This window comes from Nocardia sp. CDC160, assembly GCF_035818795.1.
Taxonomy (GTDB): domain Bacteria; phylum Actinomycetota; class Actinomycetes; order Mycobacteriales; family Mycobacteriaceae; genus Nocardia.
Map to the genome: position 1 here is coordinate 229,883 of NZ_JAYKYT010000001.1, position 230,686 is coordinate 460,568.

The 230,686-nt window shown below is 67.7% G+C and carries 179 protein-coding genes and 1 pseudogene (2 of these 180 cut by a window edge); 63 read left to right on the forward strand and 117 right to left on the reverse strand.

The annotated features are described in order from the left end of the window. Window positions 1-755, forward strand: partial view of a PspC domain-containing protein gene (locus VMT40_RS01105; RefSeq protein WP_326356117.1) — the end only. It extends 1,105 nt beyond the left edge of the window; the window shows 755 of its 1,860 coding nt (coding positions 1,106-1,860); its start codon lies off the left edge, out of view; its stop codon occupies window positions 753-755. Next, window positions 745-951: a hypothetical protein gene (locus VMT40_RS01110; RefSeq protein ID WP_326356118.1), complete on the forward strand. Its 207-nt coding sequence runs from the start codon at window positions 745-747 to the stop codon at window positions 949-951. The genes VMT40_RS01105 and VMT40_RS01110 overlap by 11 nt, the downstream gene beginning before the upstream one ends. 129 nt (window positions 952-1,080) lie before the next feature. On the opposite strand, the gene guaA is transcribed toward VMT40_RS01110, so the two are convergent. Then, complete coding sequence (gene guaA, locus VMT40_RS01115; protein WP_326356119.1) at window positions 1,081-2,664, reverse strand: glutamine-hydrolyzing GMP synthase; 1,584 nt, start codon at window positions 2,662-2,664, stop codon at window positions 1,081-1,083. A 469-nt stretch (window positions 2,665-3,133) separates the two neighbouring features. Here guaA and VMT40_RS01120 point away from each other — a divergent pair, with 469 nt between their 5' ends. Next, a complete protein-coding gene (locus tag VMT40_RS01120; protein WP_326356120.1) occupies window positions 3,134-3,952 on the forward strand; it encodes an alpha/beta fold hydrolase in 819 nt (272 codons plus the stop codon). A gap of 233 nt (window positions 3,953-4,185) precedes the next feature. Here the strand turns inward: VMT40_RS01120 and VMT40_RS01125 are convergent, their stop codons facing one another. Together VMT40_RS01125 and guaB are read right to left on the reverse strand one after the other, a co-directional pair. Then, window positions 4,186-5,319 carry a GuaB3 family IMP dehydrogenase-related protein gene (locus VMT40_RS01125; protein WP_326356121.1) on the reverse strand — a complete coding sequence of 378 codons (1,134 nt, stop codon included), beginning with the start codon at window positions 5,317-5,319 and terminating at the stop codon, window positions 4,186-4,188. A gap of 80 nt (window positions 5,320-5,399) precedes the next feature. Beyond that, the gene (gene guaB, locus VMT40_RS01130; RefSeq protein ID WP_326356122.1) at window positions 5,400-6,944 is read right to left on the reverse strand and encodes an IMP dehydrogenase; all 1,545 of its coding nucleotides are present in this window, start codon (window positions 6,942-6,944) and stop codon (window positions 5,400-5,402) included. Between the two features lie 322 nt (window positions 6,945-7,266). Here guaB and VMT40_RS01135 point away from each other — a divergent pair, with 322 nt between their 5' ends. Beyond that, entirely contained in the window at window positions 7,267-7,680 is a 414-nt protein-coding gene (locus tag VMT40_RS01135; RefSeq protein ID WP_029923780.1) for a DUF5319 domain-containing protein, read from the forward strand. 129 nt (window positions 7,681-7,809) lie between these two features. Here the strand turns inward: VMT40_RS01135 and VMT40_RS01140 are convergent, their stop codons facing one another. From VMT40_RS01140 to VMT40_RS01150, 3 genes are all read right to left on the reverse strand, one after another. Continuing rightward, complete coding sequence (locus VMT40_RS01140) at window positions 7,810-8,928, reverse strand: anti-sigma-D factor RsdA (protein WP_326356123.1); 1,119 nt, start codon at window positions 8,926-8,928, stop codon at window positions 7,810-7,812. Beyond that, window positions 8,921-9,502 carry a sigma-70 family RNA polymerase sigma factor gene (locus VMT40_RS01145; RefSeq protein WP_326309418.1) on the reverse strand — a complete coding sequence of 194 codons (582 nt, stop codon included), beginning with the start codon at window positions 9,500-9,502 and terminating at the stop codon, window positions 8,921-8,923. The genes VMT40_RS01140 and VMT40_RS01145 overlap by 8 nt, the downstream gene beginning before the upstream one ends. A gap of 159 nt (window positions 9,503-9,661) precedes the next feature. Continuing rightward, window positions 9,662-10,597 carry a hypothetical protein gene (locus VMT40_RS01150; RefSeq protein ID WP_326356124.1) on the reverse strand — a complete coding sequence of 312 codons (936 nt, stop codon included), beginning with the start codon at window positions 10,595-10,597 and terminating at the stop codon, window positions 9,662-9,664. Window positions 10,598-11,206: 609 nt separating this feature from the next. Between VMT40_RS01150 and VMT40_RS01155 the strand changes: the two genes are divergently transcribed. The 6 genes from VMT40_RS01155 (at window position 11,207) to VMT40_RS01180 (ending at window position 14,691) form a co-directional block, all read left to right on the forward strand. After that, entirely contained in the window at window positions 11,207-11,500 is a 294-nt protein-coding gene (locus VMT40_RS01155) for a WhiB family transcriptional regulator (RefSeq protein WP_326309420.1), read from the forward strand. Window positions 11,501-11,985: 485 nt separating this feature from the next. Then, the gene (locus VMT40_RS01160) at window positions 11,986-12,561 is read left to right on the forward strand and encodes a sigma-70 family RNA polymerase sigma factor (protein ID WP_326356125.1); all 576 of its coding nucleotides are present in this window, start codon (window positions 11,986-11,988) and stop codon (window positions 12,559-12,561) included. Between the two features lies 1 nt (window position 12,562). Continuing rightward, the gene (locus tag VMT40_RS01165; RefSeq protein WP_326356126.1) at window positions 12,563-12,871 is read left to right on the forward strand and encodes an RskA family anti-sigma factor; all 309 of its coding nucleotides are present in this window, start codon (window positions 12,563-12,565) and stop codon (window positions 12,869-12,871) included. Window positions 12,872-13,115: 244 nt separating this feature from the next. Continuing rightward, complete coding sequence (locus tag VMT40_RS01170) at window positions 13,116-13,319, forward strand: hypothetical protein (protein WP_326356127.1); 204 nt, start codon at window positions 13,116-13,118, stop codon at window positions 13,317-13,319. Window positions 13,320-13,355: 36 nt separating this feature from the next. After that, the gene (locus VMT40_RS01175) at window positions 13,356-13,544 is read left to right on the forward strand and encodes a hypothetical protein (protein WP_326356128.1); all 189 of its coding nucleotides are present in this window, start codon (window positions 13,356-13,358) and stop codon (window positions 13,542-13,544) included. Window positions 13,545-13,710: 166 nt separating this feature from the next. After that, entirely contained in the window at window positions 13,711-14,691 is a 981-nt protein-coding gene (locus tag VMT40_RS01180; protein ID WP_326356129.1) for a hypothetical protein, read from the forward strand. 95 nt (window positions 14,692-14,786) lie between these two features. Here the strand turns inward: VMT40_RS01180 and groL are convergent, their stop codons facing one another. Then, the gene (gene groL / locus VMT40_RS01185) at window positions 14,787-16,397 is read right to left on the reverse strand and encodes a chaperonin GroEL (protein WP_326356130.1); all 1,611 of its coding nucleotides are present in this window, start codon (window positions 16,395-16,397) and stop codon (window positions 14,787-14,789) included. A gap of 137 nt (window positions 16,398-16,534) precedes the next feature. Further along, window positions 16,535-16,837 carry a co-chaperone GroES gene (groES, locus tag VMT40_RS01190; RefSeq protein WP_033086015.1) on the reverse strand — a complete coding sequence of 101 codons (303 nt, stop codon included), beginning with the start codon at window positions 16,835-16,837 and terminating at the stop codon, window positions 16,535-16,537. Window positions 16,838-17,472: 635 nt separating this feature from the next. Here groES and VMT40_RS01195 point away from each other — a divergent pair. After that, window positions 17,473-18,918, forward strand: coding sequence for an Hsp70 family protein (locus tag VMT40_RS01195; protein ID WP_326356131.1), 1,446 nt, complete (start codon window positions 17,473-17,475; stop codon window positions 18,916-18,918). Between the two features lie 69 nt (window positions 18,919-18,987). Here VMT40_RS01195 and tsaD read toward each other — a convergent pair whose 3' ends face one another. The 6 genes from tsaD to dapA form a co-directional block, all read right to left on the reverse strand. Beyond that, window positions 18,988-20,019: a tRNA (adenosine(37)-N6)-threonylcarbamoyltransferase complex transferase subunit TsaD gene (gene tsaD, locus VMT40_RS01200; RefSeq protein ID WP_326356132.1), complete on the reverse strand. Its 1,032-nt coding sequence runs from the start codon at window positions 20,017-20,019 to the stop codon at window positions 18,988-18,990. Further along, window positions 20,016-20,540: a ribosomal protein S18-alanine N-acetyltransferase gene (gene rimI / locus VMT40_RS01205; RefSeq protein ID WP_326356133.1), complete on the reverse strand. Its 525-nt coding sequence runs from the start codon at window positions 20,538-20,540 to the stop codon at window positions 20,016-20,018. The genes tsaD and rimI overlap by 4 nt, the downstream gene beginning before the upstream one ends. Further along, window positions 20,537-21,244 (reverse strand): tRNA (adenosine(37)-N6)-threonylcarbamoyltransferase complex dimerization subunit type 1 TsaB, encoded by a 708-nt coding sequence (gene tsaB / locus VMT40_RS01210; protein WP_326356134.1) that lies wholly within the window; start codon window positions 21,242-21,244, stop codon window positions 20,537-20,539. The genes rimI and tsaB overlap by 4 nt, the downstream gene beginning before the upstream one ends. A gap of 114 nt (window positions 21,245-21,358) precedes the next feature. Further along, on the reverse strand, window positions 21,359-21,790 hold the full coding sequence (gene tsaE, locus VMT40_RS01215; protein WP_326357155.1) for a tRNA (adenosine(37)-N6)-threonylcarbamoyltransferase complex ATPase subunit type 1 TsaE: 432 nt from the start codon (window positions 21,788-21,790) through the stop codon (window positions 21,359-21,361). Between the two features lie 47 nt (window positions 21,791-21,837). Next, window positions 21,838-22,974, reverse strand: coding sequence for an alanine racemase (alr, locus tag VMT40_RS01220; protein ID WP_326356135.1), 1,137 nt, complete (start codon window positions 22,972-22,974; stop codon window positions 21,838-21,840). Window positions 22,975-23,011: 37 nt separating this feature from the next. Further along, a complete protein-coding gene (gene dapA / locus VMT40_RS01225; protein WP_326356136.1) occupies window positions 23,012-23,941 on the reverse strand; it encodes a 4-hydroxy-tetrahydrodipicolinate synthase in 930 nt (309 codons plus the stop codon). A 34-nt stretch (window positions 23,942-23,975) separates the two neighbouring features. On the opposite strand from dapA, the gene VMT40_RS01230 reads away from it, so the two are divergent. Further along, window positions 23,976-24,914 carry a LysR family transcriptional regulator gene (locus VMT40_RS01230; RefSeq protein ID WP_326356137.1) on the forward strand — a complete coding sequence of 313 codons (939 nt, stop codon included), beginning with the start codon at window positions 23,976-23,978 and terminating at the stop codon, window positions 24,912-24,914. Between the two features lie 266 nt (window positions 24,915-25,180). Here the strand turns inward: VMT40_RS01230 and VMT40_RS01235 are convergent, their stop codons facing one another. Beyond that, window positions 25,181-26,713 carry an NAD(P)H-hydrate dehydratase gene (locus tag VMT40_RS01235; protein WP_326357156.1) on the reverse strand — a complete coding sequence of 511 codons (1,533 nt, stop codon included), beginning with the start codon at window positions 26,711-26,713 and terminating at the stop codon, window positions 25,181-25,183. Between the two features lie 178 nt (window positions 26,714-26,891). Here VMT40_RS01235 and VMT40_RS01240 point away from each other — a divergent pair, with 178 nt between their 5' ends. After that, window positions 26,892-27,317, forward strand: a complete 426-nt coding sequence (locus tag VMT40_RS01240) for a cupredoxin domain-containing protein (protein WP_326356138.1) — start codon at window positions 26,892-26,894, stop codon at window positions 27,315-27,317. A 65-nt stretch (window positions 27,318-27,382) separates the two neighbouring features. Here VMT40_RS01240 and glmS read toward each other — a convergent pair whose 3' ends face one another. Beyond that, a complete protein-coding gene (gene glmS, locus VMT40_RS01245; protein WP_326356139.1) occupies window positions 27,383-29,251 on the reverse strand; it encodes a glutamine--fructose-6-phosphate transaminase (isomerizing) in 1,869 nt (622 codons plus the stop codon). A gap of 101 nt (window positions 29,252-29,352) precedes the next feature. On the opposite strand from glmS, the gene VMT40_RS01250 reads away from it, so the two are divergent. Continuing rightward, the gene (locus tag VMT40_RS01250; protein WP_326356140.1) at window positions 29,353-30,216 is read left to right on the forward strand and encodes a dienelactone hydrolase family protein; all 864 of its coding nucleotides are present in this window, start codon (window positions 29,353-29,355) and stop codon (window positions 30,214-30,216) included. 9 nt (window positions 30,217-30,225) lie between these two features. Here the strand turns inward: VMT40_RS01250 and VMT40_RS01255 are convergent, their stop codons facing one another. From VMT40_RS01255 to VMT40_RS01270, 4 genes are all read right to left on the reverse strand, one after another. Beyond that, window positions 30,226-32,199 carry a hypothetical protein gene (locus VMT40_RS01255; RefSeq protein WP_326356141.1) on the reverse strand — a complete coding sequence of 658 codons (1,974 nt, stop codon included), beginning with the start codon at window positions 32,197-32,199 and terminating at the stop codon, window positions 30,226-30,228. Beyond that, window positions 32,196-32,534: a hypothetical protein gene (locus VMT40_RS01260; protein ID WP_326356142.1), complete on the reverse strand. Its 339-nt coding sequence runs from the start codon at window positions 32,532-32,534 to the stop codon at window positions 32,196-32,198. Before VMT40_RS01260 ends, VMT40_RS01255 begins: the two co-directional genes overlap by 4 nt. A 40-nt stretch (window positions 32,535-32,574) precedes the next feature. Next, window positions 32,575-32,883, reverse strand: a complete 309-nt coding sequence (locus tag VMT40_RS01265) for a DUF6802 family protein (protein WP_326356143.1) — start codon at window positions 32,881-32,883, stop codon at window positions 32,575-32,577. Window positions 32,884-32,988: 105 nt separating this feature from the next. Beyond that, window positions 32,989-33,195 carry a PspC domain-containing protein gene (locus tag VMT40_RS01270; protein ID WP_326356144.1) on the reverse strand — a complete coding sequence of 69 codons (207 nt, stop codon included), beginning with the start codon at window positions 33,193-33,195 and terminating at the stop codon, window positions 32,989-32,991. Window positions 33,196-33,311: 116 nt separating this feature from the next. Between VMT40_RS01270 and VMT40_RS01275 the strand changes: the two genes are divergently transcribed. Then, a complete protein-coding gene (locus tag VMT40_RS01275) occupies window positions 33,312-34,955 on the forward strand; it encodes an ABC-F family ATP-binding cassette domain-containing protein (protein WP_326356145.1) in 1,644 nt (547 codons plus the stop codon). Window positions 34,956-34,979: 24 nt separating this feature from the next. Further along, a complete protein-coding gene (locus tag VMT40_RS01280) occupies window positions 34,980-36,113 on the forward strand; it encodes an aminotransferase class I/II-fold pyridoxal phosphate-dependent enzyme (protein WP_326356146.1) in 1,134 nt (377 codons plus the stop codon). Window positions 36,114-36,132: 19 nt separating this feature from the next. On the opposite strand, the gene glmM is transcribed toward VMT40_RS01280, so the two are convergent. From glmM to rplM, 3 genes are all read right to left on the reverse strand, one after another. After that, a complete protein-coding gene (glmM, locus tag VMT40_RS01285) occupies window positions 36,133-37,509 on the reverse strand; it encodes a phosphoglucosamine mutase (protein ID WP_326356147.1) in 1,377 nt (458 codons plus the stop codon). Between the two features lie 165 nt (window positions 37,510-37,674). Then, window positions 37,675-38,190, reverse strand: a complete 516-nt coding sequence (gene rpsI / locus VMT40_RS01290) for a 30S ribosomal protein S9 (protein ID WP_326309445.1) — start codon at window positions 38,188-38,190, stop codon at window positions 37,675-37,677. Next, complete coding sequence (gene rplM, locus VMT40_RS01295) at window positions 38,187-38,630, reverse strand: 50S ribosomal protein L13 (protein WP_033086000.1); 444 nt, start codon at window positions 38,628-38,630, stop codon at window positions 38,187-38,189. The genes rpsI and rplM overlap by 4 nt, the downstream gene beginning before the upstream one ends. A 322-nt stretch (window positions 38,631-38,952) precedes the next feature. On the opposite strand from rplM, the gene VMT40_RS01300 reads away from it, so the two are divergent. Next, a complete protein-coding gene (locus VMT40_RS01300; protein ID WP_326356148.1) occupies window positions 38,953-39,612 on the forward strand; it encodes a hypothetical protein in 660 nt (219 codons plus the stop codon). On the opposite strand, the gene VMT40_RS01305 is transcribed toward VMT40_RS01300, so the two are convergent. Next, window positions 39,529-42,279: a hypothetical protein gene (locus tag VMT40_RS01305; protein ID WP_326356149.1), complete on the reverse strand. Its 2,751-nt coding sequence runs from the start codon at window positions 42,277-42,279 to the stop codon at window positions 39,529-39,531. The genes VMT40_RS01300 and VMT40_RS01305 overlap by 84 nt on opposite strands. Window positions 42,280-42,358: 79 nt before the next feature. Next, window positions 42,359-45,154, reverse strand: a complete 2,796-nt coding sequence (locus VMT40_RS01310) for an FHA domain-containing protein (protein ID WP_326356150.1) — start codon at window positions 45,152-45,154, stop codon at window positions 42,359-42,361. 100 nt (window positions 45,155-45,254) lie between these two features. Here VMT40_RS01310 and VMT40_RS01315 point away from each other — a divergent pair, with 100 nt between their 5' ends. Further along, window positions 45,255-46,733 carry a metallopeptidase gene (locus VMT40_RS01315; RefSeq protein ID WP_442789883.1) on the forward strand — a complete coding sequence of 493 codons (1,479 nt, stop codon included), beginning with the start codon at window positions 45,255-45,257 and terminating at the stop codon, window positions 46,731-46,733. A 29-nt stretch (window positions 46,734-46,762) separates the two neighbouring features. Here the strand turns inward: VMT40_RS01315 and VMT40_RS01320 are convergent, their stop codons facing one another. Continuing rightward, entirely contained in the window at window positions 46,763-48,115 is a 1,353-nt protein-coding gene (locus VMT40_RS01320) for an FHA domain-containing protein (RefSeq protein WP_326356151.1), read from the reverse strand. A gap of 155 nt (window positions 48,116-48,270) precedes the next feature. On the opposite strand from VMT40_RS01320, the gene VMT40_RS01325 reads away from it, so the two are divergent. From VMT40_RS01325 to VMT40_RS01345, 5 genes are all read left to right on the forward strand, one after another. Next, window positions 48,271-49,845 carry a serine/threonine-protein kinase gene (locus VMT40_RS01325; protein WP_326356152.1) on the forward strand — a complete coding sequence of 525 codons (1,575 nt, stop codon included), beginning with the start codon at window positions 48,271-48,273 and terminating at the stop codon, window positions 49,843-49,845. 35 nt (window positions 49,846-49,880) lie between these two features. After that, window positions 49,881-51,119, forward strand: a complete 1,239-nt coding sequence (locus tag VMT40_RS01330) for a DUF7373 family lipoprotein (RefSeq protein ID WP_326356153.1) — start codon at window positions 49,881-49,883, stop codon at window positions 51,117-51,119. A 14-nt stretch (window positions 51,120-51,133) separates the two neighbouring features. Next, on the forward strand, window positions 51,134-52,348 hold the full coding sequence (locus VMT40_RS01335) for a DUF7373 family lipoprotein (protein WP_326356154.1): 1,215 nt from the start codon (window positions 51,134-51,136) through the stop codon (window positions 52,346-52,348). Between the two features lie 182 nt (window positions 52,349-52,530). After that, complete coding sequence (locus VMT40_RS01340; RefSeq protein WP_326309454.1) at window positions 52,531-52,860, forward strand: WXG100 family type VII secretion target; 330 nt, start codon at window positions 52,531-52,533, stop codon at window positions 52,858-52,860. A 49-nt stretch (window positions 52,861-52,909) separates the two neighbouring features. Further along, window positions 52,910-53,212: a WXG100 family type VII secretion target gene (locus VMT40_RS01345; RefSeq protein ID WP_326356155.1), complete on the forward strand. Its 303-nt coding sequence runs from the start codon at window positions 52,910-52,912 to the stop codon at window positions 53,210-53,212. A 210-nt stretch (window positions 53,213-53,422) separates the two neighbouring features. On the opposite strand, the gene eccCa (VMT40_RS01350) is transcribed toward VMT40_RS01345, so the two are convergent. Beyond that, window positions 53,423-57,451 carry a type VII secretion protein EccCa gene (gene eccCa, locus VMT40_RS01350; RefSeq protein ID WP_326356156.1) on the reverse strand — a complete coding sequence of 1,343 codons (4,029 nt, stop codon included), beginning with the start codon at window positions 57,449-57,451 and terminating at the stop codon, window positions 53,423-53,425. A gap of 81 nt (window positions 57,452-57,532) precedes the next feature. Here eccCa (VMT40_RS01350) and eccD (VMT40_RS01355) point away from each other — a divergent pair, with 81 nt between their 5' ends. After that, on the forward strand, window positions 57,533-59,005 hold the full coding sequence (gene eccD, locus VMT40_RS01355) for a type VII secretion integral membrane protein EccD (RefSeq protein ID WP_326356157.1): 1,473 nt from the start codon (window positions 57,533-57,535) through the stop codon (window positions 59,003-59,005). 44 nt (window positions 59,006-59,049) lie between these two features. Continuing rightward, window positions 59,050-60,420, forward strand: a complete 1,371-nt coding sequence (gene mycP, locus VMT40_RS01360; RefSeq protein ID WP_442789918.1) for a type VII secretion-associated serine protease mycosin — start codon at window positions 59,050-59,052, stop codon at window positions 60,418-60,420. A 3-nt stretch (window positions 60,421-60,423) separates the two neighbouring features. Here mycP (VMT40_RS01360) and eccB (VMT40_RS01365) read toward each other — a convergent pair whose 3' ends face one another. Continuing rightward, entirely contained in the window at window positions 60,424-61,911 is a 1,488-nt protein-coding gene (gene eccB / locus VMT40_RS01365; protein WP_326356159.1) for a type VII secretion protein EccB, read from the reverse strand. A 107-nt stretch (window positions 61,912-62,018) separates the two neighbouring features. Between eccB (VMT40_RS01365) and eccE (VMT40_RS01370) the strand changes: the two genes are divergently transcribed. Beyond that, on the forward strand, window positions 62,019-63,662 hold the full coding sequence (gene eccE / locus VMT40_RS01370) for a type VII secretion protein EccE (protein WP_326356160.1): 1,644 nt from the start codon (window positions 62,019-62,021) through the stop codon (window positions 63,660-63,662). Between the two features lie 13 nt (window positions 63,663-63,675). On the opposite strand, the gene VMT40_RS01375 is transcribed toward eccE (VMT40_RS01370), so the two are convergent. The 3 genes from VMT40_RS01375 to VMT40_RS01385 all read right to left on the reverse strand — a co-directional run bounded on the left by VMT40_RS01375 (window position 63,676) and on the right by VMT40_RS01385 (window position 66,757). Next, window positions 63,676-64,260, reverse strand: a complete 585-nt coding sequence (locus VMT40_RS01375) for an NADPH-dependent FMN reductase (RefSeq protein WP_326356161.1) — start codon at window positions 64,258-64,260, stop codon at window positions 63,676-63,678. Between the two features lie 24 nt (window positions 64,261-64,284). After that, the gene (locus VMT40_RS01380; RefSeq protein WP_326357158.1) at window positions 64,285-65,586 is read right to left on the reverse strand and encodes an NAD-dependent epimerase/dehydratase family protein; all 1,302 of its coding nucleotides are present in this window, start codon (window positions 65,584-65,586) and stop codon (window positions 64,285-64,287) included. 355 nt (window positions 65,587-65,941) lie between these two features. After that, complete coding sequence (locus VMT40_RS01385) at window positions 65,942-66,757, reverse strand: S-methyl-5'-thioadenosine phosphorylase (protein ID WP_326356162.1); 816 nt, start codon at window positions 66,755-66,757, stop codon at window positions 65,942-65,944. A 96-nt stretch (window positions 66,758-66,853) separates the two neighbouring features. Here VMT40_RS01385 and VMT40_RS01390 point away from each other — a divergent pair, with 96 nt between their 5' ends. Then, window positions 66,854-67,198, forward strand: coding sequence for a metal-sensitive transcriptional regulator (locus VMT40_RS01390; protein WP_326309462.1), 345 nt, complete (start codon window positions 66,854-66,856; stop codon window positions 67,196-67,198). A 113-nt stretch (window positions 67,199-67,311) separates the two neighbouring features. On the opposite strand, the gene VMT40_RS01395 is transcribed toward VMT40_RS01390, so the two are convergent. The 13 genes from VMT40_RS01395 to infA all read right to left on the reverse strand — a co-directional run bounded on the left by VMT40_RS01395 (window position 67,312) and on the right by infA (window position 77,688). Further along, window positions 67,312-68,289 (reverse strand): nitrilase-related carbon-nitrogen hydrolase, encoded by a 978-nt coding sequence (locus VMT40_RS01395; RefSeq protein WP_326356163.1) that lies wholly within the window; start codon window positions 68,287-68,289, stop codon window positions 67,312-67,314. A 79-nt stretch (window positions 68,290-68,368) separates the two neighbouring features. Then, window positions 68,369-69,331, reverse strand: a complete 963-nt coding sequence (locus VMT40_RS01400) for a helix-turn-helix domain-containing protein (protein WP_326356164.1) — start codon at window positions 69,329-69,331, stop codon at window positions 68,369-68,371. Between the two features lie 110 nt (window positions 69,332-69,441). Next, window positions 69,442-70,296 (reverse strand): nitrilase-related carbon-nitrogen hydrolase, encoded by an 855-nt coding sequence (locus VMT40_RS01405; RefSeq protein ID WP_326356165.1) that lies wholly within the window; start codon window positions 70,294-70,296, stop codon window positions 69,442-69,444. A gap of 83 nt (window positions 70,297-70,379) precedes the next feature. Further along, window positions 70,380-71,360 carry an AraC family transcriptional regulator gene (locus VMT40_RS01410; protein WP_326356166.1) on the reverse strand — a complete coding sequence of 327 codons (981 nt, stop codon included), beginning with the start codon at window positions 71,358-71,360 and terminating at the stop codon, window positions 70,380-70,382. A gap of 274 nt (window positions 71,361-71,634) precedes the next feature. Continuing rightward, window positions 71,635-72,558 (reverse strand): helix-turn-helix domain-containing protein, encoded by a 924-nt coding sequence (locus tag VMT40_RS01415; protein ID WP_326356167.1) that lies wholly within the window; start codon window positions 72,556-72,558, stop codon window positions 71,635-71,637. A 413-nt stretch (window positions 72,559-72,971) separates the two neighbouring features. Further along, window positions 72,972-73,805 carry a tRNA pseudouridine(38-40) synthase TruA gene (gene truA, locus VMT40_RS01420; RefSeq protein WP_326357159.1) on the reverse strand — a complete coding sequence of 278 codons (834 nt, stop codon included), beginning with the start codon at window positions 73,803-73,805 and terminating at the stop codon, window positions 72,972-72,974. A gap of 101 nt (window positions 73,806-73,906) precedes the next feature. Continuing rightward, complete coding sequence (rplQ, locus tag VMT40_RS01425) at window positions 73,907-74,413, reverse strand: 50S ribosomal protein L17 (protein WP_326356168.1); 507 nt, start codon at window positions 74,411-74,413, stop codon at window positions 73,907-73,909. A gap of 53 nt (window positions 74,414-74,466) precedes the next feature. Further along, complete coding sequence (locus tag VMT40_RS01430) at window positions 74,467-75,525, reverse strand: DNA-directed RNA polymerase subunit alpha (protein ID WP_029923719.1); 1,059 nt, start codon at window positions 75,523-75,525, stop codon at window positions 74,467-74,469. Window positions 75,526-75,631: 106 nt separating this feature from the next. Continuing rightward, complete coding sequence (gene rpsD, locus VMT40_RS01435) at window positions 75,632-76,237, reverse strand: 30S ribosomal protein S4 (RefSeq protein WP_326356169.1); 606 nt, start codon at window positions 76,235-76,237, stop codon at window positions 75,632-75,634. Between the two features lie 21 nt (window positions 76,238-76,258). Further along, on the reverse strand, window positions 76,259-76,672 hold the full coding sequence (gene rpsK / locus VMT40_RS01440) for a 30S ribosomal protein S11 (protein WP_029923717.1): 414 nt from the start codon (window positions 76,670-76,672) through the stop codon (window positions 76,259-76,261). A gap of 9 nt (window positions 76,673-76,681) precedes the next feature. Beyond that, window positions 76,682-77,053, reverse strand: coding sequence for a 30S ribosomal protein S13 (rpsM, locus tag VMT40_RS01445; protein WP_326309472.1), 372 nt, complete (start codon window positions 77,051-77,053; stop codon window positions 76,682-76,684). A gap of 179 nt (window positions 77,054-77,232) precedes the next feature. Then, a complete protein-coding gene (gene rpmJ, locus VMT40_RS01450; RefSeq protein WP_033085975.1) occupies window positions 77,233-77,346 on the reverse strand; it encodes a 50S ribosomal protein L36 in 114 nt (37 codons plus the stop codon). Between the two features lie 120 nt (window positions 77,347-77,466). Beyond that, entirely contained in the window at window positions 77,467-77,688 is a 222-nt protein-coding gene (gene infA / locus VMT40_RS01455) for a translation initiation factor IF-1 (protein WP_040804562.1), read from the reverse strand. A 329-nt stretch (window positions 77,689-78,017) separates the two neighbouring features. On the opposite strand from infA, the gene VMT40_RS01460 reads away from it, so the two are divergent. The 3 genes from VMT40_RS01460 to VMT40_RS01470 all read left to right on the forward strand — a co-directional run bounded on the left by VMT40_RS01460 (window position 78,018) and on the right by VMT40_RS01470 (window position 83,482). Beyond that, window positions 78,018-81,155, forward strand: coding sequence for a MinD/ParA family ATP-binding protein (locus tag VMT40_RS01460; protein WP_326356170.1), 3,138 nt, complete (start codon window positions 78,018-78,020; stop codon window positions 81,153-81,155). A 228-nt stretch (window positions 81,156-81,383) separates the two neighbouring features. Further along, complete coding sequence (locus VMT40_RS01465; RefSeq protein WP_326356171.1) at window positions 81,384-81,620, forward strand: hypothetical protein; 237 nt, start codon at window positions 81,384-81,386, stop codon at window positions 81,618-81,620. Further along, window positions 81,617-83,482, forward strand: coding sequence for a serine/threonine-protein kinase (locus VMT40_RS01470; protein WP_326356172.1), 1,866 nt, complete (start codon window positions 81,617-81,619; stop codon window positions 83,480-83,482). Before VMT40_RS01465 ends, VMT40_RS01470 begins: the two co-directional genes overlap by 4 nt. 96 nt (window positions 83,483-83,578) lie before the next feature. On the opposite strand, the gene VMT40_RS01475 is transcribed toward VMT40_RS01470, so the two are convergent. Further along, window positions 83,579-84,085, reverse strand: a complete 507-nt coding sequence (locus VMT40_RS01475; protein ID WP_326356173.1) for a DUF4254 domain-containing protein — start codon at window positions 84,083-84,085, stop codon at window positions 83,579-83,581. A gap of 178 nt (window positions 84,086-84,263) precedes the next feature. Here VMT40_RS01475 and VMT40_RS01480 point away from each other — a divergent pair, with 178 nt between their 5' ends. The 5 genes from VMT40_RS01480 to VMT40_RS01500 are packed head-to-tail and all read left to right on the forward strand — an operon-like array spanning window position 84,264 to window position 89,937. Then, window positions 84,264-85,103 (forward strand): GntR family transcriptional regulator, encoded by an 840-nt coding sequence (locus VMT40_RS01480; protein WP_326356174.1) that lies wholly within the window; start codon window positions 84,264-84,266, stop codon window positions 85,101-85,103. Next, a complete protein-coding gene (locus VMT40_RS01485) occupies window positions 85,100-85,768 on the forward strand; it encodes a GNAT family N-acetyltransferase (protein WP_326356175.1) in 669 nt (222 codons plus the stop codon). Before VMT40_RS01480 ends, VMT40_RS01485 begins: the two co-directional genes overlap by 4 nt. Before the next feature lie 4 nt (window positions 85,769-85,772). Beyond that, window positions 85,773-86,993, forward strand: a complete 1,221-nt coding sequence (locus VMT40_RS01490) for a DUF7373 family lipoprotein (protein ID WP_326356176.1) — start codon at window positions 85,773-85,775, stop codon at window positions 86,991-86,993. Window positions 86,994-86,997: 4 nt separating this feature from the next. Beyond that, the gene (locus tag VMT40_RS01495; protein WP_326356177.1) at window positions 86,998-88,257 is read left to right on the forward strand and encodes a DUF7373 family lipoprotein; all 1,260 of its coding nucleotides are present in this window, start codon (window positions 86,998-87,000) and stop codon (window positions 88,255-88,257) included. A gap of 12 nt (window positions 88,258-88,269) precedes the next feature. Continuing rightward, the gene (locus VMT40_RS01500; RefSeq protein WP_326356178.1) at window positions 88,270-89,937 is read left to right on the forward strand and encodes a serine/threonine-protein kinase; all 1,668 of its coding nucleotides are present in this window, start codon (window positions 88,270-88,272) and stop codon (window positions 89,935-89,937) included. Between the two features lie 147 nt (window positions 89,938-90,084). On the opposite strand, the gene eccCa (VMT40_RS01505) is transcribed toward VMT40_RS01500, so the two are convergent. The 3 genes from eccCa (VMT40_RS01505) to eccD (VMT40_RS01515) are packed head-to-tail and all read right to left on the reverse strand — an operon-like array spanning window position 90,085 to window position 97,070. Beyond that, entirely contained in the window at window positions 90,085-94,107 is a 4,023-nt protein-coding gene (eccCa, locus tag VMT40_RS01505) for a type VII secretion protein EccCa (protein WP_326356179.1), read from the reverse strand. An 18-nt stretch (window positions 94,108-94,125) separates the two neighbouring features. After that, entirely contained in the window at window positions 94,126-95,598 is a 1,473-nt protein-coding gene (gene mycP / locus VMT40_RS01510; RefSeq protein WP_326356180.1) for a type VII secretion-associated serine protease mycosin, read from the reverse strand. Then, window positions 95,595-97,070, reverse strand: a complete 1,476-nt coding sequence (gene eccD, locus VMT40_RS01515; protein WP_326356181.1) for a type VII secretion integral membrane protein EccD — start codon at window positions 97,068-97,070, stop codon at window positions 95,595-95,597. Before eccD (VMT40_RS01515) ends, mycP (VMT40_RS01510) begins: the two co-directional genes overlap by 4 nt. Before the next feature lie 156 nt (window positions 97,071-97,226). On the opposite strand from eccD (VMT40_RS01515), the gene eccA reads away from it, so the two are divergent. Together eccA and eccE (VMT40_RS01525) are read left to right on the forward strand one after the other, a co-directional pair. After that, entirely contained in the window at window positions 97,227-99,062 is a 1,836-nt protein-coding gene (gene eccA / locus VMT40_RS01520; protein ID WP_326356182.1) for a type VII secretion AAA-ATPase EccA, read from the forward strand. Between the two features lie 714 nt (window positions 99,063-99,776). Beyond that, on the forward strand, window positions 99,777-101,585 hold the full coding sequence (gene eccE, locus VMT40_RS01525; protein WP_326356183.1) for a type VII secretion protein EccE: 1,809 nt from the start codon (window positions 99,777-99,779) through the stop codon (window positions 101,583-101,585). Between the two features lie 7 nt (window positions 101,586-101,592). Here eccE (VMT40_RS01525) and VMT40_RS01530 read toward each other — a convergent pair whose 3' ends face one another. Beyond that, window positions 101,593-101,979: a hypothetical protein gene (locus VMT40_RS01530; protein WP_326356184.1), complete on the reverse strand. Its 387-nt coding sequence runs from the start codon at window positions 101,977-101,979 to the stop codon at window positions 101,593-101,595. Window positions 101,980-102,167: 188 nt separating this feature from the next. On the opposite strand from VMT40_RS01530, the gene VMT40_RS01535 reads away from it, so the two are divergent. Beyond that, window positions 102,168-102,416, forward strand: a complete 249-nt coding sequence (locus VMT40_RS01535; protein ID WP_326356185.1) for a S26 family signal peptidase — start codon at window positions 102,168-102,170, stop codon at window positions 102,414-102,416. A 129-nt stretch (window positions 102,417-102,545) separates the two neighbouring features. On the opposite strand, the gene VMT40_RS01540 is transcribed toward VMT40_RS01535, so the two are convergent. Both VMT40_RS01540 and VMT40_RS01545 read right to left on the reverse strand, forming a co-directional pair. Then, on the reverse strand, window positions 102,546-102,770 hold the full coding sequence (locus tag VMT40_RS01540; protein WP_326356186.1) for a hypothetical protein: 225 nt from the start codon (window positions 102,768-102,770) through the stop codon (window positions 102,546-102,548). 7 nt (window positions 102,771-102,777) lie between these two features. Beyond that, the gene (locus VMT40_RS01545) at window positions 102,778-102,981 is read right to left on the reverse strand and encodes a hypothetical protein (RefSeq protein ID WP_326356187.1); all 204 of its coding nucleotides are present in this window, start codon (window positions 102,979-102,981) and stop codon (window positions 102,778-102,780) included. Window positions 102,982-103,206: 225 nt separating this feature from the next. Between VMT40_RS01545 and VMT40_RS01550 the strand changes: the two genes are divergently transcribed. From VMT40_RS01550 to VMT40_RS01580, 7 genes are all read left to right on the forward strand, one after another. After that, a complete protein-coding gene (locus VMT40_RS01550) occupies window positions 103,207-104,106 on the forward strand; it encodes a helix-turn-helix domain-containing protein (RefSeq protein ID WP_326356188.1) in 900 nt (299 codons plus the stop codon). After that, a complete protein-coding gene (locus VMT40_RS01555) occupies window positions 104,103-104,294 on the forward strand; it encodes a DUF397 domain-containing protein (RefSeq protein ID WP_326356189.1) in 192 nt (63 codons plus the stop codon). Before VMT40_RS01550 ends, VMT40_RS01555 begins: the two co-directional genes overlap by 4 nt. 95 nt (window positions 104,295-104,389) lie before the next feature. Then, on the forward strand, window positions 104,390-105,619 hold the full coding sequence (locus VMT40_RS01560) for a DUF7373 family lipoprotein (RefSeq protein ID WP_326356190.1): 1,230 nt from the start codon (window positions 104,390-104,392) through the stop codon (window positions 105,617-105,619). Between the two features lie 58 nt (window positions 105,620-105,677). Then, window positions 105,678-106,925 (forward strand): DUF7373 family lipoprotein, encoded by a 1,248-nt coding sequence (locus VMT40_RS01565; RefSeq protein WP_326356191.1) that lies wholly within the window; start codon window positions 105,678-105,680, stop codon window positions 106,923-106,925. A gap of 105 nt (window positions 106,926-107,030) precedes the next feature. Continuing rightward, a complete protein-coding gene (locus VMT40_RS01570; protein ID WP_326356192.1) occupies window positions 107,031-108,290 on the forward strand; it encodes a DUF7373 family lipoprotein in 1,260 nt (419 codons plus the stop codon). Between the two features lie 8 nt (window positions 108,291-108,298). Next, a complete protein-coding gene (locus VMT40_RS01575) occupies window positions 108,299-109,600 on the forward strand; it encodes a DUF7373 family lipoprotein (RefSeq protein WP_326356193.1) in 1,302 nt (433 codons plus the stop codon). A 9-nt stretch (window positions 109,601-109,609) separates the two neighbouring features. Further along, the gene (locus VMT40_RS01580) at window positions 109,610-111,121 is read left to right on the forward strand and encodes a serine/threonine-protein kinase (RefSeq protein WP_326356194.1); all 1,512 of its coding nucleotides are present in this window, start codon (window positions 109,610-109,612) and stop codon (window positions 111,119-111,121) included. A 29-nt stretch (window positions 111,122-111,150) separates the two neighbouring features. Here the strand turns inward: VMT40_RS01580 and eccB (VMT40_RS01585) are convergent, their stop codons facing one another. From eccB (VMT40_RS01585) to VMT40_RS01660, 16 genes are all read right to left on the reverse strand, one after another. Then, a complete protein-coding gene (eccB, locus tag VMT40_RS01585; protein WP_326356195.1) occupies window positions 111,151-112,662 on the reverse strand; it encodes a type VII secretion protein EccB in 1,512 nt (503 codons plus the stop codon). A 119-nt stretch (window positions 112,663-112,781) separates the two neighbouring features. Continuing rightward, window positions 112,782-113,114 (reverse strand): hypothetical protein, encoded by a 333-nt coding sequence (locus VMT40_RS01590; RefSeq protein WP_326356196.1) that lies wholly within the window; start codon window positions 113,112-113,114, stop codon window positions 112,782-112,784. 49 nt (window positions 113,115-113,163) lie between these two features. After that, window positions 113,164-113,466: a WXG100 family type VII secretion target gene (locus VMT40_RS01595; RefSeq protein WP_326356197.1), complete on the reverse strand. Its 303-nt coding sequence runs from the start codon at window positions 113,464-113,466 to the stop codon at window positions 113,164-113,166. 90 nt (window positions 113,467-113,556) lie between these two features. After that, window positions 113,557-114,345 (reverse strand): ESX secretion-associated protein EspG, encoded by a 789-nt coding sequence (locus tag VMT40_RS01600; protein WP_326356198.1) that lies wholly within the window; start codon window positions 114,343-114,345, stop codon window positions 113,557-113,559. Beyond that, window positions 114,342-115,376: a PPE domain-containing protein gene (locus VMT40_RS01605; RefSeq protein ID WP_326356199.1), complete on the reverse strand. Its 1,035-nt coding sequence runs from the start codon at window positions 115,374-115,376 to the stop codon at window positions 114,342-114,344. The genes VMT40_RS01600 and VMT40_RS01605 overlap by 4 nt, the downstream gene beginning before the upstream one ends. Window positions 115,377-115,392: 16 nt before the next feature. Beyond that, window positions 115,393-115,707 carry a PE family protein gene (locus VMT40_RS01610; RefSeq protein WP_326356200.1) on the reverse strand — a complete coding sequence of 105 codons (315 nt, stop codon included), beginning with the start codon at window positions 115,705-115,707 and terminating at the stop codon, window positions 115,393-115,395. Window positions 115,708-115,740: 33 nt separating this feature from the next. Further along, entirely contained in the window at window positions 115,741-117,075 is a 1,335-nt protein-coding gene (locus VMT40_RS01615) for a hypothetical protein (RefSeq protein WP_326356201.1), read from the reverse strand. Beyond that, the gene (locus VMT40_RS01620; protein WP_326356202.1) at window positions 117,072-117,386 is read right to left on the reverse strand and encodes a hypothetical protein; all 315 of its coding nucleotides are present in this window, start codon (window positions 117,384-117,386) and stop codon (window positions 117,072-117,074) included. The genes VMT40_RS01615 and VMT40_RS01620 overlap by 4 nt, the downstream gene beginning before the upstream one ends. Before the next feature lie 111 nt (window positions 117,387-117,497). Further along, on the reverse strand, window positions 117,498-117,785 hold the full coding sequence (locus VMT40_RS01625; protein WP_326356203.1) for a YbaB/EbfC family nucleoid-associated protein: 288 nt from the start codon (window positions 117,783-117,785) through the stop codon (window positions 117,498-117,500). A 24-nt stretch (window positions 117,786-117,809) separates the two neighbouring features. Then, window positions 117,810-118,067: a hypothetical protein gene (locus tag VMT40_RS01630; RefSeq protein ID WP_326356204.1), complete on the reverse strand. Its 258-nt coding sequence runs from the start codon at window positions 118,065-118,067 to the stop codon at window positions 117,810-117,812. A 195-nt stretch (window positions 118,068-118,262) separates the two neighbouring features. Further along, window positions 118,263-119,048 carry an ESX secretion-associated protein EspG gene (locus tag VMT40_RS01635; RefSeq protein ID WP_326356205.1) on the reverse strand — a complete coding sequence of 262 codons (786 nt, stop codon included), beginning with the start codon at window positions 119,046-119,048 and terminating at the stop codon, window positions 118,263-118,265. Next, a complete protein-coding gene (locus VMT40_RS01640; RefSeq protein ID WP_326356206.1) occupies window positions 119,045-120,862 on the reverse strand; it encodes a hypothetical protein in 1,818 nt (605 codons plus the stop codon). The genes VMT40_RS01635 and VMT40_RS01640 overlap by 4 nt, the downstream gene beginning before the upstream one ends. Before the next feature lie 48 nt (window positions 120,863-120,910). Next, a complete protein-coding gene (locus tag VMT40_RS01645; RefSeq protein WP_326356207.1) occupies window positions 120,911-121,738 on the reverse strand; it encodes a hypothetical protein in 828 nt (275 codons plus the stop codon). 44 nt (window positions 121,739-121,782) lie between these two features. After that, window positions 121,783-123,729, reverse strand: a complete 1,947-nt coding sequence (locus VMT40_RS01650; RefSeq protein WP_326356208.1) for a serine/threonine-protein kinase — start codon at window positions 123,727-123,729, stop codon at window positions 121,783-121,785. Between the two features lie 263 nt (window positions 123,730-123,992). Beyond that, window positions 123,993-124,331: a DUF397 domain-containing protein gene (locus VMT40_RS01655; protein ID WP_326356209.1), complete on the reverse strand. Its 339-nt coding sequence runs from the start codon at window positions 124,329-124,331 to the stop codon at window positions 123,993-123,995. Window positions 124,332-124,336: 5 nt separating this feature from the next. After that, window positions 124,337-125,203 carry a DUF5753 domain-containing protein gene (locus tag VMT40_RS01660; protein WP_326356210.1) on the reverse strand — a complete coding sequence of 289 codons (867 nt, stop codon included), beginning with the start codon at window positions 125,201-125,203 and terminating at the stop codon, window positions 124,337-124,339. A gap of 182 nt (window positions 125,204-125,385) precedes the next feature. Between VMT40_RS01660 and VMT40_RS01665 the strand changes: the two genes are divergently transcribed. Both VMT40_RS01665 and VMT40_RS01670 read left to right on the forward strand, forming a co-directional pair. Next, entirely contained in the window at window positions 125,386-125,640 is a 255-nt protein-coding gene (locus VMT40_RS01665; protein ID WP_326356211.1) for a hypothetical protein, read from the forward strand. Beyond that, on the forward strand, window positions 125,630-125,800 hold the full coding sequence (locus VMT40_RS01670; protein ID WP_326356212.1) for a hypothetical protein: 171 nt from the start codon (window positions 125,630-125,632) through the stop codon (window positions 125,798-125,800). Before VMT40_RS01665 ends, VMT40_RS01670 begins: the two co-directional genes overlap by 11 nt. A gap of 64 nt (window positions 125,801-125,864) precedes the next feature. Here VMT40_RS01670 and VMT40_RS01675 read toward each other — a convergent pair whose 3' ends face one another. The 7 genes from VMT40_RS01675 to VMT40_RS01705 form a co-directional block, all read right to left on the reverse strand. After that, a complete protein-coding gene (locus tag VMT40_RS01675) occupies window positions 125,865-126,236 on the reverse strand; it encodes a hypothetical protein (protein WP_326356213.1) in 372 nt (123 codons plus the stop codon). A gap of 108 nt (window positions 126,237-126,344) precedes the next feature. Further along, window positions 126,345-126,644, reverse strand: a complete 300-nt coding sequence (locus VMT40_RS01680) for a hypothetical protein (protein WP_326356214.1) — start codon at window positions 126,642-126,644, stop codon at window positions 126,345-126,347. Between the two features lie 8 nt (window positions 126,645-126,652). Then, window positions 126,653-127,036: a hypothetical protein gene (locus tag VMT40_RS01685; protein ID WP_326356215.1), complete on the reverse strand. Its 384-nt coding sequence runs from the start codon at window positions 127,034-127,036 to the stop codon at window positions 126,653-126,655. Between the two features lie 35 nt (window positions 127,037-127,071). After that, complete coding sequence (locus VMT40_RS01690; protein ID WP_326356216.1) at window positions 127,072-127,854, reverse strand: hypothetical protein; 783 nt, start codon at window positions 127,852-127,854, stop codon at window positions 127,072-127,074. Between the two features lie 49 nt (window positions 127,855-127,903). Next, entirely contained in the window at window positions 127,904-128,353 is a 450-nt protein-coding gene (locus tag VMT40_RS01695; protein ID WP_326356217.1) for a hypothetical protein, read from the reverse strand. Between the two features lie 40 nt (window positions 128,354-128,393). Next, window positions 128,394-128,747, reverse strand: coding sequence for an immunity protein YezG family protein (locus tag VMT40_RS01700; RefSeq protein WP_326356218.1), 354 nt, complete (start codon window positions 128,745-128,747; stop codon window positions 128,394-128,396). Window positions 128,748-128,820: 73 nt separating this feature from the next. After that, window positions 128,821-137,100, reverse strand: a complete 8,280-nt coding sequence (locus tag VMT40_RS01705) for an alpha/beta hydrolase (RefSeq protein ID WP_326356219.1) — start codon at window positions 137,098-137,100, stop codon at window positions 128,821-128,823. 235 nt (window positions 137,101-137,335) lie between these two features. Here VMT40_RS01705 and VMT40_RS01710 point away from each other — a divergent pair, with 235 nt between their 5' ends. From VMT40_RS01710 to VMT40_RS01730, 5 genes are all read left to right on the forward strand, one after another. Then, complete coding sequence (locus tag VMT40_RS01710) at window positions 137,336-138,193, forward strand: hypothetical protein (protein ID WP_326356220.1); 858 nt, start codon at window positions 137,336-137,338, stop codon at window positions 138,191-138,193. A 111-nt stretch (window positions 138,194-138,304) separates the two neighbouring features. Then, complete coding sequence (locus tag VMT40_RS01715) at window positions 138,305-139,843, forward strand: hypothetical protein (RefSeq protein ID WP_326356221.1); 1,539 nt, start codon at window positions 138,305-138,307, stop codon at window positions 139,841-139,843. A gap of 83 nt (window positions 139,844-139,926) precedes the next feature. Then, window positions 139,927-140,250, forward strand: coding sequence for a WXG100 family type VII secretion target (locus tag VMT40_RS01720; protein ID WP_326356222.1), 324 nt, complete (start codon window positions 139,927-139,929; stop codon window positions 140,248-140,250). 4 nt (window positions 140,251-140,254) lie between these two features. Further along, window positions 140,255-140,758, forward strand: a complete 504-nt coding sequence (locus VMT40_RS01725) for a YbaB/EbfC family nucleoid-associated protein (protein WP_326356223.1) — start codon at window positions 140,255-140,257, stop codon at window positions 140,756-140,758. Continuing rightward, on the forward strand, window positions 140,755-141,045 hold the full coding sequence (locus tag VMT40_RS01730; protein ID WP_326356224.1) for a hypothetical protein: 291 nt from the start codon (window positions 140,755-140,757) through the stop codon (window positions 141,043-141,045). Before VMT40_RS01725 ends, VMT40_RS01730 begins: the two co-directional genes overlap by 4 nt. 65 nt (window positions 141,046-141,110) lie before the next feature. Here the strand turns inward: VMT40_RS01730 and VMT40_RS01735 are convergent, their stop codons facing one another. After that, entirely contained in the window at window positions 141,111-141,923 is an 813-nt protein-coding gene (locus VMT40_RS01735; RefSeq protein WP_326356225.1) for a PhzF family phenazine biosynthesis protein, read from the reverse strand. Window positions 141,924-141,955: 32 nt separating this feature from the next. Beyond that, a complete protein-coding gene (locus tag VMT40_RS01740) occupies window positions 141,956-142,378 on the reverse strand; it encodes a hypothetical protein (protein ID WP_326356226.1) in 423 nt (140 codons plus the stop codon). 236 nt (window positions 142,379-142,614) lie between these two features. Between VMT40_RS01740 and VMT40_RS01745 the strand changes: the two genes are divergently transcribed. Next, a complete protein-coding gene (locus VMT40_RS01745) occupies window positions 142,615-144,096 on the forward strand; it encodes a hypothetical protein (RefSeq protein WP_326356227.1) in 1,482 nt (493 codons plus the stop codon). A gap of 103 nt (window positions 144,097-144,199) precedes the next feature. Here the strand turns inward: VMT40_RS01745 and VMT40_RS01750 are convergent, their stop codons facing one another. The 18 genes from VMT40_RS01750 to VMT40_RS01835 all read right to left on the reverse strand — a co-directional run bounded on the left by VMT40_RS01750 (window position 144,200) and on the right by VMT40_RS01835 (window position 193,419). Further along, entirely contained in the window at window positions 144,200-144,517 is a 318-nt protein-coding gene (locus VMT40_RS01750; RefSeq protein ID WP_326356228.1) for a PE family protein, read from the reverse strand. Between the two features lie 61 nt (window positions 144,518-144,578). Next, window positions 144,579-145,829 carry a hypothetical protein gene (locus tag VMT40_RS01755; RefSeq protein WP_326356229.1) on the reverse strand — a complete coding sequence of 417 codons (1,251 nt, stop codon included), beginning with the start codon at window positions 145,827-145,829 and terminating at the stop codon, window positions 144,579-144,581. Continuing rightward, complete coding sequence (locus VMT40_RS01760) at window positions 145,826-146,143, reverse strand: type VII secretion target (RefSeq protein WP_326309530.1); 318 nt, start codon at window positions 146,141-146,143, stop codon at window positions 145,826-145,828. The genes VMT40_RS01755 and VMT40_RS01760 overlap by 4 nt, the downstream gene beginning before the upstream one ends. Window positions 146,144-146,323: 180 nt before the next feature. Beyond that, window positions 146,324-146,686, reverse strand: coding sequence for a hypothetical protein (locus VMT40_RS01765; RefSeq protein ID WP_326356230.1), 363 nt, complete (start codon window positions 146,684-146,686; stop codon window positions 146,324-146,326). After that, on the reverse strand, window positions 146,679-147,476 hold the full coding sequence (locus VMT40_RS01770) for an ESX secretion-associated protein EspG (protein WP_326356231.1): 798 nt from the start codon (window positions 147,474-147,476) through the stop codon (window positions 146,679-146,681). The genes VMT40_RS01765 and VMT40_RS01770 overlap by 8 nt, the downstream gene beginning before the upstream one ends. A 4-nt stretch (window positions 147,477-147,480) precedes the next feature. Next, the gene (locus tag VMT40_RS01775) at window positions 147,481-149,289 is read right to left on the reverse strand and encodes a hypothetical protein (protein WP_326356232.1); all 1,809 of its coding nucleotides are present in this window, start codon (window positions 149,287-149,289) and stop codon (window positions 147,481-147,483) included. A 45-nt stretch (window positions 149,290-149,334) separates the two neighbouring features. Further along, the gene (locus VMT40_RS01780; protein ID WP_326356233.1) at window positions 149,335-150,861 is read right to left on the reverse strand and encodes a hypothetical protein; all 1,527 of its coding nucleotides are present in this window, start codon (window positions 150,859-150,861) and stop codon (window positions 149,335-149,337) included. Window positions 150,862-150,892: 31 nt separating this feature from the next. Then, window positions 150,893-151,171 (reverse strand): hypothetical protein, encoded by a 279-nt coding sequence (locus tag VMT40_RS01785; protein ID WP_326356234.1) that lies wholly within the window; start codon window positions 151,169-151,171, stop codon window positions 150,893-150,895. Window positions 151,172-151,289: 118 nt separating this feature from the next. Beyond that, a complete protein-coding gene (locus tag VMT40_RS01790) occupies window positions 151,290-169,598 on the reverse strand; it encodes a WXG100-like domain-containing protein (protein WP_326356235.1) in 18,309 nt (6,102 codons plus the stop codon). Window positions 169,599-169,633: 35 nt separating this feature from the next. Next, on the reverse strand, window positions 169,634-170,134 hold the full coding sequence (locus VMT40_RS01795) for a YbaB/EbfC family nucleoid-associated protein (protein ID WP_326356236.1): 501 nt from the start codon (window positions 170,132-170,134) through the stop codon (window positions 169,634-169,636). Then, window positions 170,131-170,457, reverse strand: coding sequence for a hypothetical protein (locus VMT40_RS01800; RefSeq protein ID WP_326356237.1), 327 nt, complete (start codon window positions 170,455-170,457; stop codon window positions 170,131-170,133). The genes VMT40_RS01795 and VMT40_RS01800 overlap by 4 nt, the downstream gene beginning before the upstream one ends. A gap of 97 nt (window positions 170,458-170,554) precedes the next feature. Then, window positions 170,555-170,905, reverse strand: a complete 351-nt coding sequence (locus VMT40_RS01805; RefSeq protein WP_326356238.1) for a toxin-antitoxin system YwqK family antitoxin — start codon at window positions 170,903-170,905, stop codon at window positions 170,555-170,557. Window positions 170,906-171,022: 117 nt separating this feature from the next. Further along, a complete protein-coding gene (locus VMT40_RS01810; RefSeq protein ID WP_326356239.1) occupies window positions 171,023-171,325 on the reverse strand; it encodes a hypothetical protein in 303 nt (100 codons plus the stop codon). 38 nt (window positions 171,326-171,363) lie between these two features. Then, complete coding sequence (locus tag VMT40_RS01815; RefSeq protein WP_326356240.1) at window positions 171,364-189,699, reverse strand: WXG100-like domain-containing protein; 18,336 nt, start codon at window positions 189,697-189,699, stop codon at window positions 171,364-171,366. Between the two features lie 29 nt (window positions 189,700-189,728). Beyond that, complete coding sequence (locus VMT40_RS01820; RefSeq protein WP_326356241.1) at window positions 189,729-190,223, reverse strand: YbaB/EbfC family nucleoid-associated protein; 495 nt, start codon at window positions 190,221-190,223, stop codon at window positions 189,729-189,731. After that, window positions 190,220-190,549, reverse strand: a complete 330-nt coding sequence (locus VMT40_RS01825) for a WXG100 family type VII secretion target (RefSeq protein ID WP_326356242.1) — start codon at window positions 190,547-190,549, stop codon at window positions 190,220-190,222. The genes VMT40_RS01820 and VMT40_RS01825 overlap by 4 nt, the downstream gene beginning before the upstream one ends. Before the next feature lie 84 nt (window positions 190,550-190,633). Continuing rightward, on the reverse strand, window positions 190,634-191,428 hold the full coding sequence (locus tag VMT40_RS01830) for an ESX secretion-associated protein EspG (RefSeq protein ID WP_326356243.1): 795 nt from the start codon (window positions 191,426-191,428) through the stop codon (window positions 190,634-190,636). Then, on the reverse strand, window positions 191,425-193,419 hold the full coding sequence (locus tag VMT40_RS01835) for a hypothetical protein (RefSeq protein WP_326356244.1): 1,995 nt from the start codon (window positions 193,417-193,419) through the stop codon (window positions 191,425-191,427). Before VMT40_RS01835 ends, VMT40_RS01830 begins: the two co-directional genes overlap by 4 nt. A 156-nt stretch (window positions 193,420-193,575) precedes the next feature. On the opposite strand from VMT40_RS01835, the gene dtd reads away from it, so the two are divergent. Continuing rightward, window positions 193,576-194,019: a D-aminoacyl-tRNA deacylase gene (dtd, locus tag VMT40_RS01840; RefSeq protein ID WP_326357160.1), complete on the forward strand. Its 444-nt coding sequence runs from the start codon at window positions 193,576-193,578 to the stop codon at window positions 194,017-194,019. 198 nt (window positions 194,020-194,217) lie between these two features. Here dtd and VMT40_RS01845 read toward each other — a convergent pair whose 3' ends face one another. The 11 genes from VMT40_RS01845 to rpsH all read right to left on the reverse strand — a co-directional run bounded on the left by VMT40_RS01845 (window position 194,218) and on the right by rpsH (window position 202,229). Next, the gene (locus VMT40_RS01845; protein ID WP_326356245.1) at window positions 194,218-195,036 is read right to left on the reverse strand and encodes an SDR family NAD(P)-dependent oxidoreductase; all 819 of its coding nucleotides are present in this window, start codon (window positions 195,034-195,036) and stop codon (window positions 194,218-194,220) included. 96 nt (window positions 195,037-195,132) lie between these two features. Continuing rightward, the gene (locus VMT40_RS01850; protein ID WP_326356246.1) at window positions 195,133-196,626 is read right to left on the reverse strand and encodes a YncE family protein; all 1,494 of its coding nucleotides are present in this window, start codon (window positions 196,624-196,626) and stop codon (window positions 195,133-195,135) included. A gap of 106 nt (window positions 196,627-196,732) precedes the next feature. Further along, on the reverse strand, window positions 196,733-197,533 hold the full coding sequence (map, locus tag VMT40_RS01855) for a type I methionyl aminopeptidase (protein WP_326356247.1): 801 nt from the start codon (window positions 197,531-197,533) through the stop codon (window positions 196,733-196,735). Beyond that, window positions 197,534-198,079, reverse strand: a complete 546-nt coding sequence (locus VMT40_RS01860) for an adenylate kinase (RefSeq protein ID WP_326356248.1) — start codon at window positions 198,077-198,079, stop codon at window positions 197,534-197,536. Further along, window positions 198,076-199,395, reverse strand: coding sequence for a preprotein translocase subunit SecY (gene secY / locus VMT40_RS01865; protein WP_326309555.1), 1,320 nt, complete (start codon window positions 199,393-199,395; stop codon window positions 198,076-198,078). The genes VMT40_RS01860 and secY overlap by 4 nt, the downstream gene beginning before the upstream one ends. 167 nt (window positions 199,396-199,562) lie before the next feature. Then, window positions 199,563-200,006, reverse strand: coding sequence for a 50S ribosomal protein L15 (gene rplO, locus VMT40_RS01870; protein ID WP_326309556.1), 444 nt, complete (start codon window positions 200,004-200,006; stop codon window positions 199,563-199,565). Next, window positions 200,003-200,188, reverse strand: a complete 186-nt coding sequence (gene rpmD / locus VMT40_RS01875) for a 50S ribosomal protein L30 (RefSeq protein ID WP_326309557.1) — start codon at window positions 200,186-200,188, stop codon at window positions 200,003-200,005. Before rpmD ends, rplO begins: the two co-directional genes overlap by 4 nt. A gap of 1 nt (window position 200,189) precedes the next feature. Then, window positions 200,190-200,834, reverse strand: coding sequence for a 30S ribosomal protein S5 (gene rpsE / locus VMT40_RS01880; RefSeq protein ID WP_326309558.1), 645 nt, complete (start codon window positions 200,832-200,834; stop codon window positions 200,190-200,192). Between the two features lie 31 nt (window positions 200,835-200,865). Next, window positions 200,866-201,273 carry a 50S ribosomal protein L18 gene (rplR, locus tag VMT40_RS01885; RefSeq protein WP_326309560.1) on the reverse strand — a complete coding sequence of 136 codons (408 nt, stop codon included), beginning with the start codon at window positions 201,271-201,273 and terminating at the stop codon, window positions 200,866-200,868. Window positions 201,274-201,276: 3 nt separating this feature from the next. After that, entirely contained in the window at window positions 201,277-201,816 is a 540-nt protein-coding gene (rplF, locus tag VMT40_RS01890; RefSeq protein WP_326356249.1) for a 50S ribosomal protein L6, read from the reverse strand. Window positions 201,817-201,830: 14 nt separating this feature from the next. Then, the gene (gene rpsH / locus VMT40_RS01895) at window positions 201,831-202,229 is read right to left on the reverse strand and encodes a 30S ribosomal protein S8 (RefSeq protein WP_326309562.1); all 399 of its coding nucleotides are present in this window, start codon (window positions 202,227-202,229) and stop codon (window positions 201,831-201,833) included. A gap of 231 nt (window positions 202,230-202,460) precedes the next feature. On the opposite strand from rpsH, the gene VMT40_RS01900 reads away from it, so the two are divergent. From VMT40_RS01900 to VMT40_RS01910, 3 genes are all read left to right on the forward strand, one after another. Further along, the gene (locus tag VMT40_RS01900) at window positions 202,461-203,015 is read left to right on the forward strand and encodes a hypothetical protein (RefSeq protein ID WP_326356250.1); all 555 of its coding nucleotides are present in this window, start codon (window positions 202,461-202,463) and stop codon (window positions 203,013-203,015) included. A 42-nt stretch (window positions 203,016-203,057) separates the two neighbouring features. Further along, window positions 203,058-203,183, forward strand: a complete 126-nt coding sequence (locus VMT40_RS01905) for a hypothetical protein (protein ID WP_326356251.1) — start codon at window positions 203,058-203,060, stop codon at window positions 203,181-203,183. A 575-nt stretch (window positions 203,184-203,758) separates the two neighbouring features. After that, window positions 203,759-203,980, forward strand: coding sequence for a hypothetical protein (locus VMT40_RS01910; RefSeq protein WP_326356252.1), 222 nt, complete (start codon window positions 203,759-203,761; stop codon window positions 203,978-203,980). Window positions 203,981-204,112: 132 nt separating this feature from the next. On the opposite strand, the gene VMT40_RS01915 is transcribed toward VMT40_RS01910, so the two are convergent. The 4 genes from VMT40_RS01915 to rplN are packed head-to-tail and all read right to left on the reverse strand — an operon-like array spanning window position 204,113 to window position 205,555. After that, entirely contained in the window at window positions 204,113-204,298 is a 186-nt protein-coding gene (locus VMT40_RS01915; protein ID WP_029923637.1) for a type Z 30S ribosomal protein S14, read from the reverse strand. A gap of 3 nt (window positions 204,299-204,301) precedes the next feature. Beyond that, complete coding sequence (gene rplE, locus VMT40_RS01920; RefSeq protein ID WP_326309577.1) at window positions 204,302-204,868, reverse strand: 50S ribosomal protein L5; 567 nt, start codon at window positions 204,866-204,868, stop codon at window positions 204,302-204,304. A 1-nt stretch (window position 204,869) separates the two neighbouring features. Next, a complete protein-coding gene (gene rplX, locus VMT40_RS01925) occupies window positions 204,870-205,184 on the reverse strand; it encodes a 50S ribosomal protein L24 (protein WP_040804283.1) in 315 nt (104 codons plus the stop codon). A gap of 2 nt (window positions 205,185-205,186) precedes the next feature. Continuing rightward, window positions 205,187-205,555 carry a 50S ribosomal protein L14 gene (gene rplN, locus VMT40_RS01930; protein ID WP_033090674.1) on the reverse strand — a complete coding sequence of 123 codons (369 nt, stop codon included), beginning with the start codon at window positions 205,553-205,555 and terminating at the stop codon, window positions 205,187-205,189. A gap of 316 nt (window positions 205,556-205,871) precedes the next feature. On the opposite strand from rplN, the gene VMT40_RS01935 reads away from it, so the two are divergent. Further along, a complete protein-coding gene (locus tag VMT40_RS01935) occupies window positions 205,872-207,905 on the forward strand; it encodes a M13 family metallopeptidase (protein ID WP_326356253.1) in 2,034 nt (677 codons plus the stop codon). 85 nt (window positions 207,906-207,990) lie between these two features. Further along, the gene (locus tag VMT40_RS01940) at window positions 207,991-210,051 is read left to right on the forward strand and encodes a M13 family metallopeptidase (protein ID WP_326356254.1); all 2,061 of its coding nucleotides are present in this window, start codon (window positions 207,991-207,993) and stop codon (window positions 210,049-210,051) included. Between the two features lie 27 nt (window positions 210,052-210,078). Here the strand turns inward: VMT40_RS01940 and yczR are convergent, their stop codons facing one another. After that, on the reverse strand, window positions 210,079-211,488 hold the full coding sequence (gene yczR / locus VMT40_RS01945) for an aminotransferase-like domain-containing protein (protein WP_326356255.1): 1,410 nt from the start codon (window positions 211,486-211,488) through the stop codon (window positions 210,079-210,081). Window positions 211,489-211,567: 79 nt separating this feature from the next. Between yczR and VMT40_RS01950 the strand changes: the two genes are divergently transcribed. Continuing rightward, window positions 211,568-211,900, forward strand: coding sequence for a cupin domain-containing protein (locus VMT40_RS01950; RefSeq protein ID WP_326356256.1), 333 nt, complete (start codon window positions 211,568-211,570; stop codon window positions 211,898-211,900). Here the strand turns inward: VMT40_RS01950 and VMT40_RS01955 are convergent, their stop codons facing one another. After that, on the reverse strand, window positions 211,901-212,233 hold the full coding sequence (locus VMT40_RS01955; RefSeq protein WP_326356257.1) for an MmcQ/YjbR family DNA-binding protein: 333 nt from the start codon (window positions 212,231-212,233) through the stop codon (window positions 211,901-211,903). 34 nt (window positions 212,234-212,267) lie between these two features. Further along, on the reverse strand, window positions 212,268-213,275 hold the full coding sequence (locus tag VMT40_RS01960; protein WP_326356258.1) for an ABC transporter substrate-binding protein: 1,008 nt from the start codon (window positions 213,273-213,275) through the stop codon (window positions 212,268-212,270). Between the two features lie 189 nt (window positions 213,276-213,464). Here VMT40_RS01960 and VMT40_RS01965 point away from each other — a divergent pair, with 189 nt between their 5' ends. From VMT40_RS01965 to VMT40_RS01975, 3 genes and pseudogenes are all read left to right on the forward strand, one after another. Continuing rightward, window positions 213,465-214,562: an AMP-binding protein gene (locus tag VMT40_RS01965; protein ID WP_326356259.1), complete on the forward strand. Its 1,098-nt coding sequence runs from the start codon at window positions 213,465-213,467 to the stop codon at window positions 214,560-214,562. Between the two features lie 512 nt (window positions 214,563-215,074). Further along, window positions 215,075-216,166 (forward strand): annotated as a pseudogene (locus VMT40_RS01970) (glycosyltransferase family 4 protein); the annotation flags it as partial. A 262-nt stretch (window positions 216,167-216,428) separates the two neighbouring features. Further along, complete coding sequence (locus VMT40_RS01975; RefSeq protein ID WP_326356260.1) at window positions 216,429-218,576, forward strand: amylo-alpha-1,6-glucosidase; 2,148 nt, start codon at window positions 216,429-216,431, stop codon at window positions 218,574-218,576. Between the two features lie 21 nt (window positions 218,577-218,597). Here the strand turns inward: VMT40_RS01975 and VMT40_RS01980 are convergent, their stop codons facing one another. The 5 genes in view from VMT40_RS01980 to VMT40_RS02000 are tightly spaced (at most 43 nt apart) and all read right to left on the reverse strand, a layout consistent with a single transcriptional unit that may run on beyond the window. After that, window positions 218,598-219,362 (reverse strand): ABC transporter permease, encoded by a 765-nt coding sequence (locus VMT40_RS01980; RefSeq protein ID WP_326356261.1) that lies wholly within the window; start codon window positions 219,360-219,362, stop codon window positions 218,598-218,600. Next, complete coding sequence (locus VMT40_RS01985) at window positions 219,359-220,240, reverse strand: ABC transporter permease (protein WP_326356262.1); 882 nt, start codon at window positions 220,238-220,240, stop codon at window positions 219,359-219,361. Before VMT40_RS01985 ends, VMT40_RS01980 begins: the two co-directional genes overlap by 4 nt. After that, window positions 220,237-221,211: an ATP-binding cassette domain-containing protein gene (locus tag VMT40_RS01990; protein WP_442789885.1), complete on the reverse strand. Its 975-nt coding sequence runs from the start codon at window positions 221,209-221,211 to the stop codon at window positions 220,237-220,239. The genes VMT40_RS01985 and VMT40_RS01990 overlap by 4 nt, the downstream gene beginning before the upstream one ends. A gap of 43 nt (window positions 221,212-221,254) precedes the next feature. Further along, entirely contained in the window at window positions 221,255-225,841 is a 4,587-nt protein-coding gene (locus tag VMT40_RS01995) for a non-ribosomal peptide synthetase (RefSeq protein ID WP_326356264.1), read from the reverse strand. A gap of 11 nt (window positions 225,842-225,852) precedes the next feature. Beyond that, window positions 225,853-230,686: the 3' portion of a non-ribosomal peptide synthetase gene (locus VMT40_RS02000; protein ID WP_326356265.1), read on the reverse strand. 1,316 nt of this gene lie beyond the right edge of the window; 4,834 of the gene's 6,150 nt are visible here — the last part of the coding sequence; its start codon lies off the right edge, out of view; it ends in the stop codon at window positions 225,853-225,855.

Sequence of the window (230,686 nt, forward strand, 5' to 3'; positions counted from 1 at the left end):
GTCCGCTGTACCGCATTCCGCCCACCGGCGACCGCCCCCGCACCGGCTTCGGCCCCGCCCCGATCTCCCCCGACTTCGGCCCCACCCCGCCCGGTTGGGATCCGCTGGGCGTGGCCCCGCTCGCCTGGGAACTGCCCGAACCGGGCGGCCCGGCACCGCAGGCCGTCGTGCAGGCTCCCCCGCGCCGTCCCCGCTCACGGCTGACGGTGGTCACCATTGGACTCGCGATCCTCGCCGCCGCCGCGGCCGGTTCCGTGGCCGCCTCGGGCGTGGACTGGATGACGCCGGGCCGCATCGGCGCCGCCGCGCTCGCGGTGCTCGCGCTGGGCCTGATCATCGGCGCGTTCCTGCGCCGCGGACACGGGCTCATGGTGCTGCTGGCCCCGCTGGCCGGGTTCGTCATTCTGGCCTCGCTGGTCGGCCCGATCCAGTTCGACAAGGGCGCGATGGGCGATCACACCTGGACCGCCGCAACGGATTCCGAGCTGCTGCCGGTGTATCACGTGTCCATGGGCTCGGGCACGCTCGACCTGAGCAAGCTGCAATTGACCGCTGACAAAGACGTCGATCTGCGGGTCCGCATGGGCGACGCCCGCGTCATCCTGCCCCCGAACCTGCGAGTCAACACGACCTGCAATGTCCGCATGGGCGATTCGAACTGCCTCAGCGGAATGTCCGGCCCCGCAACGGGTCCGGTCCTGAACCTGACCGTGGATGTACAGATGGGAAATGCGGAGGTGAACCGTGGCCGATAACAAGAACAAGAACCGCCGACCCTCGTTCGGGCTGCTACTGGCCGGACTGCTGGGTCTCGGAGTGAGCGTCTGGGCCTTCGTCGGCCCCGCCTCCTGGCCCGTCTCCGGCGGCCTGTCCCTGGGCTGGATCGTCGTCATCGCCGCCATAGTCGTCGGCATAGTCCTGGTTCTCACCCCGAAGCGGAACCGCGACTGAGGTTGACCGACCGCGCTGTCCCTTCCCCTCGCCGGGACAGCGCACCCCCTTCCCGGAACTGCCCTTCCGAGAAGGCCGAAGGCCCCGCACCTTTCAAGGTGCGGGGCCTTCAACGTGTCCGGGGGAACCTTATTCCCATTCGATGGTCCCCGGCGGCTTGCTCGTCACGTCGAGCACCACGCGGTTGACCTCCGCCACCTCATTGGTGATGCGGGTGGAGATGCGCTCGAGCACGTCGTAGGGCAGGCGGGCCCAGTCGGCGGTCATGGCGTCCTCGGAGGACACCGGGCGCAGCACGATCGGGTGGCCGTAGGTGCGGCCGTCGCCCTGCACGCCGACGCTGCGAACGTCGGCCAGCAGCACCACCGGGCACTGCCAGATCGACTTGTCCAAACCGGCGGCCGTAAGCTCCTCGCGCGCAATGGCATCCGCCTGCCGCAGCAGTTCCAGCCGATCGCGGGTGACCTCGCCGATAATGCGGATGGCCAGACCCGGGCCCGGGAACGGCTGGCGCGCAACGATTTCCTCGGGCAGACCCAGCTCGCGGCCGACCGCGCGCACCTCGTCCTTGAACAGCAGCCGCAGCGGCTCGACCAGAGCGAACTCCAGATCGTCCGGCAGACCGCCGACATTGTGATGCGACTTGATGTTCGCGGTACCGGCACCGCCGCCGGACTCGACCACGTCCGGGTACAGCGTGCCCTGGACCAGGAACTCGACCTTCGGCGCGGAGCCCGCGTCGGAATCGCCCTCCGACCGCACCACCTCGGAGACCGCGTCCTCGAACGACCGGATGAACTCCCGGCCGATGATCTTGCGCTTCTCCTCCGGATCGGTGACGCCCTTCAGCTCACCGAGGAACTTGTCGACCGCGTCGACGGTGACCAGCTTGGCCCCGGTCGCGGCGACGAAATCCCGCTGCACCTGCTCGCGCTCGCCCGCGCGCAGCAGACCGTGATCGACGAACACACAGGTCAGGCGGTCGCCAATGGCCCGCTGCACCAGCGCGGCCGCGACCGCGGAGTCCACGCCGCCGGACAGACCGCAGATGGCGTGGCCGTCCCCGACCTGCTCGCGTACCTGGGCGATCAGCGCGTCGGCGATATTGGCGGGCGTCCACGCGCCCGGAATCCCGGCGATCTCGTGCAGAAACCGACTCAACACCTGCTGGCCGTGCGGCGAGTGCAGCACCTCCGGGTGGTACTGCACACCCGCGAGCTTGCGCGCCCGATCCTCGAACGCCGCGACCGGCGCGCCCGCGGAGGTCGCGGTCACCTCGAAGCCCTTCGGCGCGTCGGTGACGGCGTCGCCGTGGCTCATCCACACCGGCTGCCGGGTGGGCAGGCCGCCGTGCAGGATGCCGCCGTCGACGCTCAGCTCGGTGCGGCCGTATTCGCGAGTCCCGGTGTGCGCCACCGTGCCACCCAGCGCCTGCGCCATGGCCTGGAAGCCGTAGCAGATGCCGAAGACCGGCAGCTCGAGATCGAACAGCCGCGCGTCCAGCTGCGGCGCGCCCTCGGCGTACACGCTGCTCGGTCCGCCGGAGAGAATCACCGCGAGGGGGTTCTTCTCCGCGATCTCCTCCACGGTGATCGTGTGCGGAACCACTTCGGAATACACGCTCGCTTCGCGCACCCGGCGCGCGATCAGCTGCGCGTACTGCGCGCCGAAGTCGACGACAAGGACTGGTCGCTGGGTTTCTGCCACCGCCACAGTCTACGGAGAGACATGGGACACACTGACCATGGCTCCCCGAGCTCGCACGGGTGCCCAGCGGTCAACGGCTCTCAGCCGCCCGCTAAAGGCTCGGGGAGGCGGAATGGACCTCCACTCCGGGCCGGTGATTCGCCGCGGCCTCGGAAGCGGTTGCCGTCCGGCCCGGAAGTGGTGGCATCGGGACGGTATTCGCGTCGCCCGGCCGTCGGATAGGGACTTCCGGCCCCGATTGCGACAGCCCTCCGACAGCTACCGCCGCCTCCCGGCATAACAGAGAGACCGGTCCCCACGCATCCGCGAAATCATTCGGGCCACACCGTAGTCCCGCCCCGCGCGCGACGATAGGGTCCGCGACCCTCGGGCCGTGGGGAATTCGACCCCGCGCATCGGGGCCGAGCGACACCCCCTGGGGCACTGGGCCGCAAAGCCCGCCGGTTTGTCACAGGTGCTCGCTATCCTCTACCTCGTGCCATTCGCCCGTGCGATCGATGCCGAGATCCACTACGAGGACAGCGGGGGCGAGGGTCCGGTGGTGTTGCTGGGGCACGAATTCCTCATGGACCGAACGATGTTCGCGTCGCAACAGGCGGCGCTGACTCCGGAGTTCCGGATCGTGACCTGGGACGCGCGCGGGCACGGCCGCACCCGTGACGAGGGGCTGCCGTTCACGTACTGGACCTCCGCCCGGGACGCGCTGACCGTACTGGATCAACTCGGCGTGGAACGCGCCGTGGTGGGCGGGATTTCGCAGGGCGGCTTCATCGCGTTGCGCACCGCGCTGCTGGCCCCCGACCGCGTCGCCGCCCTCGTCCTGCTCAGCAGCGAAGCGCACGAACCCACGCCCGTCGAACTCACCAATGCCCGGAAATTCCTGGACAAATGGTACGAGGACGCCCCTCGCCCCGCCCTCGCCGAATACCTCGCCCGCTGGCTCATCGGCGATGACGACTGGTACCGCGCCGTCTGGGTGAAGCGCTGGCTGGCCCGCGACCCCAACGCCACCGAGGTGGCCGCCGGAGCCCTCCTCAACCGCGACTCCCTCCTGGACCGACTACCCGAAATCACCTGCCCCACTTTGGTCATCCACCCCACTCGCTCCGGCGTCCCCCGCGCCCACGCCCGCGAACTGGCCGACCGCCTCCCCGACTCCCGCTACGTCGAAATCGAAGGCGCCCGCCAAACGGTGAACATGACCCACCCGGTCGCGGTGAACACCGCCATCCGGGAATTCCTCCGCGACCAAGCCATTTCGCGCCCGATCATCCAGCCCGGCCTCCGCCGCTGAGGCCCGACCGCGCTCCCCGTTACCCACTGGCGCGCCCACTCGTCATTCCGTTGCGCGTTGGCCGGAATCCACCCGGCGGCTATGGATCTCGGCCAAGAGCATGCCGGGATGACGAAGGAGGCTGCTCCTCAGGCACACCGGGGCCGCCAGAAATGATTCGCGCCCTTGCACACTCACCCGAGTGCGCAAGGGCGCGATGTCTGCGTCCGCTCATGACGGACGGTCGACGTCAACTATGCGCGGACGTTCAGGCCGACCTTCTGGAATTCCTTGAGGTCGCAGTAGCCGGTCTTGGCCATCGAACGGCGCAGGCCGCCAACGAGGTTCAGCGAGCCGAACGGGTCGTTGGAGGGGCCGTTGAGGACCTGGGAGAGCGGGACGCGCTCCTCCTCGATGGCGTAGGGCAGCACCGCGCCGCGCGGCACCGAGGGGTGCGCGGCGGCCGAGGGCCAGTACCAGCCGTTGCCGGGGGTCTCCTGCGCCATGGCCAGCGGCACGCCCAGCATGACCGCGTCCGCGCCGCAGGCGATGGCCTTGGCGATGTGGCCGGAGGTCAGGGTCTCGCCGTCGGCGATGACGTGCACGTAGCGCCCGCCGGTCTCGTCCAGGTAGTCGCGGCGCGCGGCCGCGGCGTCGGCGATGGCGGTGGCCATGGGCACCCCGATGCCGAGCACCTCACCGGTGGTGGTCGCGCCCTGCATGGAGCCGTAGCCGACGATGACGCCCGCCGCGCCGGTGCGCATCAGGTGCAGCGCGGTGCGGTGATCGGACACGCCGCCCGCGACCACCGGCACATCCAGCTCGGCGATGAAGGTCTTGAGGTTCAACGGTTCTCCGTCGCCGACATGCTCGGCGGAGATGATGGTGCCGTGCACGACCAGCAGGTCGATGCCCGCCTGCACGAGCGCCGGGGTCAGCGTCCGCGCGTTCTGCGGGCTGACCCGCACCGCGGTGGTGACACCGGCCGCGCGCACCTGCGCGACCGCGGCGGCCAGCAGATCCGGCTGCATGGGCGCGGCGTGCAGTTCCTGCAGCAGCGCCACCGCCGCCTCGGTGCCCTGCTTCTCGCCGACCTCGGTGAGCTGCTGGATCTTGGCGTCCACATCGGCGTGCCGGGCCCACAGCCCCTCACCGTTGATGACGCCCAGGCCACCGGCCTTGCCGAGTTCGATGGCGAACGACGGCGACACCAGCGCGTCGGTCGGATGCGCCAGGAAGGGGATTTCGAAGCGGTAGGCGTCCAGCTGCCAGGCCAGCGACACCTGCTTGGACGAGCGGGTCCGCCGCGAGGGCACGATGTCGATATCGTCCAGCTCGTAGGTGCGCCGAGCCGTCCGGCCCATGCCGATCTCGACCATATCGCGCATCGTTGTTCATTCCTCTCTGAGTTCGATTGCCAGACATGACAAAACCGGTCCGCGGCCATGCGCGAACCGGTTGAGTCCGGCTACGAACGGGTGGTGTAGTTGGGAGCCTCGACGGTCATGGTGATGTCGTGCGGGTGCGACTCCTTCAGGCCCGCCGCCGTGATCTGCACGAACTGGGCCGCCTGCAGATCCGGAATGGTCTGCGCGCCGGTGTAACCCATGGCCGCGCGGAGACCGCCGACCAGCTGGTGGATCACCTGGTCCAGCGGGCCGCGGAACGGCACCCGGCCCTCGATGCCCTCGGGCACCAGCTTCTTCTCCGACAGCACGTCGTCCTGGAAGTAGCGGTCCTTGGAGTAGGACTTGGCCTCGCCACGACCCTGCATGGCGCCCAGCGAACCCATGCCGCGGTAGCTCTTGAACTGCTTGCCGCCCACCAGGATCAGATCGCCCGGCGACTCGGCGGTACCCGCCAGCAGCGAACCCAGCATGACGGTCGACGCACCGGCCGCGATGGCCTTGGCGATGTCACCGGAGTACTGCACGCCGCCGTCGGCGATGACCGGCACACCGTGCGGCTTGCACGCCGCGGTGGCCTCCAGGATCGCGGTGATCTGCGGCGCGCCGACACCGGCGACCACGCGGGTGGTGCAGATGGAGCCGGGGCCCACACCCACTTTCACCGCGTCCACGCCCGCCTCGACCAGTGCCAGCGCACCCGCGCGGGTGGCGACATTGCCGCCGACGATCTGCACGCGATCGCCGACCTCGGCCTTGACCTTCGACACCATCTGCAGCACACCCGACTGGTGACCGTGCGCGGTGTCCACGATGAGCACGTCCACGCCGACCTCGGCCAGCGTCATGGCCCGGTTCCAGGCGTCCTCGCCGACACCCACGGCCGCGCCGACCAGCAGTCGACCGTCGCGGTCCTTGGTGGCGTTCGGGTACTGCTCGGTCTTGACGAAGTCCTTGACGGTGATGAGCCCGCGCAGCTTGCCGGAGCCGTCCACGATCGGCAGCTTCTCGATCTTGTGGCGGCGCAGCAGCCCCAGCGCGGCCTCGGCGGTGACGCCCTCCTGGGCGGTGATCAGCGGTGCCGGGGTCATCACCTCGGCGACCTTGCGGTCCTGATCGACCTCGAAGCGCATGTCGCGGTTGGTGATGATGCCGATCAGAATGCCGCGGTCGTCGACGACCGGCAGACCGGAGATGCGGAAGCGCGCGCACATGGCGTCGACCTCGGCGAGGGTGTCGTCGGGGCGACAGGTCACCGGATCGGTCACCATGCCCGCCTCGGACCGCTTCACCGTCTCGGCCTGCGCGGCCTGCGCCTCGATCGACAGATTGCGGTGCAGCACACCCATACCGCCCGCGCGGGCCATGGCGATGGCCATGCGCGCCTCGGTCACGGTGTCCATCGCGGAACTTACCAGCGGGGTGCGCAGCGAGATCTCACGGGTCAGCTTGCTCGAGGTGTCGACGGAGCTCGGAATCAGATCCGAGGCCGCGGGCAGCAACAGCACATCGTCGAAGGTGAGGCCGAGCATGGCGATCTTGTTGGGATCGTCGCCGCCCGTATGGGGGCGGCCATCGTTACGTTCGCCCGTCACGGGACTGCTCATTCGGATCGACCCCTCCTGGCCTCGGCATCGTCCCCCGGACCGGGCACCGGCGGACGCGTTGATGAATGGCAATGCCGGCGTTTGCTACCCGGCCTTTGGTCAACCATGGTATCGGTCGCGGGATTCCCCACCGCACCCCGCCCGACCTCGCGTCAGCGGGGCTGACAGCGCGGTATCGCGGGCCACAACCGCTGCGGTTTGTCGGCTATGCCATTAGTGTGTCGACTGCCACGACATCACTGTGTGCTGCGCCACCAGCGAAGTGAGGGCAAATCCCCTTCAGCGCTGGCGCACAAGGGGTGGTTCTGCGTACCGTGGGACTGTGCGTGACCATCTACCACCTGGCTTGCCGCCGGATCCATTCGCCGGAGACCCCTCCGACCCGTCGGCCGCGCTCGATGCCATCGAGCCGGGGGAACCGCTGGATCCTCACGAGCGCCTAGCGGTCGAAGAGGATCTCGCCGACCTCGCGGTATATGAGGCACTGCTGGCCCACCGCGGCATCCGCGGCCTGGTGGTCAGCTGCGAGGACTGTCGACAGGACCATTACCACGATTGGGACATGTTGCGCGCCAACCTCCTCCAGCTACTGGTGGACGGCACGGTGCGCCCGCACGAGCCCGCCTACGACCCGACCCCCGAGGCGTACGTCACCTGGGATTACTGTCGCGGTTACGCGGACGCCTCGATGAACGAGGCGCTGCACGGCGACGGATTCGACGGGTTCGACGTCTGATCCGCCACCCGATTCCACGAGAAGGGCCTGCATCCTCGGATGCAGGCCCTTCTTCGTTGAGCTCTTCGTGAACCCTCATGCCTTCACGAAAAACCGACCGCCAGTAGACGATCGGATACAGCTGTCGATCTAGTGCGTCGGTCCGGGAGCCGGTGGCACCACCGCGCCGCCGGTCGGCAGGACCAACGTGGTCGGGACGACCGGTGCGCCCGTGGGCTTCTCGATCGTCGCCGGTTGGGTCGGCGGCGTGGCGCCACCGGTGGGGACACCGGTCGGCACCACGGCGGTCGTGGTGCCGGGGGCGGTCGGCGGGGTCGCCGGTTCACTCGGCTCCGAAGACGGTTGCACCGGAACAGTCGTCACCGGCGGCTGGGTGGGCAGCGTCGAAACGCCGCCGCCCGTAGTCGGATTCGGCTCGGTGTCGGGATTGGTCCCGAGCACCCGGGGATCGACCGTGGTGGACGAGCCGCCACCGGTGGTCGGATTCACCGGCGGCACCGGGTTGTTCGGCGTGGTCGTCACCACCGGCACCTTGGTGGTGGTCGGCGCCAGCGTCGCCAGCGATTCCGCGACGGTCGGCGCCACCTGCTGCAGCTGCGTGAACAGCTGCTGCCAACGATCGTTCAGCGTGTCCTTCTTGGACGAGTCGTTGACCTGGGAGGCATTGTCGGCCGCCTTCTCCAGCGCCTTCTTCGCCTCTTCCGGCTTGTCCTCCGCCAAGAGCTGCTTCGCCTGCGCCAGACTGTCGTCCGCGCGGGAAACCACCGTGGACTGCGCCTGCTCGCTGAACACGACCTCCTTCATCCGCCAGAGCGGATCGCCGGGGCTCGCGTTGTAGGAGAACGCCGTCAGGCCGCCGAGGATCAGCGCTGCAGCCGCCGCAGCACCCAAAAGAGGGCGCACCAGCCGTAGTCGCCCCCGGTTCGACGCTCCGATCCGGGCCTGCCGCGCGCCGATCTCCTGATTGACCGCCGCGACAATGGCATCCAAATCCGGTCCGGCCGGAAGCGGCTCGGCCATGATTTCCGCTCGCCAATCGGCCAGCAGGGCCGCGAGCTGATATTCCTCCGAGGTGCCCGTCTGCACGGGACCGTCGCCGGAGATGGCGTCGATCAGCGCATCGTCGCGGCGTACCGCGGCGATGTCCACCGGTCCGGTATCACCGGCCGCCTCGGCGTAGGGACCGCTGTTCTGCGATCCAGGTCGCGCCTTCCAGTCACCCCGACCGCGCTCGCCATCCCTAGCCATACATTTCACCTGCCCTCGCCACTTGAGACTTGAGTTTCGCGAGTGCCCGGTGCTGGGCCACTCGTATAGCACCCGCCGTACTGCCCACGGCGACTGCGGTTTCTTCAGCCGACAAACCCATGACCAAGCGCAGGATCAGGATCTCTCGATGCTTTTCCGGCAAAGTCGCCAACAGAGCGTTCATCTGTCGGCTCGTTTCGGATTCGAGAGCGCGCTGCTCCGGCCCCTGGTCGGTGGATATGACATCAGGTACTTCGGCCATGGCGTCCGCCTTGTTACGGGCGGAATTTCGATGGGCGTCCGCGACCTTGTGCGAGGCGATGCCGTAGACGAAAGCCATGAACGGCCGACCCTGATCCTGGTAGCGGGGAAGGGCGGTCATCACGGCCAGACAGACCTCCTGCGCGACGTCGTCTGCGGAGAGCTGGCCGCGTTCGGCCGTTCCGATACGGGCGCGGCAGTACCGCACCACGAGCGGGCGGATGCTCTCCAGTACCTGGGAAAGGGCCGCCCGGTCGCCCTGCGCTGCGGCAGCGACGACAGCGGGATCCAACTCCTCACCCGTGTTGTTCATCGTCAGAGCTGTTCCTGGCGTTTGTTCAAGTGGCACGGCGGCGGGAGGGCCGGTGCTTCCGCGGAGGGGCGGAACGGTCCAACAATAGCGGCTGACGCATTCATGCCAGGCGTTACGGGGTCCTTCTCGGGGACGATTCAGGGACTTCCCGGTAAGGGCTCAGGGATGCCCGAGAACCTCGCTCGCCGAACGCAATCGCCCACCGCGAGCGGCCAGCAACCGCGCGCACTCGGCGGCGAGTTCGGCTGCGTCACCGGCGGGTTCGAGCCCCGAGCGGAGCATGGCGCAGGCCCAGCGCAGCGGCAGTAGTTCGTGTGCGCGGCAGGCGTGCTCGACTTCGGTTGCGAGAGCGCGGGATCGGTCGAGATCGCCGACGGCGGCACTGGCGGCCGCCAGCAGTAGCCGGGATTTCACTCGATGCCGCAGGGAGGGCGAGTATTCCGCGAGCGAGACGGCGGCCCGCGCGTGCGCCAGGGCGGGATCGGCGTCGGCGTGCAGGGGACTTTGCGCGGGGTCGGCGGCGGGCGCGGAGATCAAACCGGAGCCGGGGGCCGACAGCGCCGTCTCGGCAGCCACCCAGTGCAGGCGGACACGCGGACGCCAGGCGGCCTCGACGCCCGCCAGATGAATGTCGAGATAACTCTGGCAACGATTCAGCAGCCGGGCGGCAAGCGCCGGGCGCAAGGTGCCGAGGGCGTCGGCAGCGAGTCCGGTCAACGCATCGCAAACCGCTTCCGCCCGGCGCACTTCGGCCGCCGTCGCGACCGGGCCGGGAGTGTGGTCGCGAAGGGACGGCAGCACGAGGGCGGCGGCGCGGCCATCCACGACAGCGGCGTGAGTGTGCCAGCCGAGCTGGCGCAGCAGGGAGCCCTCGGTGCTGTGGGTCAGCGACAGCAGCGCCGGATCGGTGGTGGCGCGGCGGGCGCGGGCGAGTTCGGTGCGCGCGGCGGCGTAGTGCCCGACGGCGCCGAGCGCGACGGCCCGCAGCCAGGATTCGTGCGGATCGCCCGGTGTGGGCAACCCGATGGCAGCGCGTTCCGGCGCGGAGCCGAAGGCGGCGTCGGCGAGTTCGGAGTTCACTTCGAGCACAGGCACAGCCGCACTCTAACCAGCGCGGGGGCAAGTGAGGGCAGCTGCCATATCACAGTCCGTCAGCAACCCCTCAGCATTCGCAAGCGCCTTTGTGTTTCCACTCCGTAAATCTGTTCTCGCTATCGCCTAGCACGCCCGTTAGGAATTCGTATAGCGTTTCGCGCTATTAACCTGAGCGCCTCGAAGCGGCCACTTCTACCGTACTCAGCGCCGGATGTCCAATGGCTGAGATCACTCTGATCGCGATGCTTGCATAGATCGCGCGACAGGTATTGAAGCTCGAAAATCCATTGCTACCAGGCATTTTGACGAGTCCGATGGGCTATCACAGGTTGGTCACGGAGCTGGGCAACCGATCAGTATCACCACAGCGGGGCGGATTTGTAAATAGCGAGGATGTTAATTCTCTAATGTCCCAGTATTCGGCTCGAGTCGAATGAAGCTATTGACTCGATTTCGTTGTCCGACCTAACGTACGACATCGCCATCGTCGGCGTCGCGTTGAATTGCGACTCCGGCGAAGTGCGATCGCCGGGCCACGGCGATGCGGCCACCTGTTTGCCACCAGCACCGCTCGACAATGCCGACGAGCTCGCACCAAGAGGAGTTCACATGCCTATGCCGACCCACCTCCCCGGTCCGAACGCCGACGTATGGGATTGGCAAATGCGCGGATCTTGCCGCGGCCAGGACTCGTCGGTCTTCTTTCATCCCGACGGCGAACGCGGCCGCGCCCGGGCGCAGCGCGAAATGCGCGCCAAAGAGGTCTGCAAGTCCTGCCCGGTACTGCTGCAGTGCCGTTCGCACGCCCTGAAGGTCAGTGAGCCGTACGGCATCTGGGGCGGTATGTCCGAGACCGAGCGCGAGCTACACGCCCGCCGCAATCGCCGCCGCGTCGTCGCCTGAGCCAACCCCCCTTGACGCGAATCCGGACGGGTCCGATTCGATACCGGCGGTTCGCCTTCCACTCTTGGGGCCACGTGCTCACGGGCCCCGGGAGTGGGCCGGGCGCGAGGGCGAGCAAACCCGTGTGACCGATGTTCACCAGCGGTGTCGCTGATGCGGGCGGCGGGGTGAGCTCGAGATTTTTCCCATCCGCGGGTGCGGGCGTGCCGAATGTCTAGCAAACAACCGGCACCGTTCGGCGGGGGTCGGTGGTTGCCGATGCGTCACGGCGTGTCCTTCACGTCACGATTGCGGCGTTTCGGTGCAAAACGGAAAACTGCTGTGCCACAGTCGCTTTGCCGATACCCCCACCCGAGAGGAGGTCATAGCGGCACGCTACCCTCGTGGCCGATGACACAGAACGGAGCGTTGTGACAACGCGGCCGCCTGCCGCAGAGGGCGACTCGTTCCAGAGTTCGAGGGACGGTCGGGTGGGAGCACCCAGCGTGGACTCTGCGGTGACGGCGCGCGCAGCCGAAAGTCTCGAACTCGCCGCACTACTCGAACGTTGTGGCCGGTCCGATCAGCAGGCATTCGCCGAGCTGTACGACCGCACCAGCGCGCGAGTCTTCGGCCTGGTCCTACGCGTGCTACACGATCCGGGATACGCGGAGGAGACGACCCAGGAGGTCTACCTCCAGATATGGCGCACGGCAGCCAATTTCGATCCGGCCAAGGGCTCGGCGGTCACCTGGTTGATGACGCTGGCCCATAGACGCGCGGTCGACAGAGTCCGTGCCGAGCAGGCGCACGCCTTGCGCGAAGTCGCCTACGGCACCAGCACTCTCGGTAACGAATTCGATGAAGTCACCGAAGAAGTCGGACGACGGCTGGAGCAGCAGGCTGTCCTGGCGGGCCTGGCCACGTTGACGGAGACGCAGCGCGAAGCCATCTCCCTCGCCTACTTCGGTGGGCGGACATATGCCGAGGTAGCGGCCTACCTGGGCGTAGGGTTACCTACCGTTAAGTCCCGTATACGGGATGGACTGACACGACTCAAGAAAAGTTTGGGAGTGACGTGAGATGAACGAAAGCCAGATCGATCTCGCGCACACTGTCGCGCTCGGATCGATCGGCGACGAAGATCAGCGCGCAGTGGCGGATATTTTGGATACCGACGAGCCGGTACTGCGCGCCGCCTTCACCCAGGAAGTGCAGCAGACCCGAGAGGCGCTCGCCCTGGCCGCGTCGACGGTGGCAGTGTCGCCACCGCCCGCCCTCCGCGACCGCCTTCTCGCCGCGATAGCTACAGACCAGGCCCCGCCGAGCACGATTCACCACCCGCACCTCCACCACGGAAACGGCCGCTCCAGCCAAACCGTCCGGGACTAGCCACCTTTCGGTATTCAAGGACAAGCCCCGAAAAAGCACCGAGCAAGCCCTCCGAGCCCGCAAGGGCCTCGTCGTGCGCCCTCAATCCAGGTCGCCCGACCGGTTTTACTTGCCCCCTTCGCCTCGGTTGCCCCCTTTGCCCCGCCCCCTCGCCGGTAACGCACGGCCAAATCCGGACGATTCACCCAGCAGACCCCTTGCGCGCCATGCCCATTCATGACGCCCCGCGAACGGACCGTCCGGCATGCGTTTCCCCGCCTCCGCATTCGACCGCAGCCGCGCCGCACTCGGTGTAGCGGCCGCGCTCGCCCTGGTCTTCGCGGGCCTCCACGTCCTGGACGCAGCCGAGGCCGACTCGCCTAGCACCGCCCATCTCTCCCCGCTGACACTGCCGGTGGTCATCAAGCCTCTGACCCCCACCCCACCGCTGCCGTCGCCTACGCGCTGACGCCCGTCACCTCCCACCCCCGAACGGATGATCGGCATGCTCCGCACGTACATTCGCTTCGCACTCGGCGGGCTCGCCGCTCTCGCTCTCATTCTCGGCGGCCTGGCGGCCTATATTGCCACCGACCACACCCCCACCAACGGCCCACCGGCGATCCCCCTCCCGCCAGTCTCCGAACACCTGGGCCCGAACTGGCTGACCCCGACCCCCACCCCCGATCACTGATCAAGATCAGGGAGCTCACATTGCGGAGATTCGGGCATTTTTCACGGTGAGAGCTCCTTGGTCTTGATGCGGTCGCGGTCGGAGGGGTGGCGGGTGGTTGGAGCTGGGCGGATGGTGGGGCTGGTAGCGTGCGATGGGTGGGATCGGTTCGGGGGTAAGGACTTTCATGGGATTGCGGGCGTTGGGTGAGTTCGTGCGGGGGCGGACGAGTGATGCTGAGATCGAGTCGTTCGTGTCGGGGGCGGGGGTGTTGCTGCCGGAGGCGGTGCGGGAGGAGATTGCCGCGGTGCAGGCGGGGGGTAGCGCGGCGGAGTTGACGGCCGGGGTGGTGTCGCTGCGGAATTTGATGCCCGGGGGCGATCTGTTTCATTCGGGGTTGTTGGCGTTGCTGTGCGGGACCATGGTGGAGCGCGGGGCGGATTCGGGGGCGGCCATCGATGCGACGCTGGAATTGCTGGTCGAGCAGTTGGAGGGGTTGGCGGAGAAGCCGGATGAGTTGACGCGGGCGGCGGGGCGGTTGAGTCTTCCGGCGGCCATGACGATGCTCAGCCGGTCGAAGGAGACCCGCAAGCGGTGGCGGGGGCGGGCGGAGATCATGGATCGGCTCGACGAGCTGGAGGAGGACGAGCTCGTGCCGTGGTGGCTGCGCGAGATGTTCACCCTGCACGACGATGTCGATCTGCTCGTGTTGGACCCGAAGAATCGGCGCGCCTTCGAGTTTCGGCTGATCGGGGTGCGCGATCGGCTCTACCACTGTTACGCGCTGCTCCAGGACGCCCTGCTGCGCCATGCCGGGCCCGGTTACCTCGACGCCGAACCCGTTGACCCGCAAGCGGTCCGCTACGCCCGCAACGACCACCTCACCCCCGCCGAGCACGCCGCCGCCGCGACCCTCATGGATCATCAGCGGTTCAATTTCGCCTATCCCGGCGTCGCCTTCATGCCCGGGTCGGGGTCGCCGGAGGAGCTCCCGGTGCTCGACGGCAAACCGCTGCTCACCGTGGCCCCCAAGGGAATTCATTTCAATTGGCGACCGTCGAACATGTACGGGGTCCTGCACGAGGCGCTCGAATCCTCGGTCGAATTGAACCGCGAATTCACCTCCTCCGAGGCGGAATCCCTGTTGACCCGTTGCGGCCTGCTCTGACCCGTCCCCGAAACGACGCTGCCCCCGGACGGAATCCCGTCCGGGGGCAGCGTTTTCAGCCTCGAGCTACCTCAGTGTTTCACTGTGGAGCTACCTCAGTGCGAGTGCCCGTGGTGGTCGTGACCGGCGGCCTCCTCGACCGGCTTGTCGACGACCGCCGACTCGGTGGTGAGCACCATGCGCGCCACCGAGGTGGCGTTCTCCACGGCCGAGCGGGTGACCTTGACCGGGTCGATGACGCCCTCGGTGACCAGATCGCCGTAGCTCAGGGTGGCGGCGTTGAAGCCGTCCTTGCCCTCGGTGACCTTGGAGACCACGACCGCACCGTCCACGCCCGCATTGCTGGCGATCCAGAACAGCGGGGCCAGCAGCGCCTGGCGCACGACCTCGACGCCGACCGCCTCGTCGCCGGAGAGCGAGTCGCGCAGCTCGTTGAGCTTCGCGGCCGCCTGCACCAGGGCGGTGCCGCCGCCGGGCACGATGCCCTCGGCGACCGCGGCCTTGGCGGAGGACACGGCGTCCTCGACGCGGTACTTGCGCTCCTTGAGCTCGGTCTCGGTGGCCGCGCCGACCTTGATGACGGCGACGCCACCGGCCAGCTTGGCCAGGCGCTCTTCCAGCTTCTCGCGGTCCCAGTCGGAGTCGGTGGTCTCGATCTCCTTGCGCAGCTGGGCGACTCGCGCGTCGATGTCGGCCTGCGAGCCCGCGCCCTCGACGATGGTGGTGTCGTCCTTGCCGACCACGACGCGGCGGGCCTTGCCCAGCACGTCCAGGCCGGACTCGCGCAGCGTGATGCCCAGGTCGGGGTTGACCACGGTGCCGCCGGTGACGATGGCCAGGTCGTCCAGGAACGCCTTGCGGCGGTCACCGAAGAACGGGGCCTTCACGGCGACGACCTTGAGGGTCTTGCGAATCGCGTTGACCACCAGGGTGGACAGCGCCTCGCCGTCGACGTCCTCGGCGATGATCAGCACCGGCTTGCCGGACTCGGCGATCTTCTCCAGCAGCGGCAGCAGGTCCGGCAGCGAGGAGATCTTCTCGCGGTTGAGCAGCACCCAGGCGTCCTCCAGGACCGCCTGCATGGTCTCGGCGTCGGTCACGAAGTAGGGCGACAGGTAGCCCTTGTCGAACTGCACGCCCTCGGTGATGGCGACCTCGGTCTGCAGACCCGAGGACTCCTCGATGGTGACGACGCCGTCCTTGCCGACCTTGGTCAGCGCCTCGGCGACCAGCGCGCCGATCTCCTCGTCGCGCGAGGACACGGTGGCGACCTGCGCGATGGCCTTCTCGCCGTTGACCGGGGTCGCGGCCTCGTGCAGGGCGGCGGCGACGGCCTCGGCGGCCTTGCCCATGCCCTTGCCCAGGGTCATCGGGTTCGCGCCCGCGGCAATGTTCTTCAGGCCGCCCTTGATGAGGGCCTGCGCCAGCACGGTGGCGGTGGTGGTGCCGTCACCCGCGACGTCGTTGGTCTTGGTGGCGACGCTCTTGACCAGCTGCGCGCCCAGGTTCTCGAACGGGTCCTCGAGGTCGATGTCGCGGGCGATGGTGACACCGTCGTTGGTGACGGTCGGGCCACCGAAGGCCTTGGCCAGCACCACGTGTCGACCGCGCGGGCCGAGGGTGACCTTGACGGCGTCGGCGAGCTTGTCGACGCCGCGCTCCATCGCCCGACGAGCCTTCTCGTCGAACTCGATCTGCTTTGGCATTTACCTACTCCTGTGTGTCCGGAAGGCGGGGGCTTCTCCCCCGAACCCCCGAATGAGTTGGGACGGAACGCACTCCGCCCCGGGTCGGTAGCTGTATGACCAGCGGCTCGACGCCGGGGCGGAAACGGGTGCGTCCCTTACTTGGTGACGACAGCGAGCAGGTCGCGAGCCGACAGGATCAGGTACTCGGAACCGTTGTACTTGATCTCGGTGCCGCCGTACTTGCTGTAGATGACGACGTCGCCTTCCTTGACGTCGAGCGGGATGCGCTTCTCGCCGTCCTCGTCCCACCGGCCGGGGCCGACGGCGATGACGGTGCCCTCCTGGGGCTTCTCCTTCGCCGTGTCAGGGATGACCAGACCGGAGGCGGTGGTGGTTTCGGCCTCGTTGGCCTGGACGAGGATCTTGTCCTCGAGCGGCTTGATGTTCACGCTCGCCACGTTGAGCCCTCCACTTTCAGGGGATTCTTCTCGTCCGGGGCTGTTCCCCGAACGCACGGTTTCGGTCATGTGTGACCCCTGCGCAATAAGCCCCGTCGTCGCGGGTGCCGGGACCCCTGCGTAGTAGTCATTAGCTGGCACCTCAGCACTAGCCCAGTGCCACCTAGCACTCTATACACGTGAGTGCCAGCGCTCAAGGCCGGGCACTGCTACCCGCAACCCACCGTTACCTGTAACGGCGCTGGACAGCGCGGTAACGCCGCTGGACAGCGCGACTCGCCGACACGACGGCCCGGGAATCTGAGGTCTTCCAAAGAAATCCGAAAATCTGTAACGTTCGGATAACGGAATGTGACACCATTGACGACGGCCGCGCGGCAAGACCTAATCGGTTGTGTCACGCGCGCCGTCGAGAGTTACACAACTGCTTCACCCCGCTAACCGCGCGGCCATCCTGCGCGCGGGCTCGAGAAGAGAGCAAGACCGCAAGTGATCAGTGGCAGGTCCGCATGCCCCATCGGGCACGCCCCCGCCGTGATCCGTAGCTCGGAACCGCCTAAAACCCCTTGGGCGCGTCCGGAGTCCGTTCGAGATGGTCGTCTCCACCCGGACCATCCGCTCGAAGGGAGGTGAACATGCGAACATCCCTCGGCATCTCCGCCGGGAGCGAGGTGGTGTGCTCGGCGACGGTCGCCACCGCGCCCAACGGCGCCCAGAACTTCGATTACCGGGTCGTCACGGCCGATACCGCCCACTCCGACCTCGGTGACCTGGTGGCGTCCTCCATCGAGTTGATGACCACCCAGATTCCCCGCGAGGCCGTGCATCCGGTCGGCGCCCACCCGGTCGCCCGGACCGCCGGCCACCACGAGCACGACACCGCCGCGCCCGGCGACATCGCGGTCGCCTACCGGGACCGGGAACAGGCCCAGATCATTCGTTCGGCGATCGGTCGGCAACGCCACGGTGTGCATCTCATCCCCGAGAGCACCGCGGCGCTGGCGTATCTGCGGCACACCGGACTGCTGGATCGGTGGGACACGGTCGCGGTCATCGATATCGGGGCCACCGGCACCACGGTCACGGTCGCCGATCACGCCGACGACACCGTGCTGCGCTCCGAGCGCACGACGGCCATCAGCGGCAACGCCATCGACGAGCTGATCCTGCAGCACCTGCTGGACTGCCACCTGTCGCGTCGCGGCATCCGACCCAACCGCGGCATCCTGCTCAACCGTTCCCGGGCCGCCAAGGAGCATCTGTCGGTGGTTCCGGCGGTCACCATCGACCATGTGGCCGGGCAGCCGCTCAAGCTCACCCGGGTGGATTTCGAGGAGATCGTCGCCGACCTGCTACGCGAGCTGGCGGTGTTCGCGCGCGGGGTGTTCGCGCGGGCCCCGAAGTTCCCGGAGGCGGTCGCGGTGATCGGCGGCGGGGCGAACGTGCCGATCATGGTGGTGGGGCTGGAGCGCCAGCTCGACGTGCCGGTGGTGACCGTGCCGGAGCCGGAGGCGGCGATCGCCAAGGGTGCTGCGCTGGTGGCGGATTCGAGCTCGCCGAGCGCGTTCCCGGTGATCGGGCTGGGGTCGGACGCGCCAATCGGGACCTTCACCAAGCTGGCGGGCACGCTGGCCGGGGCGATCGTGGTGGTCGGGCTGATCATCGGGTACGGCGTCAAGGAATTCGTGGTGCCCGAGCCGCAGAACACCCACTACTCGCCGTCGACCACCGGCCCGCAGCAACCGGTTTCGCCGACCACGCCGTCGAACGGTCCGTCCAACGGGTCGACCAGCCCGAGCGGCAATCGCAGCACCGCCCCGGTGGCCCCGCCCCAAACCGGTTCGGCCACGGGCGTTCCCACCATCCCGTCGTCCACCGCACAGCAGCCCCCGCTGCGGCCGGATCCGGACCTACCGCAGATTCCGTTCCCGGCCGACCTGCCCCGCATCCTCGGCCCGCTGCTCGGCACGACCTTGCCGCCCACCCAATCCGAGCCGCACGTCTCGCCCTCACCGCGCACCAACTCGAATTCCGGTTCGGGGGCCGGTGGCACCGCCACCCTGGTCCGACCGACCGACTAGCTGCAACGAAGACCTACTCGCCGCGACCGGAGCACAGACTCCCGGTCGCGGTCGCGTTTCCGGGGTGTTCTACAGGCGGCTGGTGGAGACCGGGAGGCCCGGGTCGGTGGCGACGGTCAGGGCGGAAGGTTTTGCGCCGCCCGCGATCACGTGCGCGCCCAGGGTGGCGATCATGACGCCGTTGTCGGTGCACAGGCGCGGCTTGGGGACGCGCAGGGTGATTCCCGCGGCGGCACAGCGCTCCTCGGCCATGGAGCGAATGCGGGAGTTGGCGGTCGCGCCGCCACCGAGGACCAGGGTGTCGACGCCGATGTCCTGGGCGGCGCGCACGGCCTTCATGGTGAGCACGTCCGCCACGGACTCCTGGAAGGAGGCGGCGATATCCGGGATGGGCAGTTCGCGGCCTTCGCGTTGCGCCGCTTCGACATAGCGGGCGACCGCGGTCTTGAGGCCCGAGAAGGAGAAGTCGTAGCGCGGATCGCGGGGACCGGTCATGCCGCGCGGGAAGGCGATGGCGTGCGGATCACCGTCGGCGGCAATGGCATCCAGCACCGGGCCGCCCGGGTAGCCGAGACCGAGCAGGCGGGCCACCTTGTCGAAGGCCTCGCCCGCGGCATCGTCGACCGTGCTGCCCAACTCGACGATGGGCTGGGCCAGATCGGTGACCTGCAGCAGATGGGTGTGGCCGCCGGAGACCAGCAGCGCGATGGCGGGCGGCATCGGGCCGTGTTCGAGGGTGTCCACGGCCACGTGCCCGCCCAGGTGGTTGAGCGCGTAGAACGGGATATCCCAGGCCGCCGCATAGGCTTTGGCCGCCGCGACGCCGACCAGCAGGGCACCGGCCAGACCCGGGCCGATGGTGACGGCCAGCGCGTCGGGCTTGCTGATCCCGGCCGCGGCCAGCGCCCGGCGCATGGCGGGCACGATGGCCTCGAGGTGTGCGCGCGAGGCGATTTCGGGCACCACGCCGCCGAAGCGGGCGTGCTGGTCCACGCTGGAGGCGACCTCGTCGGCGAGCAATTCGCAAGTGCCGTCCGGCAATCGGCGCACGATGCCGACTCCCGTTTCGTCGCAGGAGCTTTCGATACCCATGACGATCATGACGAGACCTCGGCGTCGGTGGTGAATCCGTCCTGCGGACGGTGCTTGAACAAAGAACCGGCCATGGCCGGACGCCGCATGGTGTAGGCGTCGGCCCCGCTGGGCTGGTAGTAGTTCTTGCGCAAGCCGATGATGTGGAAGCCGTGCTTCTCGTACAGCGTGATGGCGGGCGCGTTGTCGGTGCGGACCTCGAGGAAGACCGGTCCGCCGCGCTTTCCGGCCTCCAGCAGCAGCGCCTCCAGCAGCAGCGTGCCGATGCCGCGACGGTGATCCGCGGGGTCGACGCCGATGGTGTGCACCTCGGCCTCGGGGTGTTCATCGGTGCCGAGCAAGGCGATTCCGGCGTAGCCGACCATGCGGCCCGACGCGTCGCGCGCGGTGATGTAGCGGTTGTGCGGTCCGGCCAGCTCCGAGAGGAACGAAACCTCGTGCCAGGGATCGTCCTCCGGGAAGAGCACCTGTTCGAGTTCGGCGCAGCGGGTGACGTCGGCGGGCCGCATCGGTTCGATGCGGATGGTCATCGGCCCACCTGCGCATAACTCTTCTCCACCGCGTCGGGGCGGCGCAGATACAGCGGGACCAGCGGTTCGGGAACGGCACCGGCGAGAATGTCGGCGGCGGCGCAGCGCACCAGCCCCTCCGGGGAGGGCGTCTCGACCGGCAGCACCGGCAGGTCGAAATAGTCGACGTGCGAGGCGGATCCGGCGATCAGGGTGGCGGCGGCCTGATCCAGATCGGCGGGCTTGCTCACCTGCGGACCCTCGACGCGCGCCAGCGTCATGCCGTCGGTGGCGCGGTAGCGCGCCCAGTACACCTCGCGGCGGCGGGCGTCGGTGACCACGAGCAGTTCGGTCGGCTCGGAGCTCTCGCGCAGGTAGCTCTCGGTGTCGGCGGCAATGGCGTCGAGGCTGCACACCCCGTACACCGGCACCCCGAGCGCGTCGCCGAAGGCGGCCCCGGTGGCCATGCCGACGCGCAGTCCGGTGAACGGTCCCGGCCCGATACCGGCCACGACCGCCGCGATATCGGCACGGGAGCGCCCGGATTCGGCGAGGCAGGCCAGAATCTGCGGGGTCAGCACCTCGTTGTGCGCGCGAGCGTCCACGGTCACCTTGGCGGTGATCGTGGTGATGCGCGGTGCGTTCGACCCGGATTGCGCCGGTTCCAGTTCCACCAGTCCCGCTGTGACGGCGGGGGTCGCGGTGTCGACAGCCAATATCAGCATGATTGTCTTTACGATACCGGGTGGTACAGCCCACTCGGCGCGGTGTCTGCCTGCGGGAACTTACTCGCGAATCAGATCCGGTGCGGTGCGCCGATCAGTGCCTATCGGTACCACTCAATTCGCGGCGACCCACTCCCATTCGGCGGTGCGCACATCCGACTCCGCCTCCCGGCGCAACTGCACGCGCAGGTGGCGGTCGGCCAGGTGTTCGGCCACGCCCAGACCCCATTCCACCACCACGACCGCGTGGTCGAGATCGGTGTCCAGATCGAGGGCGTCGAGCTCGTCGAGATCGCCGCCGAGGCGGTAGGCGTCCACGTGCACCAGGGCCACCGCGCCCGGATGGGCTCCGGCGCGATGCTGGCGGGCAATGATGAAAGTCGGTGAGCTGACCCGTCCTTCGACGCCCAGCCCCGCCGCGATGCCCCGGGTCAGCGCGGTCTTGCCCGCGCCGAGGGGGCCGTCGAGGATGACCAGATCCCCGGCCTGCAGCTGTTGGGCGAGTTCGCGGCCGAGCGCCTCGGTGTCCTCGACCGTGGCGAGCATGCGGTGCTCTGCTGTGCTGGGGTGCCCTGCGGTGCTCGGATGTTCGGTCACCGGTCACCGCCCACGTGGGTGCGGGTGACGCGACCGCGCGGGCCGCACACGATTTCGTAGTTGATGGTGCCGAGGGCCCGCGCCCATTCGTCGGCGTGCGGGTGACCGGGCTCACCGCCGAACAGGATCGCGGTGTCGCCCGCTTGGACGCCCGCGGCATTGTCGCCGAGATCGACCACGATCTGGTCCATGCAGACCCGGCCGATCTGCGGGTGCCGCGCCCCGCCGATCCACACCGAGAACTTGCCGCTCAGCACCCGCGGCACGCCGTCGGCGTATCCGGCGGGGACGAGGGCGACGGTGGTGTCGCGCTCGGCGATCCAGTCGTGGCCGTAGGAGACGCCGCCGCCCGCGGGGACGCGCTTCACGCGCAGCACCCGGGCGCGGAAGGTCATGGCCGGGCGCAGACCGAAATCGCCCTGCTCCGGGATCGGTGAAAGTCCGTACACGGCAATGCCGGGACGCACCATGTCGAACGCGAGGTCCGGACGGGTCAGCGCGGCAGCGGAATTCGACAGGTGCACGAGTTCGGGTTCCAGGCCGTGCTCCTTGGCGGTGGCGATGAACTCGAGGAAACGGTCGCGCTGACTGTCATTGACCGGATGCTGGGGTTCGTCGGCCAGGGCCAGGTGGGAGAAGAGGGCGCGGAAACGCACCGTGCCCTCGGCGATCAGCTTGGCCAGCCGTTCCAGGACCTCGGGGAACTCGGCGAAGGGAATGCCATTGCGGTGCAGGCCGGTATCGACCTTCAGGCTCACGGTGGCGGTGCGGCCCAGTCGGCGCGCGGCCGCCGCCACCGCCTCCAGCTGCGACAGGTCGGAGACGCCGAGCTCGATATCGGCGGCGATGCCGCTGGCGTAATCGGCGTCGGAAGTGTTGAGCCAGGACAGGATCGGCGCGGTGATGCCCGCGGCCCGCAGCTTTACCGCCTCCGCGATGGTGGTGGTCCCGATCTCGCGCGCCCCGGCGGCCAGCGCGGCGCGCGCCACCTCGGCCGCGCCGTGGTTGTACCCGTCCGCCTTGACGACGACCATGACCGCGGCATCCCCGGCGTGCTCGGCCAGAATGCGCACATTGTGGGCGATGGCGTCCAGGTCGACGACGATTTCCACCTGTGGGTCGGGCTTGTTCACGCCCTCGATACTGCCATTGGAACCGCCGCGACTCGGATCACACCCGAATCCCGGCCCGTTCTCCGGGCAGGACCGCGAGGGCGGCGGTGAGCGCCTCGCGGCTTGCCGGGAGGAGGGGCAGGCGGACGTTCGGGGTGGGGATGCGGCCCTGGGCGGCGAGAACCGCCTTGACGACAACGGGATTGGGTTCGGTGAACAGGGCCTGGGCCAGGGGTGCCAGGCGGTTGCCGAGTTCGCGGCCGCGCGCGACGTCACCCGCGCGCCAGGCGGTGATCAGGTCCGCGTAGGGCGCGGGGGCGACATTGGCGCAGGCGAGAATCGCGCCGGAGGCGCCGAGCGCGAGCAACGGGGCGGCGTAGAGGTCGTCGCCCGCGAGGAGCGAGGTGTGCTCGGGCAGGCGGCTCAGGAAGGAGATCGTGGTGTCGTCGATGCCGCCCGCGGTGTATTTGAAGCCCGCGACATTCGGCAGTTCGGCCAGGCGGCACAGGGTTTCGGCGCTCAGCGTGCGGGAGGTGCGGTAGGGGATGTGGTAGATCAGCACGGGCACCGGGCTGGCGGCGGCCAGCGCCCGGAAGTGTTCCACCACACCGGCTTCGGAGGGGCGGTTGTAGTAGGGGACGACCGCGAGGGCGGCGGTGGCGCGGGGGTCCAGGGTGGCGAGGGCGCGCGCCGAGTCGAGGGTCGCGTTGGAGCCCGCGCCGACGATCAGGGTGGCGGCGCGTTCGCGGCAGACCTCGGCGCAGATGTCGATGACGCGGGACTGTTCGGCGGCGGTGAGGGTGGCGGGTTCGCCGGTGGTGCCGAGCGCGACCAGGCCCGCCGCGCCCGCGTCTAGCACCTCGTGGGCGAGGGCCGCCAGGGCGTCCTCGGCCACCTCGTCGGCGGCGGTGAACGGCGTGATCAGTGGCACGTACAAGCCGGTGAAGGTCATGCGACCAGCCTGATCGACGAGATGCGTCAGGTCCATTTCACGTTTCTGAGTCCGAGCGTAAGCTCAGCTGATGCTGGATGTCCGCCGACTGCGCCTGCTTCGCGAACTCGCGCACCGCAAGACCATTGCCGCGGTCGCCGACGCATTGACCTACACGCCGTCGGCCGTCTCGCAGCAGCTGACCGCCCTGGAACGCGAGGCCGGGGTCTCACTCCTGGAACGCACCGGCCGCAGCGTCACCCTCACCCCCGCCGCCCTGCGCCTGGTCGAGCACACCGAAACCATCCTGGCCGTCCTGGAACAGGCGACCGCCGAACTGGCCTCCGCCCGAACCGAACTCACCGGCACCCTCCGCATCGGCGCCTTCCCCACCGCCGTCCACACCATCCTCTCCCCCGCCCTGGTCACCCTCAGCCGCGACCACCCCCTGCTGGAACTCCTTGTCACCGAACTGGACCCAGCCGCCGCCCCCGCAGCCCTGCGCGCCGAAACCCTGGACATCGCCCTACTCCAGGAATACGACTACGTCCCCCTGCCCCCGGAACCCGGCCTGGAGACCGAGCCGCTCTTCGAAGAGACAGTCCACCTCGCCGAGCTGACCACAGACCAAACCAAGACAACATCACAAACCCCTGACCCGAATCCCCTTGCCGCGCACTCCGATTCCCCCTGGATCGCAGGAACCCCCGGCACCCTCTGCCACGAAATGACCGTCCGCGCCTGCCTCGCAGCCGGATTCACCCCCCGCATCCGCCACCACGCCGACGACTTCGGCACCGTCCTCGCCCTGGTCGCCGCGGGCCAAGGCGTATCCCTCGTCCCAGACCTGGGCGCCCGCTCGGTGCCGGAGACCGTCACCCTCACCCCATTACCGACCCGCCGCCGAACCCACCTGGCCTATCGCCGCGGCACAGCCACCAATCCGGTTGTAGCGGCGGCCCGCAACGCCCTGCACACCGCAACCGCCCACCCCCACCAACCACTCCAGCCTCGCCACTCCGGCGCATGACCACCTACGCTCGCCACTCGGCGCGGTTCGCCCACCTTCCCATTCATGCGCATGACCGCCCAAACTCGTCAGTCCGGCGCGTGAACACCCCACCTCGTCGTTCGGCACGCTCTTGGCGGAATCCACCCTGGGCGTAGTAGATCCCGGTCAAAGCATGCGGGATGACAGGGTGAGGCGACCATTGGAGTTCCGGCGGCGGACCCAACACGCCCGGTGGTTCGGCCGTGTTTCGGCCCCGGCGCGGCAGCCGCATACCGCGCGGCGAGTCACACTTGGGCGAGTTCGCGCAGGGTGCCGATGGCTTCGCGGAGGTGGGCGAGCAAGGGGGAGGCCGAGATTGGGGCACCTGCGGTGGTTGTCGCGTGGGCGGCGAGGTTGGCGGCGAGGGCGTGGACGCGGGCGGCTGCCGCAGCGGCCCAGGCGGGGTGGGAGCCGTGGGCTAGGAGGGCGGCGATGATGCCGGAGAGGACGTCGCCGGAGCCAGCGGTGGCGGCCCAGGAGCCGCCTGCCTCGTTCACGAAGACTGAGCGGTCGGGGCTGGCTATCAGGGTGGCGCGGCCTTTCAAAAGGACTGTGACCTGCCAGGATTCGGCCAGTTTGCGGACGGCGGCGACCCTGTCCTGACCCGGTTCGGAACCGGTCAGTCGGGCGAATTCCCCGGCGTGTGGGGTCAGCACGGTGGGGGCCTGGCGGCCGGTCACCAGGCTCGGCTCGGCGGCGAGCAGGGTGAGGCCGTCGGCGTCCACTACGACGGGTAGGTCGGTGGCGAGGATCTCGGCGAGGCGGTCGCGGGCGGCGGAATCGGTGCCCGCGCCGGGGCCGAAGACCCAGGATTGGACTCGGCCGGTGGCGGAAATGGATTCGGCGGCAATAACTTCCGGAAAATGTGCGAGAACCTGGGCCGCGCCCGTGCCCGCGTAGCGGACCATGCCGGAGGTGGCGGCGACCGCGCCGCCGGTGCAGAGAATCGCCGCGCCGGGGTAGGTGGCGCTGCCCGCACAGACGCCGACGACTCCCTGGGTGTACTTGTCGTCTGCCGGACCGGGGACGGGCCAGTTCGCACCGACGGTACGCGGTTCCAGCGCATAAAGGTTCGCGCTGGGCAGCTCTAATCCGATGGGCACCAACTCGACTCGGCCGCAGTGCGGGGCGGCCAGCGCGTGAACCGGCTTGTATGCGCCGAAGGTGACGGTGACGTCGGCGGTCACGGCGGGACCGTCCACCGCTCCGGTGTCCGGGTCGACGCCGCTGGGCAGGTCGGCGGCAATGATCGGGCAGCGCACGCCCGCAACGATTTCGGCGGCGACCGGGCGCAGTGGGCCGCGACCGGAGATGCCGACAATGCCGTCCACCACCAGGTCCGGGTTGCCGAGCAGCTCGCGCACCGGCCAGGGCACCTCTGTGCTGGCGCTCACGTGTTGCACCGCTCCCGGCGGAATTCGGGCTCCGCGCAGGTCGTCCGGGTCGGCGGGCGCGGTGACGACACGTCCGCCCGTGCGGCGCAGGGCGGCCAGACCTTCGGCGTGGGCGCGGTCGGGTGCGAGCAGGACCGCGCGGACCGCGACACCCCGTCGTCGCAGGAACGAGCCCGCCCAGAGCGCGTCACCACCGTTGTCGCCGGAGCCGACCAGCAGGGTCACCGACCGTCCGGCCACTCGGCCCGTGCGTTCGCGCAGTTCCCGCGCCACCACGTCGGCGAGTCCGAAGGCGGCGCGCCGCATGGGCATTCCGGCCGGGACACGGGTGAACAGTTCGGCCTCCGCGGCCCGCACCTCGTCGGCCGTGTAGTACGCACGCACCGCGTCTGCGGTCATGGTTCGCCTCCCGGGATCGGATTCTCGGGCCCGTGCCCCAACGTGTCCGCGGCCCCGGCCCAACCTGTCTGCGCTTGTGCAGACTACGCCCGTCGCACCGCGCCGCAGGTCAGCGTGGGTGCCCGCGAACGGCCCGCTACCGGCGGGGACTAACCTGGCCACTATGCCAATCTGCCGCCAGTCGTCCTCGCGTGCCCGGTTTCTCGTCGCCGTCGTGGCGGGGGCGCTAGTCGTCGGGGGCTGCGCGTCGAACGGCTCGAACAATGCCGCGACCTCCACCACGGCGGCGGCCACGTCGTCGGCGGCGGCGACCCCCACCACCCCCGCTCCGGCAGCGGCGGCCACGGTCGAGGTGAAGGACATGAAGTTCTCCCCGGCCGATATCACCATCAAGGCCGGGGACACCGTGACTTGGAAGTTCGACGACCGTGCCCCGCACGCGGTGCAGGGCATCGGCGATGTCGCGCTGGGCATCAACAGCCCGATCATTCACAAGGGCGAGTGGAGCCACACCTTCACCACGCCCGGCGTCTACCGCTACCTGTGCCCCTTGCACCCGGAGATGAAGGGCACGGTCACCGTCCAGTAAGAAAGCCCAACTCTCGGGAGCTCTCAGGGGCAAGCCCCTGAAACCCCAACCCAAGCGGTCGCGTTCTATTCGACGGTGACCGATTTTGCCAGGTTGCGGGGCTTGTCGACGTCGTAGCCGCGGGCCTGGGCCACCTCGGCGGCGAAGATCTGCAGCGGGACGGTCGAGAGCAGCGGCTGGTACAGCGTTGGGGCCGAGGGGATTTCGATCAGGTGGTCGGCGAAGGGTCGCACCGTGTCGTCACCCTCCTCGGCGATCACGATGGTGCGCGCGCCGCGGGCCTGAATTTCGCGAATATTGCTGAGCAGCTTGGAGTGCAGCACCGCGCGCCCCTTGGGCGAGGGCATCACCACGAACACCGGCAATCCGTCCTCGATGAGGGCGATCGGTCCGTGCTTGAGTTCGCCCGCCGCGAAGCCCTCGGCATGCATGTACGCCAATTCCTTGAGCTTCAACGCCCCTTCGAGCGCCACCGGGTAGCCGACGTGGCGACCCAGGAACAGCACCGTCGGCACGTGCGCGAACTGCCGGGCGATCCCGCGCACCCGCTCGGCCGACTCCAGCACCTGGGCAACGAGTTTCGGCATGGACTCGAGTTCGGCGTATTCGCGCGCCACCTCGTCCGGGTACTTGGTGCCGCGCGCCTGCGCCAATGCCAGGCCGACCAGGTAGTTGGCGGTGATCTGCGCCAGGAACGCCTTGGTGGACGCGACCCCGATCTCCGGACCGGTGCGCGTGTAGAGCACGGCGTCGGCCTCGCGCGGGATCTGCGCGCCATTGGTATTGCAGATGGCCAGGACTCGGGCCTTCTGCTCCTTGGCGTGGCGCACGGCCTCCAGCGTGTCGGCGGTCTCGCCGGACTGGGAGATGGCGACCACCAGGGTGGAGCGGTCCAGAACCGGGTCGCGGTAACGGAATTCGCTGGCCAGCTCGACCTCGACGGGCAGCCGGGTCCAATGCTCGATGGCGTACTTGGCCAACAGGCCCGCGTGATACGAACTGCCGCAGGCCACCACGAAGACCTTGTCGACCTCGCGCAGTTCCTGCTCGGCCAGGCGCTGCTCGTCGAGCACGATCTTGCCGCCCGCGTAGTGGCCGATCAGGGTGTCGGCGACACCGGTGGGCTGCTCCTGGATCTCCTTGAGCATGAAGTAGTCGTAGCCGCCCTTCTCGGCGGCGGCCAGATCCCAGTCGATGGTGAAGGGGCGGGTGCGGACACCATCGGTCGCGCCGTGGAAGTCGGTGACCCGGTAGCTGTCGGCGGTGATCACGACGGCTTGATCCTGCCCGAGTTCGACTGCCTCCCGGGTGTGTTCGATGAAGGCGGTCACGTCGGAGGCGATGAACATCTCGCCCTGGCCGACGCCGACCACCAGCGGGGTGGAGCGGCGGGCGGCGACGATCGTGCCCGGATGGTCGGCGTGGGTGAAGACCAGGGTGAACGCGCCTTCCAGGCGGCGCACCACGGCCAGGGCCGAGGCGACGAAATCACCGGCGGTGTCGCCCGTGGCGTAGGCGCGGGCGACCAGGTGGACGGCCACCTCGGTGTCGGTGTCGCTGCCGAGTTCGACCCCGGCCTCCTCGAGTTCGCGGCGCAGCGGCGCGAAGTTCTCGATGATGCCGTTGTGCACCACCGCAACCCGGCCGGTGTGGTCGCGGTGCGGGTGGGCATTGCGGTCGGTCGGCGCGCCGTGCGTGGCCCAGCGGGTGTGTCCCATGCCGGTGGATCCGGCGAAACGGTCGCGGCCGCCGTCGTCGAGTTCGGCCTCGAGGTTGGCCAGGCGGCCCGCCTTGCGCTCCACGGCCAGGCCCCCGGCGCCGTCCAGGATGGCCACCCCGGCGGAGTCGTAGCCTCGATATTCCATGCGGCGCAACGCATCAACCACTACCCCGAGCGCGTCCCGGTACCCCACATACCCCACGATTCCGCACATGGGGCCATAGCCTAACGGGATAGCCCCGGTGCATGAATCCGAGTCGATATCCGACCGGGCGAAACGCCCCAAGTCCATGTTGATCGGATAGGTTCTAGTCCGTGTCGGCGTCTGTGAAATCGCTCCTGAGCACTCTGACCCTGCGCGGCCCGCATGAGGTGCTGCGCGGGAACCTCGGCATCGCCGGGCTGCCCGGGGTGGTGTACACGCCCGGGAAGGGGCTCAACCTGCCCGCGGTGGCGTTCGGGCACGGCTGGCTGACCGGGGTCGGCAACTACCGTCGGCTGTTCGAGCACCTGGCCTCCTGGGGATATGTGGCCGCCGCGCCCGACACCGAACGCGGCCCGATCCCCTCGCACCTGAACCTGGCGACGGATCTGCTGACCACCCTGGACATCTGCACCGGTGTGCGATTGGGCGCGGGCAATATCAGCGTCCACCCCGACCGCCTGGCCCTGGCCGGGCACGGCATGGGCGCGGGCGCGGCCGTCATCGCCGCCTCCCAGCGCGAGGTGGCCGCCGTCGCCGCCCTGTATCCCGCCCCGACCGCGCCCTCGGCCACGGCGTTGGCCCCCAAGGTCGACGCCCCAGCCCTGATCCTGGCCGGTGCCACCGATATCGACGCGGTCAGCTCCGACGCCATCCCGCTGGCCTCGGCCTGGGGCGAGGACGCCATCCTCCGCTCCCTCGACAAGGCCACCCACAACGGCATGGTCGAGGGCCGCCGCGCCCTGGCCGCCCTCGGCGCGGGCAAGCACGAGCCCAAAACCGAACGCCTCACCCGAGCCCTCCTCATCGGCTACCTCAACTACACCGTCCTCGGCGACAAGAAATACAAACCCTTCGCCGACCCCGAAGCCGTCATCCCCCACACCCAACTCGTCGACCCCGACGCCGTCGAAGACGAACCCGACCACCCCCAAAAACTCCCCGTCCTCCGACTGATCCAGGCCCTCCGCAAATAGGACCACGGCCTAAGACACAGCGGCCTGCGGGATTTCAGGGATCTCGACACCTCCCTCAGGGATCTCGGTCGCCTGATCGGGACTGCCCAGCGTCGGCGTGGGTGTCGGCGACTGTGTCACGTCTCCATTGCCGGGTGGTGATCCGACCGGCGTGGGCTGTGCCGAGCTATCCGGTGGCGCGAGTATCGAGGGATTCGGCCCGCGCTCGTCAGGGGACGGCGAAACCTCCGGCGGCGCGGAACCATCCGATGTCGGCGTTGGCGCGGCGGGTTCAGCGGGGCAAGCGGGCGGGGCTTGGTCCGCGCCCGGCTGCGGAGACTCACCCTCATCGAGTGCGGCACAACCATCCGGCGGCAGGGTGACCCGCCCGTCGGGCGCGGTGCCCGTCGGCGGTGCGCAGTCGGGCTGCGCGGGAGCGATCGGTTGCGGCTCCTGGGTTGCGCCGGGCTGCGGCGACTCGACTTGCTCTGGCGCACCGGGTTTTCCGCCGCTGTCGGTGATGGTTGGCGGTTCTGTGGGGCTTGGACCGGCGGCGGGTGAGCTGGGTGGGGAGTCGGCGGTGGTGAGGGTGGGGTTGCCGTTTTGGTCGAATGTGACCGTGTAGGTGTGGGTTTGGCCGGACTCGTCGGTTATGGCAAGGGTCAGGGTGCCGTCGGGGGTGCGTTCGAGGCGGAAATGTTTTCCGGCGAGGTCGAATTCGAGGCGGCCGGATGGGAGGGGCGGGGTTTCGGCGTGGGGCTGCCCGGAATTGGGGGCAACATCGGGATTGGTGGCCGTGTCGGGGTTGGGGTCCGAGGTGGTATCGGAGTTGGTTGCGGGGGTTGGGGTTTGGGTGGTGAGGGAGCCGAGTTTCTCGAGGGTTGAGGTGATGCCTTGTTGGAGGCCGGTTTCGAGCTTTTCGAGGGTGTCTTTTAGAGTTCGGGCGAACTGGTCGGATTGTGGCTGGGTGGCTTCCGAAGTCGTCGACGAAGCAGGCAGTGAGGACGCCGGTTCAGTGGCGGCCGCCGGTTCGGTCGAATCGGACTGGGCGGCTGTGGTTTCGGGTGCAGCGGTTGCCCGGCTGGCGCTGCCGTACGGCTGTTCGCCGGGTGATTCGGGCGAATTGGCAGGCGCTGGCGCATAGTCAGCCGCAGCCGTCGGCCGTTGCGGGTGGGGCACCGTTGTCGGCTGCGAGTACGCAGGGAAGGGTGATGACGCCGCCGGATACGACTGTGTCGGATACGACTGAGCCGGAAGCGGTTGGGGTGTGGGCGGGTTCGGGGTTGAGGGCAGGTCCGGTTGGGGCAGGAGGGCTGAAGAGGGTTGGGGGTAGGGGTGGTCGATGACCTGGGTGAGGCTGGTGAGGATGGTGCGGTAGTGGGATTCGAAGGTGTGGTGGGTGGCGTCGCAGGCGGCGGTAAAGGTGGTGAGTTTGCGTTCGACGTCGGGGCGGAAGGTGGTGGTCATCCAGTGGTCGTCGCCGATGGCGATGAGGGCGTCGACGTCGTCGGGCGTTTTGCCGTCGATGGCGAGGCGGCCCTCGCCGGAAGCCGTTGGCTCGAGGAGGGCGAGGGCGACCCGAGCCTTGGCGAGCACCGACTCGCGGAGCGGGTCGATGGCAGCGGAGACTGCGTCGCAGGCGGCACGCGCGGCGTCGAGATCCTCTCGGGACCGGCGCAATTGGGAAGTCACGATGGCGGCGGCTTCGGGGCCGGTCGCGCCGGTCCAGGCGGCAGGCAGGCCGTGCGCGAGCGATTGGTGGGAAGACCAGCGGGTTTCGGCGTCGGTCAGCGCCTTGTCCAGCGTGGTCCGGGCGGTATCGAATTCGGCCAGGTTGGTTCCGCGCTGCTCGTCGTAGCGGGCATAGAGGTTGGAGAGTTCCGGACCGTGAGAATTGCCGAAAGCCTTGGCATACAGGGGAAGGAAGTGCTCCCAGTATCGAAGGCCGGGCGCGCCGTAATCGAGAATCTGATCGACGGTCTTGCCGGTGGCGTCGAAGCTCATCGCCCCACCTCGCTGTCGGCGAGAGCGGTGGTCGCGGAGATCGAGGTAGCGCGCTCTCGGTCGATCCGGGCATATTCGCCTGCGGCGCGGTCGAATACCTCCGCGGTCGCTGCCGAAGCCTCCGACCAGTAGCGCAGACAAGCCGCGATCTGTTCGAAGCCTTGATGAATGGCCTTCCCCTGAGCCGTGTAGTCGCGTCCCGTCGCATTCCCGCCGATGGTGTGCTCCTGCACCGCACGCGAATGCTCCTGCAGGGCAGTCGCATTCTCACGCAGTGTCGCCGCCGCGGCGTGCAGGCTCGATACGCGCACGCCGAAATCGCCGGATCCGCCCATGATTCCCCCTCGAATTGCCCGTGAATCCCCCGCAGCCCGGCTATTTGCCGAGGTGCCCGGTATCGGTGCGCACCCACTCGGTGGTGCCGTCCGAATTGTGGTGGAATTCCCAGGCCGAGAAGTCTCCCCCGCTGTCCACCACGGTCACATGGTCGGCGAACCCGTCGTGATCCAGATCCGTCCACACCTGCATGGCGTGGTCGGTGCCGGTGGTCACGGTGTCGAGTAGCCCATCACCGTCGAGATCCTGTGTGGGATGCGACAACTCCACCGCACCCAACGAACCCAGTTCCGAATGCGCGTCGAAACCAGGCAGATCCAGCCCGGGCAGATCACCCGATGTGACCATGATGTGCGCTCCTCCGCAGTGACGTGGCTCTCATCCTGTCACCCGAGCGAACGCCCCGCATCACCTTCGATACCGAATGTGGATAACTCGCCCCCTGGGGATAACTCAACCCTTGGGGATGATGATCCAGAGCGCGATGTAGAGCAGGAACTGGGGCCCGGGCAGCAGGCAGGACGCCACGAACAGGATGCGGACCAGGTTGGCGTTCCAGCCGAGGTACTCGGCGAGCCCGCCACAGACGCCGCCGATCCATTTATCGGTGTTCGAGCGGGTCAGGCGCTTGGTGGTCGGAGTGGGGTACTGGTTTGTCATGACTCCACTGTGCCGAGTTCGATCATCGGCCACATCGGTCCCACGCCCCATTCCGACCCTGAACTTTCCGAGGCCCGACGTCAGGGTGGCACCCTGAGCACGGCAGAATCGCCCCGGTGAGCACCACTCTGCATGCGCGCGGCCTGGCCGCCGGACACGGTGAGCGGATCCTGTTCTCCGACCTGGACCTGATCCTCGCCCCCGGCGACGTGATCGGGCTGGTCGGCGTGAACGGAGCCGGGAAATCCACGCTGCTGCGCATGCTCGCCGACGGCCGCGCCGCCGAGGGCGAGATCGTGCTCAGCCCGCCCGACGCCACCGTCGGCTACCTGGCCCAGGAGCCCGAGCGCGTCCCGGGCGAGACCGTCCTGGACTTCCTGCGCCGCCGCACCGGCGTGACCGCCGCCCAGCAGACCATGGACGCCGCCGCCGAACGCCTCGCCGACGGCGGCGCGGACGAGTACTCCCCCGCCCTGGAGCGCTGGCTCGCCCTCGGCGGCGCGGATCTGGAGCAGCGCGCCGAGGAGATCGCCGCCGATCTCGGTCTGGCCGAAAGCCTCCCGCACGGCCTGGACACCCCGATGACCGTGCTCTCCGGCGGTCAGGCCGCCCGCGCCGGTCTGGCCTCGGTCCTGTTGTCCCGCTTCGACATTCTGCTGCTCGACGAGCCCACCAATGACCTGGACCTGGACGGCCTGGCCCGCCTGGAACAGTTCGTGACCGGCGTCCGCGAGCCCCTGATGGTGATCAGCCACGACCGGGAGTTCCTGGCGCGCACCGTGAATCGCATTGTCGAATTGGATCTGGCCCAGCAGCAGGTCGGTATCTACGACGGCGGCTACGAGTCCTATCTGGAGGAGCGGGCCGTCGCCCGTCGCCACGCCCGCGAGGCCTACGACGAATACGCCGACACCAAGGCCGGTTTGGAAGCGCGGGCGAATATGCAGCGCAACTGGATGGAACACGGCGTCCGCAATGCCCGCCGCAAGTCGAAGGCCGACTCCGACAAGATGGGTCGCAAGGCCCGCGCGGAAGCCACCGAGAAGCAGGCGTCCAAGGTCAAGCAGACCGTGCGGCGCATCGAACGCCTGGAGGCGGTGGAGGAACCGCGCAAGGAATGGGAACTGCGCATGTCCATCGCGGCCGCCCCGCGCAGTGGCGCGGTGGTGGCCACGCTGTCCGCCGCGACCGTCAGCCGCGGCGACTTCACCCTCGGACCGGTGACGGTGCAGGTGGATTGGGGTGACCGCATCGTGCTGACCGGTGCGAACGGAGCGGGCAAATCCACCCTGCTGTCCCTGCTGCTCGGAAAGACGAAGCCGGACAGCGGATCCGCCGCCCTCGGCTCGGGCGTGGCCATCGGCGAGGTCGATCAGGCGCGCGGCCTGTTCCGCGGCACCGCCACCCTCGCCGACACTTTCAGCGCCGAGGTCCCCGACTGGAACGAATCCGATGTCCGCACCCTGCTGGCGAAGTTCGGCCTGCGCGGCCCGCATGTCATGCGCCCCAACGACACCCTGTCCCCGGGCGAGCGCACCCGCGCGGCCTTGGCGCTGCTCCAGGCCCGCGGCGTGAACTTGCTCGTCCTCGACGAACCCACCAACCACCTGGACCTGCCCGCCATCGAACAACTCGAGCAAGCGGTCGAATCCTTCGAGGGCACGGTGCTTTTGGTGACCCACGACCGCCGCATGCTCGACAATGTCCGAGCCACCCGCCGCTGGCACATCACCGACGGCAGACTCACCGAGACCCTCTAGTCACCGAGACCCCCTAGGCAGATCATGCTCGTCCAACGCCTGCGGCCGTACAGCACTTCGGTTTTCGGTGAGATCTCCCAGCTTGCGGTGACGCACGGCGCGATCGACCTGGGTCAGGGTTTTCCGGACTACGAGGGACCGCGGGCCATGCTCGACCTGGCCCGGGAGGCCATCGCGACCGGCATCAACCACTACACCTCGCCCAAGGGCCAACCGGAACTGCGCGCCGCCATCGTGGCCGAGCGGTCTCGACGTTCGGGCGAACAGTACGACGCGGCAACGGAAGTGGTGGTCACCGCCGGAGCCACCGAAGCGCTGACGGCTTCCCTGCTCGGCCTGGTCGAGCCGGGCGGCGAGGTGATCCTCATCGAGCCGTTCTACGACTCGTATCCGGCGGCCGTCGCGCTGGCCGGAGCGACCGCGCGCACGGTCGCGATGGTGGCCGACTGCGACGGGTTCACGCTCGATCTGGACGAACTGCGACGCGCGATCACCCCGCGCACCCGCGCATTGGTCCTGAACTCACCGCACAATCCGACCGGCTCGCTGCTGAGCGAAAAGGACCTGCGCACCATCGCCGAATTGGCCTGCGAGCACGACTTCCTGGTGATCTCCGACGAGGTGTACGAGCACCTGGTCTTCGACGAGATTCCGCACGCCTCGATCGCGTCCCTACCCGACATGCGGCAGCGCACCATCGTGGTCTCGGCACCGGCCAAGACCTTCAATGTCACCGGTTGGCGGATCGGCTGGGCGCTGGGCCCGGCACCGCTGATCCACGCCGTCCACGCCGCGAAGCTGTACCTGACCTTCGTCCCCCCGGCCCCGTTCCAGCCCGCCATCGCCTATGCCCTGGAGCGGGAACAGGATTGGGCCGCCGCCAATCGCGCCGCACTCCAAGGCAAGTATCGACTGCTCTCGAATGCGTTGCGCCACCTGGGATTCGACGTGAAGCGCAGCGCGGGAGGCTATTTCGTCTGCGCGGACGTCGGCACCGACGGGACCGCCTTCTGCCGAGATCTACCGTCCCGCGCGGGCGTGGCGGCGATTCCCGTCGCCGCCCTGTCCACCCGCCCGGACTGGAACACCCTGGTGCGCTTCGCCTATTGCAAACGCGACGCCACGCTCCACGAGGCCATCGCCCGACTCGGCGCCTGAGCACTCGCGAGCGGCTCGCTCAGACGGCCGCGACCAGCTTGGCGAGATTCCCGGCGAGGAGTTCAGCCTGGGCGGGGTCGGTGGCTTCCACCATGACGCGGACCAGCTGCTCGGTTCCGCTGGGGCGCAGGAGGATTCGCCCGGTGTCGCCGAGCAGGCGCTCGGCGTCGGCGACGGCCTCCAGCACCGAGGGGGCGGCCGCGACGGCGGTCTTGTCCGCGACCGGGACATTGATCAGGATCTGCGGCACAACCCGGACGATGCTCGCCAATTCCGCGAGACCGCGGCCGGTTTCGGCCATCCGGGCCATCAGCTTCAGGCCGGTGAGGACACCGTCGCCGGTGGTGCCGTACTTCGGGAAGACCACGTGCCCGGACTGCTCGCCGCCCAGGGTGTAGCCGCCCGCGCGCAGGTCCTCGAGGACGTAGCGGTCGCCGACTGCGGTGGTGCGCACCGTGATTCCGGCCTCGCGCATGGCGATGTGCAGGCCGAGATTGCTCATGACGGTGGCGACGAGGGTGTTCTGGGCCAGCTCACCGGCCTCGCGCATGGCCACGGCCAGCACCGCCATGATGGCGTCGCCGTCGACCACCGCGCCGGTGGCGTCCACGGCCAGGCAGCGGTCGGCGTCGCCGTCGTGCGCGAGTCCGAGGTCCGCGCCGTGCTCGCGCACCGCGCGCTGCACCTGCTCCAAATGCGTGGAGCCGCAACCGTCATTGATATTGAGACCGTCGGGTTCGGCATTGATGGCGATGACCGTCGCGCCCGCCTCGCCGTAGGCGGTCGGCCCGACCTCGGAGGCCGCGCCGTGCGCGCAGTCCACGACCACGGTGAGCCCGCGCAGGTCCCGCCCGGTGGCCTGCACCAGATGCTCGACGTACCGCTCGTGCGTGCCCTCGAGGCTGTACCGGTCGTGCACGTCGTAGACGTGCCCGCCCAGGCCCGGGTTGCCGAGCACTCGACCGATGGCCGCGCCGGTGGGCCGCAGGTAGGTCCCCTCGTCGATCAGGGCCTCGATGCGGTCCTCGATGGCGTCGTCCAGCTTGTGCCCGCCCGCGGCGAAGATCTTGATTCCATTGTCCGGCATGGGGTTGTGCGAGGCGGAGATCATGACACCCAGGCACGCGTCGTACACGCCGGTCAGGTACGCCACGGCGGGGGTCGGCAGCACACCGACCGACAGCACGTCCACGCCCGCAGAGGTAAGGCCCGCCGTCACGGCGGCCTCCAGCATCTCGCCGCTGGCGCGCGGATCACGCCCGACAACGGCCAGCGCGCGCTTCTTCCCCCGGCTCAAAACCTGCGCGGCGGCGGCCGAAACCCGCAGCGCCAGCTCCGGACTCAGCGACTCATTGGCGAGCCCGCGCACACCATCGGTACCGAACAAACGTCCCATTACCTCAACACCCCTGCTGGTTACCGGTCGATACAGCACGAGAGCAGGCGCCCAACCGGTCCGAAAACCGTTGCGGGGAGCCTGCTCTCGTACAGGTTGCCGTATAGACCGTACCGTGCCCGGCCTCCGAAAAGACCGGGCACGGTAGAGCCGTACGGCGCAATATCAGCGCTTCGAGTACTGAGGCGCCTTGCGGGCCTTCTTGAGGCCGTACTTCTTGCGCTCGGTGGCACGCGGGTCACGAGTCAGGAAGCCAGCGCGCTTGAGGGCCGGACGGTCCTCGGGGGTGACCTCGATGAGGGCACGCGCGATGGCCAGGCGCAGAGCACCGGCCTGACCCGACGGGCCGCCGCCGACCAGGCGAGCGTGGATGTCGAAGGTCTCGGTGCGCTCGACGGTGACGAGCGGCGACTTCACCAGCTGCTGGTGCACCTTGTTCGGGAAGTAATCCTCGATGGTGCGGCCGTTCAGCACGAAGTTGCCGGAACCCGGCACCAGGCGCACGCGGACCACGGCCTCCTTGCGGCGGCCGACGGTCTGGACCGGACGGTCGATGACGACCGGAGCGGCGGTGTAGGAGGTGTACTCGGCCTCGGCCTCGTAACCGTCACCCTCCTCGACAACCTCCACGGCGGTGTCCTCGACGACGTAGTCGTCGTTGAATTCTTCGGGAGCGGTCACTGGGCCACCTGCTTGATCTCGAAGGGGATGGGCTGCTGGGCGGCGTGCGGGTGGTTCGGGCCCGCGTAGACCTTCAGCTTGCGAATGATCTGGTTGCCCAGCTTGTTCTTCGGGATCATGCCCTTGACGGCACGCTCGACCAGACGGTCGGGGCGGGTGTCCAGGATCTGGCCCACGGTACGGCCCTTCAGACCACCCGGGTGACCGGAGTGGGTGTAGAGGACCTTGTCGTCGCGCTTGTTGCCCGAGACGGCGACCTTGTCGGCATTGATGATGATGACGAAATCGCCACCATCGACGTTCGGCGCGTAGGTCGGCTTGGTCTTGCCGCGCAGCAGGTTCGCAGCCTGCACGGAAAGACGGCCGAGCACTACGTCAGTGGCGTCGATGACGTACCACTTGCGGGTCACGTCACCGCCCTTGGGGCTGTACGTAGGCACAGTGCATCCCTTGTCTGTCGTAGGTGTTGCCAGCCAAGCGTGTGGTCGAGCTGATCCCGGCGGCCAGGCGGAGACCCGGGGCTCGTGCGCCAACCGGTTACCCGGCGGACCGCACGCCAACGGAGCACTTTACCAGCGCGATCACGAGCACTTCCAATCCGGTCCCGACCGCGATCGAAAGGCCGGATCTCGAGTGAGTTACACCACACCACAAGTGGAATAGGTTCCTCCGCTACGGGCATTGTATTGGGAGGAACGGGTACCGCTGTGGCGGTCGAGTGTCGTTGCCAGTGGAGTCAGTCGTTTGCCAATGGAGGCCGCCATGGCGATCAACCTCAATCCGAGCCACCCGCGCGCACGGTCCATGCGCTGGATTCTGCTCACCGTGGTGACCGGCAGCCTCGTCTTCCTCGTGCCCTGGATCGCGTATCTCTCGGTGAGCCTGCCGTCGGAGCGGAAGGTGGATCAGTGGGACATCGCCTGGGCGGGTTTCGACTTCGCCCTGGCCGCCGCGATCGGCATGACCGCGTGGAACGCGTGGCGGCGACGGCAGGTGTTCATCCCGTGGGCCATGATCACCGGCACGCTGCTGGTCGCCGACGCCTGGTTCGACATCGTGCTGGATTGGAACAGCCCGGATCTGTGGTTCGCGGTGCTGTCCGCCGGAATCGGGGAACTGCCGCTGGCCGCGCTGCTGTTCTACGCGTCGTGGCGGGTGTTGCGGCTCACCATCGAGCGCGCCTGGGTGCTGACCGGCCACACCGGACCCGCGCCGCGCCTGTCCCGAATCCAGTTGGGCGTGACGACGGGATGGCAGGTGCCCGACACCTTGACGCCGAACGGGTCGGTCACGCCGAACGCGTCGGCCGGGCCGAACGGGTCCGCCGGGCCGAGCGGATCAGATGTGTACGGGCGGGCCGGGATCGACGCCCCGTACCGGTCCCGGAACGGTGTAGCGCAGCGTGTCGATGCCGAAGCGTAGGCAGTCCAGGCTCTTCGGATCACCCGCGGTGGCAATGCCCGCGTGCGGCGAGCCCGACACGAACGGGGTGACCGCGCAGGACTCGTTGATCGGACGGACTGCCGCCCGCGCCTGAACCACCGTGTCGGACCTCTGAATCACCGTGTCGGACCTTTGAATCACCGTGTCGGACACCGGAGCCGCCGAGGCGTGCTCGCGCGCGTCCGAGTGCATGCCCATGACCGACAGCGCCGCCGCGCCGATGATGATCGGCGCGCCGAAGGGCTTGCGCATCTTGCCCCACAGCTTGCCCTTGCGCTGCTTGCGCTCGCCCTCGCCGCCGGATTCCGAATCCGACTGCCCTGCGGCATCTTCCGGTGCTTGCGGATTCTGCTGGCGCGCCCCCGTGGACATCGACCCACCGTACATCGCGCCGGGCTGACCAGGAGCGTTTCCGCCGGATCCAGCAAAACCCCCGCGACCCGAACCGGACGTATCCCCCTCGGCCCCATAGCCACCGGACGCCCCGGGAGCACCATAGCCGCCCTGGCCGTACCCGCCCTGCTGCCCGTAACCACCGGGTGATCCGTAGGTCCCGGCCTGGCCATACTGCCCACCGGCACCCTGCTGCGCGCCGCCCGGCCCATAGGGTCCGGAACCGCCCTGCGCACCCGCGTCGACCCCAGCCGTGTTTGCCGGTCCATAGCTCTGACCACCCTGATATCCGGAAGGTCCTGCGCCTGATCCAGACTGCCCGGCCGCACCGTAGGAACCGCCAGGTCCGTAGGTCGCACCACCCGGCCCATAGCCACCCGGCTGCTGTCCACCCGGACCGTAACCACCGGGCTGCCCACTCACCTGACCGTAATTGCCAGAGTGCGGACCCTGCGGGCCATAGCCGCCCGCTCCCGCTGCACCTTGGCCCGAACCCGGTTGCGCGCCACCGGAGCCCGGTTGCCCGTAAGCCTGCGACCCGGCCCCGGCCTGGTCACGCCCCAATACCGCGGTCATCTGGTCGTCGGCGGGTGAGCCCGGCGGTCGCATGAATCGCCCGCCCACGCCCTCGAGACCCGCGGGCAGCGGGCCGCGCCCGCCGATCACGGGCTGCGACCCCGTATTCGGTCCTTCGGGACGCGAAACCCCTTGGCCCGCACCGCCGGACTGATCGGCCGGAGCCTCGTGCCGACCGTGCGCGAAAATCCCCGCCTGCGCGGTACCGGAGATCCCCGCCTGCTTGGCAAGCCGCGCGATCTCCTCCGCCGTCATGTGCTGGGTCACCCCGCCCGGCCCGGTCGCGGCCCCGCCGGGGCCAGCGCTCGCGCCCTGAGATGCCGCTTCCTGCGCGGAGATTCGCCGCGTCACTCCCTCGGCGGCCGGATCGACCGTGGCCTGCGGGCCGGTTCCGGCTCCACGACCCGGCTGCGCACCTGCCGCGAACGCCGCCGCTTCCTCCGCGCTCATGCGGCGTGTCTGCCCGGCCGGGTCGACCACCGGCTGCGGGCCCGTGGCCGGTCCACCGGTCTGCGCGGAAGTCGGGCGCGGCGCGGCGGATTCGGGCGCGGCCGGTGAATCCATGTGCCGGGGAACCATTTCCGGCTGTTGGGCCAGCGGTTCGGGCTGGCGCTTCAGGAGCTGGCCGGGGTCCGGCGTGGCGGACACGTGGCGCGGGCCCTGTTCCACCGGACGGGACTCACCCGCGGATCCGGCTGCGGCCGCGGCACTTTGACTCGCCGCATTCGACGCACCCTGACGCGCCGGGCTCGAAGCACCTCGAGCCCCCGGGCTCGCGGCACTCTGGGCCGCGGGGCGCGGAGCGTTCGCGGGCGGGGCGGCGGGACGGTCGTAGGCCGGGTCACCCTCGCTGTCGGCGACCAGCAGATGCGTCGCGCCCAGGACGAGGGCGTGCATGGGATGGTCGGCGACCTGGAAGCGGTGGCCGAGATGGTTCTGGAAGGCCAGGCGCAGCGCGTCGTTGAAGCAGACATTGCCGGTCAACAGCACCGTCGAGGTGTCGGCATTGATGGCGCGGGCCGCGGCCATCACCTCGATGACCACATTGTCCGCGGCGCGGGCCTCGTGCAGGGCCTCGGCGGTAATGGCGACGCTCACCGATTCGGTGGGCTCCTCGTCATTGCCGTGCACGGCGACCACCAGACATTCGCGGCCGTCGGAGTAGACGCCGACCGCGCCGATGGCGGGACCGCGCCCGGGCGCGCGGACCAGCCCCAGGGCGCGCACATAGCCGGAGAGCGCGACGGATTCGGGCAGCGGTTCGGCGGGCACGCCGAGTTGCTCGACCAGCCGCACGAATTCGTCGACCTTGGGGTCGGGCCATTCGTCGGGGAACGGCAGCGCCACCACATCGGGCTGCGCGCCCAGGTGTTCCACAATCCCCGCGAGCGGATTGTGCATGCGCGCCCGGAACACCAGTTCGGCGGGCCAGGTCGCCCCGGCCACCACGATCTGCGGATGCCCGATGATGTCGCGCACATCCGAGATGGCGATGCCGACGTCGGGCCGCCGGTCCACCCCGGCGGTATGCAGCCGCCCGGATGAATCGGCGAGCAGATACGCGGGCGGTGTGTATGTGCCTTCGACCTGGACCGGGCGGATGGGCGAACCGCCGCCACCGGCGGCCACCGACACCACGTCCCAGCCGAGATGCACTGCCCCAACTCGAGCCGTCACAGTCATCAGTCTGCCTGCTCGGTCCGTCGCGCGCGCGACCGATTCCTACTTCGCACCCCCGGCCTGCGCGAATCCCCGATCACGCCGCCGACTTCCGCAGGCGCAGGCGCGACCAGGTGAACAGGGCGAGCAGGATGGCGATCGCGGCCAGCACGGACACGTCCAACGACCACGCGGCCACCGTGTGCTTCCAGAAATGGTCCTTCTGCGCCGCGTCCGAGGCCGACAGCTCCGGCAGATTCACCGTGGACGCGCCCGCCGAGTAACCCCAGCGCGACGGGAACAGCCAGGAAAGCTGATCCAGCACAACGCGACCCGTCACCGGGATCATGCCGCCCGCCATCACCAACTGCGCCATGATGATCACCACCAGCAGCGGCATGACCTGCTCGTTGGACCGGGCCACCGAGGACAGCGCCAGGCCGAGCACCACGCAGGTCACCGCGGTCAGCGCGACATCGAGGTAGAGCTCGGCAATGCCGCTCGGAATCACCGAACCCTTGCTCGGCGGCTTCTTCACCGCCAGCACGATGCCGATCATGACCGCCGACTGCAGCAGCGCGGCCAGGCTGAACACCACGACCTTCGACATCAGATACGCGCCGGACCGCAGGCCGACCGCGCGCTCGCGGTAGTAGATGGCGCGCTCGCCGACCAGATCGCGCACGGTGAGCGTCGCGCCCATGAAGCACGCGCCCAGGATGAGCACCACCAGCAACTGTTGTGCCTCACCGTTGTTGGCGCGCACGAAGCTGCCGTCCGGGGCCTGCACGAAGCCGACCGACTCGAATCCGTTCTTGCCCTGCACGACCAGCGATAGCGCGCCGAGGACGAACGGCAGGATGCCCAGGAACGCCAGGTAGCCGCGGTCGGCGAAGATGAGCCGCAGCTGTCGCCGCGACAGGGTCGAGAACTGTTTGATCGGACTGGATTTCGGCGCCTTCGCCCGCTCCACCGGCTGGACCGGCGCGGGCGGTTCCGCGAAGGCTTGGCGGGAGCGGAAATTCGCGAAGGCCCGATCCGGATCGGCGGCGACCCGCCCGAAGATCTCGGCCCAGTCGTTGGTCCCCATGACGTGTCCGACGGTGCCCGGATGCCCGCAGAAGGCGGTCTTGCCGCCGGGCGCGAGCAGCAGCACCTGATCGCACATGTCCAGGCAGGCAACCGAATGCGTGACCACGATGACGGTGCGCCCGGCGTCGGCCAGCTCCCGCAGCATGGTCATGACCTGCCGGTCCAGCGCCGGGTCCAGACCCGAGGTGGGCTCGTCGAGGATCAGCAGCGAGGGACCGGTGAGCAGTTCCATGGCGACCGAGGCGCGCTTGCGCTGACCGCCGGAGAGCCGATCCACGCGGGTGTCGGCGTGCTGGGTGAGCGAAAGTTCCTTCAGCACATCGGCGATCACCTGCTGGCGGTCGGCCTTGCTGGTGTCCGGTGGCAGACGCAGCTGGGCGGCGAAGTTGAGCGCCTGCTTGACGGTGAGCTGGCGGTGCAGCACATCGTCCTGCGGCACCATGCCGATGCGGGAGCGCAGCGCCTCGTACTCGGCGTGCAGATTGCGGCCCTCGAAGGTGACCACGCCCGCCGACGGATGCGTGGTTCCCGCAATGAGTTTCGACAGCGTCGACTTGCCCGCGCCGGAGGGCCCGATCAACGCGGTCAGCGAGCCGCGCCCGGCCTGCATGTTCACATCGATGAGCAGCTGCTTGTTGCCCTCGACGGTGAACCCGACACCGTGCACGTGCAAGCCCTGTTCGGCGACCGGCCGCTGGCGGCGGACCAGCGTGCCCTCCTGCACGACGAAGTCGACATTGCCGATGGTGATGATGTCGCGTTCGCGCAGCAGCGTGCGCTGTTCGCGGCGGCCGTTGACGAAGGTGCCGTTGGCGGAGTTGAGATCCTCGATGGCCAGGCCCTGCCGGTCCGGCACCAGGCGCGCGTGGCGGCGCGAGGCCATCGGGTCGTTGACCACGATCTCGTTGTCGCTGGTGCGGCCGATGTTCAGGCCGTCGCGCGGAATCCGGTCGGCGCGCGCGATGGCGGCGGTGGAGGCGCGGGCCCGAATCGGCGGCAGCGCCGAGGTGTCCGCCTTGGTGGTCATATTGATGGCGTCGCTGGCGGGCGGCGGCGTATTCACCGGCGGGCGCGGCACATTCGGGGTGGGCGGGGTGCCCACCGGCGGAGTCTGCCGCTGCTGCACCGGATTCGGCTGCTGATGCTGCGCCGGATTCTGCTGTTGCTGCGGCCCGGAGAACGGCCGGTTCACATTGGGCCGCTGCGCCACATTCGGCCCGGCCTGCGCCACGTTCGGCCCGGCCTGGGCCGCGTTCGGATGCTGCCACGCCTGCTGCGGATTCGGCCGCTGCTGCACCGGCGGACGCTGCTGCGCGTACGGCGAATACCCGCCCTGCGGCACCGGCTGCGGCTGACCCACCTGCGGCTGCGCCTGACCGACCTGCGGCTGCGCTTGGCCCACCTGCGGTTGCGGCCGCGACGGCGGCCGGTTCGGCGGCGGCGTCATGCCCTGGCGCTGCGGCTGCGGCGAATGCGCGCCTCCCCGCGCGCCCTGCGGCAGCAGGTGCAGCAGCGGCCCGCTGATCGCGTCACCGAGCCGCACCTGGGTGGGCCGATTGATGACCAGCGGCGTGCTCAGCCGCCGGGCATCCACGAAAACGCCGTTGGTGCTGCCATTGTCGGTGAGCATCCACGACCCGGCCTCGTAGCTGAGGGTCGCGTGTACCCGGGAGACCAGCGGGCTGTCGACGAACAGCGTCACCTCCGGCGCCCGGCCCATGGTGATCTGCTGACTCGCGTCGAAGACCCGTTCGGTTCCATCATGACGCACGGTGATCTGCTGCGCCCCCGGTGAAGACATGGTGGGATGATAAGCGAAGCCCCCGGAGTCCGGCGCTGCGCTTCTTGGCCACCCGCCCGATATCGGGACAGAGATTCGATCGGCTGCAGAGGGAGTACACGTGGCGACAGGCCGGGGGGAGGCGGTGCGCTCGCGCCGGTCCACGGGAATTCGCCGCACGTTCGTGGTGGTCGGAGTGCTGGTGGTGGCCATCGCGCTCTTGTCCGGATGTACACGAACTGTTCACGGTCACGCCGTTTCCATCTATGACGACCCGTTCAAGGTAGCCGGTCTGCCCACCACGAGCGGTCCCAACGGCCCGCGCGCGGGCGTCCCGGATTCGCCGCTGACCGCACAGGATTCCGACGGCGGCCCGACCGATCACCTGGTGCTCAACGCGCTCGACGACATCCAGACCTATTGGCAGGGCGAGTTCCCGCGGGAGTTCGGCGGCACGTTCACTCCGATCGACAAGTTCATCTCCTGGAGCGCCAAGACGCCGCGCTCGCAGGCCGGACAGTTCTGCGGGCAATCCAGTTACCGGCTCGTCAACGCCGCCTATTGCCGACTGGACAAATCGATCGGCTGGGACCGCGCCGTGCTGCTGCCCGCGGTCGCCGACGAGTTCGGAAAGATGTCGGTGGTCATGGTGCTGGCCCACGAGTACGGGCACGCCATTCAGGAGATGGCCAAGATCGTGAGCACCCGCACGCCGACCATCGTGAAGGAGCAGCAGGCCGACTGCTTCGCGGGCGCGTTCATCCGAAATGTGGCCGAGGGCAAGGCCGCACACTTCACCATCAATACCTCCGACGGCCTGAATCAGGTGTTGGCCGCCACCGTCGCCTTCCGCGACGAGAATCCGGACGATCCACAGAGCGTGCACGGTTCGGCGTTCCAGCGCGTGACGGCGGTACAGATCGGCTTCACCGATGGCCCGAAGGGCTGCAAGGCCATCGATCAGCACGAAATCGACCGGCGCAGCGTCAATCTGCCGCAGGGCGTCAACGGCGATTCCGGGCAGAGCAAATCCGAGGTGAGCCAGTCGGCGCTGCAGTCCCTGGCCAAGGCGATGGCCACCATCCTGCCCATTCCGAAGGAGCCCGACTACACCTACGAGACCGCGAAACTGAACTGCCGCAATGGAACCGATACGGTGCCGGTGACCTACTGTCCGGCCACCAATGTGATCGGCACCGATGTGCCCGCACTCCACGATCGCGGAATTTCCAATGCCGACGACCAGGATGCCCTGCCCGCCAACGTCACCGGCAGCTACACCGCCTATATCGTGTTCATCTCCCGCTATACCCTTGCGGTGCAGCATGCCGCCGGGGAGGCGCTGACCGGGGCGAAGGCCGGTTTGCGGGCGGCCTGTCTGTCCGGCGTGATCACCGGCAAGCTGGCCGATCCCAATAAATCACAGGGCATCACACTGACTTCCGGCGATATCGACCAGGCCATCTCCGGCCTGCTCGCCGATGGCCTGGCCGCCAGCGATACCGACGGCAAAACGGTGCCCAGCGGCTTCGCTCGCGTGGACGCCTTCCGCGCGGGCGTCCTGGGCGACCAGACCACCTGCTACTCCCGCTACGAGTAGGCCCCGCGGAATTCACCGGGCAAGGGCCGTCATCCGAACGGTGGGGGCGCGACGGGTTCCAGCCGCAGGACACGGTTGCCGAGCATGACTTCGGTGCCCGTGATCAGGGTGACCGGTTGATTCGGTTGCAGGCGAACCCAATCGCGGAAGCCCGGTGGGCGGATGCGGGTGCCGTTGGTGGAACCGCGGTCGACAAGGGTGATATCCCAGTTGACCAGGCGGATTTCAGCATGCACGCGGGACATGCCGCCGGAGTTGTCGTCGATGCGCAGGGGCACCAGGCCCGCCTTGGCCGCCTCGGATTGTTCCGGGTCGCGTCCGACCACGGCGTCCGCGGCCACCATGTAGGTCATGCCGTCGTCGAGTATCAGCATGCCCAGCGGCGGCCGAATCACCTCGGCCACCTGCTGGGTCTGATCCACCGGCATGCCGCACACCGTGCAGAAGGCGGCCCGCGGATCACTGGGATGCGCACGCGCGCATTTGAATCCGAGCACCTTGACGGTGAGCGCGGTCGCCTTGGCGGTCTGCTCGAGCCGCCGTTGCAGGTCCGGATCGGGTTTGGGCGCGGGGTTGGTGCCGCCGGTCTCGCCGGGCCCGCCCGCCTCGGTGGGCGCGTGGTGCAGGTCGATGCCCTCGGTGACCGGATCGGCCGGAACCTCGATCTCCGGCTCCGGATCCGGGCCTGCCGGAATCCGATTCGAGGTGCGCGTCGGAATCAGATTGGGGTCCAAGGGAATCGACTCGGGCGCGCGATCCCGCTCGGCGTCGAAGGCCGCGGTCGGCGGCGGCGGTTCCACCGACCGCTGCCGCGCCCCGACCGGCCGGACGGGCCGCCGCGTGACCGGCGGCTCCCCCTCGAACCACACCACCGCACCCGTGGCGGGCGCGAGTCCCTCGATGAGCGAACCGATTCCGCGCTCGGGCAGCTCCGGCGGCCGCCGCCGACCCTCGTCGATGAACAGCGCCGCGGCCCGCGCGGGCGGCTCGGCCACCCGGTCCACGGTGAAGGCGGCATCACTGCCGCGGTAGTATTCGACCGCCGACCCGGCCAGCAGCGCGGTCACCGACCCGTGCAGGAAGATGGCCAGACCACCGGTGTCGGCAATGGTGAGAATCCCGAATTCGAGGGGCTCCCCGGGCGAGATCCGCTCGGCGTCCCGCATCAACCACCGGGTCGCCTGCCGCGCGACCAGCCGCCCCGGCCCGTCCGGAGCCTGCTCGGTCGCCTCCGCGACCAGCTCACCCAGCGCCCGCGCGGCCACCACGGCCTTCGAATCGGGCGTGAGCCGCCCGCGCTCCCGATGCGCGACCAGAATGACCGCTCCGGCCACCCGGCTCAGCACATGGTCGCCCGCGACGACCTCGACCTGCCGGTCCATCAAGGGAACCGACCCCCGAGGAGCACACGGCAGGGGTTGTTCAACACAGCACCCAGGTTACGTGCCCACCGCTTTCGGGCCCCGCCGAGCCCGCGACGGTCCAGTATGCTCCGGCATGCACGGCTGCCCACTGATCAAACCCAGGAGTCCGTTTCATGGCGATGAGTCCAGGAACCATCGTCGGCGGCTATCGAATCGTCCGCGTGCTCGGTTCGGGCGGCATGGGCACCGTCTACCTGGCCAAACACCCGCAGCTGCCGCGCATGGACGCGCTCAAGGTGCTCTCGGTCGACCTCACCTCCAATCAGGAGTTCCGGGGCCGCTTCGAGCGCGAGGCGAATGTGGTTGCGGGCCTGGACCACCCGAATATCGTCGCCGTCCACAATCGCGGCGAGGAGAACGGGCAGCTCTGGATCGCCATGCAGTACGTCGAGGGCACCGACGCCTCGGCCGAGCTCAAGAACGATCCCACCGCGATGACGCCGCTGCGCGCGCTGGCCATTGTCACCCAGATCGGCCGCGGCCTGGACTACGCGCACCGGCGCGGCCTGCTGCATCGCGATGTGAAGCCCGCCAACTTCCTGCTCTCCAGCGCCGACGGCGAGGAGGAGCGGGCCCTGCTCGCCGATTTCGGCGTCGCCAAGTCCACCGAGGACACCACCGAGCTCACCCAGACCGGCAGCTTCGTGGCCACCATCGCCTACGCGCCGCCCGAACAGCTGTCCGGCCAGCCGCTGGATCACCGGGCTGATATCTACAGCCTCGGCTGTGCCTTCTTCAAGCTGCTCACCGGCCGAAACCCTTATCCGGCAACGCAACCGGCGCTGGTCATGATGGGCCACCTGCACGAGCCGCCGCCGCGCGCCACCGATGTCAACCCGCATCTGCCCGCGGCCCTGGACCAGGTGTTCGCGCGGGTCATGGCCAAGAACCCGGCCGAGCGCTACAACTCGTGCCGCGATTTCACCGAGGCCGCCGCCGCGGCGCTGGTGCCCGGCTACATGCCGGTGTCCACCACCACCTCGCCCACCTACCCGATCCAGGTGGCCCCGCCCGGCATGTTCGCCCCGCGCGGCGAAACCCGCACCGGCATACCGGCTACCGCGGCCGAACCCACCACCGCGGACCGGCCGCCGCGCAACCGCACGAAGCTGTATATCGGCATCGGCTCGGCCGTCGTGGCGGTGGCGCTGGCGGTGGGCATTGGCATCGTGGCCACCGGCGGCGACGGAAGCCACGGTGCCGCACCGACATCCGCCACTGCCACCGCCGCGGCCGATGCGAATCTGAGTCCGGTGGACAAGGCGCGCAAGGACAATCCGGCCTTCGCGGGCAAGGTCGTCACCATGGTCGATGTCACCGGCGCGCAGTTCAACACCAAATACAGCATCTATCTGGCCGGAACCCAGCAGGCGAAGTTCCTCGAGAGTCTCGGTTTCGTCTACAACAGCCAGTACCAGCCGAACGGCGACGAGACCTCGCCCCGGCCCGCCGACGGCTGGGGTTCGCTGAAGGTGCCCGACGACTCCTACATCATCGCGGTGCGCAGCGACGAGAAGGCGGGCGGCGGCGGCCTGCTCGGGCTGCCCAGCGAGATCACCAGTTCCAAGGCCGTGGTCATTCCGCTCGATGACGCGGCGGCGGTCGCGGCCGTGCGCGGCTGGACCCCCGATTCCACCCAGACGCTGGTGAACAAGCTGGTCCCGGTGCTGCACAACCGGATCAAGTAGGGTTGCCCGCGAAAGATCGTCAGTCCGGGGGAACCATGCGCAAGCTCATTCGTGCGGCAGTGTCCGCAGCCGCGGTGACGGCGGTGATGCTCACCGCCGCCTGCGGCTCCGATTCCGCGGCCGGTCCGGCCCAGCCGTCCGAGCCGGTCATCGACCTGTCCAAGCTGGACACCGGCAACCTCGAGACCAAGCCCAAGCAATACGGCAAGGCGATCAACCTCGACCAGGCGAAGATCCTGGAGGCCGAGCGGCTGGCGAACTATCTGCCCCTGCCCTCGGAGATCGAGCCCGAGGTGAAGTATCCCGCCAACCCGTGGGGTAGCGCCGTGCGACCGTTCATCGATTTCGGCTCGGCGGCGGTGAAGTCGCGCATCACGGCCGACCCGGGCGCGATGAACGCCGCCGCGCAGGGCTTCGTCTCCGGCTATCTGATCGCCGGGCAATCGGACGAAGAATTGAATCTGTCCTATGAGCTCGAGAATGTCGTGCTCATCTTCACCGATGAGCAGGCGGCCGCCGCGGCCGCGCCCGCGCTCGGACAGACCGATCTGGACGCCGACCCGCAACACCACCGGGTGTCGATCGACAAGTACCCGGCGGCCTTCGCCTACGTGACCGACGACCCGGACCACTACGCGGCCGGTTATCTCCAATCCTGGTACGCCACCGGCAGATACGTCGTCTACACGCGCGTCGTCGACAATGTGATGGACGTGCTGCAGACCCGGGACCTGCCCAAACTGGTTGCGCACGTGCAGCACAGCATCGACGCCATCGCCCCCGCGGTCGCGAAGTTCCCGGCCACCCCGCAGGACAAGCTGGCGGACTTGCCGATCGATCCGGACAACGTGATCGGCCGCGCCATATATACCGTCGTCGACGATCCGTCCGAGGCCGGTATGCCCGGCGTCTACGACCGACAGGGCGGCCTGCAAGTGGTGCAGGGCGAGGACGAGATCAAGCTCTTCGACGAGGCGGGCGTGGATCGTGTCGCGTGGAAGGGCGGCTACGTCTACCGCGCGCGGGACGCCGCCGGAGCGGCGAAGATCGTCGACCAGCACAGTCGCCTGAAGCGCACCTACGTGCGCGCCGACTCGCCGCAGAACCTGCCGAACGCGGTGTGCCGCAAGTACATCGGACCCACGGCGGGTGCGATGCCGTACTACTGCTTCGTTTGGCACGACCGCTATGCCGCCGAGGTGTGGGCCGGTCAGCTGTTGGATGCCCAGCAGCGCATCTCCGCGCAGTACGCCATGCTGGTCAACGCGAAGTGAGGGGGGAGCTCATGGTGTCACGACGAATTCGACTGGCCGCCATCGCCTGTGGTCTCACCGCGCTGGCCGGGTGCGGCACGCACGTGGACGGTACCGCGCTACCCGGCGAAATCGATGTCCGCACTTTGGATGTCGGCAATTACCCGGTCAATCCGCTGGAAACCCGCTACCACTACTACCCGGACCTGTTCAGTGGCGCGGTGCTGGCTCAGATGCGGCTCGACGGGCAGGTGGTGACCGGTCCGGAGATCGATCCTGGCCAGAAGTACGGCACCGGATCGAACGGATTCGACAAGGCCGAGGACGCCGCGCAGATTCTGGCCAAGGTCTCGCAGCCGGTGCTCGAGGCCGATCACATGCTGTTCGGCTTCGCCACCGGCACAGCCGACAAGCCCAAGGAGAAGTACGGCGAGCTACCGGCGGGCAGCGCGCACACGCTCACCGTGGTCATGCAGTTCCCGGACGCGGCCACGGCGACCAAGGCGGCCGCCGAGCTCGAGGATGTCGACTTCCAGGTCGCGGCGGATATCAATCAGCGGGTGTCGCTCGCGAAATACCCTGACGCCCACAGCCATTGGCGGCCGGGCATCGCGACCCTGGGATCGTTTCTGGCGCACGGCAGTTACGTCGTCAACACCATGGTCGGGGTCAAGGATCCGGATCTCACCGCGCTGACCGACCTCACCCAGAAGATCTATGACGCCCAGCTGCCGCTCCTGGACGCGCTGCCGCCCCTGGATCGCGAGGGCATGCTGCGTCTGAAGTGGGATCCGGACGGCATGCTGCGACAGGTGTTGAACCCCAACGGGTTCGGCATACCCGACTACGACAGTGAATTCGCCTCCGGCGAGCGCGGCTTCCTGCACCGGGTGAACGATCAGAGCCGCTGGCGGCAACTGGTGTCCGACGGCGGCGTGGACCGATTCGCGCTCACCGGCTCGGCCTACGAGGGTCCGAGCCTGCTGTTCCGCGCCCGCGACCCGGAGGCGGCGCGCAAGTTCGCCGCCGAGAGTCTGGGCACCGCCTTCCCGGGCGCGGTCGACGCCCCGCCGAAGGTGCCCGACACCCAGTGCGGCGAGGGCAAGTCCGACACCCTCAATGACAAGAAGCGCTACCGTTGCGCAATCGCCTATCGACGCTTCGTGGCCACCGTGGATTCCGATCAACTCTCCGACGTCTATCAGCGGGCGGCGGCGCAGTACGCGCTCATGGCGAATAGCACCTGGTGACAGGTTTGTGAGCTTCCTCTCGCGTGGAGGTTCTCACCCCCGCCGGATTGGCACTGGTCAGGGGCACCGATCCTTGGATAGTGTGCTGACTAATAGCTACATCAGGGGTGGAACCGTCGGGTCGTGACCTACGTCTAATCACTGCGAACAGGTCGTCCGCCCGCGAATCGAAAGGAGGCACCGTGGCCGGTGCATTCGAAGCCAGTAATGAGCTCATCCAGGCCAAGGCCCAGGAGTTCCAGAAGACGCACGACATGCTGATGCACGCCATCGCCGATCTCAAGCGCGATGAGGACAGCATGGTTGCGGGCTCCAACTGGAGGGGCGGCGCCGCCGACGCCTTCAACGCGTTCATGCAGCGCTACTACTTCCAGGCCGACAAGCTCAACGACAAGTTGATGCACACCGCCGAGACCCTGATCAAGGTCGGCTCCAACTACGAGGAGCACGACAAGGACTACCAGTCCAAGGTCAACGCGCAGATGTCGAGCCTCGACCTCCCGGCCGTCTGACCGACCCCGGCCTCCCCCTCTTTTCGAACCTTTGGCAAAGGAATTCACCATGGCAGCAATCGACGGCCAGATCATCTCCGCCCATTTCGAAGGCGTCGCCGACGGCGCGAACTCGATCATCCGCCGCGCGGAGGTCATTCGCGACCAGCTCGAGGCGTTCCACCGCAGCGTCGAGGAGTTCGTCCAGAACAACTGGAAGGGTGACGCCAACGACGCGTTCGCCGACCTCCAGCGCATGTGGAACCAGCACGTCCTCCAGCTCAACACCACCCTCGATGGCGCGGCCACCCTGGTCCGCACCGGCAACGCCGAACTCCAGGCCAAGGACACCGCCCTCGCGGGCCTGTTCTAGGAGCTCCCCCGCCTCCCCGGGACTTTAGCGGGCGGCTAAGTGCCGTCGACCGTCTCGCATCCGTGCTTGCGGTCTGGTGCCGAAACTATCTTGGGCGTACCCGGCACCGCGGCACGAAACCAGTTCACACGTTGGCATTCGAAGAACCCCCTTCGTGGGGAGAACTTCATAGCGGGCGGGCCCCGGCGGTGTGCCGGGGCCCGCTCGTATTCACGTGTCGGCGGGGGGCATCCAGCCGGTTTGGATGAGTTCCTCGCTGGCGCGGGTGGCGTAGGTGCCGCGGCCCGGGGGCATGAGGGAGGGGCGGGTGTTGCCGAAGAGGACGCCCTCGTCGCGGCTGCAGCTCATGACCAGGGAAGCGGAGTTGAGTTCCTTCAACCGGTTCAGGGTGGCCTCGTACATGGCTCGGCCCGCGCCGCCGGAGCGGCGGGCCAGAATGACGTGGAAGCCGAGGTCGCGGGCGTGGGCGAGGTGGTCGACCATGGCGTGCAAGGGGTTGCCGCTGGCATTGGCGACCAGGTCGTAGTCGTCGACGATGACGTAGAGCTCGGGGCCGCGCCACCAGGAACGGTCCTTGAGCTGTTGCGGGGTGACGTCGGGGCCGGGCATGCGCTGGGTGACGTAGGCGGCCAGGTCCGCCATGTTCTGGGTGAACTGCGGCGCGGTGGTGCCGTAGCCCGCGAGGTAGCCCTGGGGGACGGTGCCGAGCATGGTGCGGCGGTAGTCGCCCATGATGATGCGGGCCTGGTCGGAGGTGTTGGACGCGCAAATGGACTGGACCAGGGAACGCAGCACGGTGGTCTTGCCGCTTTCGGAGTCGCCGATGATGACGAAGTGTTGGCTGACTGCCAGGTCCAGATAGACCGGGGCCAGGGCGGATTCGTTGATACCGAGCGGGAAGCTCAGGCACGGCTTGGCAGGGTCCACCTCCGACGGCCAGTCACTTGCCATGCGCAACAGCTCTTCTCGCGGCAGTCGTTCCGGCAGCATGCGCACGCGCGGGGCCGGGCGACCGGGGGTGAAGTGCGCGATCGATGAGACGGCCTGCGCCACACCGGTTCCCAGGCTCGACGGATCCGAATTGCCGTCCACGCGCGGCAGGGCCGTCAGCATGTGCAGTCCGTCGGCGGTCATGCCGCGTCCGGGACGCCCCATGGGAACCAGCGCCGCGAACTTGCGGCCCAGATCCGAGTCCATCGGATCGCCGAGCCGCAGTTCGATCCGCGTGCCGATCTGATCCTTGAGCGCGGGCCGCGCCTCGGCCCACCGATTGAGCGACATCACCACATGGACGCCGTACGAAAGCCCTTGCACCGCAAGGTTCATGACGGTCTGCTCCAGCAGCTCGAACTCCTGCCGGAACGCGCCGTAGCCATCGATCACCAGGAAGACATCGCCGAACGGGTCCTCCCGCACGCCCGCGGCGGTGTCGCCGCCCGCCTCGCTGGCCCGCAATCGCCGGAACTCGGCCATGGATTCGACGCCCAACTGCCGGAAACTCGCCTCGCGCCGTCGCACGATGCCGACCATCTCGGCCACGGTGCGCCGCACCTTGTCCTCTTCCATGCGGCTGGCGACCGCGCCGACATGCGGCAGCCCCTCCAGCCCGACCATGGTGCCGCCACCGAAGTCCAGCAGATAGAACTGCACCTGTTCGGCGGTGTGCGTCAAGGACATCGCCATGACCAGCGCGCGCAGGGCCGTCGACTTGCCGGACTGCGGTCCGCCGACCACCGCGGCATTGCCGCGCGATCCGGACAGGTCCACCACCATGGGATCGCGCCGCTGATCGTAGGGCCGGTCGACAATGCCGATCGGGGCCCGCAGTGCCGCAACGGGATTCCAGTCGCCGGTGAGAATCGAGCGCGGCAGCAGTTCGTCCAGCGTGGGCGGCTCGCCGAGGGGCGGCAGCCAGATCTCGTGGGCGGGACGGCCGTGCCCCCGCACCCGCGACACCAGCATCTGCAGATTCGAGATCTGCTCCGCCTCCGCGGGCTCCTCGATAAGCTCCGGCAGCGCGGGCGGCGGAATCCGGTCGGAGGCACGGAATTCCACGTGTCCGGCGGTGAACGGCCGCGCGACCGTCTCGACCTCGACCGACTGCGAGGTCACCGTGACCTCGCGATACGAGCCGCCGCCGAGATAGGGCCCGGAGACATAGGCCGACTGGAACCGCTGAATCTCCCCCGAGTCCGATTTCAGATACCCGCCGCCGGGATTGTTCGGCAGGTTGTACGCGTCCGGAACACCCAGCACCTGACGGGATTCATTGGCGGAGAACGTCTTCAACCCGATCCGATAGGACAGGTGGCTCTCCAGCCCCTTGAGTCGTCCCTCCTCGAGCCGCTGCGAGGCCAGCAGCAGATGCACGTGCAGGGACCGCCCGAGACGGCCGATCATGGTGAACAGTTCCGCGAAATCCGGGTGCTGCGACAGCAATTCGGAGAACTCGTCGAGCACCACGAACAGCGCGGGCATGGGGTCTAAATCCGCGCCCGCGGCCCGCGCCTTCTCGTATTCGGAGACATTGGCGAAATTGCCCGCCGCGCGCAGCAGTTCCTGGCGGCGGTTCATCTCACCGGCCAGCGCGTCACGCATGCGATCGACGAGGTCGGCCTCCTCCTCGAGGTTGGTGATGATGGCCGCGACATGCGCCACGCCCTCGAGCCCGAGGAAGGTCGCGCCACCCTTGAAGTCCACCAGCACGAAGTTGAGCTGATCCGGCGAGTGCGTGGCAATGAGCGAAAGCACCAGCGTCCGAAGGAATTCCGACTTACCCGAACCGGTCGCGCCGATGCACAGCCCGTGCGGACCCATGCCGCCCTCGGCCGCCTCCTTGATATCGAGCACCACCGGCAGCCCGTCGGCCCCGACACCGAACGGCACCCGCAGCCGTTCCCGACCATAACGCGGCTTCCACGCGGTCTCGGGCGTGAACGACCCGATATCACCCAGCGACAACAGCTGCGACCAGCTCGAAATGACCTCGCCCTCTTCGCCGGTCGCCTCGGCGGTGCGCGGGGCCGCGGCCCGATACGGCGCGAGCCGCCGCGCCGCCTGCTCGGCCTCCTTGGCGGTGATCCGGTCGATGACCGCGAAGCGCTCCATGACCCCGGACGCTCCGCGCCCGGCGCATTCCCCGTTCTCCACCACCATCTGAATGCCCCGCGAGGCAGCCAGCCGGGGCGCGTAACCACACAGATCGATGACGGTGACACCCTCGAATCCGGTCTCCCGCAAGGGATCTTCCTCGGCCTCGAGCAGCCCGCCGTCCACCACCAGCACGATCTGGGTCAGGTTCGGATTGGGTGGTTGATTACGCGAGTATCGAACCCGGTTGTACAGCAATGGATTCAGATCACTGTGCGCCTCCCGAATGGACCCGTACACCATGCGCCCGCTGCCCACCCCGTCCTGCGAGTCCGGATGCTGGGTGTGCGGCAACCATTTGGTCCATTCCCATTCGCGCGCGGTGTCGGGTCCGCAGACCACGGCGATCAGCACGTGGTCCGGGCCCTGGAACATGGCCAGCTGCAGCAGCATGGCCCGGGTCATCTCGCGGGCCTGTGCCCGGTCGCCGGTGAGCTGGACGCTGGCGAAGCCCTTGATGGCGATGGCGGTGGGCAGATCCGGAACCGTGGAATGGGTGCGCACGAACCGGCGCAGCGAGACCGCCGCAATGGGTTCGAGCTCCTCGACGGGCCCAGTTTCCGGGGCGACCAGTCTCGTAGCAAGCCTCTGGCTACCGAGCCCGATGCGGGCGTGGCAGAAGTCCTTGTCCCCCGGCCGCCGCTCCCACATCCGGGTGGTCCCCGCCAGCATCCAGATCAGTCCGGGCTCGGGATGACTCCATTCGACGGCCGCCCGCTGCTGCGCGGCCGTCTCCTCCACATCGCGCCGGACCTGATCGAGATAGCGCAGATAGTCCTTGCGGTCCTCATTGGCCTCGGCCGCCCGCTGCCCCTTGCCGCCCTGTCCCGCGTACATCCCGACCATGGAAAACACCATCATCATCGGGAACATGAGGCTCATCGGATTGGACGCCAGGCCGTTGCCGGAGGTGATCATGAGCGCCACCATGCCGAGCATGCCCACACCCATCACGACGGGCATGAGCTTCTGGAAGAGGTTGGCCGGAACCGCCCGCGGTATCTCCGGCGGGGGCTGCAGGGTCACCTCGCCACCGGGCGAGCGGGGCATCTCCCGGCGGGGACGGCGCTGGAACCGAACGGTGCTCATCAGTGAAAAATCACCCATCGAATCCGTTGGATACGCGGTCTCAGTGTACGGACGGCAACCATCATGCCGTACAGTGCGGGCGTGACGCACTCGCGTACGGACCATTTCGACGCACTCCGCCCCCACGCGGCGGGCACCGTCCGCGCGCCCGATCTGGCGCGCGTCACCATTCTGGCCAAGCACACCCAGGTCGATATGGCCATTCCCGTCGATGTGCCGGTGGCGCTGGTCATTCCGAGCGTGGTCGACATGGTCGATCAGCACAATCGGGCCAATGACTTCGACACCGACGGCGAACAGTTCGAGCCGCACGAGTGGGTGCTGGCCCGCATCGGCCAGCCGCCCTTCTCCAACTCCCTGAGCCTGTCCGAGCAGGGCGTGCGGGACGGGGAGTTGCTCATGCTGGAGAGCGCCGAGCACATCGCGCCCACACCGCTGTTCGACGACATCATGTACAACGTCGCGATCGCCGACGCCGACCACTTCAAGGGCTGGACGCCGCGCACGGCCCGGCTCACCGGATCGGTGCTGGCCGTGGCCATCATGCTGACCGGCTGCTTCGGCCTGCTGGCCGCGCCCACCGCGATTCCGGGCTGGGTGAGCGGCATCGTGGCCACCTTCGTGACACTGCTGCTGGTCACCGCGAGCATGGTGATCGCCCGCATGTACCACGATCACGCCAGCGCGCTGGTGCTGGGCGGCTGTACGCTGCCGACCGCCTTCAGCGCGGGCATGCTGTACGTGCCGAGCCATTACGGCTGGGCCAATGCGCTGCTCGGCGCGGTCTTGACCGGTGCGACAGCGATTCTGGTGTGGCGGGTGAGCGGCGTCGGCCCGGGCCTGTTCATCGGCGCGACCACGGTGGCGGTCTACGCGATTCCGGCCGCGCTGGTCGGTCTGCTCACCGATGTGTCCGCCCACGCCATCGGCGGCGGTGTCGCGGCCCTGGGTCTGGCCGGATTGTCGCTGGCCCCAAGGCTTTCCATGCTGCTGGCCAAGCTGCCGCTGCCGCCCGTCCCGGCCCCGGGCACCCCGATCGATCCGACCGAGGACGATCCGGACGATCACCGCGCGCTGCCCACCATGGAGGCGCTGCGCCTGAAATCCGAACGCGCACGCCACTATCTGGCCGGGCTGGTCGCGGCCACGACCGTGGTGGTCGTGGCCGGTGCGGTCACCGCCGTGGACCCGACCGCCGACAGCCCCTACTGGCCGGGTTTGGCGTTCGCGCTGGTGTGCGCGGTCGTGCTCCTGTTCCGCAGCCGCACCTACGCGGGCGCGGAACAGGCCGTGGTGCTCATTGTCGGCGGCACCGCGATCGTGCTGCTGGTGCTCATCGGCGCGGCCCTCACCCAGCGGCAGCCGCTCACGATTTTCGGTGTGGCACTGCTGCTTTTCGCGGCGGCGCTGGTGCTGGGCATCCTGGTTCCCCGCCAGCAGGCGACGCCGCCCATGCGTCGCGCGGTGGAGTTGCTGGAGTACGCGTTCGTGGCCGCCGTGGTGCCGCTGGCCTTCTGGGTGACCGACCTCTACACGCTGGTCCGCGGACTGTGAGAGCCCGCGGAACCCGCACGGCGACCGCCATATCCGTGCTCGCACTGAGTGTTTCGCTAGGACTCGGTGCCCAACCGGGCACGGCCGCCGCCGACCGGCCGCCGCCCATCGATGCGGGCCTACTGCCGCCGGGCGGTCCCGCGGTGCCCCCCACCGAGACCGAGCATCCGGCCAATTCGCCGTGCTTCAGCACCCAGGCCGGTGGTGACGGGCCGACCATTCCGCCGACGCAGCGCACCCTGGATCTCCCCGACGCCTGGCAATTCTCCCGTGGCGCAGGCCAATTGGTGGCGGTCATCGATACCGGCGTGTCACCGCATCCCCGCCTGCCGGGCCTCATTCCGGGCGGCGATTACGTCGCGGCGGGTGGGGATGGCACCGAGGACTGCGATGCGCACGGCACCATCGTGGCGGGCCTGATCGCAGCCACGCAGATGGACGGGCAGGGGTTCGCCGGGGTGGCACCCGAGGCGCGGATCATGACCATTCGCCAGACCAGTGCGCTATATCAGACCAAGGGCGCGGGCCGGGAGAAGGGCCCCGACGACATGCCCGACGGCTACGGCAAGATCTCCGCACTGGCCTCGGCCGTGCGGCGCGCCGCCGACGCGGGGGCGCGGGTCATCAATATCTCGCTGGTCGCCTGCCCCACCAGCGAACCCACCAGCTCGGACATGGGTGCGCTGGGCGCGGCCGTACAGTACGCGGCCAACGTGAAGGACGTGGTCATCGTGGCGTCCGCGGGCAATACCGACACCTGCAAGGCGAGCAATCCGGGCCTGGATCCGTTGCACCCGTACGAGGATCCGTGGAATCGGGTCTCGTCGTATGTGGTCCCGGCCTGGTGGGACGCCTACGTGCTGTCGGTGGGTTCGGTGGACGCCTTCGGCCAGCCCTCCAAGTTCACCGTGCCCGGGCCGTGGGTGGGTGTGGCCGCGCCGGGCGAGAACATCATCTCCCTGGACCCCCGCAATACCGGGCTCACCACCGCCAAGGTCACCAATCAAGGCCAGGTGGTTCCTTACAGCGGAACGAGTTTCGCCGCACCGCAGGTCTCCGGCGTGGCCGCGCTCGTGCGCTCCCGCTTCCCGGACATGCGCGCCGCCGACGTGATCAAACGCATCGAGGCCACCGCGCACGCCCCGGGCGAGGGCTGGAATCCCTATATCGGTTACGGCACAGTCGATCCCGTCGCGGCACTCACCGCCCAGGTACCGGCCGAGCTCCCGCCCAAGCTCCCCGCCGCCGCCCGGGATCAACAGCTACCCTTGCCCAAACCGCCTGCCGCACCGAACAACACGCCACGCAACGTGGCCCTGATCGGCACGGGCATCGTCTCCATACTCCTGCTCCTCGGCTTCCTCGCCTCATTCCCACTGCGCCGCAGGTTCGGCGCGCACGAGGCGGACGACTGAGGCTCAGTTCGCGCTGGGCGCTTGGGTTTTCACCGGCTCCTTGGCCGGGCTGGGATCCGGGGCCACGCCGTCGTGGGCGACCATGGCGGCCTCCCGGCTCAAAGTCGGTCCGGGCGCGAGCAATCCGAGAATCGGCCAGGGCGCGGGTTCCGGCCGCACCTTCTCCGGGTCCATGCCCAGCGCCTTGGCGGCGTCGAGATTCTTGATGCCGAAGCGGACGCCGTAGTCGGAGACGAAGAACAGGCTGTCGTGGCGCTGGCTGTCGGGCTCGATGCCCGTCGACTGCACGTACGCCCCCGCGCCCGGCTTCATATAGAAGCTGTCCACATTCGGCCCATTGCCGTCGGCCTGGGCGAGCGGAACCAGCTTGGCGCGGTCGGGAATCGGGACGGCGTGCCCGGTGAGCACGGTCAGCTCGGCGTGCTTGCTGCCGTCGGAGGTGTCGGCCGAGCTCAGCGGCTGCCAGGACAGGCAGTCGATGGGCTGGTCCTTGCCGTCCACCAGCGTCGGGGCCGCGTCCGGATACTTCGACACCTGCAGGGCGGAGGACACCGGCGCGCCGGTGCGGTCGGCCTGCGCGATGTGGTCGTCGGGGGCCGCGGACCGGTAGGCATTGCGAATGATGTCGGCGGTCAGCGGCGATACCGGCTGCAGGCCGTCGGCGAGCACCACGTAGTACTTGCCGTCGGTGCGCACCTGCACCACATCGCCGATCTTGTGGTCGCCCATCGGGTAACCCGGTGCGGCCCCGGCGTTCTCGATGCGCGGGGCCACCAGGGGCAGCACCTCGGGAATGGCATTGAGCAGGCCCTCGCTGATCGGGCGCGGGGTCTGGCCGCGCAGGTCGAGGGCGTCGACCACGGCGCGGTCGTTCAGATCGATCTGGGCGCGCTCGTTGTCGTAGATCAGATAGGTGTTGTTCTTGCCCTGCACCAGCAGCGCCTTGCCCGAGGGCAGCGCGGAGGCCTTGTCCGCCAAGGTCAGATCCCCGACCAGCACCGAGGTGGTGAGGGTGCGACTGCCGTCGTTGGACAGCGCGTCGCACACCGTCCAGGTGCGGCCGTCGCCGCCGGTGAAGTTCAGCGAGGCGGGCGCGCCCGGAATGCCGATCAGCTGCCCGCGCGGCTTCTTGGCCAGCTCGGATTCCTTCACCGTGGCGGGCTTGGCGGCATCGCCCGCGGCCAGCCGCGCCGAGGCGATGTTCAGCGCCGGGTGCACCACATTGTCGAGCACCACGTACACCGCGCCGGTGTCCTTGCCGATGAGGATCTTGTTGGACCCGATCTTGTCCTGCGGCCGCAGCAGAGCCAATACTCCGCAACCCGCCAGCGCGACACACGCGAGAATCAGTCCGGCGGTCATGGCGCGGGACTGTGAGCGCATGGGATCGTGCAGCATTCGCACGTCCCTGCGGACCAGGGCGTGCTCCATGCGACGGACCAGGAAGCGGTAGCCGCTCACCTGCCATCGGGTCGTGGGTTTCGAAGGCATCCAAGTCCCGGGAGGTCGTTGCGTTCGCCGAACACAGTACAGTGACCTGGACCTTCATTCGCATTCGACCGCCTCGCGCGGACGAAATCGGGAAGCTGGGGACGCCGATGACGATCGATTCCGAGGCGACGCCGGGGCGGCCGTTGCTCGGTCGGATCTCCTTCGCCAACCTGGTGTGGGCCCAGGTTGCCGGACTGGTCGTTCTGGTCTTCGCCATGGTGTGCGGTCTGGTCTGGTGGGGCGCGCTCGCCCTCGGCATAGTGGTCGGTCTGGTTCTTTTGCTGCCGCTGGGCAAACGCACAGTTTCCGACTGGATCGCCACCCGGGGCCGCTTCCGCGCCCGCCGCGCGCACCCGCCCACCGACATCATCGACTTCCGTGCCCCCGACGGCCGCTCGCTCGGCCTCTACCGCGACGGCAGCCGGGTGGTGGCCGTCGTCGAGTTGCTCGCGCCCAAGGGCGGGCTGACCCGGCTCGACCGCGCCACCGTGCGCTCGACCCACCTGCTGCCGCTGCCCGAACTCGCGAAAAGCCTGAGCCAGCACGACATTCTGCTGTCCGGCATCGATATCGTCTCGCATGGCTACCGCAGCCGCTCCGGCACGCCCGCGGGCGCGATCTACGAATCGCTGCTCGGCCCGCTGCCCGCCACCGCGCACCGGACGGTGTGGCTGGCCATTGCCTTCGACCCGCTCACCTGCCCCGATGCCGCGGCCCGGCGGGGCGGCGGGCTCGAAGGCGCGTGCCGGGCGGTCACCATTGCCACCCAGCGCATCGTGCGCACCCTGGAGGACGCCGACTGCGCGGCCCGATTGCTCACCGCGCCCGAGATCCGGCAGGCGGCGCTGCAGGTCACCGCGGGCGTGGATCCCGGTGAGCTGACCCAACATTGGCGCTATGCCGAACTCGGCAACAGCGTGAACATCGGCGCGGCCGTGGATCCCGAGCAGCTGGCCTCCGAATTGCTCGCCCGGCTGTGGGTTCCGGCCTCGCGCGGCACCACCGTGGCCGTGCGATTGCGGCCGGGCCGCAGCGCCGACACCGTGCGCATCGGCGCGGCCTGGCGGCTCACCGCCCGGGAGTTGCCCGAGGAGCCGGTGCAGCAGCACATGATCTCCATGAACGGCCGTCACCGCGAGGGTCTGCTGGCGCATCTGCCGTTCGCGGTTCCGGGACTCGACGACACCGTACCCACCGAGGTGCGCGATATCGCCGACATCGCGGCCCTGCAGCTGCCGTCGGCGGGCTGCGGGCAGCTGCTCGGTTCCGACGAGGACGGCAATGGGGTGGCCATTCGGCTTGTCGGCCAGGGCATTTCGAGTGTCTATGTGGCGGGCGAACTCTATCTCGCCCAGCAGCTGATCTTCCGGGCCCTGGCGGTCGGCGAACGCATTCTCATTCGCACCGACCGCCCGCACGCCTGGCATCAGCTGGTAACCACCATCGGCAATCCGGAACGGCTCACCGTCGCCGCCGAAACCCACCAATCCGACGCCGATTTCACCGCCACCATCGTCGACGGCGTGCTCGCCCCCGCGCCGCACGCGGGCGTCACCACGATCTATCTCACCGGCGACCCGCTCGGCTGGCCCGGCACCAAACCGGACCTGTCCATCCACCAGCCGGGCGCGGCCGGGAACCGAATCATCCTGCGCACCGGCATCACCGAGGTCGCCCTGACCCTGGTCTCCATCCCCCGCGAGTCCACCTACATCGGAAATCCCCGCGCGGCAGCTAGTTTCGCGCGCTGACCCCACCCCGCCATCAGCTTCCCGGATACGGCTCCGCCGTCCGCGCCGCGCGCAGAGCCGTTGCCCACCAGGCCAATTGGCGCAGCATGCGGGCAGAGGCATCGATGGCCGCGCCGTCGTGGGTCTCCCCGTCGGCATCGAATTTGCGCTTGGCTTCGTGGAAGCTGACGGTCTCGCGGATCGAGACCATGTGGATCTCGGCCACCACCTGCCGCAGCTGTTCGACGGCGCGCAGGCCTCCGGAGAGCCCCCCGTAGCTGACGAATCCGATGGCCTTGCCGCGCCATTCGCGTTTCACGCTGTCGAACGCGGTCTTCAGCGAGGCCGGATAGCCGTGGTTGTACTCGGAGGTCACCGCGACGAAGGCGTCGGCGGCATCGATGCGCTGCTGATACGCCCGCACCTCGTCGTTCTCGGTCAGATCCAGCGGCAGCGGCGTGTCGATCAGATCGATGACCCCCACCTCGAACGAGCCGTCGGCGCGGGCCTGCCGCAGAAACCAGTCGGCGACCACGGGCGCGAACCGCTTGGGCCGCACACTGGCGACAATGACCTCGAGCCGAAGCGGTGTGACCTCGTGCCGAAGCGGAGTGTCCATGCCCGCGAGCCTATCGGCTGCGCCTCAGCGCCGTCCGACCCCGCGCGCGGCATAATCCGCCAGCCCTTGGGCGGGCAGGGTGCGCGCGGTGAAATCCAGGGCGTGCCGCGCCCGTTCCGGATTCGCCACCAGGTGCCGAATGTCGGTGATCCGGCACTGGCCGGTGACCAGCGGGCTCGGCGCGTCCACGGCCTTGGCCATCGTGGCGGCCACCTCCCACAGGGTGAGCGGACGCCCCGAGGCGATATTCAAGGGCACAAATCCGGCCAGCGGCCGCTCGACCGCCGCCACGGTCGCCACCGCCGCGTCCCGGACGTGCACGAAATCCCTTACCTGCCCGCCGTCTTCGAAGACGCGAAGTTGCCTACCCGCTCGCAGTTCGGACCGGAACCGCGCCACCACACCGGATTCCGCCGAGCGCACGTGCCGCCCGTCGGCCACCGGATCGCCGTACAGATGGTGGTATCTCAGCACCGCGGCATCCCCGCCGGTATTGGCCACCCAGGCCAGCGCGTAGTGTTCCTGGGCGACTTTGCTTGCCGCGTAGGCGCTTCGGGGTCGCAGGGGCGCGTCCTCGAGCATCGGCTCCCAGGTGAGCACCTCCCCCGATCGGGGCGCGCGGTGGTCGTACATGCCCCGGTCCAGATCGTTCCGTCGCCGCAGGCCGGGATAGAACGGCCCGCTGTGCTGGCCGCGATAGCGCCCCTCGCCGTAGACGGCCACCGACGATCCCAGTACCAGCCGCGGCACCGACGCCTGCTCCATCGCGGCCAGTAGCGTCGCCGTCCCCGCGTCGTTGTGCGTGGCGTACAGCGCCGCCGACCGCATTCCTTCGGCCCCGAACCGCAGCCGCTCCCCCGCCCGGCGCTGCCGCTCGGCCGCCCTCCGCCCCGCCTCCGGGTCCGGCCGACCGGCTCCGGACCCGCGCACACAGGGGCCCGCCCCGTGCCCGTCACCCGCGGCGGTCTCGGCCACGCCGCGCGCCGGGGTCGAGGCTTCGTCGCGAGGCCGCCGGGCCGCGGGAAGATGCTGCTGCAGGGCCGGATTCAGACCGCTCGACGGCGGCGGCCGACCCGGATCGCGCAGCTGCGGCACGGGTACCGCGGCGGCCAGGTGGCAGACGACGTCGACATCCTCGAGCAAGGGCTCCAACGCGTCGGGATCACGCAGATCGACGCGGGAAACATCCTCGGGCAGCACCGGATCCGGGCCGTGCACGGTGGTGAGCAGCGCATCGATGGCGATCACATCGTGACCGGCGGCCAGCAGGGCCCGATGCACATGCGAACCCAGATACCCCGCCGCGCCGGTGAGCAGTACGCGCAGGGCCCCAGGTTCGCCCGCCTTCATGCTCCCAGCCTATTCGACCGCCGCCGACCGCTCACCTCCAGCGCAGTCCGTAACCCGAATACCTATTGGGTGATGGACATTCCGGGCGATCTACACAATCTCGGGATGCCGCCGCGAGCAGGTGCAACGACGCACCGCGGGGCACAACGAAGTGCCCCGGTCGCTCGAGTGGGAAATCTCATCCTCGAATCTCACGCGACAACTGATTTCGTGCCGACCGGGGTAACTCCCCGGGTACGCCCAAAATCGGTTCGGCACCCAACCGGCGGCACGGGTTGCCGACGCCGACGGCTCTCAGCCGTCCGCTGAAGTCCCGGGGAGGCGGGGGAGCTTACGGCAGTTCGAAGGGCAACTGCACGCCGGTGCCGGTGAGGACGCGGCACTTGTCGCAGGTGTCGTCGCCCTCGACGGCGGCGACGGCGCGGCGGACCAGGGCCTTGAAGGGCACCAGGTTGCGCTCGAACTCGGCGAAGACGGCGGCGGCGCTGACGCCCTCGCCGGACTCCAGCCCGGCGTCCAGGTCGGTGACCAGAGCGATTGCGGAGTAGCACATTTCGAGCTCGCGGGCGAGCACGGCCTCCGGGTGCCCGGTCATATTGACCAGCTCCCAGCCCTGTCCGGCGAACCAGCGGCTCTCGGCGCGGGTGGAGAAGCGCGGGCCCTCCACCACGACCATGGTGCCGTAGTCGTGCGAGGGCAGCTCGTCGCCGACGGAAGCGATTGCGGCCGAACGCAGCTCGTCGCAGTACGGGTCGGCGAAGGAGACGTGCACGCCGCCCGTGTCGTAGAAGGTCTGGGTGCGGCCGGAGGTGCGGTCCACCAACTGGTCCGGCACGGCCACGGTGCCCGGCCCCCAGTCGGCGCGCAGGCTGCCCACCGCGCACGGGCCGAAGATGCGGCGCACGCCCAGCGAGCGCAGCGCCCACATGTTCGCGCGATACGGCACGGTGTGCGGGGAGAACTCGTGCTTGCGGCCGTGCCGCGGCAGGAACGCCACCGCGCGCCCCTCCACCTGACCGATGGTGATGGGCGCGCTGGGCGCGCCGAAGGGGGTCTCGACCTCGACGGTGACGGCATCATCGCCGAAGAAGTCGTAGAACCCGCTGCCTCCGATAATGGCGAGCGATGCCCGTGGATCCGAACTCATGGCACGATTCTTGCGCATGCGCGCATGAGTGGTAGTACCAGGGCAAACCATGTACCCTAGGGGGGTATTACCACCCCGGGAGTGAGGACAGCGCAGGTGACCACCGACAAGACCGCCGCCGCAGAGACCACCGCCGACCAGTCCTGCCACGACCACGCCACCCACGGCTACATCACCGCCAAGGACGACTACCTCAAGCGCCTGCGCCGCATCGAGGGCCAGGCCCGCGGCCTGCAACGCATGGTCGAAGAAGAAAAGTACTGCATCGACATCCTCACCCAGGTCTCCGCCATGACCAAGGCCCTCCAGGCCGTCGCCATGGGCCTGCTCGAAGACCACATCAGCCACTGCGTGGTCGACGCCGCCGTCGCAGGCGGCCCCGAAGCCGAAGCCAAAATCAAAGAGGCCACCGACGCCATCGCCCGCCTGGTCCGGAGCTGACAACTCTCGTAACTCTCAGGGGCTTCCCCTGAAACCCCTTACCCGCCCCAGCCCCGCACTCCCAGCGGCTCGCCTGAACCGTTTGGCTTAGTCGGTTTTGCGAGGGTGGTCGCTCAGCAGGCGGCGGTGCCGTTGGGGTAGGTGCCGAGGGTCATGGGGAGGGCCCAGCGGTCGGGGCCGGATTGCCAGCCGGTGGCGGCGCGGCGGGAATTGCGGCGGGTGGAGACGAGCGACTTGCGGTCGCGGGGGGATTCGTATTGCGGCTGGTCGGCGGTGGCTGCGCCGATTTCCAAGTCGGCGTAGAGGATTCCTTGCTCGCCCTCGTCGAGGGAGGCCACCACTTCGGAGCCGTCGGCACCGTAGATGCGGGCACGACCGGTCGGTCCGGTGGTACGCGGGCGGGGCATGCCGCCCCATGCGGCTTCGCCGACCACTGCGGTGGGCGCGAGCACGTACGCGCCGACCTCCAGGGCGTACATGCGGCAGACCGTGGCGCTCGAATCCGGGCCGGGCACATCACCTTCGGGATTGGCGGGCCAAGCGGCCACGTGAATCTGTTCCTCGTCGGCCCGCAGCGCGCGCGTGAGCAGCGGGCGCTGATTCTCCTGCCCCGAGAGCGCGCCGTACTTTCCGATCGGGGTGTGATGCACGGCGGGCAGGTTCGGAGTTCCCGAGGCGAATATCTTGCGTTCCACGCTGTTCAACCCGGCCTTGCGGCGTACCGACAGCAACTCGCCGGAATCGTCGATCACGGCCTGTGACAGATAGATTCGCCGGTCCTGCCGCTCACCGAATCCGAGCACGACGTGAATGCCGTGCGCGGCAGCGGTTTCGGTGATGGCCCGCATTTCCGCGCCATCCCGAGTCATCGAATTCTCGCGGCAGCGAGTCGAATACTCGACATTCCACTGATTGGTATCGATCCAGCGCCACCACGGATATCCCGGGAGAAACGCCTCCGGGAATGCGATCAACCGGGCACCGCGCGTGGCTGCCGTTTCGATCAGTTCGACGACCTGCTCGACGCCGTCGGACAGCCGCAGCCAGCTGGGTTCGGCCTGGACGGCGGCGACTCGCACCGTAATCCTCATCGCTTATCCCTCATGGAACGTGATGCTTGCCAAGACTTTCCGACCGAACAATGGCGATGAGTGCCGAATCACCGACTGATCATGCCAATGCGCGAAATGCCCCGGGAGTTGTCCCCATTTCCAACCGGAAGCTTCGGTAGAAACTACGCTCGGTAAGGAATCCCGACGCTTTCGCCACCGCCGATAGCGGCAACTGTGGCGCATTCCGCAACAGATCGCAAGCACGTTCGATTCGCATGCGCCGCAACACGGTTCCGGGCCCGCCCTCGAACTCGCCGAACACCCGGTAGAGCGTACGCCGCGACATTCGGCAGCCTTCGGCGATTCGATCCACTCCGAGATCGGGATCGGAGCAATTGTTGCGCATGAACGCCAGCACCCGTTGCCGATTCAGCGCGTCCGCGGACTGGTCACGCGGGGTGCGCCCCGATGCGGCGACCACGGCGGCGGCCAGCAGATCCATTCCCGGATCGGCCAGCAATGCCGCCCCGGTGGGGTCGGTGCGCTGCAATCCCGCCACGCCCCGAAAGAATTGGGCTACGATTCCCGGCGCGGTATCGCTGGAAAATATTGTCGCCGTGGGAATCTCCCGATTCTCCACGCCGTAGCGTTCACGCAATCGACTCAGCGGCACCTGCACGACGACCTGTTCGAACTCCCCCTGCGCATCCCAGTGATAGGGACGGGTGCTGTCGTAGAACGCAATTCCCCCCGGTCCGACATCGGCGATCCGGCCGTCCTGATGCAGTCGCGCCACGCCCACGGTCGGAATGCTGGCCAGCAGGTACTCATCACTGGTGCGACTGATCAGCGGCGCGGTACGCGCAATGACCTGCGGCGTGGAACCGATCACGGACAGATCTAGTTCGTCGTATCGCGCATGCTCGATATAACCATGAAAACGACCAGTCGGTTTTGGAGCCACGGCCAGCGGCACATACGCGGCGTTCACCTGGGCTTCCCAACGCTCGAATGCCTCCGCCGACGGCTGCTCCGGTCCGGATCGCACCTCGATGCGATTGACCGCTCCTGACGCGTCCACTCCCCGTCCTCGATGACAATGCTCGGCCTCACGGACGGCCGAATACGTGGGGAGAGTGTGTCAGATCGAGCCATAGGGAGCCAATGCACGAATCGGTACGCCTTGTACCACTACGCCGCCGACTCGAAGCTGAGGTCCAGCTCCAGATCCGCGTACAGCAAACCCTGTTCGTGCCCGCTCAGCGGCGACGCCAATTCCTCACCGCCCGGCGCGAAGATGCGCGCGTGCCCGCCCGGCCCGCGCACCAGCTGCTTGGCGGGCTCGCTGCCGCGGCGGCTCTCACTGCCCGCCACGTCCATCACCGAGCACGCCGCGATCACGTTCAGCTGCCCGACCACCGCGTACCAGAGCGTGGCCGCATTGTTCACGCGCACACCCCAATCCACGTCGCGCGCCACGATGAAGCCCGGCCAGGACACCACGTGGATCTGCGCCCCCGTGAGCTCCAGCTCGCGCCGCGCCGGGAGATGCAACTGCTCGGAGCCGCCCTGCACCGCGATGCGGCCGATGCCGGTACGGAACACCTGCGACTCGCCGGGCTCACCGCATCGGAAGATCTTGTGTTCCAGCGGCGTCAGCTCGGGCTTGCGACGGACTCCGAGCAGCACCCCTCGGTCGTCGATGAGGCACTGCGACATGTAGAGCGCGCTGCCACAGCGTTCGCTGAACCCCAGCAGCACATGAATGCGATGCCGTCGCGCGGCATCGGCGATGCGGCGGAACTCGGTGCGGCCCACCGTCATCGAGTTGGTGCGATACCGCGCGAAGAAGCCCTGACCCCAGCTCACCGAATCCAGCCACAGCCACCACGGGTAGCCGGGCAGGAAGGTCTCCGGGAACGCCACCAACTGCGCACCGCCCGCGGCCGCGTCCTCGATCAGGTCGATGGCCTGCGCGACACCGGCGCGCAGATCCAACCACCGCGGCTCGGCCTGGACGGCTGCGACTCGCACCTTGGTAGGCACCTCGGCTCCTTCGACGGATCGGATGATCTGTGCAATCACCCTTCGCCGAACGCGTGCCGCTAACAGCGACATACCGTGCCGAGCTACCGACCGCGTGTGCCTGCGTCCAGTTGGGACCGGAATTGGCCGGGCGTCACGCCGGTTTCCTGCCGAAATGCCCGGTAGAAATGCCTATCGGTGGCGAACCCGGAGGCCGCGGCAATCGCCGAGAGCGGCCGATTCGGATCGGCGCGCAGGAGTCTGCGGGCGTGTTCGACCCGCATGCGGCGCACCAGGGCCGCGGGGCCGCCGATGTCCTCGCAGACCCGGTAGAGCGTGCGGCGCGAGACCAGGCAGGCGTGCGCCACCTCGTCGACGGTGAGGTCCGGATCGGTGTAGCGCTTGCGCAGCACCGCCAGCACCTGCTGGCGGGTGTACACCGAATCGGCCGGGGCGGGCGAGCTCTGCCCATTGGCCAGCAGCACCGCCGAGGAGAGCATGGAGGTGACCTGAGATTCCAGTACGTTTGCCGCACGGTCGGTTTCGTTGACCGGCAGCACGGCCATGCCCCGGAAGAAGTCCGCCACCACCCCCATGGCACCGGTGGTCGGCATCGCCTTGGCAATCGGTAGTTCGTCGCGTAGGAGCCCGGCGTGTTCGAGCACCGCCGACATGGGCGCGCGCACGATGGTGGACACCGAGTTCTCGGTGGTGCGGCTCTCGATCGGGCGGGCGCTGTCGTAGAAGGCGATGGTCCCGGCCCCGCCCTCGGCGAGCCGACCGTTCTGCTCGGTCCAGTTCGCCCCCTCCACAACAATATTCACCAGCAGGAAGTCCGCTCCGGCCTGCTCGAGCTGGCGCTTGGTGCGGACCAGGCGCTGCGCGCTGGCCGTCATCAGGGTCAGGCTGGTGCGATCGACCTGGGTGCTGCGGACCTTGCCGTGCCAGTGGCCCTTGCCGAGCGGTTCGATGATCGACGGCAGGACGGCGTCGGCGACGATCGCCTCCCACTGTTCGAATGCCTGCCGCGCGGATACCTCGGAGGTGGTCGATACTTCGGCGCTGGCAGTGGACGCGATACCCACACCGCCATCATTCCATTACCTGGCCGCTGGCAAACTGCGAATGAAGCCGACGGATGCGACGAAACAGACCATTTGCCCGGATTTTTCGCGCCGGATGCTCATGAACGAGGGTGCCGATCACACGGCGAAGGAAGAGGCCGCACGCCCGGTCGTCGGCGGCTCGAGGCGGCGACCGGGCGGCGCGTGTCTCAGTATTGCGATCTCCGCGCGCGCTGTGACTGCCCGCCCGTGCCAGATGACTGCCAATTCGGGTCACCCCCTTTTCACCCTCTGATCAGGCATGACGCGATCGGAATTCGCCAGGGGTCATACCGGTTTCGCGTTTGAAGGCCCGATAGAACTGGCGCTCGGACACGAAGCCCGAGGCGCGCGCCACCGACAGCAGCGGGCGGGTGGGATCGGTGCGGATGAGCGCGAGCGCCCGCTCGACCCGCATGCGCCGCAGCATGGCCGCCACGCCGTCCTCGCCGTGCTCGAACATGCGATACAGGGTGCGGCGGGAGACCGCGCACGCACTGGCCACCTGATCGATGGTGAGATCCGGGTCGGCGTAATGACTCTGGATGTAGCCGAGCGCCTGCTGCTTGGCGAGGGCGTGCGCGGGTTCGTCGCGCGGGAGGTCACCCGCCGCCAGCTGCACCACCGAGGCCAGCAGTCCGGTGCCGTGCCGGGCCAGTTCCGCCGCCTGATCCGGTGCGGTGTACTGCAATTGCGCCAGGCCACAGAAGAACCGGCCCACGATTCCGGCCGCGCCCTCGGGGGGAAACCGTACGGCCGTGGGCACCCGGTCCGCCGGAACGCCGGAGGCCACCACCACCTCCGAGAGTGGCACCTGGACCGCCACCACGCCCCAGGACTGCTCGAAATGCGCGCTGAACGGGCGCGAACTCACGTGCAGCGTGAGCCCGCCGTCGGCCAGTTCGCCCACCCGGCCGTCCTGTTCGAGCCAGCCGTGCCCGTGCGTGGTCACGCTGGCGAACAGGATCGCTTCCTCGGGTTCGTGAATCAGCCGCGGGATCCGGCTCAAATGCTGACCGCTGGCGGTCACCGTCGAGACGTCGATGCCGTCGAACCTCGACTGCACGATTCGCGCCCGAAACTCCCCCGCCCGCACCGGAGTCACCACCAGTGGCACGTAGGCCGCGGCGACCACGGCTTCCCACTCCTCGAATGTCTCCTGCTGCGAAACCTCCGGCATGGATCGAACCTCCACCACCGCAGGCGTGGCGCCGCCCCTCATCGCCCGATTCTCGCACCCCACCCCCACCCCGAACCCCCAATTCCCTTAACAACATCCAACTTTCACCCACCCGCCCGAATTTCCCGATTGCCCGCAACTTGCGCATTGAATCCCCATCAAGGACATGCCCTTTCAATTGCATCGTCATCCGCAATCACCCCCGCCTATCGCATTCCCACCACCCACGACACCATCGCCAGGCTCCGCACGATCCAACCGTGTGAGGATCGGAAGCGGATTCGAGTTGACCCCGGAAAATCAGATTCGGACCGGTGCGATGTGGGTAGACCACCGCGGCCGAAACTTCGCGCCCCTGAGGCGTATTCGAACGCGTTCGGGCGAAACGCGAGGCGGGCGGCAGCAGTGGGCGGTCAGTCGCCGCAGCAGCCTTCGGGGGTGGGGGCGGTGCGGAGTTCGCGGGTTTGGGCGTTGCGGGTGGCGAGGTCGGCGTCGGCGGGGTAGTCGACGGCGATGAGGGAGAGGCCGTGGGCGGGGGCCACGGTAACGGAGCTGGAGCGTTCGCGTTCGTTCAGCAAACCGGCGATCCAGGCGGGGGTGCGGCGGCCCTCGCCGACCGCGAGGACGCCGCCGACGAGGCTGCGGACCATGGACCAGCAGAAGGCGTCGGCGCTCACGTAGGCGGTGAGGAGGTCGCCGTCCTGGGCCCAGTCGAAGCGCTGGAGTTCGCGGATGGTGGTCGCGCCCTCGCGGCGGCGGCAGAACGCCGCGAAATCGTGCAGTCCCAACAGGTTTCGGGAGGCTTCACGCATGGCGTCCACGTCGAGGCCGGGGCGGACGGGGACGACGCTGCGGGCCTGGAGCGGTTCCGCGCCGTAGGGAGCGGTGGTCAGGCGGTAGGCGTAGTGGCGGCGAATCGCGGAGAAGCGCGCGTCGAATTCGGGCGGCGCGAGCCGGGCCTGCTTGACTCGCACGTCCTTCGGGAGGAAGCGGGCCAGGCGGTGCACCAGCTTGGGTCCGTCCACCTCGGTGTGCGTATCGAAGTGCGCCACTTGCCCTTCCGCGTGCACCCCGGCGTCGGTGCGCCCGGCCACGGTCAGCTGAATCGGCTCGCGCTGCACCTTGCTCAGCGCCTCCTCCAGCACCCCCTGCACGGTGCGCAGGCCGGGCTGACGCGCCCAGCCGGTGAAATCGGTGCCGTCGTAGCTGATGTCCAGCCGTACCCGAATCGAAACCGGTTCGGGCATCGGAACCTCTACGGTCACAGCGATCTCCTGGTTAACATGGAGAAAGCCCGCCGACCCGGAGGGGACGGCGGGCTCACTCATGGGCTCCGAACGGTGCGGAATTACTCCGCAGCCTTCTCCTCGGCGGCCGGGGCGTCCGCCACGGTCTCCTCGGCGGCATCCTCGACCTTGGCCTCTTCGGCAGCAGGCGCCTCGGCGGCCTTCTGCGAAGCGGCGACGCGGCGAGCACGATCGGCCTCGTTGGTCACGGTCTTCTCGCGAACCAGCTCGATGATCGCCATCGGCGCGTTGTCACCCTTGCGGGGGACGGTCTTGATGATGCGGGTGTAGCCACCCTCACGGCCCTCGAACGAGGGACCGATCTCCGCGAACAGGGCGTGCACGACGTCCTTGGAGCGGATCACCTTCATGACCTCGCGACGGTCGGCAAGGGTGCCGCCCTTCGCCTTGGTGACAAGCTTCTCGGCGTAGGGGCGCAGCGCCTTGGCCTTGGCCTCGGTGGTCGTGATGCGACCGTGCTCGAAGAGCGCCGTCGCCAGGTTGGCGAAGATCGCCTTCTGGTGCGACGCCGTCCCGCCGAAGCGGGCACCCTTCTTGGGCTTGGGCATTGTTTGAATCTCCTGTGTTGAAGGCCGATTCGGGGCGCTACACCCCGAATGACCTAAAGCTGTTCGGTCTCGGCGTAGTCCTGCTCGCCGCTGTCGGTGTCGCTGAACGAACCGCTGTCGCTCCAGGTGCCGCTGGCCGCGTCGTAGCCGACGACGGAGGACGGATCGAAGGAAGCCGGAGAATCCTTGAGGGACAGGCCGAGCGAGTGCAGCTTGACCTTGACCTCGTCGATGGACTTCTGACCGAAGTTGCGGATGTCCAGCAGGTCCGACTCGGTGCGGGCGACCAGCTCGCCGACGGTGTGCACGCCTTCACGCTTGAGGCAGTTGTACGACCGCACGGTGAGATCCAGGTCCTCGATCGGCAGACCGAACGAGGCGATGTGGTCCGCCTCGGCCGGGCTCGGGCCGATCTCGATGCCCTCGGCCTCGACGTTCAGCTCGCGCGCGAGACCGAACAGTTCGACCAGGGTCTTGCCCGCCGACGCCAGCGCATCCCGCGCGGAGATCGAGTTCTTGGTCTCGACATCCAGGATGAGCCGGTCGAAGTCGGTGCGCTGCTCGACACGGGTGGCCTCGACCTTGTACGTCACCTTGAGAACCGGCGAGTAGATCGAGTCAACCGGAATCCGGCCGATTTCCGCACCCGACGCCTTGTTCTGCACGGCCGGGACGTAGCCGCGACCGCGCTCGACCACGAGCTCGATCTCCAGCTTGCCCTTGTCGTTCAGGGTGGCGATGTGCATGTCCGGGTTGTGCACGGTCACGCCCGCCGGGGGGACGATGTCACCGGCGGTGACGGTGCCCGGGCCCTGCTTGCGCACGTACATGGTGACCGGCTCGTCCTCTTCGGACGACACGACCAGACCCTTGAGGTTCAGGATGATGTCGGTGACATCCTCCTTCACGCCCGGGACGGTGGTGAACTCGTGCAGCACGCCGTCGATGCGGATGCTGGTGACCGCGGCACCCGGGATGCTCGAGAGCAGGGTGCGGCGCAGCGAGTTGCCGAGGGTGTAACCGAAGCCCGGCTCCAGCGGTTCGATGGTGAACCGCGACCGGTTCTCGGACACGACCTCTTCGGTCAGCGTCGGTCGCTGTGAAATCAGCATTTCTTCCTCCTTCGGACGCCCACTATTTGACGCCCACTGTTGGGAGCTGTTGCGGCCCTGAATGATTCAGGGCCACAACCAGCGATGCGCTTGACGCGCAACCTAATTACTTCGAGTAGTACTCGACGATCAGCTGTTCCTGGAGCGGAACATCGATCTGCGCACGCTCGGGGAGCTGGTGCACCAGGATGCGGAGACGGCCCGGGACGACCTGCAGCCAGCCGGGGACCGGACGGTCACCGATGGTCTCGCGGGCGACCTGGAACGGCAGGGTGCCAGCCGACTTGTCCTTGATGTCGATGATGTCGTACTGCGACACCTGGAACGACGGGACGTCGACCTTCACGCCGTTGACCAGGAAGTGGCCGTGCGACACGAGCTGACGAGCCTGACGACGGGTCCGAGCCAGACCGGCGCGGTACACGACGTTGTCCAGCCGGGTCTCGAGCAGACGCAGCAGGTTGTCGCCGGTCTTGCCCTTCTGGCGGTTCGCCTCTTCGTAGTAGCGGCGGAACTGCTTCTCCATCACGCCGTAGGAGAAGCGAGCCTTCTGCTTCTCCTGCAGCTGGAGCAGGTACTCGGACTCCTTGATCCGCGCGCGGCCGTGCTGGCCCGGCGGGTACGGACGACGCTCGAACGCCTGGTCGCCTCCAACGAGGTCGACACGCAGACGACGCGACTTGCGGGTGATAGGGCCGGTATAACGAGCCATTTTTCTACTCTTCCTTTCCCGCTAGACGCGACGCCGCTTGGGCGGACGGCAGCCGTTGTGCGGCTGCGGGGTGACATCGGAGATCGTGCCGACCTCCAGGCCCGCGGCCTGGAGCGAACGGATCGCGGTCTCACGGCCCGAGCCCGGGCCCTTCACGAACACGTCGACCTTCTTGACGCCGTGCTCCTGCGCCTTGCGGGCAGCGTTCTCGGCAGCGAGCTGCGCGGCGAACGGGGTGGACTTACGCGAGCCCTTGAAACCGACGTGGCCCGAGGACGCCCAGGAGATGACGTTGCCCTGCGGGTCGGTGATGGACACGATGGTGTTGTTGAACGTGCTCTTGATGTGCGCGTTGCCGTGGGGGACGTTCTTCTTGTCCCGGCGACGCGACTTCTGAGTCTTCTTCGGGCCAGCGGCCCGGCTCTTCGGAGGCATGCGCTATCCCTACTTCTTCTTGCCGGCGACGGTCTTCTTCGGACCCTTGCGCGTGCGGGCGTTGGTCTTGGTCCGCTGGCCACGCACGGGCAGGCCGCGGCGGTGGCGGATGCCCTGGTAGCAGCCGATCTCGATCTTGCGACGGATGTCGGCCTGCACCTCGCGGCGCAGGTCACCTTCGACCTTGAAGTCCTGCGCTTCGATGAAGTCGCGGAGCTTGGTCAGGTCGTCATCGCTGAGGTCCTTCGACCGCAGGTCCGGGCTGACGCCCGTCTCCGCGAGGATCTCCTTGGCGCGGGTCCGGCCGATGCCGAAGATGTAGGTCAGTGCGATCTCCATGCGCTTTTCGCGCGGGAGGTCGACGCCCATCAGACGTGCCATGGTTGGCGTTTCCTTACTTTTGCGGAGGTCTGCTCCCTGTCCGTCCCCTCGTAAGTGGGGCCCCGGCCTCCGTACCGGGGGTGGGCCGCCGTCCGTCCCCTACGGGACTCGGCGACGGCGGTTGGCGCTGGGAGTGCTTCTAATTGCCAATCCGAACCGCGTTCGGTGCTTGGCGGAGATCAGCCCTGACGCTGCTTGTGGCGCAGGTTCTCGCAGATCACCATGACTCGCCCGTGACGGCGAATCACCTTGCACTTCTCGCAGATCGGCTTGACGGACGGCTGAACCTTCACGTCAGATCCAATCTGGGTCGGTGTTCACTGGCCGTGAACACAGTTTTTCCCCGGCCCGATCGACCGGGGAAACCCGGAGCGCATGGCCCCGGAAATCTTTGGCGCTCCGCGAGGAGCGACTCACTTGTAGCGGTAGACGATGCGTCCGCGAGTCAAGTCGTAAGGCGACAACTCAACGACGACGCGGTCCTCAGGCAGGATGCGAATGTAGTGCTGCCGCATCTTGCCGCTGATGTGGGCCAGAACCTTGTGACCGTTCTCCAGCTCGATCCGGAACATCGCATTGGGCAACGGCTCGATAACCCGGCCCTCGACCTCGATGGCCCCTTCCTTCTTCGCCATATCCTCCGCGATCCCGGTTAGGCTGAACCTGGTTGGTTCAAGCTCATTACGGCAGGTCGGCGCAGAAGTTCGTGATGCATGCTGGCCGACCCGGTGACATACTCACTGGAGGCGGCATCAGGACATGCCACAGCCACTATGTAAGTCACCAGCCGCCTAGCTTACCCGTTTCCCCAGATGCGGCCAAATACGGGTGCTGTGACGTGCCCCTATCCCCTGCGAACCCCGATACGCCGGGCACAGCCTTGTCCTCGATGGGCACAGCCTTGTCGAAGCTCGCTAAACTACGCCTTGTCCAGCAAGATCGGTCGAGCACCCCGGGGGTAGATGTGAGTCGCGAGAACGACGGCCTCCCCATGCTCCCGCCCTGGCTGTCCGAGAGTGACGTCACCGACACCGGTTACGAGGCACCCGTCCAGAACCTCCCCCACGACGACCTGATCCCGGAAAAGAAGAAGGGCGGCCGCCGAATCTTCGGCAACCGCAACCCCCGCAAGGGCCCGATCCCCGACCCGGCGACCCCCTCCCCCACGCCGACCCCACCCACCGCGCCGCGCCCGACCAACCCGACCCCTTCGCGCCCCGATCCGGTCACCCCCGCCGAGTCCGACCAATGGACCCCGCCGCGCCCAGCCACGCCAATCCCCCAACGCGACCCCGGCACCCACTTCAGCCTCCCCTCCCGCGGCACCCAACCCCCCGCCGCCACCCAGCCAACCAACGGCCAGGGCTCCACACCCGGACAGCCGTATTCGGGGCAGTCGCCGATGGCGCAGCAGGGGGCCGGGCCGCGGTTCGATATGCCTCCGGCCAATGGCGGGCAGTTCTCCCAGCCCTCGGTTGGGCCGGAAGCGGCTCAGCCGGGCCAGCATTCGGGACCCGAGGGTGCGGCGGCCAGCCCGTTCACGGTGCCGCCCACACCTGCGGTGCCCGAGCCCCGGCAGGCGAGTGCGTCCCTAGCGGGTCCCTCGATGGCGGGCACCCCGACCCCGGTGAGCCCGGCCGACCCCGCCACCCGTGCGCCCCTCCCACCCGCTCCGGGCGAATCCCATGCGGCGACAGCCGATCCGGCCCCGCAAGCCGTGCGCCCGCCACTGCCCCCATCGCCGGGCGAGCTCGACTCCGCCGATCCCACCGCGGGCGATCCGGCCGCCGCCACGACCAAGATGTCGACCCCGCCGATCCCACCGTCCCCGGGCGAGCTCGACGCCACCGGCTCCGGCATCATCGCCCCGGCCGATCCGAACACCCGCTGGCCGATCCCCCCGGCCCCCGAAAACGCTTCGGCCGCACCCCAATCGGGGGTCCCTCAGCCCACCCCGGCGGTAGCGTCCGTCCCTGTCCCGAACACGACGGCCGCCGCCCACGAACTCCTGGACGCGCAACTGGCCGATCTCGGTGGCGCCCTCCCCGGCCCGAACGCGCCCGCCGGAGGCGAGGCCACGTCCACCCCGCAGGCCCCGGAAACCGGTCACGCGGCGACAGACCACCCCGGCACCGACTCGACCAACGCCCAGAATCCCGACCGCGACGGCGATTTCGACCAGCCGATGACCCCCGGCCGCCACCGCGCCGCGGACGTCCCGCTACCGCTGCCCTCGGACACCCCCCACGGCGGCCCGGCACCGACCGCACCGCAAGGACCCGGACCGCTGCCGCAGCAGATGCCGGGTCCCGACGCCCCGGCACCCGGCGGCCAGTGGATGCCGCCCGCCCCACCCGTCCCCGGCGTACCCGTGTGGTCGGCTGCACCCAATGCGCAGGTGCCGCCGCTCGGCCCCGACCCCCGCCACCCGGCGGGAGCCGTTCCCCCACACCTGAACCCGTGGGCGCAACCAGCCAACAGCGCGGACAACACCGACCCGGACGCGAACCCCTGGTCCAACGCCCCCATGTCCGAGGCGGCCGCCGCCGGACTCACCACGCGCCACCCAGCCGCCCCCACCCAGGGCCAGAACGGCATTCCCGCCCACCCCCAGCACCCAGACGCCCAATCGCACTGGGCTCCAAGACCACCCGAGACCGGCGGCCAACCCCCGGCCACCAGCACACCCGGCCAGATGCCGTGGGGCCCACCGAATCAGCAGATGCACCCTGGCGCCCCCGTTGCGCCCGCGCCGGGCCAGCCCGGGGTCGGTGGTCCGATGCCGTGGAATACCGGTGGGCAGCCCTTGGTCGGCACACCGGGCCAAGACGGTTCCGGCCAAGAGCAGGCTCCGGCCTATCCGGATGGTCATATCGTCGGCGAGCCGGGTCGGCCCGGTCCGGGCATGCCCGGATATGGCTCCGGCGGAGTGAATCAGACCCCGTGGGCAGCACCGGGTTCGGAGCAGCCCGGCGGTTATCCCGGTGGGCCCGGACAGGGGTCGAATGGGCCGTTGAGTCCGGGGCAGGCGTTCGGGGTTCAGGGGCAGGCGGGCGAGGCCGGGCCGTACGGGTCGGGTGTGCCCGGGCAGTATGGTGCGCCGACCGGGCAGTACGGGCAGGCCGGGTATGGGGGTCCCGCACCGCAGTGGGGGGCGAATGGGCCTGGCGGGCATGGGCCTTCGCTGGATGATGTGCAGGTGCGGCGGGCCAAGAAGGCTCCGGGGTCGGGGTGGCGCAAGGCCGTGCATCACCTGTCGGGTGGGTCGATCAATCCCGGGATGTCGGCCGAGGAGCGGCGGCTGCAGGAGTTGGTGGCTCGGATTCGGCAGCCGGTGCGCGGTGATTATCGGATCGCGGTGCTGTCGTTGAAGGGTGGTGTCGGGAAGACGACGACCACCATGGGGCTGGGTTCGATTTTCGCCTCGATTCGTGGCGATCGCGTGATCGCGGTGGACGCGAATCCGGACTTCGGAACCCTGTCGCAGCGCGTGCCCTTGCAGACGCGGTCGACGGTGCGTGACCTGTTGTTGGACGAGCACATTCAGCGCTATTCGGATGTGCGACGCCACACCTCGCAGGGCAGTTCCCGTTTGGAGGTGCTGGCCAGTGAGCGCGATCCGGCGGCGTCGGAGGCCTTCAGCGAGGAGGAGTACCGCGCGGTCGCGCGGATTCTGCAGCGCTTCTACAACATCATCCTCACCGACTGCGGTACCGGCCTGATGCATTCGGCCATGGCGGGTGTCCTGGATCTGGCGCATTCGCTGGTGCTGATCTCGTCGTCGGCCATCGATGGCGCGCGCAGCGCCGCCGCCACCCTGGACTGGCTGTCCCTGCACGGCCACGACCATCTGGTCCGCAATGCCGTGGTGGTCATCAACCTCCCCCGCCCGGGTGCCCCGAATGTCGGAATCAACCAGCTGCGCGACTATTTCCTCTCGCGCTGCCGAGCGGTCCACATCATCCCCTACGACCCCCACCTGGGCGAGGGCGCGGAGATCGATCTGCACCGCCTGAGCAAACCGACCAAACGCGCCTACGTCGAATTGGCGGCAACGGTGGCCGACGATTTCATCGCCGACCCCCGCCGCTATCGCGGCTGAATCGAATCCCTTCGGCGGCAGGAAGTTCAGACCCCTCACCCGCACATGACACGGCACCGAACCGGTGCTAATTTGTGCCTGGTTCGCGCTGCGCGGTTCGGCGCGAACCGGATACGAATGGCTGGCAGCCCGCTGTTCAGCGGTGATGAGGGTTAACGCATGCGTCTGAGGTTCCGGCGATCGTCCGTGGCCGGAATTGGTTGGCGACAATGCCTTCGATCGGCGGCCGTGGCTCCGCCTCTCACCCCTTCCGCGCCTCTCACCGCCTTCCACGCCGCCGCCGCGCGGCCGACCCCCACCTCGGTCCGGTATCGGATGCGAAACGCCAAGGCCCCCGCGTCGTCTCCCGACACGCTGGCCGACGACCCCGAGAACTCGGAGTACACCTGGATGCGTAATGCCCACGACACCGATATTCGGCAGCCGACCGCCGCGCGGTACGCGATCCTGGCGGGTGCGCGATGAAGGCGCTGCTGCCCGATGATCCGCGCTGGATCGGCCCGCATCACATGATCGCCGCGGTCGGCCGCGGTGGCATGGGTCGCGTGCTGCTGGGTCGGACGCCGACCGGAAAACTGGTGGCGGTCAAGCGGATTCCCCGCTCGCACATCGAGGACCTGGAGTTCCGGGCGCGCTTCCAGCGGGAGTTGGAGACCGCCCGCCAGTTGGCCGACGCGTCGACCGCGGCCGTGGTGGACTGCGATCTGGATGCCGCGCGGCCCTGGCTGGCCACCGAATACCTTCCAGCCCCGGATCTCTCGGCCGTCATCACGGCCTGCGGTCCCCTGCCCCCGTCCGGCCTGCGCCTGCTGGCGACGGGCCTGGCCACCACCCTGCTCGACATGCATCGCGCGGTACTGGTGCACCGAAACCTGGTGCCCGGCAATGTCTTGCTCACCGCGGACGGCCCGCGCATCATCGATTTCGGCATCGTCCACCCGCGCGACCCGGTCCACCCGCGCGACCCGGAGCAGCCGACCGAGCACGCGGAAGGCACCCCGCCCGATCCGACCGTCGCGCCGTTCCGGGCTCCCGAGCAGGCCGCGGGCCAGCCGGTGACCTCCGCCGCCGACATCTACTCCCTGGGCATGCTGCTGGTGCTGGCCGCCACCGGATCCGCGTCCGCTACGCCGGATTTGCAGGCGGTCCCGCATTCACTCCGCAAACTCGTGGAATCTTGTCTGGCCGCCGATCCCGCGCATCGCCCCTCGGCCCGCCAGCTGTTGGAGCAGGCCGAGCGGATTCCCGCGGAATCGGCTTGGCCGCAACAGGTTCTGGAGTTCATCGAGGCGCATCGGGTGGACGCCGAGTGGTGGGCCTCCACCGGTGAGCAGGAGACGCGGTATCGGGATCAGCTGGCGCGCATCGACAGTCGACGGCGACGCACCATCGTCTGGGCGGCCGCCGGTGCGGTGGGCCTGCTCGTGGCGGGCGGCGCGGTGGCGGTATTGAGCCAGTCCTCACACGCCGAGGGACATGCCCAGCCGCGCACGAACCCGTCGCTGGATCTGAAGGCCTCGGAGTTGCGCCTGCTGGACTTCTGCGCGGTCCTGGACAAGGCGGTGGCCGGGAAGCTGGGCACCCGCGTCGGCGACCCGCAGACCGCGCCCGAGGGCGGCTGCGCCACCACGGTGCTGGACGCCACCCAGCGAAAGGTCCATTACACCTTCGACATTCCCGACCATGCCATCGGCGTGGACCGGCTGACCCCGACGGGCAAGACGGTGGGCCGGGCCCCGATCCTCAGCGCCGGACCCGCGGACAACACCTGCGACACGGCGGTGGTGACACAGTCCGGCGGCGCGGTGCCACTGCGCATGTCGGTCGAGCAGCTCGATCCCGCCGCACAGCCGGGCGCGGCGTGCACGGCGGCCGAGCAGGCCCTGACCGCGGTCGTGCAGCAGCTCACCGAGTCCGTGCCGCAGCGCCAGGCACCGCCGAATTCGGTGCTGCGCCTGGACCCGTGTGCGGTCCTGCCGGACAGCATGATTCGCGAGATCACCGGTGACCCCGTGGACAATCAGCGCAGTCCGCACGCGTGCGCGGCCATCGGCCACGAGGGCTCGGTGCGCGTCGATCTGGTGGACGAGTCGCGACCCGACCGGGGTGCGTGGGTCTACGAGACCCGACCGGTCGGCGAGTTCACGACCTATGTCCTCGGCGCGAGTACCGCGAACGATTGCGATCTAGGTTTTGTCGTGCACCCGACCGAAAATGACAATGCGGAACAGATCAAACTGACCGTGTCCGATCTGTCGAATTCACCGGACGCTTGCGGCAAAGCGGAAAAACTTCTGGCCGACGCGATTCCACGTTTGCCGAAATGATCAAGTGGGTATCGCGCGCGATATAACCGCGACATTTTCGGGCGAAACAGATGGCGGTCCGGGCCACCGGGGCCCGGACCGCACAAAGTTTCGCCTTTACCAGGCGGGCAGTCGACGCCTACCCGCGAGCACATCGCGCACGAGATCATCATAGGCGTCGGACAATTCAGCTAAATGGTGCCAAGCGCCGTGCAACATTTCATCATTCGCGTCAAGGGTCATCAACGCGTGATGAGCGCGGACCGACGCCTCGGCGAGACGGTCGATGACCGATCCGACCGTTTCGGTGTGCAGGGTCGCGCCCAGGCGGTGCTGGGGGACCGAGCGCACGATCCAATCGTCAATGGCCATAACCAATTCGATTCGGCGGCGCTTGTTTTCGATGATCGAGGTCGGGTCCGTTTCCGGCCCCACCCCGCCGCGTCCGACCACTCGCCGCTCGTGCAGCACCGCGAGATCGTGGGCGAACCACAGTAGAGGTCCGCCAATGACCCGGTGACCGCGACAAGCGCGCAGGAGTAGGTCGGAGGTCGGTAATAGGCCGGAAGCCAGCGACTGGGCCTCCATGTCCGCATACGAAGGAGACACGTCGGGCAATGCCACAACGACCGTGTTTGATGTCTCCGAACCTGCCACGTTGCCTCGCGTTCTTCGACGTATAACAACACCGCATTCAGGACGTTCATTACAATAAACCTCAGAATGCTGCTGTCAAGCCTTACACGGCAGTAGTACTCACGGAGTAGACTTCACAGCCTTGAAGCAACAACCGAGGAGCGAGATGGCGGACGGTCCGAGATATCAACGGATCGCAGACCTCCTCCGCGAGGAGATCCGCGCGGGCAAGTGGGAACCGGGCGATCGACTACCGAGTCACAACGAGTTGGCCGAGCAGATGCAGGTCTCGATAACGACGGCTCGCAACGCAATTCAACTTCTGGTCGCCGAAAACCTGGTTTACACAGCGACTTCCCGGGGCACGATCGTGCGCAGCCAGGAAGTCCTGGAATCTGTTGTGACGAACCATATTCGACCGGATCGACCGAAGGCGACGCAGGACATCTTCTCCGAGATCGCGCGCGCGGCGGGCCGGGAGCCCTCCAAAGTGTTCAGTGCCAGAATGGAACCGGCCAGTTCGGAGGTCGCGCACTGGCTGGGGGTGGCGCGCGACGAGTGGGTGGTCTCCCGCACGATCATGCAGTACCTGGACAACGAGCCCTGGTCCTGGGAGGTCAGCTTCTATCCGCGAGATCTGGCCGAGGCCACCGGAATCGACGCCCCGCACGACATTCCGGAGGGCACCACGCGACGGCTGGCGGAGCGCGGTTTCGCCGAGACCGCGCATCGCGACACGGTCGTCGCCCGGCCCGCCACCGCCGAGGAGGCCGCCCTCCTGGGTGTCGGCCCCGGCACGATTCTGCTCGATCATTTGCGCATCGGAGCCAACCACGAGCGCGTCACCCGAGTGACACGGCATCGTTCCACCGCTGCCCGCAACCGGCTGGCATACGAATTGGGCGACGCCGAGGGAACGGACATTATTCGTAAAACCTTGGGCGCGCCTTGCCCGCCCGGAAATTCCCATTCCTTCGGCAATTCCTTGCTACCCGGCTCGCCATGACCCCGCACCTGCGTCCGGCCTGTCTCGCCGATCTAGGGACCATCACCCGGTTCCGGCTGCAACGTACGAGCTGGCTGGCCGCCCGCGGCAGTGACCAGTGGACCCGGGCCGGACGGGGTCTCCCCATCGAGACCTTCGTCCGGTCCGTGGCCCACGCGGTCCGCAATGGCGAGACCTGGATCGCCGAGGTCGACGGCGAGGCGGCGGGCACCATCACCGTCAATGACCGCGCCGACGAGAACCTCTGGTCCCCAGGCGAGTTGGCCGACGCCGTGATCGTCCACTACATGATCGTCGACCTCCGCTTCGCCGGAAACCGCATCGGCGAATCCCTCCTCGCCCACGCCGCCACCCTGGCCCGCCTGCAACACCGCTCCTGGGTCCGCCTGGACGCCTGGACCACCAACAAGGACCTCCACGCCTACTACCGCCGCTCGGGCTTCCGCCTGTCCCGCATCGCGGGCCCGGAGGCCACCGGCCCCTCCCGCGCCCTCTTCGAACGCCGCACCGCCACCTGGCCTCTCACCCACCCCCTCACCCTCTCCACCACCGAGACCACCCGCTTCACACTGAATCCCACCCCCACCTGGTCCCTGCCCCCGCACCCGTTCGTCCGCCCGCATCCCGGTGTCATCCCCGAACCGGGCCCGGCTCCCACCCCCTGACGTCGTGCGCGGGGTGCGAAAGCTGCTGACGGGCGCGGCAATCGCGCTCGTGCTGGCGGTGAGCGGCTCCGGAACCGGCCCCGCCGAGGCTCCGATCGATCTCCGCGGCCTCGACACCGGAGGCTACGAGACCCGACCGCAGACCTTCGCACCGAAGACTCATCCCGACCTGGTGGCCCACTGGATGGAGGGCGAGCGACTGGCCGAGGACATGCCGCTGACTTCGGAGATCGATCCGGAGCTTCAGGTCAACGACGCCGCGACGGTCCATTCCTTCATCCAGGCGCAGCGGGACTACTTCCAAACCATGTTCGATTGGTTGAACATCGACGACTTCGAGACGGACACACCGGGATTCCTCGCCGGGTTCACCACCACCGGCCAATCCCACCCCGCCCTGGAGATCTCGCGCACGCTGTCGGACACGGCGCTGCTGTTCGACACCGACGCTCAGGCGTCCGCCGCCGCGGCGGCTCTGGCGCGCAGTGGATTCCAAAATATCGACCTGCTCGGATTGGGCCCGCCTCCGACGACAGAGGCCACGAGTTCGCCGCGTTTCCCGAGCGCTTTCCTGTCCTGGCGTCCCGATGATCAGGTACTCGCGGGCTGGTGGGCCACGGGCCGATTCGTGATCGTGGCGGTGACCCAGGACGCGGAGAACCACGCGCTGCACCGGTCGGATCTCCCCTCCCTGGTGCGGCGGGTCGAGGCCGCGTTCGCGCTCACCGCCGAACGGCTGCGCCATCATCCGATCCATACCGCGGCCGAGTCCGAACGGATCCCGCTGGACCCCGACGGCCTGCTGCGCATCACCCTGCCCCGGCCCGCCGGTGACTCCTACATCAATCCGCCCGGTGTCTACAGCCCCCGCGGCGATCTGCATTTCGCCGAAGATCCGGCGGCGGTCGCGGACATGTACCGGCGCGCGGGCGTGGACCGGATCGCCTACGGCGGAACGACATTGACCCGCGCGCGCGATCCCGAGGCCGCGCGGCGACTGCTCGCGGAGGATGCGGCCCCGAGCAAGTTCTGGCGGCACGCCGATTCCCCCAAGGGCCTGCCCATCGCGCACTGTCAGGAGTACCACGGGCCGAAGCAGGACGTGGTGCGCTACTGGTGCGGGGTCAGCTTCGGACGCTACGTGGCGGACGCCTGGTCCAATCAATTGGTCGATGCGCAGCAACGCATTTCGGCGCAGTACATGATCCTGGTCAACAGTAGGTAGCGGTATGCGGTACGACGGCTCGAAGACCCTGCTCTCCGCCGTCGTGGTGTGTCTGATGGCGGTCGCGGCTGTCGGCTGCGGCGTGCGCGGCACCCCGACTCCCGGCGAAATCGATATCCGCACACTGGATGTCGGCAACTATCCGACCGAGCCGCTGGATTACCGCACCGAGTATTCCCATGATTCGCTGTTCGTCTCCCGGCTCGGCATGGCGCGGTTGGCCGGGGCCGTGGCCAATGGCATCGACATCGATCCGGACCTGCGGCACACCGTGCAGCTGACCGGGCTGCCCGACGATACCGGTTCGACCGCGTGGGTGCTCTCCGATGCCGCCGCCCCGGTGCTCGACCGCTACCACCTCCTGTTCGGAGTCTCGGTCACCACCAGCACACAGCCGCTCGAGGATCGGGTAGATCCCTATCTGGATGCGTCGAGCATCCGCCCTTACCTGTACGGCACCGCGCCCAGCGCCGACGCGACCAGCGTCAATATCGTGGTGCTGCAATTTCCGGACGAGGCGGCGGCCCGGGACGCGGCCACCGACATCGAGGCCGCCGACTTCGGGGCCGCCGACGCGAACCAACCGGTCACGCTCGACTCCTATCCGCAGGCCAAAGCCCATTGGCAGCCGGGCATTCCGAGCCTGGGCACGACGGTGGCGCGCGGCGACTATGTGGTCAATATCTTCGTGCAGGTGCCGCAGCCCGATCTGCCCACGCTCATCGCGCGGACACGGCGGGTTCTCGACCTTCAGCTACCGATGCTCGACCAACTGCCGCCACTGTCGGATCGACAGCTCCTCGAGCTCGACTACGATCCGGACGGCATTCTGCGCCGCACCCTGCATCCCGACGACAGCGAGTTGCCCAGGTTCCCTGAGGAATCCACGGTAACCACACACGGATTCCTGAATGTCACCGAAGACGTCCCGACCTGGAAGGACCTGTTGGGCCGGGCCGGGGTGGACCGGGTCGGCCAGGTCGACAAGACGCTGCTGTTCCGGGCGCGTGACGCGGCGGCCGCATCCGCGCTGTCCGCCGGGATCGCCGCGGTGGTCATCCACAGGACCGACGCTCCACCCGGAGTCCCGGACGCGTTCTGCTACACCCAGCCGCTCTCCGAGGAGGGCACGGATTACGAAAAGGTCTTGTGCGCCGTGCATTACGGCCGATACGTGGGCATCGTCGAGAGCGAGCAACTCGAGGACGCCCATCAGCAGGCGGCCGCCCAGTACGCTTTGCTCGCGGTCAGCGCCTACGAGTAGGACACTGTCCGTATGTCGATCGGCGAGGGCAACATGTCGATCGGTCCCGGCAGCATTGGTCCCGGCAGCTCGATCGGCCCCGGCAGCTCGATCGGCCCCGGCAGCTCGATCGGTCCCGGCAGCATTGTGGGCGGATACCGCATCGAGCGGGTGCTGGGCAGCGGCGGCATGGGGACGGTGTATCTGGCCAAGCATCCGACGCTGCCCCGCCACGACGCGCTGAAGGTCCTCGACGCCCGTCTGACCACGGACCGGGTCTTCCGCACCCGCTTCGAGCGCGAGGCGAATCTGGCTGCCTCCCTTGATCATCCGAACATCGTGACGGTGCACGACCGCGGCGAGGACCAGGGCTTCCTCTGGATCGCCATGCAGTACGTCCCCGGCGTGGACGCCGCGGAGGTCGCCGCCACCGACCCGGATTCGATGACGGTGCCGCGGGTGCTGCACATTGTCACCGAGATCGGCCGCGCCCTCGACTACGCCCACGCGCGCGGCATGCTGCACCGCGACGTCAAGCCCGGCAATTTCCTGCTGTCCCCGCAGGAGGACGGCGGCGAGCGAGTCCTGTTGAGCGACTTCGGCATTGCCAAATCCCTCGAGGACGCCTCCGAGCTGACCGAGGTCGGCCACGTCCCCGCCACCATCCCCTACGCCTCCCCCGAGCAGCTCTCCGATCCGCCGACTCGCCTGGACCACCGCTCCGATATCTACAGCCTCGGCTGCGCCTTCTACCGTCTGCTCACCGGGCATCCACCCTTTCCGGGTTCGCTGCCCGTGGCGATCCAGGCGCACCTGAACACCCCGCCACCCCGTATCACCGACGAACGCCCCGATCTCCCAGCCGCTCTCGACGACGTCCTCGCGACGGCCATGGCCAAGGATCCGAAGGCCCGCTACCCCAGCTGCCACGCCTTCACCGAGGCCATCCGCTCGGCCCTGTCCGGCGCGCCGTCGGATGGCCAGCCCACGCCCGGCGGTTGGGGCCGCCGACCCGCGCCCGGTGTGGTTCGCCTGCTCGCGCACGGTGTGGGCCGCCTGCTCTGGAACGGTGTGGGCCGTGCGCTCGTGCCCGGTGGGGGCGCGCGCCAACGCATCGCGCTCGCCGCGATCATGGCCGTGGCAGGCTTGGCGCTCACCATCGGACTTTGGCCCACCCATGGCCGAAGCACGCTCTCCGACAGCACGACCCGTGCCACCGTCACACCGACCGCCGCCGCGGCGACACCGCAGTCGGTCGCCGAGGCCCGCCGCCAGAACCCGGCCTTCAACGGCAAGGTCATCGTGGCCATCGACGTCACCGGCGAGAGCGGCTTCACGGTCGACCTCGCCATCCACCTGAAGCCCAGTCCCCCAACCCAATTCCTCGAGGATCTGGGCTTCGTCTACCACCTCGACTACTCCCGCAATGGCGACGAGCCGTCCCCGCGCCCGGTGAAGAGTTCCGACAGCGCGGGCTTCCTCTCCGACGTCCGCACCGGTTACATCCTCGCCGTTCGCAGCGACTCCCAGGCCGGTCGCGGCGGCGAGTGGGGCTTGCCCGATGCGGTGAAAGCCCACCCCGCCAAGGTCATCGTCCTGGACGACCCGGCCGCCGTGGACGCCTTCCGCCACTGGACCGACCGCTCCGAGCCCACCCTGCTCGCCACCCTCGTCCCCAAACTCCGTGCCCAAGTGAGTTAGCACGGTGCCCAAGCGAGTCAGCACCGCGCCCAAGTGAGTTAGCACCGTGCCCAAGTGAGCCCGCAGCGCGCCCAAGCGAGTTAGCACCGCCCCCAAGTGAGTTAGCACCGTGCCCGGGTGAGCCAGCACCCGGGCACGGATCGCAGCTCAGAGCGCGGGCAGGTCGGCGATCTGGATCATCTCGTCGCCCGCGGAGCGGGACCAGAGGATGCCGCGGCCGGGGGGCAGGCGCATCGGGCGGATGTCGCCGATGAGCTTGCCCTCGTCGCGGGAGCCGCTCATGAGCAGCGCCGGGACCGAGAGGTTCTTCATCGAACCGAGCACCTGGTCGTAGAGCGCCCGCGAGATGCCGCCCATATTGCGGGAGATGACCACGTGCAGGCCGATGTCGCGGGCCTGCGGCAGGAGTTCGACCAAGGCCCCCAAAGGATTTCCGCCCTGGACGACCATGTCGTAGTCGTCGATCACCACGTAGATCTCGGGTCCGGACCACCAGTCGCGGTCCCGCAGCTGCTGCGGGGTGATGTCCGAGCCCGGGATGCGCTTGGCCAGGTAGTTGACCACTTCCTTGACCATCGGGCCGCAGGTCTGCGAGGAGGTGGAGTACCCGGCGAGCTGATCGCCCTCCATGACGCCCAGCAGGGTGCGGCGGTAGTCGATGAGGATGACGCGCGCCTCGTCGGCATTGGAGCTCTCGGCGATGCCGCGAATGATATTGCGCAGCACCGTCGTCTTGCCGGACTCGACCTCGGAGAACACCATGAAGTGCGGGTCGGAGTTGAAGTCCAGCACGATGGGCTGCAGCTCGGACTCGCCGATGCCGATGACCACCTTGGTGGCGCTCTGCGCAATCCCCTTGCGGCGGGCCAATTCCAGCACCTGTTCGCGGGGCAGGCTGGCGGGCAGGGTGCGCACCTCGGGGGCGCGGCGGTCGCCGAACAGCGCCTGCATCTCGGTGCGGGCCGCGGCCACGCCCTCGGCGAGACTCTCGGCATTGGTGTCGGAGTCCAGGCGCGGCATGGCGATGAGCATGTGCAGCTGGTCGGGCGACAGACCGCGGCCCGGACGGTTGAGCGGGACGTTCACCGCGACGCGGCGGCCCATCTCCGAGTCGGACGGGTCACCCAGGCGCAGCTCGATGCGGGTGCCGATCATGTCCTTGACCGAGGCCCGGATCTCACCCCAGCGGTTCGCGCCCAGAATCACGTGGATGCCGTACGAAAGACCCTGTGCGGCAAGCTGTCCGACCATCGGCTCGAGCGAGTCGAACTCCTCGCGCACGACCTGCCAGTTGTCGATGACCAGGAACACGTCGCCGAACCGGTCGGCCAGCACCGGATCGTCGGCCTGTCCGCTGCTCTGCGCGGCGTGCTTGCGTCGCCGGAACTCGGCCATGGATTCGATGCCCAGCGCCGCGAAGCGCTCCTCGCGCTGGCGCAGCAGCGTGGTGAGTTCGGCGACGGTGCGGCGCACCCGGTCGGAGTCGAGCTTGCCCGCGACGGAGCCGACGTGCGGCAGCCCGACCAGACCGGCCATGGAGCCACCACCGAAGTCGAGGCAGTAGAACTGCACCTGCTCGGGCGTGTGCGTGGCCGCCGCGGCCATGATGATGGTGCGCAGCGTGGTCGACTTACCCGACTGCGGACCGCCGACGACCGCCACATTGCCCTGTGCGCCAGCGAGATTGATGGTGAGCACGTCGCGCCGCTGCTCGTAGGGCTTGTCGATGATGCCGATCGGCATCCACAGCTGCCCGTGCCGGTTGACCGGCGAGCGCCAGTCGGGATCGGGCAGCAGCATGTCCACGGTCGGCGATTCGTCCAGCGGCGGCAGCCACACCTCGTGCGCCGGGCGGCCGTGCCCGGTCAGGCGCTTGACGACGGTTTGGAGCAGGCTGTCGGGCAGGCCCTCGTCCCCGCTGGGCGGCGGGGGCGGCAGCAGATCCAGTGGGTCGAGCGGGTTCTCGGGCTCGGGCTGCTCGAGGATCTCGACCGTCGCCGCGGTGAACTCGCGCGGCGGGGCCTCCACGACCGTGCTGCCGTCGGCGGCCTGCCGCGCCGCGCGGGGCGCGACGTAGGGTCCGGAGACGTAGGTCGCGTTGAACCGCAACGGATCCGAGGCGTCGCTCTTGAGGTAGCCGGAGCCGGGGATGCCGGGCAGGTGGTAGGCGTCGGTGATACCGAGCACGGCGCGAGACTCATTGGCGGAGAACGTCCGCAGACCGATGCGATACGACAGGTGCGAATCCAGCCCGCGCATCTTGTTCTCCTCCAACCGCTGCGAGGCGAGCAGCAGGTGGACGTGCAGCGATCGGCCCAGTCGACCGATCATGACGAACAGATCCGCGAAATCCGGCTTCTGCGAGAGCAATTCGGAGAACTCGTCGATGACCACGAACAGCGCGGGCAGCGGGTCGAGCGGCACACCGGCCGCGCGCGCCTTCTCGTACTCGGTGACGTTGGCGAAATTGCCCGCGGAGCGCAGCAGTTCCTGCCGCCGGTTCATCTCACCGGCCAGCGCGTCACGCATACGGTCGACGAGCTCGAGCTCCTCCTCCAGGTTGGTGATGACCGCCGCCACGTGCGGCAGCGGGTCCATACCGAGGAAGGTCGCGCCACCCTTGAAGTCGACCAGGATCAGGTTGAGCTGATCCGGCGAGTGCGTGGTGACCATCGAAAGAATCAGGGTGCGAAGGAATTCCGACTTACCCGAGCCGGTCGCGCCGATGCACAGACCGTGCGGACCCATGCCGTTCTCGGCGGATTCCTTGATGTCGATCTCGACGGGCGTCCCGTCCGGGGTGATGCCGATCGGCACGCGCAGCCGTTCGCGTCCGGCGCGCGGCCGCCACACCTTGGCCGGGTCGATCTGCGCCGCGTCCGGAATCTTGAGCAGGGCCATCAGACCCGGGTCGGCGGCGGAGGTGTTGTCGCCGAGGCTGACGATCTGGGCCGCGGTGGCAATGCGGAAGCGAGCCAGGCTGCGCGCGAACGCTTCCACCTCGGCGAGGGTCACGCTGTCGGCATTGGCGAACTTCTCGCTGCCCGCCGCGCTCTTGGCGAACACCTCGCCCCCGGCGGCGACGAGCTGCAGCCCGCGCCGCGCGGCCAGACTGTTCTCGGCGGCACTGACATCGATGACGGTGACCGCGTCCAGACCGGACTCGGAGATCAAACGCTCACTGCCGCTGACGTATCCGTCGTCGATGACGACGACCAGGTGCAGGCGACCGGCCGTCGGCTGCGGGTTGCGCATGAAGCGCCCGCGCTCGAGCAGGTCGTCGGCCAGCGCCGTTTCGAGCTCGCCGAGCGAGCCGTAGATCATGCGGGCCGCGCCCATGCCGTCGCGTTCGGTCGCGTGCTGCACGTGCGGCAGCCACTTCGCCCACGCCCAGGCTTCGCAGTCGGGTTCGGCGGTGACAATGGCGACCGCGACGTGGTCGGGTCCGTGAAACGCGGTGAGCTCCATGAGCATCGACCACACCAGCGACCGGGTGTCGGCGACCGGTCCCTCGATATTGATGGCCGGGAACGCGCGCAGCGACACCGCGGTCGGCAGGTGGTGCACCACGGAATGCGTTCGCACGAAACGACGCAACGCCACCGTCGAGACCGGCTCCAGGTCTTCCAGCGGCCCGGTCTCCGGCCGCGCCAGCTTGGCGGCGAGCCGGTGCGTGCCGATGCCGACGCGCACGTGCCCGAAGTCGGGGTCGTTGGGCCGCCGCTCCCACATGCGCCGGGTGCCCACGATGGAGGGCAGATCCGCCGGTTCCGGATGACTCCAGATCAGCGTCTCCAGCTGCTTCTGCCCGGTGCGCCGGACCTCGCGGCGGGTCTGATCGAGGTACCGGAAGTAGTCCTTGCGTTCCTCGTTCAGCTCCGCGGAGCTCTTGCTGCTGCCGCGTTGACCCATGAGCATGCCCGCCATCGACATGATCATCATCATCGGCATCATCATCATGTACGGGTTGGTCAGCATGGACCGGCCCATCATGGACATCATGGCGATCATGCCGATCATGGCGACCACCATGACGACCGGCATGAGCTTGCTCATGAGCGGCGCGGCCACCGGACGCGGAATCTCCGGCGGCGCGGTCAGGGCCATCTCACCGCCGGGCGCGCGCGGTGGCGCGATCCGGGGGCGACGCACGAAACCTTCGGTAGCCATGGGGTTTATCTCCGGTCGTTAGGAATCGAGGTCGGGCAGCTCGTCGTCGGGGCGGCGGCGTCGGAACGGAATCGATACGGCCAGACCGATTCCCAGCGCGGACAGGCAGAAGGCCGTGCCGACGGTGGCGACGAGTCGCGGAATACGCGGTGGGCCCTTGGGTTTCACGGGTGCCGGGAAGGCCTGCGGCTTGTCGGCCCCGACGTGAATCGGCAGCTCGGGCGTGTCCGCGGTCAGCGTGGCCGCGGGCAGCACCGTGGTGAGCGCGGCGACGGGATCGATCAGGCCCGCGCCGACGCGGTCGTCGCGGCCGGTGCCGGGCTGGTGCGCGGTCAGCATGATCTGGTTCATCACCTGCCGTGCCGTCCAGTCCGGGTTTTTCGCCTTCACCAGCGCCGCCAGGCCCGCCACATAGGGTGCGGCGAAACTGGTTCCGTTGATGGCCTTTTGACCCGAGTCGACGCTGGTGGCGTTGACCAGTCCGGTGCCGCCGGGCTTGTTGTCGAGCGAGACGATATTGGTGCCGATCGCCGCGACACCCACCCACGGACCGTAGAGCGAGAAGCTGGACGGCCCGCCGGTCGGATCCACCGACGCGACCGGGAGCACGTACTTGTTGAACCAGGCGGGGCTGGAGATGGTCTTCACCTTGTCCCAGCTGGTCTTGTTATTGCTGTACGAATCGTTCTGCGTGCCACAGCCATTGGCCTGGTCCACGTTTCCGGCGGCCACGACCACGACCACGTTCTGCTCGTAGGCGAAGCGCACCGCGTCCCCGAGCGCGGCATCGGCGGTGTCGCCGCCCGCGGCCGTGCAGGCGTCCTCGGAGATATTGATGACGGTCGCACCGAGATTCACCGCGCGCACGACGGCGGCGGCCAGGGTCTGCATATTGCCGTAGCCCGACTTGCTCATGCTGCCGGGTGTGTCGCCGCCATTGGAGTCCTTGGCCTTGTAGGCATCCGAGAGCTGACGGATCGACAGGATCTCCGCGTCCGGCGCGACACCCACGAACGCGTCGTCCGCGCTGGGCTGCGCGCCGATGATGCCCGCGACCAAAGTGCCGTGGCCGTCGCAGTCTTCGGTGGTGCCGTCGCCGTCGGAGACGTAGTCGCCGCCGGGCTGCAGATTGGGCAGCCGGGGATGCCGGTTCACCCCGGTGTCGATGACCGCGACCTTCTGCCCCGCGCCCTTGTGGTTCGGGCCGGGATTGGCCTGCCAGACCGCCTGCAGATCGAGCACCTTCTGCGCGACGGGTTCATCGCGCGGGGTATCGCCCTTGAGGGACTGCTCGACGCACAGCGAGTTCTTCTGCGTCGGCACCAGCGGCGCGGGCTTGCCCGCCATCGCCTGCACCTCCCCCAGATGCGACAGGTCCGGATTCGGCTGGCTCACGCTGGCGCTCGCGGTGGCCTGCGGCAACAGCAGCGCACCACCGAGAACCGCTGCCGCACACAGAATTCGCGTCCAGTTTCCGGGACGCCGACTCATATGTTCCGAGCCGTCGAGTAGACGTCCATGATCCACAGCACCAGCGGGACGATCGAGCAGATCAGGCCGTACTCGAAGATCTCGTTGAAGCGCCGGGTGACGGGTGTGACCTCGACGTGCGGGCCGATCACACCGAATCCGATGGCACCCACCGCGAATGCCATGAGCAGCCCGACCGAGACCAGCAGCATGTCGTTGTCGGACAGCGCGAGCAGCACCGCCAGACCCACGAAGGTGACGCAGCCGCTGGCGATCAGCGTGGCCGCCTGGGTGAGATCGGCGAACGAGCGTCCGCGCAAGCACAGGATGATCGACACCACCACGGCCAGCGCGATGCCCTGCCAGCGATCCGAATTCAGCGGATCGGCCGTGCCCAGCGCACCGGCGACCGCGCCGAGCGCGCTGCCGATCACGATGCCGGTCTGGAATTGATTGGCGGTGCGGGCGCGCTGCCCGAGCCCGTGCGCGGACGGCAGTACGGTCGCGCCGATCGCGCCGATGCCCTCGATAGTGGGTCGGGGTTCGTGATCGGCCGGGTCGATGGCGGCACCGGCGGTGGGCACCGGCGGCACGGGCAGCCGGGCCAGCATGGCGGCCAAGCGCGGGACCATCGAGAGCATGATGATCGAGGCGACGAGGATGCCGGAGGCGATCTTCGGCACCCCGGTGTCCCAGATCATGCGCACCGCCGCACCGACTCCGGCCAGCAGCACGACCGTCACGACCGCGGACACCACCGCGGCTCCGGCCCCGATGATCCGGTAGCCGACCACGGCGAGCAGCAAAGTGGCTGCCGCGCCGAGCATCAGGTGCGGGCTGCCCACCGAGCCGGGCACGGCCAGCGCCGCGCCGCCGAAGGTGAGCAGCAGCATGCACAGTGTGAGCACGGTCGCGGTCAGCTCGTCGGCGTACTTGCGCTGCGCGATGGCACCGGCCACCAGCGCGGCGATCGCACCGCCGAGCAGCAGTGGCGGCGCGACGAAGGTGTCTCCGGCCGAACGCGACAGGAACGCCAGCACCACGGCGAACGCCACCGCCGCGACACCCGCCACCAGTCCGGTCCAGCGTGCCGAGCTGGCCGACCAGCTGCGGAATTCCTCGGCGGTGAGCCGGGACACGGCATCGATGACGTCGTCGAACAGCGCGGGCGCTTCCTTGGCGGAAACCGCGCGCAGCACCAGCAATTCGCCGTCGTAGATCTCGGCGTCATTGAGGGTCTGGCTGGGCGCGATCATGTCGCGTCCCAATTTGGCCAGTGTCCAATGCTGCGATTGCAGCGGGGTGCCGCCGTCCTCGCCGCCGATCGGTTCGGGATTGCGGGATTCGATGAGCCGCACCAGATCACCGATGAACGCGGCGATCGGCACGTTTGCCGGTAGGCCGACGTCGAGCTGGGTGTTCCCCCCGATGACGGACACGCGGCACAATTCGGGTTCGGCGGCTCGCGGTCCGCCGATCGACTGTGCTGTCACTAGCTGAACTGCTCCCCTGTCGCTCTCAACAGTTGCCCGCCCAGGGCGGTTAACCATAATGTATCCGACTGTCCGCAGCCGTGCGATTCGCATGGCGTGGGTGGGGATTGTGCACGAAAGACCAACCAGGTTCGACGAATTCGGGGTTCGACTAGGATGATCGACACTCGCCAGGCCCAACGCGCCTTCGATGCGGGAGTGCTGTCACTGGGGTTGAGCATCGAGGGCCAGGAGTCGAACCGGGACCTCGACTACGCCAAACTCGCCTTTCAGCGCGCCACCGAGTGGGATCCCACCATGGCCGACGCCTGGCTGGGCCGGGCCGCCGCGGGTGAGATCACCACGGATGTTCTGAGCAATCTCTACAAGTGCAGCACCGTGTCCCTGGGACGGGAACAGCGCCGGTTGGGGCTACCGCCGCGCACGCTTGCCGGACGTTTTCTGCCCGGGCTCTACATCGATTACCCGCTGGCCAGTTTCACCGAGATCCACCTGGCGTGGGCTTCGCACCTGATCGCAGAGAAGCAGTACGACGAGGCGGAGAACGTCCTCGACGAACTCGACAAGCACCGCCGCGCGCGGGCGTCCGAGCCGGATTTCGAAATCGACGGCCGCATCGCGAAATACGTGCGCGGCATCCTGCACTACAACACCCAGCGCTGGCCCGATGTGATGGCCGTGCTCAACGGCTCCGATGCGTGGGAGGACCCGTATCTCGCGGCGGGCGCGCATGTGATGGTCGGCACATCGTGTGCGCAGCTGGGTCTGTTCGCCGAGGCGATCCGCCGCATGGAAGCCGCCGAGGCGGGCCCGATTCCCGCCGCGCGCACCGCGGCCATGTTCTGCCGCGGGCTGTGCCTGCGCGAACAGGGCCAGGCCGATGAGGCGCAGTCGCTGTTCGAGAAGGTGTATTCGCAGGCACCGGATTTCGAGGCGAACGCCGCGGCCATGCGCGATCGCACCTACCGGATCACCCTCACCACCCGCGAGGTGATCGAGGCGCGGACCGACAAATGGGATCCGGCGTCCGCGCCCTCACTGGAGGAGAAGCAGGCCGCCGAGCACGAGGATCGGGCGAAGGAGATTCTGGCGCAGGCGCGCGCCGAGCTGGATCGGCAGATCGGTCTGGCGGCGGTGAAGACGCAGGTCGCCAAGCTGCAGTCGAGTGCGCAGCTGGCCAAGATCCGTGCGGAGAAGGGGCTTTCGAGCTCGGCGCGCGGTCAGCATCTGGCGTTCACGGGTCCGCCCGGAACCGGTAAGACCACCATCGCGCGTGTGGTCGCCAAAATCTATTGTGGCCTGGGCATTCTCAAGACCGACAAGGTGGTCGAGACCAAGCGCTCCGACTTCGTCGGTCAGCACCTGGGTTCCACGGCCATCAAGACCGACGCGCTCATCGACACCGCCATGGACGGCGTGTTGTTCATCGACGAGGCGTACACCCTGATCCAGACCGGACTTTCGGGCGGTGACGCCTTCGGCCGCGAGGCCGTGGACACGCTGCTGGCCCGCATGGAGAACGACCGCGATCGCCTGGTGGTGATCATCGCCGGATACGACGGCGAGATCGACCGCTTCCTGGCCGCCAATGACGGTCTGGCCTCGCGTTTCGCCAAGCGGCTGCAGTTCCCGTCCTACACCGCCGAGGAGCTCGGGGCGATCGGTCAGGTCGTCGCGTCCAAGCGGGACTCGGAGCTGTCCGAGGAGGCGCTGGCCGCGCTCGTCGAAACGTGTCAGCGGTTGTACGACATGGAGAGCACCGACCAGAGCGGGCAGCCCCGCCGCGGCGTGGACCTGGCCGGTAACGGCCGCTTCATCCGCAACCTGATCGAGGCCGCCGAGGAGGAACGCGAATTCCGGCTGGCCAATGACGAATCCATCGACCTGAGCGCCGTCGACGAAGCCGTGCTCATGCGCATCGAGGGTCCCGACATGAAGGCCGCGCTGAGCACCCTGCTCGGCTCACTCGGTCTAGCCGCGGCCGCCGACTGAGGGGCGAACTGAACTGTGAACGACTTTCCGCGGGGAGCGGGCGGCTACCAGCCGAGCGGAAACGGTGGGAACACGCCGAGCGGCGACGGCGGCCAACCGCCGCGCGGCACCGGCGGTTTCGGAAGCGACTTCGACGAATTCCTCCAACGCACATCGAACCCGGGCCCCCAGGGCAGCCATGCCCAGCGCGGTCCCGGCAACTACGGCCACGGCGAGCTGGGCGGCTTCCCACCGAACGGCCCGACCAACCCAGGCCCGGGCGGTCGTGACAACTTCGCGCCGGGCACTCCCAGCGGGCAGCCGCAGGTAGGCAATTCGCCGCGCGGCATGGGCCCTGGTGGTCAGAGCGGTCCCGGTGGTCCTAGCGGTCCTAGCGGTCTCGGTCGTCCTGGCGGTCCCAGTGGTCCTGGCGGTCTTGGCGGGCCGGGAGGCGCTGGCGGTCCGGGGGGCTCCGATGGCCACGGCCGTCCGGGCGATTTCGCACCTCGCCCGCCCGAGGCGCAGGGCAACTTCCCCCCGGGTGGCCAATCACAGGGCCGAACAGGAGATTTCGGGCGCGGCGGATTCGAAGCCCCCTCCCAGCGCGGGGCAACCAGCCCTGCTCAGGGCCGTCCCGATGGGTATGGCCGGGACGAGTCTTTGGAGCGGGGTGGGTCGAGCGTTGCGGCTCCGCCGCGTCCGGCGGAGCCAGCTGCTCCGGCGGCCGGGGCGGAGGTGAGTTCGGAACCGGCGCAGCGGCGGCGGGACGAGCGGGGGTCGGGGGCGCGGGGTTCGCAGTCGGCTGCGGGTAATGCGGTGGCGGCGGAGTTGCGGGCGGATGATCTGTGGTTGTTGCGGAATTTGCCGTTGCGGCTGGTGATTCCGGTGGGGTTGATCGGGGTGGTGGCCTCGCTGGTGGCCGTGGCGTTGAAGGCGCCGTGGTGGGCGGCGGTGATCGCCGGGGTGGTGCCCGCGTTGATCGGGTTGGCTCCGGTGGGTGGGGTGCCGGTCGGGCTGCGGATCGGGCGCTGGGTCGCGTATCGGTGGAAGCAGGCGCGGCGCAAGAGTTTCGCCGAGAACGCGCTGATCGATGTGCCGCTGCCGGATGGCGGCGGCAGTTGCGGATTGCGTTGGGACGGCAACCTGTTGACGACCATGCTGCGCATCGATCCGCCGCCGGACACGCTCACCAAGTTGCGGCGCGGCTCGCTCAGCACCGATCAGCTGTTGCCGCTCCACGAGATCGCGGCCTGCCTGCGGCAATACGATGTCGAGCTGCATTCGGTGGATGTCATCAGCACCGGCACCCGCACCGCCAGCACCGAGGCGGTGCTGTCCGGCTACGCGGCCAGCATCGCGCCGCTGGGTCGTCTCTACGACGAGATCCTCGGCCCGCTGCCCGCCATCGCGCACCGCACCATGTGGCTGGTGCTGCGGCTCAACCCGCTCGCCAATGCCAAGGCCGTCGACAATCGCGGCGGCGGTCCCGAGGGTGCGCTGCGCTCGGCCCTGGTCGCGACCCGACGCGTCGCGAATCGCCTGGCGGGACACGGCATTACGGCGTCGGTGCTGACCACCTCGGAGATGACGTCCGCCCTGCGCGAGCTGACCCGCGGCATCCCGGTCAACGAGTTCACCGAGAACCCGGACAACCTGGAGCACAACGGGATTCACCTGACCAGCTACCAAATCGATCCGCAGCTGTTCAATTCCGATGGCCTGGCCAAGATCTGGGCCGTGCGCAGCCTCGCCACCACGGTGACCGTCCGCCTGCAGCCGGTCCCCGAGCCCAATGCCAAGCCCGGCCAGCCCGCCAGCATCATCGAGGTGGACGCCCGCGTCCGCTACGACACTCCCTACGAGCACGGCGAACCCCCGGTCGCGGGCCTGAAAGAGCTTCCGCGCCGCCAAATGTGGGCCCTCATGGACATTCTGTCCTACGGCACCCAGGAGATTCGCCCCAGCGGTTACCGCGGCCCCGTGGACGTCCTCACCGATATCGCCATGCCCACCGCGGGCTGCGGCCAGCTCATCGGCGCGGACCGCACCGGCAGCGGCATCGCCGTCCCCTTGATCGGTGACGGCTCCCGCCGCATCGACATCATCGCCAGTCTCGCCCTGGCCCAACAGGTCATCCTGCGCGCCATCGCCCTCGGCGCGGGCGCGGTCGTCCACACCGCCCGCCCCTGGGCGTGGCAGGGCATGGTGGCCAATGTCGCCGCCCCCCAGGCCCTCTCGCTGGCCTCCTCCATCACCCACAGCTCCCGCGGCACCGTGGTCACCGGCCGCCTGGCCAGCCCCGCCGCCACCGTCATCGTCTTCGACGGCGTCCCCGCCAGCGCGCCTCCCGGCTCCGCCACCGTGGTCACCGTCCTCGAATCCCTCCCCGCCGACTACGAACCCGACGCCGACGTCACCATCGTCCAGCACCCCGACGCCCCCCACACCATCACCGTCCACACCCCCGCCACCACGACCACGGCCCAAATGGTCACCACGCCTGCGGAACAGCACTACCTCGCCGGAGCCACCGCCCGCCGCTGAATCGTTCTCACCGATTCTCCGGTGCCGGAATGAACAGCGCCTCGAACGGCGGTTCGCCGACCCCGACGGAGGTGTGCCCGAGGCCCTCCACATCGGCCGCCAGCAACAGCTCGCCCGGAGCGAACCTCCGGGTCTCGCCGTCCGTGGTCGTCACCTCGATGGTGCCGCGCACCATCACCACCCATTGCCGCGCCGGTGCCGGATGCGGAACGGCGTCAAAGCCGCCGCTGCGCACGAATGCCACTGCCCCACTCCCCAATTCGCCAACCGCCATCGGATCAACCCCGACCGCCACCGGCCGCACCCCAAGTTCCATCCGATCGTCCACGAACCTCGATCCACCATCCGCCGACATCTCGATCCTGGTGTAGTGCAATGTCTCCAGTTCACTCATACCCACGATTCTGTCGCCCCAGCCCCCACCTCGCGATTCCCTCGAGGGAATGACCGAGGGACCAAAGCGGTAAATCAGTTGTGACACTGCGATACTGCCGCGAGGCTGTCCCTATGGGCGCATTGGACAGTGTCGCGGCACGGGTCGCGCGAGGCGAAACCGTACAGTTTCGCCCGACAGGCTCATCGATGGTCCCGCTGATCCGCAGTCGGCAGCTGGTGACCGTCGCCCCCGTCGATCCCACCCGGGTCGAGGTCGGCGACATCGTCCTCGCCAGGGTGTCGGGCACCGTCTACCTGCATCTCGTAACCGCCATCGACGGAAAGCGAGTCCAAATCGGCAACAACCGCGGCCGAATCAACGGCTGGACGAGCCACGACCGCATCTTCGGCCTATGCGTCGCGGTCGACGGGGTTCCCCGAATCCGCCATCCCTAGCGCTTCCTCGGTCACCGTCTCACCGGTGAACTCGAGGCGGTCTTTGATCGCCGCCACTTCTGCTGGGCTCATGTCGTAGAACGGGTCGGTCATTGTGGGTCACCTTTCACGTTCGAAATCGGCGATCTGTTAGGCAAAGCGCTTTCCCTTTGTCAGGAGCGCGGCACTGCCGCGGGTGGTGATACGCCAGCGGCCTCGCGGGTGGCTTGGGCGGATCAGGCCGCGGGATTCGAGTTGGGCGAGGGCATTTCGGGTGCGCCAGCTGGTGAGGGTCGAGGCTTGGCGGATCTGGGTTGCGGTGAGGGTGTGGTCGGGGTGGAGTGCGGCCAGGACGGCGACCTCGGCGGGGGTCATGATGCGGTTACCTCCGGCCTTGGGTGCGGTGTCGTCCGGGGGCGCGGCCGGGTGGGTGGGGGATGTCGAGGTATCCGCCTCCGGCGAGTCGAAGTCGAAAGGTACTGGAGTGTCCCGAGTGGCTGTCGGCGTAGAAGCCCCACGCCGACCAGCAGATGACGGCCGCGCAGAGGGCGAGAATCGACAGCAGCGCCCATGTGTCCCAATGCATTACGGCATCCCTTCGAATGCGTATGACTGATCTTCGATTTGAATTCCGGCGGCTGCGCGCTGTCGCCAACTCCTAGTAGACACCCGAATGGGCTCAGAAATTGAGTTCACGGTGAACTGTCCACGAACTAGACTGAGGTGTCGATGGTGAACGGTATCGGCCATGGACACAACGATTTTGGACATAGCCATCGTGAACACTTAGCCAGATAGCGAGACTAACGAAATGGCCGGATTGGCTGCTTCTCGCGTTGCATTCGGTTCATACATTCGCGAACTTCGAACACGGAGTGGCAAGAAACCACTGGCGGCAGGACTGGAGATCGACAAGTCGCGGCAAACCGTCGTGCGAATGGAGAATGGATACCCGACGAACGCCAGCACGAACGACATCGAGCGACTGCTCAGTTTCTACGGAGCATCCCCCGAAGACAGGCAAGAGGCGCTGCGGCTGTGGCAGGACATGCGATCCGAGGAGAAAATCGCGCAGCAGCAGGGTGATTCGCGGGGGTATTGGCAGCCGTATGCCGATCAGGTCGCCGCCCACCTGCCTCGATACCTGCGGTTGGAGGCGGCCGCCAATCGGGTGACGACCTACCAGTCGGTCTTGGTGCACGGGCTCTTGCAGACTCCGGAGTATCGGCGCGCCGTCACCCGAATCGATGAGCCGGATCTGTCCACGGTCGACACCGAACGACGGGTCGAACTGACGGTCCGCCGACAAGAACGGCTGAACGACCCAAACTTCCACCTCGAGCTGCTCATGTCCGAGTCGGTGCTCCGGCACCGCCCCGGCGGACCGCCCGTCATGGCCGAGCAGCTGAGATGGTTGGCCGAAGCCAGTCGGCGCGACAACATCAGCGTCCGGCTTGTCCCTTTCGACGCGGGCTCTCACCGCGGCTTGACGGTCCAACCCTTCACACTCATCCAATTTCCATCGCTGAGTCGTGATGTCGTCGACGCCCCGGTGGTCTACCTCGAAAGCGGCTCGGCCGGTGTCTATCACTCCAAGCCCGACCTGGTCCGCGAATATCAAGAGGTGATCGCCCGCATCCGAGAGGTAGCGTTGAGCGAAAGTGACGCGGTAGACGTCATTTTGAGGATTGCGAAGGAGTACGAGGCGTGAGTGGTCGGCCGCGTGCGCGTAACTGGTTCAAGTCATCCCTATCCAAGGCCTCCGAGACGTGTGTCGAGGTCTGCTTCGACGGTGGCCGAGTCGGCGTGCGCGACTCGAAGTGTCCCGGCGGTCCCGAGCTGTTCTTCGAAGGCTCGCAATGGGATACGTTCCTGCGTAGTCGCGTTTGGCAGCGCTGACGCCCTATTCGTCAATAGGCCCGGTGGCAGCCGGTTGATGAGCTCCTGCATGATGGACGCCGTTGCGACGTAGATCAACGAGGGGGACTCGCGGCATGGTGTTCAGGGCAGGGCGGTCGAGCCGTGTCCGGCTGCGCACGGTGGTGTGCGTGGGGCTCGCGGTCATGGTGGTGGGGAGCGCCGGGTGTGGCGCGGACTCTGGCGACTCGGAGCAGGCGGTCGATCTCGGGAAGCTTGATACCGGGAGTTATGCGACCACGCCGAAGGATCCGACGGCGGCCGATCCACAAGCGCGGGGGCGGGTCGTGGAGGCGCTGCGGGTCGGGAACATCATGCCGCTGGGGTCCGAGGTGGACCCGCTATTGACCCACAACACCGATGTGCCGCACGTGTTTCTGGGCAAGAACTCGTTCTCCGGGTATCTGAATGTCGAGCACTTCGACGCGGATACACCGGGATTCGTGTCCGGGTTCGCGACCGAGGCGCAGGCTCCGGCGGAGTCGGGGCGGTATTCGCTCGACAACGCGGTCATGATCTTCGACAGTGAGTCCGCCGCGGCGAACGCGGCGGAGGCCCTCGCGCGCACCGGCTTCGATATGAAGGACGAGGAGCGGGCGGAAGTCGTTTCGCTGCAGTCGAATCAGCATCCCACCGCGCACATCATCTGGAGTCCGAAGAAGCAGAATCTGGCCGCGTGGTATCCGACGGGGCGATTCGTCATTGTCAGCGTGATCAATCAGGCCGAGGAGTTCTATCTCCAGAGCTACTGGAACGCGCCACCGGCTCCCGCGCCAATGGCATTGGCCGACAAGGCCATCGAGGTCACCGCGGATCGGTTGAAGTCGTTTCAGCCGACCCCGCCGGACAAACTCACCGCACTACCGCTCGATCCGGACGGCATCCTGCGGCTGACGCTGCCTCGGCCGGAGGGTGACAGAACCGCGAATGCCTTTCCCGGAACGCTCGACAAGCACGGAGCCCTGCACAAGGCGGATGAGCCCGAGGTGAGCCGGGCGCTGTTCGACAAGACCGGGGTCGATGTCGTCGGTTACGGTGCGGGAGAACTGGTTCGGACGCGGGATCACGCCGCGGCGCGGACCTACTTCGATACCGCGTTCATCGACAAGTTCCAGCATCGGATCGATTCACCGCCAGGACTGCCGAACGCACGCTGCGTCAAGTACCACGGTCCGAGCAAGTCCGCGTTCCCCTTCACCTGCCATGTCACCTTCGGGAGGTACGTCGCGTCGGTGTGGTCGCAACAGCAACAGGATGTGTACCAGCGGATTTCCGCGCAGTACGCCATTCTCGCCAAGAGCAAGTAGGGGGATCGTGCAGCTGCTTCGTGCTCAACGTGCCATCACCAGAACAGTTTTCGGTTTCATGGCTCTCGGTCTGACCATTTCGATGACGGGTTGCGGTGTGCAGGGTTCGGCGGTCGCCGGTGAGGTCGATGTCCGGACGCTCGCCGTCGGCAACTACCCCACCGATCCCCTCGATGTGCGTGCCAAGACCTACTACGGCTCGAAGGACGGTAAGGCGTTCGCGCTGGCCAGACTGGCCGACACCGTCGTCACGGGGACGGACGTCGATGCCAAGTTCGGCCACAATGTCCTTGCGCTACCGCTGCTTTCGACCGATACGACACGCTATGCGATGGTATTGGCCGGTGCCGTGCAGCCCGCGCTGCGGGACAACGGTATGATGTTCGGCTTCTCGTCCGCCGCGAGCACGCATGAGCTGGCGCAGTCCGCGAGTTGGGATCTCACCGGCAACTTCAACCCCTTCGCCGGTGCCGCGGGCAATCCCGACGCCACCTCCTTCAATGTGACGGTCCTGCAATTCCCCGATCAGCAGCGCGCGCAGGCCGCCGCCGACCAGATGGAGGCCGCGGATTTCGCGGTGTCCGACCAGAACGTCCGCGTCACCCTCGACAAGCGCCCGGAGGCCAAGGCCCACTGGCGTCCCGGCGTCGCCTCCCTGGCCGCCACCACGTCGCGCGGCCAATACGTCGTGAACATCTATGTCGCCCAGCCCCAACCGGATCTCGACGGCCTGCGCGCCCTGGCCGACCAGGTCTTCGCGGCGCAACTCCCTCTCCTCGACCAGTCCCCCGCGCTGTCCCCCCGTGAAATCTTCCGCATGAAGTACGACCCCGACGCCATGCTCCGCCGCACCCTGCACCCCGGCGACTATCCCGACCCCGACCCCATCGTGGAAGCGACCTTCAACCCCCGCGGCTACCTCCACTACGTGAGCGACCAGACCACCTGGAACCCCCTCCTCACCGACAATGGCGTCGACCGCATCTCCACGGCCCGCAAGGGCGGCCTCCTCCTCCGCGCCCGCAACCCCGAATCCGCCACCGCCCTCTGGTCCGGCATCAACCGCATCATCCCCGGCTCCGCCCAACCCCCGGTTGGCGTCCCCAACGTGGCCTGCGTCCAAAACCCGAACCCCAAGTCCGGCACCTCCTTCGAGGCCTACGACGCCTGGAACGCCTCCGACAAATACCTCTGCACCCTCCACTACGACCGCTACGTGGCCCGAGTAGCCAGCTCCCAACTAGACGACGCCCAACAAAAGGCCGCCGCCCAATACGCCCTGCTCGCGAACAGCCAATACCTGTGACAACTCACCACCCTCCCTGACACGATGAGCCCCACCCCCCAACCGCCCAGTACACTCTGCACACCAGAAGCAAGATCGCACAGAAAACTTGGTACCGGCGGGGGGATGCTCGACATGCGTCACAGCTTTGGCCGACTACGGTCGGCACGGATCGGCGTGCGCGCGGCAGCGGTTGCAGCGGTTGCGGTATCGGTACTGGTGAGCGCGGGGTGCGGGTCGGAATCGCATGCGGCTGAGGAGCAGTCGGTCGACCTGAGCAAGCTGGATACGGGCAACTACTCGACGAAGCCGCGGGAAGTCCGCGCCAAGGATCCGGCACAGATCGGCCGATACCTCGAAGCGCTCCGGCTCGGAAATGCCCTCCCACTGGCACAGGATGTCGATCCGGCCCTCAAGTACAACGTCCCCGACGTGAATCCCTTCACCAATGCCGATAGCTTCATCGCGGATCAGCTGGCTGGTAACGACGCCGTACTCGGCTGGCTCAATCGCACCGAATTCGACGCCAACACACCTGGCCTGATTGCGGGCTTCGCCACGGGAGGACGCTCCGACTCGGATTGGGTGATCTCGTACGAGCTCAAGGACGCCGTTATGGTGTTCGACAGCGATAGCGCGGCAACCGCCGCCGCAACCGCCCTCGCACACAGCGGGTTCGGCAAGAACGAAGGAACCGAGCCTGCACAGTCGAGCCGGTATCCAACGGCTCAGATCGCATGGATGCCCCAGTCCCAAGCCCTCGCATCCTGGTACGCCACGGGAAGATTCGTCATTCTCGCCCTGGTCATCAACCACGAGAACGCGACGCTTCACGAGTCCGACCAGCCCGGGCTGATAGCCCTTGCCGACAAGGCGATTACCGTCACTGCCGACCGCATGAAGGCATTCCAACCAACGCCGAAGGACAAACTCGCGGATCTTCCGTTGGATCCTGAGGGGCTGATCCGGATGACTCTGATCCGACCGGCGGGAGATCCGACCGCCTATCCCTTCGACGGCACACTCGATGCACACGGCGCGCTGCATCCTGCCGATGACCCGAATGCCACCAAGGCCCGCTTCGACAAATCAGGGGTGGACTTGGTGAGCTTTGGAGCGGGTCAAGTGGTCAGAACCCGAGACACCACAGCTGCGGAAACTTACATTGCCGACAAGGCTTCGGTCCGGTTCCAGCACCGCATCGACCCACCCACCGGGCTACCCGGGGCCCGTTGCGTCGAATACCACGGACCAGACAAGAACGAATTCCCGTTCCGTTGTTACGCCGCGTACGGACGCTACGCGGCGGAGGTCTGGTCGACGCAAAAGCAGGATGTGTACCAACGGATCTCGGCACAGTACGCCATGCTCGTCAACAGCCGTTAGGAGCCGTCGTGAATATCCTCGAAGCCCGCCGTCGCGGCGGTAGAACTGCACTCGGAGCGGTTGTCCTCATCACGACCACGGCTGTACTAGCGGGTTGTGGAACGACAGCCGGAAAGCCCGTGGCAGGCGAGTTCGATATTCGTAAGCTCTCCGTCGGACAGTATCCGACCGAGCCTGCCGACATTCGAGCCTCCTACAGCCACTCCCCTGCCAACGGCAAAGAACTCGCGATCGGTCGCCTCGCCAATGCAGTTGTCATCGGTCCCGATGTCGATCCCATTTTCAATCACGCCGTGTCGTCAGTCAGTCTTAGCGGCCCGACTGCTCTCGCCCTCGTACTCTCGACCGTCGCTGAGCCGGTGGCAGAACGCAACGACATGCAGTTCGGCTATGCCGCCTCTGTCAGCACCAAGCCCCTGTCGGGTGCCAGAGATTCGGGCGCCATCCTGACCTTCAGCCCGTTTGGCGGCATGCAACCCGATCCGGACGCGACGTCCTTCAATGTCACCGTCCTGCAGTTCCCGGATCAGCAGCGGGCATCGACAGCTGCCCAACAGATGGAAGAGGCCGATTTCGCCGTTGCGGCCGACCAGAATCAGCGCGTGGCCCTCGACAAACAACCTGATGCCAAAGCACATTGGCGGCCGGGCATCCCGTCGATGGGAACGACTCTTGCCCACGGCCAGTACGCCATCAGCGTTTTCGTGCAGCAACCAAAGCCTGAACTCGCGGGCTTGAAGAGTCTGACCGAGCAGATCCTGGCAGCACAGCTACCGCTGCTGGATGCGTTGCCGCCGTTGTCACCCCGCGAGGTCTTGCGCTTGGACTACGACCCGCAGGGCTTGCTGCGACGAACTCTGCATCCGGGAAAGGCCCTGTACCCGCATGCCGAGACCGAAATCACCAGCACACCACGCGGATTGATCCACACCATCGATAATCAGCCATCGTGGAAAACGTTGTTGGACAACAACGGAGTGGATTACACCGCAACCACCCGCAACGGCGCGTTGCTTCTTCGTGCAAAGGACCCCAAGGCCGCCACCGCTGTATGGTCCACCATCACCGGCGGGGGCCCCACTCCGATCGACAAAGCGACTGATGTCCCTGATACCTCCTGCGTCGAGAGCACCAAGGGCAATAAGCCCCAGCGTTTCGACGACGAAGACGCCTGGGATAAGTCGGACCGCTTCGTCTGCCTCCTGCACTACGACCGCTACGTGGCAGTCGTTGCCGGAGCACAGCTGGCCGACGTCACACAACGCGCCGCCGCGCAGTACGCCCTGCTGGTCAACAGTCAGTACATGTAAGGAATTCGGATGAATATCGGACCGGGCACCATCATCCGCGGCTACCGCATCGAGCGTGTACTCGGGGCAGGTGGCATGGGCACGGTGTATCTGGCCCGGCATCCGGAACTGCCGCGCTGGGATGCGCTGAAAATGCTCAGCCCGCAGTTCAGCCGGGACGCCGAGTACCGGGCTCGATTCGAGCGTGAAGCCAATCTCGCCGCAGCTCTGGACCATCCCAACATTGTCGCGATCTACAACCGGGGCGAGGACAATGGCCAGCTCTGGATTGCCATGCAATATGTGGACGGCATCGACGCGGCCGCCGCTGCCGAGCGCGACCCACAGTCGATCACACCGTGGCGTGCCCTACATATCGTCACGGAGGTCGGCCGGGGGCTCGACCACGCACATCGCCGAGGTCTGCTGCACCGAGACGTCAAGCCCGCGAATTTCCTTCTGTCGATGGGTGATAACGGCGAAGAACGAGTCTTGCTGACCGACTTCGGCGTCGCGAAGTCCACTGAGGACACCAATGAGCTCACCCAGGCAGGCGGCTTCGTCGCAACCATCGCCTATGCGTCCCCCGAGCAGTTGAGCGGCCAGCGGCTCGACCATCGTGCTGATATCTATAGTCTCGCCTGCTCGTTCTTTCGGCTGTTGACCGGTCAAAACCCCTATCCGGGAACACAACCGGCCGTCGTGATGATGGGGCATCTCAACGAAGCCCCGCCGCGTGCCACTGCGATCGATCCCACACTTCCCCCTGCCGTGGACGAGGTGATCGCGGTCGCTATGGCCAAGAATCCTGCGGACCGCTTCGATACCTGCCACGAGTTCACCACAGCCTTGAAATCAGCTCTGGAGTACGGAGTCTCCGGACTTTCGATGGAGACCGTGCCACACAATCGGCCGGTCGCTGTGGCCGCACAATCGGGACCGGCTGCTCTTGCACCTGCGAAATCGCGTGCTCGCAAGCGTGCTTGGCTGATCGGAGGGGTTGCCGCAACGGTTGTCGCACTGGCGGCGGGCGTGGGCGTCTGGGCTACTCAACACGATTCCTCCGCATCCACGCCCCAGAGCGCCATGGCGAATGCCCGTGCGCAGAATCCTGCATTCAGCGGAAAATCCATTGTGGTGGTGGATATCTCCGGAAAGAGCGGCGGCTACTCCGCGACCATGGACATTCAGCTGAAGCCCGGTCCCCAATCAAAATTCCTGGAGGACTTGGGCTTCACCTACAACCCGAACTTCATACGCGAGGGAGATGAGCCGAACCCTCGACCCATCGCCTCGGGGGCCGATACCCAATACAGGTCGCTCACCAACGTCACCTCCGGTTACCTTCTTGCCGTCCGCAGTGACAGCAGTGCGGGCGGAGGCGGTTTCGTGAATCTCCCGGACGTCGTCACAGCGACCAAGGCATCGGTTCTTATCCTCGACGATCCGGTCGCGGTGACTGCCATTCGTCAATGGTCGGACCAGTCCGAGCAGATTCTGCTCGACAAGCTGCTGCCGATCCTGCGCAAGAGCGTCAAGTAGCCGATCGATCATGGGCCGTAGGCGCGCGGCTACTGAGTGGGCAGGGTGTCCCAGTTCTTCAATGCATCCTGCTTGGACAGAGTCGGGCCGGGAACCAGTTGGCCGATGATCTCCCACGGAGCCAAATGTGGAGTGGCACCGAGGCCGAGAATCTGTGCGGTCGCGAGATCCGGGATGCCATATCGAATCCCGTTGTCGGCGATGTAGAAGAGATTCTCACGTCGTTGGCTGCCTGGTTCGATACCGGTGGTGCGTACGAATTCACCGGTGGTCGGCGGCACGTAGACGGCGTCGACGCGGTCGCCGGACGCTCCGTCCTTGGTAGCGAGATCAACCGGCTTCCGCGAATCCGGCAGCGGCAGACGGGTACCCAGCAGCAACTGGACTGTGGCTCGGTCGGAGGGACCTTCGGTGGCGTCGGGTTGTTCCTTGCCGAGACCGCTCTTCTTCGCCCAGGTGATGCAGGCGACGGGATTATCGTCTGCGGTAATGATCTTCGGTGTGGCGTTCGGGAAGTCGTCGACGGGTAGCGAGTGCACAACCGGAATCCCGTTGAGCACATCGGGTGTCATGGACTTGAAGCCATTCATGCCCTGCGAGTTGTCGGACCCTATGACCTGCGCGGTGAAGGCAGAGATTCGCTGCACGCCGTCCGCCAACACCACATAGAGGTCGGATCGGTCCGAACCATCCAGTGCCGCGACCTTGATGATGCCGCCGACCGGAACAGTGCTCAGTTTGCCCATTCCGTTCTCACCGACGTGCGGGATCGTCGGCGGAACCAGTGGCGGAACCTTCACACCCGCACCAATCAGATCGGTCGTCGCGGGCCGAGGCCGCTTGCCGCTCAAGCCCAAGGCCTGGGCAATCGAGTCCTTGGTCTTGTCGAACTCGGCGACCTTGCCGTCGTAGATCAGATAGTCCTTGCCGCCCTTGCTTGCCCAGATGGCCGAGTCCTTGTCGGCAACCTTGGCGCGGTCACTGAGTTCCAAACTTCCAGAGATAACAGTGGTTTCCGCGCCTGCCGACGAAGCCGACCCACCGGAGGCCGACAGGGGCACGCGGTCGCACAGCGTCCACTGAGACCGCTCGCCCTGACCCGTGCCAGGCAACGCCGCAGGCACACCTGGAATTCCGAGGATCGGTCCGCGTGGAACGGAATTGAGCTTGGTGTCCTTGACCGATGTCGGTGTCTCGCTCGAGCCCGAGATCAACCGCGCCGACGCGAGATTCAGCGTCGGGTACAGCGTCATCTTGTTCTTGTCGTCCTTATCCCGGACGACGACGTAGAGAGCTCCGCTGTCCTTGCCCATGACAATGTTCGCATTGCCGATGGAGCCCTGTGGACGGATGAAGGCCATGATCGCCGCGCCCGCGACCACGAGCAGCGCGAGGACCGCTCCGACCATCAGCGACCGGAACTGGGACCGCATTGGATCGTGCAACATCCGCACATCACGGCGGATCAAGGCGTGGTCGAGCCGCCGCAGCAGAAAGCGGTACCCATTGACCTGGGCACGGGTGGTCAATTGGGCTGGCACTAACCAAATCCTCCGTCGAACCGGGAACTATGGGCACGTAGATTACTGGGTGTCAGCCGACGACAGCGCACCCCTCCCAATGGAGACGTGCGCTGTCGTACGTGGCACCGATGTCCTTATCAGGAGAAGGACGCGCCAACCTTGGCGTCCGCGGCGAGCGCGTTCTGCAGAGCGTTCTCGACCGCGGTGGCAACGGCGTCCAGAGTCGTGAGGCACTTGTTGGCGTAAGCGCTGTCCCACTCGGACTTCGCGGAGATGACGTGCTCCAGGGCACCGTTCTCCGCACCGCTGTTCGGGTCCGACCACGCCTGCTTCAGCTTCTCGACGGCCTGGCCGAGGTCGCTGGAGGTGTCAACCGGCGAGGTGCCGTCGCCAGCAACCGCGACCAGGTCGCGGTGGTACTGCCGGAGGGTCTCCACCAGGTGGGTCATCTGATTCTTGTCGTAAAGCATGAGCGTTCCTTTGCAAGTATCGGGAGGTTGAGGTGGGCGCTAAGCCCTATTAGCCGAGGTTCGTGAGAGCCTTGGAGAACTCGTCCTGGTTGGAGATGTCCACGTTGGAGAAGACGTCGGTGCCCGCACCGACCTTGTCCTGGAAATCATCCAGCGCCTTGTTCAGCGCCACGGACTCGTCGTCCCACGCCTTGGCGGCAGCCTGGAAGGAGTTCGCCGCGTCACCCGCGAAGCCGCTCTTGGAGCTGTCCACGGTGTCGGTGATCTTCTTCAGGATGTCCTTGATGGACGCGACCACGTCCGCCATGTGGCTCTGCGCAGCCTTCGCAACTTCCGCTTCATTTGCAACCATCGTCTGTACCTTGCCTTTTCTTGGGAATGGATAGGCGATGCATTGCGCACCACCGGTTTTGGGGAACACAGCTGCGAAGTCAGGGCTGACTCACGGCAGCCACCTCCCCCCGGGCAGCGAGTCGATCAGAGCCGAGATCGACTGCGCGATACGGTGATCACTGCCCGGTGTCAGCGTGGACCAGAGTTGCTGGTCCGGGGCGACCCCCGGTGCGGCCACGATGCGGCCCCGTGCGGTGTCGTAGACCGCGACGGCTCCGGGCGATCGGTCGGTGACGCCGTCGGCGTAGGCGTAGGCCACGATTTCGGCGTAGGCATGGGTGTCGGCGAGGGCGAGACCGTAGGCGGTGGCGTCGGCGTCGGGGACACCGAGGTTGTAGACGGTGCTCGCGTAGTCCTCGGAAGTCATTGCGGCATCGAGTCGTTCGGCCAGCTCGTCGGATTCGGCGCTGAAGGGGGCCAGGTCGGCGGGTGCGCAGGGGCCGAGCGCGTCGAGCAGGGGGCGGGCCAGGGACGCGCCGGAGCCGTCGGACCAGAGGGGGTGGATGTCGAGGAGGTCGCCGCGGCGGATGGCGACGGCATGGTCTTCGCCGCGGCGGACGACGCAGACGCGGACGCGTCCTGTGGCGGTGTGCATGCGCATCGCGAGTTCGCGGTCGGGCTGGGCCAGGGCGAAAAGCGCTGTGGCGGTGTCGGTCTCGACATCGCCGTGCGGGTCGACGATGCGGCGGGCGCGCAGGTCGGCGCGGGCCTGCTCCTGGGCCTGCTCCCATTCGGAGTAGGTCTCCTGGCGCGGGCCGATGGATAGGACCAGCGGCAGGGTCTGCACGCCCAGGTGTCCGGCCAGCGCGATGACGCCGTCATTGGTGAGGGTCGTCATGAGGCCGACCCTTGCTTCGTCCCGGATTCCGCTCCACCGGAGGCGCTTTCGGATCCGGAGCTGCCCGCGTTGAAGGCGATGTCGACCGGCGGTCGCTGCGCGGCCGGGTCGATGCCGCCGAGGACCGCGGGCGCGACCTGCATGCCGGAGGTGAGGCCCAGCTCGGCATCTCCCCCGGGCGCGCCCACCAGTCCGGCGCGCGGCATGTGTTCCTCGTCGTCGGACTGCACCGCACCGCCGCCACCCATGGCGGTGGGCGCCATGGAAGCGGTCTGTTGCACCGTAACCGGTTGCTGCACAACGCGTTGCGTCGTGGTCTCCTGCGCTTCGACGGTGTTCGCGCGCAGCTGGGTCATCGGCATGACCGGCAGGTTGAGCGAGTCCAGCGACAGGGTCGGCATCGAGGTCGGGGCCGGGGTCGTCGCCTCCGGTTCCACGGGCGTGGCCGGTTGCTCGGACGGCGTCAGCCCGGCGGTGACCTGCGGCGGGGCCTCGTGCTCCCACGGCTTGGCCAGCGATTCGGTGGCGGCCTCGTAGGTCCGCATCACCCGTGCCGCAGCGGCTTTCGCGGCATCGGCATCCATATCGGTCTTGGTCAGACTGGCCAGCAGTGGCGCGCCGAAGGCCAGCCCGACCTGCGAGAGCAGCTGCTGCATATCGCGCAGCTTTTCGACCTCGTCCACATCGGGCATGGTCAACTTGGCGAGTTCGTATGCGGCCGCGTGTGATTCGGCCTGCATCGCGTTACCGGCGGCGGCCGAGGCGGACGCGCCCAGCCAGTCCCGCAGCGCCTTGATGCGTTCGATGAACGGCCCGCTGTTCTTGGATTCCCAAGCGCTGTCCAGGATTACGAGAATCCGCTCGTACTCCACGGCGGCCGCCGCGAAACCCGCGCTCAATCGCGACCACGCGAGACCGGCCTCAGCGGCGGGCACCGCACCGGCGCCCGTCACCAGCTCACGCGCGAGCTCCTCCGGCGGCTTGGACTCCCAAACCGTCTCGGTGAAGCCGGGTTTCGTCGGTTCCAGCATCGAAACGCGTCTCCGCTCAGCCAGCGAACCCGAGGACGGACTGTTCCTCGACCTGTCCGAAGGCGTCGAACTGGTTGCGCAGCGTCGTGGCGAGGTTGCGCAGTTCGGTGACGCCGTCGGTGCCGGAGGCCACGAAGGAGGCGGCCACCGCGCCGAGGGTCTGCGCGGCGCGCTGGGACACCGCGTCGGCCCCGGCGGGCGCGAAGTCGAGCTTGACCTGCTCGACGCCCAGGCCGTTCGCGAGCCGGTCGGCCAGCGCGTCCAGCTGGGCCGCGGCGTCGCGGGCGGTCGCGGCGTCGAAACGCAGCCCGTCGAATGCGTTGGTGGTCATGCCAATCCTCCTGTGTCCCCGAGCTATTCAGTACTACAGCGTGAGCGCCTTGTCCGGCGGTTCTTCGATTGCTTCGATGGCGCCGACCACCGGGAGCACCACGCCCTCGATGACGCCGACCACCTCGTCGCCGTGCGCACCGGTGACCAGACCCGAGCGGTCCGAGGTCGACTCCTCGTCCGCGGCCCCGGCCCGGCCCGCGGCACCGGCCGCGCCCACGCTCGGCGTGGTGGTGGCGGTGGTGCGGCCGTTCGCCTCGGTCGTGGTCTTCGGGATGCCCGCGCCCGTATTGCTGACCTCGCCGGTCGGAATCCGGCTGGTGCCGGTCGGACTCGCGGGTGTCGTGGTGGTGGGCGTGCCGCCGAAAATGGTGCTGAGCGGGCTGCCGCCGCCACCGTCGGTCTTGGTGGTGTCCGGGCTGTCGGTCTTCTGGTCGGTCTTGACGTCGGTGACCGTCGGCTGGTTGGTCTTGGTGTTCGTATTCGTGTTGGTATTGGTGTTCGAATTGCTGTTGTTGCTGTTGCTCAGCGCCGAACTGATATCGCTGACACCGGTGGAGACCACCGACGCGCCCTTCTCGACCACCTTCTCCGCGACCGTCGGCGCGACGCTGGCGATCGGCTGCAGCGCGGTGCCGACCATGTTCACCAGGGTCTCGATATTCGAGGCGATCGGCGCGCCCGCGATCATGATCTTCGTTCCGGCCTCGACGATCTGGGCGGTGCTGCCCGCCAGCTGCGCGCTGGTCTTGGCGGCGATGGCCATGCCCGCGTTGATGGTCGTGGTCGCGGTCTCGATCAGCCACGGGATGCCGGCCGGGGTCGCCAGCAGTGCGACGGCCCCGGTCACCTGGGCGACGAAAGACGCGATGAGAGCGGTCATTTCGCTGTAGCCCTCGGCGACGATGGCCTCGGCTTCGAGCAGGATGCCGTGCTGCTGCACACCCTGCGCGGCCACCTCGCCGCTCTGCGCCTCGACGCCTTCGCTTTTCGCCTTCGCGGCCAGGGCGGCGTCACCGGTCCAGGTGTTCATCACCGTGTTCGTCGCCGACTTGCTCTGCGACACAGCCGAAGTCAGCGCGCTGACCAGCGAGGTCAGGATGGTCGCCGGATTGAAGCTGCTATTGCTCAGGCTCCCCGTACCGAACGATTGCAGCAGGCTGGTGACCGGTGAGATCAGCGAGGTCAGATCGATGGTCGGCAGCGTGGGCAGCTGCAACCCCGACAGGTCCGGCAGGCTGATCGACGGCAGTTGTGGCAGCTGCGGCAGTCCCAGGTTGCTCAAGACATCCGTTACCGGCGTGTCGAGGTAGGAACCGATGGGACTGCTACGCAGCTCGTCCAGAACGGTCGGATTGGGGTTGGTCACAGCACCGTCGAGAGGAAGCTGGCGGCGGAGGTGACCTCATTGGTGCCGTACGCGCCGACGGCCGCATACGCGGTGGTCGCCGTGTCCGCGTGCACCGCGGCGATCTCGGCCGACGACATCAGGAAATTCCCCTGCGCGACAGCGAAAGCCGCGAGGAACTCCTGCCCGATCAGCCCGAACACCGGCACCGCCTGCGCGAGCGCGGTCCCTACATCCGCCGCGGCCGTCCCCGCGACCTGCGCGGCAATGCCCGCCTTCTCGGTGCCGTACGCGAGAATCGGCGCGAATTCCGCCGCTACATGATCGGCCATGGTGTGTCCCTCCCACTACCTATGATCTTGCACAGACTACAAGTGCGAATTTCGTTGTGCCAGACCGCAAGGTGCAAACTCTGGCGCAAAGTTGTGTAAACAGTCCGGTCGCTACCCGGCCATCTCCTCGTTGAACGCGTTCACGATCTCGGCCCGCCGCTCGAATGCCCGCCGCGCCGCCTGCGCCGCCGTATGCACCACGACCTGCTCGAACTCCGCAGGCGTCATCCGCGAAACAGCACTGCTGAACTGCAAATCCGTCAGCGCCCCATTCCCGTCGACCTCGGCCATCACGGCCCCATCCTCCGAAGTCTCCCGCCCCCGAACAGCCTTCATCTGATCCGCAAGATCCTGAAACCGATACAGCTGCCGCCGAACCTGCTCCTGCAACTCATCCATCGAAGAAACCACAAGCACCCCCTCTCACACCGTCCTGAGCCAACTCTGCGGCTCAGTATCGTAGTCCTGCTCTTCGACGATTTCCTGCCGAGCAACCTCGGCCTCGGTGGGAAGGTTGGCTCTGGCGATGCTGGCCGCATCAAGCCCGGCTTCCTCCAGCTGCTTCCGCAGGGCAAGACCCGCGCGGTTCGCCGCCTTCTGGCAGAGTCGCAAGATCTCATTGGCAAGCTGCTGCGGATCCCGATGCAACTCAGCCGATTCAACCTTGAGCGCCAGCGGCACCCCCCGATTTGTGGCCCGCACCCGAATCGACCCAGACGTGTTGGCGACCACCAACGAGGCCCACTCCCCCTCGCCGCTGCCAGCCCCGACCGCCCCCGACTCAGTCACCGCGAACTCCCTCCCAGTTAGCTTTGCGTATCAGTACCATACGACAGCGATCCGAGGCCAACGATATTTTCTCGATCGAGATACCGATCACCCGCGCTCATCCTTGATGGCGCGCACGACATCCGCGATCCGTGCATTGATCAGCGACGTAGCACGGGCGGTGTCGACTGAATAGACCTGTCGCGGAGTGGCCTCGGTGATGAAGTACCGCCCATCGTCCTCGAGATCACGCCATTCGAGCCGGTGACGTGTGATACCGCGAGGACCAAACACGGACTGGCCTTGCACCACATCGATGAATCCACCCAGTTTGTGTGGTGCAGCGAGGAACGCCTTGCTCTGGGCGGGTGCCGACGACAACACTGCGTGGTCGATGATCGAGCGACCGTAAGAGTAATCCAGCTCGGTTTCCTCAGTCCGTTCAGCGAGGACCAGGTCCCCCAGACGGCCGCTCGGTGCCTCGGGCAGTGCCTCCGCGACTACGCGACCGAGATCCAAGGCGTCGAACTCTGAGACTATGAATCCTTTTGCATGAATGACAGTTTCGCCCGGTTGCTGGGCAACGAGAAAACCGCGACTTCCACGACGGGCTGCCAACATCCGAATACTTCCCTCGGGATCACGATAATCGTAGCCGTTCCAGCCCCAGACTTCGACTCGGATGTCTGCGTCTCGAATGCTGGCCAAGACACCATCAAATGCGAGGTCACGTCGACTGCGGAGATCCTCACGAAGCTCTGCCAACTCTCGCTCGTATCGCACCCATGACGAGGTTCGGCACGTGTACGCCAGCGGGCTTGGCAACGACTCCTCAGGCAGGTCTCGCCATTGAACATAGAACTCGTCGTCGGTAAACCGCCAGGAAGCCTTCATTTTTCGGCCACCGGGGTGACCGCGGCGGGAGCCTCGCCGACAACCTCTTCGAAATGCTCAGCCGAAGTGAGGTAGGTCGGCCGCTTATGTTCCTTCGCCCCTCCTTGAGCACCACCCGCGTGCCCCATCGAACCCATACCAGGCATCGACGACGCCCCGCTGGACGAGGTAGCCGAAGTGGCGATGCCTGCCCTCGATGATGTTGATGAGGTGGACTCCTCCTGCTGTCCCGTCGCAACTGTCGACCTGGGAAACAATTGCGATTTGGGCGATTCCGGCGACTTCGGACTAGTCGGCGTTCCCCCCGAACTGGTCGGAGTGGACCCGGGCGAAGTTGGCGTCCCACTAGGGTTCAACAACGATGACAGGTTCGTCAGCTGCTGGTTGAGCTGGCTTTGCTGGTCCTCCGTCTGCTTCGTCGTTTGCGCCGCCGAAAGCTGCTGCTGAACAGTCGTCGCAACCTGCTGCGCAATCGATTCCAGCCCTTGTACGCCGGTCGAGACCACCGACGACAACTGCTGGGCGACCGTTTGAACTGTTGTAGCAGCCTCTTGCGCAATAGTTTTCAGAGTATCGTCGTTACTCGGCTGCTTCGTATCCGGCTGATCCTTGTTAGTCGGCGAATCAGGTTGCTTGGTATCAGGATTTGGCTGGTCGGGTACCGTAGGCGACGCCGGAGATGATGGGTTTCCCCCACCGTTGGGGTTATTCCCACCTGGCACATTGGGATTGTCCGTTTTCGGCACAGATGGGGTGAACGGGCTCACCATAGCCTTGGGGCTCGGAATCGAAGGCAGCGAGTCGAATGTCTGCTGCCAGCCATAGTGGTATGCCGCTTTATACTCTGGCCGAAATTCCTCGACAGCTTTGCGATCATCTTTAGGATGGGCGTATAACGCACCCCACGCTTGTCCAGCAGTAGTGCTTATCCACCCGCCAGAATAGACTAAGAGGTCACCAACCATACCCATAGCCGCGACCAAGCTGTTCACCTGGGTCATGTAGGAATTCAAGGCATTGACGATCGAGTCAATGCCTTGACCGGTCCATTGTCCAGTATCCCGAATCTTCGCGATATCTTGCTCGAAGTTGGAGAATTTTCCCTGCAGAAATGTGGCCCATGCCTTCCAAAGCGCCCCAGCTTCCGCTAGGCCACTCCCATCCATCGTAAGCAGGTCACCAAGCTTCTCCATTTTAGGTTTATCAATGCTCTCTGGAGCCTCAAGGGTTAGAAGATATCCAGATTTGAAATTCGCGTCACCAGCAGGCGCATCTTTATGTGTATTATCGAAGTTCTTGGAATTCTTATCCCAGACGTCAATCTTCGGGGTTTTTATATTGTTGGAAGTATCGAGACCTACGTACTGGTCAACCGCCTGCCATTTATCAGTGTACGGGGAGTCGCTATGACCTTGTGATAGGCGATCGAAGTAGCTCCTCGATTCGTCCTCCGAGCCCTGGTACGCCTTACCGGCATAAGCGAAGGCGCAGCCCATCTCCTCAAGGATCGTTACCTGCGCCTGAAGAGCATCGGCTAAGTCCTTTTCCAGCTTCGAAAACATACCGGCCATCGCCTTGCCGGATTCCAGTTGACCAAATCCTTCGTACCCATACCCAGGATTGTTTGACGGATTATTGCCCTTATTATCCGATATCCGGCCTACAAACCTTTTGGCCAATACCGACTCGACCGCCGACTGAACATCCGCCGCGTGCTGCGCAGCGGTATCGGCGATACCGGTATCGACATTCAGCTTGACGCTACCGTTGAAGAATTTTCCAGAAAAGCCATCCCAATTCGTTGGATCAGCCATGGAAGATGTACCCTCTCACATATCGCAGCACAATGGAATAGCGCCAAATTACTTGAGCCCCGCCATCGTTGATGACGCAACTTGCCGGAGCATTTCCACAGCAGAGTCCTCGGCGAGGCTATAGGAGTATGTGTTAGGCGCTGTAACGACGTCAGGATGAGATTGTGAAAGCGAAATTTTAAGGATTAGACCGCCATCACGCACATTTACCTGAATCTCCCGCTGTCCCTTACCAGTTTCAATCCGGCTGTATGCATCCTCACCCAGCCCGTCGATCTTCTTGGTTTCGATTTTTTCGGCAAAAGAGGTTCTGACATGAGCATCCTTCTCAGCGTCAAACTCGATAACAGGATTGACCTGATTATGAATATCCGCCGATACTGTTATCGAACCTGTTGCTGAGCTCTGTTTGCCATAGGTAACCAGCATCTGACAGCTCATGGCATCCATCGCTGGAGAAGTAGCACTGTGCTCGATACCGGGTTTCGAGGCCGCATAACCAGCATCCCGTAGCGCAGTGACATCGGTCGCCTTGCAGAAATCGTCGACATAGCGATAACCACGCGCGCCACCTGAATCAGTCCAAGGCTTCCCATCGTCGCCGGTGGTCGATACAGCGAATAGCCCGACGGCCCAGACGACCGACGCGAGCAGCGCACCACCAAGACCCCACGCCCACCACTTCGAACGACGGCTCCGCGCTAGCTGCAATTGCGGAAACCCACCAGCATTGAATGGTGGACCCTGCTGGAGCTGTTGTGTCGAGTACGGCGCAGACCCTGTCGGGTAAGGCTGCTGATGGTTCCCGGCCACTACCGGTGTGGCCGCCCCAGTAACGTTTCCGCCGTTGTTCTGTTGTGCCCCCGGTGACGACATGGCCCGACCGTACCACGGGGCATTCGACCGAGCAGACCGCCATGTCACCGCCTGTGTATCACCCGGCTGCGGTCGCTCTCGGAGTTCGAGAGGCATGCGATCAGGGCCGCGACCGATGCGGTAGCGGCTGCGACCAGTGCCCACGCGCGGATCTGGAAGTTGTCAGCGAACGAATTGTCGAAGTAGATGTCGTAGGAACATGCTTCCAGCAGAAGTGTTCCGGTTGTGCCGAGGAAGACTCCGGCAGTCACAGATATCAGGACGCGGGCCGTACGTCGTCTGGACCGCTTGCGTGCGAACAAAAGAGCAACTGCCGCTGCGGCTGTGATTGCCGCGATGATGACGGGTGAGTTCGAGACCCAGAGTGGCATCTTGGGGTTTGCCGCCCATAACGAGGCAGGGAAGCCGCGGCTGTCGAGCGCTTGTAGCTTACCGAACGCCCCGAAAAGGGCCAGAACTGCTGTAAGGATGAGGAGCAGAGCAGCAAGGAGGTCCGCGCCCTCCGGTACGTAACCTCCATTGTCCTGCAATGCTTTTTCAGCGGTCATGGGCACCTGGTTCGATGCGGTCGCTGACCTGCTCCCGATGGTGGAAGTCACCATGGCAGTGAGACTCACAAAGAATGTGACGAGTAGAAGCCAGAACCCAGTGTCCGGAGTCGTATCCAGGGAGTTGTCATCGCTGTTGTCCGCTATCAAGAACAGAACATTGAGCACCGTAGTCGCGCTCACGCCGAATGCCAGCCCGGCCGCATAACCTCCAAGGCGACGTAGTCTTGGACGCCCGACCCCCATACCGACCAGCAAAGGGATCGCGACACAGGCAGCGATAATGCCGCTCACGGCCAGTGCAACCCCCAGCAGATGCACTGCCGATCCGGAATCGGAAAGATTGACCCAGTCGTATGTCCACCCCGACCAGACGTCACTCCCAGGTCTGGCGGTTCGACCACATACCGAGGTGAAGGAGGCGATCGCAGTCAAAACGGCTGCGGTGAGCAGCAATCCACCGGTAAGTCGGTGAGCGACATATATTGGACGGGGGACCGTCGACTGAGCGAGCCGCATCGGAGACTGGACCGGCATTGGCGGTCGCGGCGCCGGACTGCCGTACATCATGTCTGGCCCTATCGGTGGTTGCGGCGCCGATTGTCCGGGTGCCACCGCCGCAGCGGCCGCCGCGGCGAATTCCGCACAACTCGTGAATCGATGCTCCGCCCGTTTGGCCGAAGCACGAGCGAGCACTTGATCGAGCAGCGGTGAGACATCGGGGCGGATCGCGCTCAACTGCGGTAGTGGTCTGCTGAGATGGCCCGCCACGATCTGACCCGGATTCGTTGCGGCGAACGGTGATTGCCCTGCCAATAACGCGAACAACGTGCAAGCAAGCGAATACTGGTCGGCACGATGGTCAACGCGCTCACCTGAGAGCTGTTCGGGGGAGGCGTAAGCCAAGGTCGCGGTGAACGTGCCAGTCGAGGTCAGTTGGGTATTCGCATCGAGAAGTCTGGCGATTCCGAAATCGGTGAGGACAGCACGTTCTTGGCGGCCGGTGTCCGCAGCGGAGAGGAGGATGTTCGCTGGTTTGACATCGCGATGCAGGATGCCGCGGCTGTGCGCGTAGTCCAGTGCAGCGGCCGTTTCGGAAATGATCCGGATCGCCCGCTCAACGGTCAACTCGCGAGGATTCAGACGAGACGCGTCGGACCCAGCGATGTACTGCATCGCGATCCACAACTGTCCGTCGTGCACACCTCGATCGTGAATACCAACGATGTTCGGATGATCCAGGCGGGCAATCGCATTCGCTTCCTGTTCGAAGCGGCGGCGCAACTCCTCGTCCACCGACACCTCGGGGGCGAGTAGTTTCAGCGCGACCTGTCGCGGTAGTCGCGGATGACGGGCCAGGTAGACACTTCCCATTCCGCCATGACCGAGAAGCCCGTCAAGTGCGTACTCGGCGAAGGTCTGTCCGACGTTCAACTGAACCACGATGCCCCCTATTGTCGATCACCTCGATGCGGGCAAAGCATAATGGAGCCCGGGTTCGAGGCTTGTCCCACGCGAGACGGTCCGCTCACCGTTCCACCCGGGACACGACCAGTTGCCAGCTTCAGCGCCGACCAGTGACGGCCGGGGCAAGGACAGCCCAGCGCTCCCGCACAGCAAGATCAGGGAGCTCCCTGCGTGGACGTTCAGGCGAATTTCCGCAGCGAGAGCACCCTGATCTTGGTCGGATTTGCCTGCTGGGAGCGCTATTCCAGGTCGAACTGACCGTCCGCGACGCCCCTCGCGAAGGCGTCCCACTCCGGGGCCGTGAACAGCAGTTCAATGCCCTGCCGATCAATCACCGCGGTACTGCCGTCCGGCCGACGCTCAAGGATGATCTCTTCACCCAGTTCACCGACACGATCCGACAGAGCGAGTTCGAGAAGTACCGGCCATACGTTCGGCGGAACGCTGATCATCGGCTGACTCTGTGCGGGGCCCGTGTACTTGCTGTCGCGAACAAGCACCGCGTCGGCAAGGAGTGCGACCTCGACGCAAGTCTGTTCCGCACTGCTGAAAGTCGACTTGAACCAGGCCGCGCCCATACGAATCAGACTATCCGACTTGCGATGTCGTCGATCAGGCGCAATGAGTCGTCGCGATTCAATGCAATGGTCTGCAGCTGGTTGAAGAGATAGTCGAGGGCTTCCACTTTTCTCTGATCCTCGACGATCTCTCCGTAGATCGCGGTGTCGATCCACCCGAGGGGCGGCAGCCTCGGGCTGTCGAAGTCGAGCAGGTGATAGGTCGCGGCGTTGAGGCCTGCGATCGATCCTCGGGCGTTGAACGGGATGACGCGCAGGTCGAGATTGTCGGAGTATTTGTCGGCCAGTTGGCACAGGTGACGCAGTTGATTGCGCTGCACCTCTGGACCGCCAACCTCCTGCATCAGGGCCGATTGGCCGACTACCACCGAAAGTTGCAGTGCATCTGGGTGATTCAGCCGCTGTTGCCGCAGCAAGCGCGCACGGATCCGCTGCTGCACCTCCGTCGGCCTCGCCGTGTAGACGATCGAGGACATCAGCGCGCGGATGTAGTCCTCCGACTGCAGCAAGCCGGGAATGACGCCGCCCTCGACGCTCCGGATACGTTGCGCGCCGTCCTCCAAACCGTAGAAGCGGAGTTGACTGTCGTTGAACAAGGCCGAATACTCGCTCCACCAACCTCGCTGCCGCGCGATCGACCGGAGTTCGAGCAGTTCCTGCTGCTCGTCCGGCTCGAAGTCGAGCAGCTCCATGAGGATTCTCAGCTTGGCTTCGGTGAACACGCCACGATAGTTGGCGACCTGAGACCAGTAGGCGGCACTGATGTCCAGCGCACTCTGGATCGCCGTCGCCTTCACCCCGACGGCCTTGCTCTGCTCACGTATCCGGAGCATGAGCTCCCATCCGGCCACGGTCGGAGACGTGCGTGCCATAGCAAACCTTCCCCAGCGGAAGTCGTTGCGCGTGTGTCTAATTCACCGTACAACAGCAGCTATAGCGATACAGCATCTTGAACACTTAACTTAAGTGCCGTACGCTACGTGTTGTACGTCACATCTTGCCTTCTCTATCCCAGATTGCTTGCGCTACAGCCCAAACCGTCGAAGGGACGGCCATGTTCGAGCAGTTGAAGGTCGGCACCTGGGCCTGTGTCGACGACCAGTGCCCCATCCGCCCCGTACTCCACACCGAGGACAACGCGATCACCCTTGTCTTCGGCGAACCCGAAGGCTTCGAACTGTTCGTCAGCGCCGCAGCACTACAGACACTCATTCAAGTGAGCGGCACGGCGCTCGAACAGCTCGCTATGCATCCGAAAGCCCTCCTGCTCGATGAGGCGGATCATGAAGAGGGAAGCCATGATCACTGAATTGGCGTACCTCTTCCTCGGCACCGGCCTGGGAATCATCCTCGGCTGGATCGCCTCGCCCGCCCGTGCTCGCCAACGCCCCGCCCCAGGCACAACCGTCGCCGAAATCCGCGCCCGCCTGGACCGCGAAACCGGCTCCCGCCACTTCCTCCCCACCTGACCCGGAAGTCGTGTCCACGGATCGCAATTCGGTCGCATCGTGGGTCACCCCCTATTCAGTTGCATCACGATGTTTCGGTGCCACCGACGTTGCCAGCGTTGTCGGCAAGGACCTCACGGATCAGCACGGCTAGGTCGCGTAGCCATGCTTCCGCCTCAGCATCGGATGTCTGGTCGTCGAGCACCCAGTTGCCGTACCAGGCAACCAGGTTCGAGAGCGTGCCGGGTGGCTGGGGAGCGGCAAGCAGCGCTTCAATGGCCTCCACCTCGCGGCGCACGCCCCGCTGGCTCTGCCGCGCAATCCGTGTCAAATCCTTGCGCAGTTCATCCAGCCCTTCGCAGTCGGCGACAAACCCGAGCAGGAACTGGCGAACCTGGTCGATCACGGGCGGCAGCGGCCGGTTCATGTGCGCGCGTAGCTGTTCAGGAATCTCCACGGCTCTTGGATACCAGGTAGCCATTAATCGAACTGATCACCGAGTGGCACACCAGGAAGGGGATTTGCCCGAATCGGCCTCCGCGATGTGCCACTCGACGGCGAGGCTTCAGCCTTTACGGGGTGGCGGTGGTGGCGGGAGGGGTAGCTTTTCGCGGGCGCGGATCTCGCCCGGCTCGATCGTGTTGTCATCGGTCACCGGGCCGAAGCCCTTGTTGAACTTGGGGCTACTGTCCACGATCCGTTCGATGGCCGGGATCGCATCGCGGGCGCGGGTGTCCTCGACCATCTGCCGATCGATCTCGTGCAACCGCTCGACCGTAATACCCATTCTGGCCGCGAGCTTTTCGTCGATCGCACGCTGATCCTCGTCATCCGGCGGCTTGATCCAGGGCGGAAGTGTCGTCACAATAGCGACTATGCGGTCGTGATCACCTGTACCGCACGCCTTTTCGCCTCTGGGCTGACCTCGCCCAGTAGGAAGTCGCGGGCAACGATGTGGCGGACCAACTCCGGGTCCGGCGGAAAGGCATGTTTGCGCAGGTAATGCGATACCGCGCCTGACCAGATCCACTCACCGTCGGTGCGGAAGGTCAGCGGCACGTCTCGGACCGAGGGGATGAATTCGTCGACCTCGAAACTGCGGGCGGCCAGGACGATCGGGGCGGAGTCGAGGTAGGTGAGGAGGCGGTCGCGCAGGTGGGTGGGCAACGATGCCCGGATTGCGACTGGGCGGCCGTCGGCATCGCGGTGGTCGTAAACACGTGCGAGCTTTGGTAGTTCGGCGAACTCAGCAGTCACCGTAGAAATCCTTCCGCCTGCGGCTTTCCTAGTTGTCAGCTTTGGTCTGCGAGCCGTCGAAGCTCAGAAAGTGAGGCAGCCTGCTGCTCCGGAATGGGTTGAATCACACCGAACGTTCCAGCGGCGTTGGCCGGAAGCGAGCGGCAACGGCGGACCGCATCGAGCGCCGATAGACCACTCTTGTGTGCGTCGATGAGACGAGCGCGCCACAAGCCACCTGCGACCACGCCCACATTGCCGACCGCGGCGCGAGGGATGTATCCAGCGGCGTCATCGCTGACCGATGCCCACACGTATCCGACGATGGTGCCTTTCAGGATGACGCTCAAATAGATGACAGCTGAGCCAGTTTCGTCAGGGTAAGTAGTTGTCGGCACAGGTGCGATCGCGCTGAAGCCCTCGGAGCGATCCTCAGGGCTACCGCTGGGAAACGCGCCGTCCTGCACCCACGGACCTTCACCGATCGGATGTTCAGGGTTCAAACGCAGTGCCAGCTCCTGAATGGTCCGAGACTCCCCCATCTCGGCATCGTCGGCGATCCCACCGAACCGCGGATCCTCAGGCTTCCCAACCCAATGCCTGATCGCCTCCACCGGCGTAAGACCCATCCGATAGCTCTCCTCGAGCCGATCATTCCAGTAGACAGCAGATTTCACCCGATCGGCCCCGAAGGCCATGTTCGTGAAGAACCCCGCAGAATTCCCATTCTGCGCCCCCCACAGGTAGCCCACAAGCACATCGCCGTGCGTGACCGGAAGATAGAACACCGGAAGACGCGTCCAGGCATCATAATTCGGTGTCATCGCATCATGGGTCACGATTACCTCTCCAACGATCGCGCTCTTCCAACCCGAACAGTTGCCGCTCTCAGCCCTGCGGCGGCTGCCCAGCAATGCCGAGTCGATACCACTCAGGCATGTTCTCGTCGGAGCGGGGGAAGCGTTCGTTCTCTACGGCGAAATCCGACCTGGTGGGCCATTCCTCGAATCGCGGCACCTGATCGCGGTTGTACTCGATGTTGAAGCGACCGGGCGGATCGAGCAGAAACTTGAACTCCACCCAGGTACCGAGGTTCGGCACGTACATCGCCTCCCGCAGCTCCATGAACTTTCGCCACACCTCTGGAACAAAGGTCCAGCCCTGCACTGAGCCGTCCGGCAACTTCACGCCTGTTTCGCGTTCCGCGTGTCGCCCGATAGATCTCGCCCGAATCACGAGGCGCGTCCATCCCATCGGCAGCGTCGGCAAAATATCATTCGCGATCTCTGCGAGCCGCTCCTGCTGCTCCATCGGGCTCAGCGGCGATGGGTTCGACATTACGTAAGGCCTCCTCGGTCAAGCTGGCTACCGGCTGATCCTACTGGTCATCCTGGGCGGCTTCATGCTGGCGTTCCAGCTCGTACCCCTGATCGACCAACCTGCGAAGCCATGGCGGAATGTGGCCGTCGGCACGGGGATACGCCTCGAGATCGCGCACGAACATCATCGGATGCAACTCCGGTGTCCAGTTCGGATCCTCGTCATAATTGAACGAAACCTCGGAATCTCCGGTTCGGCGCAGAATGAAACGAGCTGACAGCCACGCACCTTTGTCCGGCTCATACATTTCATCACGCAAGGTTTGAAACTGATCAGTGAGTGCGAGCTGGCGCATCTCGCCGACGAAGCGGCCATCGGCTCCTTGTGCGGAAACGGCAACTTCGTAGGACATCACGTTCGCCCATACCTCCAGAGTGATCGACTCCCAGCCAACCGGAGCCCCCGCCCTCGCTGCTTCACAGATCTCACCGATTCTTGTATCGATCCTGCGGTCCAAAGTTCGCCTCCCTATTGGGGAATACTCGTTCTTTCGTAACGACTGATTGCACAACCGGCTTGCCGTCGACATCGAGATGGACACTACCGTCCCCGTTACGGACATAGGTGACCTCTTGCCATCGCATGATGACGTCACTGGGCACGCCGTCTGCTTCACGGGTCATCTTTACCTGGTAGTTTCGGATCTCTTGATGTTCCTCTTTCGCGAACGCGACCAACTGGTTTTCCTTGGCGCGCCACGAAGCCTCATGCACCCAACCATCCTTTCGGTTCCCCGAGTTCGATGCCGCCATCTGCGGATGCATGTTCAGGTACTCGCCAAGGCCCCCCAGCTCGTTCGCCAGGAGATGACCTCCAGCCCATTTGATTCGGGATTTTTCAAGCTCGGCACCGGTCAGCTCGTAACCCGGATTGCTCGGGTAGGCCGCCTCGCCCTCTTGGTATGCGCGCTGCTGCGCACCCTTCCCGCTATCATCGTCTCGATACGACTTATTCTGGCCGCGGGCTTCGATATCACCCGTCAATGCATCGGTCTGTCCGTGCGCGTCGGTGTGGAACGACAGCAACTTTTCGTTGTTATGAACGTTTGGGACCTGATATTGGACATCGGGTAGCAGAGGAAAGCTCAGGTCGGGGTTGAATCCGGACCATGGCCCCTTCTTATCGAGTGCCAATTCCCGCGAGCCCGGGGTAGCCTCAACCCATTTGACTGTGCCATCTCCGTTAGTGAAGAACGTTGTCCTTGTACCGTTCTCATTGATTACAGGGTACGCAGACCAAGGCTTCAGCGGCTCGTCTCCAAAATGCGCCCGCAATGGCTCGGGCACGACCTCGGGGTGCTCAACGGGTTTCAGCTTGCCAGGCTCCGTGTTTCCATCGGGTACGGTTTCACGGTCACGATGCGGAGCCCTGATCTCCTCGTGAACATCGATCGGCTGCCGGGGCAAGTGAGGATTCAGCGGATCCGGTGGCTTGTGGGTTGGACGATTCCATTCGACAAAGAGTTCATCGAAATCAGAGTCATCCTCATGGATCACCCTGTCCTTTCCAGGAAGGTCGTATTGCGGTTCAGGCGCGCCGTCGTCGCCTCGATCTCGGGCACTAGCGGTGTCGATGTCGTGCTTGTCTTCCTCGCGGGTGCCTGGGACGAAACCGTCCTCTGAGACTTTGACTTTGGTGCCGTCGGGATGAATAAAGGTCCAGTCGCCGTCTGGGGGGATGCGGGGGCGGCGGGTGCCTTCGGGGGTTGTCTCGGCGGTGGAGGAGTAGACGTGGCCCGCTTCGTCTGTCCAGGCTGGTTTGGTGGGGGCCAGGACGCCGGTGCGGGTGGCCTTGGCCAGGCGGGTGGCGGCGTCGGTGGAGGCGGCGTCGCAGCCGATCAGGCGGATGGGGCGGCCGTCGTAGCCGAGTTCGGGGAGGCGGGCGGCCAGTTGTTCCATCGTGTACTCGCGGCCGTCGAGGAGGATGGTGCCGCGTTCGGTCAGGTGAGCGTCGATGGTGAAGAAGCGGGGGTCTTCGGGGACCAGGTGCGCCAATGCGCGTAGTTCCGGATCGTTGTGCAAGGCGAGACCGGCGGGGGTGCGGTCGGCATAGTGGCCCAGCGGGTCGGCCGGTGGTGTGTGATCGCCCAACGAGTGAGTTGAATCGTGAGGGGGCTCAGTCTCATTCGGGCGATGGTCGGATTCGCTCGGGTGGCGATCGTCCTCGTTCGGGTGACGATTGGCGACGTCCGAAGGGCGATCGGTCGGGTGCGAAGCGGGTTCGCGGCGCGGTGCGATGTCCGACCGTTCCGGTAGCAAGGCCTTGTGGTTTTCGGCCAGGTACTTCGACAGCTCGGGGTGGTACTCGCTGAATAGCCGGGTAGGGGTGATGGCCGTCGCGGGATCGAGCATGCCGAGGTTGTCCATCAAGTCGCGGAGTCCGTGGCGCAGACCGGGTAGCTCGGCGGCACGAGCCGGATCGTGGTAGGCAGAGGCGATGTCGTAGATGCGCTGGTGCATCTCCTTGAAGCGGTCGATCAGGTGCGGGGTCAGCGTCGAGGGTCGGTCGGCCGGATCGATGGGCGCCCGCTCAGGAGTGGGGCCTCCAGCGTGCGGAACCTCTTGTGAGCGCTCAGGTTCGACCGGACGTTCAGTCTCATCTCCTAGTCGGAGCGGAATGTCGTGTTCGTCAGGCCCATCCGTCCGGTGGACAGGATCCGCGTCGGCCTTAGCCGTCGGCACATTGGGTTCGTGGGCATCCGGGAGTCCCGCCCGCGGATCATGAACGTAATCGGCCGGTACAAGCTTGCCCTTGACGAGGTAGTCGACATAACCGTCGTCGTAGCGGGCGCCTTTTGGATCCTCGATGACATCGGTGATCAGGAATTTCGATTCACGCTGGAGGATGAGTTCGTTCTCGGGTCCGGCCAAGCCCTTGTCGCCGACCCATGCGCCCTTCGAGTCCGCCGGAACCTCCAGTTCCACACGGACTTTGAGCCTGAACTCCTGAGGCGGTGTCGGTCCTAGGCTGGTCGACATGTAGCCGTGCTCGGTCTGGACGGTGCCCTTCAACAACATTGGGTTGCGGCCGTTGAGCGGTTGACCGTCCGGGCCGATGAAGCGGTCCAGGCTCCGCATGCTGATTCCGCGGGATACCTCCACGCCCTCGGGAATCGGGCGGTTCATCGCTTGGTCGAGGTGTTCGACCTGGGATCGGAGAACGTCCATGGTCGGTTCGCTGCCGAAGTATTCGCGCATCATGGGCAGCTTGTCGGCGTTGCGCGACAGTTCCTGGAGCCGACCGTGCGGGTTGGGATCGTTGACTACATGCTCGATCGTGGCGCGCAGGCGTGGATCGAGGCGGGGATCGCGGGGGTCTGGATGCTCGGCCAGAATGCGGTCGAGCACTTCCACTTTCGGCATGATCGGGCTGCCGTTGGTGACTCGCCTGAGTTGCTGGTAGTGGCCCTCGTCTTCGGCGAGCTTGGCGAGCAGCTGCACCGGGTTCTCGGCGCGCAGGAATTCGTTGATCCACGACTTCTTCGTGTAGCGCTGCAGCTCACGTAGCTCCGGTTCGGACATGGTGTCCCGGATCGGAGCGAGCGTTTCGTCGCCGTAGTGGCGCGCGGCTTCGGGTGTGTCGAAGCGCTGAATTGGATCGTGCGCGGGTGCCACAGTCTCCGGCTCTGCCGGGCGAATCGGTTCCTGTGTGGCGGGTTCGTGCTCGGCATTTGGGTGCGCGGTGTCGTTCGTGGGCTCGCCGTGGGGAGATTGCTCTCGCGAATCCTGGTGTGGCTTTTCGGGCTCCGGATGTGGTGTGGCCTGTTCCGAGTGGCTCTGTTCGGTGGGATGCGGCTGCACCGAGTCCAGGTGCGGCTGCCCGGAATCCCCGAGGAACGGGACGTAGTGTTCGTCCGGCCCGTCGATATGGCTCGGCAGCTCCCGATGCGGTTCCTCGGGATGCGGAACCTCGTTCGGGTGGGTGGGAGTTGGCTCCTCGGGAGCTAGTCCGTCTCGCCCTGCTCGCGGTTGATCCGGTTGATCTCCGACTCGCCCCACGCTTGCCAGATCTTGATCTGGTCCTCGGTGGCTGGGCGGCGTCCCTTCTTCTCCAGGTCGGCCGTGTGCTGGCGGATGTTGTCCGCCCACTTCTGGTCTTCCGGTGACAGGGGCTTGCGGCGCTCCATCACTTTCCGAGCGATTCGGTCGAATTCCTCCTTGTTCATGGTCTGTCCTTCCTAGGTCCTGTAGTTCGATGACGATTTTCTCGTTGCCGTAACGATCTTCGACTCGGTATTGGTCCTTGACGAGGAATTTGTTGCCCGGCGGGAAGACGACTTCGTCTTGCTGGCCCGAAGCCCAGGAGATGTCTTTCCCGAAAGCGGAGTCGATGATCAGCTCGATATTGCCGCCGGGCATCGAGCCTTCCTTGTCCGAGGAAGCGAAGCCCGGATCGAACGGGGTCTTGCCCTGCTGATAGTCATCGACGAATCGCGAGAGTTTGACCGGGTCGTCGATGTACAGGGATCGGTAGACAACGCCGTGATAGTCGGGAAGCTTGTTGTAACCAGAGATCAGAGTGCGGATTTCGACGTCGCGATCGTCCAGGGCGTGGGTGTTGCCGTTGCGGGTCGCGTCGTTGACCGGCTCGTTGAGGTGGAAGAACTGGTTGCGGCGGATCGCGTCGATCTCGGCATCCGTCAGACGGGCGATCTCGGGGTGCTTGCCGGTTTGCTCGGCACGAATGTCTTGGACTTCACCGTCGCTGATGCGGTTCTTGGCGGCGTATTCGTGTGAGGCGGTGGGGTCTTCGTAATGCGGGTTCGCGTAGTACGGCTTGTCTTCGACGGGTAGCTTCGGGCGCTGCGGTTCGGCGCCCTCGGGTAGGTGGGGGCCATTGTGGTCGGGGAAGCCGTGGTGTGAATCCGGTTGTCCGATACGGGCTTCCGGGCGGGTGGCGGCCGGGTGCGCGGGTGTGCCGGATTCGAGGGGGTGTAGTGGGTTTCCGTGGGCGTCGTAGATGATGGCGTGGGAGTTGGCGACGTTGGTGCGGTCGCCGGGGAAGGGATGCGGTCCTTCGCCGAGGGCGGGGTCGTGGATGACGAGCATGCCGCCGTCGTTGGTGATGGTGTAGGCGTGAGCGCCGACGCCGTTTTCCTCAGCGGGGCCGTGGAACTCGTCGACGACGATCGCGGTCGCGCCGTCGCCCATGCGATATAGCTGGTCGGCCAGGACGCCGGGGGTGTCTATCGGCTGCAGGTGGGCGCCAGCGGCGTTTTCGAGCTCGTCGGCGGACATGCCGCGGTGGGCGATCTGCGGATCGTCGGGGATGTGGATGTTCGGGTTGCCGGTCAGCTCTTGGGCATGCTGAAGAGCTTGCGGGCCACAGTCGTTCGACGGTGTGTGCTCAGCCGGGAGCTGCGGGGTGTGCTCGGCGACCGGGTCGGGGTTGCGGTATTCGTCGACAAGGCTGTCGTAGCCGTGCGGCGCCCCCTCGACCGGATCGTGCACCGGCGGGCGCAGGTGGGCCGGATCGCGGGGCGTGGAGCCGAAGGTCCGCTGCCAATCATTGAGATCCGGGCGCTCTGGGCGGGCGAACTCGGGGATGACCTCGTGAGGCCGACCCGCGGCGATCTTGCCGAAGTTGTACAGGGATTCGCTCGGAACGCTCCGGCCGTCACCGTCGTGGAACTTGTAGTAGCCGGTGTGGGTTCCAATATCGCTGAGAGTTCTTATGCCGCCCGGGAATTGAGCGGTGATGCGGCGTGCTCCGAACGAATCGACCGACGGGTCGAGACCCAGCCCGAGGCCGAGCGCCGGTGCCGCCCGGGATATGTCATCGGGGTGGCTGGAGCCGATCCAGGTCACCGGATCCCGAGGCGAGCTGGCGACGAATACATTGTCACCGATACCGAATCGGGAGGCGTGCGGCACGATGCCCGCGCCGGGCGAACCCAGCAGGGTGATCGTCGTGACCTCACCGGCCAGACGCCCGCCCGCACCGGCGAAACTCGTTGTGGTGGAACCGTAGCTGTGGCCGAATACGTGGACGTCCGGCGGAGCCGAACCGTCGGGTAGGGCAGCGTTCTGTTTCCGAGTTTCGTTGAAAGCAGCCAGATCTCGGGCTAGGAGCTGACCACCGCGCTTGGCCAGGTCCGCATTGGTCATCTCCTTGAAGATCTTCGGAACACCGCTCGGCGCGTCGTAGCCGATCCAGGCGATCGACGCCACCGCGCCGGGGTCCTCGGTGTTTCGCGAAGTCTCCCAATAGTGGTTGAACGAATTGTTCAGGTTCACCTTCAAGCTGCGAACCGTGGTGGTGATGCCCGGGACGTGGAACGAAACCGTCGAGGCCTTGTCCACGTCACCGAACGCGACGACGGCCCGACCCTCACCGTTGAACGCTCTAGCGTCGTACGAGAGCACCTGAACCGGTGGTCGGTGACCACCGTTCTCCTTCGCGTATTCGTCGGCGAGTTTGTCGGCCAGCCGCAGATTGTCGACGGTCTTGGAGAGATTCTTGTACTCCCGATAGCCATCGGGATCGAAGAACCTGTTCGTGAACTTGTCGACACGTGGGTTGTTCGCACGCAACTCCGCCATGTCCCGGGCGATGGACAGGCGGTTGGCCTGGTCACGCACCGGCGCCGGAATGCCATCGGCGTTGCCGATTTCGCGTGGATGCACCCGCGCCATCGCTGCCTGCTGATCCTCGGTCAGCGAATGCCACCACTCGTGATTCTCCCGGGCGCGGCTGTGGGCTCCGGCCTGGTCGGTGTCCTCGTGGTGTAGCAGCGTCGAGGGGTCGGCCTCATGCCCGAGCCGTTCGAGAGCGTCCTGAGCATGGAGTCGCTCCGCGTCGGTGATCGGCCGATCCTCCGGCAGCACAGGACGATCCGGATGCTCTGCGGGCGTGTGGGACTCGCGGTTGTTCGGCTGCGCGTCGTGGGACGGCTCGTGTCCGTCACGATTTCCGTCATGAGTTCGGTCCGACGGCTGGTCCGAGTTGTCGTGCCCTTTGCCGCCGGTGCCGTCATGATCGGCGGCAGCGTCATCCTGACGGCCGCCGATCCGGCTCTCGGGCTTGTCGCCGTCTTTGGAGTGCGACGCATCGGACCGATCGCCGTCGGTGGGCCGAGTGGCGTCGGGACGATCGCCGTCCGGTGTGCGCGTGGCATGTTCGTCTGCCGGACGAGCCGTCTCGGGCCGTTCCGGAGGAAGACCCGCGGCGTGCTCCTGCGGCGCAACCTGTGCGCGGTCAGCGGCGGGTCGTTGCGTAGCCGCCTCGAGCCCAGTCGCTTTCGCCTGTGCACCCGTACCGATTCCGGCATCGCGGGTCGGGGCCGCACCAGCTTTGGGGGCTTCGGCTGCCGGTGCAGGATTGGTCGGCGCCTCGGATCGCGGTGTGGCGGTGGCGGTCGGCGTGGACCGCCCTTCTGGCGCGGCCTGGCCGCCGCCGGTCGTATGCGCCGAAGCCGAGGGTTGAACGGCATCGGAAACCCGTGGCGTTCCGCCATTGTGGGCGTTGGGAGCAATCTGGCTTACGGGTCCGCCACCGGCCGACTGCAAGTTCGTGAGCCCGTTCCCATTGTCCGCATGCGGAGTCTGCTCGACCGGCCGTGCGCCGATCTGAGTGGTGCCGGGAGAATTCGCGCCGGGCTGACTCTGGCTACCGTGATCACCGGTGGTGTCGTGAACAGCGGTGTCGGACTTTACATCTGTCACTGACGCCGGATGGGTCTCCGCACTGGGTACCTGGTTCGCGAGCTGCGTTTCGGACGGATTGGTGAGTGCCGGGGCTTTCGTCTCGCCGTAGGTCTTCATCAAGTGAGACCCGAGCCCGCCCACCGCGCCCGCGGTGATCATGCGGGGATCAAGCTCGGTGTTGCCGGTCGCCAAAGCGCTTGCGCCCCAGCCTGCCAACCCGGCGATCGCGCCGGTACCCATGGTTTGCAGACCGGCGACCGTCATGGTCCCCACGCGAGAGTTCGCACCGAAGATCTTAGTGGAGACCGGTTTGAGCCCCTTGTCCAGAAGGGCACCGGCCGGGGCGGCCACCAGACCACCGACACCACCCGCCAGGGCCATGGTGCCGACCTCACCCCAGTCGAACTTCGTGCGGCGGCCCTCGTACCGCTGCCACGCCTGAATGGCGGCATCCGGAGCCGCACCCAGCCCAGCGCCGACGGCCGCACCCACGCCCAGGTTGACAGCAGCGAGCGTGAACTTTGCGAGCACCGCTTTGATCCCGGTGAGCTCGGCCCACTTCACCTCGTGCCCGACGAGATAATTGATCAGGCGCTTCATCAATATCCGCACCGTGATGCGGTTGGCGGCGATGACGCCAGCTTCCTCGACAGGCGCGGCGAACAGCGATGCTGCGGCGATGGCCATTTCGGTGGCCATGATGAGCAGCGTCGCGTGGAACATGAGCTTCGTGTATTCGAGCTCGGTGCCCGTGCCATCAGCCATCGACGCGACGCTGTCGAACCATTTGACGAGGTTGTCGATCGACAACGCGTTGGGGTCCCCGGTCGACTTCAGGGTCTCGAGCTGCTTGATCATCTCCTTGCCGCCGTCGCCCTCGGGGTAGGCGACCTTCACGGCCGAGATGGCGTCGTCGATATCGCCTTTGATGGCTTCGAGTTGCGACGCGGCGGACCGCCAATCGTCGGCGAGACCCCACATGAGGTCCTCGTTGCCCTCCGGCCACTTCATGCCGACGAGATAGCCGAGGGTGCCTACGAGGGGCGGCCGCCAGATCATCGTGCGCCTCCCGATCCGAAAAACACGCGCTCAACCGCGGTTTCGGACCGATGCCCCCGTGCTGTCACTCCCGCCCCCGGACAAGAACCGACTCGTCAGCTATTCAACTGTCCACCAGGTGTTTTCACGAACGAACAGTCGATGATCTTGCGCTACGCTGCCATAGAAGTCGCCGAACGGCAACCTGGAGATCCGGACCGGCTATCAATCAGCAGCCTCGGAAAGGGGTGGCACCATGCGATCGCTGTGGTTCATTCCCCATGGCAACGCCGTGATCGAGCCCGAAGAATCGACGGGCTATCGCGGTGGTTGGTCGTCCACGCTCCACCCGATCAGCACCAAGCAGGCCGCAGCCGTTGCCGCTCATGGGCGTCGCCGTGCCCGTGAAATGCTCTCGCTACTCGAAGGCGCGGGCTTCATCGCAGCCGAGTCCGGCTCCGAATACTGGAGCGAAACCGAGCTGGTCGGTGAAGGTTTCAATCGATTCGACAAGGGACACAATGGCCGGGTTCACAAGGTCGCGGCCGAGCTGACTCTGCCCGGCTCGACATCGAATATCGCCGAGTTGGCGCGGCGCTTCGCGGATCTACCCTTGAGTGCCATCGAGCGTGTCAGGGCGGATACCCCCGACAAGACGTACACGTTGTTCCTACCTCGGCAGCACGGTCACGCCGGAACCATCAAGATGGCGAAGCAGGAAAACCCGTCACGGATCACCGTCAGTCTTCTCGCCACGAGCAAGCGGTACTTCTATCGCTGGGACAAGCGGGAGCCGGTCTGGAAGATCCTCCTCCGGAACCAAACCGAGGAGGACAACGAGGATCGCCGAGCGCGTGAAATCGCCCGTCTCGGTTTCTCCAGCCGCGACTGGCCCGTGCACGCCGAACTGCCCGACGGCATCTCGGAATCAGAGGCCACCGATCGTGTGCGTCTCTATCTCATGGGAGCGGGCGTCAACACCGCGCCTGCCACACTTCGTGCCCAGCGGACCGAGAGCGGCTGGGACGTCGCGATCTCCGGCGATCCCGCTCTCGACGGCCTGGGTGCCCTGCGGATCACCGATGCCGGACGCATCAGCCCGCCCACCGAGTGAATTCGCGGCAACCACCACGGCCGGATCTGAAACACCCCTCGCGAATGTGTAGGGTCGCAGGCGTATCCGAACGGGCAGCCGCACCGCCCGGTCGACGAGGGGAGCGACATCGTGAGCAAGCCGCAGGACGGAGCTAGGGACGAGGAATTCTTCAAGGAATTCATGTCGTCGTTCGTACAGGCCAGCGGTGATAGCGCTCCCGAATTCGAGGTCGTCTCCCATCCGGGGCCCGGTGCGGTCGTCGATGAGAAGCAGATCACCGAGCAGGCACGCGAACTGACGCATCGGGTCGCCCGCGAGCTCGCGGCCGACGGACCCGAGGGCTGGGAGCGCATCGATGCCGTCTTCGCCTGGACGGTCGCCGCGCAAGCGTGGAATGTGACCTACTCGGCGAACGGACGCGGTGTGCGCGCCGAACCCTCGCAAGCCACCCTGTTGGCCGTGCAGGAGCAGCGAGAAATCGCCGCACAACTCCCAGCCGGGCCGTGGTGGCGCATGCGGCTGATCATCACCAACGCTGGCCAGATCCAGACCGACTACGACTACGGTGACGAGCCCTTTCCCGACGATCAGCTCTTTCCCGCCGAGGCCTATCGCGCGGACCTTCAGCAGTACCCGCGCGACCGTCTACCGGTATGGCTGGCCGCCTACGTCGGCAACGAGGGCAGGCAGCAGCGTTCGCCACGGGTCGCGGCCGAACAGGCCCGCATCGACCGCGGCAAGGGGATCCGCGGAGAGGTGAGCACGACGGATTTCCCTCCGCTGCAGCTGACTTGGGCTCGATGGACCGCGATGGCGGCCGCGTTCGCGGCGATCGGTTCGGCACAGGGTCCGCGCATCCTGCCCGCACTCGCGTGGTTCGAGGGCTCCCAGCGCAGCGGAAGCACGCTTTACGTACTGCCGGGCGACCGGGCGGTGATCTCCGGTGGCGTGTGGAACGCACCGGCGCTGGACGCGGCCTACAACGAGGGCAAGCCGCTACCTGAACTCTATGCGGGCGCACCGGATTGGATCACCGACGCCATTCTCAACCCCAGAGCGGTCTCGGGCCTGCTGTCGTTCTGCTACTGGTGGGAGAACGGCAACTGGTACCGCGGCGAATCCCCGGCCGGTCAAGGTCTGGCCGAAGCTGTGCCGGGGGTCTGGACCGCCGAGGCTACGGTGGACATCATCGTGGACGTGCTTGCGGGTGCTACCGAACAGCCTGTGAGTGACCTCACGAGGACCGCCGTCGCGACCCTGGTGGCGGCCGCGGAGGCGGGAGTCGTCACCTTCGAGACCATTTCCGCCGCTTTCGATCCCACGCGCTTCGATGTGGATGCCGCACTGAATCAGTTCTCGCTCGCCGGGCTGCGTACCTTCGTGGTGCTACCGCCGCTGTCTCGCATCGACGCAATCGAGCAGGTGCGCAGGCACATTCGGAACAGCGGTGCCGATACCACCGGGTATCACTTGGACCAGTTGACCGCGGACCGAATCGACGCCGGTTGGATGGTCTATGTGCCGACCCAACCCGGGGAGATCATGCTCGGCCGGGCCATCTATTACATCGCCGACGACGGAGTGATCGAAGCCTCCTCGTCCTCGGTGCCACCGAATGTCTATATCGCCGGGTTCACGCAGCGCTATCGCGACCGAAGCAGTCAGTGAGCTCCGAGTAGATTTCCTATTGCCGCCACGGGCGCTCGGCGATAGCGTCACGACATTCACGACAAGGGGAGGAACCAACCGCTATGACCGGAAAAGTCGAAGTCGATCCGGAGCTACAGCGAGTGGCCGCAGCCAAGGCCGCGCAGGTCACAGATCGTGTCCGCGCAGTTCTGAGTGCGTTGGAGTCCGCGTCGGACGGCAAGGGCCAGCCGTGGGGAGACGACGAGTACGGCGAGAAGTTCGCGAAGGGCGACGGCGGCAACGGATATCTCTCGTCGCGAGACAACCTCACGACACTCGTCGACAAACTCGCGGGCAAGTCCGACAGTCACTCGACTGCACAGCAGGATGCCGCCAAGCTGCACGACAACACCGACAAGAGCAACGCCGATGCCTTCAAGAAGTAGCCCGATGGCGAACGAATTCATCAAGGGCGAACTGGCGTCGATGATCGATGAGTTTCAGGCGCAGATGCGAATACTCACCGACATCCAGCAGAAGCGAGCCCAGCTCTTGGCAACCGGATACGCGCTGCAGAAGCGGGTCACGGTGGTACTCAACGCGGATGGAATCGTCATCGAGACTCGATTCGATGACGACCTGGAAGGGCTGCCGCTCCACGAGCTATCGCAGGCCGTCACCGAGGCGGCCCAGGCCGCGGCGACCGAATTGGCCCGAAAGAGCGCCGAACTCACCGCCCCGATCCAAGAACGTCGCGGACGCATGCCGAAGATGTCGGACCTGATCGACGGACTGCCGGACCTGACGGAAGAGATCCCGGACCGTATCCCCGCCTCGACCGCTCCCCCGAATTCTCCTGAGCGACAACAGCACAACGAACCGGTGATGACGTTCACCGACGTCGAAGACCTGGAGGACTTGACGCCCGGACGGATCCGCGCGGACGACTGGTGACGCGGCGCAGAGATAAGACAGCAGAGCAGCTGGAGCAGACTTTCGAGCGGGTGCTCGCGAGCGCGTTGGAAGGGCGACTCGTTCGGACCCATACCGGACTCGACCGATCTACTCGAGACGCGCTCAATGCGATTGCCCGTGCGCATCCGGACGCGAGTGAGGACCTTGTCGAGCAAGCACGCGGCGCCTTCGCCGGGCAGCTCGACGGCAGCAATGCGGCGCGACAGCGGGAAGAGTTCGATCGGAAGATCAGGGAGCGGGCCGCCCAGTTGAAACGCTCGCAGTAGCCTGGTGACTGTCGAGATGGGGTTGCCGTCGTAGGTCCCGCTCCCAGCGAACTGGCCGTTCGGGATCAGGCATGCAATTGGCCGTCGAGCACGATTACCGCTTTGCCGGTCAAAAGCACGCGGTTGCCGGTTGTTTCGGTACCGACCAGACCGGTTCGAGCCGAAACCTGTAGTCCGGTCAGCGCGGTACGGCCTAGCCGGGCGGTCCAGAATGGTGCGAGTGCCGTGTGTGCGCTGCCGGTGACCGGGTCTTCCGGAATGCCCAATTGCGGGCCGAAGCAACGGGATACGAAGGCGTAGGCGCCATTGGGATCGTCGGCTAATGAGGTCACGATTACGCCCTTGGTTTTCAGCTTCATCAGTGCGGTCATGTCGGGAGCCAAAGTGCGCACGACATTTTCACTCGCCAGTTCGACCACGATGTCGTCGAGGGCATCAGTGTCGTAGGCGCCCAATGGCTGGGCACCGAGCGCGGCGGGCAGGCCGGGCTCCGGCTCGATCGCTGTCAACGGGCTCGCGGGAAAGTCCAACACTACTGCGCCGTCACCGCGCAATCTCGCCGACAGTATGCCGCTGAGGGTGTCGAATCTGACCGTGCCGGTGGCCAAGTTGTCTGCGGCGAGCACATAGGCGGTGGCCAAGGTTGCGTGCCCGCACATGCGGATCTCCTGGGTGGGGGTGAACCATCGCAGGTCCCAATCATGTGCGGCCCCAGGCAAAGCCGGGCGTGCGAAGGCGGTCTCGGAGAGATTCATCTCGGCGGCGACCGACTGCATCCACCCGTCCACGGGCCACGGACCTGCCGGTAACAGGCACACCGCAGCCGGGTTGCCCGTGAACGGCCGATCGGCGAATGCGTCGACAATCCGGATCCTCATGTTCGCAGGGTAGACAACCCCCTTGGTCGAAATTAGGTGAAGCCTAGGGTGATCCAGCCGTGTGCTTCGGCGATCTTGGCCCAGAGGATGAGGAGTATGGCGGCGTAGGCGAGGGCGCTGGCTGTGCCGGTCCAGACGAGTGCCCTACCTAGCAGGTTCTTTTCGTCGATTTCAGGGTTGCCCTTCAGCAGAGTCAGCAGCGGGATGTGGTAGCCGCTGTTGTCGCCTCCGTCGGGGACTGTAAAGGCAGCTGTCAGAAGGAGGAGGTCGGCCAGCCGGATGAGTGGGTGTTGGTCGGGGGTGGACAGGGAGGCTGCGAAAAGTAGTGGGGCGCAGACTATGAAGGCGGGGAGGCCGAGGGTCCAGAGGGTGAGCATGATCAGCCAGCCGGGGGCCAGCAGGCGGATCAGGACGAGGGCGAACACCAGGGGCCATTGCCACGAAACGATTGTCATCTGAGCGCCCCCGATCCGTTTGGATGCACTGACCCTGCCGGGGGTGCGGTCGGGGCGCAACTCGCGCTGGTGGCGGGGTTGTGGATAGCGTGGGGCCGGATTGCCGCAGATGAGGTGACTTCGACGCGGCTATGGATGTGAATCAGGTAGTGGGAGGGACGCGAGAAGGTATGGCCTACATGCGGAATGACGGGCTCGCCGGTGGGCCCGAGTCGGCTCCAGGCAGGACGGGGCAGGTGACCGGGGCGCCGAATGTCGGGCGGATCACCGGGTTCTTGCTGATCGCGGCGGCCGTGTTGACGGTGGCGGTGTTGTTTCTGCCGATGGCGACCAATCGGTGGAACGGCAACTCGTGGGACATGTATGTCTGGAAGAGCGTCGGGCATGGGAGTCAGGCCGGGGACAACGTCTTCTATTGGTCAGCCGTCCCGTATGCGCTCATGGTGATCATCGCCGGAGTGGTAGGTGTGCTGCTTGCCGCGGGGATGGGCGCGCGACGGGCGTTGTTGTTCTGGGCAGCGGCGTTCGCTGCCGGGCTGATGGTGCAGATCGCGTCGGGAGATGTTGCGGGCTATGCCCAGAGAGATGGGGGCGATACCTCGCAGGGGCCGGGGTTCTGGGTGGTCACGCTGGTGATGCTGGTCGCCTGTGCGGCATTGGTGACCACGTTGCGGGATGCGGTGATATCGAAACATGGTGCCGTGCAAGGGACGAGCACGCCGCCGGGTGGTGCGGCGGACCGGGTCACAGGGGTGTTCCTGCTTATCGCGACCGTGGTGGCACTCCTCGCATCCCGCCTGCCGATGATGACAGGACATCGTGACACGTCGAGCGTGTGGAGCATGGGTGACGGGTCGATTCCGTTGCCCGCCGCGCAGTTCGTGCTGGGGTTGCTTGCCGTGCTCGTTATCGCCATCGCACTACTGGCGGGAGGTGGCATGCGCAATCCGGCCATGCGTGCGTGCGGCGGGACTGCCGCCGCAATCATTTTCGGATACGCGATCAGTGCGCTGACTGCCGAGTTCTCCATGAATGGCGTCAACTTCTGGGAGTATTCGAGCACCGGCTTCTGGGCGGCGGCTGTCGCGATGGTATTGGCCTTCGCCGCGACGGTGGCCGGACTGGTGGCGCAGTTGGCGCGGCCGCGTATGGTGGCCTCGCCGGGGATGGGTCATGCGCCGGGGTTCGCGGCGCACGGGTTCACGCCCGCGCCCAACCCGTTCGCGCAGACCACACCGCCGAATCCGTTCGCACCGGCCGTGGCTGCGCCGAATCCTTTTGCGCCCGCCTCACCGGTACCGAATCCGTTTGCGCCCGTGCCCAATGTTGAAGCGACCGTGAAGCTTCCGCCGCAGCCGCCTCGGATGGCGAAGGTCTATGACGGGAAGGATGCTGAGGGGCGGCCGGTGGTGGGGCGGGCTGTGTTGGAGGGGAATTTGCGGACTGCGGTGTTGGCTTATCTCGAGTCGGCGCCGGTTGTGTTGGCGGCTCGGAGTTTCGAGGAGGATGAGTTTGCGCCGGGGGATCGGGATGTGCCGCTTACTTTTCGGACCGATGGGGTCTGGGTTTGGGCGGGGGCGGTGGCGCATTATCTGCACAAGCATGGGTTGCCGCCGGAGGAGGAGTTGGTGCGGCACATCACCGCTCGGGGGTTCCGGGTTGGTGAGGTGAGTGAGGCTGCGCAGCGGGCGGCTGTTCAGGTGATTACCGCGGGATGAGTCTGGTCACCGCGAGATGAGCATGATCACCGCGCGGTGAGGCCCGTGAGGGGGCGGGAGTGGAATTCGGCTCCCGCCCAAGGGATCCCACGGGATCAGCGGATCAGAGGTTGGTGAAGTCCACCGCGTTGGCGGTTTCGACCTGGCCGAAGGTGTGTGCCTGGCTGCGCACGACGGCGGCGAGCTTGCGTAGTTCGTCCACACCCGATGTGCTCTGGGAGACGAAGGACGCGCCTACCGCGGTGAGGGTGTCGGCGGCGGCCAGGGATACCTTGTCGGATCCGGCGGCGGGTACGGCCAGGGCTTCGCCGTCCGCGCCGAGGGCGGACTCCAGGCGATCGGCCATGGCCTCGAGGTCGGCGGCGGCGGCCAGTACCGTATCGGCGTCGAAACGTACACCGCGCAGGTTGAATTCGGTCATCATCCCTCCCTTTTCAGCGCATCTTATCGCGTCACCCGGCTTGGCATCGAACGGGTTTCGCTCACTGTGCCGGGCGTGGGCCGTTGGTGCCGACCGCGCCGACCACCGGTACACCGGTGTAGCCCAGTTCGCCCACCACCTCGTCGCCGTGCTCGGCGGTGACCATGTTGGTGCGCACCTCTTCGTCGGCGTCACCGGCCTGCGCGGAGGCGCCCGCGGCGGCACCCATGGGCGGCACCATGCCGCCGCCCATGCCGACACCGCCGGTGGCCGACATCGGCACGGGCGCCGGAGCGGGCGTCGTGGTGGTCGAGCTCATGGTGCGGGGGCTGGCCTGGCCGAGCGGTGTCGAGGGCGCGCTCACGCCGCCCAGCCCGCCCATCGGCGCGAGACCGCCGCCGAGCCCGGACGAATCCGTCTTGGCGGCAACCGGTTCCGCCTCCGGGGCCGGGTCCTCCACCGAGGTCTGGCTGATCGATTGCAGCTGCTGCAGTTGCAGCACGCCCTGGCTGGCCACGCTGCTCAGTGGCGAGATCGCGCTCAGCAGCTGCGTCACCTGGGACAGCGAGTCCACGCCCTTCGGGGCGTCGGTGATCTTCACCTTCTGTCCGGCGGTGGTCATATTGGCGCTGTGCACCGTCATCTCGGTGCGGGTCTTGGCCACCGTCGCGGTCGCCTCGGCCGCGGTCTCGGTGGCCAGGGACAGCAGGAAGGCCTGCCCGGGCGGGGTGCCGATGAACGGTGCGGCGATCGTGACGCCGGTGACGAACTTGGTGATGATGGCCGACATCATGGCCGCACCGGTGGCCACCGAGGTGGCGGCGCCCGCCATCACCGTCTTCTGGTGCAGGTTCTGGCCTTCCAGCTCCATGGCATTGGTCTGCGCGGCCGCGCCCTTCTCGGCCGCGCCCGTCGCACCCGAGCCCTGCCAGGAGTTCGAACCCGCCAGCGACATGACCGACTGCGCGATCGACATCACCTGCTGCAGCGCGCTCGACACGCCCGAGAGCACCTTCGACGCGTCCAACCCCTGGCCCAGCTGCCCGGTGCCGAACGCGGAGGCCAGATCGGTGAGCGGCTTGGTGAGTGCGGTCAGATCCAGGGTGGGCAGCGGCGGCATGTCGGGCAGCGGCGGCACGGACGGCAGCTGCGGCAGCGCGGGCAGGCCCAGCGTCTGCAGCACATCGCCCACCGGACTGTTCAGCAGCGGGGCGAAGTCGGTGTCGCGCAGGACATCCGCCACCGACTGGCCGGTGGCCGCGAGGGGCGTGGCCTGGACCGCCCCGGTCGAGCCGTCGAGCGGAGTACTCACAGGTCTCGCGACAAGGAGAGGAAGTCGACGCCCGACGCCTCGTCGGTGGCCTGGTAGCCCGCGGCCGCCTCGTGGGCGGTGACCGCGGTGCCCGCGTGCACGGCTGCCAGCTCGGCCACCGAGGACAGGTGATTGCCCTGCGCGCCCGCGTAACTCAACAGGAAGTCCTGACCGATCAGACCGAAGACGGGCACGAGACCGGCGACCGTGGCGACCTGATCGACGGCGGCGGCGCTGGCCACCGCACTGGCCATGGCGGCCGAAGCGTCTCCGTAAGCGCGAATCGCGTCCGGTGTGGCAACGAGGTTGGTCATGACACCCCCATCAGGAAGATCATATCGAATCGAACTATACAGATCGGATATTCACCAGGTACAGCGAAGAGCGCACAAACTGACGAAAAGCCAGGTGAACGTCAGGTATTGCGCAGGTTACCCGGCCGACCGGATGATGTTGGCGCACAGGATATTTGATTTCACCAGCGTGGCACCGGCTCAGATCGGCCGCAGCCAGCTCTCCGGTTCGGTCTCGTATTCCTGTTCCTCGACGTATTCCTGGCGGGTCACGTCCTCGGCGGTCGGCAGTCCGGTCAGCGCCAGCAGTTCGGACGACAACCCGGCCGCCTGCAACTGCGCGCGCCGCTCGATCCCGGCGCGGGCCGCGGATTGGTGGCACAGGCGCAGGATCTCGGCCGCCAACAGTTCGGGGTCCTCGCGCAGGCGGGCGCGATCGACCGAAATCGCCCGGGGCAGACCGGCTTCCGTCGTCGTCACGACGATCGCACCGGTGCGCGAGGACAGCGTGAACTCGGTCGGGAAGTCCGGAGCGGAATCCATGGGCGCGTTCCCTTCACTCATCGGCCATCACCTGCACCACCTCGGCGATATGGGTATCGAGGACGGCGACCATGCGACGGCGGTCCGCAGCGGCGGCCACCGGGGGATGCTCGCCGGTGACCACGTAGCGGCCGTCGTTCTCGAGATCGCGCCACCCCAGCCGGTACCGAGCGATGCCGCGCGGGCCGAAGCGCGAACGGCCCTGCACCACATCGATGGTGCCCATGTTCTCGGCCGGGGCGGCCAGGAAGTCGGCGGCCCGGGTGACGACCGTCCCCTCCAGGGTTTCGTGCGCGGGCGACAGCCCGAACTCGTAATCGGTGTCCTCGACGTCCTCGGTCTCGGCGAGCACCAGATCGCCGCCCGGCCCGCCCGGGAAGTCGCGACCCGCCGGGGTGTCCGGCAGTTCCGCCACCATCCGCTCCGCCAGCGCCTCGGCATAGAACTCCGACAGCGTGAAACCGCTACTGTGCGCATAGGTTTCGCCCGGATGCTGCACCAGCAGATAACCCGCCTCGCCCGAGCGGACACCGAGCAGTCGGATGCTGGCCGAGGCCGAGAGTCGATCACGCCCGTCCCAGCCGTGCACCTCTACCCGCACATCCGGCATGAGCAGCGCGCGCAGCACCTCGGCGTAGTCGTCGTCCTCGCGGGCGCGCAGGCTCTCGCGGGCCCGCGCCATGTTCGCCAGATGGTCGTCCCACCACTCGGTGCGGCTGGTGAAGGTCAGCGGGCGCGGGAGGAACTCCTCGCCCAGGCCCTCCCACAGCGCCAGGAACTCGAGATCGGTGAACTTCCAGGTCCGAAGCACCGATTCAGCCCTCCACCACGGGTTTCGCGACGATCGGCGCGGTGCCCATGGCCTCGTCGAGGTGTTCGTTGGAATCCAGGAAGTCGGGGCGCTTGTGCTCCTTGCCCTGCGCACCGTGCGCACCGCCGCCGCCGTGGCCCATGCCGCCCATACCGCCGCCCATGCCGGACGTGGGGCTGCTGGAAGCGATTCCGGCCCGTGCGACGCCCGCGATATTGCCCTCGGCGACCTCCGCGACGGCCGCGCGCGGGAACAGCCGGGCGTTGGCCACCTCCGAGAGCGGCTTGGTCGGGGAACCGCCCGGACCGCCACCGCCGGGCGAACCTCCCAGCGGCTTCTTCAGGTCGTCGAGCAGGTTGGTCAGCGGGGAATCCTTGAGCGCGTCCTTCAGGTCCTGCGACTTCTTCTGGTCGGTGTTCTGCGACGCCGAGGAGGTCAGCGACTGCAGTGCGCTCTGCAGACCCGACATCGCGGAACTCTGACCGGAGTTCGACGAGGAACTCTGATTCGACGAATTCGAGCCCGTGTCATCGGGATTCGAGCCGTTCGGGTTCTTGCCCTCGGGGTTCTTACCGTTCGGATCCTTGCCGCCGTGGTCCTTGCCGTCCTTGTCCTTGGGGTCGTGGTGGCCCTTGTCGCGCGGATCGCCCTTGCCCGGGTGGGCACCCTTGGGGTCGTTCTTGCCGCCCGGCTTCTTCCCGTCCGAGCCGCCGTGGGAACCGGGACCGCTGGGTGAGATCGATCCGTGCGGGCCGCCGCTCCGGTCGCCCGGACCGCTGCCGCGGTAGTCGCTGCGCGGGTGCCACGAGGGGTCCTGTGTGGGCGGCGTGGTCGGGTCGTGCAGTTGGGGAACGGAGGTGCTGGCATAGGCCAGGCCCGGGATGTACCAGGAGGTGAAGGCGGCCTTGCCCTGATTGGCGTATTGGGTCTCGGTGTCGGTATTGGCCCAGGACGGGTCCCAGGCGGCCGGGAGATCCATCGCGATCACCGTGTGCAGCAGGGTATTCCCGAAGTACGCGATGCTCTCGGCCATGGCCTGCAGATCCGTGGTGAACGCGGAGGCCTCGGCCACGAAGCGGCCGGTGGCGGACATCGCGGCATCCATGCCGTGGCCGCTCCAGCTGCCGCTCTCCTGGATCCGCTTCATGCGTTCGGTGAGGGTTTCGAAACTGCCATCGACGGTGTCCGCCAAGCTCTTCCACGCGCCGCTGGAATTGGTCACGGCGACCGCGTGGATGCCATCGCGGACATCGAAGAACCACTTGCCCCGGTGACTGCCTGGGTCCTCGCTGCCGATCGCGTCCGGATAGCGGCCGTTCTTGGCCTGCGCGACGGCCTTCATATGCGCGAAGTTGGTGTCGTCCGGCGCGGTCGGGGTGTCGGTCCACTGCGGGAACGAGGTGTCCCCGGTCGGCAGCGGCACGACGGTGACGTGATCCTTGGCCGCGGCCAGCAATGCGTTGAACGCGGTCTTGGAGTGGTCATCCGTGCGGTTGTAGGTATTGCCCGCCGCGAGCAGTGTGTCGGCCATGGAGGACAGCAGGGTGATGTAGTGGTCGATGATGCCGTCGACGGCCTTGCCCTGCGTCTTGTACCGGTCCATGAGGTTCAGCGCCGACTGCAGCATGTTGTTGTCGCTGAAGCCGGTGTACTCGGTCAGCGGCTTGGTGTTCTTCTTGGCCTGCTGCAGTGCGTACACCACGTCGGCCGCGTAACCCGCTGCCTCCTTGGCGATTCCGTCGTCGATCTGCAGCCCGCCGCCGTGTGCCTGCCGGGAAAGATCATCCCAGGGGTTGTCGACTTGATCAGTCATGCCCCACTCCTCGAGTCACCCATCGCATCGAAAGACTACGCCCGCTCATTGCGAATGCCGTTGGCGGAAACGCCGTTCCAGGCCGGGCAGGTAGACCGACGCGGGCATGCTGGAGGTGGTTGCCTCCACCACCCCGTCGTCGGCGACGTAGTAGAGCGCCCGGTCGATCGTCGGCTCCTCGGCTTCGGCGGGGACGTAGACCATCCAGCCGACCGGAAGTCGTTCGGCCCGAAGCCGATCGAGCGGATACGCGGCGGTGTCGATGCCCTCGGTGCGCACGTGATGGCGCACCGCGTCGAGCGCCTCGAGCTCCGGCAGCGGTTCCGGGCCCAGGCGCGCGACCCCGGCCATGGCCAGCTGATAGTGGGCCGAATCCAGATCACCCGATCCGAAGGCCGCCTCCAGCACGGCCTGCGTGACATCGCGGCGCTCGGCGGCGGCGACGAATTCGGCCACCGCGGAACGCTGTTCGTCCGACGGGTCGGCGGTGATGAGATCGGTGATCACCCCGGCCGTGGTGGCCGCGGTCCAGATGCCGGGCACGGCGGCGGCCAGCTCGGTGGCGGCCGGGGATTCGCCGCGGTACCAGCGGCCGCGCTCCCACCAGTAGCAGAAGGTCAGCATGCCGCCGCTGGCACGGGTGTTCAGGACCGGGCTGGCGACCCATTCCGGTGCGCCCGCGTACAGGCGCGGGAAGTCCGCCGCACCGTTGTAGGCGTCCGCCAATTCCTTTGCGCCCCAGACTCCGCCGGAGAGCACGGCCCGGCCGCCCGGCAGCATGTAGAGCGAGGAACCCGAACGACGCGAGCCCTCGAACCAGGCGAAGGACGGCAGCACGCGCGGGCCCCACTCCGAGCCGACGGCGACGAAGGCGGCGGCGATGGCGGCCCAACGCGACCACAGTCGCGGGAAATCCGGGAAGTCGTGCTCGGAAACCACCGGGAGATAACCGGATTCGCGATCGGCCCGGGCCTCGGCGGCGGCCCGCAGCGGAGTGCGGGACTGGCGGTCGTCGTGGCGGAGGTAGGCGGCCAGCCAGGTGGGCAGTTCCTCGCGGGGGTGCGCGGCCAGATCGGCCAGGTAGTCCGCGGGCGGGAAGAGCTGGTCGGCGGGGAAGGGCTCGTCGCCGTAGTCGTGGTCGACGGTGAGCTCGCCCTCGACGGTGAGCGCCAATTCCAGCCGCCACCACGGGTCGCCGAGCTCCGCGGACAGTTGACGGTGCTCGCGCACCAGCGTCAGCAGCTCCGGCGTCGGGGACACCAGCGCCTGGCGCTCACCCGCGTCGGAGAAGGCCAGACGCACGCGCTGGCCGGTCGTGGTCAGCGCGAAGGCGGCGCGTACCCGCACCCAGCCCTCCGGGCCCAGGTCGCGCACCTGCTGGGCGATGCGGTGCGCCAGCTGGCGGGCGCGGGCCGGGATGTCGAGCTCGGGGGCCACCATGCTGAAGCCGATGTCCGGGTCGGAATCGGCTGCGGCGGCGGCCGTTTCGGGATCCTCGACGCCGATGACCGGGGCCATGCCGTCGAAATCCGGGGCGGTCGCCTCGGCGCTGGGTTCCTGCGTATTCGTCACGCGTCATCGTCTCCTCGGCCGAGGGTGGCCGCTAGCGTTCCCGGGTCTGCCGCTCGGCGATCTTGCGGGCCAACTCCGCCTGCCAGCGCGCCGCATTGCTGCCGTCCAATTGGCCCGCGAACGCGCGGCGGGCGGCCTCGATCAGCTCGTCGGTGACGTCGGGATACGCGCTGGCAATGTCCCACAGCGCGTTCTCGGTCGGCATGTCGAAACCGGTCTCGGTGCGAATCCCCCGCCCCGAGACCGCGTCCTGCAATGACGCCTCGAACGTCCGCCGCAATTGCTCCTCGGTTGGGCGGCCACCACGCACGTACATCCTCCTCGGCTCTTGGACCATCAGCCAGCATCACACATTTCCCGTGACCGCGCGGTGGCCGATGCCGAAAGAATCGGCGAACTCACACGATCGACGCACCGGAGTCCCCTGGTCAGCAGAAGATTCCGGCGCGACGGGCCGGGTCGGTCAGAACATCGCGAATGAGCAGGCCGAGGTCGGCGTCGGCCGGGCGGGCGCTGTAGCGCAGCTCGCACTGCGGTGCGCCCGACACCGCTACCAGCAGGCGGTGGAAGCCCTGCTGGGAGCGTTCCCAATACACCTCCGCGCCCAGGCGATCCACGTCGAAGCGCTGGTCGCCGACCTGCACGACCAGGCCGCGGGCGGGATCGCGGAAGAACAGGACCCGCAGGCCGTCCACGGTGTCGTAGACGCCCGTCGGCGCGCCCGGAACCGACGCGACCGACCGCAGCTCCCCGCTCAGCGGATCCAGCAGCGCGAATTCGCCGTAACCCGAATGGGAGCGCAGAACGATGCCGCGGGTCGGGTCGTTCGGCGCCGAGGCGCGCGGGAAGCGGTTGGCCGAACGCGAATTGCCATTGCCGCCCGGGCTGCCCGGTGCGCCCGGCGAACCCATGGGGCCACCCGGGAAACCGCCCGCGCCATTCCCTGCCGCGCCATTGCCCGCAGTGCCGTTGCCCGGCGCGCCGTTCCAGCCGGGCGACTCGGGCGTCGACGGCGGAGCGAACCCGTGTTGTCCGGGACCACCCGGATAGGGCTGCTGCCCTTGCGGATACCCGGGCTGGCCGTTCGGGTAACCGGGCTGTTGACCATTCGGGTATCCCGGCTGGCCGTTCGGGTAGCCGGGTTGCTGACCATTCGGATATCCAGGCTGCTGACCGTTCGGGTAGCCCTGCTGCTGACCATTCGGGTACCCGGGTTGTTGACCGTTCGAGTAACCGGGCTCACCGCCGGGATAGCCGGACTGCCCATTGGGGTAGCCGGACTGTCCACCCGGATACTGCCCATTCGGCCACGTCGGCTGCGGCCACGAACCCCACGGCGGCACTTGCCCATTCGGCGGCACGTTCTGCCACGGCGGCTGCTGTCCCACCGGCGGATACGAGGGCACGTGAGGCTGCGCGGGCACCTGAGGCACCGGCATCTGTGGCTGCGCGGGCGCGCCGGGACCACCCGGCGCGGCAGGCCCGCCCGGCGCGGTAGGCCCGCCCGGTCCGTAATTCCCCGGTCCCGCCGGACCATTCGGCCCGCCTGGACCATTCGGGCCCGTCGGATCGTCCGGCTGCTGATCCGGCGGCAGCGTCCACGGATACGGCTGCTGCGAAGGCTGCGGCGTGTACTGCGGGAACGTCGGATTGAACGGCCGAGGCGGATGCGGCACATGCGACCGCCAATTCGGATCCCACTTCCACCGGTCCTCGGACGCCGCCGGATCCCCGGGACCAGCGCCGTCGGCACCATCTCCCGAATGCGCGGGAGGCACGGGCTTCCCGCCATCCGGATGTTCCGACGAATCCTCGGACTCGGGATGACCCGACGAATCTCCGGACTCAGGATGACCCAGCGAATCCCCGGATTCGGAACCTGCCGCGGGCTTGACGGATTCACCGTCCACCGCCGGGTCGACCACCTCGGAGATCGGATGCTCCTGTGGCACGGCGTGATCGGCCTGCTTCACCAGGTTCGCAGGCTGCTCCGTCCGATCTTCGGAGGGTGCGACGGATTCATCGTTCGTCGCAGGTACGGCGGGCTCCGCGGACGGGTGTTGCCGCGGCACAGCGCTGTCCGGATTCGCGGTTGGCTCCGCCGAATCGTCGGACACCTGGGATTCGTCGAACATGCGCCGCAGCCATTCGGCGCGCTTGGCCGACACTCGGGCTTCCCACTCGGCCTGCTCCACGTGCTGGCGTTGTGCCAAGCGGTCGGGGTTGAAGGGAGCGTCGGAGCCCTCCGAATCGTCGAGTTGCTCGCGCAGCCACCGGGCGCGCTCGGCGTCCATGTGGGCTTCCCATTCGGCCTGCTCGACGCGCATGCGTTCGGACCACGTCTCCGGGTCGAAATCGGCGGCGTCGGACCGGGGTTCGGACTCCGGGGTCGACTCGGACTCGGGGGTCGGCTCGGGCTGCGGGGTCGACTCGTGTTCCGGGGTCGACTCGTGCTCCGGGGTCGACTCGTGCTCGCCCTCGGGGACCGGGGCCGGGTCGCGCGGGGTGGTGCGGCGCGAGTCCAGGTCCAGATCCATCCCCTCGAAGATGGACGGATCCGCTCGGGTGGGCTCCGGGGTGCGACCGGCAACGCGGTCGATGAGGCCGCGAACGCCGTTGCGGGGCAACTGGTTCTCGGGGCCGAGCGGCACGGTGCCGTCCTGGAGGGTGCGGGCGATGTGCTCGAGCAAGGGCCCGGGCGCGTCGGCGCGCAGGTGGCCGAACTGTGCGGACAAGGTGTCGGCGACGTCGCCGAGACCGCTGGGGGCGGCGAGGCGATAGCCCTCGGTGGTGTGCTCGACCCAGACGTGCAGCTCTGTCGGGCCGACGCGAATCGCGGTGCGCGCGAAGCGAACCGGATCCGCGTAGCGATGGGCGTCGGGTCGCTCGCCCTCGAAGTAGTGCGGCAGGGTCGTCGCGCGGGCGCCGATATCGCGGGCGACCGCGGCCGGGTGCGGGTAGTCGATGCGGTAGTCCCGGCGCGCCTGCCACGCCCCGGCGTGGACGAAGTGCTCGCCCAGTCGCGTGACCGGTGTGCGCGACCAGCCCTCGCGCACCGGAACACCATTGCGGCGCACCGTGAGGAAGGAGCGGTCGTCGAGTTGCCGCAGCCAGTCCTCGAAGCCGACGGTGACCTTGCCCTCCGCGCGGTAGCGCAGGTAGTGGGCCAGCATCTGATTGACCGCCTCGGGGAAGGTGGCCTCGCGCATGCTGCCCTCGGCCACCTTGGCCGGGATCACGCGCTCGCGGATGCCGCCCTCGCCGTCGGGTTCCACCAGGCGGTATTCGATGTGGGCCCAGGCGTTGCCGACCAGGCCGCGCTGCCTGGGGTTCTCCTCGCCCAGGCGGCGCATGGCGTCCATGTGGCCGCCCTCGGGGGCGAACACCACGAACTTCGGCGAACCGGAGCCGACGTTGTAGCCGCGCACCACCTGGTCGCTGAGTCGGGTCGGATCGTCCCAGCGATCCATTTCGGCATCGGCCGCGCGCCTGGACAATTCGAGGCCCGCCGCCTCGCTGTCCGGATCCCCGGGCGCGGTGACATGCGGTTCGGTGCCGTGGGGTTCCACCGAATTGTCGTGGGGCTCCACTGGATTGCCGTGTGGCTCCGCTGTGTTGCCGTGGGGCTCTACCGAATTGCTGTGCGGCTCTACCGAATTGCCGTGCGGTTCCGCCGGGGCCCGCAACTCGGGCTGCGGTGCGTGACCCCAGTGCATGTCGTCCCGCTGGCCCTGGGCGCGAACCACATCGAACGCGGTCTCGGCATCATCGAGGCCGGTCTTGCGCAAGTAGCGGCGCAGGGCCTCGAACCCGGCGTCGCGCGCCACGCGGATCCGGTCCGCCTCGGTGCCGGTCGCGCGATGCAGGGCGCGATCGTGCGCTTCGGTGTACGCCTGCTCGGCCGGGCCGACCAGAATCGGACGGCCGGTCTCCTCGCGCAGCGACCGCAGCTCTTCGATCTCGGTGGCGTAGTCGAGCGCGCGCCGCACGACCGCGGCCGGGCTGTCGCCGTGCTCGCCCGGTACGTGCGGACCCTCCCCCGCCGGAATGCCGTGCGCGCGATCCCATTCCGCGGCGAAGTGCGCGGCCAGGTCGCGACCGCCCACGCGTGGGCCGTCGGAGAGCAGGCGCGCGGCGACCTCGCGGACACCCGCGCGGTAGGCGGCGTCGCTCCGCATGCGGTCGGTGACATCGCGGTCGCCGCGGAAGGCACGGCGGGCGGTGTCCAGGCCGTGGTCGTGGGCCCGGCGGTAGGCGCGTTCCAGCGGATCGGTCACCGGCCGGGCAGCGCGCTTCGGCCTGCTCTGCGCGCGCATTTCGTCGTGCAGACGGGCGGCCTCGTAGCCCAGCGCGCGATGCTCGGCCTCGCGGGCCAATCGGGCGCGGACGTAGTCGTCGCGGGTGAGAACGTGTCGATTCAGCGGTCCGGCGGTGCTCAGCTGCTCGTGCAGTTGCGCGGCGGCGCGAATCAGCTCGCCCACGTGGGCCGCCGGAGCCGAATCATGCGGCAGCACCAGCGTATTCGTGGCCGGGTCGTAGCCCGCCGCCGGACCGTACTCCAGGCGGCCGTCGCTGCCGCGGGTGATGGCGGCGGCCGGATCGTCGGTGTAGCGGATGCGCAGCCCGTGGTGGTCGACCGCCTCCAGTGCCCACGCGCCGAGGGACGACCGGCGACTCACCGAGTGGGTCTCGTTGAGCAGATCGGTGACGCGGTCCTCGGCGTTCAACAGTGTCTCGACGCGGGCCGGATCGAGCGGTTCGGCGGACGCGGTGGGATGTGCCGGATCGGTTGCCGCCCCGATGGATTCGAGGTGGCCGTAGTGGTCGGCGAGGGCGTCGGGCGCGTCCTCGCGGGTGCGGCCGACGAAACGTTCGTCGGCCAGCAGCGCGCGCACCCCGGCCTCGCGGGCCAGGTCGCGCGCGGCCTCCGGGGTCAGGTCCGGATCGGCGGCGCGGGCCTCGCGCACCGCTTCGTCCCCGGCGCGCAGGTAGGTGTCGCGCACCTCGTTGCCGTACGCGACATCCGCCTCGTTGCGCAGCGTGCCGCCGGTCGGGTCGTAGCCCGCGCGCTCGAGCTCACGCAGGAATTCCGCTTCCCGGCCAAAGGATTCGGCGGCCGTACGATCGGGCGACACCGTCGCGGCGTGTTCCGCGTCCAGGTGCGCGGTGGCCGCGACGACGGCGGCGGCCTGCTCGAGTTCGCCCCGGCCGTGGGCGTCGATATTGAGCTGACGCGACGCCGGATCGTAGAAGTCCCCGGCGACCGCCCCGCCGCCGCTGTCCTCCACCCGCAGCGCAATGCCCTTGTCCCGCAGGCTCGCCAGCGCGGCGTTGCCGGACTCGGTGGTGGACAGCACCTCGGCGACCCGGCTCACGGCCGGATCCGGGGTGCGATCGAGCCAGCGATAGTGCCGCTGATCGGCTCCGTAGAGCACATCCCGGGCGGCGTCATGGTCCGGCGAAACCGGTTCCGGCCGTGCGGGTTCGGGGATATCGCCGGAGAGACCCGTGGTCCGGCGACTCATCGCGGGCGGCAGCTCGTTGGGATCCACGCTGCCCGGGTACTCGTCGTTGTACGCCTCGAGCAGCAGCTTGTAGGCGACCTGCGCGGGCTCGCTGGCACGGTCGCCGTTCATGATCACATCGGCGAACGCCTCGGGCAGCGCCTCGGTGGGGTTGGAGACCAGCAAGCCCTTGTTGTTGGGGTCGTGCAGGCTGTACGTGGTGAGCTCGTGCACGAAGTCCAGATAGCCGTCGGCGGTGCCGCGGGTGTTGAAGTAGTGCTCGAACAGGACATCGTCGAATTCCCGGCGCGCGCGGCCCTGCCCGGCGAAGTCGAGCACGTGGCCGAATTCGTGGACGAGCTGCGAATAGAACGGGCGCATACCGGATTTCGGCGGGTGCCCGCCATCGAGTTCGTCCTCGAGCACCGAGCGCTGCATCTCCTCGGGATCGGTGGCGAAGACCTCGTTCAGGATGAGCTGGTCGGCACGGTAGCGGCCGTTCTCCCGCTTGCCCCGGGTCATCGCGTACACGATGTCGTCCGGATCGTTGGGAATCTTGCCGATCGAGATCTCGCGCAGCGGGGCGTCGGGGAAACGGGACTTCATATCGTCGATGGCACGCGCGAACTCGCGCAACACCTCCGGGTGGACATCGGTGCGGTCGAATCCGACGACCTCGAGACCCCAGCGCTGGCGCAGCGTGTCCGCGATCTGCTCGGGATTCATCCGCGACCACTCGTCGGCAGGGGCGGGCGACCACGAATGATCCGGTGCGGGAACGTGATCCTGTGCGCCGCCGCCGTGCTGCTCGGCGGGATCGGGCGTCGCACCCTTGTGGGCGGCCGAGTGGACATCCAGGTCCGGATCGTGACCGGCCGACACATGGGTGGCACCCGGATCGGTGGGCGGGCGCAGGCGTTGGACGGTGACGGTCCCGTCCGACATCGACACCTCGACGCGGCGGTACTCGACCGGGGTGCCCTGGCTTGCGAGCTGCGCGCGCACCTTCTCGCCGAGAATGCGGCCGTGATCCGGCAGCGCGCTGACCACGTGCACCGTCGCCGGATCGCCGCCGATGCCGACACCGGGGCGCACCGGACGGTCGGTGAGATCGGCGAGCACCGCGTTCACCGCGGTCTCGTGGACCAGATCGCGCGCCTTGAGGTAGCGCTCGGTCTGCTGATGGTGTTCGCGGAAGGCGGCGGTGGCGGCCTTGCGCAGCTGCGAGAGCTCGTCCGAACGCGCGATGGCCGCGTCGCGTTCGTAGAAGTACTCCGACATCTGGTGCTTGGGAATGTTCTCCCGGTTCATCACCTCGTCCAGGCGCGCGGCCTCCGCGGACAGCGCGTCCTCGACCGCACGCTCCAGATCCTTGGCCGAGCGGCCGGTCGGGTCCAGGCCCAGTTCCCGTGCCACGTCGTCCATTCGGGCGCGGGCCGCCTCCGCGCGCTCGTGCGCCCGTTGCCCGCCCTCCGCGTAGGCCCGGATGAGCGAGGCGTGCTGCGCGTCCCCGGGAATGTGCTCCTCGGGCGGCCCGAGCGGCTCCCACTCGGCGGTGTGATTCGAGACCGGCTGTGCGGCAGCCGGATCCGCGGCAGCTGGATCCCCGGTCGCCGCCGGATCCGGGTCACCGCCTGGCTTGGCCGGTCCACCGGGTTTGGCCGGGTCGGTGCCGGAGGGGTCGTCCGGATCGGGGCCGTTGCGCCCTTCCTCGGGGCCTTCCTCACCGGGCGTCTCGGTAGCTACCGGATCCGTCTCGGTAGCCACCGGACCCGACTCGCTAACGACCGGATCCGACTCGGTAACGACCGGGCCCAGCTCGACGGCCGACGATGGATGTTCTTCCGGACCGTGCTCGTTCACCCAGTCGGCGAGTTCGCGTGCGCGATGCAGGTTTTCGGTGGCATCGGCCAGCCGCTCGAAGGCCGCGGCGCGATCACCGCTGTACTCGCGAATGGTGGTGTTGCCCAGCTCCGCCAGGGCCGCACGGTAATTGGCGGCGGTGAGGTCGGATTCCTGGGCGTGCAAACCTGTTCGACCGTTGAAGTCGTCGATGGCCGCACGCAGGGCGGTGTGCGCGGTGTCGACGGCACGGGCCGCCGCCGCGGCCGGGGTGTCGGCGGCAATGCGGGCGTCGGTGTCGAGGTGATCGAGTTCGGTTTCCCAGCGCGTCACGCGGTCCTGCGCGTCGAAGTGCTGGTCGATGGCATCGGCCAGCTCGAGCAGACCGCGCTGCTGCGGCGTCAGCTCCTCGTGCGGGGTGTCGGCGAGTTCCGCGCGGGTGTCGGCCGCCCACGAGCGGGTGAGATCGGCGTCGGAGACCGGCAATCCGATCTTGGCGATATTGCGGCGCACCTCGGCCAGCGACTCTTCCTGGTGGGCGTAGCGCAGTTCGCGCTCGGCCCGCTCCCGCGGGGACTCCTCGGCGTGATAGGCGTCCACCAGGTTCGATTCGGCGCGATCCAGGAATTCCAGCGCGGACTGATAGCGCTGCGCGGCATCGCGGACCGGCACCAGTTCGTCGGTCCAGATATCGCCGGACTCCAGCGGCATGCGCGAGAGCCGGTCGACCTGCTCGACCACGCGGTCCAGATCCGCGGGCCAGTTCGCCGGGGAGGCCGCCACCGCCGCCTCCAGATCGGCTCGCGCGCTGTCGACTTCGCGCTGCCACACATCGACCGGCGTGTCCAGCGGGCCCGCCGCGGCCTCGGTCGCCGCGTGCAGTTCGGCCTCGAGGTCGCGCACCCGTGCCTCGGCCCGGTTGTACTGCTCGGCCGCCGTCCGCAGATCCTCGATGCGCTGCTCGGAGTTCGGCAGCGTGCCGCCCTCCTCGCGGGAACGGGTGGCCAGGTAGTCGGTGGTGCCCGCGAGCCGCTCGGGGGTCAGGTCGCTCTCGCGGAGCGGGCGGTTGTGCTCGAGGTACATCCGGCCGACCGCGTAGTCGCGGCCGTCGCGGGCCAGGTCCAGCTGATGGCGGGCCTCCGCGAGATCGGCGGCCACTTCACGCGGACTCCGTTGCGGCGGTGCGGGTTCCACCGGCGTGGTCAGCGCGTTGTACTCGGCCGCCAGGCGGGCCAGCGCGTCGATATCGGCCTCGCGGGCGGCGATCTCGTCCCGCATGCCCTGCACCAGGTCGGCCAGTTCCTCCGGCTTCGGCCGCTCGTGCTGCTCGATCTTGCCGTCTCGGTACACCTCGTAGACCTGGGCGGACCTGGCCCAGCGCACCCGGTCGACGACCTTCGACAGTTCGTCGGACGTGAGCGGTGTCCGATCGGGTCCCAGGCTGTCACGGTATTGCTCGTAGGCTCTCGTCGCATTGTGCTCGTGCCGGGTGCGCAGCACCTGCTCGAGCTCCTCCGGCGTGAGCCGATCGTGCAGTTCGGTCAGGTGCTCGCGATACAGCTCCACGGTGCGGTCGATATCGTGGATATCCACGCCCAGCAGGCGCGACCACACTCCTTCCGCCCCCTGCGGAATATCGGAAAGCGGTGGCTCGCCGATGGAGTCGCTCAGCAGGCGGTGCAGCAGCGCGGGCGCGTCCGGATCGTGGATCGGCAGCTCGCCGTCGGCGACCCGCGGATCATTGCGGGCGTCGAAACGCAGACCGTCGTGGTGGGGGTCGAGTTCGCCCACGGTGCGCGTGTATTCGGCGAGCGCCGCCAGCAGGTGCGGATCCTGTTCCGACCGGGACAGGATGTCGTTGACCGCGCGCAGCAGCTTGTTCCGCTTCAGGCTCTCCGGATCCGGCCCGTATCCGACGATCTCACGCTTGTCGTCGTCCACGACATGCTTGGATTCGTACAGCGCCTCCGGCTCGACACCCAAACGCCGCGCCAGCCGGTCACGGGCCTCCAGCACGGCCTTGGACCGGCCACCGTCCGGTGCGCCCTTGGGATCGGCGTTGTCGCGCACCAGTTTCGCGTAGTCGAGCAGGTCATCGGCGATCTGCTTGCGCAGGGCCCGCTTCACCGAGGGATCGGTCAGGGCCCGGGCCAAGCCCTCCGGCGTCAGCTCGTGGGGCTCCACGCCCAGGCGGTGCGCGAGGTTGCCGAGCACCCGGTTCAGCTCGTGGAAATTCTCGATGGCGTCGCTGGTGCGGATGTAGTCCGCCATGCCCTCGATCTGCGCGGCCCGCAGCGCGTTGTCCTGGCGCAGCGCCTTGATGGTGGCGTCGATGCGATCCGGGCTCAGGTCCGTCGTTTCGACCGACAGCCGATCCGCCAGCTGTTTGCGTTCGGCGCGCACCACGTCGGGGTCGCGTGGCGCGCTCGGCTCGGATTCGTGCGGGGCGGATTCCGGAGCGGGCGCGTGCGCCGACTCCGGTTGCACCACCTGCCATTCCGCATTGCCCTCGCGAATCAGATTGCCCTCGCGAACCAGGAGGACCGGGGCATGCTCGCCGTTCACGTCGAGGTCGTGGAAACGCACCTCCGGCACCGTCTTCGACGCCACGACGTGCACATCGCCGTCGGGGTTCAGCTCGACGATGCGCAGATCCAGTTGCAGCTCACCGCGATTGAGCATCCCGCCCATCTCGGGGTGGTCCGCGAGATATTCGGCCAGGCGGCCGACGTGCTCGCCCTCGCCGCCGATCACCACGAGCCGGGGCGGGTCACCCACACGCTCACCCGGCCGGACCCCGATGCCGGGTTCCAGCATCGCGCCGCCCTCGCTGTCCATCCAGACGTGCGCGGTGCGATCGACGAGTTGGCGGCCGTGCTCGCGGGCCACGGTGTCGGCGTGCAGGAAATCGTCGACCGCGCCGGAGAATTCGGCCAGGTGGTCGGCCTCGTCGCGGACCTGCATGCGCAGGTCGGCAATGGTGTGCGCGAGTCGCTCGGGACTCAGTTCGTCCAGGCCGACCCCGAGCAGCTGCGCCCAATTCGAGCGCTCCTCGGCGACCTGATCCCGCCGCAGGGCATCGTTGAACAGCGGGCCCTGTTCGCGCTCCGGCTGGGTGGGATCCGGGTCTTCGAAGTGACGCGGGCCCTCGCCGCCATTGTTGACACCGACATAGTCCAGGGCGGTCGGCCGCGGCTCACGCGGGCGGAATTCCAGCGCGGGGTCGTCGGGGTCCGCGCCCGCGCGCTGCCGACGGGCATCGGCCCGTTCCTGCTGAATGCGGAGTTCGTCGGCCTCGCGGACATCGCGCACATAGCGGCCCAGCGGATCCGAATCATTGATGGCGACCGGCCGCGGCGGCACCAGCTCGCTTTGCAGATTGAAGCGCTCGGCGACGTCGCGCAGCGCCTCGATGGCGCCCGCGCGGCGCATGAGCCGGTAGGCGGCGTCGTCCACCGCACCGCGCAGGGCGGCCGGGTCGGTGCTCGAGACCTCGATATCGTGCCGCAGGGCCTGGTGCACCAGCTCGGTCAGCGCGGCATCGCGGGCCTCGAGGGCGTGCACCACCGGCTCGGGAACGGTAGTGCCCCAGGTCCGTTCGGGCGGATCCTCCAGGGTCGGGCGTTCCGGCCGCGGCTCGGGCGGATGCTGCGCGCGCTCGCGCAGGTAATCCTCCTCGGTCGGCAGTCCCGCCATGCGCAGGCTCTCCTCGACCTCGGCGCGCAGCACGGGATCGGCCTCGGAGAACCACGGCTCGTACTCGCCCCGGCGGGTGGGCATGGGCACCACGTCCGGGGAGATATCGGCGATCTTGTTGGTGCCGAACTTGAGCCAGAAGCGCTCGCGCTCCTTGAGGAGCAAGATGACCTGGCGGGTGATACCGAACGGGCTCGGGTCCCCGACGTCGTCCCAGTGCAGTCCGTGCCCAATGCCGAGGTGCTCGAGCGCATGCCCGGCGAAGCTGACCAGCTTGCCCTGGCCGTCGTCGAGACCCGAACCCGCCGGGTAACCCGGGTAGTGCGACTGGAATCCGGCGAACAGGCGATCCCGCAGTCGGCGCAGCAGGCCCGGACGCTTGGGCTCGGGTTCGGGCTCCGGTGGCGGTTCGGGCAGGTCGGGGCGCGAGGTCACCTCTACGCGATACGAGCCGTCCGGGTGCTCGGTGACCTTCACGTGCACCCGGTCACCGTCGGCCTGCAAGACCAGGTGATGTCCGTCGGCGGGGTCGGGCGTGGCGTGGGTGGCGGCCACCAGGTCCGCGACATCCGAAGCGCGACGCAGGGTTTCGGCCCGCAGTTCGGCCAGGGTGTGCTCGGCGTGCGCGGGCAGCACCCGCTCCGGATCAACCCCCAGCAGGCGGGCCCACTCGTCGCGGACCCGGGCGGCCCGGGCGCGATCCTCCGGGGTGGCGGCCCGCGCGTGCCGGTCGACGGCATCGTGGAGCGCCTCGATCGCACCGGCCCGCAACAGGTTCCGGTACTGCAGTTCGCCCGCCACCTCGGACAGGTGTTCCGGGCGGATGTCCTCCGGCCGCAGGCCCAGTTCCTCGGTCAGCCGCTGGCGCAGCTCGTCCAGGGTCATGGCACGCGGCTCGTCGTGTGCCGCACCGCGATTCGTGTCCGACCAGGGTTCCAGGGGTAGGCGGCGCGGAGTTTCGCCGGGGGCGGGCGCTGTTTCGCCGGGGGCAGGCTCGGTGCGCACGGTCGTGGTGCGCTCGTCGTCGGTCAGGCGTCCGTAATCCTCCGGGCGCATCGGGCGCGGCGCGACATTGCCCTCCGGATCGCCGAAACGACCACGGGCACGGGCGTTCTCGGCGACATCCCGGAAGGCGGCCTGGCGGTCCTGCGGACCGATGGCCTCGTCGAGGCCGAGCGCCTTCGACAGGCGGCGGGCGTAATCCTGTTCCGCGGCACCGCGTTCGCGGGGACCGGGGGTGGCCTCGGAGCGGCCGAGGTGGTCGGCCGCCGCTCGCAGCGCAGGTGAGGCCTGGACCGGGTCGACGGGGGCGGCCGGGGTGGCGGGGTCGGCTTCGCGGACCGGAGCCGTCTCGGTGGGCGCCTCCGACACGGCGACCTCGGCGGTGCTCGCCTGCGGTTCGACGGTGGGCGACTCGACGGTGGGCTCGTGGCCGGGCTCGGCGGTCGGATCGTGGTCGAGGTCGACGGTCCAGGCGCGCGAGGCGTTCTCGTCGCGGCCGCCCGCGGTCTCCCAGAGATAGTCCGCGCGATCGCGGGCGATGCGGGCCAGCGCCTCGGCGTGTTCCGCGCGCAGGTCCGCGAGGCGACGATCCAGGCTGCCGGGGGGATAGTGCTCCGCCTGTTCACGCAGCCAGGCGGCGTGCTCGGCCTCTCGGCGGGCACTCCAGTCGGCCTGGATGGCCTCTTGGCGCTCGAGCCAGTGCTCGTTGGGGTCGGAAGTTCCCGGGGCGGTGCGGGATTCGTGCGTGTCACCGCCGCCGGGGTGCTCGCCGCCCGGCGACATCTGGTCGTGCGTGGCTTCCGTTCGGGCCGAGGGGGTTTCGCGCAGCGGGACACCGTGGTTGCGGGCGGCCTCGCTCGCGATATCGCCGCTGCTGATGGTCAGCAGCTGATGCAGGACCTGAGCCGGTTCGCTCGCGTTGTGACCGTTCATCTCCACATCGCGGAAGGCCTCGGCCAGTGCCTCGGGTGGGTTCAGATGCCCGTGCTCGTCGAAGGCATAGCCGGGCAACTGCTTGAGCCAGTGATCGAACAGCTCCGGGTCCCGTGTGCCGTAGACGGCCTCGAAGTGCCCGATCAGGACATCCGCCGCCTCGTGACGGGCCAGGCGCTGACCGTTCATCTCCACCACGTGCCCGTATTCGTGCACGATCGCGCCGTATACCGGGCGCTCTCCGATGCCCGGCGCGTACCGGCCCTCGTCGACCTTCGCCTGCAGGCGTTCGATGAACTCCTTCGGATTGGTGGCGAAGCGCTCGTTGAACACGATCCGGTCCGCGCTCATCCGCCCGGTCGCGTCCTTGGCGCGCCAGGTGGCCGCGAACGCATCCGGGGATTCGGGGATCGGGCCGATCTGGACCGACCGCAGCTCCGCGTCCGGATACCGCTGCCGCATGTCCTCGACCGCACGGCCGTACTCGCGGGCGTACTCGTGCGGCAGGTCCGGGTTGTCGAAACCCTGGGTGTGCAGGCCGAATTCGTTCTCGAGTCGTTGTTTGACCTCGTCACGGCTCAGACCCGACCAGGAATCATCATGGGGCGCACCGTGATCCGCGGACGGAGTGTGCTCTGGATCCGGGACGTCGTCCTGCGGCGGGTGGTGATCGGACGGTTCGTGGCCCTCGGGCTCGCGCACACCGGCGATGCCCGGGATCTCGACGGGGTCGCGATGCGGCGGGACCGTGCCGCCCGGCTCGTTGAGGCGATAGTCCTGCGGGACGTACTCGTTTCGACCGCAGTAGCTGGGAACGTCGTGCAGCATCGAACTGCAGTTCGCGCACGCCGGGGCGGGCTCACCGATCTTCTGACGCTTGGTGTCCTGGAGCCAGCGCGGATCGAACCGCATCTCCCCCAGCACTTCTCGGCCCAACGGCGGCGGGTCACCCTCGTGGCCCGCATTGCGCCACTGCGCCTCGTGCTCACGCTGACGCGCCCACAACAGTTCGTTGACGGCCTTGACTTCCGCGTGCCGCAGCGGCGCGTCGAAGTGAGCGCGACCCTCGTACTTCACCTCCCGCATGACCGGCTGATGATCATCGCCGATCAGGACGCGACCGTTCTCCCTGACCTTCTCGGTGTGGACCTCGCCCTCGGCCTTCATGACCGGGTGCTCGTAATCGCCCAGCGCACGGAAATTCTCGCCCAACAGCGGATGCAGGTGGGCATCGTCGATCACATCGAACGCGAAACCGTTGATGCCCTCGGTGATCAGGCCGGTACGCAGATCGATCGCCACCGCGCTGCACGGGCCCTCGCCCGGCAGCCGGGACTCCGCGTGCTCCAGCGCGCGGGCGCGGGAAAGATCGCCCACGTAGTCGTGGACCGGCCTACCGTCGATGGCACGGATCAGGCCGTTCTCGTCCTTGTGGACTCGCGGACCGTTCGGATCGATCTCCTCGACGATCGCACCGCGCGCCTGATCCGCCAGGTAGTTCGGATCGTCGATGCGCTGCGGGCGACCGGGATCGGAGACCTCATCGGTCAGCGTGACCGGATGCTCGAGCTTCTCACCGGCCGAGGGCGCCTTGCGCGGCTCGTGCTCCGACTCGCCCTCGGCGGTGTGGTCGGGCTCGTGGTTGATCCCGCCGTGTTCGTCTTCACCGGACGGCTTGGCTCCCGCGCCCTCGGAATCCATTGTGGCCGGGGCGGTTTCATGCTTCGGCGGGGATGCGAATTTGGCGTCGAGATTGTGGCGGGTGCGCAGGCCGAGGGGATCGTGGGCGGTGCCGTCGGCCTTGAAGAGGATCGCGTGGGTGCCCTTGGTCTCGACCGGGACGATCGGCGGGTGGCCGTGTTCGCGACCGGCGGCCGGGTCCTTGACGACAATATTGCCGCCCTCGTTGACCAGCAGGTAGGCGTGGGCGCCGACGCCGTGCTCGTCGACGGGACCGGCGTAGTGGTCGACCACCAGGGCCGAAGAGCCGGGGCCCAGTTCGCGGAGGCGATCGGCGATGGCGTCGTGGCCGTCGAAGGTGATCAGCTTGCCGCCCGCCGCGGCCACCAGCTGCTTGGCGGAAATACCCTCCGGGCCGATCTCGTGCTCGGGTACGTGGATCGAGTCGTTGCCGGTCAGCTCCTTCAGCAGCTCCAGCGACATGACGCCGCAGTTGCCGCGCTGCGGCTCCTCCGGTGCGGGCTCCTCCAGCACCGGCTCATTCGAATCATGGTGTGCGCCAGCGGTATCGGCGGGCTCGTCCAGGGTGCCGGGGTGCTCCACCGCGCCGTCGCCGCGCTCGGGCAGACCGGTGCGGCCCTCCTCCGGCGCTTCGGCGGGCTCGCGGGGATCGGCGGTGCGCTCGCCCGTCACGGGCTCCGGCGTGCGCTCTCCCTCCGGACCACGCCGGGATTCGTGCTCGGCGGCGCGGGGAACCGCGTGATCGCCCACCGGAATCGGCGCGACCAGCAGGCCATCCGCGGGCTCATCGCGCTTCGAGTGCTCATCCCGCTCACGGTCATGCGGCTGCTCCCCCGCCGACGACTCGGACTCGGGGCGCGCATCCGCCGGGCGCGGGCGCTCGGTGGTATCACCGGGATGCTCCGCAGGCTTCTTCGCCTCGGACGAATCATGAACTGGCTCAGCCTGTTCCGGCCGAACATCGGTGGGCTCACCGCGATTCGTCCCGGATTCGCTCCGATCGGCGGCGGGGTCGGCGACATCGGAGGCAGGCTCGCCGCGGTCGATAGTGGGCTCGGCGGTGGGAGTACCGGACTCACCACGGTCGGCGACAGGCTCGGGGTGGTCTGTGGTGACCTCGGGGCGATTGGCCGCAGCGTCTGGGCGGTCGTTCGAGGCGTCCGACTCATCTGTTCGGGCGCGGTCCGCACCGGGTAGGTTCGAATCCTTCTGCCCAGCAGGATGTTCGGTGGATTCGCGCGGGACATCACCGCCTTGCTCGGGACGCGGCTGCGACGGCTCGTGCTCGGTGGTGGTCGGGCTCTCGGGGTCGGTGGATCGGGGTGGCTCGCCTGCGGTGTCCTCGGCGTCGCGGCCGGAATTCCGCTGTTCCGCACCGGGTTCGGCATCCTTGGGCTCAGCCGGGTTGTCGCGCGTGACAGCGGGGTCTTCGTTGCTGGCACCCCGATCATCGTTGCGGGCAGCCGGGTCATCGTTACGTGCCGCCGGGTCGTCATTGCGGGCAGCCGGGTCATCGTGTCCGGTGGCCGGATCGTCCTGTGCAGCAGTCCGATCGTCGACATTGGCGGGTTCGCGGGTGTCGTCCGACTCCGGGCGCGGTTGCGATTCGTCGTGCGGGGTGGGTTCGCCGGGCGCGGGCTGCTCGGAGCGATCGGTGGGAGACGAGTCGCGCTGGCCCGCGGGCTGGTCGGATTCGGCTGGGGTCGGGGATTCTTCGGCACCCGATGCCGGATCGCGGGGTTCGGGCTGGGTGGCTTCGCGCTCGTTGACGGGAGTTGTTTCGTCGGAGTCCGGGCGGGGGGCGGTCGGCTCCTCGCCGGGGCGCTCGGTGGCCGCGGGGGCACGGGTGTCCGTACCCGCTTGGGGGCGCGCACTTTCCGTTCGCGGAGCGTCGGTGCGTGCGCCGGTGGCGTCGGGACGTGCGCCGGTGGCGTCGGGACGTGCGCCGGTGGCGTCGGGACGTGCGCCGGTGGCGCGGGACTGTTCCGGAGTCGCGGTTCGGGGCTGCTCCGTGGCGGTGCCACGGGCCTCCGGTGCGGCTGCGGCGTGTTGCGGCGTGCCGGGGGCTGTGGATCCGCCCGAGGTGGTCGGGGCCGCGGTGGAGGAGGCGGCGATCGGGGTGTCGGGACGGGCCGCGGAGCCGTTGGATACGCCTGCGGGGGAATCGTGGCCTGCGGCACCGGCCCGGGTCGGGGTGCCGTTGGCCGAATCGGTAGCGGCGGGAGCGGAATCCGTGGTTGTGGAGGCGGCCGAGTGCAGCTCGCCGGGGGCGCTCGCACGCGACGGCGCGGACTCGGTCGGCGCACCGGCATTCGCGGAGGAATCAGCGGGGCCACCGGCATTCTGGCTGGAATCCGTTGCGCCGGAAGATGTCTCCGACCGAACCGAGTTCGACTGGCGAGCACCGGAGTCGGTGGACGAGCCTGACTGGGAAGACGAGCCGGACTGGGAAGACGAGGCCGCTTTCGGCTCTGCGGCGGGGGCGGGGGCGGTGCCGCGCGAGTCGCCTCCGGCGGGAGCGGACTGGGTCGGGGCGGAGCCCTGTGTCGAGGGACCGGACGCCTGCGGGGCCGGGCCGGTGGCCTGCGGGGCGGAACCGGAGGTGTTCGTCGGCTCGGACGTGGGTGCGGGCGCTTCGTGCTTGCCCGCCTGGACGCCGGATTCGACTGCCCCGCCATTGGTTTCGCCGGTTCCGGCCTGCGGCTGATTCGCGTGGGTGTCGCCCGCGGTCGTGGGCGTCCCGGCCTGCTGGGTCTGGCCGTGGTCGCCGCCGGTGGTCTGGCCCTGCTCGCCGGTGGCGGCCTGTCCGTCGGTGGGGGTGGCGGTCTCCTTGCCCCGGCTGTCGGTGGTGACGCCGCCGGTGTCGCCGCCCTCGGGACGTGTGGTGCTGCCGTCACCGGTGGGACGCGCGTTGGCGGTGGGATCGGTTGATTCACCGGAGAATCCGGCCGCGTGGGTCTGGGGGCCACCGGTATCGGTGCCGCCGGTATGACCGGTGTCGCCGGAGAAGCCGTTCCCGTCCGGGCGCGCGCCGATTTTCGCGAAGTCGCTGGGAACGCCCGCCTTCCAGGCCGCGACACGTTCGTGGAAGCCCTGCGCGGCACCGTGATTCAGGCCGGACAGGCCGCCGTTGGACACACCCGCGGTGAGCATGCGGGGGTCGAAGTTGGTGAAGGCGTTGCCCATGTTCTTCCAGGCGTCGCCCCACCCGTGGTTGACCACGTCCAGACCGAACTGCGCGCCCGTCCCCGCGAGGAATCCCGCTCCCGCACCGGCCAATCCGGCGCCAGCACCGGTGATACCGGCCTGCAGGAAGTGGTTCAGCTCGGTCTTGCCCAGTGCGCCGCCGATCATCTCACCGGCCTTGCCGCCCACCAGGCCGCCGACACCGGCGCTGAACCCGGTGACGCCGATTCTGCCCCAGTCCATGCCGCTGCGATGCCCGGCCGCCACCTGGTACGCCTCGATGCCCGCTTCCTGCAGCATGCCCAGCCCGGCGTCCAGCACGAAGTGCCGCACCACGAATTTCGCCAGCGTCGAGCCGATCAGCTTCCCGACGTACTCCTCGATGGCGGTGAGCGCCCGCTTGACGATCATGCGCACCGCGAAGCGCGTGGTGGCGACCGCGGCCGCCTCCTCCGCCGGGGCGGTGGGCGGGAAGACCCAGGCGGCCGCTATCTCGATCGCCAGAATGGCCAGCGACGAATAGAACATGAGCTTGGTCGACTCGATCTCGGTTCCGGTGTCGTGCACCGAATCACCGATCTGATCGAAATACTCCGCCAGATCCAGGATCGAGGTGTTGCCGTCCTGCTTCCCGCCGACACCGGCCAGCAGATCGAAGGTCTTGGCCATCGCGTCGCGGCCGTCCCCGTCGATATACGCGGCCAGCGTGGCGGATTTGGCCGCGTCGATACCCGAAACCTGGTTGCGCAGACCTTCGGCGGTCTTCTTCCAGTGGCCAGCCAGATCCCACATCTGGTCTTCGTTGCCCTCGGGCCATTCCATCCCGACGAGCCAGCCCAGCCATTCGAGTTCAGAGGGCAGGTAGAGGGCCATGATCGATTACCTCGCCGCCGCCTCGCGCGGTCGTCTCACCATCCGGAATCGGTGGCCCCGCTGCGCCGCGGCTGTGCCGCATCGGAATTCGGCTCGGTCGCCTGATAACCGCCCAGGCGCTCCCGCGATTTCGGCGGTGCGGTGGACACCACCGGCGGCTCCGGAATCGTCAATTCCTTGCTCAGGTCCGGCATTCCGGGGATCAGGTCCGCGAGCTTGGGTAGCCGCTCCCGGTTCTGCGATACCGGCGCCATGATCTCCCGGCTGCGGCGGGCGGCCTCGGCGGCGGCCTGCTGCGCGGCCTCGGTCACCGCCTTGGCGATCTCGGGATAGTCGAGATCCTCGATCCCGGAACCGAATTTGGTCTCGATCACGGTGCCGTCGGCGTTCACCGTCACCGTGACCCGCTTGCCGCGCACCGTGGCCGAGGCCGTCAGCGCGGCGCGCTCCTGCTGTAGTCGGGTGATGGTGCGCATCTGCTCGGCGAAACCGTCGAGGATCTCGGCCAGGTCGGACTTGCGCTGCTCGTTGGTCATTGCTGGCCCTGGAATCCCTCGCCGTTCGCGTGGTCCATGCCGCCCAGCTTGTCCGCCGACTGCTGCTGTGACGTGGAGAAGTTGCCGAACGTCCCGGCCATGTTCTTGGCGCCCGTGACGATGTTCTTCATGCTGGCCAGATAGCCCTGGTCACCGTTGGCGAACTGGCGGCCGAGCGAATCGTTGCCCCACGGCGTGCCCAAAGCGTCGGCCTGCGAGGTGAATCCGTCCACCACGCCCTGGATGCCGTCGCGCACCTCACCGGTCTTCTGAGAGGCCTTCGTCAGCAGATCCTGGTAGGAATGCAATCGATCGCCACTCATGATCAACGCCCTTTCGATCCGGCAACCACACAGTATCCGGAATATTAACGGACAGTGTTGTTTCGGGCAGGGGATAGATCATGCGGTGGGTATTTGATCACCGGCTGGTCGTCTTGTCCATGGTCAGTTCACCGTCGGCGGTCCAGCGCTGTCGGACCAGCACCCGGCTGTGCTCGTCGAGCACCACCCGTTCCTTCAGCTGACCGTTCTCGTACCAGTGCTGCCATTCCCCCACCGCCGCGCCCATGCGGGTGACACCCTCCGACCGCTTGGAGCCGTCCGGCCACCATTCCCGCTGCGGGCCGTCCTCGACGCCGTCGACGTAGGTGAACAGCAGTACCAGTTGCCCGTTGTCCGCGTATTTCTCGACTTCCCCGGTGTAGGGCTCATCCTCGTAGCAGGTGCGCCCGTAGTCGTCGAGCTCCACCTGATCTCGGCTGATTCGCATCGTCTACTCCGTCGCGGGGGATCGTGGCACGGCCTGTCGGCCTCTGGTCGAACCGGAACACCCTAACCGGACGACGCGCGCGATCGCTTCGTCAGCCCTGCTCCGCTCGCCCCGCTGCTACTCGTGTCCCTGCTGTTCGCGTGCGGCCTTGCGCTGTTCGCGTGCCTCGAACCAGTCGTCCATGTCCGCACGCCAGCGCGCGGCATTGCTGCCGTCGAGCTGACCGGCGAACGCCCGCCGGGCCGCGTCGATCAGCTCGGGGGTGACGTTCGGATGCGCGGCGGTGATCGCCCACAGGGCGTTCTGGGTGTCCTCGTCGAGTCCGGTGGCGGTGTGGACACCGCGGCCCTGCATCACATCCGAAAGGACTTCGTCGAAGTTTCGCCGCAACTCATCGTCGCTGGGATAGGCGTTGCGCATGTCGCTCTCCTCCTTCGGCCGAGCCGAGTCTCAGCATGTCATCCGAAGATTCCCGAGCGGCGCACCGGGTCGGCGAGCACGTCCCGGATCAGCATGCCCAGATCCGCGTCCGTCGCCACCGGGTGATATCGCACCTCGCACTGCGGAGCGCCTGCGACCATCACGGACAAGCGATGGAAGCCGTGCTGCGTGCGCTCCCAATGCACCTCCGCGCCCAGGCGATCCAGTTCCAGAGCCTGATCGCCGACCCGCAGCACCAGACCGGCCTGGGTGTCCCGATAGAAGATCACCCGCAGCCCATCCAGATCGTCGTACACACCCGCCAGGGAACCCGCACCGGCCGGTGCGGACCGCAGGTCACCGGTGAACGGGTTCAGCATCGCGAATTCGCCGAAACCCGAATGCGAGCGCAGGAAGACACCGCCGCCGGAACCGGACGGACCCGACGCACGCGGGAAACGATTGCCGCCACGCGACCGGCCGCCGTTCACACCCGGCTGCTGCGCTGCGGGCGCACCCGCGGGGCCCGGGAATCCGGGGCCCATTGGCGCGCCGGACGAACCAGCGCCGTTGGAACCGTTGCCCGGGTAGCCATTCCACGCTGGCTGTCCACCGCTCGAATCCGGTATCGCGCCCGGCGGCAGCGTGGGTCCGCCGGGACCGGCCGGAGAACCGGGAAGGTGCGGCAGCCCGCTGTTCGGATGGCCGGGAACCCCGGGCAGAGACGGCGTGCCCGGCTGCTGCGGGTCCTGCCCATGAGGCAGGGTCGGCCGTCCTGGAGACCCACCGGGCGGCTGGGAGGCACCGCCCGGAATCTGGGATGATCCGCCCGGAATCTCGGGGAAATCGCCCGGTTGCTGCGGCGTGCCCGGCAACGGCCACGAATTCCACGGCGGCACTTGACCGTTCGGCGGCAGCTGACCGCCCGGCCAACCCGCACCGGGAGGCGGCGACACCGGGTAGGCCGGGATCGAGGGCACGGGGGGCTGCTGAGGCGTGGGTATACCGGTACCGCCCGGCCACGAGGGCGAGGGCCCACCCGTCGACGGCGGCCCGCTGGGCGGTTGCGGATACGACGGAGGCTGAGGGGGCTGCGGAGGCTGCGGGGGCTGCTGCGCATCCGGCGGCAGGGTCCACGGCGCCGCCTGCTGCGACGGCTGCGGAACGTACTGGGGGAACTCCGGATTGAACGGCCGCGGCGGATGCGGCACATGCGACCGCGAATACGGATTCCACCGATACCCGCCGGACTCGGACTCCTGCCCGCGCTCGGCGTCCGGCTCCGCCTCCGGCCACGCCCCGGAATCGACCTCACCCGACCGCACCGGCATATGACCGGGATCGGCTGCGCCAGAGTCCTTCTCAGCCTTCACGTCGGGGACGACGGGGTCGCTTCCGTTTGGTGACGGGTTCTCTCGGTTGGGCTCGGGCCGGACCGGGTGGGTGGGATCGGTTGGGGTGGAGGTCTTGTCGGTTTCGGGGTTCGGCTGCTCGTGGGAGGGCATTGGCTCGGCGCGGTGGCCGGTGGGCTTGGTTGGGTCGGTGGCATCACCGGCGGGGGGCGTCGGATCGTCCTCGTGCTGAACGGGTTCCGGGGTCGAGCTGCCGTCGGAGCCGGGGTGGGTGGGGTCGTGGGGGGTGGCGGGGGTGCCGCCGGTGGGGCCCTCTTCTTCGGGGCCGGAGGGGGTGGGATCGCCTGGGCGGGGGATGTTCTCGTCGATCCAGCGGGCCAGGGCGTCGGCGCGGTGGAAGGCCTCGGCGGCGGCGTGGAGGTCTTCGAAGGCGGTGCGGCTGCCGGGGCCGTTTTGCAGTGCGGTCTTGCCGCGCAGCTCCTCGAGGGTCGGGGCGAGGGCCTCGGGGGTGAGTTCGGATTCGTGGACGCGGAGGCCGGTGGCCGCTTGGAAGTCGGTGATCGCCAGGCGCAGTGCGGTGTGGGCCGCGTCGCGAGCGGCGGCCGCGCCCTCGTGCGGGGAGACTCCGGCGCGGGCCGCGGCGGCCTCGAGTCGCCGCACCTCGGACGACCACCGATCGGCCGCGGCCTGGGCGGCGTCGACCCGGTCCACGGCGGCCCGCAAGGCCTCGTCGCGGGCCGCGAATTCCTCCGCGCCACTGGGCTTCGGGGCGGCGAGGACCTCGTCGCGGGCTCTGCGGGCAGCGTCGAGTTCGGTTTGGGCGGCGGCTGATTCGCGTCGCGCCGTGTCGATCGGGGACTCGGCGGCACGGGCCTGTTCCCGCTCCTGCTCCTCGTGCCGGGCCAGTAGCTCCTCGAGTTGATGCACCCGCACCGTCGCGGCGCGCGCCGCTTCGATTCGCGGGCCGATCGCGTCGTGTTCCGCCGGTGTCCGGGCGTGGCCGACCGCCTCGTCGAGCGCGTCACGGTATCGCTCGGGCGTGAGCTCGGATTCATCGACCCGGACACCCCGGATCGCGGACTTGCGTTCCGCGAGCGCCTCATCGAGCGCCCGACGAACCGTGTCCGCCGGGGTCTCACCGGGTCGCGCACCGGCCAGCACGGAACTCTCGAGGCCTCGTTCCGCGGCCCGGACCCGGGCTTCGGCGGCGTTGTACCGCTCCGCGGCCCGCTGGAATTCCTCCGCGCGTGCCTGCTGCAACGCGTGCTGCCCCTCGTCGACGGGCAGCCGCCTCAGGTGCTCCATGGTGCCCGGCAGCCGCGACGGCGTCAGGTCCGCGTCGACCAGGGGGCGGCCCGGCGCGGCGTCCAGATGCGGTGCGTGCTCGTCCGGCCGCGCCACCAGCCTGCCCAGCGCGTACTCGCGCATGGCCCGCGCGGTCTCCAGTTCGCTTCGGGCACTGTCGAGTTCGGCCGCCGCCTGCTTCGGGTGCGGCGGCGCGGACTCGGCTTCCGGCGGCGCGGTGGCCCGGTTGTATTCGTCAGCGAGCTGCCGCAATTCCTCGATATCGGCTGCGCGCTGGCGTACTTCGGCCCGCAGCTCGTCGAGCTTCTGGGCGGCCTTCTCGCTGTCGAGGATCTCGTGGGCCTCGATCTTGCCGTCCCGATAGCGCTCGTAGAGCTCCGCCACATGCGCGGGATCGCCGTCCAGCTCCAGGCCTTGCAGACGCGTCCAGACCGACTCTGCATGGGTGATCTCGTCCAAAGGCAATGCCTCGCCGAGGTCTTCGTGCAGGTGGTCGCGCAGATACCCGGGCCCGCGCGGATCGTGGATCGGCAGTTCACCCTCGGCGACGCGGGGATCCCGGCTCGGATCGAAGTGCAGATCGGTGTGGAACGGGTCCAGCGCGGCCAGGCTGTCGGCGTATTCGGCCAGCGCGGCCAGCAGTTCGGGCCGCTCGGCGGAGCGGTGCAGCAGGTCGTTGACCGCGCGCAGCACGGCCTTCGGCTCGACACTGTCGGCGGCCGGGCGCCAGCGATCGGCCTTCTTGTCGTACTTCTCGGCGTACAGCTGCTCGGGATCGACACCGAGCCGTTCGGCCAGCCGGTCGCGGGCCGCCAGGACGGCCTTGTCGCTCTTATCGCTCACGCCGCGAAGGGCTTTCGCGTACTTCAGCAGGTCCTCGACGGCTTGCAGGCGGCGGACATTGCGTACGCCCGGATCGGCCATCGCCTCGGCCAGCCGCTGCGGCGTGAGCTCGGCCGGATCGATGCCGAGGCGGCCCGCGAGCTTGTCCAACAGGTCGTTGAGGCCGTGGTACGACTCGATGGCCTTGGCGGTGGCGATGAAGTCCGCCATGCCCTCGATCTGGGCGGCGTGCAGCGCATTCGCGTGACGCAGGTCCCTGATGGCCTGATCGAGCTCGGCGGGTGTGAGATCGTCGCGGTAGACCACCAGCTTCTTCGCCAGTTCGTCACGCGCCGTGCGCAATTCGTCCACGGTTCGGGTGGGCCGCTCGGGCTCGATCGGCGTCACGGCGGGATCGTGCGGGCGCTCGACCAGCTGCCAGTGGTCGGCGGCGCTGTCACGGGCCAGCAATACCGAGGTGGGCTCGCCGTTCACCTCGAACTGGCGGAAACGCACCTCGGGGGCGGTCTCGCCATAGACGTACGGGCGACCGTGTTCGTCGAGATCGACGCCGCGGATGTCGAGGCGCAGACGGCCGTCGTTGAGCTGATGACCGACCTCGGGATGCTCGGCCAGGTATCCGGCGAGCACCTCCAAATGATCGGTGTCGCCGCGGATTACGGTCAGGCGCGGCGGATCACCGGGCAGAATGCCGATGCCGTGCTGGAGGTTGGCGCCGCCCTGCTCGCGAACCCACGAGCGGGCCGTGTCGTCGGCGATCTCGGTCCCGCGCGCGGTCGCTTCCGCCTCGGCGTGGACATAGTCGTCTGCGGCGTGCGCCAGATCCGCCAGCTGCCGACCGTGCTCGCGCACCGCCATGCGCAGCTCGGCCAGGGTATGGGGCAACCGTTCCGGGGTCAGCTCGTCCAGGCCGACGCCCAGCAGCTGCGCCCAGTTCGAGCGCGCCTCGCGAATCTGATCGCGCAGCACCGCGTTCTGGAAGAGGACCCCCTCCTTGACGTTCAGCAGGTCCTCGGGCGACGGATCCCAGAAGTGCGGGGTGGATTCCTCGCTGTTGCCGACCCGCTCCCAGTGGACGAAGGTGATCGGCGGCGAATCCTGTGCCAGCAGATGCAGTGTGCGGCCGACGCGGGTCCAGAGGCCGATCTTCCGGTTCGGATCGTTGCGGACGGGATCGCTGGCCATCAGCTCGCGCAGCAGGCGGGCCAGCGGATCCTTGTCGTAGAAGCTGATCTGCTTGGAATACGGGATGCGCGCGTCCTGCGCGTTGTAGCGGTCGGCGGCGAGCGCCAGCGCCTCCACCGCACCGGCGCGGCGGATCAGAATGTAGTTGGCCTCGTCGACCAGTCGGCGCACGGTGGCGGGGTCGGCGGTGCGCAGGTCGATGCCTTGGCGCGCAGCCTGTTTCGCCACTTCCCGCCACGCGGCGTCGCGATTGTCGAGCGCGTCGGCGTAGGACTTGGGCAGGGCTTCCCGGGGAGCCTCCGGCTTTGCCCCGTGCGGGATCTGCGGCTCCGCCTCGTGTGGGGTCTGCGGGTCTGCCCCGTGCGGGGTCTCCGGCCCGGCGGTCAGCTCGTGGGCGGGTCGCTCACCGGCGGGCAGTTCGGGGCGCTGCTCGGCACCGACCGGCAGTTCGGCGAATCTCAGCCGCTCGTTCGCCTCCGCGAGCACGTGCTCGTCGACCTCGGTCAACCACGGCTCGTACTCGCCGCCCCGGGTGCGCATCGGCTCCGACACGCCACTGACCTCGTGGACCTTGCCGATCAGTTCCCAGCCGAAGATCTTCGCGTTCTTCAGGAAGGGCCACCGTTCACGCGACTTGAACAGCGTCACAACCTCTTTGACGGGGCGGAACGGATTGCTGTCGTCGTTGGGCTTGACCAGCATGTCGTTGTGGAACCAGACGGCCGCGCCCTTCTCCCAATCGGCGAAGGCCTTGGAGTCCAGGCTCGAACCCGACGGGTACTTCGGGGTCGGATCCATGAATCCGCCGCGCACGAAGTCCCAGAGACGGCGTAGGAACGGCCGCCGGGGCTCCTCCGGCACCGCGGGCGCACGGTCACCGGGCAGGGCCGGACGGGTCGTGCGCTCCAGTCGCGGGGTCCCGTCCGGGTGCTCGCGGACCAGGACATGGATGCGCTGACCGTCGGCCTCCAGCACCAGACGCCGCGGAGCCGCCGGATCCGGCTCGTGGAAGGTGGCCGCCACCAGATCCGCGACATCCTCTGCCCGCCGGAGGGTTTCGACACGCAGCTCGGCCAGCGTCGCGGCGCGGTGCTCCGGAGCCAGCCGTTCGGGGTCGACCCCGAGTAGACGCGCCCACTCGTCGCGCACCTTCGCCGCCTGCGCGCGCTGCCCCGCGTCGGTGGCCGAATCATGGCGTGCCACGGCCTCGGCCAGGGCCTCGATGGCACCGGCGCGCAACATGTTCCGGTACTGCAGCTCACCGGCCGTCGTCGGCAGCCGGTCCTTCGCGACGTCCGCGTCCGAAAGCCCGAGGCGCTCGGCGATATCGCGCCGGAGCTCGTCGAGCGACATGGCCCGCGGTTCCGGGTTCCGGTTGTGCGCGGGCTCCGACCACGGGTCCAGCGGAAGGTGCTCCGGCGCACCGGAATGCGCAGTACCGGAGGGTGTTTCACCGGTCGGGGCCTCGTTGTGCGGCGGCTCCGGCGGCTCCTCGGCCTCGGTCCGCCAGTACTCCTCATCGCCGTAGCGCTCGTCGACGGTGAGCGGGCGGAAGTCTTCCGGGTTCCGCATTGGAGTCGGGTGGTCGCCGGTCTCCGGATCACCGAAAAAGCCGCGCGCCTTGGCCATTTCGGCCAATTCCTGCAGCGAAGCCAGGGGGTCCTGCCGCCTCGACAGCGGCTCGGACATGCCGAGCGCCTCCGCCAGGCGACGCAGATAGGCGTGCTCTTCCGGGAGGCGCGGGCGGGCGTTGTGCTCGACCGGCGCATCCGCCAGGAAATCGGCGATCGCCCGCAGTGTCGGAGAGACATGGGCCGGATTCACCGAGGCCGGAGGCTCCTCGGCCTGCTGTTCCGGGTGGGTGACCTCGAGGGTCTGGGTCTCGGCCTCGTGCGCGGCGACCCCCGCCTCGGCCTCGTTCGAGACCACCGGCTCCTCCACCGTATTGGGCACGGTCGCCTCATGCTCACCCGGCGGCTCCGTCCCCTCATGCTCACTCTGCGGCACGGTCGCCTCATGCTCGCCCTGCGGCGCGGTGGGACCCTCGTCGGGACGGCCACCGGCCATCTCCCAGTACCAGTCGGCGCGGTCGGCGGAAATGCGGGCCAGTAGGTCGGCGTTCTCGGCGCGCAGCCGGGCGAAGCGCTCCTCGGGGCTGCCCGGCACCATGCGATCGGCGATCTCGTGGAGCCACCGCGCGTGCTTGGCGTCCATTCGGGCCGACCAATCGGCCTGCTCGGCCTGCATGCGATCGAACCACGTGTCCGGATCGTTCGGATCGGACTTCGGTCGCAGCAGCGACTCGTCGATCGAATCACCCTCGCCGCCAGCGTGTTCCGGCTCGGACGACGGATTCGGATATCGCCCCTCCTCCGTGCCGGAAGGCTGCTTCGGCCCACCCTTCTCGGGACCGCCGGAATCCCGCTCGGTGGTCTCGTGGCCGGAAGGACCGGAGTTCGGGTCGGTGAGGTGCGGGACGTTGTCCCCGACCCATCGGGCCAGGGCATCGGCGCGGTGGGAGTTCTCGGCGGCGTGGCGGAGGTCCTCGAATGCGGTGGCGCTGCCGGGGCCGTTCTGCAGGGCGGTCTTGCCCTGCAGTTCCTCGATGGTCGAATCGAGCCGGGCCGGAACGAGATCGGATTCGGCCACGTTCAGGCGCGTAGCGGCCCGGAAGTCGGTGATCGCCTGCCGCAGTGCCGCCCGAGCCTCCTCGCGCGCCCGGGCGGCGGCCTCATGCGGGGTGACGGCGGCGCGGGTGTGCGCGGCCCACAACCGCTTCAGCTCCGCCGACCAGCGATCGGCGGCGGCCTGGGCGCGATCGACCCGGTCGAGCGCCGCCCGCAACGCCGTGTCACGGGCCGCGAATTCCTCCGCGCCATTCGGCTTCGGAGCATTCATGAGCAGATCGCGTTCGGTCCGGGCCGCACGGAGTTCACGTTGCGCCGCGGTCGATTCCCGGCGGGCGGCGTCCAGCGGAGACTCGGCCGCGCGGGCCCGCGCCGCGGCGGTCGCCTCGTGACCGGCGATGAGCTCCTCGATCTGATGCACGCGCACCGCAGCATCGTGCAACCGCTGGATGCGCGGCCCGATCTCCGCGTGCTGTTCCGGCGTGCGCGCGTATCGGGTCGCCTCGTCCAGGGCGTCGCGGAAGCGTTCCGGTGTCAGATCCGAGGCCTCGACCCGCACTCCCCGCATCGCCCGATCGCGATCGCGCAATGCCTGATCGAGTTCCCGGCGCAGGGTCTCCACCGGCGCTTCACCGGGCCGCGCACCCGCCATCAGGGACCGGTTCAGCTCGTGTTCGGCCGCCCGGACCCGCGCCTCGGTGGCGTTGTAATGCTCGGCGGCGGCACGCAGTTCGGCGATCCGGGCCTCATGGCCGGGGCGCACCGCATCCGGCATGGGCAGTCGCTCGAGGTGTTCGATGGTGGACGCCAGCCGCTCCGGAGTCAGGTCCTCCGGGCCGATCCGGCGGCCGGGTGCGCCGTCGAGGTGGGGCTCGTGTGCGTCGGGGTGCGTGATGCGGGACAACGCGTAATCGCGACTCTTGCCCGCGCGTTCGAGATCGGTTCGCGCGCTGTCGAGTTCGGCCGCCGCGTCGGCCGGACGGGCCGGTGGGCGCTCGGGCTCCACCGGGTTGGTGATCGCGTTGTATTCCTCCGCCAGTCGCCGCAGTGCCTCGATATCCCGTGCCCGGGCGCGTGCTTCGGCGCGCAGCTCTTCCACGGTCGCCCGCGTTTCGGCGTCGGTGGGGCGCTCGAACTTCTCGATCTTGCCGTCACGGTAGGCCTCGTACGCCTTGGCCAGGCGCTTCGGATCGTCGCCGAGCTCGAGACCCTGCAGCCGCGCCCACACCTCACCGGCATGGGAGAGCTGATCCGAACGCGGTGCCTCACCGATCAATTCATGGTTGAAGGCACGCAGCAGCGCGGCCGCGTCCGGGTCGTGAATCGGCAGTTCGCCCTCGGCGACCCGCGGATCCGACGCCGGATCGAACCGCATCTCGTGGTGATACGGATCGATCGCGCTGAGGCTGTGCGCGTATTCGGTCAGTGCGGCAAGCAATTCCGGGCGTTCCGCCGACCGATGCATCATGTCGTTGATGGCCCGCAGCAAGGCCGCGGGCTCGATGCTCTTGGGATCGGGCCCGAACCGATCCGCCTTCTTGTCGTACTTGTCGGAGAACAGCGATTCGGGCCGGACACCGAGACGCTCGGCCAGCCGATCCCGCGCGGCCAGCGCCGCGGCCTCGTCCACGCCGCGCACCCCCGCCGCGTACTCGACCAGATCCTGAACCGCCTGCAGGCGGCGGACATTGCGCAGGCCGGGATCCGCCAGCGCCTCGGCCATGCGCCGCGGACCCAACTCCGACGGGTCCAGGTTCAAGCGATGCGCGAGCTGCTGCAGGGCACCGTTCAGGTCGTGGAACGACGCGATGCCGTCGCTGCTGCGGATGAAGTCCGCCATGCCCTCGATCTGCGCGGCCCGCAGCGCGTTGTCGAGCTGCATGGCCTTGATGGTGTCGGCCAGCTTGTCGGGGGTGAGGTCCTCGCGGTAGACGGCCAGCTTCTTCGCCAGTTCGTCACGCGCCGTGCGCAATTCATCGAGTGTGCGCGGCAGCGGTTCGGGTGCCTCGTGCGGGGTCGGCGCCTCGTGCAGGGTCGGCGTCTCGGTAGTGCGCTCCTCGACGACCCGCCACGGCTGGGTCGGATGATCGCGCACCGTGGTGGCGGGTATCTTCTCGCCGCCCAGTTCCGGCTCGTGGAAGCGGACCTCGGGCGTGTGCTCGTCCACCACGTGCAGGCGCCCCTGGTCGTCCATGGTGACCAGGCGGAAGTCCAGCCCCAGACGCCCGTCATTGAGCTGACGGCCGACCTCGGGATGCTCGGCCAGATAGGTGGCCAGCACCTGTTCGTGGTCGCCGCTCGCACGAATCACCTGCAGCCGGGGCGGGTCTCCGGGCAGCACCGCGACACCGCGGTCCAGCGTCGCGCCGCCGTGCTCGGCCACGAAGACGCGGGCCGCGTCCTCGGCGAGGTCCTGCGCCGTCTTGCGCACCTCGGCATCGGCGTGCAGGTAATCGTCCACGGCGCGACCGAGATCGGCCACCTGGTCGGCGTGTTCGCGTATCGCCATGCGCAATTCGGCCACAGTGTGCGGCAACCGCTCCGGGCTCAGCTCATCGAGTCCGACACCGAGCAGCTGTGCCCAGTTCGAGCGCTCCTCCCGCATCTGATCGCGCATCAGGGCGTTGTCGAAGAGCACACCCTCCTTGCGCGTGGCCAGCTCCTCCGGCGAGAGATCATCGAAGTTGCGGGCCGGTTCGCCGCCATTGGGGGTGCCGTCCCATTCCAGCGCCGTGAAGTGCGGGTCGTCCGGGCCGATCAGGCCGATCTTGCGGGCGAGCCTGGTGATCGCCCAGTCCTGGCGCGTCGGATCACTGTGCACCAGCTCGCGCAGGAAACGGCCCAGCGGATCCTTGTCGAAGAAGTTGATGCTGCGGCTGAAGGGGACGCGCGCGTCCTCCACGTTGTAGCGCTGCGCTACCTCGAACAGGGCCTCCACCGCGCCCGCCCGGCGCAACAGCACATAGGTCGCCTCGTCGATCAGGCGGCGCAGCGTCGGCGGATCGGCGGCACGCAGGTCGATGCCTTGTCGCGCAGCTTGATTCAGCACCTCTTGCAGGGCCTGATCGCGCAGGTCGAGGCCGTCGGCCAGGGCCTTCGGCAGCACATCGCGCGAACCGCCGGACTCATGTTGGGGTTCGGTCGCCGGATCATGCTGTCCGCCAGTGTGTTCAGCGGAATTCGTGGCGTGGTCGCCGCCGGATGGCAACTGCGGCAGATGCTCTCGCTGGCCGACTGCGGCGGGATCGGTGCCCGGCCCGGCCTCGGGCCGCGCGGCGGGTGCCGGGTCCTCGTTCGAGATACCCGCCAAGCGCAGGTCTTCGGCGGCACGCGCCGCCGTGGCCGGATCCACTTCGCTGAGCCAGGGCTGGTATTCGCCGCCGTCGCGGGTGCGCATCGGCACCAGTTCCGAGGCCGTATCCGCCACCCGCGCGGTGAGCCGGTTGAAGAACGGCAGATCCTCGCGCTGCTTCCAGAAGGTCGCGAACTCCTTGCCCAGGCGGGCCGGGTTGATGTCGAGATGTTCCAGGAAGTCGTTGTGCAGCCAGCCGCCGACCTCGTGGATGATCTCCTTCTGCCCCTTGCCGTCGAGGCCGGAACCCGAGGCGTACTTCGGATTCTGATCGGTGAACCCACCCCTGATGAAGTCCCACAGCCGCCGCAGGAACGGCGGGCGCACGGGCTGCCTGGTGGCGGGAAGGCGGTCGCCGGGGAGCGTCGGCCGAGTCGCGGGCTCCAGATGCCGCACACCGTCCGCGTCGGTCCGGACCGTGACGTGGACACGATCGCCACCGGCTTCCAACACCAGCCGCTGCGGCGCGGAGGGATCCGGCTCATGGTAGGTCGCCGCCATCAGATCGGCGATGTCGGTTGCGCGGCGGAGGGTTTCGGCACGCAGCTCCGCCATTGTCGCCGCCCGATGCTCGGGTGCGAGCCGCTCGGGGTCGACGCCGAGCAGGCGCGCCCACTCGTCCCGAACCTGCGCCAGCTGTGCGCGATGCTCCGGATCGGTCGCCGCGTCATGGCGGGCCGTGGCCTCGTCCAGCGCTTCGATACCACCGGCGCGCAACATGTTCCGGTATTGCAGTTCGCCCGCGGTCTCGGGCAGGCGATCCTTCGCGATATCGGCGTCGGAAAGACCGAGGCGCGCTGCGATGTCCCGGCGGAGCTCGTCCAGGGTCAGGGCGCGGGGCTCACCGGTGTGGTACGCGGGATCCGACCACGGCTCCAGCGGGATGTCGTGCCGCCCGCCGGTGGTGCCGGATGCGTTCTGCTCCAAGTTAATTCGACCGGAGGCGGCCTCGGCCGCGTCGGCCTGGTTCAGGCGATCAGCGATCCCCAGATCACGGAACTCCGCCTCGATCGCCGCCAGTTCACGCGGGTCGACCTCGGATCGCCAGTACTCCTCACCGCCGTACCGCTCGTCGGTGGTCAGCGGCCGGAAGTCCCGCGGATCCCGCATCGAGCCCGGCGGTGTACCGGTCTCCGGATCGCCGAAGAACCCACGCGCCCTGGCCATCTCGGCCAGCTCCTGCAACGAGGCCAGCGCATCCGCGCGCCGCGACAGCGGCTCGACCATGCCCAGCGCATCCGCCAAACGCGCCAGGTAGGCCAACTCCTCCGGCGTGCGCTGGCGCGCATTGTGTTCGAGCGGCGCGTCGGACAGGTAATCGGTGACCGCCTTCAAGGTCGGTGACGCGACCGCCGGATTCACCGAATCCGGCCGCTCCGGCCCCGGCTCACCCTCGGGTAGCGGGGGCTCGCCCTCGAGCACCGGCAACTCCACGGTCGGAGCCTCGGCGATGGGTACGGTGTTTTCGCCAGTGGGCGTGGGATTCTCACCCTCCGCCGGATTCGGCCGGGGCTCCGGTTCGGGCTCGTCAGCATGCGGCGGGACCGGCGGCTCCTTGCCCCCTGAACCGGCACCCGCGTCTCCCGCGGTGGGCTTCTCGGCGGGACCCTCGGGCTCGGGGGTGACGACGGTGGATTCCTCACTCCCACGGGCGAACTCGCTCCGCGGGTCCTCGACGACCGTCGTGGATTCGTCCGGACTTGGTTTCTCCTCGGCGACAATCGTTTCCGGCTCCTCGATCCTGGCCGGACCGGTGGGTCGGGAGATCGCGTCGGGGGGCACGTGGAAGGAGTCCGGGTTGCGGCCGTAGGTCGCCATCTCGTCCATCAGGTGCCAGTACAGGACCTTCGCGGGCTCGGAGGCGCGGTCGCCGTTGTATTCGACGTCCATGAACGCCTCGGCGACGGCTTCCACCGGCTCGAACTGATCCATGGGGCGGCGACCGGGATTCCCGTGCTCATCCTTGGCCGACAGACTGTAGCCGCTGAGCTGGCCCAGGAATTCCTCGAACGCGGCACGGAACTCTTCCCGGCCCAGATCGGCGCGAGTGGTCTCGAAGTAGTCCCGCAGAACCTGCAGCGCGTCGTCGGACGGGCGTCGGTATCGATCGGGGGACGGCTTCCCGGATTCGAAGTCCAAGACGTGGCCGAACTCGTGCACGATCGTCGCGTACACCGGACGCCTGGCGGAATTCGGTGGGTGGAACCCGCCCGGGTCATGGGTGATGGCGTGGAAGTTCTCGAGGCTACCGGCGTGCCTCGCGTTCAGCTGGATCGCCTTGGCGTTCAACAGGTAATTGCCGGGTGTGGAGCGGTCGACGCCCGGATCGACCTGGGCCAGGCGGTTGTCGCCCAGGTCCTTGATCTCGACCCGCTCGAGATTTCGGCCGACCGGATAGCGCCCGAGCATATCGTCGATGGCGCGGGCGAACTCCTGCGCGACGGCCGGATGGACCGTCCCGTCGTCGAAGCCGACGACGTCGATGTTCCAGCGCCGATGAAGCTCCTCGGCCACTTCGGACGGCGACATCGTCGTCCACTCGTCGACCGGATACGCGTCGATCCCAGCGGCATCCTCCCCAACCCTGGCCCATTCCGCGGGCGGCACGTTCTCCGGGCGTGCGGGTTCGTCGGGGCGGGCGTGCTGCTCGATCTGATCGAGGCGGTCTCGCATGGCCTCGTGCCAGTCGGGACGGCCAACCCGCTCGAATTCGGGTGCCAGGGCGTCCAGGCGGGCGCGGATCTCCGCGACCTGGGAACGCGTGAGTTCGTGGTCGTGCCAGACCGTTTCGCGGTTCGGGCCGGGTTCGGCGAACTGGCGGGCGAACTGGCTGATCGGATTGCGGGCCCGCGGATCATTGCCGAAGGCCAGGCTGTGATCGATGCCGATGAGATGGCCGTCGGGGCTGACCATCCAGTTGCCGGGATTGCGATCCGGAATCGCCAGCAGGGCATCGAACAAGCCCATGCGGAGGCCCTCGGGCGTGCCGTGATACAGCAGTGCCGGATTCGGTTCCGCCTCATGGTGATACGCGGCGGTATCGCCCGGCATCAGATCCATGTAGAGGATGTGTTCGTTCGACGGGTCCCGGTAAACGCGGGGCACCTCGACCCCGACCGCCCGGCCGACCAGCGACGCGAGCTCCTCCGCGTCGGCGTGCGCCGGGTTGGTGACCACCTTGCGAATCAGCTCGGTGCCGTCGGCGAAGGTGACCAACTCGACCCGCTCGGCGCTCTTCAGAGCCCCCTCGCTGATCACCTCGACCGAGGCCTCGCCGGACCTGATCGCCTCGGTCACCTCCCGCTCGAACGCCCGCGCCGCCGCGACCGGATCGGGTGTGTGAGCGGGGTTGTCGGCGTGCGCCGGATCCGGAGTGCGGGCGGGAGCCTCCGGATGCGCCGGGTCGGCCGCATGAGCTCGCTCGGCCGCCTGTGCCAGGTCGGCCGCGATGACCGCCCGCTTCAGGTCCTCCATGCCGTGGTATTTCTCCGCGGCGGTGCGCAATCGGTCGAGGGCCGCCTGCGGATCGCCCTTCGACTTGCCGGGCGCGCGACCCTCGAGATCCCGCATGGTGTCGGCGAGTTTGCCTGCGGCCAAGTCGGATTCGGTAACCCGCAGGCCCGTCACCTTGTGCAGGTTCTCGATGGCCTTGCGCACCTCATGGTTGGCCATCAGGTGCGCGCGCTCGATCCGGGCACGCATATCGTCGGGCTGGGTGGAAGCGCCCGGAAGTCCGTGACGCGCCCGGACCGGGTCCAGTCCCTGGCGGGTGCGCTCGCTGAGCGGCTCCACGGCGGTGCCATCGCCTTTGAACAGGATCGCGTGCGTACTCCGGGTCTCGCCGGGCACCTCCGGTGGGAAGCCGTGCTCGCGGCCCGTTGCCGGATCCTTCACGACGATCTTGCCACCGTCATTGACCAGCAGATACGCGTGCGCGCCCACGCCGTGCTCGTCGGCGGGACCGGCGTAGCGGTCGACGACCAGCGCCGACGCCCCGGGGCCCAACTCCCGCAGCCGATCCGCGATCGCCTCATGGCCCTCATAGCCGCGCAGCCTGCCGCCCGCCATGGAGACCACCCGCGCTGCCGACATGCCCTCCGGGCCGACCGGACGTTCCGGCGCCCGGATCGAATCGTTGCCGGTCAGCTGGCGCAGCAGCTTCAGGGCCAGCTCGCCGCTGCGACCGCGGTTCGGGTGCGGGTTCGCCGCGGTGGTCCGGTCCGGCTGCGGCCCAGCCGAATCGGTGTCCTGAGGTGGATGCTGCGACGCCGGATGCTCGGACGGCTCCCGCACGTTTCCCGGATGCGTCGTGGTGCCGTCACCGCGCTCCGGCGGCCCGGCACGCCGCTCGCCGGACCCATCGGACGGCGCGCGCCTGCCCGCCGGTGCGGGACGTTCAGCGGGCCCCGCTCCGGCGTTCTCACGCGACCTTTCGCCACCGACAGCGCGGCGCTCGCCCTCACCGGCATGCGGAATCGGATGGTCTGCCAGTGCAATCGGCGCGACCAGCAGGCCATCCTGCGGCGCACCGTGGTCGGGCCGCTCGTCGCGGTCGTGATCGTGATCGTGCGCAGCTTCACCTGCCTTGGGCGACTCCGTGTCCGGGTGCGCATCGGCGAGACGCGGACGCTCCGGCGTCTCACCGGGGCGCTCGGGCGACCGTCGCGGCTCGGACGAATCATGCACCGACTCAGCATGTTCCGGACGATCAGTGGGTGGCGCATCGCCTTCGACGGTCGGCTCCGACCGAGTGGCTGTCGGCTCCGGCTCGTCATCGTGGCGCGCGTTCCCGGGCTCGGCATTGGCTCGCGTCGAATCCGGTTCGTTCGCAGCACGATCCACCGGCTCCCGCCCGGCCTCTTCACTGCGCGAGTGATTCTCGCCGTCCGCGGGTGCCACCTCGTCACGGCGCGGGCGGCCTTCGGAATCGAGCGGCGTCTCCTCCGACCGTGGACGCACATCGCTCTCGTGCGGCGCGGATTCCTCTGGCCGCAAACCGGTCTCGTCGCGCGACGGGTTCCCGTCACGCGGCGTGCTCTCGTCGCGCGGCGAGGAGGCGTCGGGTCGGGGTTCGGAGTCGTTCGACCTGGGACCGGATTCGTCGGCGATTGCGCCCGAGTCCGGCCGTTGCGACTGTTCGTCGCGCGGCGGCGTGGTGTCTGCGGGCGGTGCCGGTTCGTCGTGAGCCGAGGGGTGTTCGTCACCGGGATGGCGCGAATCCGACTGCTCGGCCGACGGTTCCGAGTCCGGGCGGGCTGCCGGTTCCTCCCGAGCGGCTGCCGGTTCGGTCGCCTCCGGGTGGGCGGCCGGTGCCTCACCGGCGCGATTTTCGGGCTCGGCGGGTGCCGCAGGGTCAGTGTCACGCTGCGGCGAATCGTGGGGATCCGCAGGGGTCTCGGCGGTGCGGCCTTCGTTCTCGCCGAGCGTGGCGGAGTCGTGGGTGGCCGTGGATTCCGGGATGGGCCGAGGCGGAGTTCCGTCCGTACGAGCGTCTGTGCCCTCTCGCAGACGGGAGTCGGTGCCCGATTGTGGGCGGGCGTCGGTGCCCGATTGTGGGCGGGCATCCGTACCAGATTGCGGGCGAGCGGCTTCCGGACGGGCGGTGTCGGGACGGAGACCGGTGGCATCGCCCGCGCGGGCCGGGATCGGGCGTGGGTCGGGGGTCGCGGTGCGAGGTTCAGGGGTCGAGCCACCGTGATGCGATGACGAGGTCGGCGCGGCACCCGCCGGAGTGTTCCCGGCCGGAGACGAGCCGACGGGTACGGCGGGCCGGTCCGCTGCCCCGAGGGGCGCGTTGCCATTCGAGACCGAGAGTGCCGATCCGTTCGAGGCGGGGACAGGGCCGGTCGATGCCGCGGCGATCGGGCTCTCCGCCGATGCGGCGGCCGGGGCCGCGCCCGTCGGCGACTCCTGTGCCGCGGTCGCCATTGTGCTGTGGGCGGGATGCTCGCCAGGACCGGGGTCGGCGGTCGCACCGGAGGCCGTCGCGCTCGAATCAGCCTGTGCCGCAGGGGCGGAAGCATCGCGAGCGCCCACCTCCGCCGCGGGGTCGGAGGTTCGGGAACTCGACTCCGCGGCGGCTTGGGTCGTACGCGTGTCAGCGGCCGGGGCCGCCGCAGCGGTCCGCGAGTCGGATGCGGCAGGGCGCGAGTCTGGTGCAGCGGGGCGGGAGTCTGATGCAGCGGGGCGCGAGTCTGATGCGGTTGGAGCCGAGGTGGACTGGGGCGCGGGACCGTTCTGCTGCGCCACCGGGCCGGACCCACCGGATCCGGTATCTGCTGCGGGGGCGTGGTTTTCGTGCCGACCAGCCTGGACGCCCGACTCCGGCGCGCCGGTGGTTTCGGGAGTCCCCGCGTGTGTCTGGGTACCGTGCGGCTCGCTCGCCGCGCCGATATCGGCCGGAGCATGCGGCTCACGCGGCCCGGACTGGCTGTGATCGGCGGGTCCCGCCGACTGCTCACCCTCGGGCGTGCCGCGGTCGGACTGTCCGCGGCCGTCCACGCTCATGCCGCCGACATCGTGATTCTGCGGATGCTCGGAACTGCCGTCGCCGACATGGTGGGCACCAGCGTCGGAATCCCCTGCGTCACCGGCGAATCCGGTCGAGTGCAGATTGCTGCCTGCGTCGCCGCCACCGGCATGGCCGGAGGCGCCCGGAGTGGTCATGTCGGGCCGCGAACCCACGTTCGGAAGATCCGTCGATACACCCGCCCGCATGCGGGCGACGCGTGGTTCCCAGAAGTTGCTGGCGGCAGTGTGATTCACTCCGGACAGTCCGCCATTGAACCCGCCGCCGGTCAGCATGCGCGGATCGAAATGGGTGAAGGCGTTGCCCATGTTCTTCCAGGCATCGCCCACACCGTGCTGGAACGCGTCGAGGCCGAACTGGGTCACGGTACCGGCCAGGAATCCCGTTCCCGCACCGGCCAATCCGGCGCTGACACCGGTAATGCCCGCGGCGAGGAAGGGCTTCATCATGGAGTTCTCGAACCGCTCGCCCAGCATCTTGCCGACCTTGCCGCCCCCGATGCCACCCGCGGCCGAACTGATCCCGGTGACCGTGATCTTGTTCCAGTCCAGGTCCTTGCGGTGCCCGACCGCCTTCTGATACTCCTCGATGCCCACTTCCTGCAGCAGGCCCAACCCGGCATCCAGCACGAAATGCCGCACCATGAATTTCGCCAGGGTCGAGCCGACCAGCTTCGCGACCTGTCGCTCGATGGCCGCGAGCGCCCGCTTGGCGATAATGCGCACCGCGACCCGGGTAGCGGCCTGCGCTGCCGCCTCCGCGGCCGGAGCGGTGGGCGGGAAGACCCACGCCGCCACCATTTCGGCCGCCAGAATCACCAGCGACGAATAGAACATGAGCTTCGTCGACTCGATCTCGGTTCCGGTGTCGTGCACCGAATCACCGATCTGATCGAAATACTCCGCCAGATCCAGGATCGAGGTGTTGCCGTCCTGCTTCCCGCCAACACCGGCCAGCAGATCGAAGGTCTTGGCCATCGCGTCGCGACCATCACCGTCGATATACGCGGCCAGCGTCGCGTACTTGGCGTCGTTCATCTTCGACACCTGAGCACGCAGATCCTCGGCGCCCTGTTTCCAGTGGGTCGCCAGCTCCCACATCCGGTCTTCGTTGCCCTCGGGCCATTCCACCCCGACGAGCCAGCCCAACCATTCGAGTTCAGGGGGCAGGTAGAGTGCCATCCGGGGCTACCTCACCCGGCGAGTTCGCATCACCATCCGGAATCGGTGGCTCCGCCTCGGCGCGGCTGCTCCGAATCGGCAACGGATTCCTGGAAGCCGCCGAGTCGCTCCGGCGATTTCGGGGGCGCGGTCGAGACGACCGGCGCCTCGGGAATCGCCAATTCCTTACTGAGATCCGGCATTCCGGGAATGATGTCGGCCAGTTTGGGCAGCCGATTCCGGCTCTGCGACACCGGTGCCATGATTTCGCGACTTTGGCGCGCCACGTCCGCGGCCGCCTGTTTGGCCGCCTCCGTCACCGCCTTGGCGATCTCCGGATAGTCGAGTTCCTCTATGCCGGAACCGAATCGGGTCTCGATGACGGTGCCGTCGGCGTTCACCGTGACCGTCACGCGCTTGCCGCGCGCCGTCGCGGAGGCGGTCAGGGCCGCGCGCTGGCGCTGCAACTCGACGATGGTACGCATCTCGTCGGCGAAACCGTCGAGAATGGCCGCGAGATCGTCCTTCTGGTACTCGTTGCTCATTGCCCCGACTGGCCCTTGAACGCCTCGGCATTGGCCCGCTCGGTCTTTTCGAGCTCGTCCGCCGAATCCTGCTGCGACTTCGAGAAATTCCCGAAAGTCCCGGCCATGTTCTTGGTGCCGTCGACAATGTTCTTCTTGCTGGCCAGGTATCCCTGTCCGCCACTGGCGAACTGGCTACCCAGGCTGTCGCCGCCCCACGGCTCCCCCAGCGCCTCGGTGCGAGACACGAGCGCGTCCACGACGCCCTGAATGCCATCCCGCACATCGCCGGTCTTCCGCGAAGCGGTTACCAGTAGATCGTGGTAGGACTCCAGCCGACCGCTCATGCTGTTGACCTTGACAGCCATGAGCGGCCAGCCAGTTGACGTAAAGTTAACGCGGAGTGCAGATTCGGTTGTCTCCGGATCGGATCAGACGTATTCCTGCTGTTCTCCGCGGGCTTCCATGTGCATCAAAATCTGCCCGATGACACCGTCGAGGTGCTCGATGAACCGGCGATTGTCCACGCCGACAGCCGACTTCACCTCCGGATCCAGATCGATCAGGTAGCGCCCGTCACCGGGCAGATCACGCCACACCAGGGTGGACACCGCGACGCCGCGGGGCCCGTACTTGGAGCGTCCCTGCAGAATCTGCATGGCCCCGGTCTGATCGGCCGGAGTCGAGAAGAACCGCAGACTGCGGGTATCGACCGATTCCTCGAAGGTGTCGAAGGCCGAAGCCCGCGGCGCCTCATAGGGATCCGGTGGCGCGGGCTCGGTGGCGATCGGAATCACAGTCGACTGACCGGGCTCGGCCGGGGGCAGCTGCGCCACCAGCAGCGCCGCCAGCTCCTCCGGTTCGCACTCGAGCATCGTGACGCCGCCGCTGTGCATCGTCGTCTCGCCCGGTTTCTGGATCAGCACGCAGGCACGACGGCCGCGCCGCGCCCCGTGCACCACCAGATGCTTGGCCGGATTGTCGATGTCCGCGTCGTGCCACCCGTGCACACCCACGAAAACCTCTGGGTTGCAGACGGCCTCGAACACGGCGCGGAAATGCGAATCGAGTCGCCGGTCGAGATCCTCCTGGGCCGCCAGCAGCTCGCGGTCGTAGACATCGTGGTCCATGGTCCGGCTCGTGTACACCAGGGGCGACGGAATCGCGCCCTCCCGGTACAGATTGCACAGGACCTTGAACTCGATGTCGGTGAATTCCCAGGTCATGCCTCGACCACCGGGTTACCTTCGACGACGCCCTCGAGGGTCTGCCCGAGACCCCGAATGAAGTCGACATGCTCGGTCTCCGGTTCGGCAGCGGCGCTCGGGACCCCGGTAGCGATCGGCGTGACCGCGTCCGACGGCGCGGCCACGACACCCACCAACGGGTCCAGCACGGCTCCGGGGCCGGAGGCTCCACCGAACAGGTTCGTCAAACCCGCCAGGGGCGGATTCGCCACGGCGGCCGTGGGGATCCCGTTCGCCAGACCCGAGTTCGGTGTGGTCACCGCGCCCAGCGGCGTGGTGTCGCCGGGCAGTCCGGCCGTCGGCGTCTGCGGGGCGTTCGACAGACCCAGCAACTGCGACAGCTGAGTCACCTTCGACGGATCCTGCTCGATCGCGCTGAACGCGGTCGTCAACTTATCCTCGGGCACGCCCAGCGCGGTGGCCAGGCTCGACAGATCAGTGGAGTGCATCGACTGGAGTGCCTGCAGGATCGACGGCAACTGCTGGGACAGCGTCGAGATGCCGGTGCTGGCACCGCTGACCAGCGTGCTCAACAGGCTGGTCAGCTGGGACATGTCCGAGCTGCCGGAACTGCCGCCGGACGAAGTGTTCTGCGGCTGAGTCTGATTCGGGAAGCTCGGGTTGGAGCCGTTCGGGTTCGTGCCGTTGGGGTTGGAACCGTTGGGATTCGTGCCGTTCGGATTGGTTCCGTTCGGGTTGGAGCCCTTGGGGTTCGGATCCTTGACGTCCTTGATCGGGGGGATATTGGGCTTCGGGGTCGGGGTGCCGCCACCGGCATTCGGAGTCCCACCACCGGCATTCGGGGTCCCACCACCGGCATTCGGGGTCCCACCACCGGCATTCGGGGTGCCGCCGCCCGCATTCGGAGTCCCACCACCGGCATTCGGGTTGGGGTTTGGATCCGGGTTCGGGTTGGGATTCGGGTTCGGGTTGGGATTCGGATTTGGGTTGGGATTCGGGTTCGGGTTGGGATTCGGGTTGGGCTTCGGCTTGTCGACGGGCGCGGGCACCGGAACCGAGGGCGTCGACTGCGAGGTGTGGGTCACGCCGTCGGCGTAGTGGTCTTGGTAATAGCCGCGGTAACGATCCAGCTCACCCTGCTTGTCGCAGCTCCACGGCTGATGCTCCTGATCCGGCATGTACCACTTGGTCTGGACCATCCAGCGGTTGGTGTAACGCATCACCTGGGACGCGTTGTCCATGGTGTCGAGCAGCGGCTGAATGCTGTTGCAGTAACTGGTCACCGCGGCCTGCGCGGCGCTCGCGCCGTCACTGCGCCACTGGCTCTGCAGCGCCTGGACCTTATTGCTGAAATCGCTGAGACTGGTGTCGACCTTGCCCTTCAGCAGCTTGTAGAGCTCGTAGGCGTTGTTGTACGGATCGGGCTTCATGTCCTGCCCGAGGTGGTACAGCGCCTCCCAGCTCATCGAGTCCTTGGGCTCGGGACGCACCAAATAGGATTCCTTGCCGCCCTTGTAGTTCTTCAGACTGTCGGGGTAGCCGTCATCGGCCGAATCATCGTTGGGGTCGGGCGATGACTTGTTCGGGATGTCGATCTTGAGGTCGGTTGCCTTGTCCGGCGCCGAGGTGTGCAGATACCTCAGGTTGTCGGCATTCATGTGGTCGGTAGCGACATAGTTGCGCCCGGCCTGATTGAACGTGTCGATCATGTCCCGCAGGATGGCGATATGCGTGGTGAGCGCATCCGACATATGCTTGCCGATCCCGTTGAGATAGGTGGCCAGCGTCCCGCCCGAGTCCAGATCGCCGATCGGGCCGATATCGGTGAGATGACCGTCGATGATCTGTTGGTAGTACAGCAGGTCGCCCACCAGGGTCGACGCGGCCTGGGCGCCCTTCTCCGCCGCGCCCGGCTCGAATTCCAGTTGCTTGGCGTCCGCCTGGCCTTTCAGCGTCGGCCAGGCCGTCTGGTCCTTGTCCTTGTACTTATCGTTGTTATCAGGTGCCATCGCTAACTACTGTCGCTCCGCCCGTTGCCAGCTGAAGATGCCAGCACAGCCTACTGCTGTGAACTCCCAGTGGCGCACAAGGAAATTCGGGGCATGCGCGGCCGCTTCAGGGTAGCCAAGTCGGCGCGAGTCGGCTATCTGGGAAGATCGATGATCATGCGAATACTGGTGCAGCGTGTGAGATCGGCTCAGGTGAGCGTCGACGGCGCGGTGGTCGGGCGGATCGATCCGGCCGCGCACGGTGCGCCCCAGGGGCTGGTCGCCTTGGTGGGCGTCACCCACACCGATACCGAGGCCACGGCGAAGGCGCTGGCCGACAAGCTGTTCCGCCTCCGCATCCTCGACGGCGAACGCTCCGCCGCCGACCTGTCCGCCCCCATCCTGGTGATCAGCCAGTTCACCCTCTACGCCGATACCGCCAAGGGCCGCCGCCCCTCCTGGAACGCCGCCGCGCCGGGACCGGTCGCCGAGCCACTGGTCGATACCTTCGCCGCCGCCCTGCGCGAACTGGGCGCGCCCGTCGCCACCGGACGGTTCGGGGCGCACATGCACGTCGAACTCGTCAACGACGGGCCCGTCACCCTGATGCTCGAAGCCTGAACTGCGGCAATGCCACCGCGGATAGGGTGGCGGGCATGCTGTTGTGGATCAACGGACCGTTCGGCGGGGGCAAGACGCAGACCGCGTTCGAACTGCATCGACGACTGCCGGGGAGCGTGGTGTGCGATCCCGAGGAGGTCGGCCTCGGGCTCAAGGCACATTCGGTTCTGAATCGCGCCGCCGTTCTGAGTCGAGGCGTCAGCGCACCCATTTCGAGGTCAAGCCCGCGACGATCGAACCGTCGAGGTCCGAGAGGCTGTCGGCGACGAAGGAGCGGGCGAAATCCGAAGTCTGCCAGCGGAACACAACCGGGTAGGCGGTGAGGGCGGACATGACCACCTCGGCGACCTCGTCGGCGGTTTGGGCGGTGGTGTAGGCCCCGCGGGTGCGATTGATGTAGGCCTCCAGGGCGGGTGCGTAGGGGCCCGCGGCGGCAATGGCGGCGGGGATGTCGACGGCCGCGTTGGTGACGAATTCCGTTGTCACCGCGCCGGGTTCGATGACGCTCACGCCGACGCCGACCGTGGCGGCCACCGGCTCCAGGCTCTGCATGAAGCCCTCGACCGCGAACTTCGCGGCGCAGTAGGCCTCATTGAACGGCTGGCCGACCGCGCCGCCGACGCTGGTCACCGTCACCACGCGGCCCTTCGAGGCGCGCAGGTGCGGCATGGCGGCCTTGGTCACCTCGACCACGCCGAAGAAGTTGACCTCCATGGCGCGGCGAATATCCGCCATGGGCAGGTGCTCGACGGTGCCCACCACCGAGACCCCCGCATTGTTGACCACCGCGTCCAGGTGACCGTAGTCGGCGACCACGCCGTCGATGCACTCGGCGATCGAGGCCGGATCGGTGACGTCGAGGCGGCGGACGTCCGCGCCCGTATCCAGCACCGGCCCGGCCTTGTCCGGATTGCGCAGGGTCGCGACCGTCGTATACCCGGCCCGCACCGCCGCGGCGGCGACCGCCAGCCCGATCCCGGTGGAAGTGCCCGTGATGAGAACAACCTTGTCGGCCATGTCCCCATCGAACCAGACCGAAGCCCGGCTCCCGGGTGCCACGCCCGAATTATCAGCCGGGAGGTGCCGGGGGCCGGAGCACCCGCGCCACCCGGATCAGTTCGAGGCCGGGATGAACAGGACCGAGTCGCCCACCAGGGCGTAGAGGACATGCGATTGCGGATCGACCGTGGAGCCCACCAGCGACTTCATTCCGGTCCGCAACGGTGTCCCATCGGTGCGCCGCGCGGTGTCGACGACCCGCAATTGGTAGCCGTCCCCGCTGTTTTCGACGACGTAGGCACGGTGCCGTGCGGGGTCCACCGCGACCGCACCGAAATCGGTGCCCCCGATCTTGGCGACGAGCGCATGAGTGACCAGATCGACGAGGTACACGTTGTCGATGTCGGTCATCACGACGGTATTCGCGGCGAAATCCACCGCCATCCGGACCATCCCGTTCGTCGGCACCGCGAGCAGACCCGTCACCCGCTGGGCTGCCAGATCCACGACGATGACGCCGTGACCGTTCTTCGTCACCGGGTCATAGCGCGAACCGGCCACATACGCGGTTCGCCCCGCGGGATCGACCGCGATCTCCGCGGCCGAGGTACCCACCGGGATCGACGCCACCACGGTCGCCGACGACGGATCGATCACCGAGATTGACGCTGTCGCATTGACATCCACAGTGGTCGGATCCTGTTGGAAGCCAACGTATTTCTCCGTCGTGACATACACCAGGTGCGTAACCGGGTCGACGGCGACACCCCCGGCCCCCTTGCCGGTGTCGACCCAGTTGATCACCACATTCGTGGTGGTATCGACCACCGCCAGCATGGCCCGGGGACCGTCCAGCTCGTGGCTGCTGTCGCCCTTCCCCGCCACGTACAACCGGTGCAAGGCCGGATCCAACGCGAGCCCGACCAGGTCGCCCGACAGGTTGATCTTCTCGACCACGGTGTGATTCGCGATATCCACGACCACCACGGTCCGCTCCGTCTGATCGGCCACGTACAACCGCCCGGCGGCACTGTCGACGGCGGTGTACGCCGAGCCCAGCCGCACTCCCAGCGCCACCGAGGGCGAGTCCGCTACGGCGGACGGGTGCGATCCGTTGCCCGAGACGGCGATACCGACGACGATCCCGATGACGACGACCAGGGCGCAGGCAATCCCGATCGCCAGCAGAATGCGCGGGCGCTTCGGGAAGACCTCCCCCCGCACCGGCCGCATGTCGAGCTGGGAAGGCCTCGACAGCAGCGGTCGCTGATCGGCGCACAGCGGCCGGAACGCCTGCTGCACCAGCGGACTCAGCGCCACGGCACCCGAAAGGTAAAGGGCGTGCAGATCGGCGGGTGAGGTAATGCCCGCGGTCCGCAGGACGTTCACCACGGCCCCGACCACCGCGGGCAGACCCATCTCGGTGAGATCCGCGGCGGAAACCGGTGGGAGACTGCGGGATTCGATCGTTCGGAAGGTGCCGTCGGGGGCGGTGACCAGGAGTGAGACGGTCAGTGGGCCCGGTCCGAAATCGATGACCGCGATGCGCGAACCGGCCGGAGCCGCGGCAATTCCGGCGTCCGGGCCGAAGGTACCCACACCCGACAAGACAATCCCCTCCCACAATTGGCGCGGCGTCGATCCTAACCCGGCGCAAACGACCGCACCCGCCTCGGCGGATGCCGGGGCGGGTGCGGAAAGCGTTGTGCGGGAGTTACTCCGGGCGCGGAGTGAGGATGCGGGGGCCGTCTTCGGTGACGGCTACCGTGTGCTCCCAGTGGGCGGCGCGGGAGCCGTCGTCGGTGACGACGGTCCAATGGTCGTCCAGCTCATGGGTTTCCGTGGTGCCGAGGGTGAGCATGGGCTCGATGGCGAGGACGGAACCGATGCGGAGCTCGGGGCCCTTGCCGGGCGCGCCCTCGTTCGGCAGGAACGGGTCCATGTGCATTTCGCGGCCGATGGCGTGGCCGCCGTAGCCGGAGACGATGCCGTACTTGCGGTCGTGCAGCTTCTCCGCGGCGTAGGTGCCCTGCTCGATGGCGTGCGAGACGTCCGAGAGACGGTTGCCGGGCAGCATGGCGGCGATGCCCGCCTCCATGGACAGGCGGGTGGCCTCGGACAGCAGGCGGTCGGCCTCGATGATGGTGCCGACGCCGAAGGTCCAGGCCGAGTCGCCGTGCCAGCCGTCGAGGATGGCGCCGCAGTCGATGGACACCAGATCGCCCTCGACCAGGATCTCGTCCTTGCTCGGGATGCCGTGCACCACACGGTCGTTCACCGACGAGCAGATGGAACCCGGGAACCCGTGGTAGCCCTTGAAGGACGGGATCGCCCCGGCCTCACGGATCACCGACTCGGCCACCTCGTCCAATTCCAGGGTGGAGACCCCGGGCTTGGCGGCGGCCCGCACCGCCACCAGCGCGCGACCGACGATGGCGCCCGCCGCCGCCATGGCGTCCAGTTCACCGGAGGTGCGGAAGGGCACCACCCGCTTGCTCTTGCGGCCGAAGACCATTCAGCGACCCAGCGCCTTCAGCGCACGCGCGTTGACCTCGTCGATCTCGCCGACGCCCTCGACCGACACGACCGAACCGTCGTAGTGGTCCAGCAGCGGCTCGGTCTCCTCGCGGTAGACGCGCATGCGGTTGCGGATGACCTCTTCGGTGTCGTCGCCGCGGCCGCGGGCCAGCATGCGCTCGACCACCACGTCCTCGTCGACCACGAAGGACAGCACGGCGTCGAGCTCCTTGCCCGACTCCTTGAGCATCTTCTCCAGCGCCTCGGCCTGATCCACGGTGCGCGGGTAGCCGTCGAGGATGAAGCCGTTGACGGCGTCGGGCTCGGCGATGCGGGCCTCGACCATGCGGTTGGTCACGTCCGACGGAACCAGGTTGCCCGCGTCGAGGTACTGCTGCGCCTCGCGGCCCAGCGGAGTCTGCTCCGCGATGTTGGTGCGGAAGAGGTTCCCGGTGGAGATGTGCGGAACACCGAGCTTTTCCGACAACAGTTCGGCCTGGGTGCCTTTACCGGCACCGGGCGGTCCGAGCAGTACGAGTCTCACTTCAGGAACCCTTCGTAGTTTCGGTTCATCAACTGGCTCTCGATCTGTTTCACGGTATCGAGGCCGACGCTCACAATGATCAGCACCGCGGTACCACCGAACGGCAGGTTGGTCACACCGCCCGAGGCCCCGATCCCGAGGAGCAGGTTCGGCAGAACAGCGACAGCACCGAGGTAGATGGAGCCGGGGAGGGTGATTCGGCTCAGGACGTAGTTCAGGTAGTCGGCGGTGGGCTTGCCCGGGCGGTAGCCCGGAATGAAGCCGCCGAACTTCTTCATCTCGTCCGCGCGCTCCTCCGGATTGAAGGTGATCGCGACATAGAAGTAGGTGAAGAACACGATCAACGCGAAGTAGATGCCCACGTAGACCGGGTTGCTCGGGTTGACCAGATACTTCTGGATCAGCTCCTGCCACTTGGCCGGGTTGCCCGAGGACTTCTGGGTCAACTGCGCCAACAGGTTCGGCAGGTACAACAGCGAGGACGCGAAGATGACCGGGATGACACCCGCCTGGTTCACCTTCAACGGCAGATAGGTCGAGGAGCCGCCGTACATCTTGCGGCCGACCACGCGCTTGGCGTACTGCACCGGAATCCGGCGCTGGCCCTGCTCGACGAAGATGACGCCGACGATGACCACCAGCGCGGCACACGCCACCAGGGTGGTGGTGATCCAGCCGCGGCTGTCGTAGATCATCTTGCCCTCGGAGGGGATGCGGGCCGCGATGCCCGCGAAGATCAACAGCGACATGCCGTTACCGATGCCGCGTTCGGTGATCTGCTCGCCGAACCACATGACCAGGGCCGCGCCCGCGGTCATGACCAGCACGATGATGATCATGCCGAAGATCGAGGTGTCGTCGAGGATGTCCTTGGGGCAGCCACGCAACAGCTGTCCGCGGGAGGCGAGCGCGACCAGACCGGTCGACTGCAGCACGGCCAACGCGACAGACAGATAGCGCGTGTACTGGGTCATCTTGTTCTGACCCGCTTGGCCTTCTTTGCGCAGTTCCTCGAACCGCGGAATGACGACGGTCAGCAGCTGAATAATGATGCTCGCCGTGATGTACGGCATGATGCCGATCGCGAACACCGACAGCTGCAGCAGCGCGCCACCGGAGAAGAGATTGATGAGCTGGTAGATACCGGCGGAGTCACCGCCGTTGACCAGATTGACGCATTCTTGAACGTTCTTGTAACTGACGCCCGGCGAGGGCAGCGACGCACCGAGCCGGTAGAGCGCGATCAGTCCCAGCGTGAAGAGAATCTTCCGCCGTAAGTCCGGGGTCCGGAAAGCCGACACGAAGGCGGAAAGCACAGATCCTCCTGGCTAACGACATGGGTCAGGCCACGGATTCAGCATTGGGCTGGTTAGCCACAAAGAGCCGAGAACCATGACGGTGTTGGCAGACAACACTTGAACTTTAACAGCGACACCGGGCGAGCTTGCGACTCGCCCGGTGCCGTTGCTACTTCAGGTTACCGTCAGGCCAGCTCGGTGGCGGTGCCACCGGCCGCGACGATCTTCTCCTTGGCGGAGCCGGAGAACTTGTCCGCCGAAACCTGCACGGCCACAGCGATTTCGCCCTCGGCGAGCACCTTCACGAGCTCGTTCTTGCGAACCAGGCCCTTGGCGACCAGCTCGGCCTTGCCGATGGTGCCGCCCTCGGGGAACACGCGGGCGATGTCACCGACGTTCACGACCTGGTACTCGGTGCGGAACGGGTTGGTGAAGCCCTTGAGCTTGGGCAGACGCATGTGAATCGGCATCTGACCGCCCTCGAAGCGGACCGGGACGTTCTTGCGAGCCTTCGTACCCTTGGTACCGCGGCCCGCGGTCTTGCCCTTGGAACCCTCACCGCGACCCACACGGGTCTTCTCGGTCTTGGAACCGGGGGCAGGACGCAGGTGATGCAACTTGATGGTCATGCGTTGACCTCCTCTACAACAACGAGGTGGCGCACGACGTTGATCAGGCCGCGGTTCTGCGCGTTGTCCTCACGCACCACGGACTGGCGGATCTTGCGCAGCCCGAGGGTGCGCAGCGACTCGCGCTGATTCGCCTTGGCGCCGATGCTGGACTTGACCTGGGTCACTTTCAGCTGTGCCATATCAGACTCCCTGTCCCGCGCGCGCACGCAGCATGCCCGCAGGAGCGACGTCCTCGAGGGGCAGGCCACGACGGGCCGCGACCTCTTCGGGACGCTGCAGCTGCTTGAGGGCAGCGACGGTGGCGTGCACGACGTTGATGGCGTTGTCGCTACCGAGCGACTTGGCCAGAACATCATGGATGCCAGCGCATTCCAGCACGGCACGGCAGGCGCCACCGGCGATCACACCGGTACCGGGCGAAGCCGGACGCAGCATGACGACACCGGCCGCGGCCTCACCCTGAACCGGGTGGGTGACCGTGGAGCCGATCATCGGAACGCGGAAGAAGTTCTTGCGAGCCTCTTCGACACCCTTCTGGATGGCCGCGGGAACTTCCTTGGCCTTGCCGTAGCCGACGCCGACCAGACCGTTGCCGTCACCGACGATCACGAGGGCGGTGAAGCTGAAGCGACGACCACCCTTCACGACCTTGGAGACGCGGTTGATCGCGACGACGCGCTCGAGCTGGTTCTTCTCGGCGGCATTGTCCCGACGATCGTTGCCGCCGCGGCGGTCGCGACCGCCACCGCGCTGATCGCGGTCGTTGTTGCCACCATTCTGTCCGGCGGGACCGTTTCCGCCGTCACGCCGCTGACGTCCCGGCATCAGACGTTCCCTTCGTTCGCAGTGTTGATCATCAGAACTTCAGCCCACCTTCACGGGCGGCGTCGGCGAGCGCCGCGATGCGGCCGTGGTAGTCGTGACCACCACGGTCGAACACGACCGCCTCGACACCGGCAGCCTTGGCGCGGGCGGCGATGAGCTCGCCGACCTTGGCGCCCTTGGCGGACTTGTCGCCCTCGACGGCACGCACATCGGCCTCGATGGTCGACGCGGCGGCAATGGTCTTGCCGACGGTGTCGTCGATCAGCTGAGCGTGGATGTGGCGCGAGGAGCGGTTGACCACCAGGCGCGGACGCTCGGTGGTGCCTGCGATCTTCTTGCGCAGACGGAAGTGACGACGCGCCTTGGACAGACGACGCGCGGTCGAGACGTCGGTGCCGATCGGCTTACGAGCGGCCTTCTGCTTTTCGGTTTGTGCCATGGCTTACTTACCCGTCTTTCCGACCTTGCGGCGAACGACCTCACCGGCGTAGCGGATGCCCTTGCCCTTGTACGGGTCGGGCTTGCGCAGGCCGTGGATCACCGCGGCGATCTGGCCGACCTTCTGCTTGTCGATGCCGGACACCGAGAACTTGGTCGGGGACTCCACCGCGAAGGTGATGCCCTCGGGGGCGTCGACCGGGACCGGGTGCGAGTAGCCCAGGGCGAACTCGAGGTTCGAGCCCTTGGCCTGCACGCGGTAACCGACGCCGAAGATTTCCATCTTCTTCTCGTAGCCCTGCGTCACACCGATGATCATGTTGTTGATCAGGGTGCGGGTCAGACCGTGCAGGGAGCGGTTCTGGCGCTCGTCGTTGGGACGAATCACCTCGAGCTCACCCGACTCGGCCTTGGTGACGGTGATCGGCTCGGCCACCACGTGCGACAGGGTGCCCTTGGAACCCTTCACGGTGATGTTCTGGCCGTCGATGGTCACCTCGACTCCGGCGGGAACCGGGATCGGCTTCTTACCGATACGCGACATTGTTCCTACCTCCCTTACCAGACGTAGGCGAGGACTTCGCCGCCCACGCCCTGCTGCTTGGCCTGACGATCAGTGAGCAGACCGGAGGACGTGGAGATAATCGCCACGCCGAGGCCGCCGAGCACCTTGGGCAGGTTGGTGGACTTCGCGTAAACCCGGAGACCCGGCTTCGACACGCGGCGGACGCCCTGCAGGGAGCGCTCACGCGAGGGGCCGTACTTCAGGTCGACGATCAGGGTCTTGCCGACGTTCGCGTCTTCGGTGCGGTAGTCGGCGATGTAGCCCTCGCGCTTGAGGATCTCGGCGATGTTCGCCTTGAGCTTCGAGTGCGGAGCCTTCACCTGATCGTGGTACGCCGAGTTGGCGTTGCGCAGACGGGTCAAGAAGTCTGCGATGGGATCAGTCATGGTCATGTTCGACCGTTACCTCTCTCGCCGCGGTTCCCATTCAGCACCGTCAAAGGGCGGTCGTGGGCCTACGACAAATAGGGGCGGTCCAGCCGGGGTTGCCCGACCGGATTGAGCACTTGCGCCCGGAGCAACGCCACCCGCGCCAGGCGCGAATGGACACAGCTGTGCCCGAGCAACCGGTCTAGTGTAGACAACCGCAGATCAGCCACCAAATCGGGGGGCCGAGGAGGAGCTGTGAAACGTGTCATGGGAACGCTGGAACGGACAATCGGGACGCTACTCGCCGTCACGGCCGTAGGCGCGAGCCTGGCGGCGGTCGGGTGCACGACCGTCATCGACGGCCAAGGCGTCGCCAACGAGGCCGATGTCACCGCCTACCGCTCGTCGGTGGCCGCGAGCTCCGCGGCCGCCGCCACCTCCGCACAGGCGGCCAGCCGTCAGAACACGGTCTGCAGCGCCTTCTTCTCCGCCGCCGTCGAGGCAAGCTTCAAACTCGAGACCGTCAAACAACGCCTCAACGAACACGCCTCCGCCGAGGCAACCCTCCCCGCCATCACCGACGCCGCCACCGCCCTCAACGCGGCGGCCAAGCAAGTCGGCGACGCCCTGTCCGCCGCCCCCACCCCCGCCGCCTTCACCTCCACCCTGAACGAATACTCCCAAGCCGCAACAGCATTCGCCACCCAGTGGACCAACCTAGGCCAGGGCACCGGCAACGAGGACGACTTCATGTCCGCCCAAGACCGCTACTTCACCGCCAAAGACGCCGCCCTAGCCGCCTGCCCCTGAATTGATAGGGCAACACATAGCTGCTGTTGCGATGATTGCAGCATGGCTCGCACCATCACCCAGGCTGAGCTCAAAGCCATTTCTGCCCGCTTTGCAGATGCCGCAAGCGGTGCAGAGGAACGCGCGGAGATCGACGCCGTGTTCGGCGAGGAACGACTGGACGACTGACGCTGGCCGTCGTGCAGGTGCAAGGCGGTCACACCGGTACGACGCGAGATGGATTGGGTCGGTCAGTGGGCGGGGCCCAGGCAGTAGGTCTTGGGCCAGATTTCGCCGGGGGTTTGGTAGGTGTAGCTGACCGTGGTACCGGTGTAGCGAGCGACGTCGAATCGGTTGCGGGCCGGGCGCTGCCGCCCGCGCGATCGAACCAGAATCGGCAGGGTTGATGCGGGACGGACCGCTAGGATCTCCTCTACAAAGGGGGAGAGGAAGTGCCGGGCATGGCCCAAATCGCGCAACCGGATAAGCCGCGCAAGCGTTCGCTCAGGGTTTCATATCTGCTACCGGCAACGGTGGCAGCCACACTCGTATCCAGTGGGTGCGTCGCTCCCCCGTCAGACCGTGCGGCCGCTTCCACCGCTCCTCTCCCCACCACGAGTCAGCGGCTCCCGTCCACGAGCACGCCACCCGCCACCACCGGTGCCCCCACCATTACCGCACCAAGCACGACTGCCCAGTCGACGGATGACGACGCCGAACCTACCGATGTGGCCGTCTGCGTCGACCCGGAGACAAATGTAAGGGTGGATGACGACCTTTGCGACACCGATGACGACACGTATTCACGGTTCTGGCTGCACCATTCCCCGTCGCTGATCTATCCGGCCGTCGGTGCGGTCGTCGGCTTGGCTCTGGGTACCTTTGTGCGCCCCACCACCGGACGTGTCTTCGACAGGGGCGTCCCCGCGGTCGGCGGCCGGGTGCTGCGTGGCGGATTCGGTGGCCATCACGCCGGGGGCAGCTGAGCGCGGCATTGCCGAGAATTCCAGTGATACGGAACCCGGCGGGACGCGGATGAAACGCCGAAGGCCCCTACCGGGACGGGTCTCGGTGGGGGCCTTCGGGTTTGGTATTACGCGGTCGCTTGGACCGGTAAGTCACCAGGACGACTTGTGGACGCCCGGGAGTTCGCCGCGGTGGGCCATCTCGCGCAGGCAGACTCGGCAGAGGCCGAACTTGCGGTAGACGGCGTGGGGGCGGCCGCAGCGCTGGCAGCGGGTGTAGGCACGCACCGCGAACTTCGGCTTGGCGTTGGCCTTGTTGATCAGAGCCTTCTTAGCCATGGATCAGTTCTCCTTGAACGGGAAGCCGAGGTGCTTGAGCAGGGCGCGGCCTTCTTCGTTGTTGGTGGCGGTGGTCACCACGGTGATGTCCATACCACGCGGACGGTCGATCTTGTCGACGTCGATCTCGTGGAACATCGACTGCTCGGAGAGACCGAAGGTGTAGTTGCCGTGGCCGTCGAACTGCTTCGGCGAGAGACCGCGGAAGTCGCGGATACGCGGAAGCGCGATGGAGATCAGACGGTCCAGGAACTCCCACATGCGGTCGCCGCGCAGGGTCACCTTCGCGCCGATCGGCATGCCCTCACGCAGCTTGAACTGCGCGATGGACTTGGTGGCCTTGCGGATCTCGGGCTTCTGGCCGGTGATCAGGGTGAGGTCGGCGACCGCACCGTTGATCAGCTTCGCGTCACGGGCGGCGTCGCCGACACCCATGTTCACGACGACCTTCACCACGCCGGGGATCTGCATGACGTTGGCGTAGTCGAATTCCTGCTGCAGCGCGGGCTTGATTTCCTCGCGGTAGCGGGTCTTCAGGCGCGGCTGCACCTTGTTCTCGGTAGAAGTCATCTCAGATGTCCTTCCCGTTGCGACGGGAGATGCGGACCCGCTTGCCGTTCTCATCGGTGCGGTAGCCCACGCGGGTCGGCTTGCCGTCGGAGTCGACGACCATCACGTTGGAGGCCTGGATCGGCGCTTCCTGGGTGACGATGCCGCCCGAGCTGGCGCCACGCTGGTTCGCGGAATTCGCGACGTGCTTCTTGATGCGGTTCACGCCCTCGACCAGGACCTTGCCGGTCGCCGGGTAGGCCTGAATGACCTTGCCCTTGGCGCCCTTGTCCTTGCCCGAGATCACGATGACCGTGTCGCCCTTGTGCACCTTCATAGTTAGAGCACCTCCGGGGCCAGCGAGACGATCTTCATGAAACGCTTCTCACGCAGCTCACGGCCGACCGGGCCGAAGATGCGGGTGCCACGCGGATCGTTGTCCGCCTTGATGAGCACCGCGGCGTTCTCGTCGAACTTGATGTACGAACCATCCGGGCGACGACGCTCCTTGACGGTGCGCACGACGACGGCCTTGACGACCTCGCCCTTCTTGACGTTGCCACCGGGGATGGCGTCCTTCACGGTGGCGACGATGATGTCGCCGATACCGGCATAGCGACGCGACGAACCACCGAGAACGCGGATGCAGAGGATCTCCTTGGCACCCGTGTTGTCGGCGACGCGCAGTCGCGACTCCTGCTGAATCACTTCAGCTCCTCCTAGACCTGGACGAAATGCACGCCGGATTGCCGACCCGACGGGCATGGTCAGTTGCCCTTCAAACGCGCGCCTGCCAGCGGTTTTCACCAAGCTGGAGATCAACCACTGTGGGTTCGCGGCCGAAGTGCGGGGGCACAGCTCCCGCAGGCAACCGGTCAAGTGTAGCGAAGCCGCAGGTCGGACCCAAATCGGGGTGAGCGGACACACGGCGGGCCGCGGATTCAGGTGTTCCTCAGCGAGGTCGATTACGGTCGGCGCGAGCAACGTACGAGCTATCCCGATTATCCGGTAGAGGAGATTCGCGTTGTCCGAGCGTCCAGCTCTCGACCGCCGCAAGTTCTTGATCGCGCTGGGCCTGGTTCCTACCGTGGCCGTGCTGACCTCATGCAATAAGAACGACAAACCCAAGCAGCTGATCGGGCCGGACATGTCCGGGTCGAATCCGGCCATTCGGCCGCAGGACGATCTGTATCGGTTCGTCAACGGCAAGTGGCTCGACGAGTACAAGCTGCCGCCGGACAAGGTGTCCTTCGGCACCTTCGACGAGGTGCAGGAGCGGGTGCAGCAGCAGCTCAAGGAGATCATCGAGGGGATTCACAATCCCAAGTCCGGCTCCAACGAGCAGAAGATCCGCGATATCTACGACGCGCGGATGGACAAGGACGAGATCGAGAAGCTCGGCATGACGCCGCTGCAGGATCTGTTCGATCAGATCGACAAGGCCGCGGCCAAGCCGGATCTGGCGAAGGTGATGGGCGGGCTGCCGGGCGTGGGGCTGATCGGACTGGGCGTCGGGCCGGATCCGAAGGACTCCAACGCCTACCTGCCCTCGGTCTCGCAGGCGGGGCTCGGGCTGGATCAGCAGTACTACAGCGATCCCAAGTACGCCGGGAAGCTGGCCGCCTACCGGACCTATATGCAGCGCATCGCGGCCGGGGCCGGGTTCGCGGATCCGGAAGCGCTGGCGAATCGAGTGGTCGATCTGGAGGCGCGGATCGCCGGATTCCATTGGGACAATGTCAAACTGCGCGACACCGACGCCACCTACAACCTGATGAGCTGGGCCGAGCTGACCGCACTCGGACCGCGATTCGACTGGGACCCTTGGCTTTCCGGCACCACGGACCGCCCCAAGAATCTGTTCGACAAGATCGACGTGGGTGAGCCGTCGTTCATCACCGGGGCCGCACAGCTGTGGGCCGATGTCGATATCGCCGCCTGGCGTGAGTATTTGAAGCTCGGCCTGGTGCGCGCCTTCGCCACCTATCTACCCAAGGCCATCGCCGATCCGAGCTTCGACTTCTTCGGCAAGGAGATGCAGGGGCTGAAGCAACGGCCGGAGCAGTGGAAGTCGGCGGTGCTCACCGTGAACAACACCGTGGGCGAGGCGCTCGGAAAGCTCTACGTGGACAAGCATTTTCCGCCCGAGGCCAAGAAGCGGGCGCTGGATATGGTCGGCGATCTGCGCGCCGCCTACAAGGAGAATTTCCAGAATTCGACGTGGATGTCCCCGCCCACCCGGGAGGCGGCCATCGCCAAGCTCGACAAGATCAATGCCAAGATCGGCTACCCGGACAAGTGGGAGGACTACTCCAAGCTCACCGTCACCCGCGGCAGACTGATCGAATCCCTGCGCGCCTCGGACGCTTTCAAGACCAAGCGCATGTTCGATCGACTGGGGACGCCGGTGGACAAGTCGGAGTGGGGCATGCCGCCGCAGACGGTGAACGCCTACTACAACCCCAGCGGCAACGAGATCGTGTTCCCCGCCGCCTTCCTGCAGCCGCCGTTCTTCGATCCGGATGCCGAGCCCGCCGTGAACTACGGTGCGGGCGGGGCGGTCATCGGCCACGAGATCGGACACGGATTCGACGACCAGGGCTCGAAATACGACGGCGACGGCAATCTGAAGGATTGGTGGACGCCCGCGGACAAGGCGGCGTTCCAGGCCAAGACGCAGCAGCTCATCGACCAGTACAACGCGCTGGTGCCGGAGGGGCTGCCGCCGGATCAGCACGTGAACGGCGAGCTGACCGTGGGTGAGAACCTGGCGGATCTGCGCGGGTTGGAGATTTCGCTGGCGGCCTATCGCATGGTCGAGAAGCGGAACGGGACCCAGACGCCCGACTACAAGCCGATGTTCGAATCCTGGGGACGCACCTGGCGGACCAAGATGACGACCGAGGCGCTGGAGAATCAGCTCGCCAATGATCCGCATTCCCCGGCGGAATTCCGGTGCAACCAGGTCGTGAAGAACCTCGGCGAGTTCTACAGCACCTACGACGTGAAGGAAGGCGACAAGGAATACCTGCCGCCGGACCAGCGCGTCACGCTCTGAGCAAGCTCACAGGTTCGCGACACCCCGCGCGGGGCTGCCATCCCCGGTAGCCTCGCGTCGGTATTCGCAGCTTCGGGGAGAGGTAGTGCCTGTGACATCGTCGGGTCGTCCGGCCGGTTTGGACCGTCGCCGTTTTCTGATCGCACTGGGTCTCGCGCCTGCCGTCGCCACGCTGGCGGCGTGTTCGAATGATTCGAAGAACACGGTCACCTCGACCCAGCTCACCGGCCCCGACCTGTCCGGGTCGGATGCGACGGTGCGACCGCAGGACGATCTGTACCGGTTCGTCAATGGCAAATGGCTGCAGGACTATTCGCTGCCCGCGGACAAGGTGTCGTTCGGCACCTTCGACGAGGTCGGCGATCGGGTGCAGGGGCAGTTGCGCGAGATCATCGAGGGCATCAAAGATCCCAAGCCGGGCACCGCCGAGCAGCAGATCCGCGACCTGTACGACGCGCGCATGGATGTGGACACCATCGAGAAGCTGGGCATGACGCCGCTGAACGAGATGTTCGCCGATATCGACAAGGCGGCGGGCAAGCCGGAATTGGCGAAGGTGATGGCTCAGCTGCCGATCGGCGGTCTGATCGGGCTGGGCGTTTCGGTCGACCGGAAGAACTCCAGCGCGCACATCGCCTCGGTCGGGCAGTCCGGTATCGGATTGAGCGAGCAGTACTACCGCAAGCCCGAATACGCCGACAAGCTGGCCGGATACAAGACCTTCCTGGAGAAGATCGCCACCGGTGCCGGATTCCCGGATCCGGTCGCCATGGCGGGGCGGGTGCTCGATCTCGAGACGAAGATCGCCGCCAACTTCTGGGACAACATCAAACTGCACAACACCGAGGCCAGCTACAACAAGATGTCGTGGAACGACATGGTGGCGCTGGCTCCGCAATTCGATTGGGACCCCTGGCTTTCCGGCAATACCGATCGACCCAAGAGCCTGTTCGCGACGGTGATCGTGGCCGAGCCGTCCTACATCACCGCGGCGGGGCAGCTGTGGCACGACGTGGATATCGCGGTGTGGCGGGAGTATCTGAAGCTGGCGGTGGTGCGGGAATACGCGCGATTCCTGCCGCAGGCGATCGCCGACGCCAATTTCGAGTTCTTCGGGACCGTGATGAGCGGGCTGCAGCAGCGGCCGGAGCGGTGGAAGTCCGCGGTCTCGACCGTCGATTCGAATCTGGGCGAGCAGCTCGGAAAACTGTACGTGGCCAAGCATTTCCCGCCCGAGGCCAAGCAGCGGGCCCTGGATATGGTCGCCGACTTCATCGCCGCCTACAAGGACAATTTCACCAACTCGACCTGGATGTCGCAGCCGACCAAGGATGCCGCGCTGGTCAAGCTGGGCAAGATGGGCGTGAAGATCGGCTATCCGGACAAGTGGGAGGATTACAGCGGTCTGAAGATCACTCGCGGGCAGCTCATCCAATCCTTGCGCGCGGTCAATGTTTTCGGCTCCAAGAAGATGTTCGACAAGCTGGACAAGCCGGTCGACAAGACCGAGTGGGGCATGACGCCGCAGACGGTGAATGCCTACTACCAGCCGGTCAACAATGAAATCGTTTTCCCGGCCGCGTTCTTGCAGCCGCCGTTCTTCGACGCCAATGCCGAGCCCGCCGTGAACTACGGTGCGGGCGGGGCGGTCATCGGCCACGAGATCGGACACGGTTTCGATGATCAGGGCTCCAAATACGATGCCGACGGCAATCTGAAGGATTGGTGGACGCCCGCCGATCGCGCCAAGTTCGAGGAACGCACCAAGAAGCTGGTCGACCAGTACAACGGCCTGGTTCCGCAGGGGCTGGATCCGGCGCACCACGTGGACGGCACCCTGACGCTGAGTGAGAATGTCGCCGACAATCGCGGTCTGCAAATGGCTTTCGCGGCGTATCGCATCAATCAGAAGCGCGCGGGTGTCGAGAATCCGTCCTACAAGGACATGCTCGAAGCCTGGGGTCGCAACTGGCGGTCCAAGCAGACCAAGCAATACACCGAGAATCTGATCGCCAATGACGTCCACTCGCCCGATGAGTTCCGGGCCAATCAGGTGGTACGGAATCAGGCCGAGTTCTACGCCACCTTCGAGGTGAAGGAGGGCGACAAGCTGTTCCTCGCCGAGGATCAGCGCGCCACCTTCTGATTCGGCTCAGACGGCCAGCGACTTGGCTCAGACGGCCAGCGGCGGCGGTGTGACGACGCGACGCGCGGGCGGGTGGTAGGCCCGCCACGCGGACGCGAGACGCTCGACCGCCGCCTCCAGCACGGCATCCGGGTGGCGGAAGTGCAGGCGGATGTGGTCGTCGCTGCCGCCGCCGGGGTCCAGGCCGGATCCGGCGAGAATGGCGATGCCGTGGCGCAGGGTGGTTTGCGCGAACGAGGTGCCGTCGCCGTAAGGCAGTCGTACCCAGAGGGTTTGGCCGCCCTCGACCGGCGGTACCTCCCACTCCGGCAGCGCGGCGGCGAGTTTCGCGCGCAGGAAGTCGTGGCCGGTGCGCAGGCGGGTGGCGCGCTGCGGGGCCGTGGTGTCGATACTCGAGATCAGGCCGGTCGCGGCCAGTTGGGCGGGCAGGTTCCCGCCCAGGTCGTGGACCGCGCGCAAGCGGGTGAGGCGTGCGATCACCGGCTCCGCGGCCCGAATCCAGCCGACGCGCAGGCCGCCCCAGATGTTCTTGCTCAGGGAGCCGATGGAGATGACCTCGTCCGCGTCGGCGGCCAGCGGCGGTGGCATCTCGATGCCGGGGAACCCCAGATCGGCGGTGATCTCGTCGGCGATGAGCGGAACATCTTGCGCCGCCGCCACTTCCGCGATCCGTCGGCGCTGGAGTCCGGAAAGGACAGTGCCGGTGGGGTTTTGGAAGGTCGGTGTCGCGTAGGCGAGCACCGGCCGCCGGGTTCGCAGTGCGGCCTCGAATCCGGCGAATCCGATCGGCAGCGTGGTGAGCACGGCGGCCTCCTCGTGGAAGGCTTCCAATGCGCCCGGGTACGTGGGCGTTTCGACCACCACCCGATCCCCCGGCCGCACGAAGGCCCGCGCCAACAGCGACAGCGCCTGCTGACCGCCATTGGTGACGAGTATCCGTTCGGGCCCAGTCGGTGCACCCAGCCGCGTGTACCGTTCCGCGATGGCTGCCCGCAATGGCGGATAGCCCGCGGGGTGATAACCGATTTCGGCGGTCATGCCCGCCAGCACCGGCACCATCTCGGCGTAGGCCTCGGTCACCACCTGCGGCGGCGCTTCCGGCGCGGCGCAGGCCAGCGAGATCAGATCCGCCCGCGGCTCCAACAGATTCAGGAACATCGGCGCGCTGGTGGTGTCGCTGGCCGTCTCGACGACCCCACCGGCGACCCGCGTCCCGCTCCCCCGCCGTCGCACGATCCGCCCTTCGGATTCCAGCAGTTCGTAGGCCGCGATCACCGTATTGCGCCCCACCGCGAGCTGTTTCGCGAACACCCGATCCGGCGGCAGCACCGCCCCGGCCGCCAGCTCGCCGTCGTCGATCAACTGCCGCAGCCGCCCGGCCAGCAGCACATACAGCGGCCCCCGCCCCGACGACCACCGCCCGAGCCGCTCGGTCACCTCAATTGGATCCATAACGGAACCAATTCTCCCCGATTGGATCTGCTCTCACCACCCGCCGCCACCGACGATTGTCCCCATGACCGAAACACTCACCGCGGCATCGATCCCCGCCACCATCGCCACTCTCCCCGGCCCCTTCCAGCAGCGAGAACTGGCCCGAGTCAACGACGCGGTCGTCCGCGTCGCCCAAATCCACGGCGAGTTCCCCTGGCACCACCACGACGAGGACGAACTCTTCCTCTGCTGGGACGGCACCCTCCGCATCGAACTCGAAAACCGCGCGCCCGTAACCCTCACCCCCGGCGAGCTTTTCACCGTCCCGCGTGGAGTCCGTCACCGCCCGGTAGCCGACGAGCCCGCCCACGTCATCCTGATCGAACGCCCCGAAACCACCCAATACGGCAACTGATCAGTCGGATTCCAGCAGTTCCTTGGGCGCGGCCTGCCGCCAGGAGTCCATCACAATGGCCTCCAACTCCTCGAGATCGTCCAAGGCCGCCAGCCGGACCCGCACCCACGCGTTCATCACCTCGTGCGGTGCGATCCAAAACTTGTCCGGCTCGGCCTGGACCAACTCGTCGCGGTCGGCGATCGGGCAGCGGACGGCCATCGAGGTCTCGTTCTCCGGCAGCGTGAGAAACAACTTCCCCGCCACCCGGAAGGTGGGCATCTGCCACTCGAAGCCCTCTTTGGTACGCGCCAACGAAAGCGCCACCGCCCGAACATCATCCCCGGTCGTCATGCGATCGATGGTTCCAGGCCGGTCCGACAAGGTGCTACTTGGCGGCGTTGGCGAAAGCGGGGGTGAGTTTGTCCAGGAGATACGGGAGGGAGAGGGGGGTGGGTTGGTTGATGGCGCTGATTTCTTGGACGGTGAGGAAGACGGTGGCGTTTTTCTTGACGGCGGGGAGGTCGGTGAAACCTGGGAGGGTGCGGTACTTCTCGTCCATGCCCGGGGAGTAGCCCGCGAGGAGGAGGTCGGCGGTCAGTTCGTCCAGGCGTTCCGGGGAGAGGGCCAGGCGGCCGCCGTTGCCGCCCTGGGCTACCAGGGCCGGGGGGATGGTCATGCCGAGTTGGGTGAACAGGCGGCTGGAGCCGTCGTTGGGGTCGGTGAGGACCATGAGTTGGGAGGGGCCCGCGAGCCAGGAGCTGGTGAAGGTCTTGCCCTTCAGGCCGGGGTTGTGTTGGGCGATGGTGTCGATGCGGCCGTTCAGGTCGGAGATCAGTTTCTCGGCGGTCTCGGACTTGTGGAGGACCTGACCCAACGCGCGGACCTGGTCGGCCCAGGGAGTGATGGTTTCCTTGCCGAGGGCGGGGAGGGTGGGGGCGACCTTGGAGAGGTCGCCGTAGGTTTTGGCGTCGGCGATGAAGGGGTCGGCCAGGATCAGGTCCGGGTTGAGGGCGGCGACCTGTTCGGCGAGGTTGCCGGTGGTTTGTAGGGCCTTCGAGGTGGACAGGGCCGCGGGCTCCCAGGGCGGCGCGCCCTTGCTGAGGACCGCGATGTTGTCGATGTAGCCGACCGGGGTGACGCCGAGAGCCTGGCTGGTGTCGAGCCACTGATTGCCCAGCGCCACGACCCTTTTCGGTGTGCCCGTGACGGTGGTCTGCCCGAGGGCATGGGTGATGGTGACCGGTTCGCCACCACCCGCCGAGGTGTCGTCGCTCTTCGCGCCGCAGGCCGACAGACCGATCGCGAGTACCCCGACGACCGCCGCGACGGCCACCCGCAGGATTCGAGATCGTCCGCCACGCGCTGGTCCGGACACCGAGAACGCCGACTTCATCGTGACTCTCCTGTCTGCCGATGCCCGCCCATTCGGCCGAGCGGAAGGTGAGCCTAGCCTAATTTCACGCGAGCCTGGGGACGGCCGTCGCCGATTCGATCCCGATCGGGGTGGCCTATCGTGTCCTCGGTCGATTAGGTTAGGGTTGCATAAGTTAGAACCCGGGGGTTTGGAACGATGGAGCGTGCGGTGCCGGAAATCTTGTCCGCCGTCGAGCGTCACCGGCTCGTGGACGAATGGGCCAACGGCGTCGAACTGTACGACGTGCCGTCGGTCTCCATGCTCATCGAGTGCGGTCGCCGCGTGCCGTCGCTGCGGACCGCCGTGCGCTGCGGTGGCCACATCCTCACCTATGCCGAACTCTACGAACGCCTCGACGGCGGCGTCACCGGAACCGCCGGACCCACCCTCGACGATCTGGCCCGGGTGCTCTGCGATATCGCCGCGGCCGCCGAATTCGGTGCGGTGCTGGCCGAATTGGGTCCGCGGGGCACGGGGCTGAAGCCGGTCGCGGTGGCCGCGGCCGCCGATGACCGCCGCGCGGTCGCCGCCGATCAGCGCGCCTGCCCGATCGATCGGGCCTACGGCTCCCCCGACGTGCGCCTGCTGGCCACCCGCTGGGACACCACCGATGCCGCGGTGGAACTGCTGGCCGCCCTGGCCGACGGCGCGACCCTGGTGCTGGCCACCGCCGCCCAGCGCGCGGACGCGACCGCGTTGGCCGAGCTCATCGCCACGTCCGCCGCGACCCACGTGGTGGCCGACGCGGGCACCCTCGCGGGCCTGGCCTACCTGCCCTCCCCCGCGCTGCCCACGGTGCGCCGCTGGGACGTCTTCGGAAACGACTGTCCGGCAGCGCTTTCGACCCTGTTGCGCGAATTGGCCCCCGGCTCGTGCACCGGATTCGCCTGCACCACACCGGAATACGCGGGTGTGGCGGCGCGTGGCCCCCTTGACGGATCGGGTCGAGTGCGGCCCATTCCGGGCGCGCGTTTGCTGGTGCTCGACGAGTCGCTGCGCCTGGTACCGCCCGGACGGTCCGGACGGGTGTACGTAGGCGGCTCGGCCCTGGCGCTCGAACTGGACGGTCTTGCGGAGGGATTCGTCGATGATCCGTTCGTGCCGGGCGGTCGCCTGGTGCGCACCGAGCAGTTCGGAGCCTGGACCACCGAGGGCTGGCTGGTGCTCGATATGACCGAATCCGACGCTCCCGCACGACTTTCCGATTCGACCGACCGGTCCGTTGAAACGAATTTTTCCGGTACCGACGGGTACGCCGCCGCCTGAAACGGCCCCGAGGCCCCAGTTTGCAGGCTTCGCATCGAACTTTGTGGGAAGAAACCCCCGAACCCACCGAACCGCACTATTCCTACGTATTTCGGCGATATCGTGGAATTACCCAATTGGCCGCCGAGAGCGACGACGCCTCGGGGTGCCAGCGGGTCTGGTGTCACCGTGAACAACCGACGGTGACGACCTCATCACCGGTGCTGGAGTCGTCCGCGCCGATCGTTCATTTCCGCACCCGGCCCGGGCACCGGTCGGCGCGACGATCACCAGGCGTTCAACTCGGAGCGTGCTGAGGACTTCCGCTCGACTCATCGCACACCCCCAGACTCCCGGGTGCGGGTGAGCCGAGGCGATGCCGTGCGGCACCAGCGCAAGTCGATCTTCTCCGACCTCGGCCAGGGTCGGCGTCCCAGTATCCGGGCGTCGACGGTTGTGTCCCTGAAAGGAGGGGCGTGATGAGCGCGCAATTCCCAATGCCCGTTCCGGCAAATGCCGCAGTCGAATTCCCAATGGTCGAGCGCGACCGCCTACGCATCGCGATGGTGGTGCCGCCGTACTTCGACATCCCGCCGAAGGCCTACGGCGGCGTGGAGGCCGTGGTGGCCGACCTGGTGGATGCCCTGGTGGAGCGCGGGCACCGCGTGATCCTGCTGGGCGCGGGTGCCAACGGCACCAAGGGCGAGTTCCACTCCCTGTGGGACCGTGCGCAATCCGAGCGCCTCGGCGATCCGTTCCCGGAGGTGGTGCACGCCCTCAAGGCGCGGCGCGCCCTGGAGCGGCTGGCCGCGACCGAAGGGCTGGACCTGGTCCACGACCACACCTTCGCGGGCCCGCTCAATATGCCGGTCTACCGCGATCTCGGCCTGCCGACCGTGGTGACCGTGCACGGCCCGGTCGACGGCGATCCCTATATGTACTACCGCGAGCTCGGCGAGGACGCCCACCTGGTGGCGATCAGCGACCGCCAGCGTTCCCTTGCGCCGGACCTGAACTGGGCGGGCCGCGTCCACAACGCACTGCGGGTGGAGGATTGGCCCTTCCGCACCGAGAAGGACGACTACGCTCTGTTCCTGGGCCGGTTCACCGCGGACAAAGCCCCGCACCTGGCGCTGGAGGCCGCGCACGCGGCGGGTCTCCCGCTGGTCTTGGCGGGCAAGTGCGCCGAGCCGCCCGAGGTGCGCTATTTCGAGAGTGCGGTCCGGCCCTTGCTCACCGAACGCGATCACATGTTCGGAATGGCCGATGCCGTGGCCAAACGCGAATTGCTGTCCAAGGCGCGATGTCTGGTGTTCCCGGTGCGATGGGAGGAACCGTTCGGCATGGTCATGATCGAGGCGATGGTGTGCGGGACGCCGGTGGTGGCGTTGCGCGGCGGTGCCGTCGCCGAGGTGATCGTGGACGGCGTCACCGGACGCGTCTGCGACGATCCGCGCGAGCTGCCCGACGCCATCGCCGAGGTCCGCGACTACGACCCGTACAAGATGCGCGCGCACGTGACCGCGCATTTCGGGGCGGACACCCTGGGTCGCGGCTATGAGGAGATCTATCGAAAGGTGGTGCGCGAGCACCGGCCGCGCCGGACCGTCACACCCGCACCCCGTCACACGGGCGGCTTCCTGGGCGCGATCCCCCTCGATCCCGGTCCCAAGCATGCCGGGATGACGGTGGGCCAGCGGGCGGCGGGCACCGGTCCCGGCCGGGCGACGGCGTCCACGGTGGTGAGCCGGGGCACCTCGCATACCGGGCATCCAGACGCCTTGACCGGCGGCGAGCTGACGCCGGGCCGTAAACCTGTGTCCGACAGCGGTTCCACTCCGAAGGCGACGTCGCGGCGGCGACGCGTGCCACGGCGAAAGGGTCTACATGAACAGTGACACTCCGAGCTCGGCCACCGGCGTTCCGAACGCGTTGAACGCCGGTGAGCCCAGTGTGGGCGGTTGGACTGGGGCCGCCGTGACCCTGGTGGAGGGCAGCACGTTCTGCCTGTCCGACCACCTGGGCGATATCGAGCAGGGGACGGCCTACGGCCTGTTCTTCCGGGACGCGCGGGTGCTGTCGCGCTGGGAGTTGCGGTTGGATGGGCAGCGGCCGGAGCCGCTGTCGGTGTTGAGTCCGGAGGCGTTCACCGCCCGGTTCATATTGCGCCGGCCTCCCCGGGCCGGCGCAGCTGACAGTACGGTTTTGATAGTGCGGGAGCGGCTGGTGGCCGACGGGCTCCGGGAGACCATCACGGTCGAGAACCTGGGCCGCGAAACCACCGCCGTGGACCTGCAATTGCATGTGGACGCGGATTTCGTGGATCTGTTCGCGGTCAAGGAGGGCCGCGGCGGCAATGCGCGCGCCGAGGTGATCGTGGCGGATGTGGAGCTGCTGCTCAACGATCGCTCCGATCGCTCCCGCGGATTGGCGGTGTCGTCGTCGGAAACGCCGCTGGTGCTGCCGGGTTCGCTGTCGTGGCGGGCGGTGGTGCCCGCGGGTGGGCGCTGGCGCACGGAGCTGGTGTGCCAGCCCACCATGGGCAATCAACCGATCCACTCGCCGATGCGGCCGGGTGAGCACTACGAGGCCAGCGGCCCGGGCCGCAAGATCGCGGCCTGGCGGGATACCGCCACCAAGATCACCGCAGCGGATCCGCAGCTGACCTGGGTGCTCGAGCGCACCGAAAGCGATTTGGGCGCTTTGCAGATCCACGATGATTCGCGCGGCGGCCGACCGTTCGTGGCGGCCGGTGCGCCCTGGTTCATGACGCTGTTCGGGCGTGACTCGCTGCTCACGGCGTGGATGGCGCTGCCGCTCGATGTCAATCTGGCGGTGGGCACCCTGCAGCAGTTGGCCGAGATGCAGGGCCAGCGGGTGGATCCCATGACCGAGGAGGAGCCGGGCCGCATCATGCACGAGATGCGGCGCGGGCCCGCCAGCGGCGCGGTGCTGGGCGGGGAGACGTATTACGGAACCATCGACGCCACACCGCTTTTCGTCATGCTGCTGGCGCAGGCGCGCAAGTGGGGCGCGGACTCCGAGTCGGTGCACGCGCTGCTGCCCGCCGCCGATGCCGCGCTGGCCTGGATCGCCGACTACGGGGACCGCGACGGGGACGGGTTCGTGGAGTATCGGCGCGCCACCGATCGGGGTCTGATCAATCAGGGCTGGAAGGACAGTTTCGACGGCATCAACGACGCGCTCGGACGCCTGCCGGAACCGCCGATCGCGCTGTGTGAGGTGCAGGGGTACGTGTACGCCGCGTTGCTGGCGCGAGCGGATCTGGCCGAGGAGTTCGGGGACGGCACGACGGCCGGTCACCTGCGGGATCGGGCGGCGGAGTTGCGCACCAAGTTCGCCGAGGCCTTCTGGCTGCCCGAAAAGGGCTGGTTCGCCGTGGCTTTGGACGGCAACAAGCGCCGCCTGGACGCGCTCACCAGCAATATCGGGCACTGCCTGTGGTCGGGGATCGTGACCGACGAGCATGCCGCCGTCGTCATCGGCAAGCTCGCCTCCGCGGAGATGAACTCCGGATTCGGTTTGCGCACACTGGCTTCCAGCATGGGCGCGTACAACCCGATGAGCTACCACAATGGTTCGGTCTGGCCGCACGACACCGCGATCGCCGTCGCGGGCCTGCTGCGCTACCGCCACCTGCCCGGGGCCCTCGACCTGGCCTATCGCCTGGCCGATGGACTCCTGGACGCCGCGACGGCGTTCGGGGGCCGCCTGCCCGAATTGTATTGCGGATTCCCGCGATCCAAGTTCCCCTCCCCGGTCCCCTACCCCACCTCCTGCTCCCCGCAGGCGTGGGCGAGCGCGGCCCCGCTGCTGCTGGTGCGCTCGTTCCTGGGCTTGGATCCCGATGTCCCGCACCGCACCCTGACCGTGCTGCCGCATCTGCCCGCGCGGTGGGGTCGCGTCGAGCTGACCGATCTGCGGCTCGGCGGCGCGGTGGTCGACATCGCCGTGGAGGGCGACCATGTCACGGCCACCAACCTCCCCGACGATTGGCGGCTGGTCACGCACTGAACGAGCACGGCCGCCGCGGCATCAGCTCTGGGCGGCGGAGCGGATGCCGCGGACGGCGAGTGCGCCGAAAACGGCTGCGAGACCGGCGGACCAGGCGAGGGTCTGCAGTATCGGGGTGGCGATCGGGCCGCCGAGGGTGAAGTTGCGCATGGCCTCGATGGCGCAGCTCATGGGCTGGGCGCGGACCACCGGCTGCAGCCAGCCCGGATAGTTCTGCACGGGCACGAAGCCGGAGTTGAAGAACATGCCGAGCAGGGTGACGGCGGCGAACAGTTGCACGACCTTGTCGCCCATGCGGCTGACGCCGACGGTGATGACCATGGTGGCGAAGCCGGGGATGAGCAGGACGGGGACCAGAATGGCTCCGATCGCGGCCCAGAACCCCTGGTGGAAGCGCAGTCCCAGCGCCACGCCGAGAGCGACGATGACGACGGTTCCGGCCAGGGTGCGGCCGCATTCGGCGAGCAGTCGCCCGCACAGGCCCGCCGAGCGGTGGACGGGGAGGACCCAGAAGCGGCGCAGCAGGCCGCTCTGCCGCTCGGCGTGCAGGGACAGGCCGGTGCCCATGGCACCGTACATCGCTCCGGTGATGGCGATCATGGGGACGAAGCCGTAAATGGCCGCCGCGCCGGAGGTATCGGTGAGGACCTTGTCCAACACCAGCTGATACATGAGCAGTAGCAGGACGGGCAGGACGAGGGTGGAGGTCAGGACCTCTTGTTCGCGCGGCCAGCGGCGCATGAGGCGACCGGCCTCGACCAGCGTCTGATCCAGCAGGGTCTTCACGGACGTCGCCTTTCCACGAGCACGGACAGGGCGGTGAACGCCACGATCAGCGCGGCGCACCACACCGCCGAAATGGCCACGGCCGCGGGGAATTCGCCGTCCGCGAGGCCACGCAACGCCGCGGCCGCCTGGGAGACGGGCTGATTGCGGACGAAGGGCTGAATCCAGCCCGGGAAGGCCTGGGCCGGTACGAAACCGGTGGACATCATGATCAGCAGCAGCTGCGGCGCGAGCAACGCGGACGCGCCGATCTCGGGCTTGCCGGTGGCGACGCCCAGGGTGTCCGCGCCGATCACGACGGCGGCGGCGAAAGCCAAGGCCAGCACCAAGAATCCGAGCCCACCCGCCAGATCGTGGAACCGGAACCCGAACGCGTACCCGATCACCAGCGCGCCCGCGATGGCGGCCACGGCGCGCACGAGATTCGCCGACATGCGGGCGGCCATGGGCAGCCACGGCCGCACCGGCATCGACCGCAATCGGGTTCCCATGCCGCTGAACGTGTCCCGCGCCGCCCGATCCCCGGCCGACATGGCGGTGAAGAACATGCCCTGCAACACGATCACCGGCAGCAGGTACTGCGCGTAATCGAGCCCACCCGCCTCCATGGATCGACGCAGCGGCACATAGAAGCAGAGGAAGAAGATCATCGGCGCGGCGAACCCGAACGGCAGATCCCCTTCCCGCAGCGCCGCCCGAATCGTGCGGCCGCTCAGGGCCTTCCATTGCAAGTGCGCCGGAACTCGGAACTCCGCGTCCGCCGATCGCGCTGCCGAGTCGGGGGTGTCGATGGCTCCCCTACCCGTCATCCCGGCGGTCAACAGTGTGCCGGAATGACCGGGAGGATGGGCCGCCGCGCGATTGGTGTCGTCGCTCATGCGGGCGCTCCCGCCGGTTGGGGGCGGGTCAGTTCGATGAAGACCTCGTCGAGGGACGGGCGGCGCAGGGCGATGTCGATGAGGTCGATGTCGGCGGCGGTCACTCGGTTCAGGACCTCGGCGAGAGTGGCCGCGCCGTCCGGTGCGGGGAGGGCGACGCGGTCGGCGGATTCCGCGACCGTGACCTCGCCCAGGCTGTGCAGGGCCGTGACGATGGCGGGGACGTCGGCGGCTTCGACCGGGACGACCTCGCAGTAGCTGGCTCCGGAGCGGGCCTTGAGTTGGTCGGCGGTGCCTTCGGCGATGACGGTGCCCTTGTCGACGACGATGATGTTGTCGCTCAGGGCATCCGCTTCCTCGAGGTATTGGGTGGTCAGCAGGATGGTGACGCCCTGCTGTTTGAGTTCGCGGACCAGCGCCCAGAGGCTTTGGCGGCTGACCGGATCGAGGCCGGTGGTGGGTTCGTCGAGGAAGACCACCTTGGGCAGGCGGACCAGGCCGCAGGCGATGTCGATGCGGCGGCGCATGCCGCCGGAGTACTGGCCGACCCGCCGGTCGGCGGCGGCCGTGAGGTCGAAGCGTTCCAGGAGTTCGTCGGCCCGCTGTCGCGCCTGCTTGGGGCGCAGGCCCATGAGGCGGGCGAAGAGGATCAGATTCTCACGGCCGGTGAGAACTTCGTCCAGAGCCGCGTATTGGCCGGTCAGCATGATCGAGGCGCGGACCGCGTCGGCCTCGCGGACCACATCGTGCCCGGCCACCAGCGCGCGGCCCGCATCGGGGCGGACCAGGGTGGACAGCACCGAGACGGTGGTGGTCTTGCCCGCGCCATTCGGGCCGAGCACGCCCAGCACACTGCCCGCGGGCGCGCTGAAACTGATGCCGCGCAGGGCGTGAACCGCGCCGAAGGACTTTTCGACGGATTCGACGACAATGGCCGCGTCCGTGGTGGATTGCGACACCGGGTTCTCCATCCTGGTATTCGTTCGTGGTAGGTCTAGGCCGGGCTGAGAATGTCTAGGCCGGGCTGAGGGCGGCGCTGGCGACGGTCAGCGCGGTGACCGCCCGCTGCCAGATCTCCCGGAGGCGGTCGATGTCCGACTCGTCGAAAATGGCGGCGCTCCAGCGGAAGAGGGTGACCAGCTGCGGCCCCTCCGCGCCGGGGTAGATGGCCGCGATCAGATCGAGGGCGTAGCGCAGCGGCATATCCGGTTCCGGGGCGATGGGAAGCCGTTGGTGCAGTGCCAGATCCGTGACGGGCATAAAGGGACCGTCGGTCGCGGCGGTCAAATCCATGCGGCCGAGATAGTCGAAGAGCACCTGCGGTTCGGCGTCGGAGGACAGTTCCGGCGCGGTGCCACCGTACCGCAGGGTGCCGTAGTCCAAGCCCTTGTTCGGCACCATGTGCGCCTGTGCCGCAACGGTTTCCAACAGCACCGCCGCAGCGGCCGGGTCGGCCTCGGCACGGTGCACGTCGATGCCGGAACCGGCGGCCAGACGCAGCGGATAGACGCTGGTGAACCAACCGACGGTGCGTGAGGTGTCGACCTCGGCCGCCACTCGCGCGTCCTCGCGGCCGTGTCCCTCCAAGGCGACCAGGGCACCCGCGGAGGTGTCCTGACCGCGCTCGGCCCGCCATGTGTTGAGCGTGAGAACCAGTGCGGTGAGCAGCAATTCGTGCAAGCCCGCGGATCGGTCACCCTGGGCGGCGACGGCGAGCAGGTCCCCGGTCGCCACGGTATCGGTGAGCACCGGGGTCATCCGGTAGGAGTCCCAGGTGTCGGTGCGCGGGTCGGGTCGACGGTGGCCGAGCGGGACGTCACCGCCCGCCAGCTGGGTGGCCCAGAACTCGCGCTGGGACTGCACATCCCGACCCGGGGCACGGTCGGACAGCAGCTGCCCCCAACGCCGGTAGGACGTGGATTCCGCTGTGACACAGGGCGTCTCACCGGTCTCCAGCTGCTGCCAGGCGTCGGCCAGATCGCCGAGAATGATGTGCCAGGACACCGGGTCGACGGCGAGATGGTGGACCGTCAGCAGCAGCACATCGCCCGAGGGACGCCGGAATCGCACCGCCTGCAGCATGATCCCCGCCTCCGGATGGATGCGGTCGATGGCGGCGCGCGACCGAACCTCCAGGGCAGCGCCGAGATCGCCGTCGACGGTGACCTCGGTCAGCAGATCGGCGGCTCGCACCGTGCCGGGCTCCCGGGTCACCAACACCGGACCCGACTCGGAGTGGTCGAGGCGAGCACGCAGCATCTCGTGGCCGTCGATCAGGGCTTGCAGGACGGTTTCCAGTCGCGCGGTGCCGATTCCGGTCGGGAGCGTGACCAGCGTGGACAGGGTGAGACGCCGGTACCCGCCGAACTCGGCCATCCAGCGCATGATCGGGGTGGCGGGCACCTCCCCGAATTCCGAGCCCGCGACCGTGTCCGTCGAATCCCGCAGGGCCGCCTTGGCGTCCACCGCGGCCGCCAGATCGCGCACGGTCGGCGTGGCCAGCACCATGGCCGGGCTGACCGGCAGCCCAGCCCGTCGTGCCTTGTCCACCAGGGAAATCGCGACGATGCTGTCGATGCCCAGCGAGAGGAAATCGTCGTCGATGCCGATGGTCCGGCCACCCAGCACCGAGGCGAACGCCGTGCAGAGGGCGCGTTCGGTGTCGGTGCGCGGCGCGGTGCCCGGACCGGAGGACTCGAGCAGGCCCAATCCGGTGGCGGTGAGGGCGCGCACGTCGAGCTTGCCGTTCGCGGTGACCGGCAGGGTCGGTTGCACCTCGATGCGGGCGGGCACCATGTACGCGGGCAATTGCTCGGAAAGCCGTGCCCGCAGGGCGGTTCCGTCCTTCTCGTCGGACACCGTGAATCCGACCAGGGTGGGTCCGCTCGATCGGTTGACCACCACGACGGCGGCCTCCCGCACGCTGGGCAGCCGCAGCAGCGCCGATTCGATATCGCCGATCTCGATGCGGTAGCCGCGAATCTTCACCTGATCATCGGCCCGCCCCAGATAGGCGATCTCACCGGAAGGCAACTGCCGCACCAGATCTCCGGTGCGATACATGCGACTGCCGCGACCGAACGGGTCGGCCACGAACCGATCCGAGGTCTGCGCCGAGCGCCCGACATAGCCGCGGGTCAGCTGCCCACCGGACAGGTAGAGCTCGCCGACCACACCGCGCGGCACCGGACGCAAGGCCGAATCCAGCACGTAGCCCGCCATGCGATCCACCGGTCGCCCGATGACCGGCACGGATCCGGCCTGCGAAAGGTCTTCCAACCCACCGGTATTCACGGTCGCGACCACCGCCTCCACCGTGGTCTCGGTCGGCCCGTAGCAGTTGTAGACGGCCGTGGCGGGCAGCGCCCGCAGCCGCTCCCACAGTGCCGGGCCAATGGCCTCGCCGCCGAGGGCCAGCACCGTGAGGTGATCGCCATCCACCAGCCCCGCCGCCGAAAGCTGCGCGAACATCGACGGGGAGGTGTCGATCATGTCCACTCGATGCCGGATGATCCCCTCGACCAGCCCCTGTGCGTCCCGCATCTCGGTCTCGTCGAACAGATGCATGGCGTGCCCGTCGAACAGCCCGATCATCGGCTGCCAGGAGGCGTCGAAACTCAATGACCACGCGTGCGCGATGCGCAGCGCCCGGCCCAGTCGGGCCCGCGCGGGCCGGTACACCCGATCACGGTGATCGGTGAAGTAGCTGGCCAGCGCGCCGTAGGTGCCCATGACGCCCTTGGGTTCACCCGTGGATCCGGAGGTGAAGATCAGGTAGGCGCAACTGTCGGGATGCACGAGGCGAGGTGGCGCGATGGGCTGGGCGGCAATGCGTTCCGCGGTCGGAGCGTCATCGAGCACCAGTGTCGCCGCGACTGCGGCACCGGCCGCGCAAGCGGCTTCGACCACGGGTACGCCCGCCGCGGCCGTCAGCACCAAGGCGGGAGCGGCCTGCCGCAGGATCGAGGAGATTCGGGCGGGTGGAGCCGAAATATCCACGGGCACATAGGCCGCACCCGCGTACAGGGTCGCAAGGATGGCGATGATCGTATCGGCGGAGCGGGGAAGCGCCAGGGCCACCACGGATTCCGGTCCGACACCCTGTTCCGTGAGTTCGGCGGCCAAGCGCCCGGCCGCCTCGGACAGCTCGCGATAGGTGTAGCGCTCCGTCGCGGTGCTCAATGCCGTTGCGTCGGGGGTGGTTTCGACCTGCCGTAGGAATAGCTCCACCACGCTGCCGGTGTCCGCGCCGGTCACCGGGGCAGTGCAAGCTGCCCGCTCGGTGGGCAACAGGACGTCGAGTGCGTCGGGGGTGGAGTCGGCGTGGTCGGGGAGCTGGCGCAGGACCGAGAGAATGCGCGCGCCGAGATCGGGGATGGGCAGATGGGGTAGCGCCTCGGGGATGGCTTCCAGGGCCACCACCAGGCGGTTGTCCTCGAGGTGGGAGACCACCGAAAGGGGGTAGTGGACCAGGCTTTCCATGGCGATGGGCAGGAAGCGGGTGCCGTCGGCGGTGACCATGGGGTCGGTGGCCGCGCCGATGGGGGCGTTCTCGAAGACGAACAGGACGTCGAAGAGGGGGCCGTGGCCCGCGGCGCGCTGGATCTGCGAGAGGCTCACGAAACCGTTGTCGCGCATGGCGGCCTGCTCGCGCTGCAGGGTGCGGCACTGTTCGCGGATGGTCGCGGTGCGGTCGAGGAGCACGCGGGCCGGGACCGTGTTGATGAACAGGCCGATCATGGTCTCGACGCCGGGCAGGGAGTCAGGACGGCCGGAGATGGTGGTGCCGTACACGACGTCGCGGCGGTCGGTCAGTCGGGAAAGCACGACGGCCCAGGCGAATTGGATGGCTGTGCCGAGGGTGAGGCCGTTGGTGCGGGCCCAGCGGACGAGACGCTGGGTCTCGTCGGGGTCGAGGTAGTGCCGGGTGCGCTGGGGGATGACGGTGCCGACCTCGGCCGCGCCGGCGTCGGCGAGCATGAGCGGACCCGACAGCGGATTCAGGTAGTCGGCCCAGGCCCGGGTGGCGGCCGCGGTGTCCTGGGCGGCCAGCCAGCCGATGTAGTCGCGGTAGGGACGCGGGGCGGGCAGCGCATCGGCCACTCCCCCCGCCTGGTAGATCGCGATGAGTTCGCGGAAGAACACCGCGACCGCCCAGCCGTCCATGAGGATGTGGTGGGTCGTGAGAATCATGCGGCGGCGCGCACCGGGCAGATTCACCAGCGTGACCCGCAGGGCCGGGCCCTTGCCCAGGTCGAAGGCGTGGGCGCGGTCGGCGGCGGCGATGCCATCGAATTCCTCCGGCCGGGCGTCGATCTCGGCCCAGGGCAGTTCCACCCAGGTCGGCACGATCTGCACCGGCTTGGGCAGATCGCGATCCCAGAAGGCCGCCCGCAGGTTCGGGTGCCGTTCCAGCAGCACCTCGACACTGCGCCGCAGCACCGCCACGTCCAGGGGTCCGCCGATATCGATGACGAACTGCATGGTGTACAGGTCGACGCCGTCACCGGCCAGGCGGGCCAGCGAGAACAGGCCCTCCTGCAGCGGGCTCAGCGCCAGCACGTCCTCGATCTCGGCGGGCTGGGACCGGTCGACGGTCATGGCGTCCTCTCTCACTGCGCGCCCTTCCAGGCCGCGCCGAGCGCCGCCAGGGCATCCTGGTTCAGCCCGGACACGCTCATGGCCGCGTGACTGTGGGCATCGGTGGCGGGAACCGGCTGCGGCGCAGTGGTTTCCACCGATACCGGGCTGCCGAAGGTAGCGGTCAGCTCGGAGGCCGACACACCCGCCGCGGCGGCGATATCCGCCGTGGTCACCCCTGCCGCGACGGCCGCGTCGACGGCGGTCGCCAATTCGGTGATGGTCATGCACTCGAACACCAGCTGCGGCGACATGGGCAACCCGATCTGGTTGGCCCGCACCGACCATTGGATGGAGATGACACTGTCCCCGCCGAGCGCGAAGAAGTTGTCCTCACCCGACACCTCATCGACCTCGAGCTCCAGCAGCTCGGCCAGGATGGCCCGCAACTGCGGCTCGGTGTCGTTTCCGGCTGCGGACGAACCGATCTCACCGGCTCGCTCCGTGGTCGCGGCACGCACCGCGGGCCGCTCCCGCTCGATGGCGAACTCCAGTTCGCCGCACACGGTCCACCGCGCCCGATCACCTGTGCGCCAGAGCATTTCACCGGCATGGAACGGATCGGCGACTCGCCCCTCCACCGGTGTGGTGTCGGCGTTCGCGACAACCTCTGACGCCGTTCCGACACGCGCGTCCAAGGCATGGGTGCCGGATGGATTCGCGCGGATGGCACCGATATAGACCTGGCCGACGACACCGGGCGGGACCGGGCGCAGGTTCTCGTCGAGCACCAGCACGCGCGCACCCGCGGCCGGAGCGGCCACGGCGTTGCCGGTCAACGAGCCGCGCGCCGCCACGCCCGGGAACCCGTGCACGACGTAGACGTAGCTCGCGGTGGAGGCCGACGAGAGCGCGGGCAGCAGATCGGGAACCGCTGCGGGCCAATCGGTTCCGAGCACCTCCCAGTGCCGCACCGAGGGCAGTATGGACACGCCCGTGTGCACGAACCGCGCCAGCGTGCCCGGGTCGGCAGCCACCCGGGTCGGCTCGTGTCGCAGGATCAGGTCCACCAGCGCCGTCGGATCCTGGCACTGCGTGTCGTCGGCGACGATCGCCGTCGCGCCCGAGGCGAGCGCCGACAGCAGTTCCGTGGTGAACGCGGGACTTCCCCATGCCGCGGCGATCAGCCGGACATCGCCCGCCTCCGCCCCAGCTGCGAACTCTGGGCCGGAATCCGCTGCGGCAGCGCCATTTCCGATCACGCCGCACGTAGTGGGCACACCCACGAGCGCCGACGGAGAGGTGGCTATGACCTCGGCGAGCAGCCGGGCCACCGCGACGGCCAGTTCGCGGCCTTCCCAAGACGAAACCACGGCGTTGGCCTCGGCGACGGGGGCCAGACCCAATCCGGCACCGCTGTCCGCAGCGGCGGTCGGTTCTCCCGCTCGTCGCAGCTGCTCGGAAAGTTGCCCGTAGGTCAGGGTTTCGTCGCCGCGCAGGATAGCCGGACGGTCGGCGGGCGTGGCTCGGATGCGGTCGTGCAGGGCGGTGAATGCCAAGGCTTCGGGGGCGGGCCCGGTGGCCCACTCCTCCAGCACCTTTCGGCGCTCGTCGGCGGGCATCACGTCCAGTTCGCTCAGCGCGGTATCGGGGTCGTCGGCGAAGGCGGTCAGCACGCGCAGCATGCGCTGGGCGAGCAGTTCTCCGGTGGCCGCGTCGTAGAGGTCGGTGTTGACGATGACGCTGGCGTCGAAGCCGCCGTCGGGTCCGGCGAAGAAGTTGATGCTCAGGTCCAACAGGGAGATGTCGAATTCGATGGGGAGAACCGACAATTCGGCATCGCCCAACCCCGCGCCGGTGGCGGACCAGTCCTCCTCGCGGAAGTGCATCATGGCCTGGAACAGCGGGTTTCGGGAACGGGAGCGGGGTGGGTTGACCGCTTCGACCACGCGTTCCAGGGGGACGTCCTGGTTGGCGTACGCGCCCAGGGCAACCGTGCGGGCGCGGTCCAGCACGGTGCGCAGGGTCGGATCGCCCGAGAGGTCGTTGCGCAGCACCACCATATTGGCGAGCAGGCCGACCAGGTCGGCGGCGACCGGGTAGGAGCGGCCCGCGACCGGGGTGCCCAGCGGAATGTCCACGCCCGCACCGAGTTTGTGCAGCAGGGTGGCGACGGCGGCCTGATAGAGCATGAACTCCGAGGCTCCGGCGGCCTCGGCGAGAGCCTTCAGGCGTCGGCGCAGCCCGGCGGGGACGGTGAACGCCGTCATGCTGCCGTTCTTGCCGAGCACGGCCGGGCGCGGATGGTCGTGGGCCGGGTTGATCTCGTCGGGCAGTCCGGCGAGGGTGTCGCGCCAGTAGTCGATGCGCTCCTGGTCGGCGGCCACGAGTTCGCGCTGCCAGAGCGCGAAGTCGGCGTAATCGAGGGCGAGGGGTTCCCAGTCGGGTGCGACGCCGGACTCGATGCGGGTGCGGTAGGCGGTGGCCAGGTCGGCCAGGATGGTGCGGAAGGACCAGTGGTCGGCCACCATGTGATGCACCAGCAGCGAGATGGCGTGCGAATTCCGGTCCAGCACGAAGACCTTGGGCCGCACCAGGAGTTCGGATTCGACCGCGAAGCTGTACGCGGCGGCCTCGGCGAGTTCGTCGGGCAGGCGGTCCGGATCGTCGAGCACGGTGACCAGCACATCGATGTGTCCGGCCGGGAGCACCGACTGGTAGGGCACCCCGCCGTCCTCGGGGAAGACCGTGCGCAGCGCCTCGTGCCGGGCCACCACGTCGCCGAGCGCCGCCGTCAGCGCCGCGATGTCCAGCGGCCCGTCCACGCGCATGGCGAACGGGATATTGCCGACCGGGCTCGGCCCCTCCAGCTTGCGCTGGAACCACATGGCCAGCTGCGAGAACGACAGCGGAACCCGGTCGGGCCGTGCGCGTTTCGCCAGACTCGGCGTCTCGGCGCGCACCGCGGCGAGCGGGGCGGTCTCGATGAGCGCGGCCAGGCCCGCCACGGTCGGGGTGTCGAAGGGAGCGCGGACATCGAGTTCGACGCCGAATTCCTTGCGGATCAACACGATCAGCCGGGTCGCCAGCAGGGAGTGCCCGCCCAGCTCGAAGAAGGAGTCGTCCGCGCCGACCCGGTCGTGACCGAACAACTGCCCGAACAGGCCTGCCAGGCGAATCTCGGTGTCGGTGGCGGGTTCCCGATAGGTGCGGACGACCTCGCGGCGGGGCGCGGGCAGTGCTCGCTTGTCCAGCTTGCCGTGCACGGTCAGCGGGATCTCGTCGATCACGGCGATGGCGGCCGGGACCATGTACTCCGGCAGCGTCGCGGCGGCATGGGCGCGCACCTGCTCGGGATCGACCGTCTCCCCCGCCGCGGGCACCACGTACGCCGCGAGCATGGCGCCGACGGCCGGATCCTCGGTGGCGACGACGACGCAGTGGCCGACGCTCGGATGCGTGCCGAGCACCGCCTCCACCTCGCCGAGTTCGATGCGGAAGCCACGCACCTTCACCTGTTCGTCGGCGCGGCCCACGAATTCGATCTCACCGTCGGCATTGCGGCGGGCCAGGTCGCCGGTGCGGTAGAGCCGTCCACCGGGCAGCCCGGTGCGACCGCCGAACGGGTCGGCTACGAACCGCTCCGCGCTCAGACCCGGGCGATTCAGATAGCCGCGCGCCAATTGCTCGCCGCCCAAATAGATTTCGCCGACCACACCGTCGGGCACCAGCTGCAGTGCCGCGTCGAGCAGGTAGACGTACACATTCCGGTTCGGGGTGCCGATCGGCACGATGCGGGTGCCCTGCGGCCCCAGCACATCCTGGTGGGTCGCGCACACCACTGCCTCGGTCGGCCCGTAGTGGTTGCGCAGTTCGGCGTCGAAGATGCCCGCGAACTTGTCGGCCACCTCGCCCGGCAGCGCCTCACCGCCGACGGGGACGTGCCGCAGGGCGCGCCACTGGCTCACCTCGGGCAGCAGCAGGAAGGTGCTGAGCATGGACGGCACCATGTGCAGGACGGTGACACCGCAGCGGGTGATGACCTCGGCCACGTACGGAATGTCGCGGAACGCATCGGGTTTCGGCACCACCAGGCGCGCGCCCGCGGTGAAGGTGACGAAGATGTCGAGCAGCGAGGCGTCGAAACTCACCGAGGACGACTGCAGCAGCCGATCGTCGGCGGTCATTCCCCATTCGGCGACGAAGCCGTCCAGATGTTCGGCGATCGCGCCGTGCGGGACCGGGACGCCCTTGGGCTTGCCGGTCGAGCCCGAGGTGTAGATGACGTAGGCCAGATTGCCGGGGCGCAGCGGGCGCGGGCGGTCGGCGTCGGTCGGGGCGTGGTCGGGCAGGTCTATGGCGGAGAGTTCGGCGGCGTCGAGTTCCACGCGGCCCAGCACCAGGCGGGGGCGGGCGTCGGCGACCAGGTAGTCGATGCGATCGTCCGGGTAGGCCGGATCGATGGGCAGGTAGGCCGCGCCGGACTTCAGGACGGCGAGCATGCCGACCACGAATTCCACCGAGTTGGACAGGCGCAGGCCGACCAGGTCCTCGGCGCCCAGGCCCTGACCGATCAGCCAGTGCGCCAGGCGATTCGCGCGACGGTCGAGCTCGGCATAGGTGAGTTCGACACCCGAATCGGGGGCGACCACGGCCATGGCGTCGGGCGCGGCGGCGACGCGGCCCTGGAACAGATCGACCAGTGTGGCGGCCGGGGTGTCGACGAGTGCGCCGTGTGAGAGTTCGAGAATGCGCGCCGCGTCGGTCGCGCCGAGAATGTCGAGATCGCCGATGCGCTTGTCCGGCTCGTCCAGTGCCGCGCCGAGCAGTTGCACATAGTGGCCGAGCAGCTGCTCGACCAGTGTG

Excerpts from the sequence above, each read along its gene's own strand:
- VMT40_RS01125 (WP_326356121.1), bottom strand. The coding sequence starts at position 5,319 with ATGCGCGATATGGTCGAGATCGGCATGGGCCGGACGGCTCGGCGCACC.
- guaB (WP_326356122.1), bottom strand. The coding sequence starts at position 6,944 with ATGAGCAGTCCCGTGACGGGCGAACGTAACGATGGCCGCCCCCATACG.
- VMT40_RS01140 (WP_326356123.1), bottom strand. The coding sequence starts at position 8,928 with ATGGCTAGGGATGGCGAGCGCGGTCGGGGTGACTGGAAGGCGCGACCT.
- VMT40_RS01145 (WP_326309418.1), bottom strand. The coding sequence starts at position 9,502 with ATGAACAACACGGGTGAGGAGTTGGATCCCGCTGTCGTCGCTGCCGCA.
- VMT40_RS01155 (WP_326309420.1), top strand. The coding sequence starts at position 11,207 with ATGCCTATGCCGACCCACCTCCCCGGTCCGAACGCCGACGTATGGGAT.
- VMT40_RS01165 (WP_326356126.1), top strand. The coding sequence starts at position 12,563 with ATGAACGAAAGCCAGATCGATCTCGCGCACACTGTCGCGCTCGGATCG.
- VMT40_RS01170 (WP_326356127.1), top strand. The coding sequence starts at position 13,116 with ATGCGTTTCCCCGCCTCCGCATTCGACCGCAGCCGCGCCGCACTCGGT.
- VMT40_RS01175 (WP_326356128.1), top strand. The coding sequence starts at position 13,356 with ATGCTCCGCACGTACATTCGCTTCGCACTCGGCGGGCTCGCCGCTCTC.
- VMT40_RS01180 (WP_326356129.1), top strand. The coding sequence starts at position 13,711 with ATGGGATTGCGGGCGTTGGGTGAGTTCGTGCGGGGGCGGACGAGTGAT.
- groL (WP_326356130.1), bottom strand. The coding sequence starts at position 16,397 with ATGCCAAAGCAGATCGAGTTCGACGAGAAGGCTCGTCGGGCGATGGAG.
- VMT40_RS01195 (WP_326356131.1), top strand. The coding sequence starts at position 17,473 with ATGCGAACATCCCTCGGCATCTCCGCCGGGAGCGAGGTGGTGTGCTCG.
- tsaD (WP_326356132.1), bottom strand. The coding sequence starts at position 20,019 with ATGATCGTCATGGGTATCGAAAGCTCCTGCGACGAAACGGGAGTCGGC.
- rimI (WP_326356133.1), bottom strand. The coding sequence starts at position 20,540 with ATGACCATCCGCATCGAACCGATGCGGCCCGCCGACGTCACCCGCTGC.
- tsaB (WP_326356134.1), bottom strand. The coding sequence starts at position 21,244 with ATGCTGATATTGGCTGTCGACACCGCGACCCCCGCCGTCACAGCGGGA.
- tsaE (WP_326357155.1), bottom strand. The coding sequence starts at position 21,790 with ATGCTCGCCACGGTCGAGGACACCGAGGCGCTCGGCCGCGAACTCGCC.
- dapA (WP_326356136.1), bottom strand. The coding sequence starts at position 23,941 with ATGGACCTGACGCATCTCGTCGATCAGGCTGGTCGCATGACCTTCACC.
- VMT40_RS01230 (WP_326356137.1), top strand. The coding sequence starts at position 23,976 with ATGCTGGATGTCCGCCGACTGCGCCTGCTTCGCGAACTCGCGCACCGC.
- VMT40_RS01240 (WP_326356138.1), top strand. The coding sequence starts at position 26,892 with ATGCCAATCTGCCGCCAGTCGTCCTCGCGTGCCCGGTTTCTCGTCGCC.
- glmS (WP_326356139.1), bottom strand. The coding sequence starts at position 29,251 with ATGTGCGGAATCGTGGGGTATGTGGGGTACCGGGACGCGCTCGGGGTA.
- VMT40_RS01255 (WP_326356141.1), bottom strand. The coding sequence starts at position 32,199 with ATGAGCTTCGACGCCACCGGCAAGACCGTCGATCAGATTCTCGATTAC.
- VMT40_RS01260 (WP_326356142.1), bottom strand. The coding sequence starts at position 32,534 with ATGGGCGGATCCGGCGATTTCGGCGTGCGCGTATCGAGCCTGCACGCC.
- VMT40_RS01265 (WP_326356143.1), bottom strand. The coding sequence starts at position 32,883 with ATGGTCACATCGGGTGATCTGCCCGGGCTGGATCTGCCTGGTTTCGAC.
- VMT40_RS01270 (WP_326356144.1), bottom strand. The coding sequence starts at position 33,195 with ATGACAAACCAGTACCCCACTCCGACCACCAAGCGCCTGACCCGCTCG.
- VMT40_RS01280 (WP_326356146.1), top strand. The coding sequence starts at position 34,980 with ATGCTCGTCCAACGCCTGCGGCCGTACAGCACTTCGGTTTTCGGTGAG.
- glmM (WP_326356147.1), bottom strand. The coding sequence starts at position 37,509 with ATGGGACGTTTGTTCGGTACCGATGGTGTGCGCGGGCTCGCCAATGAG.
- VMT40_RS01300 (WP_326356148.1), top strand. The coding sequence starts at position 38,953 with ATGGCGATCAACCTCAATCCGAGCCACCCGCGCGCACGGTCCATGCGC.
- VMT40_RS01310 (WP_326356150.1), bottom strand. The coding sequence starts at position 45,154 with ATGTCTTCACCGGGGGCGCAGCAGATCACCGTGCGTCATGATGGAACC.
- VMT40_RS01320 (WP_326356151.1), bottom strand. The coding sequence starts at position 48,115 with ATGGACCGGCAGGTCGAGGTCGTCGCGGGCGACCATGTGCTGAGCCGG.
- VMT40_RS01325 (WP_326356152.1), top strand. The coding sequence starts at position 48,271 with ATGGCGATGAGTCCAGGAACCATCGTCGGCGGCTATCGAATCGTCCGC.
- VMT40_RS01330 (WP_326356153.1), top strand. The coding sequence starts at position 49,881 with ATGCGCAAGCTCATTCGTGCGGCAGTGTCCGCAGCCGCGGTGACGGCG.
- VMT40_RS01345 (WP_326356155.1), top strand. The coding sequence starts at position 52,910 with ATGGCAGCAATCGACGGCCAGATCATCTCCGCCCATTTCGAAGGCGTC.
- eccCa (WP_326356156.1), bottom strand. The coding sequence starts at position 57,451 with ATGAGCACCGTTCGGTTCCAGCGCCGTCCCCGCCGGGAGATGCCCCGC.
- eccB (WP_326356159.1), bottom strand. The coding sequence starts at position 61,911 with ATGCCTTCGAAACCCACGACCCGATGGCAGGTGAGCGGCTACCGCTTC.
- eccE (WP_326356160.1), top strand. The coding sequence starts at position 62,019 with ATGACGATCGATTCCGAGGCGACGCCGGGGCGGCCGTTGCTCGGTCGG.
- VMT40_RS01375 (WP_326356161.1), bottom strand. The coding sequence starts at position 64,260 with ATGGACACTCCGCTTCGGCACGAGGTCACACCGCTTCGGCTCGAGGTC.
- VMT40_RS01385 (WP_326356162.1), bottom strand. The coding sequence starts at position 66,757 with ATGAGTTCGGATCCACGGGCATCGCTCGCCATTATCGGAGGCAGCGGG.
- VMT40_RS01395 (WP_326356163.1), bottom strand. The coding sequence starts at position 68,289 with ATGAGGATTACGGTGCGAGTCGCCGCCGTCCAGGCCGAACCCAGCTGG.
- VMT40_RS01415 (WP_326356167.1), bottom strand. The coding sequence starts at position 72,558 with ATGCCGGAGGTTTCGCAGCAGGAGACATTCGAGGAGTGGGAAGCCGTG.
- truA (WP_326357159.1), bottom strand. The coding sequence starts at position 73,805 with ATGCCCGAACCGGTTTCGATTCGGGTACGGCTGGACATCAGCTACGAC.
- rplQ (WP_326356168.1), bottom strand. The coding sequence starts at position 74,413 with ATGCCCAAGCCCAAGAAGGGTGCCCGCTTCGGCGGGACGGCGTCGCAC.
- VMT40_RS01430 (WP_029923719.1), bottom strand. The coding sequence starts at position 75,525 with ATGCTGATTTCACAGCGACCGACGCTGACCGAAGAGGTCGTGTCCGAG.
- rpsD (WP_326356169.1), bottom strand. The coding sequence starts at position 76,237 with ATGGCTCGTTATACCGGCCCTATCACCCGCAAGTCGCGTCGTCTGCGT.
- rpsK (WP_029923717.1), bottom strand. The coding sequence starts at position 76,672 with ATGCCTCCGAAGAGCCGGGCCGCTGGCCCGAAGAAGACTCAGAAGTCG.
- rpsM (WP_326309472.1), bottom strand. The coding sequence starts at position 77,053 with ATGGCACGTCTGATGGGCGTCGACCTCCCGCGCGAAAAGCGCATGGAG.
- infA (WP_040804562.1), bottom strand. The coding sequence starts at position 77,688 with ATGGCGAAGAAGGAAGGGGCCATCGAGGTCGAGGGCCGGGTTATCGAG.
- VMT40_RS01470 (WP_326356172.1), top strand. The coding sequence starts at position 81,617 with ATGAAGGCGCTGCTGCCCGATGATCCGCGCTGGATCGGCCCGCATCAC.
- VMT40_RS01480 (WP_326356174.1), top strand. The coding sequence starts at position 84,264 with ATGGCGGACGGTCCGAGATATCAACGGATCGCAGACCTCCTCCGCGAG.
- VMT40_RS01485 (WP_326356175.1), top strand. The coding sequence starts at position 85,100 with ATGACCCCGCACCTGCGTCCGGCCTGTCTCGCCGATCTAGGGACCATC.
- VMT40_RS01495 (WP_326356177.1), top strand. The coding sequence starts at position 86,998 with ATGCGGTACGACGGCTCGAAGACCCTGCTCTCCGCCGTCGTGGTGTGT.
- VMT40_RS01500 (WP_326356178.1), top strand. The coding sequence starts at position 88,270 with ATGTCGATCGGCGAGGGCAACATGTCGATCGGTCCCGGCAGCATTGGT.
- eccCa (WP_326356179.1), bottom strand. The coding sequence starts at position 94,107 with ATGGCTACCGAAGGTTTCGTGCGTCGCCCCCGGATCGCGCCACCGCGC.
- mycP (WP_326356180.1), bottom strand. The coding sequence starts at position 95,598 with ATGAGTCGGCGTCCCGGAAACTGGACGCGAATTCTGTGTGCGGCAGCG.
- eccA (WP_326356182.1), top strand. The coding sequence starts at position 97,227 with ATGATCGACACTCGCCAGGCCCAACGCGCCTTCGATGCGGGAGTGCTG.
- VMT40_RS01530 (WP_326356184.1), bottom strand. The coding sequence starts at position 101,979 with ATGAGTGAACTGGAGACATTGCACTACACCAGGATCGAGATGTCGGCG.
- VMT40_RS01535 (WP_326356185.1), top strand. The coding sequence starts at position 102,168 with ATGGTCCCGCTGATCCGCAGTCGGCAGCTGGTGACCGTCGCCCCCGTC.
- VMT40_RS01540 (WP_326356186.1), bottom strand. The coding sequence starts at position 102,770 with ATGACCCCCGCCGAGGTCGCCGTCCTGGCCGCACTCCACCCCGACCAC.
- VMT40_RS01545 (WP_326356187.1), bottom strand. The coding sequence starts at position 102,981 with ATGCATTGGGACACATGGGCGCTGCTGTCGATTCTCGCCCTCTGCGCG.
- VMT40_RS01550 (WP_326356188.1), top strand. The coding sequence starts at position 103,207 with ATGGCCGGATTGGCTGCTTCTCGCGTTGCATTCGGTTCATACATTCGC.
- VMT40_RS01560 (WP_326356190.1), top strand. The coding sequence starts at position 104,390 with ATGGTGTTCAGGGCAGGGCGGTCGAGCCGTGTCCGGCTGCGCACGGTG.
- VMT40_RS01565 (WP_326356191.1), top strand. The coding sequence starts at position 105,678 with ATGGCTCTCGGTCTGACCATTTCGATGACGGGTTGCGGTGTGCAGGGT.
- VMT40_RS01570 (WP_326356192.1), top strand. The coding sequence starts at position 107,031 with ATGCTCGACATGCGTCACAGCTTTGGCCGACTACGGTCGGCACGGATC.
- VMT40_RS01580 (WP_326356194.1), top strand. The coding sequence starts at position 109,610 with ATGAATATCGGACCGGGCACCATCATCCGCGGCTACCGCATCGAGCGT.
- VMT40_RS01590 (WP_326356196.1), bottom strand. The coding sequence starts at position 113,114 with ATGCTTTACGACAAGAATCAGATGACCCACCTGGTGGAGACCCTCCGG.
- VMT40_RS01595 (WP_326356197.1), bottom strand. The coding sequence starts at position 113,466 with ATGGTTGCAAATGAAGCGGAAGTTGCGAAGGCTGCGCAGAGCCACATG.
- VMT40_RS01600 (WP_326356198.1), bottom strand. The coding sequence starts at position 114,345 with ATGACGACCCTCACCAATGACGGCGTCATCGCGCTGGCCGGACACCTG.
- VMT40_RS01605 (WP_326356199.1), bottom strand. The coding sequence starts at position 115,376 with ATGCTGGAACCGACGAAACCCGGCTTCACCGAGACGGTTTGGGAGTCC.
- VMT40_RS01610 (WP_326356200.1), bottom strand. The coding sequence starts at position 115,707 with ATGACCACCAACGCATTCGACGGGCTGCGTTTCGACGCCGCGACCGCC.
- VMT40_RS01620 (WP_326356202.1), bottom strand. The coding sequence starts at position 117,386 with ATGGCCGATCATGTAGCGGCGGAATTCGCGCCGATTCTCGCGTACGGC.
- VMT40_RS01625 (WP_326356203.1), bottom strand. The coding sequence starts at position 117,785 with ATGGATGAGTTGCAGGAGCAGGTTCGGCGGCAGCTGTATCGGTTTCAG.
- VMT40_RS01635 (WP_326356205.1), bottom strand. The coding sequence starts at position 119,048 with ATGAAGGCTTCCTGGCGGTTTACCGACGACGAGTTCTATGTTCAATGG.
- VMT40_RS01640 (WP_326356206.1), bottom strand. The coding sequence starts at position 120,862 with ATGGCTGATCCAACGAATTGGGATGGCTTTTCTGGAAAATTCTTCAAC.
- VMT40_RS01645 (WP_326356207.1), bottom strand. The coding sequence starts at position 121,738 with ATGTCGTCACCGGGGGCACAACAGAACAACGGCGGAAACGTTACTGGG.
- VMT40_RS01655 (WP_326356209.1), bottom strand. The coding sequence starts at position 124,331 with ATGGGCGCGGCCTGGTTCAAGTCGACTTTCAGCAGTGCGGAACAGACT.
- VMT40_RS01660 (WP_326356210.1), bottom strand. The coding sequence starts at position 125,203 with ATGGCACGCACGTCTCCGACCGTGGCCGGATGGGAGCTCATGCTCCGG.
- VMT40_RS01665 (WP_326356211.1), top strand. The coding sequence starts at position 125,386 with ATGTTCGAGCAGTTGAAGGTCGGCACCTGGGCCTGTGTCGACGACCAG.
- VMT40_RS01670 (WP_326356212.1), top strand. The coding sequence starts at position 125,630 with ATGATCACTGAATTGGCGTACCTCTTCCTCGGCACCGGCCTGGGAATC.
- VMT40_RS01695 (WP_326356217.1), bottom strand. The coding sequence starts at position 128,353 with ATGTCGAACCCATCGCCGCTGAGCCCGATGGAGCAGCAGGAGCGGCTC.
- VMT40_RS01700 (WP_326356218.1), bottom strand. The coding sequence starts at position 128,747 with ATGTCCTACGAAGTTGCCGTTTCCGCACAAGGAGCCGATGGCCGCTTC.
- VMT40_RS01705 (WP_326356219.1), bottom strand. The coding sequence starts at position 137,100 with ATGATCTGGCGGCCGCCCCTCGTAGGCACCCTCGGCTATCTCGTCGGC.
- VMT40_RS01710 (WP_326356220.1), top strand. The coding sequence starts at position 137,336 with ATGCGATCGCTGTGGTTCATTCCCCATGGCAACGCCGTGATCGAGCCC.
- VMT40_RS01720 (WP_326356222.1), top strand. The coding sequence starts at position 139,927 with ATGACCGGAAAAGTCGAAGTCGATCCGGAGCTACAGCGAGTGGCCGCA.
- VMT40_RS01725 (WP_326356223.1), top strand. The coding sequence starts at position 140,255 with ATGGCGAACGAATTCATCAAGGGCGAACTGGCGTCGATGATCGATGAG.
- VMT40_RS01735 (WP_326356225.1), bottom strand. The coding sequence starts at position 141,923 with ATGAGGATCCGGATTGTCGACGCATTCGCCGATCGGCCGTTCACGGGC.
- VMT40_RS01740 (WP_326356226.1), bottom strand. The coding sequence starts at position 142,378 with ATGACAATCGTTTCGTGGCAATGGCCCCTGGTGTTCGCCCTCGTCCTG.
- VMT40_RS01750 (WP_326356228.1), bottom strand. The coding sequence starts at position 144,517 with ATGACCGAATTCAACCTGCGCGGTGTACGTTTCGACGCCGATACGGTA.
- VMT40_RS01760 (WP_326309530.1), bottom strand. The coding sequence starts at position 146,143 with ATGACCAACCTCGTTGCCACACCGGACGCGATTCGCGCTTACGGAGAC.
- VMT40_RS01765 (WP_326356230.1), bottom strand. The coding sequence starts at position 146,686 with ATGAGTGAAGGGAACGCGCCCATGGATTCCGCTCCGGACTTCCCGACC.
- VMT40_RS01775 (WP_326356232.1), bottom strand. The coding sequence starts at position 149,289 with ATGACTGATCAAGTCGACAACCCCTGGGATGATCTTTCCCGGCAGGCA.
- VMT40_RS01790 (WP_326356235.1), bottom strand. The coding sequence starts at position 169,598 with ATGGCCCTCTACCTGCCCTCTGAACTCGAATGGCTGGGCTGGCTCGTC.
- VMT40_RS01795 (WP_326356236.1), bottom strand. The coding sequence starts at position 170,134 with ATGACCAACGAGCAGCGCAAGTCCGACCTGGCCGAGATCCTCGACGGT.
- VMT40_RS01800 (WP_326356237.1), bottom strand. The coding sequence starts at position 170,457 with ATGAGTGGCGATCGATTGCATTCCTACCAGGATCTGCTGACGAAGGCC.
- VMT40_RS01805 (WP_326356238.1), bottom strand. The coding sequence starts at position 170,905 with ATGCGAATCAGCCGAGATCAGGTGGAGCTCGACGACTACGGGCGCACC.
- VMT40_RS01810 (WP_326356239.1), bottom strand. The coding sequence starts at position 171,325 with ATGCGCAACGCCTATCCCAGCGACGATGAGTTGCGGCGAAACTTCGAC.
- VMT40_RS01815 (WP_326356240.1), bottom strand. The coding sequence starts at position 189,699 with ATGGCACTCTACCTGCCCCCTGAACTCGAATGGTTGGGCTGGCTCGTC.
- VMT40_RS01820 (WP_326356241.1), bottom strand. The coding sequence starts at position 190,223 with ATGAGCAACGAGTACCAGAAGGACGATCTCGCGGCCATTCTCGACGGT.
- VMT40_RS01825 (WP_326356242.1), bottom strand. The coding sequence starts at position 190,549 with ATGAGCGGTCGGCTGGAGTCCTACCACGATCTACTGGTAACCGCTTCG.
- VMT40_RS01830 (WP_326356243.1), bottom strand. The coding sequence starts at position 191,428 with ATGACCTGGGAATTCACCGACATCGAGTTCAAGGTCCTGTGCAATCTG.
- VMT40_RS01835 (WP_326356244.1), bottom strand. The coding sequence starts at position 193,419 with ATGGCACCTGATAACAACGATAAGTACAAGGACAAGGACCAGACGGCC.
- dtd (WP_326357160.1), top strand. The coding sequence starts at position 193,576 with ATGCGAATACTGGTGCAGCGTGTGAGATCGGCTCAGGTGAGCGTCGAC.
- VMT40_RS01845 (WP_326356245.1), bottom strand. The coding sequence starts at position 195,036 with ATGGCCGACAAGGTTGTTCTCATCACGGGCACTTCCACCGGGATCGGG.
- map (WP_326356247.1), bottom strand. The coding sequence starts at position 197,533 with ATGGTCTTCGGCCGCAAGAGCAAGCGGGTGGTGCCCTTCCGCACCTCC.
- rplO (WP_326309556.1), bottom strand. The coding sequence starts at position 200,006 with ATGACCATCAAGTTGCATCACCTGCGTCCTGCCCCCGGTTCCAAGACC.
- rpmD (WP_326309557.1), bottom strand. The coding sequence starts at position 200,188 with ATGGCACAGCTGAAAGTGACCCAGGTCAAGTCCAGCATCGGCGCCAAG.
- rpsE (WP_326309558.1), bottom strand. The coding sequence starts at position 200,834 with ATGCCGGGACGTCAGCGGCGTGACGGCGGAAACGGTCCCGCCGGACAG.
- rplR (WP_326309560.1), bottom strand. The coding sequence starts at position 201,273 with ATGGCACAAACCGAAAAGCAGAAGGCCGCTCGTAAGCCGATCGGCACC.
- rplF (WP_326356249.1), bottom strand. The coding sequence starts at position 201,816 with ATGTCGCGTATCGGTAAGAAGCCGATCCCGGTTCCCGCCGGAGTCGAG.
- rpsH (WP_326309562.1), bottom strand. The coding sequence starts at position 202,229 with ATGACCATGACTGATCCCATCGCAGACTTCTTGACCCGTCTGCGCAAC.
- VMT40_RS01905 (WP_326356251.1), top strand. The coding sequence starts at position 203,058 with ATGGCTCGCACCATCACCCAGGCTGAGCTCAAAGCCATTTCTGCCCGC.
- VMT40_RS01915 (WP_029923637.1), bottom strand. The coding sequence starts at position 204,298 with ATGGCTAAGAAGGCTCTGATCAACAAGGCCAACGCCAAGCCGAAGTTC.
- rplE (WP_326309577.1), bottom strand. The coding sequence starts at position 204,868 with ATGACTTCTACCGAGAACAAGGTGCAGCCGCGCCTGAAGACCCGCTAC.
- rplX (WP_040804283.1), bottom strand. The coding sequence starts at position 205,184 with ATGAAGGTGCACAAGGGCGACACGGTCATCGTGATCTCGGGCAAGGAC.
- VMT40_RS01950 (WP_326356256.1), top strand. The coding sequence starts at position 211,568 with ATGACCGAAACACTCACCGCGGCATCGATCCCCGCCACCATCGCCACT.
- VMT40_RS01955 (WP_326356257.1), bottom strand. The coding sequence starts at position 212,233 with ATGACGACCGGGGATGATGTTCGGGCGGTGGCGCTTTCGTTGGCGCGT.
- VMT40_RS01960 (WP_326356258.1), bottom strand. The coding sequence starts at position 213,275 with ATGAAGTCGGCGTTCTCGGTGTCCGGACCAGCGCGTGGCGGACGATCT.
- VMT40_RS01975 (WP_326356260.1), top strand. The coding sequence starts at position 216,429 with ATGAACAGTGACACTCCGAGCTCGGCCACCGGCGTTCCGAACGCGTTG.
- VMT40_RS01985 (WP_326356262.1), bottom strand. The coding sequence starts at position 220,240 with ATGAGCGACGACACCAATCGCGCGGCGGCCCATCCTCCCGGTCATTCC.
- VMT40_RS01990 (WP_442789885.1), bottom strand. The coding sequence starts at position 221,211 with ATGGAGAACCCGGTGTCGCAATCCACCACGGACGCGGCCATTGTCGTC.
- VMT40_RS01995 (WP_326356264.1), bottom strand. The coding sequence starts at position 225,841 with ATGACCGTCGACCGGTCCCAGCCCGCCGAGATCGAGGACGTGCTGGCG.